The organism is Paenibacillus sanfengchensis (assembly GCF_036864765.1).
Taxonomy (GTDB): Bacteria; Bacillota; Bacilli; order Paenibacillales; family Paenibacillaceae; genus Fontibacillus; species Fontibacillus sanfengchensis.
Genome location: NZ_JBAGJC010000002.1, coordinates 230,686 through 461,371 on the forward strand (window position 1 = coordinate 230,686; position 230,686 = coordinate 461,371).

Genomic DNA, 230,686 nt, shown 5'->3' on the forward strand with positions numbered 1-230,686 from the left:
GGAGAAAATCATTGAGATCGAAGATGGCGAAGCTTTCACCTACCACTGCAATTACAGCAAGTACAAAGAAGAAAAGGAAGCACGGCTGCTTCAGCAGTTTGCGGATTTCCAGGAACAGCAGAAGAAAATTAAAAAGATGCAGGAAACCATAAAACAGCTGATCGAGTGGGGAAATCGCTCGAATCCGCCGAATCCGGGATTTCATCGGCGCGCCGCTTCCATGCAAAAAGCGCTGGACCGGATGGTCAAGCTGAAAAAGCCGATTCTGGAGCGCAAGCGAATCGATCTTCAGTTGGAACAGTCGGACCGCTCGGGCAAAGACGCGATCATTCTGTCCGAGGTCGGCCAATCCGCCGGCGGGCGCGTGCTGTATCGGGGGATTACCCGAACGCTGCGGTACGGGGAAGCTGCCGCTCTGATCGGTGCCAACGGCACCGGCAAGAGTACGCTGCTGAAAAGCATCCTTGGCGGGCAAAGCCCTGACGAAGGGGAAATCCGGCTCGGGTCGCGGGTGGAAACCGGCTACCTGGCGCAGGAATCCGCCCCTGCCGACGAGGACGGCACGGTGCTGCAATATTTCCGCGACGAGCTCGGCATGGAAACCGGAGAGGCCCGGAATCAGTTGGCGCGCTTCCTCTTTTACGGCAGCGACGTTTTCAAAAAGGTGAGCAGCCTGTCCGGCGGAGAATGGACGCGGCTAAGGCTGGCGATCCTGATGCACCGCAAGCCAAATCTGCTGCTGCTCGACGAGCCGACCAACCATTTGGATATCGACTCGCGCGAGGCGCTGGAAGAGGCGCTGGAGGAGTATGCCGGCACCCTGCTCGCCGTTTCGCACGACCGGTATTTCATCAATAAAATCGCCGGGCAGGTCTGGCATCTGGAGCATGGGCAGCTTCGCGTCACGATCGGCAACTTCGACGACTTCCGCGCGGAGCGGATGAAGCAGGAGGCGACAGCGGCAGCAGCCGGAGCCGTGGCGGAAACGGCGCTGCGCCCCGCGGAACCGGAGCGGCGGGCGGACAGCGAAACCGACGGGCCTAGCAACGGGCCGAGGGCTGGCGCCAGCGGCGGGAACGGCAGGCCGAAGGCCAATCCGGCGGCGGTGAGCAAGCTGGAGCGCGACATCGCCGCCGCCGAGGCGGAGCTGGCCGCGATCGACGCCGCCATGCTGGCGCCGGAGGCCGCCTGCGACGCGGGGCGGCTGACCGAGCTGCAGGCGGCCCGCGATGAGCTTCAGCATCGGATCGACGCGATGCTGGAGCAGTACTTGGCCATGGTCGATTGATTCCCATCCCATGACGTTCCCGAGCGTTGTACCATTGCGCCCCTTCTTTTATGGATATAAACTGATATAATGGGGCGCAGGCCCTGCGCCTTACTCTGGAATCGGCGATTCTTCAGGAACAGGAGGCTCTTCATGGACAAAACGATTAGTTACCTTCTTTTGCTCGGCAATATTGTGCTTCTGGTCACCGGCCAGATGCTGTTTAAAATTGGGCTCGGCCGTTCGGGCGGCCTGAACTGGGCCAAGCTGGCGACGTCGCCCGCCGTAATCGGAGGGGTCGCGCTGTACGGCATCGCCACTCTGCTCTGGTTCGCGGTGCTGACGCGGATGCCGTTAAGTGTGGCGTATCCGATGCAGGCCTTTGCGTACGTACTGGCCATGATACCGGCCTATTTCATGTTCAACGAGACGATTACGCCGACCAAGCTGGCCGGAGTGGCCGTCATCCTTGTGGGTGTGTACCTGCTGGCTCGCTCTTAGCGGTATGGCTGTTTCATCTACTTTGTGATTCCAGTCACAAGGGCATGGCATATCCGCTGATAGATTTAAGGAAAAGATGCCATCGGAGATGATGAAAAATGGTTGATACTCACACTCATGACCCTATTGCCGGCCTTGATAATACGGGGGCCCCTTCGTTTTCGACAGCCTGCGCGATCTCCCGCTGCTCCGAGCATTCCGTTCCCTCCTGCCTCTCCCGGGTTCCGGTCTTCAGTCAGCTTCGGCCGGAGGAGGTTCATATGCTTCACTCCCTGATGCGGTCCCGGCATGCGCCCAAGGGGCGGGTGATCTTCCGGGAAGGGGAGCGATCGGATACCCTTTATGTCTTAAGCCGGGGAGTCGTCAAGCTGACCAAAATGGCGGACAACGGCAAAGAGCATATTTTACGCCTGCTTTTTCCCGGGGATTTCTTCGGTCAATTCTCGCTGCTGCAGGAGAAGCCCCACTATGCCAGCGCAAGCACGATCGATGAGGCCGATATTTGCCGCATCCATCGGACGGATTTCCTGGAGGTACTGCGGCGGAGTCCCGACACGGCGGCCCGGTTTATGAGTGCCCTGAGCGCCCAGCTGGAGGAGGCTGACAGTTGGGCTTCCGTGCTGACGCTGCTGGAGGCCGATCGGCGGCTGGCCAAGATGCTGCTCTATTTCCGGCAAAAGTCCGCCCCGCGCGCGGAAGAATTCAAGCTGCCGGTCAGCAAAAAAGAGCTTGCGGGAGTGATCGGCACCACGCCGGAAACCCTCAGCCGCAAGCTGGGACAGCTGACAGACGCGGGAATCGTGTCCGTCAACCGTAGGCTGATCCGGATTCGGAAGGAGACCGAGCTGCGCCGCCTCGCGGGGGAGGACTAGCACCCGGAGCGCGGCCGGCTACGCCAACTCCTTTTTCAGACAAAAAAGAAAAGACCCCTAGATGGACACACGTATGCCGTGCCTAGTTCATCGTCCAGGGGTCTTCCGTTATTCATTGTCCTATAAAACCGGACGGGGGAGGCATGTTACCCGGCCTCCTGATCCATGCCGCCTTTCGTAAACTGGCTGTTGTACAGGTCGGCGTAAAATCCGTCTTGCTCCAGCAGTTGCTCATGCGTCCCCTGCTCGATCACCGTTCCGTGGTTCATCACGAGAATGAGATCGGCATCCCGGATCGTCGACAGCCGGTGGGCGATGACGAAGCTCGTTCTGCCTTTCATCAGCTCGTTCATCGCTTTCTGGATGTAGACTTCCGTCCGCGTATCGACGCTGCTGGTCGCCTCGTCGAGAATCAGAATCGCCGGGTCGGCCAGAATCGCCCGCGCTATTGTCAGCAACTGCTTTTGTCCCTGCGAAATGTTGGACGCCTCTTCATTCAGCACCGTGTCATACCCGCCGGGCAGCGTGCGGATGAAGTGGTCGGCATGGGCCGCCTTGGCGGCTTGGACCACCTCCTTCTCCGTAGCTCCCTCCCGGCCGTAGGCGATATTTTCACGGATCGTACCGTTGAACAGCCAGGTGTCCTGAAGCACCATACCGAACAGGCTGCGCAAATCGCCGCGCTTCATTTCGGTAATGTTCACGCCGTCGATGGTGATCGCACCGCCGTTCACTTCGTAGAAGCGCATCAGCAGGTTGATCAGCGTCGTTTTGCCCGCTCCCGTCGGTCCGACAATGGCGATGGTTTGTCCCGGGGATACGCGGATGTTCATATCCTCGATCAAGATCTGATTCGGCTCATAGCCGAATTTCACATGATCGAACACGACATTCCCCTTCGGCTCCTCAATCCGGGCCGGCTTCGCGGCTTCCGGCGTCTCCTCGGCCTCGTCCAATATTTCAAACACGCGTTCCGCCGAAGCCACGGTGGATTGAATAATATTGGCGATGTTCGCGGTCTGGGTGATCGGCATCGTAAACTGCCGGGCATATTGGATAAACGCCTGCACATCGCCAATCTTGATCGTCTGTTTGGTGACGAGAATGCCGCCGACTACCGAGATGAGCACATATCCGATGTTGCCGATAAAGCTCATGATCGGCATGATCACGCCGGAAATAAACTGCGCCTTCCAGCCGGCCTCGTACAGCCGGCCGTTGATTTCGTCGAATTGCTGCTGCGATTTGCGCTCGCGGCCGAACACTTTAATGATCTTGTGCCCGGTGTACATTTCCTCGACGTGGCCGTTCAGTTGGCCCAGCTCTTTTTGCTGCCGGACGAACTGTTTCTGCGACCGCTTGGCGATCGAGGTGATCGCGAGCACGCTGACCGGCAAAGTCAGGATTGCGATCAAGGTCAGAAGCGGGCTGATCGTCAGCATCATCACGATAACGCCGATGATCGTCAGGATCGAAGTGATCAACTGGGTCAAACTCTGCTGCAAGGTGTTGCTGATATTGTCCACATCATTCGTAACCCGGCTCAGAATTTCCCCGTGCGTCCGGGCATCGAAGTATTTCAGAGGCAGCTTGTTCAGTTTCCCGTTGACGTCCTGGCGCAAATCGTAGACGGTCTTCTGGGCCACGCCGGCCATTAAGTACTGCTGGACATAGCTGAACAAGGAACTAAGTAAATACAGACCGATCAGATACAGAATGATTTCCCAAATATATTGAAAATCGATGCTTGCCCCGGGAATTCCCTGTAGCTTGCCGTATATCCCTTCAAACAGCTTCGTTGTCGCCTCCCCCATCACTTTGGGGCTGACGATACTGAAGATCGTGCTTAGTACGGCCATCACCAAAACAGCGCCGAGCTGCACTTTATGGGGACGCAAATAGCGGATGAGTCTCTTCAATGTCCCCTTGAAGTCTTTGGCCTTCTCCACCGGCATCGCCATGCCGGGCCCGCCCGGGCCGTGTCCTCCGCGTCTTCCTCCGCTGCGCTGCGGCATCTTTTCCGATTGTTCCCCGCTCATGCGATCTCCTCCTCCGAAAGCTGCGAATACACGATTTCCCGGTAAACGTCGCAAGTTTCCATCAGTTCGCGGTGCGTTCCGATCCCGGCCACCCGGCTCTCGTTCATCACGATAATCCGGTCCGCATCCATGACGGTGCTGACGCGCTGCGCCACGATGATAACTGTCGATTCGCGGGTTTCCACCTTCAAGGCGGCGCGCAGCCTGGCATCGGTTTTGAAATCCAGCGCCGAGAAGCTGTCGTCAAAAATGTAAATTTCAGCGCCCCGCACCAGCGCGCGGGCGATGGACAGACGCTGCTTCTGGCCGCCCGAAACATTCGTGCCGCCCTGGGCGATAACGGAATCATATCCGTTCTCCATTTCACCGATAAAATCGGCCGCCTGGGCGATTTCCGCCGCATGCCGCACTTCCTCGTCCGTGGCGTCCTCCTTGCCGTAGCGGATATTTTCCCGAATCGTCCCCGTAAACAGAACGGCCTTCTGCGGCACAAATCCGATCTTGGCCCGGAGATCCGCCTGCGGCATCTCTCTGACGTCTACGCCATCGACCAGCACCTGGCCGCTCTTCACGTCGTAGAACCGCGGGATCAGGCTGATGAGCGTCGATTTGCCCGAGCCCGTACCGCCAATGATCGCCGTAACTTCACCAGGGCTCGCGCTAAAAGAAATATTCTGCACTGCCGGCTCTTCCGCCCCCGGATAACTGAACGTGACATCGCGGAATTCCACATACCCTTTTTGGGAGGCCGGCGTCTTCGTTACCCCTGTGTCCTTAATAGCCGACGCCATCTCCAGTACTTCGTTGATCCGCACCGCCGAGGCCGAAGCTCGAGGCACCATAACGAACATCATGGACACCATAATCAAAGAGAACATGATTTGCATCGCATACTGCAAAAAGGCCATGAGGTCGCCGACCTGCATATGGTCCCCATTGATTCTTAACCCGCCGAACCAGATGATCGCTACGGAAGACACGTTCAACACCAGCATCATCACCGGCATCATGAACGCCATGATCTTGTTGACCTTGATCGACGTTTCCGTCAAATCGGCGTTCGCCGCGGCAAACCGTTTCTGCTCGTGCGGGATCCGGTTGAAGGACCGGATGACCCGAATTCCGGTGAGCGCTTCGCGCATGACCAGGTTGAGGCGGTCGATCTTTTTCTGGATCGCCTTGAACAGCGGGATCCCTTTGCCGGCAATCAGGAAGATGGCGCCCGCAAGCACGGGCATAATAACGACGAAGATGAGCGACAGCTTCGCATCCTTGGATACGGCCATAATGATCCCGCCAATGCACATCATCGGCGCCATGACCATCATCCGCAGCATCATAATCAGCACCTGCTGAACCTGGGTGATGTCGTTCGTCGTCCTGGTAATCAGCGAGGCTGTTCCCAGCTTATCGAACTCCTCCAGCGAAAAATTGGTCACATGGCCGAACACCTTGGCCCGCAGGCTCATGCCGAACCCGGAAGCCGCTTTGGACGAATAGTAGCTGGCCGCGATCGAGCAGGCCATTCCCCCGAGCGCCACCAGCAGCATGAAAAGTCCAACCCGCCAAATGTACGGCGTGTCGCCCTTGACGACCCCGGTGTCCACAATATCGGACATCAGCGTCGGGAGGTACAGCTCGGAGAGCGTTTGAAAAAATACGAGGACCAAAACCGCCCCCACCAGCAGCCAGTATGGTTTCAAATGCCGGAAAAGTTTGATCATTCTCCATCATCTCCACTTTTTCTTTATATTTCGTTTTGTTCCGTACGGCGATCCCGCTCATGCTTCTGTTCCAAAAAGCGATATACGAGTTCAAGCAAATCGGCCAGTTGATCGCTCCGCGTTTCGCCTAAATAATCGTGCAGCTCCTTGAAATGACGGGTATAAACTTCCCGGCTTTCCTCGCGGATCCGCTCCCCCTTCTCCGTCAGCCTGACCCGGACAACCCGCCGGTCCTCCTCGTCATGCAAACGGACGACCAGGCCCATGGACTCCAAACTGCGGACGAGCGGAGTTACGGTGGGGGCACTGACCCGCATCATCTCGCTGATCGCCGAAATGGTGACGCCCCGCGCGTCTTCCAAGCCCCCTTTTTCAATCATGGACAGGACGCGGAGCTCGCTAGGCTTATAGCCTTCCAGCACCTTCTTGTGCCAGTCCGCCCTTCGGAATCGGGCTATCGCCTCCATTAACCGCTGGGCTCCCGGTTCATCGCCCATATTCACTCGATCCCTCCTATTATTTATACAATTTAATAATTAGGTATAATATTTATTAGCAAACCTAATTATAGGAGCCGTTCAAACCAATGTCAAGAAACCGGATTTTCCCACAAAAAAAGACCGCCTGGCGCGGATTCAACGGTCATCCGGCTCAAGCGGTCCATGATTCAGTTTGTCGGTTGTCCGGGGGCCGCGGAGGGTTGTTTCTCCGACCGGCTCCGCATCAGCTCATCCAGGCTGCGGAACTCATAGCCCTGGCGTCGGGCCTCGTCGATGATCGCGCCCAACGCGGCGGCGTTATCCTTGGATACCGAGTGCAGCAGGATCACCGCCCCAGGATGCAGTTGGTCGATGACCTTCCGGTAGGCATAGGGCGCCCCTTTCTGGTCGTTCACGTCCCAGTCTTTATAAGCGACCGACCAAAAGACGTTCGTATATCCGAGCTCCTTGGTGACCCTCAGCACCCGGTCGCTGAATATTCCCCGCGGCGGCCGGAGATAGGCCATACGCTCCGTCCCCGTGAGCTTGGCGGAAGCCTCCTTCACCCGGTCCAATTCTTCCTTGATTTGGCTGTCGGAAATCGTCGTCATGTCCGGATGGCTCCAGGAGTGATTCCCCACCAAATGACCTTCCGCGGCCATACGTCTGACCAGCTCCGGCTGATCCTTTACGTAATGGCCTGTAATAAAGAAGACCGCCGGCACCTTTTTCGTCTTCAAGGTATCCAGAATCGGCGCGGTGTAACCGTTCTCGTACCCGTTATCAAAGGTAAGGAACAGATCTTTGCGGGTCGTGTCTGCGAGAAAGACCGCCCCGTGCTTGTCCACGATCTCTTTAAACCCCTCTTGGTCGATGGAGGGAAGCTGTCCGCCGACGCTTTTTTTGAAGCCGAAGTGATAAGGATGATCGGCGGAGGCCGCGAGGGCGACAGCCTGATCCGGTTTGTCGGGCAAAGCCGGGGCTCCAGCACCGTATGCGACCCCTCCGGTCACCGGGCCCAGAAGAAAAGCGGCGAGCAGCCCCAAAATCAAGGATCCTTTCATTAGGAAAGTTCTCTCCTCATCTTCTTGGATTGTTCGTAACTCGCCTTAATTTCAACACTTTTCTTCCGGAATATGCATTATTCTGCCGGCTTGTCCGCCAAGTGGCTATGCTTGCGCCCGTAAGAGAAATAAACGATCAGTCCCAGCGCCATCCACACCAGGAAAGCGATCCAGGTGATTCCCGGCAGGCTGATAAGCAAGTAACCGCAGGCCGCCGCCGCTAAAAGCGGAATCCAGGGCACAAGCGGCACCTTGAAAGAACGGTTCAGGTCCGGACGGGTCTTGCGCAGAATAATGACCCCGATCGAAACGGAAACGAACGCGAACAATGTTCCGATGCTGACCAGATCCGCCAGCTTGTTCAGGGGAATCATTCCCGCAAACACGGCGACAACGATCCCGGTAGCCCAGGTGCTCACCGAAGGCACCCCGGTTTTCGGATTCAGCCGGGACAGTTTCTCCGGAAGCAGGCCATCGCGACCGATGGCGAAAAAGAGCCGCGTCTGTCCAAACAGGAGAACGAACAGCACCGTAGTGATGCCGACGATCGCCCCCAGCGAAATAAAGCCGGCCACCCAGTTTTGATGGATGAACTGGAGGGCAAAGGCGACCGGATTTTTTACATCGAGCAAAGTATAAGGAACGATTCCCGTCAAAACGGCCGTCACCGCAATGTACAACAGAGAACAAACGACCAGCGACCAAATGATCCCCTTGGGCAAATCTTTTTGCGGATTTCTCACCTCTTCGGCGGCCGTGGCCACAACGTCGAAGCCGATATATGCCAGAAATGCGGTAGCTGCCCCTGTCACGACGCCTCCGAAGCCGAACGGCATGAACGGTGTCCAGTTGGATGGCTTCACAAAGAAGGCTCCAATAACGATGAACAGGAGAATGACGGCCACCTTCAGGATCACCATGATCGAATTAAGCCGCGTCGATTCCTTGGCTCCGCGCGATACGATATATGTCAGCAGAAGTACGATAATGACGGCGGGCAAATCGACATACGTGCCTGCCCCCGGGTTAAAGGCACTGCTCAGCGCCCTGGGAATCTCCATACCGAATCCGGCCAGAAGGCCCTGGAAATAGCCGGACCAGCCGCTGGCGACCATGGAAGCGGCAAAGCCGTATTCCAGAATCAAGTCCCAGCCGAGCACCCAGGCGATGATCTCCCCAAAAGTCGCGTAGCTGTAGGTGTATGCACTGCCCGATACGGGAACCATCGAAGCGAATTCGGCATAGCACAGTGCGCAAAAAGCGCAGACAATCCCGGCCAGCAAAAAGGATAGAACCAACCCGGGACCCGCGTGTTTGGCCGCGGCCACCCCGGTCAGCACGAAGATCCCCGTTCCTACGACGCAACCGACACCGAGCATCGTAAGATCGAACGCGCCGAGTTCCTTTCTCAATCCTCCGGTACCCGCCGCCTCTTTTTCTTGTAGCATGGATGTAATTGATTTTCTTCTAAAAAAACTCATTCAGGCTCTGTCCCCTAGTTAACCGGATTTGAAATCACATTCCGCTATTATATAAAAACTAAGCCCGTGTGGAAAGTTCAAACTTCATGGGTAGTCTCTCCAATACGTGAACATTTTATGGTTTTTTACCCTTGTAAATTTCTCCCGAGCCGCTTGAAGGAGAGGAAAGAACCTCCTGCGCAAATCGGATCCATTCCCGGGTCGCGAACGACAAATACCGGTCTTCCCGCCAAACAATGCCCAACTTCCAGGGAATCACCGGGTTAATTAAAGATAGGATCCGCACGCGCTCTTCATCGATTTCACGGCAGATGGTTTCCGGCAAAAGCGTAATCCCCAGCCCAACCCCCACCATTTCACTGATCAAATCCCATTGCGAGCTTTCGTAAATCACGCGCGGCTGAAAGCCCGCCTTCCCGCATTCGCCGATGATCCGGTCATGCAGTGTAAAATCTTCGCGGAACAGGACGAATCCCTCCTCCGCGAGCTCGAACAGCTCGACGCGTTTCCTGTCCGCGAGGTGATGATCTCTCGGCACAACGAGCCTCAGCTTCTCCTCCACGAACGGGAAGCTGCTCAGCCCCTCCTGCACCGTGGGCAGCACGACCACGCCGACCTCCAGGAGCCCGTCCGCCACATCGGACTCGACTTTTTTCGCTCCGTCTTCAAACAGCTGAATCGTGATCTCCGGGTAACGTTGATGAAACTGGCCGATGACCCGCGGAAAAAAACTCGAACCCACCATGGGCGGCAGGCCGATCCGGATATGGCCCCTTTTCAGATTGCGCAAATCGTCCAGTTCGGCCGTCAAGTTTTGAAAGGAGGCGACGATTTGTTGGGCCTGGGCCACGATCAGCTGTCCCGCGTCGGTCAACTCGACTCTTTTTCCGACCCTGTCAAACAGTACGACCCCGAGTTCCTCTTCCATCCCTTTTATCGTTTTGCTGATGGAAGGCTGCGTAATATAAAGGGCATCGGCCGCCTTGGTAAAGCTTTTGAGGCGGGCCACCTCGATCAGGCATTGCATTTGCCGAATATCCATCGCCAAACAACTCCTTTATTAACTCTTTTCCCATAACCAAATCGAATCTTATCTATTCAGTATATTCATTTTACTCATGAAAGCAATTGATGTAATATTTCATTACCAAGTTTACAACATCAAAGGAGCCGTAAGTATCATGGGAAATCTAAAAATGATCTGCCGCATTGTGCTGCAAATCGCCATTCTCGTCTTGTTCTCCCTGGCCATGAACTTCCTTGCGCAGGCGCTTCATTTGCCGATTCCGGGCTCTATACTGGGCATCATTATTCTGTTTGCTTTATTGAAGACGGGCGTGATCAAGCTGGTCTGGATCGAGCAGGGGGCCAATTGGCTGCTTGCCGAATTGCTGCTGTTCTTCATTCCGGCCGCGGTCGGCGTGATGAAATACATTCCGCTTTTGGAGCATGACGGGTTCCGCATTCTGACCGTCGTCATTCTCAGTACGGTGACCGTTATGGTCAGTTCGGGGCTAATCGCCGCGCGCATCGCCAAAAGAAAGGAGCATAAGACATCATGATTCAGGGCTGGATTTGCCTTATCGTAACCCTTGCCGTCTATGCCGTATCCAAGCAGATTTACCGCATCCGGCCGCGGGTCTACCTGTCGCCCTTGCTGATTACGCCGCTTGTGCTGGTGATCGGCCTGCTCTTGGTCGGTGTTCCTTACGAGACCTACCACGCCGGGGGGAAATGGCTCAGCGCCATGTTACAGCCGGCAACGATCGCCTTTGCCGTTCCCCTGTACAAATACTATAACGTCTTGAAAAAACACGCCGTCGAAATTCTCGTCAGCGTGCTGACCGGCTCTGTCGTCGCCATGTGCACCTCGGTGATTTTGGCGGAGTGGATGCACCTGGACAGCCGGCTGATCAGCAGCCTAGTCCCCCGTTCGGTCACGACGCCGATCGCGATGAGCGTGTCCCAGGTCATCGGGGGCGTACCGAACATTACGGCTGTCTTCGTGATCATAACCGGTCTGCTCGGCGCGATGCTCGGACCGCTGGTCGTAAAAATGTTCCGCATCGAAGGCGAGGTGGCCCGCGGTGTACTGTTCGGCACCAGCGCTCACGGCACCGGCACCTCCAAGGCGTTTGAGCTCAGCTCGCTTACGGGCACGATCTCCAGCATCTCGATGATTGTCGCCGCCCTGTTCACGCTGGGCGTTGCCCCGGTGCTGATTTCCGTATTGCTTCGTTAAGTACGGTACAACTATTGTTTCCTCCTAATGTTTAGCATATAGATTTCTCTTATGGACCCCGCTATTGGCGGGGTCATTTTTTATTTTGCGCCTTCGGCCATGGTGCGAATTCCTGCAGGAAGTTTAACGGTCGTCAGAGCCGTTATTTTGCGATTGAATCGCGTTTTGGTATTCTAACGGTCGTGTGGGCCGTTATTTACCTTCATTTCGACCAAACCAGCCATGCTTATATGAAATAGGGGCTGTGGCGGCCGTTAGAATTTGGAGTCAGCGTAAACTGGGCAAATAACGGCTGTGACGACCGTTAGAATGGTTTAGAGGTGGAGACGGGGACCTGAGTTCGCCACGTTGCTTGCCGAAGCGGCGGATAGGCCCCAATGGGCAGCACCAGGGAAGGTTTGATGCAATGCAACGTCAGTGATTTTTGCGGCCTTATTTCGCCAAAATGCTGTCGAAATCATCGGTGAAGCAAAAACCACAGGGGCCGCGCTAGAAAGCGCGGCCCCTGTGGTGCGGTCCATCGTCAATCCGATGCTCGTCTTAAGCCGTAGCCAAAGCCGTAAAGACAATCGGGCCGATGACTCTGGCTTGCGTGCCTGCCACCAGGTTTTCTACGGAAAGTACATAGTCATGAACCCCTGGGGCTACATTCACGTCAGCGGCAATCAGAGAAGTGAGGTTTACATTTTCAAAGTCGGTTTCAACCGCTTGAACCGCATAATAAATCTCTTGGCCATCCCGGAAAATGCGGAAAAGCACTCTCGGAATTCCCGTAATTCCCTGCAAGCCGACTGTAGCGTCCAACTGTACCTTGTTCACCGGACGGCCCGCCGGAATCGTCACCCGTACAAGGGCAATCCCTTGCCCCGCCGGCGTCTGCGGCACGTTAATGGCGGCACCGTTTGTGATTGGGGTAGGGACGTTAACGACATGATCCAAAAGCTCTGCCATTTTTTCTTCAACTCCTTCCTGGAATTACTACATTCTATGAAGGGCCACTAGATTCGGAATGGACGAGTTGATTGATATATTTGCATATTTTTACGATTTTAATAGACTCCTGCATTTTTGGATCTCTCTTGTAATTTAACGATCGATTTACTTCGCGTTGACGCCCGGATAACCCCCCTTCTCTAAACTGAGAGAGATCTTACTCTAAGGGAGGAGAAATATCCGTGGACACTTCTTTCCAAAACACGACTTCCCCGGCTGCAACATCCGCATCCGCAACTGAAACCATAGCCCCAGCCTATCCGGTCGAGCGAAAACGCTGGATCTCCCGGATAAAGGAACCCGCCACAGCTTACTTGTTCCTGGCCCCGTCGATCGGGCTGTTCGGATTATTCCTGCTGTACCCCCTGGCCCGCTCCATCTATCTCAGCCTGTTCCTGACCGACCCCCGCGGCCAAATCGCCGCTTATGTGGGACTGGACAACTTCAGGCAGCTTCTGGCTTCGCCCTCCTTCTGGAGCAGCCTGGCGGTCACCGGCAAATTCGCCTTATTGACCGTTCCCGGCGGCATTCTGCTGGGACTCGTCATGTCTGCGCTGGCACACTCCCGGCTAAAGGGGATGCGGTTGTTCCAGTTTATATTTTCGCTGCCGCTGGCCTTATCGGTGAGTACGTCCGCCGTCATCTGGATGATGTTGTTTCATCCTACGCTCGGCATGTTCAACTACTTTCTCGATTTGGCCGGAATGCCGGCGATCCAGTGGCTGACCGATCCGAAATGGGCGCTTCTCTCCATTTCCATCATGACGGTCTGGATGAATTCAGGCTTTAACTTCATCGTCCTGCTCAGCGGACTTCAAGGAATTTCCGAAGACATGTACGACAGCGCCAAGGTGGACGGAGCCGGGCCGATCCGGACTTATGTACGCATTATCCTGCCGCTGCTCTCCCCCGTCATTTTCTTCCTGACGGTGGTCTCGCTCATCGGAGCCTTTCAAGCCTTCGGCCAAATGCACATTTTGACCAAAGGAGGCCCGGCGGGGTCCACCGAAGTGCTCGTCTACTCCATTTATAAAGAGGCGTTCGTCAACTACCAGTTTGGCACGGGAAGCGCGTATGCGATCGTTCTGTTCCTGATCATTTTGGTGTTCACGATTCTCCAATTTACCTTTGTGGAAAAGAAGGTGCATTACCAATGACACTTGCCCGCCCGCTGCGCAACAGCCTGATCTATCTTGTGCTCGGACTTCTGTCGCTGTTTATTGTGTATCCGCTGCTTTATACGTTTCTGTCCGTGTTTATGACGCCGGAGGAAGCCAGCCAATATCCGCCTAAGCTCTTTCCTTCCAGCCTGTACCTGGGGAGTCTCGAGACGGTCCTCAACTTGATTCCGGTGGGCCGCTTCATATGGAACAGCTTTATCATCTCGGCCATCGTGATGCTGGGCCAGCTTGTGACCGCCAGTCTGGCGGCTTACGCCTTCGCGTTCATCTCGTTCCGTGGCAAAGCGATCTGGTTCGCCGTTTTCCTGTCCACGATGATGATCCCCTGGGAGGTCACGATGATTCCCAATTTTTTGCTGATCAGATCCTGGAACTGGCTGGATACATACCCCGGACTCGTGTTTCCGTTCTTGGCCACGGCGTTCGGCGTGTTTTTGCTGCGCCAGTTTTATCTGCAGCTGCCCAAGGAGTTGTTTGAAGCCGCCCGAATCGACGGGTGCGGTCACTTTCGCTATTTCGCATCCGTCGTTCTGCCGCTGTCCCGCCCGGGAATGGCTACGCTTGCCGTCTATGTCTTTTTGAACACATGGAATATGTACCTGTGGCCGCTGCTCATCACCAACACACCGGAGATGCGAACGGTCCAAATCGGAGTCAGCATGCTTCAATTCGAAGAATTTACCGCCTGGAACCTTGTATTGGCGGGAGTCGCCTTGGTGCTGCTGCCTTCGCTCCTGCTCATAGTTATCGGATTAAAGCAGCTTGTTCGCGGTCTTACGGCGGGCGCGGTCAAAGGATAAAGGGTATGCCTTACAATCCCCGTCCGCTCAAGGACGGTTTATATACATTCCGACAATAATCCATAATCCAAGGGAGAGAATAAACCGAAATGAAACAATCCAAGCTGAAAAGTTCATTCTTACTGGTAACCGTACTTTTGCTGGCCCTGGTGGTTTCGGCCTGCGGAGGAGGTGCCGGCACGAATACGGCGGAAACCGCGGGTGCGGCCGGCAACCAGGGCGGCGCTCAAAGCGGTTCGGAAGGGACGACGCAGGGGACGCCCGCCGACAAGACGAAAGTAACCTGGTGGCATTCCATGGGCGGGGAACTCGGCAAAGCGGCCGATCAATTGGTCGCCGATTTCAACGCTTCCCAGGATGGGGTCGAAGTCGAAGCGATCTATCAGGGCACCTACGACGAAAGTTTGAACAAAATGAAAGCCTCTATGGATTCCAAAACCGGTCCCTCCCTGATTCAGGTATACGAGATCGGCTCACGCTTCATGATCGATTCCGGGGCCATTACGCCGGTTCAGAAATTTATCGATGAAGAAAACTACGATGTCAGCCAACTGGAGGAAAACATCGCCAGCTACTATACGTTCGACAGCCAGCAGTATTCGATGCCTTTCAATACGTCGAATCCGATTCTCTATTATAATAAGGATCATTTCAAAGCCGCCGGACTTGATCCGGACAAAGCTCCCGCCACTTACGAGGAAGTGAAGAAAGCGGCCGAGGCGTTGGCTCAAAAAGGAACGCCGGCCTCCTTTGCGATCTACGGCTGGTTTATGGAGCAGTTCTTCGCAGGCCAAGGGGCCGAGTACGTGGATAACGGCAACGGGCGGACGGCTCCGGCCGGGCAATCCCTGGTGAACGGCGATGCCGGGGTTAAGACCCTGGACTGGTGGAAAAGTTTGATCGACAGTAAAGCGGCCATCAACCTCGGCCGGAAAACGGACGACACGAAGAAGGCCTTCATCGCCGGGCAGGTCAGCATGACGCTGGACTCCACGGCCAGCCTCAGAGGCATCGTCGACGGCGTAGCCGACAAGTTCGAAGTCGGGACCGCGTTTCTTCCGAAGCCGGACAGTGCGGCGGACGGCGGGGTCGTGGTCGGCGGGGCCAGCCTGTGGATTCTGAACAACAAGCCGGAAGCCGAGCAAAAAGCGGCCTGGGAGTTTATCAAATATTTGGCCGAACCGCAAACGCAAGCAAAATGGCATATTTCTACAGGATACTTCCCGATTACGAAAAAAGCTTACGACGAGCAGATCGTCAAGGACAATCTCGCCAAGTATCCGCAGTTCCAAACGGCCATCGACCAACTCCATGCCAGCAAGCCAAGCCAGGCCACACAAGGCGCTGTCATAGGCGTATTCCCGGAGGCCCGCCAAATCGTGGAGGGTGCGATCGAAGAGGCGCTCGGCGGCTCCAAAACGACCCGGCAAGCCCTCGATGACGCGGCCAAGGCGATTACGGAGAAAATCGGCAACTACAACAAAACCGTAAAAAAATAGGCTAGAGACAAGCTGAACAAAAAATAAACGAACCCGCAAAGTTCACACTTTTTTCTTAAAAAAAAGGGAACTTTTTGCGGGTTCCTTTTGTCTAGATATATGTATCGCTCCCGTTGGCGCTCGCACATTGTCGAATCGGGCCAACTAGGGTATGATCATATTATTTGGGTATGATTTTGATTCCAGTAAAGAGGTGTACTAAAGTTTGCTTTTTAACTCTTATGAATTTCTATTCGCCTTTTGGCCCATTACCTTTGTCGTCTACTTTTTGATGAACCGTTTTTGTCCGCCTATTGCGGGCAAAATTTGGCTCGCCGCATCATCTCTGTTCTTTTATTCCTGGTGGAGCATCAAATCGCTGCCTCTGATTCTCGCTTCGATTGCTTTTAACTACATTATGGGACGAAGCATCAGCCACGCCCGCCAGATGCGAACTCGAAAGCTGCTTCTTACGCTGGCGATCGTCGGGGACGTTCTTTTCCTGGGCTATTATAAATATGCCGACTTCCTGATCGACAACGTAAACTCGCTGTTCTCCGCGCAGATCGAATTGCTTCGGCTGGCTTTGCCGCTCGGAATCAGTTTCTTTACCTTTACGCAAATCGCCTATCTGGTCGATGCTTACCGGGGAACGGCCAAAGAATACAGCATCGTTAACTATGTTCTATTCGTGACCTTCTACCCGCATCTGATCGCGGGACCTATTCTGCATCATAAAGAGATGATGCCCCAGTTTGACCGCGCCCGCAGCAAAGTCATTATTCCCGGCAACGTCGCCCGGGGGTTGTTCATCTTCTGTATCGGCCTGTTCAAAAAAGTGGTGATCGCCGACACGCTGGCGCCTATCGCCACCCAAGGTTTTGACGTGTCGCAGAACCTGAGTCTAGTGGAAGGCTGGACGACTTCGCTGGCCTATACGATGCAGCTTTATTTCGACTTCAGCGGTTATTCCGACATGGCGATCGGGATCGCCCTGCTCTTTAATATCAAGCTGCCGATCAACTTCAACTCGCCCTATAAAGCGGTCAGCATTCAGGACTTTTGGCGCCGCTGGCATATGACCCTAAGCCGTTTTCTAAAAGACTACATTTATATCCCGCTGGGCGGCAACCGCAAAGGGCATTACCGCACCTACTTCAACCTGGTCGCCACCTTTGTCATCGGCGGGATTTGGCATGGAGCCGGCTGGACCTTTATTATATGGGGGCTCTTGCACGGGATCGCGCAGGTGATTCAGCGGCTGTGGAAAAAAACCGGCATCGTCCTTCCACATTGGATTGCCTGGTTTATTACCTTTATGTTTATCAACTTCAGTTGGGTGTTCTTCCGCGCCAAGGATTGGGACGACGCGCTCAAGGTGCTCCGCGGCATGTTCAATTTCGGCCATATCGGCGTGTCCACGTCGCTGCTGGGACAGGTTGCCCTGGTCGGTGCCGCCCTGCTGGTTGCCGTGTTCGCCCGGAACTCGATGGAGATGAAAATGAAATTCCGGCCCAATGTCCGGTATGCCGCGTTCATCGCGTTTCTGTTCGTATTTTCAGTGCTTTATTTTAACCAGGTTAGCGAATTCCTGTACTTTACCTTTTAATGCGCGCTTGGACGTATAAATTCTCTGTGATTTAGAAAGGGAGATCACCTCTTGAAGAACTTGCGTTTTATTGTTACGTTTCTGGCCTTTGTGCTGCTGTTTGGGGCCATTGTCGGAACGTTTGTCTTTGCCGTGGATCCTCTGCAATTGTATCGTAAGGCGTCCTATCCGCCTCTTTTTTCGCGAGAGCAGCGATATCAGAACCCGGGCCTGGCCAAAAATTATGACTACAACATGGTCATTATCGGCAGTTCCATGACGGAGAATTTCCTGCCCACCGAGGTTGGCAAAAAGCTGGGCGGCGACGTGCTCAAGCTCTCCACAGAAGGATCGACCGCCAAAGAGCAGCGGATGATGGCCGACTTGGCCGTAGGGACGGGACAGGTCAAAAAAATTCTCTGGGGGCTGGACTATTTCTCCCTCCGCGAAAATTCGGTAAGGGACGAAGCGTCCTTTCCGTTCTATCTGTATGATGACAATCTGCTGAATGACTATAAATACATCTTTAACATTTCGAACGTAAAACATGCCTTTGGCGCCTTGTTCCTGCCCAAAGACAAGAAGCCGCAGTACCGCAATTTGGAGACGCTGAACAACTGGAGCTCCATGAATTACTATGGAGCGAAGCGGGTGATGGCCAAATGGAAGGAGGCCTGGCTCGCCGAGCAGACTTCCGGAGAAAGCGAACCTTCGCTTGACCTCGTCAAGCAGCGGTTCCAGGAGAACATTCTCAGTTTGGTCAAGGCGCATCCCGAAATCGAATTTATTTTCTATTATCCGCCGTACTCCGTCATCCGCCAGCAGGTTTGGTACAGCCTGAACCCGCAGCGTTTCGCCAATCAACAGGAAATGAAAATATATATGTACGAGCAGTTAAGCGCTTTTGACAATGTCAGCATCCATGATTTCCAAAGCGACAGCAAGATCACTTACGACCTTACGAAGTATAAAGACCTGTCTCACCACTCGGGGTCGATCAATCAGCGGATCGTCGATGAAATTGCCGCGGGGACGCACAAGGTTACCGCCTCCAATCTGGAGCAGATTAATCAGGACTTGGAGCAGCAGGTGAAAACTTTGGTCATCAATGAGAACGGGCCGATTTTCTCGCTGACGCTCACGGTGAACGGGCAGCCAGCCACCTTCAGTCAAGTCCCGACGACCTCCAAAGACCAGGTGCGGGTTCCGCTGAAAGAATTTGCGCAGGGGATCGGAGCGGAGTTCGATTACGATACCGGCACCAAAAAAGCGACCCTTGTTAAGGGAGGGAACGAGCTTGTGTTCAGCGTAGGCGATCCGATCGCCAGTCTGAATGGACAGGCTGTCGACCTGAAGGCACCGGCGGTCATCGTTAAGGAGCGGTTGGTCGGTCCGGTGAAGCAAATCACCGAACTGCTGGGCGGCCAAGTGACCGAAACGGAAACGGACGGTCCTTACTTCCTCAATTACGACTTGTCCTTCTAAAAAATAGGGGCGATTCCGTAAGCACGCGAGTGCGCGGAATCGCCCCTTTTGCGTATTAAGCTTCAATTCTAACCGGTTTGCCGGCCGAAGCCGATTCCAGAGCCGCGCAAGTCACGCGCTGGGTCTTCACGGCATCGGCGTAGTCGGATAGAATCCCGGAGGTATCGCCGGTCCGTAAGGCGTGAATAAAGGCTTCATTCTCCTTAAGATACGGACTATCTCCAATGGTATAAGAAGTTTTTTCACCCGTTCCGATGATGTTCAGCCGGTCGGGATTCCAATCCAACATTCCCGCCCCGGTGTACAGCTTCAAGCCGACTTCCCCAACGCCGCCGGGTAACGCGCAGGTGTTGGAAATGTTGGCGATGGCTCCGCTGCGCAGCTTCAAAGTGACGGTGCCTACATCCGGAACACCCACCTGCTCGAATTGGGTATGGACTACGCGGTTGGCATAGGTGGCGTACACTTCTTCCACTTCACCGGCCAGATAGCGCAACAAGTCGACGATATGAGTCGTTTGCTCAATAAACTGTCCGCCGGAGCCCTCCTGTCGTCTCCACCAGGAAACCTGCGGCATATCCCCCATCCAGGTGCCTAAAGCCATGGCGAGCGTTTGTCCGGCCATACGCTCTTTGAGCATTTGGATGGTCGCTTTGTAACGGAAGTGATATCCTACCGCATGAATTAACGGCTTGTCCTCCAACTTGCCGAGAATTTCCGACGGGGTATCCAGATTCGTGCCGACCGGCTTCTCCACCAGAAACGGAATGCCCCTGCCGATCAGCTCAGACTCGATCTCTCCGTGCGCCATGGGCGGGACGCAAATATAGACGGCATCGAGCTTTTCACGGTCCAGCATATCCGTCAAGCCGGCATACCCGCGAGCCCCGGGGTACCGGCTTGCCATCTCTTCCGCCTTCGCCCCGCTTGTCCCCAAAATGGCGGCTACCCGCACCCCGTCCATTCCGGCCAATATGTCGCCGTGAACTTTACTGAACCAGCCCGTCCCAATGATTCCGATATTTAATTCCAATCGATAACCTCCTTTGTCTCGATATATAGGTTTCTTTAAGCGTAGCGATTCTGTCGCAGAATCACAAGCGGAGAAATCCAAAAACTTATCAGCTTTCCTCAGAACTGTACTTGAAAAGTTAACAGTTAGACCTTATACTAAATTTACCTTAAAAATTGAATTATAAATATCAAGGAGGATGCGGAGAGATGAGAGTTACAGAGAACGTAAATTTGCATGATTTTTATACGGTATTGAAAGAGCGGCATTCGGTTCGAGCTTACGATCCCAGCGTCAAAATTTCCAAAGAAGAAATGACGGAGATGCTGGAGCTTGCTTCGTCCGCCCCTTCCTCTTCCAATCTGCAGCCTTGGCGCTTTCTGGTCATCGACGACCCAAGCTTGAAGGAAAAGCTGCTGCCTATCGCCAACAACCAGCAGCAGGTCGTCGACGCCGCGGCGGTCGTTGCCGTGCTTGGAGACTTGAAATCCTATGAACAGGCGGATGCGATTTACTCCAAAGCGGTCGAAGCCGGGTACATGGACGAACCAACGAAAAGTTCCTTTGTGGAACGGCTGCAAACCATGTATGGCGGACTGAAACCCGAGATTCTCCACCAGGTGAACGTGCTTGACGCGGGCCTTATTTCGATGCAATTTATGCTCGTTGCCAAAGCAAAGGGCTATGATACCATTCCTATGGGCGGCTACGACGCCGTTAAATTTGCCGAAGCCTTCAACCTCCCGGAAACGCTGAAACCCATTCTGCTGATCGCCGTGGGCAAGGCGGCCAAACCGGCACACAGCACGGTTCGCTTGCCGATCGGGCAGATCACGCATTGGAACGCAATATAAGTCGCGGATATCAATAAATATGAAATAAACTCCAAAAACCGGCCAATGGGGGCCGGTTTTCTTTTTCCATTTTTAACAGGATAAATGAGAACATTGGGAAGCATACGGATAAATAAAGGAGAAAAAATAACGGTAAAAACCTGCCGTTCTCTCCTTCATGAACGTTTAAATTCCCGGAAAAAGCTGACATAGACTGTGAAGTTCATCTCAAATGGTCATCAACTTCATCTAAATAAAGTTTTGTTTATATCTTACATGGATATTACAATAGGAGTTAGAAAAATCGTGAAAAATGGAACAAACCATATTGTGACAAAACGAAAGGTGGAGAAAAGATTGGCTATTACAACACAATCGAGCCCTGAACTTCAAGTGGCCCAGTCCTATGTGAATGAAGTGTATGAAACCGTCAAGAAGCGCAACCCGGGGGAAAGCGAATTTCACCAGGCCGTAAAGGAAATTCTTGACTCCCTTGTGCCGGTTTTTGCGAAGAATCCCAAGTATAAGGACCATGCGATTCTGGAAAGAATCGTCGAGCCCGAAAGACTGATCTCCTTCCGCGTTCCTTGGATTGACGATCAAGGGAACGTGCAGGTCAACCGCGGCTTCCGCGTGCAATTTAACAGCGCCATCGGCCCTTATAAAGGCGGACTTCGCTTCCACCCTTCCGTGAATGCCAGCATCATCAAATTTCTCGGCTTCGAGCAAATTTTCAAGAACTCCTTGACCGGGCAGCCGATCGGCGGCGGTAAAGGCGGTTCCGACTTCGATCCGAAGGGCAAATCGGATAATGAAGTCATGAAATTCACGCAGAGCTTCATGACGGAACTGTCCAAATATATCGGTCCGGACACCGACGTACCGGCGGGCGATATCGGGGTAGGCGCGCGTGAAATCGGCTTTATGTTCGGCCAATACAAACGCCTCCGCGGCGGCAACGAAGCCGGCGTCCTGACGGGCAAAGGCCTCACTTATGGCGGAAGCTTGACGCGGACCGAAGCAACCGGCTACGGCCTGGTTTACTTCACGGACGAAATGCTGAAGACCAAGGGCGAAAGCTTTGCCGGCAAGACGGTCGTCGTCTCCGGTTCGGGCAACGTTTCGATCTATGCGATCGAGAAGGCGCAGCAGCTCGGCGCCAAAGTCGTGGCCTGCAGCGATTCGAACGGATACGTATACGACAAGAACGGCATCAATCTGGATACCGTGAAGCGTCTGAAAGAAGTGGAAAGAAAACGGATCAAGGAATATGTGAGCGAGCATCCGTCGGCCGAATATCATGAAGGCTGCGAAAATATCTGGAGCATTCCTTGCGATATCGCTCTGCCTTGCGCCACGCAAAACGAAATTAACGAAGAAGCGGCCAAAACTTTGGTAGCCAACGGTGTAAAATTCGTGGCCGAAGGCGCCAACATGCCTTCCACCCTGGAAGCGATCGAAGTTTACCTCAGCAATGACGTGTACTTCGGACCGGCCAAAGCGGCCAATGCCGGCGGGGTTGCCGTTTCCGCTCTGGAAATGGCGCAAAACAGCGCAAGACTCGCCTGGTCCTTTGAGGAAGTGGACGCCAAACTGAAAGACATCATGAAGAACATCTACAGAAACAGCGTAAACGCGGCTGAAGAATACGGCCATCCGGGCAACCTGGTGGTTGGCTCGAACATCGCCGGCTTCCTGAAAGTAGCCGACACGATGGTAGCGCACGGCGTCATCTAATATCATAATAAGACAGGGTGTCCGTCGGCCAATCAGGCTGGCGGACACTTTTTATTTACGGGAAAACCTCCCGCTGGATTATTGGCAAGTCTGCACAAAGAGCCTCCCCTCTAACTGACGAGGGAAGGCTCTTTTGGGGTTTGGCTATTGAATTAGTATGCCAAAGCGTCCAGGGCTTTGATATGAGACAGGTAGCGGATGTTGCTCGCTTCCTTCATCAGCGTTGCCGGCAATCCGCGCAATTGGCTGTTGCTTGCGCCGATCGTAGCTACCGCATCCTTGCGGCCCAGGCTTGCCAGTGTACCCGAGTTTACCGGGCTGAACGTTTCCAGATGTCCGCCGGTCAGGTAAGCGTACAGGTTATAGCCGATCAGCTCGCCCATTTGCCAAGCGATTTGTGCGGTTGGCGGGTATGGACGGCCGTCCGCACCGAAGTATACGGCGCTGTCGCCAGCGACGAATACGTCTTTATGCGACGTGGATTGCAGGAATTCGTTGACCGTGGCCCGGCCGCGGTTGACCTCAAGGCCCGACTCGCCGACCAGCGGATTTCCTTGCACACCGCCTGTCCATACGAACGTGTTCGCCACTATTTTTTGCCCATCCTGCAGATCGATCGTATTGCCTTCCACATTCGTAACGGGCAACCCGGTCAGGAATTTGACGCCGCGCTTCTCCAAACTATTCGTTGCTCGCTCAATCAGGTTGTCCGGCAGTACCGGCAAAATTTTAGGACCGGCTTCGACCAGCATCAACTGAACTTCTTCTTGTTTAATGCCGTATTTCTTGCTCAGCTCAGGCAGCTTGTCGGCGATTTCGCCCACCAGCTCGACCCCGGTCAAACCGCCGCCGCCGATCAGAATCGTAGCGTCCGCCGGATTCTTCGATTTCGCGTATTCAGCCAGCTTCTCTTCGATATGGCGATGAATGCGGTTGGCGTCGTCGGCCGATTTCAGCACCATGCTGTACTGCTCCAGCCCCGGAATCCCGAAGTAAGCCGTGATGCTGCCAAGCCCTACAACCAATGCATCATAAGTCAAAACCGTACCGTCGTGCAATTTGACTTGCTTGTTGTCGACCGAGAAGCTGTCGACCTTGGTGATGCGAAGATCGATGTCTTTGCCCTTGAACAGTTTCTCGAGAGGCAGCGCCACCGCGCGTTCCGCGATGCTTCCCGCAGCCAGACGATGCAGCTCGGTAATAATTTGATGTGTCGGATATTGGTTGACAACCGTAACCCGTGCTTGTTCTTTGGTCATGTATTTCCGAATATTCAAAGCGCTCAGTACGCCGCCGTAACCGGCGCCCAGGATGACAATATGTTTAGACATAGTAATTCTCCGTCCTCCGTTCTGACAAATTAAGATGGTAAAACCTTAAAGATAGCGCGTCTATTTTTGTTGTCTGCTCTTCTCACCCGCGACTTGAAGATAAGCGTTCACGAAACGGAACAGCTTTTGCGCTTCCGGATCCTTGAGCATTTTGAGCAGCCCAAACAGACCGATGACTTCCTGACTTGCATCAGCGCGGTCTTTGGCCTCAATGACGGTGGCTGCAATATTTTTAACCGTGCCTACAACTGGACCGGCAATTTCAGAAATCGCACCCACCGTATCGCTCTTTAAAGTTTCATCCGTCGCAACGGTTTTGGCAAAATCGTAAGACTTCGTCAGAATATTCACCAGCTCGGTTAATTTCGGCAGCTGTTGAACCAGGACTGTCAAGGATTCCTGAACCTCAGGCTTGAGCAGTTGATCAACGATATCGCGTTGAGCCTGGTCGCTGGACGTGACCGTCGTTTCTTGTACAGATTTTGTTTCCGTGTTCGCTTCCGACATACCAATTCTCCTTTACATTAAGCCACAGTGCTTGAATTTTGGGTTAATAGGGTCCCAATTCCCCCACCAAACTCGCTAGAGTTAGTGAAAAATTGAACATTTAATCAGTAAACAACCCGATATAGATTGTAACATACTTTCAACAAAAATAGTCATTAAGTTTTAACTTAATGACTATAATCTGAGATTTTTATCATAGTTTGTCCGATTTTAAGAGGAGTATGCGGTGCTGCTCAATTTTGATACCCAAACCCGGTCGCGATCTCTTGTAAAAAATCATAAAAAAGCTTTTCCGTGGGCGGCAGCTCCCGCGTCGCTGGCACGATAACACCTACGTCCCGGGTGACCTGCGGCTCCGTAATAGGTAGAATCACGATACTGGAGGCAATATGCTCGCTGAGGGCGATTTCCGGAAGAACGGTCAGTCCAAGTCCTGCGGAAACGAGTCCTTTGATCGCGTCCAGATCGTCTCCCTCAAAGGCTACCTTCGGCTGAAATCCAAGATTGTCGCAGGCTTTCACAACGATGTCGCGCAGGACGAACCCTTCGGGAAACAACACGAACAAGTCCTCCTTCAGTTCGCTCAACTTGACGGAGTCTTCTTCCGCCAGCGGATGATTCTCCGGGAGCAGCGCGACAAATTTTTCCCTGAACAACACCGTCCCTTTAATTTGCGCTTCCTGCTGGGGTACGGGACCCATAATCGCCAGATTCAGATCGCCTTTGGCCACCCAATCCACCAATTCCCGGTAAGAACCGTGCTGCAGCTGAAAATGCACCGCCGGATACCGCTCCCGGAAGCTTGAAACCGCCTTCGGAATCATTTGCGCCGCCATACTGCTCGGAAAGCCGATCCGCACCGTTCCTCTTTCAGGGTCCAAATATTCGCTGATTTCCTGCTGCGCACTTTCAATCACCTTCATCAAGTGCTCCATGTGCCCCAGAAATAACCGGCCAATGGGGGTCAACTTCACCTTGCGTCCCTCATGAATGAACAGGTCCACCCCCAGCTCGGCCTCCAGCTTGAAAATCTGCCTGCTCACCGCCGACTGCGAAACATGAAGCGCATACGACGCCTCAGTGACGTGCTCCAGCTTCGCGACCTCTATAAAATATTGAATTTGCCTAAGTTCCACGTTTTCCGCACCTCCCCTAACAAAGAACGTCAGGTTCTTCAGGTTTTTAATCCTCATTATATAGGCTTAGCGCCCGGAACGGAAGCTTCCGGGATTCGCACATAAAAAAGCCCGGCGGGATCGTGCGCTCAAGGGGCAATCGCCAGGGCGGGCAGAGCCGCGCCGGCAGGCCGGATGAAGCGCCGGACGGGCGGATTTGCTGCACGGGCTTCGCGGGGGGCGGAGATGATGCACGGGGGGGCGGAGCTGCCAACGCAGGGAGCGGAACCGCTGCGCGGGGGGCGGAGATGATGCGCGGGGAGCGGAGATGATGCGCAGGGGGCGGAGATGATGCGCGGGGGGCGGAGATGATGCACGGGGGCGGCGGAGATGATGCGCGGACGGGCGGAGTGCCGCCTGCCGGAAATTAACGGGATTTCCTCCCGCTAATTTGCGGCCAACCCGCTGTATCCGTGATTTAACTGGAATTTCTCCAGTTAAATTGGGCGTATAGAGCTCTTTTCCCCTCCGGGGGAACAATTAGCTGGAGAAATTCCAGCTAATTGATTCACTGAAGCCGATTAAGGCATAATTAACGGGAGTTTTTCCCGATAATAATTATGGATCAGCGGCGTCAGGTTGGCACCATAGCGCCAATTCGCAGCATATCATCGTAAAAGCCCAAAGGAAACGATATCCTTTGGGCTTCTAAATTCACCATTGGGGACGATCGAGCTCATACAGGTTCCGGTACCTCGGCTCTCGCTCCATCAGTTCGGCGTGGGTCCCCCGCATGAGGACGCGGCCTTCCTCCATAAACAAAATCTCGTCCATCTCTTCCGCAAAAGCGAGATGGTGGGTGACCCATATGAGCGTTTTGCCTGCCGTCGACCGGAAAATGGTCGACATCAGCTCACGCTCGGTCCGCGGGTCGAGCCCGACCGTCGGCTCGTCCAGGATCAGCACCGGCGTGTCCTGCAGCAGCACGCGCGCCAAGGCGACGCGCTGCCGCTCCCCGCCGGAGAAGCGCTGCCCGGTCTCCCGCATCGGCGTATCCAGCCCCTGCGGGAGACCGGCAAGCAGCCCGCCGAGCTGCGCCCGCTCCGCGGCTCGGCGAACGCCCTCCATCTCCGCGTCCGGACGACCCAGCCGGATATTGTTCGCCACCGTCGTGTCGAACAAATGCGGGCTCTGGTTCAGCACGGAGATGATGCGGGGGATGCCGTCCCCATACGCAGCGGACGGCACCCCATTGATCGTGACGGCCCCGGCCCCCGGGACCAGGGCCCCCTGGATCAGCTTCAGCAGCGTCGACTTGCCCGCTCCGCTGCGGCCGATGACGGCGACCCGCTTGCCCTGCGGGAGATCCAGCATCACGCCGTCCACGGAGCGCGGCCCTTCCTCGCCGTAGGCGAAGGAGGTCCCCTCCAGCCTAACGTGCGCGCGCCGGGCCACCGCGTCAAGCTCGGCGGCAGAAGGAACCGCCGCAGCGGCCCCTTCCCCAGCGCCTCCGCCCGAAATCCGCTCCAGCCGGTTCAGCGATTCCCGGTATTCCGGCAGACGCTGGACGGCCTCGGATACCGGCAGGAACGCATCCGCCAGTGGGAACACGATCAGCACAAAAGCGGCGATCAGCGTCGGGTTCAACTGTCCGGCCGCCACTTGGCCGCCGGACCAGTATATCATCGACACGACCGTAAGCCCGACGACAATTTGGCCGATGAGGGCCCGCCAGCGCGCCCAGGCTCTCAGCTTCCGCTCCTTGCGCAGCACAGCCTCCTCATCGCGTTCATATTCGCTTAGAAAATCGGCCGATCTTCCGCTGATCACCCAGTCGCCGATCCCCATCACCGCGTCGGTCAGCTTTTGATACAGCCCGTTCCGCTCCCGCTTGAGTTCGGCATCCATTCTCCGCGTCAGCATCAGCGAAATATAAGGCAGCACCGCGACCAGAATAAAAATGTACAAGGCGACCAATAGCGCAAACCGCACATCAAACGCGCCCAACGCGATCACAGCGGCAGCATAGAGCACCAAGGCGATCAGGCTCGGGAAAACCGTGCGGATATAAACGTTCTGCAATTGTTCGATATCGTCGGCCAACGCGCCGAGTATATCGCCGGTCCGATACCGGGACCGGATGAACAGCGCTTGCGGTTCGAGGATCCGGTACAAGCGCACCCGCATTTTGGAAAGGATCCGCAGCACCGCGTCATGTCCGACAAGCCGCTCCACATAATGGAGCACCGCGCGGCCGATCCCGAAGGCGCGAACGCCGACGATCGGCACGTATACGAGCAGAATATTGTAAGGCATCGTAGCCGATTTGGAGATCAAAAATCCGGAGGTAAACATGAGCATGGACGCCGCCAAAAGCGTCAGCACACCCAGAAGGAGATACAGGGCAAACCGGCCGCTGTACATTTTAAAATAAGGGCTGATCCAGTTTTCCTGCCGCTTCATGCTTTGATCCCCTCCTGTTGCAAGCTGGCCATTTCGTAGTAGACTCCCCGACGCGCCATGAGTTCCTGGTGGGTGCCGCTTTCGGCCACCCGCCCCTGCTCCATGACGATGATCCGGTCCATCTCCCGCATCCAGTGCAGGCGATGGGTAGCCAAAATGACGAGCTTGTCGGCAAACAACGGAAGCATCGTCTCTTTCAATTCGTACTCCGTCTCGATATCGAGATGGGCAGTCGGCTCATCGAGCAAAATCACCGGCCGCTCGCTGAGCAGCGCCCGGGCCAGCGCCACGCGCTGCTCCTGCCCGCCGCTGAGCGGACGCCCGCCGCCGCCGATCGGCTCGTCCAGTCCGCGCGGCAGACTGGCCACCAGGGCGCCGAGCCCAGCGGCTTCCGCGGCCCGCAGCACATCGCCCGGCTCGGCAGCCGGCTTGTTAAAGCGGATATTTTCAGCCAGCGTACCGCTGAAAATATATGGCTTTTGCGGGATGTACGTAATCTGCTCCCGCCACCGCTCCGGGCTCAAGTCGCCCAGCTTGGAGCCGTTCAGCTCGAAGCTGCCCGAGGTCGGCCGCAGAAAGCCGCCGAGCACGTCGATCAGCGTCGACTTGCCCGCCCCGCTTTCGCCGATGATGCCGATCCGGCCCATCCCGCTGAACGTCAAATCTACCCCGTCGAGGGAGGGATGCCCCTCTTCCTCGTGGCGCACCCCGATCCCCCGCAGCACTAGCGTACTCTGCGGGGTCCACGCCAAATCAGCGCCGGCCGGCACCGGCGACGCCTTCGCCGCCTCTTCCCCGGCGGCTCCGACAATCGCCTCCATCGCTTCGCCCGCCTCTTTACCGTCCAGCGTCGCATGGTAGTCGGCGCCGACCATCCGCACCGGCAGGAAATACTCCGGCGCCAGGATCAGCACGGTCAGCGCCGGCAGCAGCCCGATGCGTCCCTCGATCAGCGGCAGGCCGAGGCTGACGGCCACCGAAGCCACAGACAGCATCGTGATGAAATCGAGCGCGAACGAGGACAGGAACGCGACGCGCAGCGTCCGCATCGTCGCGGAGCGGTAGGAATCGCTGACGCGCTCAATGGAATCGATATGCGTTTTGCTGCGCCCCAGAAACTTCAGCGTCTCCAGACCGCGCAGCGAATCGACGAAATGGTTGGACAGGGTCCGGTAAGTCTGCCACTGGCGCTCCGTCTGCTTCCGGGCGGCCAGCCCGATCAGAATCATGAACACGATCAGGATCGGCATCGTGATCATCAGAATGACCGCCGATGTCGTGTTGAGCGTGAACACATAGGCCAACACCAGCACCGGCGTAATCCCCGTAGCCAGCATCCGCGGCAAAAACAGCTCCAGGTAGTTTCGGAACTTCGTCACTCCCTCCAAAACGAGGGTGACCAAATTCCCCGTCCCTTCCCGGCCGGCAAACCGCGGCCCCATCTCGAACAACTTGGCCAGCACTTGCCTGCGCAGTGATTGGCCGGTTTGCTCGGCAAAACGGTAGGCCGTCTTTTGCATGAGCAAGCCGCACCCTTGCCGGACCAAAAACGCAAGCAGGAACAAACCGACCCCGCCGGCTTGTTCCTGCAGCTTGGCGCCGGCAAACAGGGCGGAGACGACCTCCGCCAGCCAGGTTGCCTGCAATATGATAGCGATGCTTTGAATCAGGGTCAGCCCGGCCATGATCGCCATGACCGGCTTGATCCCCCTGTATTTCATCAGTCCGCGACCCATTAGTACTCCAGATGCTCCTTTTCATGAACCCGTTTATGGAAAACAAAGTAGCTCCAAATCTGATATCCCAGTACGAACGGCAGCAGCGTCAGCGCCACGATGGTCATCACCTTCAAAGAGTATGGACCGGATGCCGCATTATCAATTGTAAGCGAAAACGTCTCATTAATCGAGCTTATCATCACGCGCGGGAACAATCCGACAAATACGCCGGAGACGGACAGCGCGATCAGCGCCCCCGTCATCCCGAACGCCCAGCCGTCCCGCTGCTTCGACATGAACATGCCCGCCAGCAGGAAGCAAACGACGCCAACGACGGCCATGGCGGCCAGAATAGCGCCGCGCACTTTAAACACATCCGTTTGGAGGTAGGTCATGACGGCGAAGATGACGAACAAGGCGGCCAGCGGAATCAGCAGTTTTTGCGCCAGCTTGCGCGCACGCTCTCTCAGGCTTCCGGTCGTACGCAGCGAAGCGAACATCAAACCATGAACAAGGCACAGAACGACGACGGTAATGCCGCCGACCAAAGTATACAGATTGACCATGTCGAACAATCCGGCTTTCATTTCCATGTCCGCGTCAATCGGCAGTCCTTTGAGCAGGCCGGAAAATACGACGCCGAGCAGGAATGGCGGCAGCAGGCTGCCCGCGAAAATCGCGACATCCCAGGTGCCTTTCCACTTTCCGTTGGCCACTTTGCCCCGGAATTCAAAGGCCACCCCGCGTGCAATCAGGGCCAGCAGCAGAACGACGAGCGGAGTATAGTATCCGCTGAATAGCGTGGCATACCAGTTCGGGAAGGCCGCGAACATGGCGCCGCCCGCGGTCAGCAGCCACACTTCGTTGGCGTCCCAGAACGGACCGATCGAGTTGATCAGCACGCGGCGTTCCATATCATTTTTGGCGAGGAAACGCGTGCTCATACCGATGCCGAAATCGAACCCCTCCAGGAAGAAGAAACCGATGAACAGGACGGCTACAAGCACAAACCAGAGTTCATTAAGAGACAGCATGGTAACCCTCCTTCGCATAAGGATCGGACGAATGATCGTCGCTCGTGTTTTCGGCATTCGGGCCCTTTTTGATCGTCTTCACGAACAGGTAAACCATCACGATCGCCAGGGCGGTATAGATCGCACAATATGCGATCAGGGAGAACAGCAGTTGCCCCGAGCTTACGCTCGGCGAGACACTGTCTTTCGTCTGCATCAGACCGAACACCGTCCAAGGCTGACGCCCGATTTCCGTCATGATCCAGCCCGAAGTATTCGCGATAAACGGAAGCGAGATACCCCACAGCATAAAGCGGTAAAACCATTTGTTCGGCTGTTCCAGCTTTTTCCGCCAAGCCAGAAATGCCCCGTACATACCGAGAAGAATCATCAAGCAACCGGCCGCGATCATAATCCGGAAGCTCCAGAACGTCGTTCTTACCGGAGGAATATAATCGCCGGGACCATAGGTCTGCTCGTATTCCGCCTGCAGCTCGTGCATCCCTTTCACTTCACCGGAGAACTTACTGTAGGACAGGAAGCTGAGCAGGTAAGGAATTTTAACTTCAAACGTATTGCTCCCGCTCCCCGGATCAATGTGGGCGTATACGGTCCAAGGCGCGGGATCCCCGCTCTTGCCCCAAAGTCCTTCGGACGCCGCCATCTTCATCGGCTGGGTCTTCACCAGGTATTGCGCCTGCTGATGGCCGAACATAGCCGTGCCAAAGGAAGCGATCAAGCCGACGATCACGGCGATGGTAAACGATTTTTTGAAAAATTGAACATCCTGCTTGCGCAGCAGTTTATAAGCGCTGATCCCCGTGATCATGAATGCGCCGGTGGCGAAGGCCCCCAATACCGTATGAGGGAACTCGACCCACAGTTGGCCGTTAGTGATCAAGGCGAAGAAGTCGTTCATCTCGGCCCGGCCATTGTTGATTTCAAAACCGACCGGTCTTTGCATAAAAGAGTTGGCGGCCAAAATCCAGAACGCGGATACCGTCGTCCCGAGGGCTACCAGCCAGATACTAAGCAAATGAACCTTCTTCGACAGGCGGTCCCAGCCGAAAATCCAAAGACCGATAAAGGTAGACTCCATGAAGAACGCGAACAGGGCTTCCACCGCCAGAGGAGCTCCGAACACATCGCCTACGAACCGCGAATAGTCCGACCAGTTCATACCGAACTGGAATTCCTGAATAATCCCCGTGACCACGCCGACGGCAAAGTTAATCAGGAACAGCTTCCCCCAAAACTTTGCCATCTTCTTGTATTCCTCTTTGCCTTTGACGACGTACATCGTCTCCATAATCGCCACGAGCAGAACGAGCCCGATAGACAGAGGCACGAAGAAAAAGTGAAAAATAGTGGTCGCCGCAAATTGAAGTCGTGCAAGCATTAACGGATCCAACATTTTTCTTCCCTACTTTCTAATAATTCTTAACTAATGTGAATTCTATCACGGAATTGTGAGGATACACGGGAAAAAAGTAATAATTTTGTGACAAGAATCACATGACAGATGTCACAATGGTGAACAAATTGCAAAAAACCTTGATAGGACGCTAATTTTTGCATGGCTGTCGATGTGTGAAAAATATGTGTCCGGGCAAAAGAGGGTAAAAAAAAGACCCGCTAAACGCGGGACCTTCCATCCAGTAAATGCCGGACGGTCAGCACGGGGTGGGTCCACAGCATCCGGGGGCCGGCAAAGCGCATTACCTTCTTGATGTCCTCCCGGGGCTCCGGCGCATAGCAGTGAACCGGGCAGGCGGCACAAGTCGTTTTGTTTTCGCCGAAGCGGCAGTACGTCAAACGTTTGAGAGCGTAAGTCAGCAAGTCCTCGCATTCCCGGCATAACCGGGTTGAAGGGACCGTTGGATCACTTGCCGATGTCGGGGACGCAGACGCGCTCGCGCCTTCCGCCGCCTGCACTCCATACGCCTCTTGGACCCGCAAGCGGTGCCGGCTTCTGCAGTAAATGGCGATCATATGCTGAACCGTCTTTTTTTCGCGGACGATTCGCGGTCCTTCCCGCTCCCGGCTCAACGCTTGCTGCGTATTTTTCATGTGGCTCATGGATCGTTCTCATCCTCCGATCGTAGGTAGTTTAAGTCATGATAAGGTTGGCCCGCAAAATAACGGTCATTTTGGGCCAGACTAGCCCGGCTTACGCCAAGGCATGCCCCGGCGTTACCCCAGGCGCTCGCGGGAATCCCGCAGCCCGGCGCTCCGGAATGCCCGCGCCTAACCGCGCTCCTTGATCGCGAACCCCCGCTGCCACAGCACCCAATTGGCCGCCAATAGAAGGGCGGCGTAGAGGTAGACGCCATAGCTCAGCAGCGTTGCCACATAATGGACGAGCGCCAGGCCGCCGAGCAGCAGCATGAGTGGAATCGTGCGAAGGCCGTCGCTCTGCTGCGCTGTTTCGAACCTTTCCGAGAACGGCAGCGCCTTGCTCAGATAGGCGAAGCATAGCACCGAGTACACGAGAATCGCCAGCCCGGCCACGATAAGATCGGGGATGATTCTCCATCCGAACAACACCGCGAACAGGGCAGCTTCCAATGCAAAGACAGGCAAAACCAGCCGTACCAAGGCCGCGAGCAGCGTGCCGCGGTAGATCGGCACCACGTCCTCTCCCAGTGGAAGAGCCCGGTAAATCCAGGCCGCCTTGTAACTTCCCGAGTAGCGAAGCATGATCAGAACCGAAGGGACCAACAAAGCGCAAAAGTAAATAAACAAGTATTTCGAGGTTCCCGGCAATCCGGCAAAGCCCTGGCCTTCGCCCATAGCGAACAGGAAAATCAACGGAAAAACGAGCGAAAAACCGAGAGAAGGATACACCTTCAGCTTAAACTCCCGCTCGTTCCCCATCATCGTCCAGGCAAAGCGGAAAAATACCTGCTCCTTCGCATTTGCGCAAAGCAGACGGGAGATGGCCTTCACCCTTTTTCCGGCGCCCTGTTTTTTCCGGTTCCCGGGATCGGCCAGCTTTTGCAAATATTTCTCCAGGGAAGGCATCACCCGAACGTAAATCAAAATCGCCGCCACGGGCACGAACAGGGCCAACAGCGAAAGAACCAGAAGCATACGGTTACCGTCACCGTGGAGCAGCACTTCATAAGGCGCTCCAAACCAGATCGGGGCAACCCAAAACTGCCACCACTTAGGCTGGAAGGTCGCCTGCAAATCGACAAAATCAAACACCCGGATCAATAGCTGGTATCCGAGAGCCAGACCGATGGTCAGGCCAATCTGCACATAGTTGATCAGATCCTTCAGCCGCTCCCCGTCGAAAAATTTCAACACGGCCAGGTAAATCAGCGCCGTAAACACCACGATCAGCAAATCCATTAATATCAGCTCCGCCACAAACAACAGCGCGAAACCGATCCCGTGTCGATACAGTCCCACTCCGAGAGGAACAACGCCAAGAGCTCCGGTCAGACAAAACATGTAGATGAAGATATGCAGCGTCTTCGCCATCCCGATCGTCCTGCGGGCCACCGGCTTGCTAAACAGAATCTGCCGATCCCGTATGTCCAGTAGCACGGAGGAAAAATCCGAAATCAGCGAAGTCATGACCATAAACATAAGAATGCCGAACACCAGACTCATCTGAAAAATAAAGTTATCTCCCAACGCCACAAACATCGAGCTTAGCGCCCCAAAAATAAGGTAGAGCCAAAGTGAGCTGAAGAACTGATTTTTCTCCGGTTCCTGGCCGTCATAGAGTCTATGCCCGTCCCTATTCGCCTTCTTGCGGGTTTTCCCGATAATCGTCGGCACCCTGCGGCCGTCCATCGTCAGCTTGATCTGAAGGATGCGGCGCATCAGCGGATAATCCACGCCAAACCTCTCGAACAGACCGCGGAATCCATCGAGAAATTTTAGTAGTCTCATCTCACCCATCGGCTACACCTCTTGCACGATCGCCACAAATTGATCCGCGATCTCCTGATGCTGATTAAACCCGGTCAACTGGTTAAAGACCTGCTCCAGCGACCCTTCCCGGCCTTGTCCCTTCAACTCCTCAAAGCTGCCGTCGGCCACGATGCGCCCGCCGTCCAGCAGGATGATCCGGTGGCTGATTTTTTCCACAACGTCCATAATGTGCGAGGAATAGAAAACAGTCTTCCCCTGAGCCGCCAAACGAGCAAGGATTTCCTTCACCACCATCACACTGTTCGCATCCAGCCCGCTGAGAGGCTCGTCCAAAAACAAAATATCCGGATTATGCAAAAGACTGGAGATTAGAAGCACCTTCTGCTTCATCCCCTTGGAAAACGTGGCAATGCGAACATTGAACACGTCTTTTAAACCGAACTGTTCCATCAGCCGGCGGGCTTTCCGCTCCGCCAACTCCCCCGGAAGGCCGTAAAGCTCGCCGATAAACGTCAAATATTCCCTGGCCGTCAATGTATCATAAATTTCCGCCGTCTCCGGCACGTAACCGATCCGCTTTTTGTATTCCACACCGCCGTCCTTGGGACTGGCCCCCAAAATCCGCACCTCCCCGGCGTACCCTTCGACCAGCCCCAGCATAATTTTGACCGTGGTGCTTTTGCCCGCCCCATTCGGCCCGATGTATCCGATAATTTGTCCGGGATGCACATCCAGATCAATCCCGTTCAGCACATATTTCTCGCCAAATCGCATTCTTAAATCCCGCATGGTGATGATAGGTTCGCTAGCGACAACCATTCTCTCAACCCTTTCTACGTGATTTTCGTACCTTATCTTTTCTCCTTCCGTTACTCCTCAGGGGAACTCCAATTAACACCAATTATCCCGAATCGATATAAGGAAATCAATTACATAGCGCATAAAAAAACGGAACCCACATGGCTCCGTCTTTTATTGTTATTGTGTTTCTGTCGATTACTCCTGCGCTCCCGCACCCGGCATAAACCCGCTGATGTCGACGCCCAGGCCTTGAGCTACGCGCATCCCGTACTGAATATCGGCCCGGAAAAAGTTGCAGATCGCCCGCAATTGCGTTTGTTCCGGCGTTTGACGCAGGTCGTTGACGAGGTTATGGATCAAATTGGCCTGCTCTTCCGGCGTAAAGCTGCGATACAGCTCTCCCGCCTGCGTAAAGTCGTCGGTTTTGGCGATCCGCTCCCGGCCGATCTGTCCGCTAACCGGAACAACGCTATCGCGGTATCGCGGATCTTCCTTCGGACTCTCTTCCGAGCTGTTCGGCTCGTAATTGACCGGGGACGGATCCTGCATCACATTCATCAAGCCGTCCCGCTGATGATTGCGTACCGGGGCGTAGGGGCAGTTCACCGGAATTTGCAGGTAATTGGCCCCCAGGCGGTATCGCTGCGTATCCGGATACGAGAACAGCCGTCCTTGCAGCAGTTTATCTTCCGACGGCTCAATGCCCGGCACCAAGGCGCTCGGCGAGAAAGCCGACTGCTCCACTTCAGCGAAGAAGTTGCCCGGATTGCGGTTCAGCGTCATCGTCCCCACCGGAATGAGCGGGTAATGGGATTCCGGCCACACCTTGGTCGGATCGAGCGGATCGAATCCCCATTGATCCAGATCTTCCACCGGCATCAATTGGACATTCAGCTCCCACTGCGGAAAATTCCCTTGATCGATCTGATCGTACAAATCGCGGGTCGCATGGTTGAAATCGCCGCCTTGGACTTTACGCACTTCGTCCGCGGACAGATTCACCACGCCCTGCTTTGATTTCCAGGTATATTTGACGTAAGTGATATTCCCTTCGGCGTTGATCCATTTGAAGGCGTGAACGCCAAACCCGTCCATTTGCCGATAGTTCGCCGGCGTTCCATTATCGGAGAAAACCCAGGTCATCATATGGGTCGATTCCGGCGACAGCGTCATGAAATCCCAGTACCGGGCCGGATCCTGGATATTGGTATCCGGCGCAGGCTTCAGGGAATGAACCATATCCGGAAACTTGATGGCATCACGGATAAAGAATACGGGGAGATGATTCCCGACCAGATCGTAGTTCCCTTCCTCCGTGTAAAATTTCGCCGCAAATCCCCGCGGATCCCGCGCCGTTTCCGGCGAACCTTGGCCGTGGATCACCGTGGAAAACCGGACGAATACCGGTGTCTCCCGCCCGGCTTCCTGCAAAAAATGCGCCTTCGTGAACCGCGACATGCTGTGGTCCGTCACAAATACACCATGGGCTCCCGCTCCGCGCGCGTGCACGACCCGCTCGGGAATCCGCTCCCGGTCGAAATGCGCCAGCTTCTCCAGCAGATTGTAATCCTCCAGCAGGGCCGGCCCGCGCTGTCCCGCCGTTCGCGAATTTTGGTTATCGCCGACCGGCGCCCCCTGATTTGTCGTCAATCTGTTGTTCATCTATATCATCCTTTCATGCTTATTATTGAATTTAGACTTGATCTAAGTTCTAAAATAGATTTTAACATGCTCTACGTTCCAGTTGCATGAAGGTTAGATGAGGAATAAAAGAAATTAAAATTTGAATCTTTCCTTAATCCGGCACCGTATATTAATAAATTTAACAAAATTAAGGAGGCTTTATATTGGTTGTTTTTGTTCTCATCGTTGTCTTCATTGTTCTTGCCCTGCTTCTTTTCATGGGGTTGGGCAGGTACATTAAGAAGAAAGACGACCAAAAAACGGAACAGGACGTTCTGAAGTTTATTGCGAACCATCCCGAGCGCGTCTCCATCCACGTGATCGAAAACGGGGAACATACCGTGTCCTACGGGTCGGATCACAAGCGTCCGCTGGCCAGTGTAGTCAAACTTGTCATTGCGGCCGAATTTGCCGAGCAAGCGGCGGAAGGGAAGATTATAGCGGAGGAAAGGGTTCCCTTAAGAAATCTGGAGCGGTTTTATATTCCCGGTACGGATGGAAACGCCCACCCCGGATGGTTGAAGAGCCTGGGGAGCTTATCACCCGACGAACCTACAGTCCCCCTGCTCGAAGTGGCCCGAGGCATGATACGTTTCAGTTCCAACGCCAATACCGAGTTTTTGCTGGAAAAGCTGGGGCTTGATCGGGTCAATCGGCGCATCGGGCTGCTGGGTCTTAAAGAACATGATCCGATCTACCCGATTTCTTCTTCCATGCTGGTCTACAGCTATCTGATGGAGACCCGGGAACTGTCGCACCGCCAGGTCCTGGAGGCGATGAAGAGGTTGCCTTATGAGGAAATGTCGGAGCTGGCGAAAGACATTTTTACGCGAATCTCGCAGGATTCCGCCTGGATACCGAGACTTAGCCGGACCAGGTCGCCCCTGGCCGCCCAGCGGATTTGGTCCGCCAAGCTCCCCGGATCCACAGCCCGGGAATATGCGAATCTGCTCTGCCGAATCCGGCGTGGTGAACTGCTGTCTCCCCAGGCGACCGGGATCCTGCTCGACCTGCTCGACCGCCCCCAATCCCCCGACTCTCCGTTTAAAACGTTGGGCGGAAAAGGCGGTTCGACCCTGACGATCCTTAACCAGGCGCTGTACTGCGAGGATGCATTGGGGAATCAAGCTCAGCTTGCCGTATTTATCCATGATCCCGATGGGATGGAACTGCTCTGGCTGAACCACAAGCTGGATCTGTTCCTGCGGGAATACCTGACCAATCGAAGCTTCAAAGATGAGGTGAACCGGACGTTAAAATAACAGCTCTTATTTCCACCGGGCTGCCCGCTACGACCACAAACGCCGCCAAACAAGAGAAAACCCGGACCGCCAACAGGTCCGGGTTACACTTATAGCCCAAATTAAGTTACTTGATTCCCTCTTGCACTTCCTTCAGCATTTCCGGAACGGACAACAGGCCGCCGCCGGACAGATACCAATAGTTCGCGTCCAGATAAACAATGTGGCCGTCTTTGTACGCGTTCGTCTTCTTCACCAGGTCGTTCTCCACCAGCTTGGCCGCGGGTTCGGCCTGCTTGCCTTCCTCCGTAACGACCGCATCGCGGTCCACGACAAACAAGTAGTCCGGGTTCTTTTCAGCGACATATTCAAAAGAGATCGAATCCCCGTGCGTGTCCGCCTTGATATTCTCGTCGACCGCCGGAACGCCGAAGACGTCATGGATGATGCCGAAGCGCGAGCCCGGGCCATAGGCGCTGACTTTGCCGCCCGTCGTCAGAATGACCAGGCCCTTCTTGCCGCTGCCCGATACCGAATCATGCAGCGCCTTGATCGAGTCATTCAGCGCCGTAAGCTCCTTCTCCGCCTCAGCCTCCTTGCCGAAAATCTCGCCCAGCGTTTTGACGTTCTCCGTAAAAGAAGCCATATAATTGGCGGTGTCCACGCCCATATAGATCGTTGGCGCGATCTTGTTCAGCTCTTCATAAGCCTCGGAGGAGCGGCCGGAAATAAAGATCACGTCCGGTTCCAGTGCGTTCAGCTTCTCGAAATCCGGCTCGAACAACGTTCCCGCGTTCGTGTATTTGCTGTCTTCGTATTTCTTCAGATGCGTCGGTAAGCTGGCCTGCGGCACGGCGGCAACTTCCACGCCCAACTTGTCGAGCGTTTCCAGCACGCCGTAGTCAAAAACTACAACCTTGCCGGGATTCTTCTTCACTTTAGCTTCACCCAACTGATGTTTGATCGTCAGTTCACCGGCCTCGCCCGTCGCAGCCGCTTCCGTCGACCCGGCCGTATTGGCCGTACCGGCTTTAGCCCCCGTAGAACTTGCGCCCGCATTGCCGCTGTTCTTGCCGGCCCCGCACGCCGCCAAAACAGCGATCATCAGAACCGTACTGAGCATCAAAGCTATTTTTTTCCCTTTTTTCACCTGTAATACCCCCATATTTTCCATAGTTATTTTAAGCAAAATACACGCAAATCTTATTGCCCCCGATGTCCTGCACCGGAATCTCCATATCGTAAACCTCGCGCAACACCGCGGTGTCCATAATTTCCTCCGTGGTGCCCTCTTTGACGACGACGCCGTCTTTCAACGCCACGATGTAGTCCGAATAGCAGGAGGCGAAATTGATGTCGTGAATGACCAGCACGACCGTTTTGCCAAGCTCATCGACCAATCTGCGCAGCACCTTCATGATCTGCACCGAATGCTTCATGTCGAGATTGTTGAGAGGCTCATCCAGCAGCACATATTCCGTGTCCTGGGCGATGACCATGGCGATGAAAGCTCTTTGCTTTTGCCCGCCGCTGAGCTCGTCGAGAAATTTATGCTGCATCGGCTCGAGATCCATATAGCGGATCGCCTCCTGGACATGGGCCTCATCCACCTTCGTCAGCCTGCCCTGGGAATAGGGAAAACGTCCGAAGTTGACCAGGTCCTTGACCGTAAGCCGGATGTTGATATGGTTGGACTGCTTGAGAATCGAAATTTTCTTCGCCAGGTCGTTGCTCTTCCAATTCCCGATTTCCCGGTCCTCGATCAGAATGTCGCCCGCATCCTTGGCGATCAGCCGGCTGATCATCGACATCAGCGTGCTTTTGCCGGCCCCGTTCGGCCCGATAAAAGAGGTGATTTTGCCTTTGGCGATGTCGAGCGAAACGTTGTCGATCACTTTTTTGCCGCCATATTGTTTGGAAACTCCTCTGACCTTTACCACGATTTATTCTCCTTTAGCAGCAGATAGATGAAGTACACCCCGCCGATAAAGTTGATGATTACGCTGAGCGAAGTGGAGAAGGTAAACACTCGTTCAACCAGCAGCTGACCGCCCGCAAGGGCGATATAGCTGATCAGGGACGCGCCGAGGATCAACGTTTTATGGCGGAAGGTGTTCAGAAACTGATAAGCGACATTCGCCACCAGAAGTCCGAGAAACGTAATCGGTCCGACCAATGCGGTGGAGATGGAAATGAGCACCGTAACCACAATCAGCATGCGTTTGACGACATATTCGTAACTGATGCCCAGGTTCACCGCATGATCCCTACCTAGAGCAAGCACATCGAGATACTTGGTAAAGCCCGCAAAGTATATCCCCGTAAGGATTACCCCCACCGCCGACAGCAGCAGGAGATCGGAGTTCACATTATTGAAGCTCGCGAACATTTTGTCCTGAACGACCATGAACTCGTTGGGATCCAGCAGTTTTTGCATAAACGACGTAACGCTGTTGAAAAAAGTGCCGAAGATCAGGCCGATCAAAAGCAGATGATAAATGTTGCGGCCCTCTTTCTTAAAAAGCATCCTGTACAGCAGCAGGGAGAACACCACCATCAGCGCGACGGTCCCCACAAACCGGAGGTTCTGGTTCATCAGAGTCAGGGTCGTTCCGCCGAGCAGAAAGACGATCAAGGTTTGCAGCAGCATGTACAGCCAATCCAAACCGATGATGCTGGGCGTCAGAATACGATTGTTCGTAATCGTCTGAAACACCACCGTGGAAAAGGCGATCGCCGTTCCGGTGAGAAGGATGGCAATCAGCTTCTTTCCCCTCCTCGGGAGAATGTAATCCCAGTGCCCTCCCGCATCGATCGTCATAAACACGACCGTCAGCAGAACGGCGATGCCGGCAAGGAGCCAAAGTTTGGTTCTATTGCTCATAGGTCCTTCTCCTCATCAGCAAATACAGGAAGATGCCGCTCCCAATCACACCGACCGTCAATCCGATCGGCACTTCATACGGATAAATGATCACACGGCCCAAAATATCGCAGGCGAGCACGAAGACCGCGCCCAGCAAAGCCGTATGCGGCAGGTTTTCTTTCAAATTGTCTCCCCGGTACATCGTGACCAGATTCGGGATGATCAGTCCGAGAAAAGGGATCGAGCCTACCGTCAGGACGATGACCGAAGTGACGAGCGCCGCCAAAACCAGCCCCACATTGACGACCTGCCTGTAATTCAAGCCCAGGTTGACGGAAAACTCCTCGCCCATCCCCGCGACCGTGAACTTGTTGGCATAGACATAAGCGACGGCGACAAGCGGCACGCTGATATAAAGCATTTCGTAGCGCCCCTGCATGATCATGGAGAAATCCCCGTTTAACCAGGCGGACATGCTTTGAATCAAGTTGTATTTATAAGCGAAAAAAGTAGTGGCGGACTCGACAATGCCGCCGAACATTAAACCGACAAGCGGGATAAAAATCGTGTCCTTGTACCTCACCCGGTCCAGGATCTTCATGAAGATGTAAGTTCCGGCCAAGGAAAAGACAAAGGCTACCGCGATCTTGGCGAGCGGTCCCGCGGAGGTAAACACCAGAAGCGACACCATGATGCCGAAGCTGGCGGAATCCAGCGTGCCCGCTGTCGTAGGCGACACAAATTTGTTCCGGGTCAGCTGCTGCATAATCAAACCGACGATGCTCATGCTCGCGCCGGCGATCACAATGCTCACCAGCCGCGGAATCCGGCTGATCATGAGCAATTCCCAAGCCTCTCCGCCGAATGGAAACAGTTCGGATAGAGATATGCGCTGCGCCCCGATCAACAGGGAGGCAACGGACAGTAGGATTAACAAGGATGCCAATATTCTTTTCATCGTGAATTCGTCCTTACTAGGCTTCCTCTGGCCTGGAGGAAGGTGAAGTGATGAGCTGCCGGCAGAACAGACGATCTTTTAATTAATAATGATATTCATTATCAATTAGCTAGATTGAATTATACCGTCCTGTTTTTCGGACTGTCAATTGTTTTCGCCCGAAAATTTTATCCCGGTTCCGGAAACCGGGTTATATAATCTATTGTGCGAACATATGTTTTTGATTACAATGAACAATGAATTGGAGAAATCAGGAAGGCCCTTCGTGTGCCTCGATATCGCCATACATAGGGGAACCCCATTAAGAGGAAGGAGTGTCCGCTTTTGTCGGAACAAAACGAGAATCTTGACGAAGCCCGGAAGCGAAGGACGCGCTCCCTTGCCCATTACCGGGAAATGCTTGGGAAGTATGTTTTTCCTCAGCGGAAGCTGCTTGGGTCCCTTGCCGTACTTCTAACGGCATCCATCGTCCTGCAGTTGGTGAATCCGCAAATCATCCGCTATTTTATCGACACGGCCCAAGGGGAAGGCAGCCTGAAAGCGCTGTATTACGCTGCCGTGGTCTTCATCGGTTTCTCACTGGTGCAGCAGCTCGTGTCCGTCTGGGCCGCCTACTACAGCGAGAACCTGGGCTGGACGACGACCAACCGGCTGCGGGCCGATCTGGTGCGGCATTGTCTCTCCCTTGACATGTCTTTTCACAAGAGACATACGTCAGGAACGTTGATCGAGCGGGTGGACGGCGACGTGAACTCGCTCGCGAACTTTTTTTCGAGCTTTATCATCCATTTACTCGGCAACTTGATCCTCATGCTCGGCATTCTTCTCCTGCTCTTCCGGGAAGATATCCGGATCGGCGTCGTCATGACCCTGTTCGTCATCGGAGCGGGCTTTGTTCTGCAATGGATCCGCAAGATCAACGTCCCCGTCTGGAAAAAATGGCGGGCGCAAAACGCCGAGCTGTACGGCTTCATCGGCGAGCATCTGGAGGGCACTGAGGATACGCGGGCCAACGGCGCCGCCGGCTATGTCATGAACCGCTTCTACGAACTGTCGCGGCGCATGCTTCCCGTCCGGATTCGGGCTTTTCTCGGCTTCGGCCTGATGTGGAGCACCACCATCGTAGTGTTCGCGCTCGGCAATGCCGCCGCCTTTGTCGTCTGCGCCTGGCTCTGGAAGCGCGGCGAGCTGACGATCGGCTCCATCTATCTGGTCTTCTACTATACGGAGCTGCTGGCCAAGCCGATCGAGAAAATCCGCAGCCAACTGGAGGATTTGCAAAAAGCCGACGCCAGCCTGATCCGCGTCCGCGAGCTGCTCGACACGAAGCCGCGGATTTCCGACGGGCCGGGAGCTCCGCTGCCGCCCGGCCCCTTGTCCGTGCGTTTCCGTGACCTGACCTTCGCTTATGAAGAAGGCGAGGCGCCCACCCTGCACGGACTAAATCTTGCGCTCAAGCCGGGTCAAACCCTCGGCTTGCTCGGGCGCACCGGCAGCGGCAAGTCGACGCTCGCCCGGCTGCTTCTGCGGTTTTACGACCCGCAGGAGGGCGGCATCGAGCTGGCGGGCGTCGATATCCGCCGCTGCAAGCTGCATGAGCTGCGCAGCGGGGTCGCGATGGTGACGCAGAACATCGAAATTATGGAGGGGACCGTCCGCAACAACCTCTCCCTGTTCGACGAGCGGATTCGGGACGAGGATATTCTCGCCGTGCTGAAGGAAATCGGCCTGGAGGAGTGGTACCGTTCGCTGCCGGACGGTTTGGACACGGTCCTCTCCTCCGGCGGAGGGAGCCTCTCGGCGGGCGAAGCCCAACTGCTCGCCTTCGCCAGGGTCTTCCTCAGCGATCCGGGGCTGGTTATTCTGGACGAGGCTTCGTCCCGGCTGGATCCGCTGACCGAACACCGGATCGAAACGGCGATCAGCCGTCTGCTCGAAGAGCGGACGTGCATTATGATCGCCCATCGGCTGGCGACGGTGCAGCGCGCCGACGAAATTGTGATCCTGGAGCACGGGCGGATTCTCGAACACGGCCCGCGCGAACAATTGGCCGCCGATCCGAATTCCCGGTTCAGCCGGATGCTGGCCGTCGGACTCGAGGAGGTGTTGGTATGAAGACGCGGCATTTTTTCTGGAGACTGCTGGCCTATCGACCGGTTTACTATCTGGCCAATCTGTTGGCCTGGACCGTCATTCATATGGCCCCCTTGCTTCCCGGTCTGATCACGAAGGCTTTCTTCGATGATCTCGAAGGTAGCTACGACTTCCCTTACGGCGTGTGGGGAATCGCCGCCCTGCTCGTCGGAGCGGCGCTTGCGCGGGTGGTGCTGATCGCCGCGGGCATGTGGACCGACGCCAGTTTCCGCTTCCGCATCAGCACTCTACTGCGCCGGAACATGCTGGCCCATGTGCTGAAGCAGCCCGGCGCCAAGGCCATTCCTTTCTCGCCCGGCGAAGGGATCAGCAACTTCCGGGATGATGTCGATCAGACCGAGGAAGCGGTGAGCTGGTCGGTCGATACGCTCGGCCTGGTCGGCTTCGTCATCGTTTCCAGCTATATTTTGATCTCCATTGACGCGCAGATGACGTTCTTTGTGTTCGTCCCCTTGATTCTGGTTGTGACGGCGGCGCAGGCGGCCACGGCACGCATCCAGAAATACCGGGCGGCCAGCCGCGCGGCCACGGCCAAGGTAACAAGCTCGATCAGCGAGATGTTCTCGAACGTCCAGGCGATCCAGGTCGCCGGGGCCGAAGCGCGAATCGTGCGCCGGTTTGAAGTGCTCAGCGACGAACGGCGGCAGACGATGGTTAAAGACAAGCTGATGACCGAGGCGCTGTCCTCCGTCTTCACGAATTCCGTAAACCTGGGCACCGGCCTGATTCTGGTTCTCGCCGGCTACAAAATGCGCAGCGGTACGTTCTCGGTGGGCGACTTGTCCCTGTTCGTGTATTATTTGACTTTCGTCACCCAATTGATCTCGAACGTCGGCAACTTTATGACCTTTTACAAACAGATGGCGATCAGCTTCAGCCGCATGAAAACCATGCTGCAGGGAGCCTCCGCCCGGATATTGACCGTCCCGGCCTATATCGGGATCGGGAAGCGGCGGCCTGTCGAGGATGAGGCCGACGTGGGCAGTGGCGGCCAGTTCGCCGGAGACGGCGGCGCGGCGGCACCGGTTCAGGCGGAGCCTCTGCGGGTGCTGGAGGTCCGCGGACTCACCTACCGCTATCCGGAGACGGGCCGGGGCATCGAGGGCATCGATCTGCGGCTTGAGCGCGGATCGTTCACCGTGATCACCGGTATGATCGGCTCCGGCAAAACGACGCTGCTGCGATCGCTGCTCGGCCTCCTGCCGGCGGAATCCGGCGAGATCCGCTGGAACGGCCGCCCGGTGGAGGCGCCGGCCGACTTCTTCGTGCCGCCGCAGAGCGCCTACACGGCGCAGATTCCGCGCCTGTACAGCGACAAGCTGCGCGCCAACATCCTGCTCGGGCTGCCCGAAGCCGCGGACAGCCTGCCGCGGGCGCTTCACGCCGCCGTCATGGAAGACGACGTGGCGCAGCTCGCGGACGGCCTCGACACGATGGTCGGGCCGCGCGGCGTCAAGCTCTCCGGCGGCCAGGTCCAGCGGACCGCGGCCGCGCGGATGCTCGTGCGCGACGCACAGCTGTACGTGTTCGACGACCTGTCGAGCGCGCTCGACGTCGAAACCGAACGGCAGCTGTGGGAGCGGCTCTTCCGCGACCGCGGCGAGGCGACCTGCCTCGTCGTGTCGCACCGCAAGGCCGCGCTCTCGCACGCGGACCGCATCATCGTGCTGAAGGACGGCACGATTGAGGCCGAAGGCACGGCCCCGCAGCTGCTCGCCGCAAGCGACAGCTTCCGCCGCCTCTGGCACGGCGAAGACTCGGACGCGGCCCCGGAGCCGAGCGTTGCGCCTGGCGGTTCCGACCGCTGATGCGCCGGTCACGCCAAACGCCAGGCCACGGCCTCGCTAACGGATGAAACCCGCTGGTTTGTGGCATAGTAACGCAGGGAAGCACTTATTTTGATCCTTGCGAAAGGGGAGAACCAGCGTGGAAAACTTGCATGAATTCGTGGAGAAGGTCCACGACAAACAGGAGAAAGACGACCGCAACCGCAAGCGCGCCAAAGGCAACCCGGCGGGCCAGCTGCCGACCAAACAGCACGGTACGCAAAAATAACGGAACGCCGAGGATAAGAGAAGCCGCCTCCCCGCATAAAGCGAAGGAGGCGGCTTTTTGCCGATAATTAAGTGTGATCATAGCTGTCCCGGCCGGATATAAATTCGTCCGGCGTGTCCCCGCTGGTCGAGGAATGATTCTTGATCTGGCTCAGCCTTCCGGACCGCCCTTCTCCCCCGTTGCCGGTAGTGGCGTTCTGAGCGTTGCTGCTGCCGTTGCCCACCCGCCGGTTGTACTTCTCGACTTTGTTCGTCATTTGCTTTTGCCCTCCCGAGATCAATTCATTGCGGAACCAAGCCTCCATGCACTCTGGCCTGGTTCTAGCATTTGAAAGGGAGGGGTATTTTATTCCGCCCTAAAGCGGTGTGCGTCCGCAGAAAATCATAATAGCGGCCTTTTAGGGTTATATAGTTTGTGGTATCAGGCCGGGATGAACTGGACTTAGGTCCAGGATTTTACTTCCCCAGAGACCGAAGATGACTTACTATTTTTGTAGTATGCTGTGACAAGATGAATCAAGACTAAAGGAGCGATCGAATTTGATGAGTAAAAAAACCACCTGGCTCGGTCCCGTGCTGATCCTGCTCGGTTTTTACCTGTTCTTCTTCCGCAAGGAAGCGATCAGTACGGGCACGCTGTTCGGGACATTTTGGGCCACCCTGTTCATTATTCCGCTGGGGCTGCTCTTCCACTGGCTGTATTTCTCGATGACGAACAGGAGAGCCACCGGGTTGTTGATCCCGGGAGGTATTCTGTTTACGGTCGGCTTAGTGTGCCAAGTCGCCACCCTCTTCGACAGCTGGCAGTATTTATGGCCCGGATTTATCCTCGCCCCCGCCGTCGGTCTGTTTGAATTTTATTGGTTCGGCAACCGGAATAAATACCTGCTGATCCCGATTAACATTCTGGCCGTGCTGTCCTTGCTTTTCTTTGCCGTATTTTCGTTCGGTACGCTGTACAACCGGATGATTTTCGGACAACCCGTATTGGCGATTGCCTTAATTATCATCGGCGCGGGCGTGATGATCGCCCCCAAGAAAAGGCACTATAACAGATAGCGAATCATCGGCGCGGAATGCCGGTTTCCTGCTTTTTATAAGGGAGGCCGGCTTTTTTTAAGCCTTTTACCGGCCACCACCGGCACAGCCTTATGTAGCCGCCCACGGCTGACGTACGGAAACGACGGTACGGCCCGTTTGGATCGCCTCGGCCATAAGCAAGCTCAGGTACTGATCCTGCGAGGCCTCCGCCAGGCTGTAGAAGGAAGGGCCGCCTTGGGCATAATCGGCCATTTTCCGCAGACAAACGGCCATAGCGATTTCTTCGTCGCTTAGGCGCGCCCCCGGGAACGGATTCCGGTACACCCATTCCGCACCGCAAAGGACACCCTCGTGGAAATAGCCCTCCAACGCTCCGTCCTGCCCGGCGTCGATCCGGCGCAGTTCCAGGGCCAGAGGCGTGCGGTAATCGCGGAGAGCACGGACCTCACGCCCCTCGATTTCACCGCGGTGCCCCCGGATGAGAACCCGCTGGCCCCGAATCCGGGAGAAATACTGATCATAGGTGAAATCGTACAGGGCGGTTCGGCCGCCAAAGCGCAGCAGCGCCAGGTCCTGACGGGAATCCGTCAGGAGTTCTTGCGGCGGCAGGCCATGACGGTTCGGCCCTTTGATCAGCGGGCTCACGATCTGCTCTCCGCGGATTTCGGCGTCTTCGAAGCCGATCCCGAGCAGATGCCGAATGAGGCTGATCCCATGGTATCCATGTCCGGCGGACACCTGGACATGGGACACGCCGCCGAGCAGCCCGGAGTGGGCGACCGCCAGCCGCGCGGCATGCATCGGCTGGTGGATGAACTGCTCGGCCACCTGCACCCGGCCCGCCGGCCCGACCCGGTCATAGAGCCGGAGCAGGCCCTCCAGGCTTTCGGCGGGCGGCGTCTCCGTCAGCACCGGAATGCCGAGCTCCGCCAGCCGCTCGATGTAAGAGGGTGCCGTATTCCGTGGAAGCGAAAGCACAGCGAAGGAGAAGCCGCGGCGGCCCAAAAAGCCTTCAAGATCGGCCGTGGCCTTCACGCCCCAGCGGGTCTCCAAGTCCCGGGCCTTCGCTTCATCCCTCACCCAGATTTCGCCGACTTCAAACTCGTCGGGAAGCGCTTTCGCGATGCGCAAATAAAATTCGGCCCGCCAGCCGCCGCCCAGGATTCCGAAAGCGGTCTTTTTACGTCTCGGCTGCCCGCTTCCGTTTCCGCCGTATTTTCCGATTGCATAGTCCTCATGTTGCCCCATCTTTGCCATCTCCTTTATTACAACCTCTTCGCAACTGACTGGTCTCTAATCTCCATTGTACTACAAATAAACCGGGACCCGTGAGACGGGCCCGGTTTACCGGATCGTAAACAAAACGGCCAGCCCCAAAATGGCGATGCGTGCCGTATTCGTCAGCATGAAATTCTGTACCGAGAGCGCAAACGTAAACTGCTTGGTCGGTTTCGCCGTGAACTTGGAGATGTTTTTACATACCGGAATTAAAGTCAGTACAGCCAGAAGCAGAAGCAGCGGAGGCACCCGCAGGAACCATAAAACGATCAGATCGGCGTAGGCCGCGTAGTAAAGAACCCGGAACAGCCGCAGCGCGTGGGGCCGTCCGATGTAGACGGGCAGCGTATACCGCTTGTTTTCCACGTCCTCCTCCAGGTCGCAGATATTGTTCGCCAGCATAATGTTCGCGATACCCAGCACCGCCGGGATGGAGACGAGAAAAATCAACTGCGCCTCCGCGAGATGAACCTGCAGCAGTACCGTGCCGCCTCGAAGCGACAAGGAAGCCAGCTTTTCACCCGCGTGGATATAAGCCGAAATAAAGATGATGACGAACCCCATAAACAAGCCGGAGAAAATTTCGCCGAGCGGCATCCGGGAAATCGGGATAGGCCCGAACGAATACAAAATCCCGACGGCAAAAGACAGTCCGCCAAGCAGCAAAACGAGCAGACCCGTTTGGAGAAACAAGGCGATCCCAGCCAAGGTCGCGATGAGCAGCAGAATGACAATGACGGCCACTACGGCCCCGGGGTTCATGTTATATCGGACGATGGCGTTGTGGACTTCATAGCCGTAGCCGTCTTTTTTCGCCGCCTTTTTGTAATCGAAATAATTATTCATGGCCGTTGTCGCCATATCAAAACTCAGCAGCGAGAGCAGCATCAGCACGAAATGCAGCGCCCGGAACTCTTGAAACCGGAACAGCGCATACACCGTTCCCAGCAAAAACGGGATCATGCTGGCCGCTTTGGTCTGTATCTCCACCAATTTGAAAAATTTCCGAATGGCCATTCCTATCATTCCTTCTATCGCCTTTTCTTAAAATGATGGTATCTAATTTTTAAAATATCTGCTGTCTGAAAAGTCCTTGACAAAACAAACTACACAAAGGGATGTTCCCCTCCATATGAACGGAGTCCAATTCGTCGAACAACGGGATTTTCTCCCGCTATTTGGGTGGCTACCCGCCAGTAGGGGTAAATTAGTTGGAAAACCTCCCGCTAAATTCAGATGAAATAGGATGTATTGGCGACCGGGCTACGTAATAGTTGGAGTTTTTCCAGTTAAATCCGATCAAAAGGACCAGAGGGACATTTTAACAGGATATTTTCCCGTTAATAGGTGAGCATTAACAACGTTGGCCTTTGTTTCTTTGCAGGTATTTTTTAAAAAATAATTTCATACCTATGATTACTCGCATTTTTAAGGAAGCAGGTCTCGGTCCGGCGATACTTTAACGCTGTCCAAGCTCCGGTTTGCGGGCCCTTACGCCATAAGATACAATGCATACATGCAGTAACTCACACCACTTAAAGCGAGGTTGACACGAATGGGCCCCTTTGCGAGAGAAGACCTCATCGGCTCGTTGATTTTTCTGGTGATATTGGTAGTTGTGGCCTGGATCAATTTGCGAAAAATGAAAACGGGCGACTACGATTTCAAAGCGCTCCGCAAGCGGGGACTCATGTGGACCGAAATTGCGGCAGCCCTGTTTCTTCTCCAACTCCTGTTAAGAAAGGGAGATCATCGGTTTCTGCTCGTTCTCGGGTTGGTTGTGCTGTTTGCGGCGAGCCAGTGGCTCGGCGCGATCTATTACGACCGCCGGAACAAAAGCGATCAATAGAGGAGGATTTCCGCCAGGATGAAATTCCGGAGAAAAGCGATGCTTTGGGGGGCCGCGCTCCTGCTCCTTTTGCTGGGGGCCGGCCTTTATGCGTACGGGAAGTTTGAGCCTTCCCGGCATTTCCGCCAGGCGGAGATCCCCGTGCTGGCGACGCCGGACACGGCTGCGGCCGATGCCGCCGGGAACAAACCGGCGGGCGCTATGGCAAAGGCCGGGGCCGATGCCGCTGCAAGGGCCGGGGGCAACGGATCTGCCGGTAGTGACGGATCTACCGGTTCCGACGGTTCCGACGGTCCCGGCCAGCCGGCAAAAGACCCGTCCATACGGTCACAACAGCCGGCGGGGTTCAATATTTTGATTCTCGGCACGGACGCCCGTGAACGGGAAGCCTCCCGCACCGATGTCATCATGCTGGCGCATGTCGATCCCGAACAGCCGCGCATTAACCTGGTCTCGATCCCGCGCGACACCCGCGTTCCCCTCTCCGGCATCGGCTACACCAAGATCAACCATGCCCACGCGCTGGGCGAACTGCACGGCAACACCCGCTCCGGTACAAAAGCAGCCATTCAGGCCGTCAGCAACCTCTGCTCCTGCACGATCAATTACTACATCAAAACCGATTTTGAAGGCTTCGAGCATTTTATCGATACCCTTGGCGGACTGGATGTCCAACTGGACGCCCCCGTCAAATTGACCTATGCCCATATGACCCTGCCCGCAGGGAGCAATCATTTAAGCGGCGCCGAAGCTTTGGACCTGGTCCGGGAGCGCAAGTCGCTTCCCGGAGGGGATTCCGGCAGACAAGCCAACCAGGCTATGGTACTCAAAGAGATCGTCCACAGCGTCATTCAACCGAAAAACCTGAAGAATCTTCCCGCGTTGATCGAACAAGTCCGCGAGGACGTCCTCGACACCAATTTGCGCGACAGCGACCTGATCAGCTTGGCCTGGCTCGCCAAAGATCTGAATGAGGAGCAATTCCGGTATGACCAGCTCCCCGGCCATAGCGGCAAAGCGTGGGACCCGCTGGTCAAGAACGAACTCTATTACTGGATGCCCGATGCGCCGGCTTGGGAAAAACTCGCGAAAGAGCTGCTCCACGGAAAGCCCGCGGCCGACGAAAAGCAACAGTAAAAAACTTTTTCTATCTGGCACGCCGCCACAACGGCCGGTATAATAGCCTTAAAGACGAAGCACGTCCCGATTCATTCTTAACGAATGGAGCGGGACGTTTTTTTGTTCTTCCAAAGGAGGATGAAGAGATTGGATCGTTTCGAGGAAGCGCATGATGCATTTATCAAAGAACACCTGCAAAAAAGAAAGGGAGAACGCAAAGGCCGCCTGGGACGCGGCCACCGGGAGGCCGAGAAGCTATTTTGCCGAAATGTCTGGTGGCCGGTTCAAGGGGATTTTTCGGGGCTGCACCCGGAGTTTGAGGTGCTGGATTGGCGGGGGCTCTCTTATTTTTGCGACTTTGCCTACATTACATCGGCGCTTAAACTGATCTTTGAAATCAAGGGGTTTGGACCGCACGTACGCGATATGGATCGGCAAAAATACTGCAACGAGCTGAACCGGGAAACTTTCCTTACGGCGATGGGGTATCAAGTCATTTCGTTCGCTTATGATGACGTCGCCCAGCGCCCGGAGCTCTGCATGACTCTACTCAGGCTGGTGCTGGGGCGGTTTCAAGCCGATTCGGCAGCGCCGGACCGGCTTGAACATGTGGCGGAGCGGGAAATTCTCCGGCTAGCCTGCCTCCTCGCCCGGCCCGTACGCCCCCGCGATGTGACGGCCCGGTTGAACCTGAACCACCGCACGGCCGTCCGGCATCTTGAGTCGCTCTGCCGCAAAGGGCTGCTCAGCCCCATAACGGGCCGGGGCGGCAAGCATGTCGTGAAATACGCCATGCTCCCGGGCGCCATGCTGCGTTTGTGAGTGAGGGTGGGGTGAGGGTGAGGCTCAAAAACCTGCAAATGTGCATCTTTTTTCGGCCAATGGATGGCCCCATCCGCAAATTCCTGCAAATCTGCATCCTTTTCCGGCGCAGCAGAGCGTTTCGGGACCAGGCGGTTGAAATTGATGTATTTTTGCAGGCATTTCATCTTTCGGGCCGAAGAAAGAAAAAATTCCTGCAGATTTGCAGGAATTTGCAAACCATCAGGCCTCCTCCACAGCGGACGCTGTGGGCGGTTCAACCCTGCCGCGGCCGCGGCCATGACCTCGCTGCTCGTAGATGTCCGTCCACTTGTCGAGGACGACCTCCAGCTCGAAATGCTCCTCCACGTAGCGGCGGCCTCGCTCCCCCATCTCCCTGCGGGCGATGGGCGTCAGGGCCATCAGCGCCAGCATGCGCTCGCACAGCTGGCGGGGATCGTTCGGGGCGGCGAGCCAGCCGCTCTCGCCGTCCCGGACCACCTCCCGATTGCCGCCGACATCCGTGGCGACGATCGGGAGGGCGCTCGCGGCGGCCTCCAGGAGCACGATCGGCATGCCCTCCCACAGAGAGGACATGACGTAGCCGTCCGCCGCCGCCATCAGCTCGGGAATGTCGCGCCGCATCCCGAGGAAATGCACCTGCCGCTCTATGCCGAGCGAGCGGCACAGCGCCTCCAGCTCCGCGCGCTCGGGACCGATGCCCGCGATGAGCAGCGCCGGGGAAGCGGACGCTTGCGGCTCCGCTCCGGCGGCAGCGGCGAGGGCGAAGGCGTTCAGCATCGTGCGGTAATCTTTCTCCGGGGCGAGGCGCCCGGCGGCCAGCCAAAGAAACGCTTCCTCGCCTTCACCTTCACCTTCGCCTTCGCCCACGCCAAGCTCGCGGAGAAGGCTGCCCCGGAGTTCGGCGCGATGCCGGCCCGCCGCTTGCCTGAACTGCGCCGTGTCGATTCCGTTCGGCACATAGCGGATTTTCCGCGCCGGAACGACGCGGCGCTCGATGTAGCGGTCGACCGCGTCCCGGCTGACGTTGGTGGTCAGGTCGCACAGCGGGTCGGTCAGCCGGTACAGGAGCTCCCGCAGCCGCCCACCTTCGTTCCGGTTATGCGCCGTGCAAATCAGCCGGGGCATCCGCACAAACAGGCGGGTGACTCTGGCCAGCAGGTTGGCATGCACCAGATGGCTGTGGACGATCTCCGGCCGGAAGGCCGCGACAAGCCGGCGCAGCCGAGCGATGGCGCGGAGATCCGGAACGCCTCTTTTCATGCCGAGCGAATGAACCGGAATCCCCATCGCATGCAGTTCCTCCAAATAAGCCGCGGGCTCAAGCATGCTGACGACCTCGATTTGGCAGCCCCGCGCCCGGAAGCCCCTGCACAGCTGAACGACCTGCGTTTCGGCGCCGGCATAATTGAGACCGGTTAATAGGAACATGATTTTTCGCATTTTTCGTGAGCATCTCCTTGGTTCAGGAATTAAAGGTGAGTCCCCACACTCCGCCCATAAGTCGGGCCGGGACGGGTTCGCGAAATCCGGGACCGATTCGGCAGCCTTTCCCACGGCCACCTCCGACGAACACGCCCAGTCCGCCGTCATCTTCAGGGCTGCCGGCCCCGAGTCCGGCACGGATGCCGTTCTTCCGGCCGGGGCCAGCGCCAAGGCGAGAAACGCAAACAGGACGTATTCGAAATTAAAGCCGAAGTCTCCGCTCATCATCGCGGTTCCGATCGTCTGCAGGAGAAGAACCAGCAGCACCGCCTGGCGGCGTGCCGCCCAAAGGGCATACAGAAACGCGAAGGACCAGACCAATAGTCCGGCCACCCCCTGCTCCCCGGCGATTTCCAGCGCCACATTGTGCGGATGATCGCGGACGGCCGGCGGCGAGAGGCTGCCCACTCCGCCCCCTATAAAGGGCTGCTCGGTCCAATGCTCCAGCGCCCGCCGCTGCAGATCCACTCTGCCGAGGAAGTTGGCGTCCCCCGTCAACTCGCCAAGATTCATAAAAATGGACAGGCGGCTCCCGCTGATCCACGCTTCCAGCTCGGCCGAATAATTGACGGCGGCGAAGCCCGTCCCTGCCAGCAGCGCCGTCAAGATCGCCGCATAGCGGTCCAAGTGGCGGAGTTCGCCCCGTCGGTACTTCCTGTAGAGCAGCATAGCGAATATCATCACATTGGCGATCGCGAACGCGGCGACCGGTCCGCGGGACTCCGTGGCGAGGGCGGAAGCCGCCGCCGCGGCGATGGCCGCGAACCGAAGGAGGCGCGGAATTCCCGGCGCCCACAGGCAAACGGTGATCGTGATAAGGGACATGCGGGCATTGAAGATCGGATTGCTGCCCGGGAGAGACAAGCGGCCGGGATATTCGGGCGAATACTCGCCGAGCGCCAGGTGCGTGGCCGCAAAAGCCAGGCCGAACAAGGCAAACACCGTCCAGGAGAATTTCGCGTACCTCCTGTAAAGGATGTAGGCGTAGATCCCCGGGATCGCCGCGTGGATGAACAGGATCGCGATTTTCGTCAATCCCCCCGCATCGGCCGGCGCCCAGGCCACGCTTGCCGTCGATAACAGAAAGACCGCCCCCCATAACCCGATTCCGGGATCGCGAAGCAGCGCGCGAGGGGCGTGACTCTTGCCGAACCAGGCGAGAAGCGCCGGAATGAGCGGAACGGCAATCAGCAGAAACAGCGCGTTCCCCGGCAATACCTTTTTGTACAAGAATCCGAACATATCAAAATAGGTACAAAACCCGATAACGTAAGCCGCGTCGATTTTCATCCCCGCTTGCGTAATGCATTGAATCAAGAACACCCCTGCGCTAAGCAGCAAGAGCGCGATCAGAATGAGCTGCAGATTCAAGGCTTGTCGCCGCCTTTCCTCACGATCCGCTCCATAAAGCGGACCCGGGCAGCCTCCTTCACAGCGGTATCCAGATGCAGCACTTCACCGGCAGGAACGCGGCGGCCTTTCCAGTTGCGCACAAAGCTTTCGATTTCCCCCAGCTCCTTCGCCGTACTTCCCGCTTCATTCGCCAATTCCAGAATAAAGGGAACGGGCTCCGGAAAATCCGTATCCTTATACCCGATAATGACCGGCAGCCCATAGGCCAGGTACTCCCGGACTTTCAAGGGAGAGGCCTCATTCATCCGGTTCCGGTACAAGGCCAGGGAGCCGATGGCTACATCCGCCTGCCGCAGCAGTGGTTCATAATCCATCCGGGCCAGCCTGCCGTGAAACTCCATATTGTGCGGTGCAGACCCGTCCGCCGCATCCCCCGGCTGAAGCCCCACCATATCGAAATGCCAATCCGGACGAAGCCGGGCCAAGGCCGCAATCTCGTCCACGCCATGCCAAGGTTGGCCCGGGGTGCCGATAAAGATCAGCCGGACCCGGTCCGAAGGAGGCGGAGGCGACGGAGAGGCGCTGCTCAACGCAAAACCGTTGCCGATCACCTCTTTGGGCCGGTCGTATTTTTTGAAATGGGGCACCTCTCCGATCTCCCCGCTGACATAAACGAAGCCCCCCGCACTGCGCAACACGAGCCCGCGGGTCAACCGGTGGTACAGGTAGCGGATTTTGCTTCCGAGGCGCATCTCCGCCAAATCGTTCGTGTTGATTTCCAAAATGGAAGGAAAGCGCCGAAGCAACCGGGGGAGTCCGGCGTAGTAAAGGTCAAACCGGTGGTACACGGCGTCCGGGACCCATTGCTCCAAGCGGGTGAGGAGCATCCGGAAAGCGGCAAACCTGTTATGCCCTTTCCCGTAGGTTTGGGTGACCAGCGGGATATCGGCCAGGATCGCCTCACCTCCCTCATGCCCCTCACCCTTCCAGCGCCGGGTAAATAAAAACAGCCGAACTTCATGGCCAAGCGCGGTCCATTCGGCCATTTGGGCGGCTACTTTTTTAAACACCCCGCTCTCCGGCCCTTCATTCCAGTGCATCAGATAGGCGATTTTCATTGGCTTCGCCCTCCCCTTCCCCCATTATTATCGCTGTCCGCTTATTAACGGGAAAACCTCCCGTTAATTTATCCCTATGGGCCCTTGGACCGGATTTAGCTGGAAAAACTCCATCTAATATGCGACCCTTACCGCCGATACTCCCTATTTCAGATGAATTAGCGGGAGGTTTTCCAGCTAATCTCCCACTACTGCCGGGCAGACATCCAATTAACGGGAAGAAATCCCGTTAATTGGCGCCCAGCCCTCCCCCTGTCCTGGGACCCGGATTCGTTCCTTAACTCAGTTCATCCAGGCACTTCCGGTACAGCCGGCGGTCGGCTTCATGCACCAGCTCGCTGTTGTGCCACAGGAGGGTGAAGTCCCCTCCATAGCGGGCACATTGCCGATAGTAACGGCGGATTTGCTCAAAAGCGCGCGCTTCGGACCTGTCCCCCCCATGCTCCGGATGCCGCACGGTCTGCTCCATCACGACCAGAGGACGTTCCCGCAGCTTCAACATCTGCCGGGTTAACAGGTTGAAAACCGGATATTCCCGGCAGATCCCGCAGCGGAATCCCGGCGAGTCGGGATAACCGAGCGAGCTGTCGTAGTCCAGGCCGGCTTCCTCCCAAGACTGCCAGGTATCGGGGGCCCGCCAGCGCAGGAAATGCTGGCGTCCGCCCCAGGCGTCCTGCCGCACGCCGGCCGCTTCCGCCCCCTGCCGCAGCAGCTCAAACTGCCGGCGGATGGCCGGCGGGGACAAATAGGTTCCGTACCCCGGGTGGAGGCCGATCTCATGTCCCCGCGCATGAATGGTTCGCAGCAGTCCGGCGATTTCCGGATCGTTCAGCGTATAAGCCTCATCATAGCGCGCGTCGGTCTGCTCCGGAATGAAGTAAAAGCTGCTGCGCACCCCGGCCCGCTCGCTCCGCTCCATCAGCCAGCGGAACGTGTTATACGGGTCCATATCCCGGACCCGGTCGCCGCCGCCCGCGGCCCAGGGCACCAGCCTGCTCTTCTTCCAGGCGGCCTCGAAGTCCCGGCGCTTCACCGCGTCGGCGGCCGCCTCCTTGAGCAGGCTGAACCGGCCGCGGCGCCGGTGGGCAAAGAAGGGGTGGTCCACATCGTGGCTGACCACCTTCCGGACCTGCCGCTGCCGGCGCAGCCCCTCCAAACCCGGCCATAAGCGAAGCAGCAGGCTCCACAGCAGTTCGGCGTATGCGTTGACGACCGGGATGTCGAGGAAGCCTTCGCGGAAAGCGAGGGAAGCCCGGACCGGGAAGCGGCCATGGTAGTCACGGTCCGGAATAGCCAGCTCTTCATAGCGCGTCAGCATAAAAAAACTGCTGCCGAACAAATCCACCCCGCAGCGGAGCACGCGGCCTCCCGCTTCCTCCCGGATCAGCTGTCCTTCCGCCTCCGGGCCGCCTCCGGCCCGTTGCCACCCCCGCTCTCCCCCGAGGGGTTCACCGTAGATTACGGGCAAGCTTCCGAGGCCCTCCACGTCCAGCCGAGCCAGCGGCTCCCGGGGGAGCGAGTCGGATCTCAACCATTTTCGCTCCGTCATCCCGAGCAGTACATCGGCAAGCAGCAGTCTTGCCTCATGAGCCGAAGCTCCGGCCACGCGCAGTTCCACATCGTCCCTGTCTTCCCATTCCAGAACGAAGGGCAGGCCCAGCAGTTCCTCCAGCAGCACCCGCGCGGCATAGGCGCGCTCCGGCTGCCGGGAGCGCGGGCAGCGCAGCATCAGCATCGTTATCCCCCCTGTCCCTATCCGGCCTCCGCCCCGGCTTCGCTTCCGGGCTCCGGGTCCGCCGGCAGATTCCGGTATTTTTTCACGGCGGTCCAAGACATCCAAAGATGCAGCATATACCCCAGCGTGGACGCCAGACTGAACCACAGCACCGCCGTCATAGCGCCCTGCCCGGTATACCGGGCCAGCAGCAGCGCGCCCAGCACGATGATCACCCGTCCGATCTCCCGGTATAAATGAAGGTCCTGCCGCTCCATCACGTCGATCGTCGTTCCGACGGCGTTCGCCACGAACTGGCTCAAATACATGACGCCCAGCAAACGGACGATTTGACCGGAATTGCCCCATTCCGGCCCGAACAAGAAAGCAAAGGCGGACGGGGCGATAAAAACCATGACCAGAACGATCAGCAGACCGAACAGGAAAATGTTGCGCACCGTCCGTTTGAACAGCGGATACAGCTTGTGGGGGGCATGCAGCCTGTACTGCGAGGATTCGGACAGGTACACGTTCATGACGGAAGACGTGATCAACGTCATCGGAGACCCGAGAATCCGCTGCCCCAAGGCAAACCATCCGGCGACGTGAGGCCCGTAGAAGGCGGCCAGCAGGATCGTCGGCAGATAGATGCCCAGGCTGTTCAGCATGTTGGAGGCCAGGGACAGCATCGGAAACCGCCGGTACCGGTAAGCCGACTCTTTGATATCGCTCCAGGTCGTGTGCAGGGCGTCTTGCTTCACGTCTTTCCGCCAAATCCGCCACTGCGGGACCAGACCGCCGAGCCGGCCGGCCACATCGCCGAGAATCAGGCCGAGCGGCCCCTTGAACAAGCCGCTGAACAGCAACTGCGAGGACACCAGGGAGAAGCTCTGCGTATACTTGGTCCGCGAGAGTTGGCGGAAGTATTTTTTTCGGATCGACCAGCCGTTCAGGATTTGATAAAAACCGCCGAAGAACAGGCTGAGGATAAAAAAGCCGAAATACTCCCGAATGTCGGGCTCGTGCGCCCACGCCGCCAGCGGACCGGCCAGAAAGTAAACCCCGACGCCGCCCAGCAGGCTCACCGCCACACAGATGCGCAGGGACAGGCTCAGCAGGCTGCTGGCGACCCGATCCTCCTCCGGGAGGGTTATGGCCTGTTCATAGGAAAACGAAACGAGCATGAGCATGATGGAGATGATCGAGGTATACATGGAATAAACGCCGTATTCCGCAGGATTGTAAAGACGCGTAATTATGGGCAAGGTGGCGAGAATCAGGATTTGGCTGATGATCGTCCCGCTGGCGAGGACAACGACGTTCCGGAAAAAATGGTCCCTCGTCAGGTTTTTTAGGTAATTCAGCATCGGCGACCGGTCCCGGGAATCAGCGCAGCGACTGCCTTATTTTTTCGCTGATCCAACGCTGGGTTTCTGCTTCAATCTGCGGCCAGATCGGGATGGACAGCACTTCGCCGGCCAACGCTTCCGCCACGGGCAAATCCCACAGGGAAGGAGCGTACACCGGAAGCTTGTGCACGGGCAAAGGGTAGTAGACGATCGAACTGATGCCCTCCGCCTCCAGCCGGGCCCGCAGTTCATCCCGCTTTCCGTCCGCGATCCTCAGCGTATACTGGTGATACACATGCTTGGCGTAGGCCTTCTCCTCCGGCAGGGTGACTCCCGTCAAACCGCTCAAGGTTGCGCTGTACCGTTCGGCCGCCTGCCGCCGCCCTTCGTTCCATTCCCCGATCCGCGGCAGCTTCACTCGCAATATCGCCGCTTGGATCTCGTCCAGACGCGAGTTGAATCCGATGAGCTCGTTATAATACTTTTTGCGGGATCCGTGCGCCCGCAGCATGGCCGCCCGCTCGGCCAGGTCGGGATCATTCGTCACCAGCAGGCCGCCGTCCCCGTAAGCGCCGAGGTTTTTGGACGGAAAAAAGGAATAGCATCCCGCGGCCCCCAGCGTCCCGAGCTTCCGGTTTTTGTATTCGCCGCCGAATCCCTGGGCAACGTCTTCGATCACCTTAAGATCGTAACGGCCGGCGATTTCCAGCAGCGGGTCCATATCGACGGCGTGGCCGAACAGATGCACCGGAATCACCGCTTTCGTCTTGGCCGTCAGCACCGTCTCCAGACGGCTCGGGTCCAGGTTGAAGGTGTCCGGCTCCACATCGACGAACACCGGAACGGCCCCGACCCGGCTGATCGCCTCCGCCGTGGCGAAAAAAGTGAACGGCGTGGTTACCACTTCATCGCCCTCGCCGATCCCCGCCGCCAGCAGGGCGATGACGAGCGCATCGGTTCCCGAGTTCAGCGCGACCGCATGCTCCGCGCCAAGATACTCCGCCGCCTCCCGCTCGAACGCCTTGACGTTCTCCCCCATAATAAAGGCGCCGCGGTCCAGCACCTTTTCGATCGCGTTCATGACCTGCGGCTTTAACTCCCTAATCTCACAGCCTATATCCAGGACGGGAATTTTCCCCTTGGCTTCTCCCGCTTTGTTTTCTCGTTCCATCATCATCCCTCTACCCTTCCTCCGTTTTACTGACCAGCTCTTGATTCCGTTCATACTGTCTTCCGCACTCCGCACATACCGCCTTGCGATCGCGGAAAGCCAGCGTTAGGCCGCACTCGCAAACCCAACCCAGGTGCCGGGCGGGTACACCGGCTACCATCGCATAAGCGGGAACGTCCCGGTTGACCACGGCCCCCGCCGCCACAAAGGCGGATTCGCCGATCGTCACGCCGCAGACGACCGTCGCGTTCGCTCCGATCGACGCCCCGCGCTTGACCACGGTCGGCCGGTAATCCGCGGCCGTGTTGCGCGGAAATGCCGAGCGGGGCGTGCGTACGTTGGTGAAGACCATGCTCGGTCCGCAGAATACGTAATCCTCCAATACGACCCCCTCGTACACGGACACGTTGTTCTGAATTTTGACGCCCTGACCGATGGACACATTCGGAGCGACATACACGTTCTGGCCCAGGCTGCAGCCTGCCCCGATTTTCGCTCCCGCCGAAACATGGCAGAAATGCCACACCCGTGTCCCTTCCCCGACCCGGGCGCCTTCATCCACGACGGCGGTGGGATGCGCATAATAGGTTTCCATGATCTTTGCCCCTCCGTTAATGAAACATATTTTGCGTTTGCTAGAGCAAATAATAGTTTTCCGGCTTGGCAAACCGGCTCATGGCGTTGCGCGTATCCAGCAGACAGCGGCTCCGCCGGCCGATCCGTTCATAATCAAACGCGGAATGGTCCGTCGCGATCACGGTGATATCCGCGTCCGCCAGCCCCTCTCCGGTGATCTCGATGCACTCGTACGTTCGATCCCGAAACCGGAACGACGGAATATGCGGATCACTGATCCACACCTCGGCTCCCCGTTCTTCCAAGAGCCGGATCATCTGCAGCACCGGCGATTCCCGGTAATCGACGATATCCTTTTTGTACGCCACGCCAAGCAGATAGACTGTGGAGCCATACAAAGGCTTGCGGGCTAAATTGAGAATTTCCGCGATCTTGTGGACGACGAACTCCGGCATCGCGTTGTTGATCTCCCCAGCCAGTTCGATCAGACGGGTGTGATAGTTGTACTGCCGGGCTTTCCACGTCAAATAGAACGGATCGATCGGGATGCAATGTCCGCCCAGGCCCGGCCCCGGATAAAACGCCATGAACCCGTAGGGCTTTGTCTTCGCGGCATCGATCACTTCCCAGACGTTCAGGCCCATGCGGTTGCACAGAATCGCCATCTCGTTGGCGAGGGCGATATTGATATGCCGGAACGTATTTTCGTAAATTTTCTCCATCTCGGCCACGGCCGGGCTGGAGACGAGGTGCACCTCTCCATCCAGCACCTGCCGATATAGTTCCGCCGCGACTTCCGTGCAGGCGGGAGTGACCCCGCCGACCACCTTGGGGGTGTTCCTGGTATTGAACGAAGTGTTGCCGGGGTCGATGCGCTCCGGGGAATACGCCAAAAAAAAGTCCTCCCCGCACACCAGTCCGGTCGATTCCAGAATCGGCTTGATCAACTCCTCGGTCGTCCCGGGGTACGTAGTGCTTTCCAGCACGACCAGCATCCCCGGATGCAAGTGGCGGGCGACCTCCCGCGCCGAGTTCTCGACATAGCTGGTATCCGGCTGCTGGTAGACGTCCAGCGGCGTCGGCACGCAGATGGCCACCGTGTCCGCCTCCCCGAGGAATGCGTAGTCGGCCGTCGCCCGGAGCCGACCGCTCCGCGCCATCTCCCGCAGGTCATCATCCACGACATCCCCGATATAGTTGTAGCCGCGGTTCACCATCTCCACCTTCTGCGCCTGGACATCAAAGCCGATGACCCGGTACCCGGCTTTGGCCTTCTCCACCGCCAACGGCAAGCCGACGTAGCCGAGCCCGATCACCCCGATCACGGCGGTCCGGGTATGCAGTTTCTCCATTAACGTTGTGCTGTGCTCCGATTTCGTTCCTTTTTGCCCGCTCATCTCCTACTGCGTCCTCCGTTTCCCTTATCCCTTAAGTTTCTGCGCAAGCTGAACTAACACTTAACCACCTATTAACGGGAAAACCTCCCGTTAATTTTCCACTCTTGTCCCTTGGATCCAATTTAGCTGGAATAACTCCATCTATTTCGCGACCCTAACCGCCGAAATACCCAATTCCAGAAGAATTAACGGGAGGTTTTCCAGTTAATTTTCCTTTGCAGCCGCATAGGCACCAAATTAACGGGAGGGATTCCCGTTAATTTGACTCCGGCCCTGCAGCGGCCATCATCTACCTTCCGTTCTGTACGATATCCCATGCCAGCCGAACCGCCCGGGCTCCCTCTTCCAGGGTAATGGCCGGCTCCCGCCCCGTTCGGACCGCTTCCGCCATATCGGCGATAATCCGCTCATGCCCCGGCACGCCAAAGGGGTCGGCCTCCACTTCGGCCATGATCCCGGCGATTTCTGCATCCGCCATCGTGACGCAGTTCCATGCCTTGATCCAATTGGCGGTCCGCCCGCCGATCAGGACGTATCCGTTCTCGCCGAACACCGCCAAGCTTTCTTCCAGGTTATGCTCGTAAACGGTCGTACATGCCTCCACGACGCCTAAAGTGCCGTTCGCGAATTTTAGCGCCGCGATCGCGGTATCCTCGGCCTCCATGTTGCGGATTCGGGTGTCCACCCAAGATCTCACCTCGGCCACGGGCCCGAACAGCCACAGGAGCAGATCCAGACTGTGAATGCCCTGATTCATCAGGACGCCGCCGTCCATCGCGACCGTCCCCCGCCACGCCGCCTGATCATAGTAAGCCTGACTGCGGTTCCAGCGGACGGTCGCGTTCACATGGCTCAGCTTGCCGAACGCCTTGCGGTCCAGCGCCTCCTTCAAATGGCGGATCGCCGGCCGGTAACGGTTCGGATGGACGACCGTAGCTTTGACGCCGGCCGCCGCAGCAGCTTCCCCGATGCGCCCGGCTTCCTCCGCGCAGAGCGCGAGCGGCTTCTCGATGACGAGATGCTTGCCGGCCCGGGCCGCGGCGATTGCCAGCTCGGCATGCAGCCCGCTCGGCGTACAAATGCATACAACATCGATGTCCGGCTCCCGCTCCAGCATCTCCGCCATCCCCGCGTACGCAGGCACGTTCCAGCGCTCCGCCAGCGCGGACACCCGCGCCGGATTCGGGTCGCACAGGGCGGCAAGCGCTGCGCCTTCCGCATGCTGAATCGCTTCGAGATGCCTGCCGGCGATGTGCCCGCAGCCCACAATGGCGAAGCGGACCTCCCCGGCTTGCTTCCGCTCCCGTTCCGATTCGAATTCGGGTAGTTTTCTCATACGGCTTCCTCGTTTCTGTTCGATATCTCCCCTGCCTGATCCGGTGCCGAAACCGGGGCCGGTTCTCCTGTATCCGGGTTTCCCCTACGCCGTCTTTTCCTTCGCGAAGAGTCCCGTTTCTCCAGCAGCATCGCCACGCTCAGCGAGGCGAAAATCCCGATGAAGCCGCCGATCGCCAGATTGAACAGCTTTTTGGGGCTGACCGGGATAGACGCATCCTCCAGATTGGCATAATCCAATACCGTCACATTGGCGCTCTGCACGATTTCCGTCGACTTGCTGATGAATGATTCGGCAAACGCGTTGGCGATAGTGACGGCATCCTCCGGGTTATCGTGCCTCGCATACAGCATCAGCACCAGCGTTCCCGGGTCGGTCCTCACCTTGATCCGCTTCAACAGCTCATACGCGGATTCCGACGTTTGCAGCTTGGCCTTCGCCTCATTGGCCACAAAACGGCTTTGAATCGCGTCCTCATACGTTTTGGTCAGCATCTGGCTGGCCAAAAACTCGTTATAGGTTCCCGACTCAGATGAGGAAATCGTGGCGACCAAGCTTGCCGCGGCCTCATATTGCGGGCGGACAAGCTCATTCGCCAAAAAAACGCCCCCCACGCATAGCGCCAGCGTAATCAGCACGGCGATCCCGTGTTTTCTGGCGGTTTTCAACAAAACATTCAGCTCCACTTCCCACTCACCTCAAACTATCTATATTTCCGGAATGCGGCAATTAGAAGAGGTTTCCTCTCAATCTTTTGCAATATAAAAGAGTCACTGATGAAATTGTTGAATCAACTCGGCAATTTGAAGAGAGGCGGTACCGTCGCCATACAAGTTCTCGATATAGGACCCGGGCCGGTAATCTCCTATCATTCGCCCCAAATCCATCGTGAGCGGGTCCACCAGCGTATTCCAGCCGCAGTCGACCGTCTCGACCCACTCCGTCTCCGGACGCAGCGTAAAACAGGGAACTTTGGCGAAATAGGCCTCCTTCTGCACCCCGCCGGAATCGGTTATAATCGCCTTGGCCTGGCGTTCCAGCGCCAGCATTTCGAGATAAGACAACGGTTCGGTGAACAAAAGGTTGCCCCCGGACGGTCGCTCGGCGGACTCCCCCATCGCTTCCAGCATTTTGCCGGTCCGGGGATGAAGCGGAAACAAAACCGGATAATCCAGGCTGCGCAGCGCTTGCAATATGGCCCTTAGCCGCACGGGATCGTCGGTGTTGGAGGGACGGTGGATCGTGGCCAGATAGTAACCGCCGGCCGAAACGCCGAAATCCTCGGGCCGGTGTTTCCCGGCGGCCAGGCGTTCGTTGTAAAGCACGGCGTCATACATAACATCGCCCACCTCGTATACGCCTTCCGTCACCCGCTCGGCCCGAAGGTTACTCACCGCCGCCGCCGTCGGTGCGAACAACAAGGCGGAGACGTGGTCCGTCATGACCCGGTTGATCTCCTCGGGCATATCGCGGTTATAGCTCCGCAGCCCCGCCTCCACATGAAACAGCGGAATCCGCAGCTTGCTTGCCGCAAGCGCCCCCGCCAGCGTGGAGTTCGTATCGCCGTACACCAACACGGCATCCGGGACGGTCTCCAGCATCAACGCCTCCAGTGAAATCAGCATTTCCCCGGTCTGCCGTCCATGCGAAGAGGAACCGATGCCGAGGTCGTAATCCGGCTTCGGAATTTCCAGCTCTTCGAAGAATACCCCCGCCATGCTGTAATCGTAATGCTGTCCCGTATGTACGAGCACCTCGCGGCATCTCTTCCTAAGCTCCCGCGACACCGGCGCCGCCTTCACGAATTGCGGCCTGGCGCCTACGATGGTCATTACGGTTTTCATCCTTTCAGCTCCTTTCGTCCCCCGTAAACGGATGGCTCCTCCGTCACCTCGTGGCCGCCGGTTACCCCGGCGGACCGGTAAACGGATGTCATCTCTTCCAGCACCTGCGCCACGGAATACTTGCCGAGCAGCCTTTCTCTGCCGTTCAGTTTCTTCCGCAGCTTCGCATCCGCATAAAGCTCCCAGATTCGCTGCTCGAACGCGTCCGTATCCCCCGGCTTCACCAAATACCCGTTGATTCCGTCATCCACCAAATCCCGGTTGCCCCGGACCCCGGTCGCTACCACGGGTAGTCCCGAGGCTAGGGCCTCCATCACATTCACGGGCAGCCCCTCCTGCTTGCTGGTGGTCACCGCCACGTCAGCCAGGGCGTAAAGCTTGGGCATGTCCTTGCGCTGCCCCAAAAACACCACATTCCCGGTCAATCCCAATTGCTGTGCCTGCTTCTTGTAAGGGACCTCCAGTTCCCCCTGGCCGGCCAACAGCACCAAAAGCTCCGGGATCCGTTTCTTCAGATTGGCCGCCGCTTGCAGCAGAAAAGCCTGATTCTTCCGCTTGCTCAGCTCGGCCGCATAAATCAGGACAAAACGGTCCTGGCCGATGCGGTGCTCCCATCGCAACTGCTGCTTGCCCCTTCGGTCCACCGGCTTAAATCGTCCGAAATCGACGCCGACCCCATGGACGTGAACGATAGACCTGGCTTTGAACCTCCGCCGGATGGCCCGGTGATAGTCCTCCTCGTTGATCGTGACCAGGCAATCCGTCCACCGGGAGAGCAGCTTTTCCACCGGGTAATAAAGCAGCCAGTTCACGGCTGGCGCCCCGTCAAAAAAATGAAAGCCGTGCGCGGTATAAATCACCTTCGTTCCGCTCCGCCTCGCTTCCCTTGCCGCCAATCTCGCCAGAACCCCTCCCATCGGCGTGTGGCAGTGGACAACACTGTAGCCGTGGCGCCCGATTAAATCGGACAGCTCCTTATAAGCCTTTAAATTGTTCCACCTGAACGGGGAACGTTCGATCGACAGCGGGAATTGACAATCCACATAAGGAACCGGCGCCTCCCCGCATGCCGCCGCATGGACTTCCCAGCCCCGCTGCTTGAACCAGCGCATATAAGGCGTATGGAACTGGGTCAAGTGGGACACCACCGTAGCGCAAAACAACACTTTCTTCAGCACAACCATCCTCCACTTCGGAAAAAATCAAGGGTTTCTCCAGAACTACTCATACAATGAAAAAGAGAAAATATACTATAACAGCCAGTTCGAAATGCTCTATAACACTAGTAGATGATGTTTGCGGCATCTTAGAACTTGATTTTTAGGAGGGGAATTATGGATCAGCTTCAGCCTGTATCGCATGGCCTGGAGCCTTGGGCGGAATTCAACCGGATCAAATGGGGCTGTGAAGCGAAAATCATGAGATTTCAACGCGAGGATTCCGAGGCGTATATCGAAAGTCTCTTTTTTCTGAACAAACGGGGAAAAATCTGCCTCCCTCCGCTCAATCCATTCCATCCGACCGTGTTTCAGCCTACGTCGACGGACAAACCCTACCGTTTGAACCGGCAGTGGCATCAAACCGCCGAGGTGATGATCGGGGAATTGCTCCGGCATGGGGGAAGCGCGGCATTCTGCTTCCCGCCGGACATCCGGGATATCCGCCCATTTTTGTGGAGGGGGTTTAAGGCCAACGTGAAGTATACCTATCAAATCCGGCTTCCCCATTCCCTGGACCAGGCCAGTCCCGGCATACGCAACCGAATTAAAAAGGCGGTCCAAGAAGGATACCGCTGCCGTTTGACCCAAAATATGGAGGAAGTGTACGCCTGCCTGCTCGAAACGGAAACGCGAAAAGGCTTCAGCCACCGGCTGAGCCTGGAAGACTTGCAATTGGCGCAGCGGCTTCTCGGCAACGCGGGTCTTCGTTGTTATGTCTGTTACAGTCCAAGCGGTGAACCGGTTACCGCCAGCGTTATCCTGATTTTGGACGGACGCCGGGCCTTGTTCTGGATCGCGGGCAGTAAAACCGAGTATTTGTCGCATGGCGTGGTCCAGCTGTCCCAGCATGTTGTGTTCGACGATCTGGCCGCAGCGGGTCTGAAGGACATCGATTTAGTGGGAGCCAATCTGCCGTCCGTCGCCCGCTCGAAATCCGGTTGGGGAGGAGAACTCGTGCCCTACTATCAGGTACGGATTCCGGTATTCAAAGAGCTGGCTCGTACAAGCCTGGATTGGTTGCGCTTCAACCGGAGAAAACGGCTTGCTATTTTTCAGGAAGAAGGGAGTTTCAGAGCAAGAGGATGATGGATCATACAGCTTTAAGTCAGTGGGGGGAATTCAATCGTCGCAAATGGGGCTGCAAGGTGGAGCATGTGCGGCTGCAGGCCGGGCGGTCCGAGGCGCGAGGAGAGTGTCTGTTCTTTTTCAATGCCGGAGGCCGGTTCATGCTCCCGCCGCAAAATCCGTACCACCCGTTGGTGTTTCTGGCTACTCCCAGTCAAAAGCCTTTCCGTATCAACAAGCAGTGGCATGAGATTGCCGGTTTGCTGATGGATCGGCTGCAGGAGGTTCGGGGGCCGGTCCTTTTTCACCTCCCGCCGGAGATGGACGATGTCCGTCCTTTTCTGTGGCGGGGGCTGAAGGCGGAAGTGAAATATACGTATTGCGTTAACGTCCCTTATTCCTTGGACCTCGCCAGCAAGGCGATCCGCAACAAGATCCGCAAGGCGGAAGCTGCCGGCTATCGAACCGAAAGATCGGACAATATGTCGCATGCCTACCAGTGTCTGATTCAAACCGAAAAAAGGCAGGGCTTCAGCCATCGGCTCAGCGCAGCGGACCTGGAGCTCGCTCGCGATTTGATGGGAGACCATGCCTTTCGTTGCTATATTTGTTACTCCAAAGACGGAGAACCGGTCAGTGTCAACATTTCCCTGCTGCTGCACCCTGCTTCGGCGATCGGCTGGATCGCCGGCACCAAGACCGCCCATCTTTCGAACGGCGTCGTCCAACAGGTTCAGCTCCATGAATTCGAGGACCTTGCCGCCGCCGGCGTAGAGCGGTTTGATTTTACGGGGGCCAACCTATCTTCCGTCTCCGAGGCCAAGGCGGAATGGGGCGGAGAATTGCTGCCCTATTACGTCATTCGCAAACCGGGCTTAAAGGACGTGCTGCGGGCCGGCCGGGATTGGCTGCAATTCTCAAGGGGGATCAGACCGTGACCTCGAGCGATGACGGATGAACGTAATACTGATTGCGTCCTTCCCGTTTTGCTTCATACATCGCTTCGTCCGCTTCGCGAATCAGCCGGTCCAGATCGCCCGGGCCTCCATCGTAAACACAAATGCCGATGCTCGGCGTGGTCACCAGCGGATATCCCTGATAGTAGTACGGCTCAGACAAGCTGCCGATAATCCGCTCGGCGACTTTGGAAGCGTGCCTTTGATCACTGGCCGAGAGCAGGACCAGGAACTCATCCCCTCCAAGCCGGCAGACCGTGTCACTATCCCGAATATGGCTGCACAGTCTCCCGGCGGTTTCCTTGAGCAATAAATCCCCCGCGGTATGGCCGAAAGCGTCATTAACCTCCTTAAAGTTATCCAGATCGATAAACATAATCGTCAGCGGAGTCATCCCGTCATGCACGTATTGATCGAACCGCATTTGAAAGAGTGCCCGGTTGGGGAGTCCCGTCAACTCATCATGATAGGCCAGGTATTCCACCTGCTCCTCCAGCCTTTTGCGCTCGGTGATGTCAATGATGACTCCCTCCAGCCTTTCCAGATGCCCCAGTTCATTAAAGAGCGGGGTTCCCCGGATTTGCGTCCAGCGGTACTCCCCGTCTTTATCGTAAATCCGGCATTCCAGATTCACGCTTCGTTTATCCAGCACCATTTCTTTCTGGGCCTGCATGATCCGCGGCTTGTCCGCGGGCAAGACCAAGCCGGTCAGCAAATGATAGTCCCCTTTAAACGCCTCCGGCGGCCAACCGGTAATGTGAACGATTCCATCCGACAGTGTCATCACACCTATGCTTAAGTCGAAAGACCAGGTGGCGATTTTGACGTTCTCCAAAATATTGTTCAGTTGAATCCCATTCTTCTCCGCCTTCAGCCATAGCGACTTCGTATACCGGGTGAACAAGAAAGAAAACGCGGTGGTAAACGCCCCGAAGATAATGACATAGATGACGTCACTGGCGGCGGCTTCCGGAAACATCTTATCCCGAAACCGGATGAACAAATAAGCCGCACTCACCAGATACAAGCCTCCCGACAGCAAGACCGCTCTCAGATCCAGGTACAGGAGGACAAATAGCGGCACAAGTCCGAGAAAAATATAGTTGAACGAGTACGGGGAATTTATGGCCTGACTCACAAAAAACACGTAGAGGGAAGCTATCATCAGCAGCATGACGATTTCCGGGACACGGCGGCTGTTCACAAGCAACAGCATAATCAAGCCGATCAGCAGACCTACCAGGGGATGGATGGCATCTATGCTTTTGTCCACAATCAGATTTACCGCGAGTGCAATGCCATAGAAGCTCCACAACAGCTTTACCACAAGTACGTTCCGCTGGTGAATTTCTTGCAACCTGTTCATTTAATCCACGCTCTCCAAAAAATAGTTATAAAGAACTAGATTCACTTTCTTTCATATTACACCTTTGGGAATTATAAGGGTACTGTTTCCTGAAAAAAATTAATATACGGTAACAAAAAAGACCGGATCAACATCCGGTCCTTGCTGTTAAGGCACATATTGCTGAACAATTTGGGTGACCACACCATTCTCGATACTCAAATGATAAGGGAACACTTGCGGATCAAGCACCTGGGCGCCCCGGAACAGACTCGTGAATTTGTTCAAGCTCACCGGCTCGTTCCACACGATATCGGCATCCGCGGGGTCTCCACTCCGATCATAAATCTGCATAAGGACTTTGGCGTCCTTGGCTACCGTGAAATGTTCCAGGGCCTCATCCTCATTGACGATATAGTACCCGTCCGGGGGTCCGTCAATACCGGCGTCCGGTTCGTGCTTGGCGAACACCGCCTCGGCTTCCTTCCCGGTGTACCACTCAATCGGGTCGACCGTCAATTCGGTCCCGTCAGCGCGGGTATTGAGAGCCTCGATATAAACCGTCAACTGCCTCGTTTCCGGAGCTGCCGCCGCAGGTTCGCTTTCCTGCCGGCTTGCGCCAGAGCTGGACGTAGTAGTAAACGAAGTTAATATTACGATAAGAAACAGGGGGATCAACAGCTTCATCCATTTTTTCATTTCAGCGTCCCGCCTTTCGAAATCCGATATAACCGTCTATGAAGTATAAATAACCATCCCGGAAGGATTTAAACACCACCGGTAAATTTATACTTTCATTATATGGTTTCCCTGAAGGAAAAGGGTCACAATCCGGTTAAAACGGGTGACAAAATCTTATCTTTTATGGACGCTCAATGAGCCGGAAAGAAGGTGAGCTGGATCAGGAAAATCAGCCCGAACACATAAAGCAGCGGATGTACCTCACGGCCCTTTCCGCTGACCAGCTTCATGACGGGATAGGTGATGAAGCCGACCGCGATCCCTGTGGCGATGCTTGCGGTTAACGGCATCATCAGCAGGATGGCGAAGGCCGGGAAGGCTTCGTCAAACGTCTTCCACTGAATTCGGGCAAGTCCCTCCATCATAAAGCAGCCGACGATAATCAGCGCCGGGGCGGTGATGGCGGGCAGCGAAGAGATCGCGCCGACGAGCGGTGAAAAGAAGACGGACAGCAGGAACAACACGGCAACCACCAGCGAAGTGAGACCGGTGCGTCCCCCGGCCGCGACCCCCGTGGTCGACTCGATAAACGCGGTCGTCGGACTGGTGCCGAACATCGAACCGACCGTTGTCGCCGTCGCGTCGGCGAGCAGCGCGGACTTCGCGCGCGGGAACTCCCCGTTCTTCATCGTGCCCGTCTGCTCCGCCACGCCGATCAGCGTACCGGTCGTATCGAACAGCGTGACAAGCAGAAACGCGAACACGGTCGTATACAATCCCTGGCTGAACACGCCGGGAATGTCCATGTCAAAGAAGACCGGAACCGGTGGAGCGGAGACTACGGCTGCGAACTTCAGCTCACCGGTCAAATAGCCGATCAGCGCGGTGACCGCCATCCCGATGAACAGCGCCCCCGGGACCCGGCGCGCCATCAGAATCAGCGTCACGAAGACGCCGAGAATCGTCAGCAGCGTCACCGAGCGGTGCAGATCGCCAAAGGTGACGAGATTCTCCGGATTGGCGACGACGATGCCGGACATTTTCAGTCCGAGAAAAGCGATAAAAAGGCCGATGCCGGCGGTAATGCCGAATTTCAGCGAATCGGGAATCGCCCGGATTAGCGCCTCCCGCAGCTTCGTCAGACTCAGCAGCAGGAACAACACCCCGGCGAGAAACACCGTGCCGAGCACGGTTTGATAATTGAGCCCGGTGGAGGCGACGACGCTGGTAAAATACGCGTTCAGCCCCATGCCCGGAGCGATGGCGATCGGATGGTTGGCGAACAGCGCCATAAACAGCGTCCCGATCACGGCGGCGATCACCGTGGCCATAAACACTTGGTCAAAAGGGATCCCGGCCGCACTCAGTACGGCCGGATTGACGACCAGAATGTAGGCCATGGCCAGAAAGGTGGTGATCCCCGCCACCAGCTCGGTTCTGACGCTGGTTCCATGCTGTTCGAGTTTAAAAAACTGATTCATGTAGGTATTCTCTCCTCTGTTTTTGCGGCTTTACATTGTAATCCTCTAGTATTGTCCGCTTATCCCCTAGCCTCGTCAAGGCCTGGGTGATTCATTCCACGAATCTTTCGGAATTTGCGACGGAGGCTGTGGGATTGAAGGAAACCGTCCCGCTAATTTCGCCACTTATCTCGCACAAAAGGAAATATCCAGATTTACTCACGTTATTTCACCAAAAAAGAGGTGGCGGGCTCCAAAATCAGGGTTTCGCCTGCTTTTTCCTACTAAAAGTCACTTGCGTTGCTTTAACCCTGACACATGATTACAACGGAGCTTGATGCCTTAATCGCTTTTAAAGAACTTCGCAAAAAAGTACAGGCCTTTAAACAAGGTTCTGCAGTTAGGAAGTCTAACGGCCGTGAGAGCCGTTATGTTGCGATTGAATCACGTATTGGGATTCTAACGGTCGTGTGGACCGTTATTTACTTCATTTCGACCAAAACAGCCATACTTATATGAAATAGGGGCCGTGGCGGCCGTTAGAATTTGGATTCAGTGCAAACAGGGCAAATAACGGCTGTGGCGACCGTTAGAATAGTTTAGAGGGGGAGACGACGATCTAAGTTCGACATGTTGCTTGCCGAAGCGGCGGATTGGCCCCAAATGGGCAGCATCAAGGAAGGTTTGATGCAACGTCATTGCCTAAAAGGCCATTAATCCCTACTGATGAGCCAGTTTCGACAAAATAGCGCCGCATAACGCCCTTATTTACCTATCCGGCTTTCAAAGGAAAGCTGGCTCCACCATATTTGTTCGTATTTAAATGGCTTAATGCAACGGCTAGTGGCCCGCAGCCCGCTTAGTGCAGATTTAAGGGGGATTTCCCCGGTAAATTGACCTCGTCCGCCTTGTGATGCCAAGCAGCCCGCCTTTTTCCGCGGGGAGACCTACGCAAAAAAAGACTGCCCCAAAAATGCGGACAGTCCCTTTTTTCTATCTTTACTGCTGCGGCTGCGGCTTAGGCTGCGGCTCGGCAGGATGATACTCAACCGGGGCGTGCGTGCGGCGCAGGAAAAGTCCCAGCAGCAGCGCGATGACGCCGACGAACATCGAGACGGTGAACGCGTTGTGAATCCCGGAAACGATCGCGTGCGGAATTTGAGCCGGATCGGTCGGGTCGGACACCGTGCTCAGGTAGCTCTTTTGCCCCGAGGAATAAATGCTGATAAACAGCGCCGTTCCGACTGCGCCGGAGACCTGCTGCAACGTGTTCATAATCGCGGTTCCGTGCGGGTACATCCGGCGCGGCAGTTGATTAAGTCCCGTCGTTTGACCGGGCATCATCACCAGGGAAATCCCGATCAGCAGCGAGATATGCATCGCTATTACGTTTCCTACAGGCGTCGTGGGGGTCAGGCCGCGCATAAACCAGATCGTGACGATCACGATGACCAGACCGGGAACGACCAGAGCCCGCGGGCCGAACTTATCGAACAGCCGCCCGGCAATCGGCGACATCAATCCGTTGATGACACCGCCCGGCAAAAGCGCCAGTCCTGCCGCAAACGGAGCCAATACAAGCGCTCCCTGCAAGTACATCGGCAGCAAAATCAACGTCGAGAACAAGGTCATCATCATGACCATCAGCAACGCGGCCGCCAGCGCAAACATCGGGTATTTGAAGACCCGGACGTCCAGGGTCGGTTCCTTGACAACCAACTGGCGCCATACAAACAGACCCAAGGAAACAAAACCCGCCACCAGACAAACATAAACGGTCGGATCGGACCATCCGCCGCCTTCACCGGCATGGCTAAAGCCATATACGATCCCGCCGAAGCCGATGGTGGACAGCAAAATCGAAATCATATCCACTTTAGGGCGGGTCAATTCGGAAACGTTCCGCAGATAAACGGCCGCGAACAGAATGGAGAATACGGCCAGCGGCAGAATCAGGAAGAACAGCCAACGCCAGTTCAAAGCGTCAAGAATCAAGCCTGACAGCGTCGGTCCGATCGCCGGACCAAACATGATGACGAGACCGATGGTGCCCATGGCGGCTCCTCTTTTTTCCGGGGGATAAATCGTCAGAATGGTATTCATCATCACCGGAAGCAGAAGTCCCGTGCCGACGGCTTGGATAATCCGGCCGACGAGCAGGAGGCCGAACGAAGGAGCGGCCCCGCAGACCATCGTTCCTATCAAGAACAGAATCATCGCGGACAAAAACATCTGTCTTGTGGTAAACCATTGAATCAACAACGCCGTAATCGGAACCAAAATACCGATCACCAGCATATAAACGGTGGATAACCACTGTATCGTCGAAGGACCGACGCTTAATTCCTTCATTAAATCCGTATAGGCTACATTCAGCAGGGTTTCGTTCAGAATCGACACGAACGCGCCGATAATCAGCGCAATCGTGATCGGAAGCCTTCGGATCCCTTCCGTAGGCGCGGATGAAACCGCGCCTGTCGCGTCCATATTCATTATACTTTTCCTCCAATACTATCCAAGGTTAATTTATGTTTATGTCTCTATATCAACAAGGCGAAAGGCTCGCGGCTCTTCCGCCTTGGCATGTTCGGCTCTTTTCGTAATTAGACCGTTCTATATATAAAATTTTAAGTATGAGGTTAAAAAAAGCCTGTACCCGCCCGCTAACGCACAAATAATCGCGGAATCAGCTTGGAGGCAATCCGTAGTGGTTCGCTGCTCTTTTGGGTCATACTCATGATCGCCGCGCCCTCCACCATGGAATTAATCATCACGGCCAATTCATGCGCTTCTTCCTCCACTAGCCCGGCCGATACGAACTTCTTCTTAAGTTCGACGCCCCAGCATTCATAAGCATTGCTGCAAGCCTGGCGGATCGTTTCGTTACTCTTGGCCGTCTCATGTGCGATAATGCCGATCGGTACTCCAATCACTTCATCCTTGTCGAATTGCTCGATCATCAAATCCAGCATGCGTTGAATGGCCTCCACGGGATCCGTGGTGGATTGCAAAACCTTCATCATTTCGGAACGCGCCGTGTCCTGCGTGTAGCGGATAGCCTCACAGGCGAGCTGCTCCTTCCCGTCGGGAAAGTGATAATATAACGAGCCCTTAGGAGCCCCGCTCAGCTGAGTTATTTGGTTTAGGCCAGTCGCATTGTAGCCTTGATTCATCAGTAGTCTGGCGGTTGTTTCAATCAGGGATTTGCGGGTGGGATTCTGGTTTGCCATTGAAATAACCTCGCGTCTCATAGGATTATACCAATCGGTCTATATAATTTAGTCCATAATAAATCCCCTGTCAAGAACCCAAATCCAACTTATATAGGTTGAGCTTAAGAATTAGCGTTGGGCAAGGTTGTGAAATGGTTTCGGAGATACGTTGCCAACATCCAAACTGTAGAAATAAAGCGCCAACGTCGGAGTCTACACATTAACGGGAAAATCTCCCGTTAATGCACCGCTCTTAGCTCTTGGATCGGATTTAGCTGGAAAAGCTCCATCTATTTCGCAGCCCAATGGCCGATATTCAGAATTTCAGGCGAATTAGCGGGAGGTTTTCCAGCTAAATCGCCTCTGCAGTCTCATACGCACCAAATTAACGGGAAGAATTCCCTTTAATTCCAACCAAACCATTAGTTGCAGGGCGGTGCTAGGCGGGTATCTTATTTTTTTGACCCGGTGAGGACTCTTTTATTTCCGTCTTCGATTAAAATAATATACGAGAACCCGTTGCCCAAATCCGTCGAAATTAGTCCCTTAACCATGGCTAGTTCCTATTATAGACAACATTCCTGACAGCGTACTGTCAGGAATCGAATACTCGGCTTTATTAAATTTGTTGATACCAGGGAAGAAGGCGATTCTCTATGAAAAAGATGAAAAAGGGGGCTTTAAAGGTCCTTGTTTTCTATGCTGCGGTCAATTTGCTCTTTCTTTTTTTGCGACATGTCGTTTTTGGCTTGATCGATGTGCCGGATCCATACGATTTGATCGTTCAGCTGGCGTCCGCCGGAATTGCCGTTTTACTGGCGCTGCTGATCACCGGCTATCTGACGAATGGAGACGCTTAACCTCCTGCCCGACGCCGTAAAAACCGCCCGCCATAAGGGCAACGCCCTCCTCCTGATACACCCGCGGGACCCGCTGGCCGATGAGGCAGACCATCTCATAATTCACGGTGTTCATCAGCGCCGCAACCTCATCAATGGGGATGGTCTCCCGCCCCTTTTTTCCGCCAAACAAGATGACGGTATCCCCCTCCGACGCATCCGGCACCGCCGTGACATCGAGCATCGTCTGGTCCATGCACACCCGCCCGACGATCGGAACCCGGCGGTTCCGCAAGATCGCCGTTCCCCGATTGGAAAGCGACCGCGATAAACCATCCGCATAGCCGATCGGCACGGTGGCGATAAGCCGGTCCCCATCCGCCCGGTAGGTCCGTCCGTAGCTCACCGTGTCTCCCTTCGCGATTTGCCGGAGGGCCACAATCTTCGTCTTCAGTTGCATCGCTTCACGAAGCGGGTAGTTCGGAAGCTTCGTATAATCCGAAGGGTGCAGGCCGTACATGGCGATACCTACCCGGATCATATCCAGATGCATATGGGAAAAACGCATGGCGGCGGCGCTGTTGCAGCAATGCTTGAGAGGAATGGACAGCCCCCTGGACTCAAGAGCCTGGATACAGGAGATGAACTGCCGGTATTGCCGATCCGTGAACCCGGGGTCTGGCCCATCCGCATCGGCAAAATGCGTAAACAGCCCTTCCAGAACAATATGAGGTGAACATGCGGATGCTTGTTGCGCCATCTCCACCACCGCCTCGGCGGAGGTCAGGCCGATCCGGGACATCCCCGTATCCAATTTGAGGTGGATCCGGGCCGGCTTCCGCCGCAGTTCCGCCCGGGCGGCAGCTTCCCGCAGAACGTCAGCAGAGAAGACCGTCAGAGTTATATCATGACGAACCGCCAAATCCACCGCGGAGGGCGGGGTATAGCCCAGCACCAGGATCGGCAGTTGGATTCCCGCTTCCCTGAGGTGCAGAGCCTCATCAAGCAAAGCTACACCAAGGTAATCCGCACCGCCCACTCTCGCCGCCCGCGCCGCTTGCACGGCACCGTGGCCGTATCCGTTGGCTTTGACCACCGCCATTACCCGGCACTCCGCAGCCGCTTGACGCCGGAACAGCGCAACATTATGGGCTATCGCATCCAGCGAAACTTCCGCCCAAGTGTCGCGGCTACTGACCTTCGAAGGAGTGGATATCATGATGCCCGCTTCTTTCATATCGCCTCCACACCCATGCGCATCCGGCTCAAAAAGCGCTCCATTCGCTCCAATGCCTTTTCCAGGTTCTCCGTGGACGCCGCGTAAGAAAAACGGATATGTCCTTCCCCGCCCGTTCCGAATACCCGGCCCGGTACGGCTGCCACCCCGGCCTCGCGAAGAAGCCTTTGAGCAAAGGTGTCGGAGTCCTCCCCGGCAGGAGAAATTGAAGGGAAGGCATAGAAAGCCCCTTCCGGTTCATGGCAGGGAAGCCCGAGCTCTCTCAACCCGCGTACAAACATGCGCCGTCTTTCGTCGAATACTTCTTTCATCGCTTCCTTGGCCTCCAGGCCATACCGAAGGGAAGCCAGCGCGGCGATCTGCCCCGGCGTTGGGGCGCACATCGCGGTGTACTGGTGAATTTTCAACATCGCCGACAGCAGATCATGATTGCCGCAGGCGGCATACCCGACCCGCCAGCCCGTCATGGCAAACGCCTTAGAAAAACCGCCGATGACCAGCGTCCGCTCCCACATCCCCGGCAGCGAAGCGATGCTGACGTGCCGCCTTCCGTACGTGAGCTCCGCATAAACTTCATCCGAAATGACGATCAAGTTATGCTTTACGGCGAGCGCGGCCACGGGAAGCCAGTCCTCCTCCGTCATGACGGCTCCTGTCGGATTTCCCGGGTAATTGACGATCAGCACTTTGGAGCGGTCCGTGATCTGCCGGGCCAACGCATCCGCGGTAAGCTTAAACTTCTGCGCTGCGTTCGTCTCAACCTCCACAACTTTTCCGCCGCACAAATGGGCGATGGGCGCGTAAGCGACATAACCGGGAGCCGGCATCAGAATTTCATCCCCGGGAACGATGCAGGCCCGAAGCGCCAAATCAACGGCCTCACTGGTGCCGACGGTAACCAGGATTTCCCGGACAGGGTCATACCGGAGACGAAAGCTGCCCTGCATATATTCGCAGATGGCCTCTCTGAGCTCCGGCAGCCCCGCATTCGCGGTGTACCCCGTCGGCCCGTCATAAAGCGCGCGAATACACGCCTCACGGACCGGTTCAGGCACGGAGAAATCCGGTTCCCCCACCCCCAGTCGAATCACATCGGTCTCCCCTAGGGTCTGGTCAAAAAATCTCCGGATTCCCGAGGGCGGAATTTCCCTCACTCTTGGAGCAATCCAATTTTTCGTTGATGTCATTGCGTTTCCCCTGCCTTTCCCCGCTCCCGCAGCGAGCCTTCAATAATCCGGTCCAGCAACTCAGCATAAGTCCACCCCGCCGCCTCGGCGCTTCTGGGCAGCAAACTGGTTTTCGTCATGCCCGGCAGCGTATTTACCTCCAGCACGTAGGGCGTATCGTTTCGCAAAATCATATCGATCCTCGCATAAACACCGCATTTAAAAAGCCTGTAGCAGGCCATCGCCGTCTCCCGGACGCGGGAATGCACGTCATCCGGGAGAGCGATAGGCGCCTCCTCGGCTCCGCCGGCGGTATATTTGGCATTATAGTCGAACCATTCCGCACAGGCCGCGCGGATGCCCAGCACCGGAAGCAGTTCCCCATCAACGAGCGAGCAGGTGATCTCCTGTCCCTCGATCCTCGATTCGACGATAACCGCCCGGTCCCAGCGAAAAGCTTCCGCGACCGCCTCATGCAGTTCCTCCTCGTCGTCCGCCCGCCGCACCCCAACGCTGGAGCCGCCGTTGTTCGGCTTTACGAATACCGGAAATTCCACGCCAGCCACCTGCTCTCGCCAACCGTCGAGCGTAAGGCACCGCCAATTCGGGGTCGGTATGCCCTCGGCGCGCATCATCTTCTTGGACAAGTCCTTATCCATGCAAAGGCTGCTGGCCAGCACGCCGCTTCCCGAATAAGGGATGCCCAGCGTTTCCAGCGCGCCCTGCACCGTGCCATCCTCGCCAAAAGCCCCGTGAAGCGCAAGCAGCGCGAAATCGATATCCTTCACCTGGTCGATGAGCTCTTCCCGCTTCGTTACGACAATGGGCAGCACGTCATATTTTTTCCGGTCCAAATGCGCCGCCATCTCCTGCCCCGTCATCAGCGAAACCTCATATTCCGAGGAGACGCCGCCCATAATGATGCCGATTCTCATCCCTGATCGCCCCTTCTCCCTAAGTCCTTCGGTCCGACAGTTTCCCGTCAGTCCCCCATCATTTTTGCCGCCGTCTCGCCGATCAGACGTATGCCGGTGCCGATATCCTCATCCGATACTCTGGAGAAACCGATCCGCATCGTATTCCGCCCCCGTCCATCCGTATAAAACATATCTCCGGGCGTAAAGATCACGCCTTGTTTCGAGCAGGCCTCCAGCAGTTTCCAGGTGTCGAAGTTTTCGGGGAATTCGATAAAAAGATGCAGCCCCCCGCTCCCCGAAAGCCGGCTGTACGGAATGTAGCGCTCGCAGCAGGCTTTGGTCCATTCGTATTTCCGCTTATACTCCATGCGGGCTTTCTTTAAATATTTCTCAAGATTTCCGTTCTGCAAATATTGAAAAAGCACGGATTGATCCAGCGTTGAGGTGTGAATGCTGCGCGCCCGCTTTACGCTTTCCAGGCTGTCGATCAACGAGCGGTCCGCCAGCACCCAGCCGACGCGGATCCCCGGGAACAGCACTTTCGAGAAGCTGCCCAGGTAGATGACACTGTTGCCCGTTCCCGCCATCGCGATCAGCGGAGCCACATGCGAGCCCGAATAACGCAGTTCCTCATTGAACCCGTCCTCGATGACCGGGATGCGGTAGCGGCCGAGCAGCCGAAGCAGGGCCAGTCTTTTTTCCGCTGAAGTGACAATCCCTGTAGGGTTATGGTAAGAAGGCACCAGATAGGCGCAATCGTAAGGCCGCTCCGCCAAAGCCTCCTCAAGCTTCTCCAGGTTTACCCCGTCCGCATCCATCGGGATGCCCGTGATCTCAAAGCCGTGCAGCTTGAGATTTTTGATCGCCGTATAGTGCGTCGGATTCTCGCAAATGACCGCACCCCCACGGTCTCGGTGAAGTGCGGACAATACGATGTCGAGACCTTCCGTGAATCCGTTGGTGATAAGGATGTCTTTGCCCTGCAAATCAACGCCCTTGCTCTCCATATAGTTCAGCAAATATTCCATTAACGGCTTGTAGCCCTTGGCATATCCGTAATTCAAAAGCACCCGGCCTTCCATGGCCATGCGGTCCAAAAAAGCCCGTTTGACGTTCTCGAGATCAAACAGCTGTTCATCGGGCGCGATGCTGGTAAATGAAATCGTCCCTTTCTCCGCACGGAGGCCGCGTTTCATATGATCAAGCTCTACCGCCTGCCGCGCCTGCCGGCTCATCCGGTCCTTCCAGTCCATCCGCCATGGTTCGGCGGCCGCCGCCGGCCCGGGAAGGGTCGCGTCGGAAGCGACATAGCTGCCTCGGCCCGCTTTGGCATAAATAAATCCCTCTTCTTCCAGCAGGGTATAGGCGGAAATCGCACTGTTGCGGCTCACGCCCAGCAGTTCTCCCAATTCCCGCGTGGACGGCAGCTTTTGCTCGCTCTGCAAAGCACCTTTCAGGATCAGCCCTTTCAGGTAGTCCCTGACCTGGATATAAACCGGACGGCCTGCGGCAAGCCGAAAATCATTGAACATGCTTCATCTCTCCTTACCCTCATGATGGCACAAACCGGCGCAAAAATAAAAGAACCGCCGATCCGTTTTTTTGACCCGGAGGCGGTTCTCATATGGCGGCGAGAAAGGGGAACGTGGGGCGGCGCGGCGATAACGGGAAAACCTCCCGTTAATTTGACCTTTTGCCCTCACCAAGCGAATTAACGGGATTACCTCCCGCTAATTCGCCTCAAAGGGAGCCAACACGCGGGAAGGCCGCGAATTACCTGGAGGTTTTCCAGCAAAATTGGTGATTTGGCCGATTACGCGTAAATTAACTGGAGGTTTTCCAGTTAATTTACTGGAATGACCGCTCCAGTTTCACCGTCAATCCTCAGGGGCCTGAACCGAGGACGCCTGCTGCGGCAAGGTCTGCTGCTGTGCCGGCCTTGCCAGCCGGAGGCGTTCTTCCGCAACAGCGGGCGTACCGGCGTCCGGGCTGGATTCGACATAATGCTTCAGCAGGGAGAGCTTGTTCTCCCAGAAGCGGTCGAAGTAAGCGAGCCAGCGCTTCAGCTCGAGCAGCGGATCGGCGTCGAGCCGGTAGCGAGTTTCCCGGCCTACCTTCCGGTCCCGGACCAGTCCCGCATCGGAGAGGATGCGAAGATGCTTGGAAACGGCGGTCCGGCTCATCGAAAAGTGGCCGGTCAGCTCCTTCAGCGGCAGTTCCCGGTCGCCGAGCAAACCCAGAAGCTCACGCCGGGTCGGATCAGCGACCGCTTGAAAGACATCTTGTTTCGGCGCGGCAGCCGCGTTTGTCATCGTTAACCTCCGACGTAGGCGGACAGCTTGTTAACAAGGCCGGCCCAGCCTTGGTCCATCCGGTCGCGCACAATGTCATGGGGCTCGCCGAACTCCGTCACTTGAGCCGCGGTCCAGCCGCCGTGGATGAGCGTAAACTCGATCTGCCCCTCTTTTTCCACCAGTTCAAAGGTCAGCGTCCAATCTTTACCCCAATTAAAAGACAACTTGTTCGGCGGATCCACAAGCGTTACTTTGCATGGAGATTGCCCGAAAGGCCCTGCCTGCAAATGAAATTCATGTCCAACCACCGGCTTCAGATCATTCGGCATAAACCAGGCCGACAATCCCTCGGCCGTAGCGACGGCCTCCCAAACCTTCTCTGCCGTTGCATGCAATAAAATAGTATGCCGGATATCCGGCAGCGTTTCATTCATCTTATCTTCCATAATCTATTCTCCCTCCATTAGGAAACTTTTTAGTTTCATTTTTAAGCATGGCGTCATTATATGAAACCAAACGGTTTCCTGTCAACTGAAATTAAGGACCGTACTCCACTATAGGTTGTGAATACGGCCCTTTCTTCATTCCATGGGATACGGCTTTGTTAAACTAGCATTTCTTACCGCTTCACTACTCCCCCACGGTAATCTCGTACAATCTTGCGGTTTTCTCGGCCGGCAAGACGACCTTTAGTTCCCCGTCTTTGGCGCTCCAGACGCAATCCCCCGCAAAATCCTGCGGGTAAGCGCAGCGTACTTGGAGCGGCTTACCCTTTAACCAGTCCAGCGGGATGGTTGTCTCCGCCGGCTCATGCGGATTGCCCGTCTCGACAGCCCGTACCCGCCACACGGCCAGGTAAATCCGGTCCTCCCGCCGGAGGCCAAGACTTACCCATTCGTCCTGCTGGGTCGGCAAGCCGAGCGGCCAGAACGGCAGCGCTTCGGGAATATCGGCGCGGATCGTTTTGTAGTAATCCAGCGCCTCCTTCACCAGCTCCCGCCGACGCGGGCTGAGTTCGGCCAGGTGGCCGCTCTGGTGCACGCGCAGCAGCAGCGCGTTGACCATGTTGAACACGACTTCCTCGTCGTTGCCTTCCCGCAGCGGGTAAGACCAGATGGCCGATTGCTCCGGCGTCAGCGCGGACGGGGAAGCCGCCGCGATCGCCGCGTAATTGACGTAGTCCTCCTGATCGCTGGTGGACTGGATACTGTGACGGCTGAGCATCGCATAGTCCATGCGCATCCCGCCGCTGGAGCAGTTCTCGATGACGAGGTCGGGATAACGGGCAAAAATGCCGTCCAGCCACTCCAGATAGGCGCGGTTATGCTGGAGCAGCCCGTCGCCCACGCTGTCCGCCCCGGTTTCGGTCCCGATGCCCGCGTTGATGTTGTAGTCCATCTTGATGTAGCCGACACCGTAGTCCTCGACCAACCGGCGGATCACCTCGGTCGCGTGCGCCCGTACCGCCGGATTCCGGTAGTCCAGCTGATACCGGCTCCGGTCTTTGACCCGTTTGCCGTGCCGCATAAAGAACCAGCTGTCATCCGTATCTTTCAGTTTGGGACTGTGGATGCCCATCACTTCCAGCTCCAGCCACAGGCCCGGAATCATGCCCTTGCTCCGAATATAGTCGAGGACGTATTTGATCCCTTCCGGGAAGCGTTCCTCCGACGGCAGCCACTCGCCTACGCCGTCCCACCATTCTCCCGCGGCATACCAACCGGCATCGATGCAGAAATACTCGCTTCCCACCTCCGCGGCGGCATCGATCAGCGGCAGCAACTTCGCGGTCGTCGGGCTGCCCCACAGGCAGTTCATGTAATCGTTAAAAATCACCCGCAGCAGCCGGCTATCCTCGTTCGGTCGGCGAATCTTGCGCCGATATTGGGTCAGCGCTCCGATGGCCTCATCGAATCCGCCGGATACCGTGCCCACGGCGACCGGGATGCTGACGAACCGCTCTCCCGGTGCCAGCTTGTCCCACCAATGGTTGTCATGTTCGGTCGGTCCGCTGATCAGCGCGGTCAAATAATCGTTCTGGTCGATGATTTCCCAATGCCAGGAACCGTTATGCTCGATCTGCCAGAAAAGGGCCGTACCCGCCTCCTCGTTCTCCAGCACCGCCATCGGAATATGTTCCGCGGCGGACCAAGACCCGGTATTGCTGCAAGAAATCCGTTTGGAGGACCGGTCGGTCAAATGCGACAATCCCAGCTCGGGCAGCCGGTACGCTCTCCATTGCAGTTCGCTCTGCCACCCCGTATGCGGAATGAACAGCTTCATTTTCTCGTCGCGGGACCGTACACCCTCCTTGTCGATTCCGGTCAATGCGAAGGACGAGACATATTCCACGCCCAGTTCTTCCGTTCCTTCATTGCATAAAACCACCCAGGCGCGGGCGGCGGGAACGCCATCATAAAACTGAATGTGCTGCACGGCCGAAAGCGAGGTTACCGGGTCCTTGAGCGTGATTTCCAGCTTGCGCCCCGTCTCGTTCCGGACATCCGTATGACCGGCATAGCGCATGCGCAGTCCGGGGTAGGTGGCGCGGTGCGTCCGGCCGTGGTATTCCTCCCGGTCTTCGCCGGTAAGCTGCAGTTCCATCAGGCGGAAGCCTTGTTTCTGATCCTCGCGCACCTTTTGCTCCTCGTACGGCACCGCGCCGAAATGCAGCAGCCGGACATCCTGTTCTTCCGTAATCTCCAGAACCAGGTACAATCCGTTCTCCTTCAACTCTATCTTCCGGGTCTTCGTCATCGTTCTCCTCCTCGCATCCTGCATGCGTTCTCGTAGTACTATCTTCATTCTATACCTTCCGATCCCCGAAAAAAACTTAACGCAGCACCAGGCGGTGCTGCGTTAAGGCGAGTGACTCGCGGCCCGGTATTATTGAGCGGAACCGAGTTGTACCCAAGCTTGTTCGATTTCGGCTACAGCAGCGTCTTTATCTTTGCTGCCGCCAATGTAAGCCTGCATAATTTCACCAAATTTTTGGTGGAACGTATCCAGCGAGTAGTTGATGGAGAGGTCGCCGGAAGGCTCTTTTTTCAAAATCTCGTCCATTTGCTTCGGCATATCCAGATCAGGAAGCGGAGCGTCCTTGATTGGAGGGATTACTTTCGCAACGCTGGAGAACCAGTTCTTACCGTATTCCGAAGTGTACAACCAGTTGAAGAATTCAATCGTTTCCTTCGCTACAGCGGAATCTTTGTTGATCCGCAGCGCCTGGTCGGCCCCCGTAATGATTTGGGATTGCTCCGGTTTGTCGCTGACAGGGTAACCCGCGATGCCGATTTGGATGTCCGGCGTAATTTTCTTGATCGCTTCTTCGTCCCATGCGCCCTTACCGTTCAGAATCGCCGCCTTGCCGGAGGCGAAGTCGCTGACTTGAGCGTTGCTGTCGCGCTCCAGAGGCTTGTCCGTACCATGTTTTACCGTAGTGTCAACATAAGCGAAGAAGTTATTGTACAGTAAAGGATAATCCTTGATTTTGGCTTCCCCGGCGATAAATTTGTCGACCAGTTCTTTCGGAGTTACGCCGGCATCCTGTGCTGCGGCATCCACGAAGTGTTGGAAGAGGTGCTTCCATACCCACCATTCTTTGTAGGCATTGGCGAATGGCGTGATGCCTTTGGCTTCCAGCTTGGCGATGGCGTCTTCCATCTCGGCTGTCGTTCTAGGGAATGTTGTGATACCAGCATCCTCAAACAATTTCTTGTTGTATACGATCGAGAAGAGGTTGCCTTTCACCGGCAGACCGAGCACTTTGCCGTCGCTGGAACTCATGTTGGCGCGAACGGCATCCGTCATGGCTGCCGCCAACGGTTCGTTCGTCAAGTCGGCGCTGTATTCCGCGTAAGTATCGATGTCCCCGCCCGCGGTCGTTTGGAATACGTCCGGCGTGCTGCCTGCCGCGATTCTGGATTTCAATACGGTGTTGTAGTCGGATTGCATAATTTCCAGATTGATCGTTACGTTCGGCTTCACTTTTTTATACTCTGCGATGTAAGCATTGAACGCATCCGTATACTCCGGGGAAGCTGTGAACATGTTGATTGTTACCTTCTTGTTGTCGTCCGCAGCGCCGCCATTTCCTGCGTTGGTTCCACCAGCCGCTCCGTTATTCGCCGCATTGTTGCCGCCGCAAGCGGACAAGAGGCCCATGATCAGCGTCAGACTAAATAGACCCGCCCAAATCTTCTTCTTCATTGCATACCCCCACTTTCTTATTGTGTTTGCGCTAGAGGTTTGACCTTCTATGCTCCCTATTCTAAAGAAAAGGGTGCCCAATAAAAATGTAGATATGTGGTCTGTTAAGGGTAAAAAAGTAATGTTATAGGCTAGTTCACTTTTTAGCCCTTTCCGCCCGCTGACTCCGGTACTCCGACGGAGAAATGGCGTAGTAATTCCGAAAAGCTTTGCTGAAATAGTTCTTGTCCTTGTATCCGAGCATTTCGGAAATTTCCTGTATTTTTAGCGTGGAATCGTTCAACAGTTCCTGCGCTTTGTCCATACGAATCTTTTGAATATACTCATGTATGCCATAGCCGTACTGCTGTTTGAACAGCTTCATCAAATATTCCCGGCTTAGAAAATACTTCTCCGTGAACATAGATATTTTAATATCCTCATAATAGTGGTTATCGATATATTCCTTGATGTCCTCTACATTGAACGGGCGCCTTCCGGCCATCGCCTGGCGGATTTGCTCGCTGTAGTATTCCAGGGTCCGCATCAGCAAGCCCTCGAATTCGTCGAAGGTCGCAAAATCGGTCTTCACCCGAACCGAGCGCAACCCGCGCTCCCCGCTGAAAGACGGAAGCCGGTCCGGCGACACTCCGAGTTCGAGGGCCATATCATTGAAAAGCACTACAATCTCGCGGACCATACGGTCGGCATCCCCCAGGCCGAAAAAAGCGGAGGCCCGGACCTTGCGGGCAAATTCGCCGAGGACTGTTCTGGCGTGGTTCAGGTTTCCCGCTTCCACGGCGCTGCGCAGGATCGGCATCCGTCCCGTCAGGGAATGGACGTCGCGGACCGTCTGCTTGTCCCCGGAACCGATCACCGCCTTGCCCGTCAGCTTCAACAGGTCGATCGCCTGCAGCGAGGAACCCGCCGCCTCATAAGAGTCAGCCAATTCCAGCGCGTCATCGCACGGCCGGCCGACACCGCCCGCCGCAATGATGCCGAACAGGGAACTTAAGGTGGAGACGACGCGTTTCAACAACTGTTCCGAGCGGAACAGCAGCTCCTGCGGATAACCGCCGTTGGCGGTATACACCGCGATGATTTCCCGCTCCTGCTTCGGATTGGCAAAGCTAAAGCATTGAAGGCCGTCATCGGACATCTCGTTAATTACATTCGCCACGGCAAAATAGAGCAGCTCCGTATCCGAATTGAACCGGCTGTCCCGAATCGACTCCATATTGAGAATCCGCAAGACGAGCGTCCCGTAGCGAAGGTTTTCCTCCTCGGCGCCGATCAGGGCCAGAAAAGCCTTATTGCTCTGTTTTTTGAAGCTTCGCTCGATAATGGAGAAATAAATCTTCTCTTTCAGCTTAGGCAGCGACATATTAAAAGCGATATTCCGCGTGATCGATTCACTGCGAATCTGGCGCTTCGCCTCCAGCAGGCCGACCGCCTTGCCGAGCGCCTGATTCAGATCCAGGCGGTTGATCGGTTTAAGCAGATAGTCCAGCACTTTGGAATGGATCGCCTGCCGGGTAAATTCGAAATCGTTGTACCCGCTGATCACAATCGTTAAAAGCTCGGGAAATTCCGTCTCCATCGCGCGCAGAAACTCCACCCCGTTCATTTCGGGCATTTTCATGTCGACCATAACGAGGTCCGGTTTATGTTCCCGAACCATTTCAAGCCCGGACTTGCCGTCCGTGGCCTCCAGTACCGTATCTACCTGAAGCCGTTCCCAATCGCCCAGGATGCGAATCGCTTCGCGAAGCGGTTCTTCATCGTCAATGATCAGCACTTTATACATGACTTTGGCCTCCCCGCGGTATCAGCATGATCATTTTCGTGCCTTTGTCCCCGCTCTCAATCCTTAAGCCCGCTTCCTCTCCGTAAAGGAGAACCAGCCGGGTATGCAAGTTCTTCAATCCGATGTTCTCCCCTTCCTGCTCTTCCCACTCCGTACGGAATGATGCCAGAATTGTCTCCATCCGGGCCGGCGGAATTCCCGGACCGTTATCCTCCACCGTAATGACCGCATGGGTATCACCAAGTTCCGCCCGGATTACGATGCGGATGGCCACGGACACCTTCTCCACCCCATGCTTGATGGAGTTTTCAACAAGCGACTGAATGGACAGCTTGGGGATTTGCAGCTCCATCAACGAATCGTCCCATTCGACAGACACGTCGAGTCGGCTCCCGAATCTGGCTTTTTGCAAGGCCAAATACCGCTCGATATGCTTCAGTTCTTCTCTAGCGTACACGATGTCTTTTCCGCTTATACAGTATCTCAGCGTGAGGGCCAGTGCATCCACCATGTCTGCGACGTCAAAATCGCCGCTCTTCAGCGCTTTGGTGGAAATCGCCTGCAGGGCGTTATATAAAAAATGAGGATTGATCTCCGCCTCCAGCGCCTTTAAAATCGCATTTTTCTCCACCAGCTTCATTTTATACCGCTCATTGATCAGGTCATTGGTCCGGGATACCATCCGGTTGAAATGCCGCGTCAGATAGGCGATCTCATCCCTGCCCTTCACCGGTGCCTCGGCATCGAAGGTTCCTTCGCTGAACCGCTTCATTTGATGGGACAGCTTTTTGAGCGGCTTCGTAATCGCGTTGGAGATCAGCGTAACCAAGACGACGGAAATCACCAGAAAAATAAATCCGATTAAGTAGTTCAAGTCTCGCGTTACCCGGGCCGGCTCATAGATATTGCTGTAAGGGATCGGCTTGACCAGCTTCCAGCCGTCCTGCTCCCCTACATTATATACGATCAGATATTTTTGACCTTCCGCGGTCCAGGTCATCGGTCCGGCCGCCACGCCTTCGCCCGACGGGGGAAGTCCGCCGGCCTCTTTCAATTGCTTGTAAAATTCAAGATTGTCCGCATGGAACGGGACATTATGGGGATCCAGATAAAGCAGGTGCTCTCCATCTTCAAACGGGATGTCCCGCATAATTTCATTTTTCATATCCGGTTTTAAATAAAATGATATCACCGCCTGCGGCTCCCTGGAAGCAATGGACCGCAGCACCCGGTGATAAGCCATAAACCCCGGATCCATAATCGCCGTATAGCCCGTCTTCGCATTGGGATCCAGAAAAGACTGGTAGGACCTGTTATACGGGCTTTCCATAGCCTCTTTGAACCAGGCCTGCTCCGGAATTTTCCCTTCGTAACTGATCCGCAGCTTAATATCGTAAGCTTCCTGGGTAATCGAATAGTATTTGCCCTTCCCGACGAGGTACAGGTAGATACTGCTCAAGTCGTCGCGCGAGTAGAACAGGCTGCGGAGGTAATCCTCCAGATACATTTTGGAAGCATAGTCCTGATCTTCGTTGATAATCGCGCGGATCAGATCGTCGTATCGGATTTGCGGTAAGGACAACTGCTCAATCCCCTCCAGATAATCCTCCAGATTCTGATTCACCAGCTTCAGATTGCTCGCCGTGCTTTCGATGCTATGATCCACGGATTCCCGCTGGAGCATGTTGTACGAAATGATGGTTAACGAACCGACAACGAGGATAATAATCGTGGAAAAAAACAAAATAAGCTTATTGACCAGCCTGCGGGAAATCGGCTCGATCAGGTTGCGGAAGGCTCTGTCTATGCGGTATATCATCGGCTCCATCCTATCTGCGCTTTTTTTCACAGTTCACCTTTTTACCCTTAACTGTTTATTTAAATCCATTTAGACCGAATACCCCCTGTCCTATAATTGCATTATAACTGAAATACAACAGCGAATTTAAACCATCGCCACGAAAAAGAGGTGCATTATGATGAAACTAGGGAGAAAACGTGCCGACAAGCTCGAATTCGGAGCCTTTACACTTCCCATTCTAATTTGCGTCATTGCCGTGTTTTATTATCCGTTTATCATGACGATCCGCTATTCCCTGACGAAATGGAACGGGATTTCGAAGCATCCGAAATTTATCGGATTGGATAACTTCAAGCAAATCTTCATGGGGGACGCCAACTTTACCAACGCGGCCTTGTTCACCATTAAATATGCGATTCTGTACATTATCCTGGTCAACGTGCTGGCCATCTTGCTGGCGCTGGTCCTCGATATGAAGCTGAAATCGACCAATTGGCTGAGAGCCGCGTTCTTCATTCCCTACATCCTCAGCCTTGTCATCGTCGGCTTTATCTGGAAGTTCATCTTCATGCAAGGATTCGAGTCTTTGGGCGAAAGCACCGGATGGGGACTCTTCCAGCTCAGTTGGCTGGGTGAACCCGGGCTTGCCTTCATCTCGATTCTGCTGGTTTCGCTCTGGCAGTCCATCGGTTTCTATCTCGTGATTTACATCGCCGGTCTCCAATCGGTGCCGGACGACCTGAAGGAAGCCGCAACCGTGGACGGCGCGGGGCCGATCCGCCGCTTCTTCAACATCACGCTGCCGCTGCTCGCTCCGTCGATTACGATCTCCGTGTTCATGGCGCTGACCAACTCGATCAAAGTGTTCGACGTCATCCTGTCCCTGACGGGCGGTGGTCCGGGCGGAACGACATACTCGGTCGCTTACGATATTTACCGCGACACGTTCCAAAACAACTTGTACGGCTACGGTACGGCGAAAGCGCTCATTCTGTTCGTCGCGGTACTCGTCATCACCGTAATCCAGCTAACGATCTTTAAACGCAGGGAGGTTGAGGCTTAATGAAATCCAACAAAACAGGACGTATTCTGCTCGAAGTCGTGATGGTCATTTTGTCCTTGATATTCCTGTATCCGCTGTTCCTGACCATCATCAACTCGCTCAAAAGCTTCTCCGAGGTCATGACCGACGTCATCGCGCTGCCCAAGGCGCTGGCGTTCGAAAACTATACGTATGTATGGAAATTCATCAACTATCCGCGGCTGTTCCTGAACAACACCGTCATCACGGTTCTCGGCCTGGCCGGCATTGTGCTGATTTCCTCTATTGCCGCCTATAAACTGGCGCGCACGAAATCCAAAGCCAGCGGCATCATCTACTTCCTTTGCATCATGCCGATGCTGATCCCGTTCCAGTCGATCATGCTGACCGTGCTGCAAATGGCCAAAAACCTGCATCTTGCCGAAAGCACCTGGGGACTCGGCATTATGTACTGGGGCTTCGGCGCCCCGCTCGCCCTGTTCATCTATCACGGCTTCGTCAAAGGCATTCCGAAGGAGATCGACGAAAGCGCCACAATCGACGGCGCCTCCGGATTCCGGCTCTTCTTCAGCGTCATCTTCCCGCTGCTGAAATCCGTGACGACAACCATCATCATCATCGACGTGATGTGGATCTGGAACGACTTCCTGCTCCCGCTCCTGATGGTCAACGGCTCGCCGGACACCAAGACGCTCACGCTGGCCGCCTACACCTTCGTCGGACAATACACCTCCGACTGGCAGTATGCGATGACCGCCATGGTGATGGCCGTGCTCCCTTCGATCGTCGTATTTATCTTCCTGCAAAAATACATCGTCAAAGGCGTTGTCGCCGGCGCGGTGAAAGGCTAAACCCGGGCGTCCCATCCAGCACCTCTTGTGCCGGATGGGACGTTTTATTTGCGCCAGGGCATCGCGGCTCTCACGGACTTACGGACTTACGGACACAATAGCCGCTATTTCGCGCTAAACCGCCCTTTAACAAATCTAACGGAAGCCATAGCGCCTATTTGTGTTGATTACCGACAAAATCACCTCGTTTTGCCGAAATAGCCGCTACTGGGTCCGTTAAAATTCCAATTCGCTCTTAAAACACGAAATAGCAGCTATGGCTTCCGTTAGCGCGTAGCGGTCTGGTCTAAGCGGTCTATTGGCTCCGGCGTTCTCCCCGATATTCCAGAAAATTCAAATATGCGGGAAATTCGGTCAACCCAAGCGGAGTAGGGCATAATAATGAAAAGGTATCAGAAACCGCCCCACTTTCATCTTTGCAGTTACTTTTGGTATGATAGTGATCTAAAGTATGTAAAATTGGGAGGTATCGATCTTATGTCTGAGCTTAGTTACGGCCTTCATTCCACTAAAGTTTCCGATAACAGACCGTTGTCCGCGATTCCTCTGTCCATATTGGATCTCGCCCCGATCACCGCCGGCAGCACGGCGGCCCAGTCGCTAAAGAACACGCTGGACTTGGCCCGCCATGCCGAAAAATGGGGCTACAACCGTTTCTGGCTCGCCGAGCATCACAGTATGCCGGGCATTGCCAGCTCGGCCACCTCGGTAGCCATCGGCTACGTGGCCGGCGGCACGAGCACGATCCGCGTCGGTTCCGGCGGCATCATGCTGCCGAACCATTCACCGCTCGTGATCGCCGAGCAGTTCGGGACGCTCGAGACGCTGTATCCCGGGCGGATCGATCTCGGCCTCGGCCGGGCGCCCGGCTCCGACCAGCTCACCGCGCAGGCCCTCCGCCGGGGGCCGGGCAGCGACGGCCAGGACTTCCCGGAGCGGCTGCGCGAGCTTCGGGAATATTTCCACCCCGTATCGAGTTCCTCGATGCGGGTAAGGGCCGTCCCCGGCGAAGGGCTCAACATCCCGATCTGGCTGCTTGGCTCGAGCGGTTTCAGCGCACAGCTCTCCGCCGCTCTCGGCCTGCCGTTCTCCTTCGCCAGCCATTTCGCGCCGGACTACCTGTTGCCGGCACTGGATTTGTACCGCGGCCATTTTCAGCCGTCGGTCCACCTGGAGAAGCCGTACGCCATGGTCGGCGTAAACGTGATTGTTGCCGACACGGACGCCGAGGCCCGCAGGCTTGCGACTTCGCAGGAGATGCAATTCCTGAATCTGATCCGCCGCCGCCCCGGGCAGTTGAGCGCCCCCGTCGACAGTCTCGAAGAGATCTGGACGCCGCAGGAAAAAGCGCTCGTCCAACGTCAACTCGGCTTCTCGGCCATCGGTTCCCAAACCACGGTCCGCACCCGGTTGGAGGAAATCCTTCGGGAGACCGGCGCGGACGAACTGATCGTCGCCGGACAGATCTATGACCATAAAACCCGTTTACGCTCTTACGAGCTGCTGGCCGAGCTCAAAAACAACTAAGTGCTGCACATGTTAAAAGGGCTGTCTCCACAGATTGAATGATCTGGAGGCAGCCCCTTAGTCTTTTGAATAAATGCGGCAAATATATTTCAAAGTTTTTAACTATCAGGTTTCAAAAAAACTTTATAAGTTACATTATGAGCCACCGAACTTTGAGTAGTAGGGCTGGCATCAAAATTATAGTCGTACGGGTTCGTATCAAAACCATACATAACATCCAGCACACGATAAAGTTTATGATTCCATAAAATCATTTCTCCTTTTCTTGGAACAAAAGGCAAGGCAACCAGGTCAAATTTTTCAGCGTAGTTTCCCTCTTTATCATCTAATACAATGGCCAATTCGATAACTTTCAATTTCTCACCCTCTCAAAAGTGGAATTATTCTTTAATTAATAACTACCACTCTAGGTGGATAAGAGCAAGATGCCGGCAATTGCGATGTAATTATTTCGGGAGCGACGCGTCCCCGGCAAATTAATGATAGCTTGCGTACACTCGAGGTCCAATCACGGAACGCGCGCCGGGGATCTTCTCCCCTCCAAACGACGAACAACGGATGTCCCCGGGACATCCGTTGTTCGTCTTATCCGATCATCGCCGCGGCCTGGCGCTCCAGCTGGTCCAGTTGCTCGCGGACCAGCACGGCCTTGCCGATCACGATCAGCGCCGGATTGCTGATCTGCACGGCCGCGGCCAGCTTGTGCACCTCGCCGAGCGTGCTGGTGAACGTACGCTGCCGCCGGGTCGTCCCGCTCTCGATGAGCGCCACCGGCGTCGAGGCGGCCTTGCCGTGCCGCAGCAGTTCGCTGCGAATCTCCTTCAGCTGGCTGACGCCCATGTAGATCACCAGCGTGTCGACGGCATGGGCCAGCAGCTCCCACCGGACGGACGGCCCGCCGCCGTCCTCGTCGGCCTCGGCGCCCGGGCAGCGGCTGCCCGTCACGCAGGCGAAGGAGGCCGCGACGCCGCGGTGCGTCAGCGGGATGCCGGACGCGGCCGCCGCGCCGATCGCCGAGGTGATGCCCGGGATCACCTCGTACGGGACGCCCCGGGCGGCCAGCGCCAGCGCCTCTTCGCCGCCGCGGCCGAACACGAACGGGTCCCCGCCCTTGAGGCGGACCACCCGTTTGCCCTCCAGCGCGCTGTCGATCATCCGGCGCTGGATCATCTCCTGCGTCATGGCGTGCCGCCCCGGCGCCTTGCCGCAGTAGATCCGCTCGGCGATCGGATCGCCGTAGGTGAGCAGCTCCACGTTCACCAGCCGGTCGTACAGGATGACGTCTGCCGCGCGGATCGCCTTGAGCGCCTTCACCGTGATCAGCTCCGGATCGCCGGGGCCCGCTCCGACAATGCTCACGAAGCCCTTCCCCGGGCGCATCATACGCCCTCCCCCGCCCGGGAGGCGGACGCCGGAATGAACCGGACCTCGCCCCGTCCCTCGCCCGTCTCAACCGGGGAACCTGCGGGGGTCGCGGGGGAAGCTTTCTTTTTCAGCGAAAAATAAAGCCCCAGGCCCGTTAAAGTCATGCCCCCGAGCAAGTTTCCGGCCAACACCGGAAGCTGGTTCCACACCCACCAGTCCGCCAGGCTGACCTTCGCCCCCAGCAGCATCCCGGCGGGAATGACGAACATGTTGACGACCGCATGCTCAAACCCCTGAGCAAAAAAGATCAGAATCGGCAGCCACATGGCGATGATTTTTCCCGCAGTCGAACGCGAAGTAAAAGCCATCACCGCGCCTAACGTCACCATCCAGTTGCACAGCACCGCTTTGATCAGCACAAGTCCCAGGCCCGAGAGGCCCATCTCCTTATACCCGAGGGTTTTGGCTTCGCTCGTCGTGATCAGCGTTTGGACCAGGGGATGGCTCAAATCGGTCCCCATTTTCGTAATCGTCAGGCCATAAAGTACGGCATACAGGGCGCAGCCGAGCAGGTGGCCGACAATGACCCAGCCGAAGTTCGTCAGCATCTGCCGGAAGGTGGCCTTCCGTTCCAGAACGGCGAGCGGAATCATCGCAAAACTGCCCGTAACGAGCTCCAAGCCCAGCAGAATAATGATGACGAAACCGACGGGAAAAATCAGCGCGCCCACAAGACTGAGCGAGGTCTGCTGCGTCGCGGTGAAGGCCAGCGTCGTCGCACAAGCCAGAATGGCACCGGCCAAAAAGCCTTTGATCAGCATTTGCCGGATTCCCAACGCAGCCTTATTGGCTCCCGCTTCTATTATTCCTTCAAGTACTTCCGCAGGTTTTACATAATCCATCGGCCCAGCCTCCCTGTTCCAGTTAGTCTATAGTGATGTAGACGGAGCCCGTCGCGGCGTCCACTTCCGTTTCATACACAATCACCGAACCGTTGTCCGGCTCCTGGACGCTGCCGCTTCGCAGATCGATCTTCCAATCGTGCAGCGGACAGTGTACGTTGGACCCGCACACCATCCCTTCCGACAACCGCCCGCCTTTGTGGGGGCAGCGGTTTTCCACGGCATGAATGCTGCCGTCACTTAGCCGGAACAGGGCGATCTCTTTATCTCCCACCGTAAAAGTCCGTGAGCCCAGCGCATCGATATCCTGCACTTGAGCGATTTTTATTTTCGTCAGCATGGCTGTTCCCTCCCCAAAAAATCCATTCAATTCATGGCATCCTTCCGCAAAATAGCCCGTGTTACCCCACGACCGGCTCCGCGCTCGGCAGCGGTTCGAAGTTTTTCCGCAGCTCTTCGTTGTTGATGATCTCCTTCCACGGATCGGTCGTCCGGCTCAGCGTTTCTTCGATCCGGGCGGCCAGAGCCTGGCGTTCCCCGGCGTTTTCCAGCACCGCTTTGATCGTCTCCAGTCCGACGCGCTCCACCCATTGCGCCGTGCGTTCGTTCCAGTTGGCCTGCTCCCGGTAAAATTGCAGGTACGCGGCCGTCCACTCCATGACTTCCTCCTCCGTCTTCACCGTGCACAGCAAGTCGGCCGCCCTAACCTTGACGCCTCCGTTGCCGCCGACATAGAGCTCCCAGCCGCCGTCGATCGCGACAACGCCAAGATCCTTGATCGTCGCCTCGGCGCAGTTCCGCGGGCACCCGGAAACGGCCAGCTTTACTTTTCCCGGCGTGTTGAGCCGTTCGAAGGCCTTCTCCAGCGCGATCCCCATGCCGATCGAATCCTGGGTGCCGAACCGGCAGAACGTGGAGCCGACGCAGGTTTTTACGGTGCGCAAAGCCTTGCCGTAAGCATGGCCCGACGGCATATCGAGCTCGGCCCAAATTTTCGGAAGGTCCTCTTTTTTTACGCCGAGCAGGTCGATCCGCTGTCCGCCGGTAAACTTGACCATCGGCACGTCGTATTTCTCCGCCACCGCCGCGATCCGCTTGAGATCGGCCGGGGAAGTTACCCCGCCGTAGATGCGCGGCACGACGGAATAGGTGCCATCCTTTTGGATGTTGGCGTGGTAACGCTCATTGGCGAAGCGGGATTCCTTCTCGTCCATATATTCCGCCGGCCAGAGCATGCCCAGGTAATAGTTGAGCGCGGGGCGGCATTTCGAGCAGCCTTCCGGTTCGCGCCATTCCAGCACGTTCATGACCTCTTTCACGGACTTTAACGACATCGCCCGAATACTCTCCACAATCTCGTCGCGTCCCAGCGAAGTACAACCGCAGATGCCCTCTTTGACAGACTCGCTCGCGGTTCCGTCCCCGTACAGTTCCAACAACCCTTCGACCAGCGGCTTACAGCCGCCGCAGGAACCGGACGCTTTCGTGCAGGCCTTGATTTCGCCGACCGTGCCGCAGCCGTCCTTGACCGCGTTCACGATCGTGCCTTTGGACACGCCGTTGCAGCCGCAGATGATCTCGTCATCGGCCATGGCGGCGAGCCTGGCTGCCGGTGAAACGGCCGTCCCCCCTCCGGGAGGGTAGCCCAGCAGCAGCTCCTTCTCCTTGCCGGCCACGCTCTCCCCGCTCTTGATCTTCGCGAACAAGGAGGTTCCATCCGACGTATCCCCGAACAGCACGGCACCGACCAGCTTGTCGTCTTGAAGGACGATTTTTTTATAGGTACCTTCCAAGTCGTCCTGAATCCGCATCGATCGCGTTCCGGGGGCGTCCATGAAATACCCGGCCGAGAAAACGTCCACCCCCGACACTTTCAGCTTCGTCGAGGTCACCGAACCCGTATAGCCGCCGGTTTCCACGCCCGCCAGCCGCTTCGCCAGCACGCTGCCCTGTTCGTACAGCGGAGCCACGAGGCCGTAGGCGATCCCGCGGTGTTCCGCACACTCGCCAACCGCATAGATGCCCGGAACGCTGGTTTCCAGGAAGTCGTCCACGACGATGCCCCGGTTGACCTGCAGTCCCGCGGATTTGGCCAGCTCCACATTCGGCTTGATCCCCACGGCCATGACGATGAGGTCCGCATCCAGAGAGCTGCCGTCCGCGAATTCAAGCCCGTCGGCCCGGCGCCCTCCCCGGATCGCCGCGGTCTGTTTGGCCATGAGGAATTTCATGCCTTGGGTTTCCAGCTCCAGTTGCAGCATTTTGGCCGCCGGCTCATCCAACTGGCGCTCCATTAAATAAGAATGGATATGGATCACCGAGACATCCATCCCCAAATGCAGCAGTCCTCTCGCCGCCTCCAGGCCCAGCAGCCCGCCTCCGATGACGGCGGCCTTTTTATATTTTTTCGCAGCCTCCATCATTAAATGGCAGTCGTTAATGTCGCGGAACCCGATAACGCCCTCTTTATTCACGCCGGGCAGCGGAAGCATAAACGGATTGGAACCCGTTGCCACGATCAAGGCATCGTACTCCACCTCCACCCCGGACTCCGAGACAACCCTTTTCTTCCCCGTATCGATATTGACCACCGCATCCCCGGTGTACAGGCGAATTCCGTTGTCCGCATACCAATCCAAATCGTTAATAACAATTTCTTTTAAATCGGACCCGCCCGCCAATACGGAGGACAGCATGATCCGGTTATAATTCGGATGAGGCTCCGCCCCAAAAACGGTAATTTCATAAGCGTCCGGGGCCAGCTTCAGCACATGCTCAACCGTCCTCATCCCCGCCATCCCATTGCCGACCAGCACCAGTTTCTTCTTTTCATCCATGTCCGGTTCTCCCCTTCCGTTTCTTTGTCCTTCGTACAAGCGTTGCATAACAGAAAAAGCCTGCTCCGCCACAGACCGGTCACAAGCATGCAGGTTTCATGCTCATTTCCAATCCCTTGATTCTGGCGAAGACAGGCTCCGTTGCCGCTTCAACATCGGCACGCCATTGTGTCCGATGGTTTTGACTATGCGTTTGGTAATTCATCGTTGAGGCTACTATATCCAACAATTCATTCCATGTCAATATACATGACATAAAATTTTAAAATATCTCGTTTTGTTTAAATTACATAACATAACATGTTACTTAACTGTAATTTCAGACTTTGAAAGCAATTATGTCACTTAATCCATGCTTTATTACGAAAATTATATTGATTTTTCTGAAATACCACGCGAAAATACAGATAAAACTTTCTTGCAGGATGAGTTTGTGTAAGGTTTTATGACGGGTTGGTTGTTGAAGTTGGAATGAATAGGAGGGTTATATTCCGATGCGTTTCCTGTTGGTCATTCGCGAAGCTGCCTCCCTTAAGGAACACGAGGGACCACCCGATGCGCCCGGAAGTGAAGCCGGGCCGGAGCATCTGCTGAAACGCCACGGCTACCAGGTGTTGGCCTCCTGCCGAAGCCAGGAAATCCGCAAAAAAGTCCAGGAGGCCGATGCCGTCGTCCTGCAATTACCGATCAGGGGAATTCATGACTGGGAGAAGCAGCTGTCCCGGTGGAAGCCGGTTCCGCTTCTTTGGTGGTGCAGCGCCGAAACGGCCGCCTCCTCTCTGGAGGCTTGCGAGGAGGACGTCCCGGTGGACGGCATCCTGACTCCCTCCATGTCCGCCCATGAACTCCATTGGGCGCTCCACCTGGGAGGCAAGCACTTTTTTGAGCGCCATCAATGGCTCGAGGAGCGGGCCCAACTGGTCTCCCGGCTGGAAGAACGCAAATGGATCGATTTGGCCAAAAGCATTTTGTGCGAAATAAACCGGATTCCGGAGGCGGAAGCCTATGACGTTTTGCGCAGGCGGGCGATGAATGAACGCAAACGAATCGTCGACATCGCCACCTCGATCGTCAAGGCCCACCAACAATTAAAAACCTAGCAAAGCCAGGCGGGTTCACAAGGAGGAATTCCGTATGAACATGACGGAAATATTGAAGGAAGTCGGGCGGGGCAAGCGCGGTGCCCGCGACCTGAATTACGAGGAAGCGCTCGCCGCCGCGGAGCTAATTCTGGACCGGAAGGCGACGCCGGCGCAAATCGGAGCCTTTTTCCTGGCGGAGCGGATCAAAATGGAGAGCGTGGAAGAACTGACCGCCTTCATTGAGGTAATCCGCAGCCGTGCCGTACGCATCCCGCGTGGTGCACACGGACTGGACTGCGCCGGGCCGTATGACGGAAGAAAAAGCTCCTTCATGGCCGGATTCGCTGCCGCCTTTGTGCTGGCTGCGGCGGGCGTTCCGGTAACGCTGCACGGCACCTCTTCGCTTCCGCCCAAATGGGGCGTTACCCTGATGGATGTGCTCCATGCCATGGGGCTGGACGAAGAGGCGGTCTCCCGTGACCGGACGGCGGCCGCGGCCGAGGGAAGCGGCGTGCTGGTCGTGCCGGCCGAAGCCTGGTGTCCCCCGCTGCGGAACCTGCGGGAGCTGCGGGAAGAGCTCGGCCTCCGCACGATCCTCAATACCGTGGAGAAGCTGGTCGACTACAGCCACTCCCCGTATATCGTGTACGGTGTATTTCACAACACGGTGTTCGACCGGACCGCCCAGCTCCTGCAGCGGCTGAATTACCAAAAATCCCTGATCGTCCAGGGCGCGGAAGGCTCCGAGGACGTCCATATCGATCGTCCTACGCGCGTTTATACGGTCGATCCGGACGGGGCCCGGCTCCGGGTAATCGACCCGGAGGCCTACGGGCTCGAGGCGGTGCCGCCGGAAATGCAATGGACCGCCGCCGAGCAACTGCGCGTGACCGAAGCCGTCCTGACCGGGGAAGCCCACCAGGCCTTCATCAACCAGACGATTTTGAACGGCGCTTTGCGTCTGCATGTAACGGGCCGCGCCGATTCCGTCGAAGAGGGGATTTATATCGGCAAATCCTTGTTGGACGGCGGCGGTCCATGGCAGGCGTTCAACCGGTGGCGGGAGACCCTTCTGAACGGAAACGGGCAGTTGGCCCGGCGTTAAGTCGGTACGGGTGGGTTAATTGGTTCTCGGTTGTCGCGAACAAGTGCGCTTCTAGTTAGTACCTCACCCTTAAACCTACGGGGATCAAGGAGCCTAAGCGACTTTTTCGTCCCTTCCAACTCCCTCCCAACTCCAAAAAGATGCAAATCTGCAGGTATTTTAGGCCGGTTCCCGAGGGGATTCGAAAAAAGATGCAAATCTGCAGGCATTTCTGACGATTTTAGAGGATCGAGCCGATTTCGCCGAAAATTCCTGCAGAATCGCAGGAATTTTCATTTTTCTGTTCCGAACAGGAAAAAAACAAGCAGATTTGCAGAAATTCTATGTTATCGAGGCTGCTGCTCCTGGGCACTCGCGCGTTATTTAACGGGAGGTTTTCCCGTTAATCCTCCACCCAGGTCCCAACCCGGGCACATATGCCCAACCATGGCCGTGCCCGACCCCAAGGCTAGGCCTGCCCTCGCCCAGCCTAACATGTCCAAGCTCTAACTTGCCTTCATCTCCTATCGCAACTAAGCACCGCAGGCAAATCATGTTACTCAACTAACTAATCCTTCACCTGAGTGCCTCGATCTTCTGAATGTGATGTCCATGAGTCCATGTGGTCCAATCCCGTCGTCCCCTCGCATTAACGGGATTTCCTCCCGTTAATTTCGCTCCATTGGTGGGGCCTCGCCCAATTAGCTGGATTTCCTCCCGCTAATTCAGCCCATTTGGGCCAATCCGGCCCAATCACGGCAGATTAGCGGGACTTTTTCCAGGTAATCCTCGCTTCTGTCCACTCGCGCGTTATTTAACGGGAGATTTTCCCGCTAATCTGCCGTCCAGGTCCCCAACCCGGGCACATATGCCCATCCATGGCTCAGCATTTGGCCGGCTTTTTGCCGAAATAGGGCCCTATAAGCCTATAAGACCGCTATTCCATGGCGATAAGCCGAATTCGACAAAATTACGCCGCAAAAAGCCCTTATTACCTGCCCGTCTAAGCTGAAATGGGCGGCCACGCGCCCCCTTCCCTCACGCTTCAGGCTTCCAAATGCGATATCTGCCGCTCAAGGCAAGCAAGGCGAAGAAATAGAGACAGTTATCGTAATAGCGGCGATCCCCGCTCCGCAGCGGTGTGTTCCAAAACAGTTCCACGCTGGCGCGCGCATTCGCTCCCTCCGTGGCGAGCGAGGCCATCGCATTGGTGGCGAGCAGGCCGACCGGGTGGAGCGCTTTTTCCTCGAAAGGTTCCCCCTCAATGGTATACCTGCGGTAATCGTCAGACGTTTTATCCGCAAAAAAAGCCTGAATCCGGTCGGCGGTTTCCCGCTCCCACTTTGCTCCGCCGAACCATTCCGCGTCCAGTCCCAAATTGGCGGCCACCCGGTAAGAGTCGCTGAAAAAGTGCCCGAACCCCCGGACATGGTTCGGCGTTCCGTCATAATGGGCGTACTCCGGGGCGAGCCCTGTCACGGGATGACAGGCGGCCTGCACATAGCGCCGGCTGGCCTCGGCCGCCTCCTTCCAGAACGCCCGGTCCTCCGGGTCCGCCCATAAAGCGAACAACTCGTAAAAATGCGGCAAATGATAGGACGGGTCCGTAAACTCGCAGTTCGGGATGAACTTGATCAGCTTGTTGTCCCTATTCCACATCGGATACCCTTTGCCGTCCTCTCCTTTATGCAGGCAGGTGCGCAGCAGTTCCCTCGCTTGTTCGCCATAATTGAAAGGCGCTTCCCGATCCCCCCAGCGGTGGGAGGCGAAAAACAGCGCCATCGCAAAATACTCCTCCCCGTCCGGGGCTGGCCCGTCCGACAGTCTGGTTCCGTCCGGCGCGCAGGACCAGGCGAAATAACCGGCATTCTCCCCCTCCGTCACGTACATGTATTCCACCGCCCATTTCCATAAGCGGTCGAACACGTCCCGGCGGTCCATCTGCACGGCCATCATCATCCCGTAGGACATTCCTTCGGTGCGCGCGTCATGGTTGCCCGTATCCTGCATATACCCCATATCGCTCCCCGATTCATGATAAATCCGGGTTTGCTCGTCACCCTCAAACATCTCACGCCAGGCGGCCTCTACCCGCCGGGTAATCTCCTCTTCCTCATAACCGTAGTCGGCCAGCAAATTCCGATATCGATCCGTATAATAAGCTCCTTTTAACGCGTTCATCGGCAAAAACATCCTCCTGCTTCTTTTTTAATGTTAGCGCTTACCCAAAAGGTACCAAAGGATGGAACGCGTTGCCATGCGCAGATCACGCCTTTTTTTACCCAAATCAAGCCTGACTTTGCCAATTCCTTTAATTTGTGCAGTTACACTGCCATACTTGTATGGTAGTATGAAACCGAACAGGAGGTGATCGTTTGAAATCATTGGCAGACTCCGCGGCCGGATCGGCCGGAAACCACGTTTACGCGCAACTGAAGCGGCAAATTGTTAATCTGGAACTCCCACCGGGGACGGCACTGTCGGAAAAAGAGATGTCCGTCGCCTTTCAGGTCAGCCGAACGCCCGTCCGGGAAAGTTTCGTCCGGCTCGCGCAGGAGGGGCTGCTCGTCGTGCTGCCGCAGCGGGGGACCCGCGTCTCGCTGATCGATCCCGCTCTGGTTGAGGAGGCGCGGTTCATGCGGGAGCAGTTGGAACGGGCCGTAATTCGTCTGGCTTGCCGGAATTTTCCTGAAGAATCGCTCCTCGCGTTGAATGACAACCTTGAGCTTCAGCGGGATGCCCTGGCCCGGCATGACGGCAGCGCCATGTTCGAGCTGGATGAGGCGTTTCACCGGATTTTGTTTGAAGGGTGCCGAAAGCTGGGTACCTGGTCCGTCATCCAGCAGATGAACGCCCACCTGAACCGGACTCGGGTGTTGTGGCTGAAAACGGACCCGCATTGGGACCATTTGTATGATCAGCATCGGGCCATGGGCGACGCGGTAATGCAGCGGAATGAAGAACTTGCCGAGCGGACGATGAAAGAACATTTAAGACTGAGTATCGCGAACTTAAGCGTGCTGCAGGAGAAATTCCCGGATTATTTCAGCAAAACGGAGCAATAACCATCTCAATTGAAGGCGGTGGATTTATGCGTATGGTATTCCGCTGGTTCGGCGAAGGAAACGATACGGTTTCGCTGGAACAGATCAGGCAAATTCCCGGCGTCGAGGGGATCGTATGGGCGCTTCACGATCTTCCCGCCGGAGAAGAATGGCCGATGGAGCGAATTGAAGAGATGCGCCGGCTCGCGGCTCGGTACGATCTGCATATCGAAGTGGTGGAGAGCGTCAATGTCCATGAGGACATCAAGCTGGGCCTCCCTACCCGCGACCGCTATATCGGCAATTACATCCGCACGATCGAAAAGCTGGCCGCGGCCGGCGTCAAAGTGATCTGCTACAATTTTATGCCGGTCTTCGATTGGGTGCGCACCGAACTGCACAAGCCGATGGAGGACGGGGCGACGGCGCTCTTTTTCGAACAGTCCAAAATCCGCGGGGTGGATCCCCTTGAGCTGGTGCGCCTCATTAACGAAAACAGCACCTTAACGATGCCGGGCTGGGAGCCGGAGCGTCTTGAGCACCTGACCGCGCTGTTTGAAGCTTACCGCAACGTCACGGCCGAAGATTTGTGGGCCAACCTGAAATATTTCCTCGATGCTGTCATTCCTGTCGCGGAAAAACACGGAATTCTGATGGCCGTTCATCCGGATGATCCGCCATGGCCGATCTTCGGGCTGCCGCGGATTTTGACCGATCGGGAGAATTTCCGCCGGTTTCTCGCTCTCCACGACAGTCCTTCGAACGGGATTACGCTGTGCAGCGGCTCGCTCGGGGCGAATCCGGACAATGACATCATCGGCATGATCCATGAATTCAGCGGGCGCATCCCTTTTGCCCATATCCGGAACGTCAAGGTGTACGAAAACGGGGACTTTATCGAGACCTCCCACCGGACCTCGGACGGATCGGTCGACATACGGGGTATCGTCAAAGCCTATTATGACACCGGATTCAAGGGCTTCTGCCGTCCGGACCACGGCCGCCACCTTTGGGGAGAAATTTGCCGGCCGGGGTATGGGCTGTACGACCGCGCCCTCGGCATCATGTACCTCTGGGGGCTGTGGGACGCCTTTGCGGGCCGGCGGACGGAGGAACAGGCGCGAAAGGAGGCGGACGGCCATGTCCCGATTGCCTAAGCATCCCGCGTTAGAGGGAAAAACCGCGGTCATCACGGGCGGCGCGGGCGTTCTGTGCCGCGCGATGGCTTTGGAGCTCGCCCGCCAAGGCATGCGGGTGGCGGTGCTGAACCGCACGGCGGAGCGCGGCGAACAGGTGGCGGAGGACATCCGCCGCCTCGGCGGCACGGCGATCGCCGTGGGCTGCGACGTCACGGCCGCGGACAGCGTGCGGGCGGCGGAGCAGGCGGTGCGCGCGGCGTTCGGGCCGTGCGATGTGCTGGTCAACGGCGCCGGAGGCAACCAGCCCAGCGCCAACACGACGGGCGAAACGTTCCGGGCCGAGGATTTGGCCAATCCGGACGTGACGACGTTTTTTGACCTGAGCCTTACGGGCGTGCGCACCGTGATGGACCTCAATTTCGTCGGGACGCTGATTCCGACGCAGGTGTTCACCAAGGAGATGGTCGGTCGCCCGGGGGCGACGGTGCTGAACATCTCCTCGATGAGCGCGCCTTGTCCGATGACCAAGGTGCCGGCCTACAGCGCGGCCAAAGCGGCGATCAACAACTTCACGCAGTGGTTGGCGGTGCACTTGGCCGAGGCGGGAATCCGGGTGAACGCGCTCTCCCCCGGATTTTTCCTGACCGAGCAGAACCGCAGTCTGCTCATGCGGGAGGACGGGACGCTGACCGAGCGCTCCCGGAAAATCATCGCGCACACGCCGATGCGCCGCTTCGGCGTGCCCGAGGACCTGCTCGGCACGCTGCTGTGGCTCGCCGACGCCGACACCTCCGGCTTCGTCACCGGCACCGTCGTGCCGGTCGACGGCGGCTTTATGGCCTACTCCGGCGTGTAGGCCATAGACGGCCGGCGAGCCGGAGCGGGTTAGCGGGCACGACGCCCGCGGGAGTGGACGCCTGGGCGTGCCACTCTCGCGAAGGCGCCGGGCCGTACTCGTCATCCCCATTAAATTCGCCCACCACTCCCGACAACTGTACCTAACCACCGCACACGAAGCTTATATACTCAACTAACTAATTAATCCTGCTCCCGAGTACCTCATACTGCGAATCTTCCGTCTGTTGCTCCATACTCGCTCCATCCACTCCTTTGCCGCCCCCATGTCGACTGGGCAAGCCGGGCGGCCTCGCAAAATTAACAGGATTTCCTCCCGTAAATCTCGCCCATTTGCCGCGCACGACCCATTTACCGGGAATTTCGCCCGCTATTCTTTCCGAAATCGGTTATTTAAGCCCGATTGCGGAAAATTAGCTGGGGCTTCTCCAGGTAATCCTTGCCCGCAGCCCGTCCGTCTTAGATTACCGGGAGGTTTTCCCGTTAATCTTTGTCATGCTCTTTGGCCCTGCCCTCGCAAAACAAAGCGCCCGGAGTGCGAAACCGCTCCGGGCGCTTCGTTTCTAGTAAATCCGTCTCCCCCGCTCATCCGGCACGCCGGATTTACGGTAGAAATAAGTGTTGATCACGTCGCGCCAATGCCGGGCGTGCTCGGCCTGCTCCGCCAGCCTTTCGGCGACCCGCGCGTAGCGTTCGGGGTCAACCTTGCCCTCCAGGGAAGTCCACTTGCCCCGCAAGTCTTCCGCCGCTTCCGCGCCTTCGAAATGCGTATCGTAAATGTGCTGGATGACGGTTTTGCCGGAATGCAGCCGGTGGCCGTAGGGGACGTGGTGGAAGAACAGCAGAAGCTCATCCGGACAGGTGTCCGGCGACTCGTACATTTCCCGGTTCGGACTGAAGTACTGCGCGGTATATCCCGTGCCCGTGGCGACGGTCCGATCCACGCCGATGCCGTCCCGGTCGGCAAAATGGTAGGTCCCCCACCGCGAGTACTCGTATCCGTCCACGTCCGGCCCGTAGTGATAGTGGGGGACGACCATCCAGCCGACGCCGAGCGGAGCCGTATAGCTCTCGTAAATCGGCCAGGAGGCCATAAGCATCCGCGTCACCGCATGGCCAACCTCTTTGTCGTCTCCGAAGGTTTGGACCACCCATTCCTGCGCGATATCCTCGGCGGAAAGGTCCGGGTCCCAGGTCAGCCGGCCGTAGCCGTACAGATTGGCCTGGGCGAGCGGATGCCCGGTCCAGCAGACGTCGTCCCCGATATTGGAGACGGCCGCCACGCCGCTGTATTTCATGCCAAACCCCGAGCCCCCGACAATGCGCTTAACCTCCCCGCCATCGGGAACCGCATGCGTACCGAAGTCCAGCACCTGCTTCCACTGCGGGATCAAGTAACACAAATGGCGCTGCTGGCCGGTGTATTCCTGGGTGATCTGGAATTCGATCATCTGATTCGTCTGCCGCATCGCCCCGAACAGCGGGGACACCGGCTCGCGGACCTGGAAGTCCATCGGGCCGTTTTTGATTTGCAGCAGCACGTTGTCCCGGAAGCGGCCGTCCAGCGGCTTAAAGTGGTCGTAAGCCGCCCGCGCCCGGTCCGTGGAGCGGTCGCGCCAATCCTGCATGCAGTTATATACGAAGCAACGCCAAATGACGAGCCCGCCGTACGGTTCAAGCGCCTCGGCCAGCATATTCGCTCCGTCGGCATGATCCCGCCCGTAAGCGAACGGTCCGGGACGATGTTCGGAATCCGCTTTTACGACAAATCCGCCAAAGTCGGGAATATGCCGGTAAATCCGGTGCGCGGTTTCCACCCACCAGCTCCGGACGCCGGCGTCCAGCGGATCGGCGGTACCCGTCCCTCCGATGGCCAGCGGAGCGGCAAAATTGACGCTCAAAAACAGCACGATCCCATACTCCCGAAACACTTCTGCCACGCGCGCGATATCCGGGAGCCCTTCCCCGGTAATGAAGCGGGTTTCTTTTTCATGGACGTTTACGTTGTTGATTGAAATCGCGTTGATGCCCACCGATGCCAGCAAACGGGCGTAATCCCGGATTCGCGGTACGTCCTCCACAATTTTACCGTCCCGGTAAAAAATCGACTTCCCCGCATACCCCCGCTCAATCGATCCGTCCGCATTATCCCACTGATTGATCATCCGCAGCCGGTTTGCCGGGGACGCCTCCGTCGCCAGCGCTTCGGGAGTCAGCCCCAAGGCCATTCCGCGAAGCAGATGAAAAACCCCGTACAATACGCCCGTCTCGGACCCGCCAACCAGTTCCAAACGGTGCCCCGGTCCGGACGGGCGAAGATTTACCGAGTAAGCCTCAGCTTCCCTTTCCCAGCGCCGACTCTCAACTCTTCCGGTCTCTGCTTTTCCGGTTTCCGTTCCCCTCGTCCGAATCACCAGGCAAGGACCGTCGTCCGCAGGCTCACCGCATGAGACTATAGGATCCACGCCCAGCATCTTTCCCGCGCCGTGCCTTAGTTCCCTTAGGGCCGCAGCAAGAACGCCCGGCCCTTGGCCGGGCCTCACCGCCTCGCCTTCGGCGTCAAGATAAATACGTCCAAGCCATTCGGCGTAAATCCGCCGCAGACTGCCTTTCCCCAGTTCGCTGTATTGCAGCCATGCTTTGTATAATGCGCTTTCGGATTCCATCCCTGTTCCTCCTGTGCATCATGATTTCGCATACGAAACGAGACCGCTGCCGACAAGTGGAAAATTCAGCTTCAGCCCAACCCGGCGATCCGGTCATAAGCCGGTTTCGGACGATGCCCGCCGTCGAACAGGAACGGCCAGTTTTTCCGGCCGCGCACCGGAAAATCATTCAGCCACGTATAGTCGTCCGCGGCTCCCCAAAACGTGACGGAGGTAATTTCGTTGCGGTACTCCTTAAGCAGCCGGAAGACCGCTTCATATCGCTCCGCCTGGGCCTCCAGCAATTCCGGCGTAGGCTCCGTCAAATCGGTGCGCTTGTCGTCGAAGCGGAAGACCGACATGTCCAGCTCCGTGAGTTGGAGCTGCAGCCCGAGGGAAGCGTATTTTTCGATTGCGGCGCGAATGTCCTCAAGGGCAGGATCGTAAAGATTCCAATGCGCCTGCAGGCCGATGCCGTGTACCGGGACATCACGGTCCAGCAGTTGCTTCACCAGCGTGTAAATTTTGTCGCGTTTTTGCGGATGCGATTCGTTGTAATCATTATAAAACAGTAGGGCATCCGGGTCGGCCTCATGGGCAAATTCAAAAGCCTTGACGATAAAATCCTGCCCCGCAATGTCCAGCCAGCGGGAGGAGCGCAAAAGTTCCGCGCCTTCGTCGGCAATCACCTCATTCACGACGTCCCAGGCGTAAATATCTCCTTTATAGCGGCCGACCACCGTGTGAATGTGAGCACGCATCCGCTCCAGCAAGACATCCTTGCTCACCGGATCTGCCTGCCGGTCGCGGAAGAGCCAGTCCGTCGTCTGGTTGTGCCACACCAGAGTGTGTCCGCGCATCGCCATGCCATGCTTGCGGGCAAACGCCGCCAAAAGATCGGCTTCCTCAAAGGTGTACACTTCCTCCTGCGGATGAACGCTGGCAAACTTCATCTCGTTCTCGGCGGTAATACTGTTAAAATGATGGGCCAGCAACGCCTCCTGCAAAACAATCGTCTGCGGATTTACCGCCGCCCCGATTTTAAAATCTTCCTGAAACAGCTGCTTTAATGGCGTTTCCGCCCGCTCCCGCTTTTCCATAAAGGCCCTCCTCAAAATATATGATCCAAACCTGCCTCCGAGTTTCATTACTTTTATTCCATCCGCTGCTCAAACCAGTCAAAGCTGGCGGGGCTTGCGCAGGCTTTCCCGTTACCTGTCGCGTACAGACCGATTACGACACCGGTAAAACACATCTTATTCACGAAATCCTCGGGGGAAAGACCGCGGGCGGGCCCCGCCGCCAGCCGGACCCAATCCCCGCCCTCCAGCGAATACAGCAGGTTGTATTCCTCCGCATCCGCGGTGATTTTCAGCCAGACGCGTCCCGCTTCCGTTTTGACCGCGGCCTCTTCCGCCGTCCGTCCCCGAGCCGTCAGCCGCGCGGTGATTACTCTTTTGCCGCCCTGCTTCCTCAGGCAAATTTCATAGTGCGCATCCTCGTCCCTGCGGGCGCAGATTCCCGCTTCCTCCCCCTCTTCAAGCGGCTCGAATTCCAGGCAGGTACTCCAGGCGGCCCGGACCTGCCGCTGTCTGCGGCCGACGAACGCCACCTGGCCGACATCGCTCAAGCCCGCGGCCTGCCCCCGCAGCGTCAGCCAACCCGGACGCTCGGCGAGCGACCAGCTTCCTTCCGCCGGGTTGCGGAGGAAGGTCCAGGCCGCATCCAGCCGCCCGTCGTCGAAGTCATCCTTCCCCGCGGCTTTCGTTACAAGCGGGGAAGGAGAGCCCGGGACCCGCGGCACGTTCATTTCCAGGTTGACGAGACCTTCGTTTTTGTCGATCATCGGCCATCCGTCCTCACTCCAGCGCACCGGCGCCAGAAACGTCTCACGGCCCAGGACACTGTAGCTGTAGCTGTAGCCGTCACCGACCTGACGCACGCCGAGAAACACGGCCCACCAGCCGCCGCTTTGGTCTTCGATCAGGTCCGCATGCCCCAGATACTGGATCGGGTGGTCGATCCCCCGATGCGTCAAAATCGGCTGCGGGCACATTTCAAACGGTCCGTAGGGATGGGAACTCCGCCCGATAATTTCCCGATGCTCTTTGGCCGTTCCGCCCGACGCGCTCATGATATAGTAGAGGTCGCCGATTTTATACAGATGCGGCCCCTCCGTCCACGGACCTCCGTCTCCCCGCCAGATCACGGCCGGTTCCGTCAAGGCCCGGCCCGTTTGAATGTCGATCTCGTACTGGATGACATGGGAGTCGTAATCGGCCCCCTGTTGGGCGGTGACGTAAACCCGGCCGTCATCGTCAAACATCAGGGACGGGTCGATCCCGCCATAGGGAACGGGAATCGGGTCGGACCACGGGCCTGCCGGATCGGTCGCCGTCACATAAAAGTTCCCGATCCCCCGCACATCGGTCGTAATCATGTAAAAAACACCGTCATGATAGCGCAGCGTCGGAGCATAGATGCCGTCGGAACTCCGGCGGCTCCGCAAATCCAGCTGCCCGATCCGGTCCAGCACATGCCCGACCTGTTCCCAATGGATCAGATCCCGGCTGCGAAAGATCGGGACGCCCGGGAAATACTCAAAAGAGCTGCAGATCAGATAAAAATCATCCCCGGCCCGCGTGATGCTCGGGTCGGGGTAAAAGCCGGGAAGGATGGGGTTCGTATACGAAATCGCCTGCGGATGCTTTTTCATTTATTCTTTTACACTCCCCACGTTAAGTCCGACGACAAAGTATTTTTGCATAAACGGATAAACCAGAAGAATCGGTACCGAAGCGACCACCGTAACGGCGGCGCGGATCGACAGCGGGGTTACCATCGAAGCCGCCGTCTCCTGCGTCATCCCCGCTCCGGCTGCCACGGCCGGATTGCTGTTGGCGTTCATGCTGGACGAGAGCAGCTTCATCAGCTCATACTGCAGCGTACTCAGCTCCTGCCGGGAGGAGGTGAACAGGAAGGCGTCAAACCAGGAGTTCCAGGCCCCCACGGCCACGAACAAGGCGATCGTAGCAAGCACGGGCTTGCACAGCGGGAAAATGATCCGCCAGAAAATTTTGAAGTCTCCCGCCCCATCGATCCTGGCCGATTCGACCAGGCTTTCGGGAATCGTCCCGATGTAAGTCCGGATCACGATCAAGTTGAAGGCGCTGATCATGGAAGGCAGAACATAAACCCAAAAGCTGTTGGTCAAATGCAGGTCCTTCATCAGAAAGTATCCCGGAATCAAACCGGCGTTAAAGTACATCGTCAGTACAAAGATGAACGTGATCGGCTTGCGGAACACATACTCCCGGCGGCTTAGCGTATAGGCCAGCATCGTCGTCAAAAAGATGTTGAGCAGCGTGGACAGCACCGTTCTTGCCACCGAGATCAGAAAGGCATTGTAGATGGTGCCCGACACGAACACGGCTTTATAGTTTTGCAGCGTAAATTCTCTGGGCCACAAATACAGTCCGCCCCGGATCGTATCGTTCCCGGCATTGAAGGAGACGACAATGGTGTTCAAAAAGGGATATAACGTAACGATGACAAGCAGCGTCATAAAAATCGCGTTAAAAGTGTTAAAAAGAATCGGCTCCAATCGGCCTCTCCGGATCCGGCGGTTTGCGGTGGCGGCAGACATCTGACGCGGGCTGATCGTTTGATTGTCCATGTTTATAACAGCCTCTCTTCCCCTAGCCGCTTGGCGGTCCAATTTGCGATAAGCAGCATGGTTACGCTGACGACCGTTTTGAATATACCGCCGGCGGTAGCCAGGGAGTAGTTGCCCTGGGCAATGCCGTATTTCAGCACGAAGATGTCGATGGTTTCCGACCAGTCCACCACGAGCCCGTTGCCGAGCAGGTATTGGACTTCAAAGCCGGCTTCCAGAATATGCCCCACGGACATGATCAGCAGAATCACGATTGTCGCCTTGATTCCGGGAATCGTCACATGCAGCATTTTCCGGTAGCGGCTGGCCCCGTCGATATCGGCGGCTTCATACAAGGCCGGGTCGATGGAAGCGATGGCGGCCAGATAGATAATCGTGTTCCAGCCGACTTCCTTCCAGACATGCGAGGCGCCGACAACGCCCCAGAAGTATTTCCCTTCGCTCAGCCACAGGATCGGTTCTTTGATGATGTGCAGTTTCATCAGAATATCGTTGACGATCCCGTCCGAGGCGAGCGAAGTCGCTACGATCCCGGTGACGATAATCCAGGACAAAAAGTGCGGCAGGTACGAGATGGTCTGAACGGTTCGCTTCAGAAACACCTTCTTGATTTCGTTCAACAGCAGGGCCAGAATAATCGCGGTCACAAAACCGAGCACCAGGTTAATGATGCTCATCCCCAGCGTATTGCGCAGCACCCGCCAGAAGCTGTCATCCGAGAACAGAAACTTGAAATGCTTGAAACCCACCCATTCCTGCTGGGCGAAATCCCGGGCCGGCTTGTAGTTTTGAAAGGCCATCGTCCATCCCCAAACAGGGACGTAAGCAAACAATATAATATAAGCGAGCAGCGGGACCGACATAAAAATCAGTTGTCTCTGGCTTTTGATGACGGACCACGTCAACGGCTGTTTTTTTCTCTTTTTCGTTTTCCGGACAGCACTTTTTCCCATCAAGGTCTCATTCATAAATTTGTTCTCCCCGTAAAAGGCTGTTATTTGGGAAAGTGGAAGGCTCCGTCACCTTCCACTTCCAGTGCATCAAAAAGCGTTATTTCACGGTCCAGGTATCGATTCTCCATTTCAGCACTTCATTGATTCGTTCCTCATAGGCCTTCACGTTCAACTTGCCGATTTCTCCCGTATACTCGCTCCAGACCTTATCGAACTCCCCCGGTTTGGCCAGAATCGCCTGCGGCAAAAACTTGGTCGAGAGGTCGTTCAGTTTCGTATTTACGATCTTCGCTTCAGAGCCTTCCACCAAATCGGCGGACCAGGCCGGATAATAAATCGGGTTCTCCGGCGGATCGCTGAAGAAGTCCACATAGCTTTCAAAGCCGTAAGCCGCAAGGAACTCTTTGTCATAAGGCTTCAATCCGGCCTGGTATTCTTCGGGCTGCGCCGCGGCGTCCGTGGCGTTGCCGTCGCTGAAGTACCCCTCCAGTTTCGGACTGGACGCATACAGCGTTTTGGCTTTGTTCCCCAGTTCCCATGTCGCATCCGTCGTTTTCTTGCGCTGTTCCTCGGTTCTCAGGAACCGGCCTTTCTCATTGACGATGTAGTCTTCGCCTTCGATGCCCCAGGTCAAGGTTTTCTGCCAGTCCTCCTGAATCAGGCGGTCCCACATTTTGATAATCCGCACCGGATCCTTGGCGTTGACGCTGATGCCGAATCCGTTATTCAGGTTTAGTGCCGCGCGATCCCGGTAATGATCCCGAGTACTGGGGTCGTAAACGAGCGGAAGTCCAACATACGTTCGCTCCAGCTTTTCCTGCGTAATCAGGGCATTCTCGGCACTTTGGAAGTTCCAGTGCTGGTCGAACATCCCCAGGACCGTACCGCTAGAGATTTTCGCCATGTACTGGTCATAGTTCTGGGTAAACGTCTCCTTATCGATCAGGCCGAGCTGGTTCACTTCGTTTAGCTTTTGGTAGTATTTCTTGGCATAGTCCTTGTTGGCATAGATCTCCGCTTTCCCGTCCTTGACCACCACGCCGCCATCGTTCGGATGACCGATCAAATGTTGAGGCGCGTTGAACAAGCCCCAGTTTTTCCAGTCGTAGTTCAGGATTTCGAAGCCGATGGTCGGGCTCCCATCGATGGTCGGGTACTTCTCCTTGTACTTGGCGATCAGATCGAAATACTCGTCCAGCGTCTTTACTTTCGGATACCCGAACTCCTTAAGCACCGCCTTTTGAATCCAGAAGGCCGGCCCGGAGTACCAGGTGGAGGCAACCTCCCCGTTATAAGCTCCATAATTCGGCAAGGTGTAAATATGACCATCGTTCGGGTCCTTCATCATGTTCCAGTATTTTTCATAGTGTTTTTTCAAATTCGGTGCATGTTCTTCGATGAGGTCTTCGAGAGGTATAAAAGCGCCGGCCGCCGTCAGCTTCGTGTTGGCGGTCATAATATCCGGGTAATCGGAGCCCGCGATCATGACGCCCAGCTTTTGATTGATATCACCGGCCAGGAATTCGAATTTGAACGTGACGCCGAGCTCGTCTTTAATCTTTTTGTAAATCTTGTTGTCCGGCGTGGGCTGCTGTCCGGCTTCCCCGATAAATGCGGTAATTTCAAACGGTCCGTCCGCTCCCTGTCCTCCAGTGTTGCTCTTTCCGGCCTTGGAAGCATTGTTGCCGCCGCCGCATCCCGAAAGAATGACGCCGAGCGATAACAGCATGATCATGCTGAGCCGGAGTACTGATTTAGACTTGCCCCCCATGTAAAGCACCTCCGAATGGATTTGGTACCCTCAGGTTTTGTAAGCCCTTACAAGTACCTGTTTTCATTGTAAGAGCGTTTCCAACGCCGAACTATATCACAATTAAAGCTTTTACCCCTAAAAACTTTAGGTTCTGCTTTTGTACTCCTTGGGAGACATGCCGTGTCTTTTTTCAAATTGCTTCAGGAACTGCCCGTAATTTGCGTAACCGATCTGCTCCGCTATGTCGCAGTTTTTCATCTCCCTCTCGTCAAGCAGCCTCAGCGCTTCTTCAATCCTTAAATCGTGAACCATATCGTGAAAAGAGACCCCGTTCTTCTTCATCAGCAGTTGCCCCAAATATACCGGGTGGAGATAAAATATTTCCGCCAGTCTTTTAATGGTCAGAGCTTCGCGGTAGTGCCCCAGAATGTAACGATTAATCTCCTCCACGATGCCCTTGGCCTTTCGCGCTTGCTCCCGGGAGAGCAAGTCGATGCAAGCTTCACCGAAGGAACTCAAACATTCCATCATCCCCCCCAGTGTAGGATAGGCGGACACCCCGGGAACGTGAAAAGGACCCAAGGCCTCTTCCGCTTGATCCCCCAGCATTTCGCGGAGATATTCCGAAATCTTGTACAGCAGGTGAATCACCGCCTTCTCCACGATATCGGGGGCCATGCGTTTCTCTCGAAAGCTGCGGGCCGCCATAGTTACCGCCTCCTCAAAATCGTCCGCTTTCATGAGCTGAATCGCTTCGATGATCCGGTCCGTCAGCGGTATCTGATCATAATGGTGATTGAAGGAAAGCGACCGGGTTGCCTCATGGGTGAAGATTTGCGGAAAATCGCCTTCCTCATAAAATCTGTGGGACATCGCCCGGATGGCCGTCACATAGCTATGCCCGATCTCGTACAGCGATTTGCAGCCTTCTCCCAGAGCCAGGCAGACCGGTCGTCCGGCATACCCGCGAATCAGTTCGCTCATGACGTCCCCGGATTTCGCCTCCCCCGTCGCCTTCCCCGCGTCTTCGCCGTAAACCAGAACGAATTGGTCGGAATCCAGATCGATCAAATAAAGAGCCTCGTTGTCCTCCAACAGAGAGGAGGCCCACTCTCTGGCCTCCCGAAACCCGTCCTCCTCGGCTTGAACGAGGCAGCAGTTCCATGCCGCCCGGCTTGCCGAAACCCTGTCGAGAAGCGGGCACGGCCGGACGGCCTTCGTCCCCCCCGGGTCCGCCAGAAGCTGCCTGACCAGGGCGGCCGTCTCCTCGTAAGCCGCGACCCGGCCAACCCGGCTTCGTTCGGCTTCCCGCAGAAGCTCGTCGCGGATTTGCTCCAGCTCCGCCGCGGCTTCCTCCGCTTCCACCGGTTTGAGCAAATAATGGGTAATGCCGAACCGCATCGCCTTTTGGGCATACTCAAACTCACTGTACCCGCTCATCAGGGCAAACCTCATCGGTCTGGCCGAGCGCGCCTTCCACGCCTCAATCATTTCCAGCCCGTTCATCAGCGGCATATTCACGTCCGTTACGACGAGATCGGGCTCCAGTTCCTCGATTAACCGCAGCCCTTCCCTGCCGTTCGAGCCGGTCCCGCAAATTTCATATCCGAGGGCCTCCCAGTCGATCCACAGCTGCATGCCTTCCAAAGCTCCCGGCTCATCGTCGACCAACAACACTTTAAACGCCATCGACGTTCCCCCTATCTTCGTCATTCTGATGCTCGAGCAGCCTGATCGGAATATCAAACGACACCGTCGTCCCTTCGTTCGGGCGGCTGGCGATATCAAAGCGGACTTGATCGTCATAATACAATTCCAGCCTGCGGTATACGTTCCGGATGCCGATGCTGCTTCCCGACGCATTCTCGTTGCGTACCGACAAAATCAATTCCCGAAGTCGGCCCGTTTCCATCCCGATGCCGTTATCGGAAATGACAATGCGCAGCCGTCCTTCGGCGACGAAGGCTTTGATCCAGACCAATCCCAGCCCTTCCGCCGCCTGGATTCCGTGCTTGCAGGCATTCTCCACCAGCGGCTGGATGCTCATTTTCGGGATTTTATAACGCAGCGCCTCGTCATCGATTTCGCACTGAAACTCAAATTTGTCCCGAAAGCGGAATTTTTCGATTTTGAGATACATTTCGATAAACCTCATCTCTTCTTCCACGGGGACCAGATCCTCTTGCCAGCTGAGCAATCGCCGAAGGAGCTTGGACAAACTTTTAATGATATCGGTAACGTCGGTATATTGGTTTTTGGTGCACACGACCAGAATGGCATTCAGCGTGTTGAACAGGAAGTGCGGGTTCATCTGACTCTGCAAAAAGTTCAATTCCGCCCGGACCCGTTCCATCTCCAGGCTCTTCTTTTGAATCTCCAATTTATACACATTGTTGATCAAAGAATTGATCCGCGAGGTCATGATATTGAAATTCCGGATCAATCCCCCAATTTCATCGCGCCCTTCATCGATCCGGATCAGATCAAACTTCTCGTTCGTCACCTTCTGCATGTGCCGCGACAGCCGCTTCACCCGGTAATTGTAAGATCGCAGCATGACATAAATAAAAACCGACGTAATCAACGTAATCGCCGCCGCCAAAAAACCGACATACAGCCGCATGTCCAGCATCGCCTTCGTGACCCGGTTCCCCTGCGGAACTCCGATCAGCCGCCAGCCCTTGACATACTTGGCCGTACCGATCGCAACCTCATAGGGACCCATGCTCCGCGAATCGCCCGAATCCGGCGTGAACTTCGGATAACCTTCACTCGTGGAGACGACCCGCTGATATCCGCCCTCCGTGGACATAATGACTTCGTTGTTCTCATTGACCAGGAAAAGATTCAGATAGTCCCTTTCGCGAGCGATCACGTCATAAATCCGGCTTAAATCGATATCGATCCGCAGCAGCTTGTCAAAGGTGCCGTAATAGTCAAAATAGTCCATTTTTTCGATCACGCTCAAGTAGGGAGCCGTCAGCGTTTGATTGCTCGCTTGTTTTGCGCGGTAGGCGGCCACCATAACGGACGCCTTCGACTCCTCCCACATTCGGTACCAATCGCTCTCCCGGACCTCTTGATCGATAATGTGGTAATTGCCGCCCGGAACGATGGTGGTGTTCTCCGTAAAAATACCGATCTGCAAGATCTGGTTATTGACCGGAATATAACTGCTCACCCGGTTTCGAAGCTGCTCGTCGAACGCCGCGTAGAAATCGAGTGGATCCTTATAGGTCCGGTCCAGCATCTCATACAGCGTCTTATCCGTATTTAAAGCGTGGCTGACCGCCACCCCGCCGTCGATGAAGTCGTGAATATCCTTCCTGGCCCGTTCCAGCGAAATTTCGAGGTTCTGATCCTCCCTTTCCCGGATCAAACCGGACATCCGGTCCATGAACAGCAGATTAAGCAGAAGGATTGGCAGCAGCACGCCGACAATATAAATCATAAAAAACTTGTAATTCAAAGGAATGTCGTTGACGAATTTGGTGAAGCCGGTTTTTCGTTTCCACATGATCAACACCGTCCCGTGATTCAATCCGCCCGCTTCCGTTCCGGCTCCTGCTTATAGGCCGACGGCAGCACGCCGGTCTTGCTCTTGAATTTGCTGATAAAATAATCCGCATTCGGATATCCGACCTGCAGCGCGATCTCCGAAATTTTCATCTGCGACCGCTTCAACAGCCTTTTCGCCTCAGCTATCCGTTTCTCGTGCAAATACTCGTTAAAGGTTTTGCCCGTCTGTTTTTTGAACAGTTGGCCAAGATAGGTGGCGTTCAGATGGTAGTGCCTGGCCAGGTCCTGAAGCTGCAGTTTGGTCCGGTATTCCCGGTCCACCTGCCGGATCACGTGAAAAATCGTATTGTTTTCGTTTTTGAGCCGCAGCTCGGAAAGAAGCGAGCCCGCCTCGAGGCAAAGGCAATGGACATACCTCTTTAAGGCCGGGTAATCCTGAACCTCGCTCAACCGCCCGCAGTTCCCCTGCACTTTGTGCATGTACGCATCGGGCGCCCCTTCCATTTCCTGAACCATCCGGCATAGGCGGAATTCGAGATCGGCCACAAGGGCCTTCGCCGCCGCAAGCCCGGTCCGGCGCCCGAACAGGGCACCGAAAACCTCATCCAGCGCCATGTCGAGCTTGGCCGTATCCCCAATGCCCGTACAGTCCAGAAGGCGCCCGAATTTTTCTTGGAGCTGTGTATCCTGCCGGGGGCAGAACGTTTCCTGGTCGCGGAAATAAAAGAGCCCCGCTTTCCCCTGGCAGCGTTTCGTCTTACAGAGTTCCTTCGCCTGCAAATAGAGCTCGCGGATCGCCCGGATTCCTCTCAGCCTCCCGCTGACGGCGATGATCGCGGACGACTTGGGACCCGCCTCCTCGGTCCCCCCGGCCGGCCTGCCCAACTGTAAGCCGATCTCCTGCAGCCGGGCTTCCGGATGGGCGGACGCCGGAAGAATAAATCCGAAGCGGGCCGCGCTGTCGTGAAAAGACCGCACCGGCTCCTCGGGAAAAACAGCGCGGAATCTCCGCTCCACCTCGGCCCGATCCGCCACGCCGTCCACCAGCACGCAGATCAATTCCGCATCGCCCGGAAGGTTCAAGCCCCGTATGGCTTGCTGTTCCAGGCCTTCGTTATACTCGCCCTGCGTCAAGCGCCCCAATATATTGCCCGCGAACAGCAGTTGCCGCTGCCTGTGGGTTTCTTCCGCCGCAAGCTCCCCCTGGATTTGAGCGCCAAGCCGCTCCAAAATCGCCTCGATCTCCTCTTCATCGATCGGCTTCAGCAAATATTCTGCGACCCTTTGGCGCATCGCCGTAAGGGCATAGTTGAAATCATCGTAGCCGCTCAGCACCACGAATTTCGGCGGCCGCTTCAGCGCCCGGTTCGAGCGTTTGATCAGCTCCAGACCGCCATAGACCGGCATTCGAATGTCGGTCAGCACCAATTCGGGCATAAGCCGCTGGATCAAACCGAACGCCTCCGGGCCGTTCGAGGCTTCGCCGCATACCCGAAAGCCGTATTGCTCCCACTTGATCATGGTCCGGAGCCCATCCAGAACCAACGGCTCGTCGTCAACCAAAAGAACATTCATCATCCGTTCATCCGCTCCTTCGGGCGATTTATTCCACTTTTTTTGTAACTTGACCGATGGACCCGCAATGTAAGCGCCATCACAAATTCATGCTACCATACTTGTATGGTAGTTGAAATATAAAAGTGACCCCTGATTTCGCGGTCCGCACCGGGGCAATAAGGCTCTTTCAATAAATCAGAAACAAATTCACGATTTTCACGTCTATGTATATAGATATAGTTTTAGGAAAACTTTGGATCATGTCTTGTAGACTAATAATTTTTTTTTGCAAAGGAACAATTAAAATGAAAAATCTAAAATTAAAATATGCTACTGCTTTCCTGTCGAGTATAGTGCTGGTGGGAAGTGTAAGTGGCTTTTCTGTTGCCGATGCTAAAAGTACATTACGCTCTAATACGTATGTTAAAAGTTCAATTAATACTGTAAATCCATCTGTATATCAGTCCATAACTAAATTTAAAAAGAGCGAAACTTCAAATCAGGTGATCTGGAAAGAGAAAAGTATTTCGTTAGTAGCAAAAAAAATTGAGCTAGAAAATGCTCCGGGTCCTGAGCAAAGTGTTATTACATCAATATCGATTAAAAAAGGAAAAAAGAGTTACACCATTAAAACAGATGGATATAATGATAAACTGTGTGATATTTCGAGCGCAGCATTATCTCCTTCTAATACATGGTTAGCTATACAGGCACAACATAGTGCGGGAGATACCTTAATACTGGTCAATCTTAAAACCGGAAAATCTGCTATTGTTAATGATCTGTTAAAGGCTAAAGGTAAAAAAGATATTGAATCAATTCCTGCTTATAACTGGTCACCTAAAGAAGATCAAATTGCTTTTTCGTACGGTGATACATCAAGCAGCTCCTTAGCCATTTATAATACAACAAAGGATGCCTTTATATATCTTCCCAGGGAAACGGATTATATTAGCACAAGCCTGATTTTATGGCATAAAAATGGAAAAAATTTGGACTATATAAGTGAGTATCCATCTAACCAAAAAAAATTATATAGATACTCTTTGGAAAGCAAAAAAGTAAAAACCATTAAAAAAATTAGTCAAAGTGAATTTCAAAAATGGTTCAACTTGATAAATACAAAGCAAATTAATGCAAAAAAGGGCTAGGTAAATCCCACCCTTTAAATTTTAGCTCTCACTTATTGTGATTTTACCGGAGCTTCCGTTTGCCTCAAGCATTTCAATTAACTCTCTTTGGTCACTGTTAGTAAGTCTGATGCAACCGGATGAAAAAAACTCCTCATAAAAAGGAGTTTTCTCGTCTAAATCCAGTTAATATAGCTAAAGCCGTATACGGAGCCCAGGGTCATCACGACGGTCCATCCGACCAGGCTGACGCCCATCCAGCCGATCACGCGGGTCCGTGAGGAACCGAACGTCAGCGCCATCAAAGCCGCGAGATCCGTCCCGACCAGCACCGGCGCCAGCAGCGCGAGCCCGGGCAGGCCGTAGCGCTCCCACAGATTTCTTGCGCGGGTCTCTCTTTTGTTTTCGGCCGTAATGCCTTTTGCCTCTCTCCTTTTATCACGCCAATTCCGGTATGTATTGAACAATAGCCCCAGCAGCACGATCATTAGAAAATTGCCGGCAAACCCGACGATAGCCACGGCGACCGGCGATAACCCCCAGACGATTCCGGCCGGAACGACGATAAACACGTCTAGCCAAGGCGCGGCCGCCAGCAAAAATAAAGCGACATATTGCCAGATCCCCTCGGCCTGTTCAGCCCATTCCAACATATAAGTCTCTTCCCTCCCAGTCCGATTCTTGGTGAAGCGATGCCTTGCCACTCGCCCCCGCTCCCTTTATGAGCGTACTCAAAAAAACGTTCCCCTGCAACCTTCGGCTGCGGGGGAACGCTCTGATCCGGCCGATCTTATTCCGGCCGTTGCAAGGAAAACACGCCGCCGATCCGGGCATAATTCTGCCCGGCTAGCCGGCTGACGGCTCCCAGTCCGGCGGCGTCGATGCGTCCGTCTTCATAAATCGCCTCCGCGATATGAAACCGGACCACCCGGCCGATCAGCAGATCGGCCGCCGGTGCGCCGGCCTTGCCCCCGATCGGAAGGGCCTGCTCCAGCAGGCACTCCATCCGTACCTTGGCTTCGGCTACGCCGGGCACCGAAATGCGCTCGCTCGCGATCGCCGTCAGCTCCGCCAAGGCGGCCTCGCTCTCCTCCGGCGGCAGGGGCGACGCCGTCGTGTTGACTTGCGCGATGTAAGATTCATCCGCAATATGGACGACGAAGGCCCCGCGCTCCAGCGCATTCCGGGCCGTATCCTTGGGCTGCCCCTGCTTGCGCTGGACAGAAACCGAGATCATCGGCGGATCGGCGGTCACGATATTGAAGTAACTGAACGGGGCCGCATTCAGGATCCCGCTGGCGGACAGGGTGGTCACCAGCGCGATCGGCCTCGGAATGATCGTGCCCGTCAGCAGCTTATAATTGTCCCGTTCGCTCTGGGCATCCGGGTCGATCGAGCGCATTTTCGGCGACATAAGGCTCCCCCTCTCATTAGTAGGAATTTAGGCGAAGGTCCGTTGATACCAAACCGAGGCGGCGTCAACCTCGGAGGGCGACAGCTGATGGCCGGACATTTCCCAGTGGACCGTCACCTTCGCTCCCGCTTCCGCCAGCAGCCGTTCCAGCTCCTCCGACTCTTCCGGCGAACAAAGCGGATCATTTCTTCCGGCTCCGATGAAGACCGGAACCCCGTCCAAGGCCGGCAGGGAAATCCCCCGCCGCGGCACCATCGGATGATGCAGGATAGCTCCGCGTAAAGCGTCCTTATGATGAAAGAGCAAACTGCCGGCAATATTCGCACCGTTGGAGTAGCCGACCGCGACCAGGTTCCGACGGTTGAAGCCGTAATTCTGCGCCGCTTCATCCAGGAAATCGTTCAGTTCCGCGGTGCGAAACACAAGATCTTCCTCATCGAAGACGCCTTCAGACAAGCGTCTGAAAAAACGCGGCATTCCATTCTCCAACACATTCCCCCGGACGCTCAGTACCGAAGACTGTGGAGAGATGATTCCGGCCAGCGGCAGCAGATCCCGCTCGGTTCCGCCGGTGCCGTGAAAAAGTACCAGCACGGGCGCGTCCGAATTGGTTCCCTGCTGAAAAATATGCTTCATACCTGATCCTCCTTCAATACCCGAACCTCAATCGGTTCCAGATTTGCTTCGATCAACGCCCGATGCTCCTCGTACCAGTCAGGCAGCATCAACTTCTCGCCCAGCTTGTCCACAGGCTCATCCCTGGCAAATCCCGGCGGATCGGTGGCGATTTCGAACAGAATGCCTCCCTCTTCCCGGAAATAGACCGCGTTGAAATACTGCCGGTCCACAATAGGGGTGACCTGATAACCAAGCCCCGCCAATTTGTTTCTCCAGGCCGCATGTTCCTCGTCATCTTTCGCCCGCCAGGCGATATGGTGTACAGTACCGGCGCCGCCGTTTCCAGGCTCCACCGGGTTCACGTTGATATCGATTATATTACCTAAGTCTCCCGCCGTTTTGTATCGGGCGTAGGACCCGTCCTCTCCTATTTTTTCCATTCCAAACACCTGTTCCAACAATTGGCTCGTTTTATCGGGAGACAGGCTGTATAGGACCGCACCTCCGAACCCTTTGATCGCATGGTCGGCCGGGATACCGCCGAATGACCATGCGCTGGCCTTCCCTTCCGCCCGCTCCACCAACTCCAGGACCAAGCCGGAAGGATCGCGGAAGCGAAGCACCGTTTCGGAGAATTTCTCCCTCTTTTCCACGGAAACCTTAAACCGGTGCAAGCGTTCCTCCCAAAAACCGAGGGTTCCGGGGGGAACCGCATACGTCGTCACGCCGACTTGACCACCGCCAATCCGGCCGCGACGGGAGCCCGGGGATGGGAAGAAGGTGATAATCGTTCCGGGATGCCCCACTTCATCCCCAAAGTACAGATGATACACTTCAGGCGCGTCAAAATTGATCGTTTTCTTAACCAACCGCAGTCCCAGGATTCCCGAATAAAAATCAACCGTTTCCTGCGGTCCCGGGACAAACGCGGTAATGTGATGGATTCCTGCGGTACGTTGCGGCATATTTTTCGCCTCCTTACAGATATTTGACGAATTCGGCCACCGGCTTGCGGTAACCGCGCGGGCGCTGGCTTGCGGTATCTTCCTTGCCGATCGCGATGAGCATGACCGGAACATAGGATTCCGGTGTGCCCAAGACCTCGGACAACGCGACCGGATCAAAACCGATCATGGGGCAGGTGTCCCATCCGTGATCCTTGGCGATCAGCATCATTTGCATGGCGGACAAGCTGGCGTTGCGGATCGCTTCTTCCCGTTGAAAGACCTCGCCCCGTTCCTCATAGAACGCGGTGGTCGATTTCACCGTCAGATCGTATTCCTGCTTGCTCATCACGCCCAGCGTCAGCAAGCCCTCATTAAGCGTAGCCGCATCCTTGTAGGCGTGGGTATTCCCCATAACCGCAATCACGGCGGAGGCGGTACGTATCTTGTATTGCTTGTTGGCAGCCTCGTATACTTTTTCCTTGAGTTCCGGATCCTTCACTACGACATAATGGGCATGCTGAAGATTAAACGCCGAGGGGGCGTATTTGGCCAGGCTGAAAATCTCATTCAAATCTTGCTCGGGAATGTCTACCCCCTGGATAAATTTGCTGGCCGAACGGCGGTTTTTCAACAATTCCGTAAATTCGCTCATGGTACAGTCTCCTCATTTTCAACAATTTTTATAAAGTCTTTCGGGTCCAGCGATTATATCACTTAAAAAACCAGAGCGTCCAAAGAATACGCTCCCGGACCGGCCAAACCTACAGCGGCGGCAACGCCGATAATAAGCAGTTGGTACTCGTACCCGTTCGCGGTGGACCAATATCCATTCTTACCGTGTACCGTGACGATCGCCATGATCATGGTCACCGCGATCAACGCCGCCCCAAGCGGAGTCAAAAATCCGGCAGCGAACAGGAGACCGCCGACAAACTCGCCCAAACCGGCCAACACCGCCATCAGCACCCCCGGCTTCAAGCCCAGGGACTCCATCCATCCGCCGGTCCCCTTCGGGCCGTATCCGCCGAACCAGCCAAACAATTTTTGCGCCCCATGCGCCATAAATGACAAACCGACCACCAACCGCAAAATGAACAACCCGATAGCTATACTCATTTATTCCATCTCCTTTGAATTTGCATTGTTATATATCAAGAATCTCATCATTAAGATATTAATTTAAAAAAAGGGCCCCAAGCCTTCGTCCGGCTTAGGTACCGGCTTTCGTTACATTCGTCACGTCTATCTCACTCTACTACTTAAAGCCCTCCTGGGCGTACTTCCCCAGCTTCTTCAGCAGAGCGCTGGCCACCCGCTTCTCATCCTCCGTCAATCCCGCGGTCGCCCGGGCGATGGCTTCCGCATGCTTGGGAAAGACTTCTTCGATAAATTTGGAGCCTTTCTCCGTAATTTCCGCGTAAGTCAAACGCCGGTCTTCCGTGGAGGCTTTGCGGCAGGCCAGGCCTTTCTGCTCCAGCTTATCGACCACGTACGTGATATTGCCGCTGCTCATCAATACTTTGCCGCCGATTTGTTGAATCGGTTGAGGCCCTTTATGATACAGCAGCTCCAGCACCCCGAACTCCGTACGCGTCAGTCCGTATTGCCGGATATCCCGGTCCGTGTGGGCCCCGACCCATTGACTGGCCCGCGATAGCGCAATGTGCAGATCGAGGGCGTCCTGTTGATTATAAGTCATGAGAAGTTCTCCTCCTTTTCGCCTTTATCTTAATTTATCTCGATGTTATTTATCTCGATATTAAGATAATATGATTTTTAAGCTTTGTCAACCCCTCCACAAAAAAAAGGGCTCGCCCTAGGTTTCCCCGGCAACCCCTTCAAGAACCTGTTCCAATTTTTTTCGGCTCATCATTTCATGACCGACGTACCGGCCATCGTAAAAGAAAGCGAATGTCGTCCAAGGCGCGGGCGCCTTTTGCGCCTCCTCCCGCGACAGGATGCGATGAGCCCGGAACGGGATCCCCCGCTCCTCCGCAACCGCCTGCCATTCCTGCAGCACCCCGGCGGCAAACGGGCATTGCGGCGTATAATAGACCACCAGGCCGTCCTCGTTCACGGTCAAAGACCGGGCGCTCTCCTTAAAGGACGGCAGCGGAGCAGCGTCGTTCCATCTCAACACCGCCAGCTCATAGTAAGGCTCCGCCTCGTCCACGACTTCAAAGCCGTGATTAAGGAAAAACTTCCGCTCGCTCAAATACGGCATCTTTTTGTCCGAAAACACGTGAACCACGCCGTCCATTCCCCGCGCCCGGGCATCCGCGATACAGCGTTCCAGCAGCTTTCGCCCGTAGCCCTGGCCTTTGTATTTCCCGCTGACCCACAGGCAATTGATCATCATATAATTGGGAGCATGCACGGGAACCCAGGCCGCCTCGGCAGGCAGGTATTCGATAAATACCTTGGCCCGCTCGTTGAGCCTGACAAACGTGAGCCCCTCCGCCATCCGGTCCTTCAACCAGCTTTTTTTGCTGTTTACCGCCTCCTCGTAGGCTTTCGCTCCCAGCGCGCAGCAGATATGCTCCCGTTCCAGCCGTTCCGGCGTCATCTCAATGAATTCCATGCTTGAATCCTCACCTTTTTATGATTTTAAGGCAATATAAATGGATACTACCGCGTTCTCCGGATCGAAGTTCCGCAAATCGTACAGCTCATAATCCGCGGTGTAGGCCCTTTGCTCGGACGAATTTTGGAAATAAGCCCAAATTTGTCCCCACGCCTCGGCCACCACCTGATATACCGGGCCCCGCCGCGTTTCAAACACTTTGTACCCGGAAGCCGAAATGGCCGCCTTCCGATACCCGTTTTCGTGCTGACGTTCCACGGAGTACAGGGCCCCGCCGCCTTCTGCGGACTCCTGCAGCTCATGCCCGAGAATCACCGTATATGCCCCGGAGGCATCACTTTCATAATCGGTGTACACCGCATACAGCAGGTGCGGATTTTGAAGTGTATCCGGCTGTTCAACACCTTCCCGGAAATAGCGGTCCCACAGTCCCGGGAGCCGTCCCTCCGGACCGCCTTCCTCCGCATTTGTCGTCCGTACGGAGATGCCGGCCACCTGAATTTCCTTTTCCAGCTTGAACTCTTGATCGTGATTCATCGTTGTATCGCCCCCTTCAAAGATATTCTTATTCTACAGGAGCGACCTGGACACCAGTCTGTCCAGTTTAAATCCGGTTCTGCACCAATTTTAAAAAATTTCTTACCTTTACCTGTCATACACTCGAACGATTCGTTCCGCGCGGGACTTGATCTCCTCCGCCAGAGAGGACGGATGCTCCACCTTGACAAGATCGCCATAACTCAGCAGCATCCCGCAAAACCACTCGTCCACCGCAAAGTTGCCTTCCACCGTAAAGCCGCCGTCCGGACGAGCCGTGATCTGCTCGGGAAAAAAGGTGTCCCCGAACCGGTATCGCGCTTCCGCCCGGAACACCAGCCGAACCGGCGTCTCCTCCCGGCCCGACCAGGACTTGTCCCATTCGTAGCTTTCCAGCCTGGGGGCTTCCCGCAACTCGAAGGTTTCCGGGAGCAGGTTTACCTCATGGATCCGGGACAGCCGGAAAATCCGGAAATCGTTCCTTTCCCGGCAATACGCCTGAAGGTACCAGACGCCGCCTTTCATCACAAGAACCGTCGGCTCCACGGTCCGGCGGCTGTCGCTCCCATCCTGGCGGATATAGATGAAGCTGGCTATCCGCCGCTCGCTTATCGCCTGCCGGAGCAGCACGAGTTTTTGCTTGGCGGTACTCCCCTGACCCCAAGGGTGAAAATCAAAGATGACCGTTTCCCCCTTCGTCACGGGGAGCCTGCCTTCCGGCTGCAGCAGCGATATGAACTTCTGCACCAGGTCATCATAGGTCCGGTCCTGGATCGCTTGGCTCGCGCCCCGCACGGCGGAAAGCAGAGAGCCGATTTCCTCCGGCGTTATCATGTACCTGTCCAATGTGTAGCGGTCCATGATTTCAAACCCGCCGGACGCCCCTTGCAGCGCCACCACCGGGATCCCCGCGCGGCTTAACGTTTCCATGTCCCGATATATCGTTTTGACGGAAACCTCAAACCGCTCGGCCAGCTCTTTGGCGCTCATCCGGCCGCGATTGAGCAGCAGTACGGTCATCGCCAACAGACGTTCCGTTTTCATCGGGTTCGCGCCCCCCCCTTTCCGTTCCCTATCTCTATGCAAAATAGTACTTCACCTTCGTATCCTTTATAATAAAGGGGAAGCATTGCGTCTCACCATCATTATAAACCGGAGGTAGAGAAGGATGGAATTAAAAAACAAAGCCGCCATTATTACCGGCGCAGGGAAAGGGATCGGCAAAGCGGTCGCCACCGCCCTCGCGAAAGAAGGCGTGAATCTGGGCCTGATCGCCCGCACAGCGAGTGACCTGGAAGCCTTGAAACAACAGCTTTCCGGCGAATTCGGCATCCAGGTACATATCGCTTCCGCCGACATATCCAAACGCGAAGAGGCCGAAGCTGCCGTATCCCAGCTGATCGGCGCGCTCGGCACCGTCGACATTTTGATCAACAATGCGGGTATCGCCAAGTTCGCGACCCTAAACGACATGGATCCGGCCGACTGGGAGCGGATCATCAACGTAAACCTCATGGGCACGTACTATGTGACGCGCGCCACGCTGCCGCATCTGCTGGAGAAGCAAAGCGGGGACATTATCAACGTCGCGTCCACGGCCGGCGAACGCGGCTTTGCGACCGGTTCCGCGTACTGCGCTTCGAAGTTCGCGCTGCTCGGACTGACCGAATCGCTGATGCAGGAGGTCCGCAAGTCCAACATCCGCGTCGTCGCGCTCACCCCAAGTACGGTGAACACCGAACTGGCCGTGAACACGGGGCTAAAGATCGGCGACGAGGACCGGATGATGCAGCCGGAGGACGTGGCCGAGCTCGCTTTGGCTACGCTGAAGCTGCCGAGCCGCGTTTTCGTCAAAACGGCGGGCATCTGGACGACCAACCCGCAGTAATAAGCGGGGATGACCCAAAAAAGAAGCCGCGGAAATCGCGGCTTCTTTTTTTGCTAATAATGGGCCTTTTGCGCTGCTGCTTTGTCAAAATTCTGCTCATCGGTATGGAATAGCAGACTTTTAGGCATTGACGTTGCATCAAACCTTCCTTAGTGCTGCCCATTTTGGGCCTATCCGCACTTCGGCAAGCAAAGTGGCGGACTCAAAGTCGTCGTCTCCCCTCTAAACCATTCTAACGGTCGCCACAGCCGTTATTTGCCCTGAAAACGCCGACTTCCCATTCTAACGGCCGCCACGGCGCTTATTTCGCATAAACAGGCTGTTTGGGCGAGAATCCAGGGAAATAACGGCGTTCACGACCGCTAGATTTTCGAAAGGGTTCCTTTACGTTAAATAGCGGCTGCTACAGCCGTTAGACTTCCCTCAGGCGGCCCTTTTGACCGCTATGATTCCCACGAGTCCGCATCGGGCGAAATAGCATCCCAAAAGTCCGTTAATGTGGCGGGCAGCCAGGGAATTCCCGGGTGCCGGCCCCCGCTCGCCACGACGCTCCGCCTACTTCCGCGTTCCATGCTCCGGTCGCACGTTGAGAAACACATTCACCGCAAACAGAAGCACGCTCACCGCCACCAGCGTCGCCCCGAGCGCGGTAATCCGCTCAAAGGCGGCATTTCCTTTCATCACCAAAGCCAGCGCGATCATCATGACCGGGAAACCGATCATATGCGTCCAGAATTGGAGAACCCCCAGCAAGCTCGCGGCGCCCTTGGGGAACAACCAGTAGATCACGCCCGCCAGCGCGAACGAGGCCCATCCCAGCAGGTTGACATGCGCATGGACGCTCCCCAGATCATAGTCATGGTTCATGGACATGTACATGCCGAGCAGAATGCCGACAACGAAATAGACGACCGATACTTTCAGGTAGGTGATCCCGGTGATCGTCATGCGGTTTGACCTCCTTTTTGTCACAAAAAGTTCAAACACTGGATTTCCTCACCATTGTATTCCTGCTTGGCCCGCTTCATGACCACTCCTCCGGGAGCAGCCTCGCATAGTGGGGCTGCCGATACCGGTCATCCACCAGCAGCAGTACGCCCTGGTCCCGTTCCGACCGAATCAGCCGGCCTCCGGCCTGCAGCACCTTGTTCATCCCCGGATATACGTAGGCGTAATCAAATCCGTCCTTGCCCTGCGCCTGAAAATACTCCTTGATGATATCGCGCTCCAGCCCGATTTGCGGCAGCCCGACCCCCACCACAGCCACGCCCGTCAACCGGTCGCCCACCAGATCGATGCCTTCCGAAAAAATGCCGCCCATCACGGCAAAACCGACCAGCGTATCCTCCCGCCCCGCCTCAAAGGCCGCCAAGAACGCCTCCCGCTCCGCTTCGGACATCTCTCCCCGCTGCACGAGGAGCCGGACGCCCTCCGGAACATCCACGGCAAACGCCTCATAAATCAGGTTCATATAGGCATACGAAGGGAAAAAGAACAGGTAATTCCCCGGCGGCCTTTCCGCCACCAACCGACGCAGCAGCTCCGCCAGCGCCTCCTTCGTCCGCTCCCGGTCTCGGTACCGCGTCGACAGCGGATGAATTTGGACGTCCAGCTGTTCCCGGGAGAACGGCGAAGGAATGGAGACCGTATAATCCCCCGGCCCGGCCCCGAGCATGTCCCGGTAATAGGATAACGGCGACAAGGTCGCCGAGAAAAAGATCGAGGAGCGGAATCCCTTCCCCGCTTCCCGCAGCAGATGGGAAGGATCGAGGCAGAACATTTTGATCCGTACGTCATTGGCGGCGTCTTCCGCATAGGTGACATACCGCTCGTCGTACAAATTGCCGATCCGCACAAAAGCTTGAGCGCCAAAATAAGCCTCTAGCAGCAGTTCACGGTCACCGGAGGCTGCGGTCATCGGTCCGGGTGAAGCGAGCTCCGGCTCCGCCTGGAGGATAAATTCCTCCAGCAAGGCGAGCAGGTCCTCGGGCTTGTCCCGGTCTACCCGAGGCTGCCCCTCGATCGTTTTGCGCAGCGCGATAAAGTATCCGTTGACCGCCTTGGCCGCCCGATGTACCCCGGCATTGACGCCTTTGTATGCCCGCTGCAGGGCGAGGAAATCGGCCTTTTCCAAAACGGCCGAGTACATCTCCCGCCCCCGGTCGACCAGATTGTGCGCCTCGTCCACCAGCAGCGCGGTCCGGCTCTTTTGCTCGGCGAACATTCTTTTTAGAGAAACCCGGGGGTCGAACACGTAGTTGTAATCGCATATGAGAGCATCGGCGGCGTAGGCCAGCTCCAGCGAAAATTCGAACGGGCATACCGTATGCTTGCGGGCATACTTCTCGATAACCTGGCGGGTGATCCGAGTTTCCCGCGACAGGATGTCCAGCACGGCCCCATTGATTCGGTCATAGAAGCCGTCGGCAAATGGACAGTCTTCCTTCCGGCAGCTGATCTCCTCCTGGAAGCAGACCTTTTCCTTCGCGGTAATGGTCACCGCATGCAGGCGCAGTCCCCCCGATTCCATGAGCGCAAAAGCCTCCTCCGCCGCGGTCCGCGTAATTGTGCGGGCGGTCAGGTAGAACAGATGCTGCAAATGCCCTTCGCCGATCGCCTTGATGGCGGGAAAGGTGGTGGAGATCGTTTTCCCGATGCCGGTCGGCGCTTTGGCGAACAGATTCACTTTTTCCGCAATCGTCTTGTAGACCGCACCCGCCAGCTTCCGCTGTCCCGCCCGGTAGGCCGGGAAAGGGAAGGCGAGCTCCGCAATACTGCGGTCCCGCGCCTGCCGGTGATCCCGCAGCATTTTTGCGAATGGCGCATAGCTCCGCACCACCTCCTGCACAAAATCCTCCAGTTCGGTGAATTCCGCCGACTGCCGGAACCGTTTTTGCTCGCCGGAAGGAAGCTGAACATAGGTCAACTGGACATTCATCCGCGCCAGACCGCGGTCCTTCGCCAAGATATAGGCATAGCATTTGGCCTGGGCCCAGTGTACGGGATACGTGTCCTCCGCAATCATCGCCAGATCGCCGGATGTCGACTTAATTTCGTCGACGGTCAGCGCCCCGTCCGCTTCCCGCAGCAGACCGTCGCACCGCCCGTCCACGGCAAAAAGGAGATCCCCGCAAGGAATCTCCGCCGACACATACACTTCCTTCTCATCACCCTCGCCGTAATGGCGCTGCACCTGCTGATGCGCCCGGGTTCCCTCGACCAGAGCATGGGCCGTCCGGAAGCCTCCGACGTCCAGATCGCCGCCGCGAAACACATACTCTACCAATGGCCTTACCGCTATATTAATAACCGGATTGCTCATCGTTTCCTCCGCCGTCACAGAACATTCGTTCCAATTATAGCATAGGTGCGGAGGTAAGGAGTACCTAGCCGAACATGGGGAATCCCTTGGCAGCTCAAAAAGATGCAAATCTGCAGGAATTTTAGCCGTCTCTCGAGCTCCGATCAAAATTTCTGCAAATCTGCAGGAATTTTCGGACACATTCGTAAAATTCCCTTGTTCCGCCTTAAAAGCTTGCAGATTCGCAGGAATTTTTAATTTTTCCCCCTATGAGGAAAAAAAGCTTGCAGATTTGCAGGAATTTGCACGTTATCCCCTATTTCTGCTAGCCCTTCGCCGCCCGGAATTCATGCTCCAACAGGCTCATCGTAATGGAATCGTGATACTTGTGATTGTAATAGAGCGCTTCGCGCTGAACCCCTTCCCGCTTAAAGCCAAGCTTCTCGTAAACATGGAGCGCGCGGGGGTTGTAATCGAAGACATTCAATTCAATGCGGTGCATATTCAGGATGCCGAACCCGTAATCCAGCATCAGCCGTAACGCCTCGCTGCCGTAGCCTTTTCCCGTCTGTGCCTGCGAACTGATCGCGACGCGGATGTTGCAGTTCCGGTTATAAGAATCGATATCCTGTAACGCGATATCCCCGATCAATTCGTCGTTCTCCCGCAGGGCGATCAGCAGCAGAACGCTGGAGTCGTCCTGATTTTTGCGTTCGATATAGGCTGCGATCCCCTCCTTCGTGAAATGCCGCTGGGTTCCCGTCAGCCGACGCGTTTCCGGATCGTATAAATCGTAAAAATACCACTCCGCATCCTCCATGCCGATCGGGCGCAAATAAACCTGCTTCCCTTCCAAAAATCTGGCGTATTTCATCGTACTTCCATCATCCCTTCGGTCTTTTATCATCCACTATAGCAAGTTATTGTATACTTAAAAATATACAAATTCGTCAAAATAAAAGGACAGATTAGAAATGGATTTTTTTGCGAACCTTCGTCCGCCGGTATCCGATTCCCGCCCAAACTACCGATACCAGGAAATCTACGAGATGATCAAACAGAACATCATAAACGGAGTTCTCACAGAGGAAAACCGCTTGCCCTCCATCCGCAAGCTCGCCGAATTTTTGTCGCTCAGCACGACGCCGGTTGAACTCGCGTACCAACAGTTGATCGCCGAAGGCTTTATCGAGAGCCGGCCAAGGCGGGGCTACTATGTGGCCAAGCTGCCGGAAGCTTACGGGAAACTCGGCAGACAGGCAGTACACCCGGGAGAGAACATAGCTCCTCAAGCCTCCGACGTCCAGACCGAACAAAGGCACGCTCCGAGGGAGATCCTCTATGATTTTCATCTCTCCAAGAATGACTTCAACCTGTTCCCTTTTTCCGTTTGGAAAAGGCTCCACCATCAGCTGTTCGGACCCGAAAACCGGGAGCTGATGTTTTATGGAGATGCCCAAGGGGAGCTCGGACTGCGCCGGGAAATTGCCGGATATCTGCGCCAATTCCGCGGCGTGATCTGCGATCCCGGCCGGATTGTCGTCGCGGAGCAGCAGCAGATGCTGGTTCAATATCATTCACTACATGGTGCTTCCCGAACACCTGGCTTCCCGGTATCACGACCTGCGGCGGGATCTCATGTTCGAAGCTTCCGCCTCGCGAATTCACCTGCGGGTTCTGGAACAGTTCATCAAAAGGGGGTACTTCGAAAGACATGTTCGCAGAATGCGTAATTTATACCGGAAAAAGAACCAGCGGTTGACCGCCTCCATTCAAGAGCACTTCGGCGACCGGGCCGCCATTTTGGGGGATGCGGCGGGGCTGCACCTTGTGCTGGAAATCCGCTCCTTGCTGACCGAAGCAGAGCTGCTGCGATTAGCCGGGGAAGCCGGCGTCAGAATCGCGTCGGCGGCCTTTTTCTGGCACAAAAAAACCGAAACCGACCAAAAGCGCTTTATGGTCGGTTTCGGGGGCATCCGTACGGAACAAATTGACGAAGGCATAAAGCGCCTGTATGAAGCTTGGTCCGCGTACCTGAGCGAACCCGGGCGAACATAATTTCAGCGGGTCAGCCGGATATGATACTCCTTCTCCAGATAGCGGTGAATCCGCTGGAAATCGGCCGGGGTCAGCTCATCCAGACGCTTGCCCTGTTTAAGCTCACGGCCAAGGATTATGCCGATGGTCTCCCCGGCCAGCGCCGTTGTGGGGATAATGCGCGCGCTGCCGTAAGCTTTGATCGCGGCGCCGACATTTTTGCCCGCCACCAGTACGTTGTCATAGTTCTTCAACTTGAAAGAGCGCAGCGGGATACCGTACCGGTCGGGCTTTCCGTAGCCGATCCCTTTTTTGACGATCCGGGTGGCCTGCAAATCGACGGGATAGCCGCCGATCGTCACATTGTCCCAAAACATCCGGCCCGACATAAGGTCGGGATAATCCAGCATGTATTCCGTCTCATACCGGTTGTAGTCGCGAATGTACAAATAATCCGGGTAGCCGTTTAATTCCGCTTCAGCAAAACCGGGAATGTGCTTGCGCAAATATTCCAAAATATAAGGCGCCTCCGCCTTCGCCTTCCCCACAGCAGAAGCGACGGACTTCGGATCGGCCGGATTCACATCGTATATCAGCAGACTGTTGATAATGACCTCGCCGTCCTGCTGGTAGGTCGCATTCAGACCGCGCAGCATCAATTGACTGTCCCGCGGCTTGTAGTTATAAGTCAAATTGCTGAAGCCGGTGGCAAAATCCCAATCGACATAAGTATTGGAGCCATATTTTTCGCGGACATGGGTAAGCGGGTAGTCCTCCAGAACGGCTTGATGCAGCGCCTTCCAATCGACATTTTTAAACTTCAGCATATACGTGGCCGCCATATAATCGGGCTTCTTGCTTTTATACAGGCTCTCCATCCCCGGAATCCGCTTGACGTTTAGCCTGCCGGTCAATGCGTTGAAATCCGTATTCTCCACAAAATACTCCGCCCGCACCGTATGCTCCGAGCCGTCCTTCGCGCGGTAAGTCAGCGACTTCAGTGACCTTCCCGGCTTGCCTTCCTCCCGCGGCGCGGTTGCCAGCCCTTCGATCACGACGCCTTTCTCCAGTGGAATGCCGCGGATCAGCCTGTTGAAATAGCGTTCAAACGCGGCCAGCTTCCGGATCGTTCCCGCTTTATACCCGTCGTACAACGACTTCAATTCGCCTTGGACCAGGCTCCGCTTCTTATTATCATTCGGCTCGTCCAGGACGAGCATCTGGCCCTGGATCAATTCGCCGCCCGGCTTGCCGCGCGGGTCCAGAATCAGCACCTTCAGCCCGAGATCACGGGCGGATTTCGCCAGCAGCACCCCTTCGATTTCACTGCCGATCAGCACGACGTCATAGCGGGTGCAGCCGGCCCCGCAAGAGTCGGACGCCGCCCGAACGGTCGAGGTCGGCCCCGCTACCGCAAACCCCGAGACAAATAGAGTCCAGCCGAGAAATACGATGACAAACCGTAAAAATTTGTTCCAGTGTTTTTTATTCAAAGGTCATTCTCCTCGCCTACAGATTGTAATTTTATTGTAACTCCAGAAAATACCGGTATCCAGTCAAATTGCTTGCTCTATCTTATCTTAGCGGTCACCTGTTATTCTGTTAGCTATTATTTTATAATTATAGATAACAAAATATTAAAAAGGAGATAACCATGAGCTTTCAACACGACTTTGTCTGGGGAGCGGCCACGGCGGCCTACCAAATCGAAGGGGCGGCCCATGCGGACGGAAAAGGATTATCCGTATGGGATATGTGCTCCCGGATTCCGGGTTTTATCAAAAGCGGACATACCGGGGAAGTGGCCTGCAATCATTACCATCGTTATAAAGAAGACGTACAGATCATGAAGGAGCTCGGGTTAAAAGCTTACCGCATGTCCATCTCCTGGCCGCGGGTGCTGCCGGAAGGAATTGGCCGCGTCAACGACAAGGGCCTGGATTTCTATGATCGTTTGGTTGATGAACTTCTGGAGAACGGTATCGTTCCCTATGTGACTCTTTTTCATTGGGACTACCCTCATGAACTGTTTAAAAAGGGCGGCTGGCTCCACCCGGAAAGCTCGGACTGGTTTGCCGAGTATACGCGGGTGATCGCCGAGCGCCTGTCCGACCGGGTCAAGCATTGGTTCACGCAAAACGAACCGCAGTGCTACCTCGGGCTCGGCCATTTTACCGGCACCCATGCTCCGGGGCTGAAGCTCGGGCTCGCCGAATGGCTGCAGGCGGTACACAACTCGCTGCTGGCGCACGGCAAAGCGGTTCAAGCGCTGCGGCAGACCTCCAAGCAACCTTGTGAGATCGGCTATGCCCCGGTCGGCATCACCTCGTACCCCGTCACGCCGACGCCGGAGAATATCGAGGCCGCCCGGGAGCGGACCTTCGGCATTACGGAGCCTTCGTTTTGGATGAATACGTGGTATATGGATCCCGTCTTTTTCGGAAGGTATCCCGAGGACGGACTTCGCGTATTCGAGCCTTGGCTGCCGAAGATCCAATCCGGCGATATGGAAACCATCCGCCAGCCGCTTGATTTTCTGGGTCTCAACATTTACCACGGCACCCCGGTGCAAAAAGGAGCGGACGGACAGCCCGAGACGATCGGCAACGCGGTCGGCCATCCCGAGACGATGATCCGCTGGACGGTGACGCCGGAATCCCTGTATTGGGGACCCAAGCTGTTCCACGAACGATACGGCCTTCCGATCATGATCACGGAAAACGGCCTGTCCAGCATGGACTGGGTCAGCCTGGAGGGCAAGGTCCATGATATGCAGCGCATCGACTTCCTCCACCGCTACCTGCGGGAATACCGCAGGGCGGCCGCCGACGGCGTGCCGGTCAAAGGCTATTTCTGCTGGGCTTTCATGGATAACTTCGAGTGGGCCGAGGGCTACCACGAACGTTTCGGCCTTGTGCATGTCGATTATAGCGACGGCAAACGAACCATTAAGGATTCGGGGTACTGGTACCGATCCGTCATTGAGAGCAACGGCGACATGCTGTGAGTTTGAAAGAGCCTCTGACTCACCTTAGGGTGGGTTGAGGCTCTTTTTTGCGGGGCAAGCGGTTACATTTCGATTTTGAGGACAACGGACGAAATTAACCCTTGATCTTATCCGGTTTAAACTTAATAATTAGTAGCTGTATAAGTTGAATCCTTGATTGAAAAATGAGGGACGGGCACCCATTTAACGGGAATTTCTCCTGTTAATTTGGTACCCTATGCGGCTGCCGAGCAAATTAGCTGGACACCTCCCGCTAATTCGCCTGAAATTGCCTATAACGGCGGTTTGGACCGCGAAATAGATGGAGTTTTTCCAGCTAAATCCTCTCCGAGGCCCAGTAGACGAAAATTAACGGGTGGTTTTCCCGTTAAATTAAAGGCTAAAGTGCTGTAACGCCGCATTAGCGGCCTTTTGTTTTAGAGCGCTATTTCGGCCCGATTCGGCTGCGGGGGAATCATAGCGGTCACAAAGGAGCTTATTGTCCTGCACCGCATTCAATATGGGAAGACCCGATCTTCAGAAAGGTTGTACTTTATGAATTCCACACCGTCTCTTAGTGAAACGAAGGCTTCGGCCTCCGTCAAAAAAGAACCGTTCCCCGTCGCGCTCCTATCGCTGACGGTCGGTTCATTCGCCATCGGCATGACCGAATTCGTCATCATGGGCTTGCTCCCGAATGTGGCGACTGACCTGCATGTCAGCATCTCTACCGCCGGGCAGCTGATTACGGCCTACGCCATGGGCGTAGCGATCGGCGCCCCGATCCTGACGCTGCTGACCCAGCGTATCCCGCAAAAAGGATTGCTCTGCCTGCTGATGATCCTGTTCATCTTGGGCAACGGCATCTCCGTCTTTGCACCGAATTATACGGTTTTAATGGCGGCGCGCATACTGACCGCGCTGACCCACGGCACGTTTTTCGGCGTCGGCGCCGTCATCGCCGCCGGCCTCGTCCGGCCGGAGAAGCGCGCCGGCGCCGTCTCGATCATGATGGCCGGCCTGACCATCGCCAATATCGTCGGCGTGCCGCTCGGCACCTTCATCGGCCAGCAGCTGGGCTGGCGTGCCTCCTTCGGCGCCATCGCCATCATGGGCGTCATCGCCTTGGCCGGCATTTTGCTGCTCGTGCCGCGGCTGCGCCAGGAAGCGCCCGGCGGAATAGCCCAGCAAATCCGCTCGCTGCTGCGCCCGAAGCTGCTGCTGTTCCTGCTGATCGCGGCGCTCGGCAATACGAGTCTGTTTGCCGTCTTTACCTACATCGCCCCGCTCCTTCAGGACATCACCGGCTTTGCCGAGCACAGCGTGACCTGGATTCTGGTCATCTTCGGCTGCGGCGTGACCATCGGCAATATTCTGGGCGGCCGGCTGGCCGACTGGAAGCTGATGCCATCGCTGCTCGGGCTTTATCTGCTGGTGGCCGTTCTTCTCAGCGTCTTCACCTTCACGATTCAGAGCCCGGTCCTGGCGGTCATCACGATATTCTTCTGGGGCGTCGCTTCGTTCGGGGTGATGCCCGGCCTTCAGGTGCGCATCATGAGCCTGGCCCAGGCCGCGCCGGCCCTCGCCTCCACCTCCAGCCACTCGGCCGGCAACCTGGGGAACGCCGCCGGCGCCTTCATCGGCGGGCTGGCTATCCCCCACCTGGGCCTGACGTCGCTGCCGTGGATCGGCTCGCTGCTCGTCAGCCTCGCGCTGATCCTTGGCGCAATCAGCTATATCGGCGAGCGCAGGCGGGAGGCGGCGTAGGCCGGCCGGACCGTTGGGGAAGCGGCGTGGCCGGGCAGGATCCGACGGCCGCTGCGGAGTTTGGCGGAAATAACGGGAGTTTTCCCGGGTATTTTACATCGCAAAAAGGTGACCTAAGCCAACAGCTTAGCTCACCTTTTTTATGTGTCATATTATGACGCCCCCAGCACGACCAGCAGGGCTGTTCCCGTTCCGAGAAAGCAGCCGGCCAGGCAATCGGAGGGATAATGCACGCCCAGGTAAATCCGCGACAGGCCGACGATCGATGCGATCAACAGCAGGACTTGCGCCAGCCCCGGGGCCACGAACAGAAAAGGAATCGCGACGGAGAACGCCGCCGTCGTGTGCCCCGACGGGAAAGAATAATCCTTCAGCGGAAGGATGGCGATGTTGGCCTGCTGCAAGGCATTATAAGGCCGGACACGCTGAAACGCGTTCTTGACCAACACGGCCAGCAGATGGCTCACCGTCAACGCAATCAAGCTTAGCCAGCCGGTCCGCCGCCACGGTCCCTCCGCAAACAGAATCACGGACAGGACGCAGCCAATAGTGAAAGCCGCGCTGCCCAAATGGGTGATTTTTTTCAGAAGCCCATCCAGCCAGCGTTTTCGCATCTTGTGGTTGCACCACAAAAACAGCCGGTTGTCATATTCGCGCATTCTAAGATAATAGCGGTTTTTCATGTCCCCACACTCCAAGCGGAAGCAAACTTATAAACAGGGCGTGCGGCTAGTGCGGCTGTCCTGCCTTTTGTCCGGCGGTCTTGTACGAACTGACGGGCCGGACCCAGTAAAATATCGTAATCGCGAACAGCAGCACGGCGCTGATGCCCACCGTTACCGTCGCGTCGAAGCTCTCGGCCATCCATCCGCCCAACATCGGCCCGATGATGACGCCGATTCCTTCAATGCCGGAGAGAACGCCCCAACCCGTCGCTTTTTGCTCGGCCGGGACAAAGTAGGACAGAATCGCGTTCCAGGCAGGCAGCACGGCGGCATAAGCGGCACCGAGGCAGACCGCGAGGAGCATGGTGCTGAACATCTGCCGGGAGTAAATAAGCAGCCCCAGGCAAGCGGCCAAAGCGCCAAAGCCGACGATCAACAGCCATTTGTGTCCCCACTTGTCGGCCAGGCGGCCCATTGGAATCAGCAGGAGCACGGTCATCGCTCCGCCGGCCATCAAGACGATGGAATATCCCGAGTAATCCAGGGCAAGGTATTCCGAAGCAAAGCTCGGCAGCACCGGCACCAGCAGCCCCGCCGCCATCGTCTGAACGATCATGCCCGGAACGAGCGGCTTCATTTGCTTAAGCTTGTTCTTCATCTCCCGCACTTGCTGCCCGAACGGAATCGCGGCAATTTGACTGGCGGACGGGAATTCGACTTTAACCACGGCCGCCAGCAGCCAGCCGGCACACCATAATCCGGCGAGCAGCCAGAACGACAGCGCATAACTCTGGTCGATCAAAAAGTTGACCGCGACCGGGCCAAGCCCGAGAGACACCAGCCAGATCGTATAGACCGAACCCATTTGCGAGCCCCGGCTGTCCTCCTGAATTTGCGAAAGGCACAGCAGCCATACGGGGGATACCCCGATGCCGATCAATCCGGCCCCGAGTATGATGGCCCAAGGGGCGCTCACGCCATAGGAAACGAGCAAACCAAGCAGGCCGAGCAGCAAGAACAAGTTCAAGATCAGCCGGGCCGGAAACCGGTCGAGCACGTATCCCGCTACGACCTTGATCAAGGTGTCGGCCAAATAGTGCACCGAGATCGCCACTCCAACAGCCGCCAAAGTAATATGCTGTTCTTTCGCAAAGGCGGGAAGAAAGGAAATCAGAAAAGCGCTTCGAGCCATTTCGGTCAAAAACAAAATTGCTGAACGATGCAGAAAAGAAGGAGAAAATTGACTCCGCCATGCGGATTGTGCTGATCGCTTCATAAATTTACTAAACTCTCCTATACTCCATATTTATCTGGTTTATCATCCTCGGTCAGCGGTCCGCCGACGCAAACAACCTGACGGCGGTACTCCTCTCCGGCTCTGACCGGCATCTCCGCCACCGTACTCAGCACATCCTCTACAATCGTATCGGATGCGTGACCTACGGCGAGGGCCTCGTATTGCCTGATCATCTCGTTTCTTTTTTCTTCGGAATCCAAAATTTCGCGGGCCTGCTCCACCAACTCGCCCACGCTCGAGGCAACCGACGCCGCCCCTTTGCGCTTCAAGTATCGGGCATTCTCCAGCTCCTGTCCGGAAAAAGGCCGGTAAATAACGATCGGCGTGCGGATTTGGATCGCCTCGGACAGCGTAATGCCGCCGGCTTTCGTGATCACACAGGAAGAGCGGCGCATCCAGTCATGGATCTCCTCGACATATCCGAACAGACGAAGCCGGTCATTCCCAGCAAAGCGACGCTCCAGCCTCCGCTTCAGCTTGTCGTTCCCGCCGCAGACGATATCGACCCGCACATTTTCCAAAGCCAGCAGCTTTGCAGTGACCAGTTGAATATTCGGCAGGGGGATGAACGCCCCCATAATAATCAGAATGGAGCGCGGTTCGGCTTGTTCCCGCCGTGACGCAGCAGGCTTGCAAAACGGATCGCGAACCGGAATACCGCTAACCGTAATGGCATCGGGGTCGGTTCCGCGCCGTACCATCTCCGCTTTCAAATCCTCGGTCGCCACGTAAAAGCGGTCGGAGCGTGTAAGCAGCCAACGGTTATGCAGGCTGAAGTCGGTGACGACGGTGAACCAGGGAACGTAGATTCCGTTCTTTTTCAATGGCTCGGAAATTCCGCCGAAAGGAAAAGTACAAATGATGGCATCCGGCTGCAGTTCCTTCAGAATGGCGACGAATTTCTTTACGCCGAGCCACCCGCTCCATTTCGCAAAAGCGCTGTTCGTTTTCGCATTCCGGGTGGCGTAATAACTCCAGCCGTAATAATCCAGTCCATACGTCGAAAAGTACGGACTGAACAGGTACAAATAGCGGGAGATCGAGTTCATGCCGGGGTGCGCTTCCCGGTACAGGTCCACAATGCTGACATTGCCGATCCCCCGCCGGTAAAATGTTTGCTGCAGTGTCCGGGACACCTGAATATGGCCGTTACCGTATCCGGCGGTCAGGATGACGATTTTCAAATCTCTCAAGACGAGCTACCTGCCTTTCCACCGATATTAACGTTTCTCCCGCTCCTTTTGTTCACTTTCCGATAAATAGTATATAAAAGATCAAAGTGAACGAAACCGGGCAGGCGTCGGGGGAACTCCCCGACTATAGTCCAGAAAATGTCTTTTTTACTTGTCATTAGGCTTCCGTCGCAATCCCGCCATAAAATAATCCATCGCGCTCCGAAACTCGTCCGGCAGACTTTCCGTTTTCAAGTAATCGCACATCTCGCGGGCGACAGCCTCGGAGTCTTCCCCAAACCGCTCCACGATCCGCGCAAACTGTTCCCATCTTCCGATATCCTCGTGAAAAGCCTGCCTTTCCGCCGGCTCGCCGTGAGACTCCACGTAAATTTCCGCGCCGTAGCCGTACACTTGGGACATCAGCTTCAAAAAATGGGCCGGCGTATAAGATGGGGGTCCGCCGTATACCGAAGGTCCCAGCGCATCGCCGAGGAACAGCGTCTTGTCTTCTTTTACGTAGAGGAAACAGCTGTCTTCCGCGTGGTCACCGCCTACATGATGTACCGAGCAGGTCACCCCGCCCAGGTCGATATCCAGTCCGTCCGAAAAAAGAAGGTCGGGCACGATTGCCCGCATGTCGGCGATATCCTCATATTCGCCCTTCATATCGGAGATGGTGCGATCGCTGATGATGCCCTCATCCGACAGCTGCCGCAGCACCGCATCGGACCATTGAAGATCCGCCAGCGGACGCAGTGTCTCCGCCGTGAGCCGTTGGGCAATCACCGGCACGTCCCAGGCCGGCAGCCCAAAGGTATGATCCCAGTGCCAATGGGTCAGCACCACATAGTCCGGCTTCGGCAGCCCTTGCTCCCGCAAATATTCCTGAAACTGAGCCGCATGTTTAGGGGAATTGCCCGCGTCCATAAGGAGGCTCTTACGGCTGCCCCGGATATGGGCCAGAATCGGCCGATCCGTCTCATGCTCGGCATGCATGATATGAATATGCTCGCTGATTCGTTCAAAACGGCTCATTGTACACTCATCTCCTTCTGAAAGTAGTATACAGAAGCCATGGACAACATGACTACCAATTTTTTACGTTCACTCCGCCTCCCGCAGCCTCTTACGATCGAGGCCTTTGGGCAGGCGGCAGACCGTCAGGGTGACGGCCGCAGAAAGGAGCGGCAGGAACGGTATCACGGAAAAGATCGGCCACACGGACACGCATGTCCGTGATGACCGTATTATTGTAGTTCAGCACGCCGATCAGCACAATGATGAAGCTGAGTCCCCTGCGTAAAGCGCATCGGCCTTCAACAGCGCCATATTCGGCTTCAACAATGAGCAATGTGGACATCCGGCAACGCTACCTTTCTTCCGTTCTATCCTTCTTCACTAGTTAAACGTTGTAGGGGGCCGGGAAGTTACATAGCGGGGGACTGTGTTGTGAAATTAACGGAGCGCCTCAAGTTAATGACGCCTCAAAAAAATCCCCCGGAACGAGCAGGCCAGCTCCCTAGCTGTGCCATACCCGTTTCGGGGGATTTCCATTATTCCGCGCCTTCGCCGCGGCCGATCAAACCGGCTTGCACCAGAAAACGCTCGATCAAGGCCGCGGTTTCGGCCCGGGTGATGCTGTCTTGCGGCAGCAGTTTGCCGCCGCTGCCACCCGCGAGCCCCTGCCGGACGGCGGCGGTTACCGCGGGCTTCGCCCACGCGCTGACGTCCGCCCAATCCGCAAAGGCGGGGAGCGGCCCATCGGCCGGGCTTTCGGCGTTGGCCGTTCCGGCGGATGCCGGCCCCGGCAGTCCCGCGAGTTCCGCGGCCCGTCCGATCATGACCATCGCCTCTTCGCGCGAAATCGTCCGCGCCGGCGCGAATACGCTCCCTTCATAGCCTTGGATCAGGCCATACTCGGTTGCACGAGCCACGGCCCCGGCGAACCAGTCGTTCGCCGTGACATCCGTGAACCCGGCGGCCGCATCGCTCCGTTCGTTCAAGCCCAGCGCGCGAACCAGCATCGCGGCGAACTCCGCGCGGGAAACGGCCCGGTCCGGCTGGAAATGCGCCGGGTCGGCTCCGCGGACGATCATTCTGGAAGCGAGGCCGTTGACTGCGGCCCCGGCCCAATGATGCGCCATATCCGCGAAAGCGACCGGTTTGCCGACGAGCGCGTAAGTGCTGTTCGTCAGACTATGGATGACGGCAAACCGGATGCCGCCGCGCTCTTCGATATAGAAGGGCACCGGATGAACCGTACCGCCCGGTTCGACCACCACGGCCCCGGTTACGCTGTCCGCCCGCACGCCTTCCGGAAGCGGGATCTCCCTCCGCACGAAGGCGTCGAACCGCTCGACAGGGACGGTTTTGCCTGCAAAGGAAGCCGTGACCGTAAAGTTCACCGGTGTTCCGACCGGGTTAAACCCTTCCCGGGATGCGGCGTTTTGCAGGGCGGCCAGCTCGGTCGGGTCGCCTTTCATTATGGAAATCTTGGCGCTGAACCCCGGCTGCCCCGCCGCTGCCGAGTCTGCCGGGAATCGGTAATAGCCCAAAGGCGTGCGAACCGCCAAAACCGCCTTTTTATCCGCCAATGCAAGCAGGGTCCGGCCGTCCAGCAGTACTTCCGTGGCCTCCGCTCCTTCGGGGGCGCTGATTTCGATGACCGACTCCGGAACTGAACGGGCCAGAAGCTTCGCCAGGCCCTCCGAATTCAACTCGGCCGACCATACGGCTCCGGCTCCCCCTTCCTTCCCCAGCATAACGGCTTTGCCGATCGGTTCCTGCCAAGCCTGCCCGTTAACCAGCACTTCCAGCTGTCCTTGCCGGGACGGTACAGGAGCCGAGGTTCCCGGGTTTGCTCCGCCGGAGCCGCTCCCCCTGGATGGTCTGGAGCCGCCGTTTGATCCGGAACCCGGATTCGGGCCGGGCTGCTGCGGCTCCTCTTTTTCCCGGGTTACAGTGATGCCATAAGTTTTCAAGCCGCCATTTTGCGCTTCAATGCGAATTTCGATAAAATTCAAGCCCACCTTTAAATCGACGGGAGGCGAGCTTTTGCCGGAAGGCACCGATACTCCCGCTACCGTAATCCGTGCAAACGGATCGGCCGCAACAGGCGTGACCGCGAGCTGCGTCAGGCTGTACGGAACACTGACCGCATAATTGGCAACTGCCGGATCAAAGCCGGGTCGCAGCACTCCGCTCGAAATCGAAAGGCCGCTTAAATCCGCTTCGCCCGGCGGGGCCGGAGCCGCAGGCGTCGCTGCCGCCTCATTTGAATAGGCACTGGTCCCTCCCGCGTTCCCTGCTTTTACCGCAAAATAATAGGTCGTTCCGTTGGTCAACCCCTCCGCGTTGTATACGGCGTCCGTAACGGTATGGACCGGAAGATCCCCATATTCTCCCGGCGCCGTCCCTTGATAAACTTCGTAATACGTTGCCCCCGTCACCGTACTCCAGTTCAGGGTTACCGCTCCGTTACCGGGAATCGCCGCAAGGTCGGTTGGGGCGGGTGGAGCCGACACGGGTGCGCGTTCCGTCCTAAACCTCCACCCTTGCGGTCCGGCCCCTCCTTCAAACCCGTTATTTTCTCCGTCAACAAATGCACCGGGGTCGACTTCCACGTAATATTCCGTGTCATATTCGAGCGAGACGCCCCGGTCGACCCGGTATCGGTTCCCGCCAAGGTTTACCGCATCCTCCGCTGGTATCTGATCCGCCAACGTGCCGTCGCTTTGCTTGGTCAGTCGGATGAATTTCCCCGCCACCGGGGTTACCGGTTCGTTAAAGCTCATTTCCAGAGCGGTCGTCACCGGAACATTCCGCGCACCGTTTGCCGGTAACGACGAAACAAGCAGCGGCGCGGCCGTGTCGATCCATTTGGCGTAGAGTGTGATGCTCTGCGTCAGCAGTGTCGAGAAGTCGAACGGCGTCACGAGCAGGCGATCCTCAAACCAGCCCGCAAAACGGAAGCCATCCCGGACCGGATCGGCCGGAACGGTGGCGGCTTCCTGATAATTAACCGTTTGGCCGGCTACAGGCGATCCGCCGTTGCTGTCGAAGGTGACGACCCGAGAATGGTAGAGCGAGAAATTCACCGTCGTTTTGTTCCCCGCGCTATCGGTCACTTCCAGTTTGTACACACCTTCCGCGGTTACAGTGCCGCCGCTCGCAAACGGCTCTCCATTCAGCAGGGCCGTACCTTCGTCAAAAGAAACGGTAACGGCCGTATTGTATACTCCGCCTTCTGTAACCCCCGTTACCATCGGTTCCGTTTTGTCAATCGTAAAGGCAACCGTTTTGGATTTCACGCCGGAGGGAGATGCCACAACCAGCTGATATGCGCCTTCCTGGCTAACCGTGTATCCGCTGGCAATAGCAGCGTTGTTCAGCCTGCCTGTCCCGTTCGCAAATTCAATCGTCACATCGCTTCGGTAAGCAGCGCCGTCCGTCACCCCGCTGATGGTCGGCTCCAATTCCTCGACCGTCAGCGTTACCTTCGTCTTTTCGCTGCTTCCGTTATCGTTGCTGGCGATATAGGTAAACTCGTCCATACCTGTATAGCTTGCGGTCGGACGGTAAGTAAAGGAGCCGTCCTTATTGAATTGGATCGTTCCATGCGCCGGAGAATCCATGATTTTAGCCGTAACCCCATCCGCATCATTGCTTAGCACCCCGTTTTGGCGATTAACGGCGAGCGTATTGTCCGGAGCGACGGCATACCCGTCAGGCTGCGGCTCGGGAAGATCGAGCCCTCGAAGCGGAATAATGCCTTTACCAACAACATAATAGCTCAAAGATTGCGCGTTATTCCGCAGGTCCGGAAGCTTGAAAGAATCCGCCCCCTCTCCGTACAACCCGTTCATTAACCCCAGCAGCTCCTCATTTCCCGCATTGGGCACCGCCCGGCCATCGGCTTCCGCCCACGGAGACCCCGCCCACTTCATCGGAAAAGCCACAAGCTCACCGGTGTAATAGTCGGTGTCCCCAAGCGATGACGAAGTTTTTGACGTGGCTATATAGTACGACAACGCCTGACGGCCCTGGTCATCAACCAAGGGTGGAACCTCTATGGCCGGGAGCTGAAAAAACTGCGGATCCTCCCGCGGCCCGAATTTGTCTCCCAGCATGGCCGCCAGCTCGGGATATTCCGCTACGATGTGCGTCCCGCCATCAGTTGGCAACCATCCGTGCAAATAACGCCCCGGAAAAAAGGGAAACATCCGGACCTCGCCTAATTCTCTCTGCTCCCCGTGGTCCGAATCTTCAAAGTTTGGATAAGTCCCTTCCAGAGCCATATAGTACCCTGTCCCTTTAAGAGGTTCATATCCCCTTAAATCCGGTACGGCAAATGTGCGTTTGCCGTCACCGCCAAACTTGTTCCCGATAATGGCAAACAAAGCCGTGTTTCCCGCAATCGGCAGCTCCTGGCCCGCGCAATAAATCCAGCCGTTAACCCCCGTGTTATACGGAAACAGGCGAATTTCTCCTATAAACGGATAAGAGGCCGCAGCCTGCGCCTTCTGCTCCGTCGGGAAGAAGCCTCCCAGCACAAGCTGCACCATTAAGAAAAGTGCCAGAAGGGCTTTCCCGACGATGCCGGCTCGCCCCCGATTCTTGATTCGATTCAATGAAACAGCCCCCGATCGATTTCATTTTAATATTTTTAAAATTAATAGATTAAAAATAATTATATTACTAAATCGATCTATTGTAATTGAATATTTTTCCTCAATTTCCGTATAACACGTAAAAGCCTGACCCAGAGGCTTCGCTTCCTCTGAATCAGGCTTTTGCTCCTTCAGCTCGACTTCGCGATCTGGCAAACAAACTGCTACCGACCGTGGTTCCTAGCTAGGTTGTACTTCCTCTTGTTCCTCGTGCGGCTTCGCGCGCTCCGCCGCCTCCGCCGATATTTTATTCGACACCCTTTGGTAAATATAAGAGATGCCCAGCAAAGCTACGCCAAAGCTGAAATAAGCGGCGATTTTGCTGGCCGTCGTCATGAGCTCCAGGTCGAAGAGCAGCATTTTGCCGGTCGCCAGCAAAGTTAGTCCCAGACCGATGCGCCGGATCTGCAAATACTTGTAGCGAAATCCGTAGATGATATAGCCGATCGCCAGCAGCAGGTACACCAGGCTAAACAGCCAGCCGATCTCGCCCAAATGGAATTGGACGGCCAGGAAGGCCGAAATGATTCCGAGCAGGTATACCCCAAGAATAATCGGATACCATTCCCGACGCTTCGGATGGGGCTCCAGCAAACCGGCGATCAGGTCGCGTCCGCTGAAGAACACCATCAGATTGAACACGACCAAAATCACAATGGAGATATAATTTCCGGCCGAGTTGTAATGGGACACCTCTTGGAGGGCCGACACCGACATCGTCAACACTACGCATACCAGATACCCGCAGGCATACAAGACCCGGACATAGTATTTTACGAACAAGTCGTGCAAGAATGCGGCTTTAGATAAGCCGTAAGCCAAAGCAAGCGTGACCGCGGAGACCAGAAGCCTGTCGTAAAACTCGTACAGGTCCGACCATACCGGCATGAAATGGTTGTAAATCCGGCCCGTCTCGTAAAGCAGGTAGAGCCAGATATTCACCATCGCCGTGTATTTGATTGTACGGAGCATCGTCCGATCCGCCGGGTTGTACCGCCGGGCATCCCCTTCATCCTGCAGCCGGATGCCGTAGAATACGGTGAGGGCAAAAATCCCCAGGGAGATGAATGTATATTTCCAGGCAAAATCCAGCGAATCAAAGCCGAGCAAACTGATCATCGAGTCGATGATGATAAACGCCCCGGCGCAAAGTCCGATAATTCCCCAGCCGATCCGCTCCAGGCCTTTGTAACGGTAAAGATGGCCGAGCACCGACAACAGAAGCCCCTCCACCAGCCAGGCCAACGACATGTAGTGAATGCCGAACTGAAACGGGACAATGAGCAGGGAAAACGTAAGCGAAGTCCCATAGAACAACAGGCGCGTTTCTTTTTCCTGCGCCAGGTATTTGCGGGACAACCGGGCAAGTCCCAGATAGGCGAGGCAAAAGAGCAGCGCCAGCCCGCCGCGCCAGGCGTCCCAGCCGGCGATCTCCAGCAGCCCGAGCAAGGTGCTGCAGCTGATGACCGTATTCAAGGCCAGCAGGCTGAAGTCCCACCAGGACAGCTTGGAGCCATACTTGAACGGCACATATAGCGTGATGCCGAGATACATGAGAAAGGCGATGACCGAGTAAACCATGCTTGCCGCCGCGTTGTCGGCTATGGCTGTAAGGATCAACATGGTCGCCATATGCAGGGCGAAGCTTATGTACTGAATGACGAGCCACCGCTTGCGGAAGGAAACCGCCAGAATCGAAGCGTTAAGCAGGAGCAGATAGCCCATCGCCGCATAAACGGTGTTTTCGTGCAGACCAAACGCAATCATATACGAATATAAAGGCAGATACCCGCCGGCGAGACCGAAGGCACAAATCGTCCGGGAATCGTACCTCAGCGACAAGAACACAGCCGCCGCCGTAACCAGCACGGAGAGGACAAGTCCCGTCGTCAAGCCGATGATATCCAGCAAAAAATAACTGTAGAATACCGAGCCGTGCAGCACGGAAATCCCGCCGCCCAGCAAGCCGAGAGCAAACGTTTTTTGCTTTCGCCGGAACATCCATTCCCCGCCGCCCAGCATCAGGATACCGAGCAGGAAGAAGGATGCTCCCTTCGCATACCCGCTGAACCAGTTTGAAAAAGAGTACTGGAACGCCGCTACCACGCCAAGCAGAATCAGCAGAATCCCCAGCTTGTTGATCCAGTTGAGGCCGATCCTCATCTCCAGCCGTTCCCGCTTCTTCTCGGCCTGCCCCTGTTGATACATCGGCGCAGAAGTCATGGCGGCCTGATTCTCCGCGGCTGGTCCCGCAGTCAGGGCCGGTTGCGAGGCATAAGCCTGCGCGGCTTGGCTGCGGATCTGGCGCTCGCCCTCCAGCGCATGCTGCCGATGAGCCCCCATACGGTGGCCGAGCTCCTCCTCGAACTGCGCCAGCTTGGCGGCGATCACCTGTTGGTCCGCCTCCAGGTATTTGTCCGCCTGTTCATAGAACCGGCGGAGCCGCTCCTTCGCCCCCTGCTCGATCGCATCCAGCCGGCTCTGGTGCTCATGCCGGGCCGCGGAAAAATGCGCCTCGAGCCTTTGCTGCGACATCTGATCCGGCGCCGTAATCTCCCGAGGCTGCTGTTCGGACAGTACCGCCCGGAGGCCGCCGTTTTCCCGCTCGAGTTCGCGCAGCCGGGTCTCCAATTCCTCTACCCGGCGCTGATATTCGGAATACCGCTGCCGCAGCGTTTCATTTTCCTTGGCAACATCGCCCGTACTCTCGTACTCCGCCAACAGCACTTCGTACTCTTGGGCGAGCCGGTTCTGTGCCTTCTTGATGTCATTTAACCGTTCCCTAAAATCCTTCATTCCCTTCCTCCATGTACAATGACTTGCGGAAAATACCGCTTTATGAAGCAGCAATCTATCCTATTTTACAATAAGTTGATTCCTGCCGGTTCTTCGTTCCCAAAAAATGCTTCCAAAGTCCCCCGGTCCAGCCGAAAAATGCCGAGGTCCAGCCCGAAAACTGGACTTCGGTCTGGACGCGTTTGCGACGTCCGCCGGGTTTCATCAGTCCGGCGAATCGTTATACTGAAAGCGATCATGGACTAAATTATGGATATATGGAAAGCGAGGTTGCTCCCGATGCAAGCGGCGGCTACTCCTATTTTCAAAAGGTGGATTCAATACGTATGGATGGCCTGGGAACAGGGATTTGAACGGTGGAGCCGGGCGAGATCCCTGTATTCCGGCAATTACGGGATATGTAAAATGTTCGTGACCAAATACCGCGGACCGGTCATCGATTGTCAGGACGGCACGCAAATTGTTCCGGGCGATTGGGTCGGCGAGCTTCACCTCGATAACCGGATCATTCTCGAGATGCTGCGCAGCCAGAATGCTAACCAGGTCGCCCTGCGGGTAGCGCGGCTGCTTCGCAGCTCCATGCGGGAAATCTGCGCGGACATAGAAACCCACCACAAGCTGGGGCAGGTTAAAGCGCTCCAAGGCATTACACTGCTCCACAGAGGGATTACCCACGGATTGGGCTTTGAAACCCATCCGCTGAAACACGGAACGTTCCGCGCGTTTACCACGTCCTACCTCCGCCTGCTGCTCTCGGTCTTCCATCCGCGAAACGGGCAGCGAATCGCCCCGCATGCCGAGAAATTGGTGCCCTTGCGGCTGGTCATGTCCCGCAACGCCCTGCTGCGGCGTTTTTCCCCCGCGAAACAAACAGGGTAGGGCCGTCGTTACCTCCACAGCACGTTCGCCCTATAATTAACTGGAATTCCTCCCGTTAATCAACCCGAATCCACTCACGGACGAGCGATTAACGGGAAAACCTCCCAGTAATTCGATATTACGAGGCGAATAAGCGCTTTATCACTGAAAATTAGATGGAGGTTTTCCAGCTATTTTGTGCATATAAGGCGGTATAAGCCAGATTAACTGGAGAAATTCCAGCTAATCTAAAAGGAGGCCCATCCCACCGCAGCAACATAGCGCTACGAATGGGGCGACCCCCTTTTTCGTCTTGCCCAGCTAACGGGCTTCTATTAATTAACTTTGAACCGCCCGAGCGTCCCCTGCAGTTCGTCCGACACCCGCGACAGCAGCACCACCGACTCCTGGAGCCGCTCGACTGCGGCAAGCTGGGCTCTTGCGGAGTCCGACACCTCGCTGGAATTTTCGCTCGTGACCTTCGCAATATCGGAGATCACCGCCACCGAAGCGGAGACCTCTTCGATGCCGGCCGACATCTCCTCCGCCGTCGCCGCGAGCTGCTCGACCTGCTCCGCGATCCGGGCATTGGATTCCACGATGCCGTCGATGCTCCGGCCGGTTTGCCGCGAAAGCTCCAGCCCCGCTTGAACCTCCTTCATCACTTCCGCCATCGCCCCTTTGGACCGGCCCACATCCTGTGTGATTTCCTGAAGGACCCCGGCCACCCGCAGCGAAGACGCCTCCGACTGCTCCGCCAGCTTCCGGACCTCGGAAGCGACGACCGCAAAACCGCGCCCCTCCTCGCCGGCTCTCGCGGCCTCGATGGACGCGTTCAGCGCAAGCAGGTTCGTCTGCGTCGATATGCCCCGAATCAGTTCAAGCATGCCGGCGATCTCCCGGGATTTCTCATCCAACAGTTGAATAACTTCGTCCGTATTGCGTACGGAATTGGCGATGGAGTCCATCTGCCGCATCGTCCGGCTCACATAACCCGCCCCCGTATTCGCCTGTTCCCGGGAGCGATTCGCCGATTCGGCGACTTCGACCGTATGCATCGCGATATTCTGCACGCCCTGGGCGATTTCTTCCATCGCCCGGGCATTTTCGGCGGTGCTGTGTCGCTGACTCTCCGCTCCCTCGGCGACCTGCCCCATCGAAGCGGCAATCCGCAACGATTCGCTGTTTGTTCTTTCCGCGACATGCTTAAGCTGATCCGCGGAAGCCGCCACCTTTTCCGAGGCCTCAAGCCCTTGACGGATCAGCGCTTTGAGACTGGCCCCCATCCGGTTAAAGCCGCCCCCCAGATGGCCGATTTCATCGCCGGACATGTCTTGAATCGAAGCGGAGAAATCCCCTTCTCCCGCCCGCTCCATAGCGGACGCCATGGCGGCAAGACGCTTTTGCATCCGGCGTATATACCAAATGATCACGGCACAGGCCACCGCGATCGCGATGCCCACCACAATTATGAAAGCAAAGATAAAATCCTGCTGTATTTCTTCAATCAAATGCTGTGAAGCTCCGACATAAAAAATGCCGATCGTCTTGCCGTCGGCGCTTTTGATCGGTTCATAGGCCGCCTGATAGGTTTTTCCGACCACTACCGCTTTACCGTAGTAGTTTTGGCCGCTTTTTAAAACAACGTCCCCCACCTGCTGTGAAACCTCGGTTCCTACCGCCCGCTTCCCCTCATGGATCACATTCGTCGTCACCCGGACTTTGTCTTGGAAAATCGTAACCGTGTCCTCGGTGGCCTCCCCGATTTGGTCCACAAGCGTCTCATTACCGTTAATCAGGGTCTTCCCCTTGTATAACCGGCCATCCCGAATCTCCCAAGCGCCGGGATACCGAGCCTCCAGCCATCGGGAAGCCAATTTCAGGTCGCTCTTTGATTTCGCCGTCGCGAAGGACTCGATTCCTTTTTTCATCCGTTCCACAGCGACAAAAGCCGTAGCCGTCGAAAACAGCAACAAAATGCCAACGACGATGAGATTGATTTTGGTGCCGATGCTCATACGCTTTCCGCTCATCATATGTACAAATCCACCCTTTCATGGTCAACCGATTTCTTCCAAACCGGGCCTGCTCATCGTCAATCCGCAGCGGAAGTAAGTCCATTATAAGGGGGAAATCTAAGATTTGTATGAATAAATCGATTATTGTCGAATAAAATGGATTTCGCGCTTCTTTTGTAAATGTTATTGTCGATTAATGTCATAATTCAGGATTTGTAAACGTAGATTTTCGTCCGGTACATATCTCCGCAGGTGATCACCCGTTCCGGTTTCCATCCGGGAAGCGCAAAACAAATGCTGATGATCCGCACTCCCGGCTTCAGTTTTTCGCGAAAAATCCCATCCAGCCGGGTCATGGCGCCGGGATACAGATAGCACACCACGGCATCCGCCTCGCCGTAAGGATACGCATACAGGTCCCTTCTATGTAACACTACATTTCGAAAAGCCCCCCAACGCGTCAAGCACCGGGATACCGCCCACGGCAGGGGAGAATTTTCGATCCCGATGACCTGCAGGTCAGGCCGGCTCCTGGCCGCTTCCAAGGCCAGCGTTCCCCAGCCGGACCCGGCTTCGATCATCACCTTTGCGTCCGGCACCCGCCTCAGTTCGGCCATGACCTGGCGCCGGACGGCCGAGCCCGTTGGCATCGGCGAAATTCCGTTTCGCCAGCTGGAATACACAATGGAACCGGCGGCCAGCAGAAAGAGAACGATTAAAGCAGCGGATAAAATGAAGTTCATGGTTGTCATCATCCTTCAGCCTCCTCGCTCCATTGTACAAGGAATGCTGAGGAGCCGGAAGGAAAGAAAACGTGCCTGCTCTTGCCTCCATCCTCTACCGCTCCCTAACACCGCATGCCAAGCATATCACTCAACTAACTCATCCTTCACCTGAGTGCCTCGAACTTCTGGGTGTATTGTCCGCTCTAGCCGTTCTCTCGAATTAACGGGATTTCCTCCCGTTAATTTCGCCCACCCGGCGGGCTCCTGGCCATTTACCTGGAATTCCTCCCGCTAATTCAGCCCATTTCGGCCAATCCGGCCCGATTTTGGCAAATTAGCGGTACTTTTTCCGGGTAATTCTTGCCCCTGTCCATTCGCGAGTCGATTACCGGGAGGTTTTCCCGTTAATCCACCGCCCAGGAGACGCCCTTGGCTCAACTATGGCCGTGTCCGCCCATTTGGGCTTAATAGCGACTCTATTTGCCGCTATCCATCCGCCCGACCGCTGCGCGTGCTTTATCTCACCCCTCCACAACCACCTTCCAATTATGATTGCACACCGTCGGAATCGTTCCCCGCTCCGCAATATAAGCTTCGATTAAATCCGCCGTGTCGATCTGAATTTCGCGGACGATTTCTTTTCCTTTAAACATGTCGTAGTCTCCGCCGCCCCCGGCCCGGTAATTGTTCATCACCACATCCACCGCAAGGTCGTCCGCCAGGTCTTTCCCTTCGTACCGCAAAACGCTAACCTGGCTGCCCGCCGGATTGGCGATATTCAGGATATATTCGATGCCTTCCCACATGTCGTAATTGTAATGTTGGGCTTTCGGCATCAGGTAAGCCGGGTTGACGGCGGGCTGTCCGTCCGGACCGACCGTAAAATAATGCGCCGTCTGCTCCAATGCGGCCCGAATGTCCCGCCCCGTCAGCCGGAGCACGGCCAGCGTGTTCGGGTACATAAAGTTGGTGAGCACGTCCCGCCGCGTGATCACCTCGCCGAATCCGGCGGAGGCTTCGTTCAGCAGCGCCGTGCAGGATACCGGGGCGCCGGCGGCTTCCATCTGGACGCGATTGACGAACTCGATGAACGGATGCTCCGCCAGCCGCACGGCCAGCGGGCTGCTCAGCCGCAGGCCGCCGTCCGTGCGGCCGATCGGCTCATCGAGCCACCGCTGCGTCCGCTCCTCCAGCGCCCGGCATAGCGCCAGCACCGCGGCATCCGGCGCCGTCTCCGCCCCGGGCTTCAGCAGCTCGGCCCGCTTGCCGCGGATCGCCCAGCGGCGGCCGTCCCCATCACGCTCCAGCTCCAGCGTGATCTTCCCCAAGGCCTGCCCGTTGCAGCCCGGCTGGATGATCACCACGCCGTTCACCTCGCCGGCCTCCAGCCGGTGCTGATGCCCCGTGATCAGCACATCGATGCCCTTCACCTCCGCGCACATGGCGTAGGCCTGATTCTCTCCGGTCAGCCGCTCGGCCGGTTCGCCCTCCGCCAAATCCCGTTCGAATCCCCCGTGATAGGAGACGATCATGACATCCGGCCGAACTTCCTCCCGAACCCGCGGCACCCACCTCTTAACGGTTTCCAGCGCATCGTGAAATTCAAATTCCCGAATGTGCGCAGGGTTTTCCCAATTGGGGATATAATGCGTAGTTACGCCGAGTACGGCGACTTTGATGGCCCCCACCATTTTTACGATATAAGGAGCCCCGAACGCCGGCTCTCCTGCTTTGTCCGTAATTCCGGCCGACAACCAGGGAAAGGCGGATTCTTCCATCACCCGGCGCAGCAGGTCCGGTCCATAGTTAAACTCATGGTTGCCCGGTACGGCCGCATCATAGCCCAGCTCATTCAGCGCCGCCACGGCGGGGTGGGTCCCCTCCCCTTGCTTGAACGTGTACGCGGCCAGCGGTGAACCCTGGATCAGATCCCCATTGTCCAGCAGCAGCAGGTCGGGATCGCCGAGGCGTTCCTGCCGGATCAGCGTCGCCAGCTTGGCCAGACCGAGCGGACGCTCGTCCGGGTTCCGGTAATCGGTGGGGTAAATATACCCGTGAATATCGCTCGTCGCCAAAATAGTGAGGGTCGTGAGCTGCTTTTTCTTTTCGTCCAGTTTCGTATTCATCCCGTCGTATTCCCCTTTAATCGCATTCTTATTCTCTTATTCCTCCTCCGATTCTAGCAGCCAATCTTCAGATCCATATTAAATTTCCATCACTTTACAAAAAATTATCATTTGTCTAACCCCCCGTTAATAGTCCGTCCTTATAGTGGAACGAGTAAGACTAAACTATTAAATTTTGGAGGTCATCCCGTTTGAAAAAGCTTACGAAATTGTTTATGCCTTTGTTCCTGTCCATCGCCGTGATCAGCGGCTGCGGAGCCAATCAGGCCGCCACGAATACCGGAAGCAAGGCAGCGGCCAATTCCGGCCAGCAAAACGCGTCGCAGGGCGATGCCGCCAAGACCGATCCGGCGCCGGAGAATACCGGCTATGTTCCCGAGAAACTGACCGTCCAATTCGTTCCTTCACAAAACGCGGATACGCTGGAAGCTAAAGCTAAACCTTTGGAAAAGCTGTTGTCCGACAAGATCGGCATCCCGGTCGAAGTCAGCGTATCCACCGACTATAACGTCATCGTCGAAGCGATGGCATCCAAGCAAGTGGATGTAGGCTTCCTGCCTCCAACCGCTTATGTCCTGGCCAAAGAAAAAGGAGCCGCCGAGGTTATTCTTCAGGCTCAACGCTATGGCGTAAAAGACGAAACCGGCGAACCGACCGATGAGCTGGTCGACTTCTACAAAGCGATGATTATCGTAAAGAAAGACTCCCCGATTCAATCGGTGGCTGACTTGAAAGGGAAGAAAATCGCTTATCAAAACGTGACTTCCTCGGCAGGATATGTATGGCCGGCGGCCTCCCTTATGGATGCCGGGCTGGATCCGCTGAAAGATGTCGAGCCGATCACCGTAAAAGGCCATGACCAAGCTGTGCTGGCCGTACTGAACGGCGACGTGGATGCGGCGGCGATTTTCCAGGATGCCCGCAACATCGTGAAGGGCGACTATCCGAAGGTATTCGAAGATACGCGCGTGCTGACTTACACAGAGAAAATCCCGAATGATACGATCAGCGTCCGCTCCGATATGAGCAAGGAATGGATCGAAAAGCTGCAGAACGCGTTTATTGAAATCGGCAAGAGCGAAGGAGGGCACAAGATTATTTCCGAGATTTACACGCACGAAGGCTACGTCAAATCCCAGGACAGCAACTTCGACGTTGTCCGTCAATACGGCGAAAAGGTAAAAACCGAGTAGTCCGGCATTTCGAGGCTCGGTCCCTCTTTCCAGCAGATCGGCAAGACACGATGCAAGCCAGTCGGAGTGCCCCGCACCCGGCTGGCTATGCGTTTTTTTACGATAAACTTTCAAAAAGGATGATCTCTACGTGATAGAACTGTGCAATGTATCCAAAACCTATCCCAACGGCACCAAAGGCCTGGACGGGATTAACCTGAAGATTGGGAAGGGCGAATTCGTGGCCGTCGTCGGCCTGTCGGGCGCCGGCAAGTCGACCCTGCTCCGCTCGATGAACCGCCTCCACGATATTACCGAGGGCGACATCCTCATCGACGGCAAATCGATTACCAAAGCTACGGGCAAAGGCCTCCGCACGATTCGCCGCGACATCGGCATGATCTTCCAAAGCTTCAACCTCGTGAAGCGGTCCTCCGTGCTGCGCAACGTCCTGGCCGGCCGGGTGGGATACCATTCCACGCTGCGTACGCTGTTCGGGGCGTTTCCGAAAGAGGATGTCGAGCTGGCGTTCCAGGCGCTGGATCGGGTCAACATCGTCGAAAAAGCCTACGCCCGCGCCGACGAGCTGTCCGGCGGCCAGCAGCAGCGGGTCGCCATTGCCCGGGTGCTGGCGCAGGAAGCCAAAATCGTATTGGCCGACGAGCCGGTCGCCTCGCTCGATCCCTTGACGACCAAGCAGGTCATGGACGATCTCAAGCGGATTAACCAGGAGCTCGACATTACGACCATCGTCAACCTGCACTTCATCGATCTGGCCCAGGAATACGCCACCCGGATTATCGGGCTGCGGGCCGGCCAGGTGGTGTTTGACGGCCCCGTGTCTGAAGCGACGGACGAGCGGTTCGCCGAAATTTACGGACGGCCGATCGATCAGGACGAGCTGCTGGAGGCCCGGCTGGCCGACATCGCAGCCGCAAAGGAGCCGGTCCGATGAACCTGAACGCCAAACCCGAACTACAGCCCCAGCCGTTGAACCGTCCCAAACCTCCGGGCAAGCTGAAACACTACCTTACGGCGGCGATTATTCTGATTCTGGTTTGGGGCAGCGCCGTCCAATCGAAGGCCGATTGGGGAAAACTGATCAAGGGAGCCCCCAATATGCTCGAACTCCTGAAGGAGATGTTTCCGCCGAACTGGGGCTACTTCGACAACATCGTCGAAGCGATGCTGGAGACGATCCGCATGGCCTTGATCGGCACGACCTTCGGCGCCATCCTGGCCGTTCCCGTGGCGCTGCTCTGCGCCAGCAACCTCAGCCGGACCGCCTGGATCTACCAGCCGTTCCGCTTCGTGCTGAACCTGGTGCGCACGATTCCGGACCTGCTGCTGGCGGCCATCTTCGTCGCTATCTTCGGCCTGGGTCCGCTGCCCGGCATCCTGGCGCTGTCCCTTTTCTCCTTCGGTCTGATCGGCAAGCTGACGTATGAGGCCCTGGAAACGATCGATCACGGCCCGCTGGAGGCGATGACTTCGGTCGGGGCGACTTCCGGCCAGCGCGTTATTTTCGGCGTGATTCCACAAATCCAGGCGCATTTTATGTCCTTTGTGCTGTATACCTTTGAGATTAATGTGCGGGCGGCCGCGGTGCTCGGCCTGGTCGGCGCCGGCGGGATCGGGCACTATTACGAAGTGACGCTTGGATTTCTCGAATACGACAAGACGTGCATGATTATTCTGTTTACCCTGGCGGTGGTCCTGATCATCGACTATTTGAGCACGAAGCTGCGGGAGAGACTACTATGAGTATGACCCATTCATGGCAAGACAAGGTGAAAAAACCGAAGAAAAACCGCTATCGCCTACTGATTTATGTGCTGCTTGCGTTGGTTTACGTTTGGGCCTTTGCCGGCATTCCGTTCGAGGGCATCAAAGAAACGGCCGGGCAAGTGACAAAGGCGATTTTCAGCGGCATTTTCTCCCCCGATTGGGACTACGTCTACCTGCCGGACGGCGAGGATTTGCTGCGCGGGCTGCTGGATACGCTGGCCATCTCGATCCTGGGCACCGTCATTTCCACCGTGCTCTGCGTCCCGTTCGCCTTCTGGGCGGCGGTGAACATGAGCCGGTCGCGGTGGATTTCCGGGTCGGGCAAAATACTGCTGAGCTTCGTCCGCACCTTTCCGGAAATCGTCATGGCCCTCCTGTTCATTAAAGCCGTCGGCCCGGGGTCTTTTGCGGGCGTGCTGGCGCTCGGCCTGCACTCCATCGGCATGCTCGGCAAGCTGTTTGCCGACGAAGTGGAAAACATGGACACCGGCCCGACGGAAGCGCTCATCGCGGCGGGAGCCACCCGGCTGCAGATTCTGTGGTTCGCCGTGCTCCCGCAAGTGCTGCCGGGCTTCCTTTCCTACACCCTGTACCGGTTTGAGATCAACCTGCGCTCCGCCACCATCCTGGGGATCATCGGCGCCGGCGGGATCGGGACGCCGCTCATTTTTGCGCTCAGCTCGCGAAACTGGGACCGGGTCGGCATCATTCTGCTTGGGATTATCGTCATGATCACCATCATCGACCTGATCTCCGGCGCAATTCGCAAGAAATTGGTGTAATTATGAGAGGTTACGCTCTCACCCACGCAAAATAGCGGCCTTTTGGGGCAAAAGGACCTCTATTTGACGCCGAAGGGACGAATTCGACAAAATAGCGGCGCAAAAGGCCGTTATCCACCCGCCCGGCTTCAAGGGGAGGCTGTTACAGCCATTAGCCCCCTCGGGTTAATACAACGCCAGTGAAGTCTAACGGCTGTAGCAGCCGCTATTTAACGAAAAGTAACCTTTTCAAAATTCTAGCGGTCGTGAGCGCCGTTATTTCCCTGGATTCTCGCCCTAACAGCCTGTTTATCCGAAAATAAGCGACGTGGCGACCGTTAGAATGGGAAGTCGGCGTTTTCAGGGCAAATAACGGCTGTGGCAACCGTTAGCGTAATTTTCGTTTTCGCGCCGGATCCAACTCGCCACACCGAGGCGACAAGTTTTAAAATAAGCAGCATCCTGTCAGGTTTGATGCAACTTCAGTGTCTTTTGGGCCGCTATTTCGACCCGAATCGGGTCTAAGCGAATAATAGCGGTCAAAAACGGCCTTATTTCCCGAGGTTGGACCGTAAAACCGCAATTAGCCCGCCCTTTCCCAAAATAAGGCCTTAAAAACCCGCTATTTCATATCAATAAGCCAAATTCGACAAAATTGCGCCTCAAAAGGCCCTTATGGCCCCTATTTTTCTCCCTATTCAAAGGATGCCAACGACAGCCCTTGAGAGCGCTGCTGCAGCTCGATTATTCGGTGTGCCGCTATTCCGACCCTTCTTTAAAGCAGCTTCCGAATATGCTCTTCGATGTTCTCCGGTTCCTCGGTCGGCGCAAAGCGCTTGACCACGCGTCCTTCCCGGTCGACAAGGAACTTCGTGAAGTTCCATTTGATCTGCTTCGAGCCCATGATGCCGGGCGCTTCTTTTGCGAGAAGCTGGAACAGCGGGTGAGCGTTTTTACCGTTCACGTCGATTTTGGCGTAAAGTGGGAAGTTGACCCCGAAGTTCAACTCGCATGCCTGCGCGACCTCTGCATCCGTCCCCGGTTCCTGATTGGCGAATTGCCCGCAAGGAAAGCCGAGCACCGCCAATCCCTGCTCCTTGTAAGCATCGTACAGCTTTTGCAAACCTTTGAACTGCGGGGCAAAGCCGCATTTGGTCGCCGTATTCACAATCAGCATAACCTGCCCGCGATAAGACTCCAACGTTTGCATTTCACCCTTGATCGTTTTGACTTCAATATCATAGATGGACATGTTCTTACGCCTCCACAACTTATTTAAATAGTGTATAATCAAATTGTATACAATTTAATCAGGCGTGTCAAATGCTTCCGACCCGCTTTTTGACGTGCAAGTCTAGCCAATGCTATAATTACCAAACCAGGTTTAAACAAATTGCATACAATTCCATGGCAGGTGATACGATATGCAGCCTCAAGAATATCAAGAATATATGAAACTGGATAACCAGCTTTGCTTTGCTTTTTATACCTGCTCGCGGGAAATGATGAAGCTCTACCGCCCGCTGCTGTCTCCGCTCGGGTTGACTTATACGCAGTACATCACGCTGCTCTCCCTCTGGGAACAGGATGGCGTAACTGTCAAAGAGCTCGGCTCCAAGCTCTTTCTGGACTCGGGCACGCTAACCCCGCTGCTGAAAAAGCTGGAGAATATGAACCTTATCACCAGAACGCGGAATAAGGCGGATGAGCGCAACGTCTTGATCACACTGACCGATCAGGGCCGCGAGCTGCAGGAACGAGCCGCCGAGGTCCCGCTCAAGCTGTTCGGCAATACCGGGGTTGCCAAGGAAGATATCACGGACCTGCACAAGCATATCCATGCGTTTTTAAGTAAAATCGCGGAATAAATCCAGCCAAAATCTCCATAATAGGGGAAGTACATCCCAGACCAATGGAGGCGATTCGCGATATGCTGGACAATCTGGAAAGCAATTACGACTGTGCACGGGCCGGCGACGATCTGCATCAGCTCAAGCAGGAGCTTGCGTCTTTGCGGGGGCAAGGAAAGGAAGACCCGGAAACCCAAGAGCACATTAACCGTTTGGAAAATCAGATCTCTTTTATTATGAACAAATGCGATATTAACCACTAGTTTACGTGGAAATCAAAACACCCGATCTGTTCCTTTCAGGGACGGATCGGGTGTTTTGCATTGTCCGGCGTGCCGCCTCCGGTTAAAATGATACTGTTTCAACCTCATCAAAGAGAGCGGGTGAATTCCATCATAGACCTTAACGAGTTAGCCGGACAAATGGCCGGCGGGGCCGTCACCGTGCATGGCGTCTACCTCACCAGCCTGCGTCCGGGCCGATATTTTGGCCACACGTCTGACCGGCCGACGCCGCATGCCGGTTTTGTGTTCGCCCTGCGGGGACAAGCCGTATTTACCTTTAACGGCACGCCTTACGAGCTAACCTCCGGTATCGTTGTCCACGGGGCCAGGGGGATGACACTGCGGGTTGATGTTGGAACGTCCGGCTTCGATTACGCGCTCATTCACTACACGCTAAGTGCTGCGCCAGGGGAACCCCAGGGCTACACAGGGACTCATTTCGTTCTGGAGACCGGGGAAAATCCGCGCATCACCGAATTGCTTCACCTGTTGCAAGCCTCGGTAACGACACCCGGACACCTGCAGGCCGTTCGTACCAAGGAGCTGTTTTACAGCACGATCTATGAAGCGCTAAGCTGTGCCCGGAACCGGATGAACCGCGAAAGCCGGAATGCGGTGGAACACGTACTGGAGTATATTCATACTCACTATACGGAGCCGCTGAACCTGGAAAAACTGGCCGGGCTGGTGGACATGGACATCAAAAAGTTCGCCTATGTCTTCCATAAATATGTTGGAGTGTATCCGATCGACTACCTGATCCAACACCGGATGAGCCGTGCCCGCGTAATGCTGGCCACCAGCAACTCCAGCATACGGAATATCGCGGAGAGCATCGGCTATGGCGACAGCCATTATTTCAGCAGACTATTTAAAAAATACACAGGCTGCACCCCAAGCGAGTTTCGGAGCCGCAACGGAAATAATCCACCCTTCTTTGAATAATTGTCTATTCTCAATTCCGCCCCTCCATGATTATAATTTAATATGAAAATGAAAATCATTATCAACTAATCGAAGCGAGGGATAGACAAGTGCACACAACGTTCAAAACATGGGGGATCCTTCCCTTGATCGCTATTTTGTTATTAATCATGGCGGCCTGCGGAAATTCGCCGGCGGGCAGCTCCTCAGGGAACGGAAACAACAGTCCGGCGGCCGAATCCAAGACCGCGAATCCATCCGGAAATTCCGCCGGAGGTGCCGATAACGCGGCCAAATTCCCGATCACCATTCAGCACGCCAAAGGGGAAACGGTCATTCAAGAGAAACCGAAGAAGGTCGCGGTCACCTATTTCCCGTATGCCGACCATCTTTTTGCCATCGGGGAGCAGGATGTCGTCGCGGGCGTGGTAGGCCTGAAGTCTTTGCAAAACTTCCCGGTCTACGATTCGTTCACGAAACAGGGCAAGATCGCCGATCTGGGCGATACCACGAATTTGGAGAGCATTCTGGCGCTGGAGCCCGATGTGATTATCGCTTGGGAGGATGATGTGAAGAATTACGACCAGCTGGCCAAAATCGCCGATACGATCGTCATTCCGCAGTCGGAAAACTGGCAGGACACGATTACCAAAGTAGCCGCGGTTCTCGGCGAGGAAGCCAAGGCGGAGCAATATATCGCCGATTACAACGCGAAGCTGGACAAGCTGGCCGGGAAAATGGACCACACCGGGGCCAAGGGCAAAACCGCCATTTTTATGATGACCTGGGGCAAAGGCTTCAACTATTACGGAGGCGTCCGGATGGAGCCTTACTATGACCGTCTGGGCTTCGCCAAATTCTCCGACATGAAGGATTGGAGCGAAATCAGTCTGGAAGGCGTGGCCGACATCGACCCGGACTATATTTTTCTGGGAGAGGATTTCACCAATTCGGCGGAGTTGACCTTGAAGGAGCTTGGCAAAAGGCCCGTCTGGAACAATCTGAAGGCCGTCAAGGGCGGAAACCTGCACGTGATCGATACCGAAATCGTCGGGCCCCTGGCCATGGGCCAGTCGAAAGGGCTGGATGTCATCGAGGAAATTTTGCAAAAGTAAACTTGGCAGAAGGCTTATAAAACCGGTTTAAACAAGGGATAGCTGCACCTGGAAAAGTATGTTACGATCTCTTTGTTCGAGTTGTTCGGACTCAAGATCAATCCACCAGGAGGGTTATCCCTTGAAAGCTCAGTCGCAAACCGCAGCGGAACAGACGGGATCTGCCGTCGGCCGTCCGGCTTCCGCCAAACGATACTTATTACCTATGGCTACTGTTTTTATCGGTTTTTTGATTTTCGGCTTTTCCGAAAATGTAAAGGGACCGGCCATCCCGCGCATCCAGACCGATTTCCATCTGAACGAGATGCAGATCGGAACCCTGCTGTCCCTGAACTCGCTGGGCTACCTGCTGGCCTGCTCCTTTACGGCGTTTCTCGTCCGCAAATGGGGGGTCAAATGGGTCAGCCTTCTTTCTTTTGGGCTGATGGCGCTTACGGGCGTCCTGATTTTCTATTCCCGGTCTTACCCTGCGCTGTCAGGGTCCTACTTCCTGATGAACATCGGCAACGGGATGCTGGAAATCGCCCTGGCGGTGCTGGGCGCGCAGATTTTCACGCGGAATACCGGCACGATGATGAATCTGGCCCATTTTTTCTACGGGCTCAGTTCCACCGTCGCGCCCATGCTGGCCGCGGGCCTGATGACGGTATCCGTCGGAGGCCATGCGCTGGACTGGAGAGGCATGTACATGGTCGTGCTGCTCCTGTCGGTAATTCCGATGATCCCCGCCTTCCTCGGCAAATTCCCGGAGAGGGATCTCGCGGATGAGGAGCGAATCCCGGTCAAAACGCTGATGCGCGACCCGGTGATCTGGCTGGTCGTGACCGTCCTGGCGTTCGGCGTCATTTCGGAGATGGCGGTCGGGGGCTGGCTCGTGAATTTCCTGGAAAAAGCCTACGGCTGGACCAACAGCTCCGCGTCGGGCATGCTGTCCGCCTTCTTCCTGTGCTTCACGTTCGCCCGGCTCATCGCCGGCCCGATTACGGATAAGATCGGCTACACGCTTTCCCTGATCCTGTTTGCCGGCTTTACCGGCGTTTGCACATTTGCGGCGATCCTGGCCGGTGAGCCGGGAGCGGCCCTCTTCGCCATCGCGGGGATCGGCGTCGCGCCCATCTACCCGACCGTCATGGCGCTGATCGCCGACCGGTACCGCCAGAACAGCGATACCGCCATCAGCTTCATCGTCACGCTGATCGGCGTCGGCACCGTGCTCGGCAACTATTTGATCGGCGTCATCACCGACGGGATCAAACAGATCTTCCTCACCAGCCAGGGCCCGGAAACCGGCCTGCTGCGCGGCCTGCAAGCCGGCTACGGCTTCATCGGCTTCTGCGCGGTCGTCTGCTCCCTCGCCAGCCTGGCGTTGTACATCTATTTGAAGAAGCGCAGGGAACTGCTTTGAGCGGAACAGGAGCCGGAAAGCGTCAAAAAAACGATCTTGAGCGCTTTGCTCTTGCTCAAGGAGAACCACCCAAAACTGCGAGTTGCAAGGCGTAACGGCCTTGGCAACCCGCAGTTTTTGTTTGGCATCTACCGGTATGCGGCGTGAACCTCCCGATTCCTGCCGACTGGGGCTTCGCCTCTCACACCTGCCAATCTACTTCAAAGAGCAACTGACCGCTGACGAGCAAATTTCTTCGTAATTCATTTGTTTAATGCAACGCTAGTGCACATTAACTGGATTTTCTCCCGTTAATTCGGCTCTTTCGGCCCTCCTCAGCTCCATTAGCTGGAATTTCTCCAGCTAAATTGCGCGCATATCGGGCTGCTCGGCCTTATATGTGAGAATTAACGAGAGGTTTTCCCGCTAATCCCCCGCCAAGGCCGGCGATAGCCGGATTAACGGGAGGTTTTCCCGTTAATTCCGCACCACCCATTCCCTCCCGGACACTGCGCCTTCCGGACAGCTTTATTTTTCGGGCAAAAAGCCTAAAAAAACGATTGTAAGTAATAACCAGTGCACCTATATTTAAGGTATCTATTCTATCTCGGGATACAAGAATCCCGGAGTAAGCGAGGATGGTCATGATTCAAACGATCGAGTTAACCGGTTATGTGCCGGAGTTGCTGCTGGAGAAGTGGAACGCCCCCGAGTGGGACCGCCGTATCCCCGTCGAAGACGTTCATTCCGGCGCGGTGCTGTTCGTCGATATTTCCGGCTTTACGCTGCTGAGCCAAAAGCTCGCCCACCAAGGGACGATCGGCCTCGAACAGATCACGGGCATCCTGAATGCCTGCTTTGACACCATGATCGACTTGATTTCACGCGCCGGAGGCAAGGTCGTCAGCTTCGCCGGCGACGCCCTGCTGGCGACATGGAGCGAAGGAAGCGGGCAAGCCACCGAGGAAGGCCGCCAGCGCCTGATCCGCCAGGCTGCCGCCTGCGGGCTGGACCTGCAGCGGGAACTCCATCAGCGGGAGATCATGGACGGCGTAAACCTGGCGCTGCGGGTCTTTGTAGGCGGAGGCGGCTATACCGTCAGCTATGTCGGAGGCACGAGCGGACGCTGGGAGCTTGTGCTGCGCGGAGACGCGATCGTGCAGTTAAAGGAACTCGCGGGCTCCGCAGAAGTCGGCAAAGTCCTGCTGTCTCCGCAGGCCTTTGCGCAAATCGAGGCGTATGCGGCAAGCCACGGGGCTCCGTTGGAGAACGGAGCGGTCTTTATCGCCTTCATGTTGCCGGGTGCCTCCCCGGTGTCGAACGGGACTGCTCCGGGCAAAAACGCTCCGCCATCCGGACTGGACCCCTCGATGCTCCCATATCTTCCCCCCGCCCTGTTGGCTTCCGCAGCGGCCGGGGATCATGACTGGTCCGCCGAGCTCCGGCGGATTACCGTGATGTTCATTCATCTTCCGGGAGTGCTGGAGCAGAGCAGCCTTCAGCAAATCCACCGGACGATGCAGAGAATTCAAGCGGGTGCGCATACCTGCCAAATCGCCATCAACAAGGTGAACCTTGACGAAAAAGGCATCTCCGTCATCGCGGCCGCCGGCCTGCCTTCCCTGACCTACGAGAACGACGCGGAGCGCGCCTTAAGGACGGCGCTGCGCATTCAGGCAGAGCTGCGGGAGGCGGGAATCCCGCATGCGATCGGCGTTGCCACGGGCACAGTGTACTGCGGGTCCGTCGGCAGTCCTTTGCGCCGGGAATACACGATGATCGGCGACACGATGAATCTGGCGGCCCGGCTGATGCAAGCGGCCGGGGACGGCGCGATCTTGTGCGATGAAGCCACCTATACGGCGGCTTCGGGAGCCATCCGGTTCCAGGCCGGGGAACCGAGGCAGTTCCGCGGCTTCGCCGGCGCCCGCGCGGTCTACGAGCCCGCCGGCATCATCGGCGCCGCGGGCCGCTCCGCGCCGGGCCGCCGCCGGGGGCGGGAGCAGCAGCCGCAAGCGCTGTTCGGCCGGGAAGCCGAACACGGCGCGCTGCGCCGCCATGTCGTGCGCCTGCTCGAGGGCGGCAGCGGCTGCGTCTTCCTCCGGGGCGAAGCCGGGATGGGAAAGACCAGCTTGCTGGGCGAGCTGCAGCACGAAATTCTCGGCTACGGCCTCCCCTTATTCAATGGAGCCGGGGAAGCTATCGAAAAGCAAACGCCGTATTATCCTTGGCGAAGCATTTTTTGGGCGCTGCTGGAGTTGGATAAAGTGCCCGCTGACGAAGGGGACCGGCGTGAGCATGTTCAGCGGATCGTTCAGGAACGGCTGCCGTCCTGGGAGCATTTATTCCCGCTGCTGCAGCCGGTGGTCCCTTTCGAAATCGCGGACAACGAGTGGACCGCCTCCATGTCGGGCCGGATCCGGGCGGAGAACACCCAGACGATCTGCCTGGAGCTGCTGCAAAGCCTGATCGGAACGCAGCGGACCGCCCTCTTCATAGACGACGCCCACTGGATCGACCCCTCCTCCTGGACGCTGCTGCTCGGTCTTACCGAGCGGCTTCCCTCCGTTCTTGTTGTAGCGGCCCTGCGGCCGGAGGAGGCTTCGCAGCCGATGGAGTCCCGCCAGTTGCAGGAACGCCCCGGGACGGAAACGGTCGACTTGTCGATGCTGGACGGCGCAGAAACACTCCAGCTGATTCAGGACCGCCTCGGGGTGACCTCGCTCCCCGAACCGGTGATCAACCTGATTCTGGACAAATCGGAAGGCCACCCCTTTTATTGTGAAGAGCTGGCGTATACCCTGCGCGATTACGGCTATATCGGCATCGAGAACGGGGAATGCCGTCTTTTGAAGTCGGAGAACGAATTCATGAACTTTGACTTTCCGCACTCGATCCATGGCATTATCGCCAGCCGCATCGACCGGCTGCCTACGGAGGAACAGCTCATTTTAAAGGTGGCCAGCGTCATCGGCAGACATTTTACCTATTCCGCGCTCCAAGGGATTCTGCCGGTGCCGACGGCGGACAACGCGCTATACAACCGGCTCGATACGCTGGAGCAAGTCAACTTGACCCTGTTGGAGAGCAGGGAACCCGAATTATCGTATATTTTTAAGCATATTATCACGCAAGAGGTAACGTACAACCTGCTCCTGCATGCCCAGCGCCGCCAGCTTCACCGTGAACTGGCCCTGTGGTACGAACAGCAGTATCCGGACGCCCCGGCTTATTACAGTGTGCTGGCTTATCACTGGTCGAGAGTGGAAGATACGGCGAAAAGCATGTACTATCTGGAGAAGGTCGGACGCCAGGCCCTCCAGAGCGGCGCTTATCAAGAAGCGGTCAATGTCCTGTCCGAGCTTGTGGCCAAGGCCGAAGCCGCCGATACGCCGAAATCCGACCGGGCCAAATATCGGCGCCTGCTCGGCGACGCTTATATGGGGGTCGGGGACATGGAGCAGGCGGTCCCTTGTCTGGAGGAGACGCTCGACCTGCTGGATATGCACTCCGCCAAGTACACCGAGCGCATCAAAAGGCAGATGTCCCGCCAACTGGCAGTCCAGCTGTGGCACCGCCTGAAGCGGTCGATGGGATTCACCTCGACCTCCAAGCCGACGCCCGCCGTGGCCGAAGCGGTTCATTGTTATCACTGTCTGGCGGAGATCGCTTTTTTTAACAATCAGAACGTACGGAACCTGTACTATTCGATCCATGGACTCAATCTGGCCGAGACGTCCGGCGTTTCCAAAGAGCTGGCCATCATTACGGGGAATATGTGCGTTACTGCGGGAATCATGGGTTGGCGAAGACTGGCCCGCTCTTACGCAAAACAAGCGCTGGATGCGGCCGAGGCGCTCGACGATCTCTCCACCAAAGCCTGGGTTTACATGGACATTTCGTTGAACAATATCGGCACCGGGGAATGGCAAGCGGCGGGCGATCTGGCGCAGCAGGCCATGGCGATTTACGAAAAACTCGGGGACCGCCGTTACTGGGAGGCCTCTTCCTACCTTTATGTAAAAACACTCGCTTATCATTTCTCCGATTTCGACGCCAGTATGGCCTTGGCCGCCGAAATCTATGAATCCGGAGTGCAAAGCGGAAATGCCCAAGCCAGATCGTGGGGACTCATGGCCCTCTCCGAAGGGCTTCTGTATTCCGGCCGTATCCCGGAAGCCGTCGGTAAGCTGGAAGAAGCGGTGTCCCTCATCCCGGTCAATATCGGTATGACGGAGGAACTGCGCGTTAACGGTCTGATGGCGTTGGCCCGGCTCAAGGAGGGGAAGCCGGAGGAGGCGTTAAGTTATGCGGAAGAAAGCCTCGCCTTGATGCGGCAATCCTCGCCCGCAGCGTACTACTCCTTCGACAGTTATGCGGCTGTGGCGGAAACTTTGCTCATGCTTTGGGAAAAGAAACTCGGCGGAGGCATTGCCCTCCCCCGGCAGGCCGGGGAACTGCAAAGTTTGGCGGAAGAAGCCTTGACGGGACTTCAGACCTTCGCCCGTGTCTTCCCGATCGCCAAACCGCGTTCCGAATGGCTCACCGGGATTTACCGGCGGCTTAAGGGCTCCCCGCAAGCGGCCTTCCGCTGCTGGGAACGCGGCATCAAGGAAGCCCAGAAGCTCAAGATGCCTTACGAGGAGGCGCTGGTCCAGTTGGCGATGGCCCGGGCTCTCGCGCCCGATTCGCAGCAAGGTGCCGAATGCGCCGCCGCGGTCCGGCGATTATACAGTAAGATGAAAATTCCTTATCCCGGGGAGGAATAACCAAACCGTCTGTCGAACAACAGAGGGGATTAATCTACTTCTAAGGGGGATGCAACAACATGTTTTTCGCTTTTCTATTCATCGTGGCCATGTATGTTCTGTTTGCGGGGGCTTTCTTCTCGCTGGCCAAAAAGGCCGGGCTGGACGATATCGCCTGGTTTGCCTTTGTCCCGATTCTGAACAACATTCTGCAGTTGAAATTGATCAAAGAAAGCGGCTGGTGGGTCTTGATGTACTTCGTGCCGATCGCCAATCTGGTTTTCTACATTATTTGGCAGGTTCGGCTGCTTAACGCTTTCGGAAAACACGGCGCTTATGTCCTTTTCGGCATTTTCCTGTCGCCGGTTTACGCCATTTTATGGCTCGTCTGGGGATATTCCAGCAATACGATGTATGTGCTCGACGATCGGATCCCGCCTCCAGGCTATATGGCTTAAGAAGTGCATTACAGCAGACGCAAAGACCGGGGCTATTCTGGCAGCCCCGGTCTTTGCGTTGATTTAAGATGCCGTCCGAACTTGAACAAACTTTGAGAAACATCTCCGTACCAACGGTCCCATCACCAATAGCTGCAAAGGGTAAGCGACAATGAAATTTTGCACAAAGGTGCTCAGGTAATTCATCAACAACGAACCTTCTCCGGAGCCGCTAGCCAAATGGGACATCACCAGTCCGAAAAGGGACATAAAAAATACCATGCCGATGACCATACAGGACGAAATGGCGAGAACGACCTGCAGCTTCTTGGCCTTGTTGATCGGCAGCTTGAACGCCACCTTTTTGGCAAGCGGCCCCACAATAAACATTTCCAAAGTCATGGCCACCACAAACCCGGCCAAATACTGAATGATCATGTCGGCAAACCCTATTTTTCCGATCATATCATGCATCAGCAAATTGTAAGTTGTCATGCACACAACCATCCCCAAACACATCATCAAGCCAAAATACAGCGCTTCTCTTTTTGTAGTCGGCACTTCTCTCCACCTCTCTTTTTTTCGGCTTGATCAGTATATCGATTTTCGATTTTGTCTCGTAAGTGAACATATTGTGAATTTTGTTTGACTTTAAAAAAGAGGGTCTCCGATAGTAGCAGCAGTTGTTCTCAATAACAGGAATTCCCCCCGTTATTTAGGCGGAGGAAGCGCCGTGAAATGAATTAACGGGATTTCCTCCCGTTAATTCGGGCCGAACTGGCCCATGGCCTCAAAAGGCCGAAAATTAGCTGGAGAGTTTCCAGCTATTTGCGCTGCTTGAGGCCTTTCGCGGTCCATTAACGGGAGGTTTTCCCGTTAATGGGCCCGCGCGAGGCAGGCCGCGGCCGGGAGCCGCCCGCCGGCCCGCCGCAAAAAAACCGCCCCGAAACGCGCGCTATTGTTCGCGCTTCGGGGCGGTTCACGATCAAGCGTGCTCCAGCCGCTTGATCTGTTTGCTGCGCAGCTGGCCGCAAGCGGCATCGATGTCGGTGCCGTGCTCGAGCCGGATGCTGCAGCTGACGCTTTGCTTTTTCAGCGCATCGTAGAAGGCCAGTACGGCTTCCTGATCGCTGCGCTGATATTGGCTGTGCTCATCGACGGGGTTATACGGAATGAGGTTCACATTCACGTACGGTCTCCGATCCCCGATGAGCTCCGCGAGCTCCAACGCTTGCTCCCGCTGGTCGTTCACTTCGCGCAGCAAAATATACTCCAGCGTAATCCGCTGATTCGTTTTCTCCAGGTAGTAGTCGATGGCCTGCATCAGCGTTTCGATCGGAATCGCGCGGTTGATCTTCATGATCCGGGTACGCAGCTCATTGTTCGGCGCATGCAGCGAAACCGCCAGGTTGACGCGCAGGTTAAGGTCCGCAAACTCCCGGATCTTGTCGGCCAGGCCGCTCGTCGAAACAGTGATATGTCTCGGCCCGATCGCCAGTCCCTTCGGATCCATCACCGTCCGCAGGAAATTCACCAGATGCGTGAAATTATCGAACGGCTCGCCGATGCCCATCACCACGATGTGGCTGACGAGTTCCCCTTCCCCCGCCTCGTCCAGGAACAGCTGCACCTTCATGATCTGCTCCGCGATCTCGCCGGAGGTCAAATCCCGGCTCTTCTTGAGCAATCCGCTGGCGCAGAAGCTGCAGCCGATATTGCAGCCGACCTGCGTGGTCACGCAGACGGACAATCCGAACTTGTGCCGCATCAGCACCGTCTCGATCAGGTTGCCGTCCGCCAGCCGCAGCAGGAACTTCACGGTCCCGTCAGCGGACTGCTGCTTCGTGTGCACCTTCAGTGTTTGCAGCGAAAAATGCGCCTCCAGCAGCTCGAGCGTTTCCGGTGTAACCCCGCTCATTTCCCGAAATTCTCTGGCCCGCTGCCGGTAAAGCCCTTCCCAAACCTGCAGGGCGCGGGATTTCTTCTGCCCGTGCTCCTCCAGCCAGGTACCGAGCTGCTCTAAAGTCAATCCATAAATGGATGGTTTATTCATAAGTCTGCCTCTTTCTATGCGAAAACTCTTCAATGGTTCAATCTGTTCTATTGTCCCAAATTTTTAATATGAACACAAGCCAGTTTCGCGTGGCAGATTCTATATAAGTTGAACTAATTTACCCGTAAGGCAGCCGTGTGAAATGTTCTTCGAATCACTGCCCGCCTGCGCCTGCGGCCGGTTCGTCTTTCCGGCCCTCTCCCATCGGCAGCGTCACCGTGACGACCGCCCCGCCGTCCTCGCCCCGGCTGGCCGCGATCTCCCCGCCATGTTTGTCGACGAGGGTTTTGGCAATATAGAGGCCGAGACCCGCATGTCCCTTGCGCCGGCTCACGCCCGTTCCGCCCTGGTAAAAGGCCTGAAACACCTCGGTCTCCTTGCCCGGCTCAAATCCCGGACCATTGTCGGCCAGTAGCAGATCCAACCGCTCCCCGCCGATCCGCGCGGTCAGCCTGATCTCTCCCCGCTCCGCAAACCGCAGGCTGTTGGAGACCAGATTGTCCAGCACCTGCGAGAGCCGGTCCGGATCGGCAAGCAGTTTGGGGCTTCCCGGAGTTTCCCTGGTATCGGTCATTTGGAATACGAACCAGACGCCTTCTTTTTCGCACCAGGATTCATATTCACCGGCCTTCTCCTCCAAATACTCCGCGGGATCGAACGCCACCTTGGCGAGTTGAAAAGAGTCCTGCTCCAGCACCGCCGTCTGGTTCAAATCCCGCACCAGCTTCACCGCCCGATCGACATTCGCCTTGATGACATGCAGGTATCGGTCGAACCGGTCTATATTTCGCCGCCTCGCTTCCTCCAGCCCTTCCACGTGCCCCTGGATCACGGTCAGCGGCGTACGGATATCGTGGGCCAGGGCCGCGATAATCTCCTTGCGATCCTTCTGCAGCTTCCACTCCCGGTGAAGTGAATCCGCCAGCTCCTTCCGCATCCGCTCGAACGCCCCGGTCAAGTCCCGGATCTCCGTAATCGTCCCGCGCTGCGTCAACGTAAATTGCAAATCCTGCTGCCGAATGTGGGCCGTGGCGGTGATCAACTGGTCGAGCGGCCCCTTGATCTCCCGGTCAAAGCGGCGCACGAACAGAATCGTAAACAGAACGATATAAACGAAAGGAATGCAAAGAAAGAGGGGAACTCCCGCCTTTACCAGCAGGGAATCCGAATCGCGGATCGGCGTTACCTTCAGCTTATAGGACAACAAGAGCGCTCCGCCCATTTGTTTATTCCCGTCCAGCAGCGGGACATATTGGATGTAATCATGCTCCGGTCCCCGTGTAACCTTGTTTAAACGTTCCAGAAGCTCTGCCGGCGGCACATCCGAACGATCCGGGGAAGTACCGTAGACAAATTCCCCCGACTTGTCGACCACTTTGTATTTGAAGCCTTCCGGCGGAATGACGGCATCCAGACCGGAGGCCGCCGCCGGATCGAGCACGCGCTCCCCTTCCCGCCACAGGCGTTCCTGTATGCCGGGAATCATCCGCTCGTAGTAGTTCTCGCCATTAACCCGCGATTGCCCGATCAGGAGCATGAGGAACCAGGTCAGCAACGTGCAGACGAGACTCAGCGTCAAAATCCAGACGATCATCCGGTGCAGCCGGGTGCGAATCGATACAGTCTTTATTTCCATTTGTAACCGACTCCCCACACGGTTTGGATGTAATTGTCTTCCGGCGAGACGGCCTGAAGCCGCGCCCGGATTTTTTTGATATGCTCCGTTACCGTCGAGTCGTCCCCATCGGCTTCCAGGCCCCATACCCGTTCATAAATATGCTCCCTGGAAAAGACGTGGCCTTGATTCAGCGCCAGCAGCCAGACGATATCGAACTGCTTCGCGGTCAACTCGACCTCCTCGCCCCGAATGCGCACAGTACGCCGGTTATAGTCGATCGTAAGCTGGCCGAACCGGAGAATTTCCTCCTCGCGGGATTCCGATTTGCGGCTCTCCCGGCGCAGGTGGGCATGGACCCGCGCTTTCAGCTCGGACAAGCTGAAGGGCTTAACAAGGTAATCGTCCCCGCCGACCACCAGCCCTTTGATGCGGTCCGCCTCTTCCTGGCAGGCGCTCAAAAAAATAATCGGCCCCTGCACCATCGGCCGGATCCGCTCGCACACCTCAAAGCCGTTCATGCCGTCCATCATGACGTCGAGCAGCACGAGCTGCGGTCCTTTTTCGGCCTGGCGTACCGCCTCTTCTCCGTCCCGTGCCGTCAACACCTCATAACCTTCATCCTCCAGCGCATCCCGTAAAAAGGACACGATGTCCGCTTCGTCATCTACAATCAACACCGTTGTGTCCGGCATGTCCATCACCTTTTTCTTCTAATCGTATCGCTTAATTCTAACAAAATCATAACCCGTCGGTTACGAACTTTTCTTCACGCCGCAAAAATTCTATACTGGTCCTAAAGCATCGCTTTCCCACAAAGTAGATTCCCAAGCAAAGGAGCTGTTCGAACATGGTCGTAGTAACCAACCGCATTCGCGTCAAAAAAGGCATGGCCGCCGCCATGGCTCCCCGGTTTACCGCCCCCGGTCCCCTGGATACGTCCAAAGGGATCGTCAAGGTGGAGGTGCTGCTGACGCAGAACCTGAGCGATTACGATGAGTTGAACGTCAACACGTACTGGGAAACGCTCGGAGATTTTGAAGCCTGGAAGAATAGCGACGCCTTTAAGGCCGCGCACCAGCGGCCCGCATCCGGCGCATCCGGCACATCCGGGTCCGGAGAGGACGCGAAAAAAGAATCGCCTATTCTGGGCAGCGAACTGATCATCTATGAGGTGGCTTCGGTCAAGGAAATCGGCTAGTTGCACGTGAAAAAGGCTGGCGGGAAAAGTTCCCGTCAGCCTTCTGTTGTTGTTCGAGCAGGCGTTCCGTATTAGTCCCGGCTGGCCGCCAGCTTGGCGAGCAAGCGGAGGATCTCCAGATACAGCCATACCAGTGTGACCATAAGGCCGAACGCGCCGTACCACTCCATATATTTTGGAGCGCCTTGCGCTGCGCCGTTCTCGATAAAGTCGAAGTCCAGCACGAGGTTCAGCGCGGCGATGATCACAATCACGACCGAGATACCGATGCCGATCCAGCTGCTTTCATGCAGGAACGGAACCTGCATCCCGAAGAATCCAAGGATGAAGTTGATCAGATACACCAGCGCGATGCCGCCGGTAGCCGCAACGACACCCAGCTTGAAGTTTTCCGTCGCCTTGATCAATCTCGTCTTGTAGGCGATCAGCAGGGCGAAGAACACCCCCATCGTCAGAAGGATGGCGTTCAGCGTAATTCCCGGTTCGATCCTTTGTTCGAACTGAGCCGAAATGGCCCCCAGGAACATCCCTTCCGCAACCGCGTAAACCGGTACCAGGAACGGCGCGGCCTTAGGCGCGAAGCTAACGATCAAGGCCAGAATCAGCCCGACCAGGGCACCGCCGATCGCCATAGGGACCACATTGTAGCCGTCAAAATACAGCATCCATGTGCTAAATGCGCTGCCGAGAAGGATGATCAGCGTAATAAACGCCTTGTTGACGGTTCCTTCAATCGTCATCGCGTTCATTCCGGAGAACGCTCCCGCTCTCTCGAATGTACTGTCTTTCAAAGTAGGATTACCACTGCGTCCGATCAAGCAAAAATCACCTCATTTATGTATTTGTAATCATAATACCACAATTTAGGAAGATAATTAGAACTGATTTTTGGACAACGCGATATTGACCGGGAGGTGAGAACGCCTTAGGTGGCTGAGTTCCGGCATGGCCGTTCAGTAACAGGCGGAACCCTTGTAGACGCTACAAGGCCAGCCAAGTTCTGCCTAGGTCGCTCATTAGCGGGAAAAACTCCTGTAGGCGCTACAAGGCCAGCCAAGTTCTGCCTAGGTCGCTCATTAGCGGGCGGAACCCCTGTAGACGCTACAAGGCCAGCCGAGTTCTGCCTAGGTCGCTCATTAGCGGGCGGAACCCCTGTAGACGCTACAAGGCCAGCCAAGTTCTGCCTAGGTCGCTCATTAGCGGGCGGAACCCCTGTAGACGCTACAAGGCCAGCCAAGCTCTGCCTAGGTCGCTCATTAGCGGGCGGAACCCCTGTAGACGCTACAAGGCCAGCCGAGTTCTGCCTAGGTCGCTCATTAGCGGGAAAAACTCCTGTTAATTTGGCGATTTTGTCTGGATTCCAGCATTTAACTGGAAAAAGCGGAGCTAATTTGGCGTACAAGGCCAGTATGACGGGGACGCGTCTAAAATAACGGGAGGTTTTCCAGCTAATTTTCTGTTCTAGCCATTCTATTCAAAATTAGCGGGAGGTTTTCCTGTTATTTTTGGGGGGAGGAAGACTGAATCGAAAATGGATGTAGTCAGCACCGCCAAATTCGCATATACTTGTTTCATAAGAGACGAAGAACGTCCCGTTTTACTCCACTGGAGTGAGGCGGGGCGTTTTTATTTTTCTGCGAAAGGGTGTATGAAAATATGAATTTCGAGGAGAGTCACGCCTTATGGCTGGGGCACCACTTATCGGCTAGAAGCGGCGAACGCAGGGGGCGACTGGAAAGGGGGCATCTTCATGCGGAAAAACGCTTCCTGCAGCAGGTATGGTGGCCGCTTCGGGGCAATCTGGATCAGCTGCATCCCGAGTATGAGGTCCCCGATTGGCGAGGGAGGTCGTATTTTGCCGATTTCGCCTGGCTGCCGGGCTATGTGAAGTTGATCATCGAGATTAAAGGGTTTGCTTCACACGTCAGGGACATGGACCGGCAAAAATACAGCCAGGAGTTGAATCGGGAAACCTTCCTGTACGCGATGGGCTATTATGTGCTTTCATTTGCTTATGATGATGTGGAACGGCGCCCCGAAGTATGCCTGGCTTTACTGCGTATGGTCCTGGCCCGGCTGCAACCCGTTCAAGAACCTGCCAAGCGTGCCCTGTTCGCCGAAAAAGAGTTGATCCGCCTAGCGGTGCATTTGAACGGCGAAATCCGTCCGAAGGACGTGGAGCGCCACTTCTCTGTGGATCACAAAACCGCGGTGCGCCTGCTCCGCGGTTTATGCAACAAAGGCTGGCTGCATCCCTGCGCCCGCGGAACCGGTCAACGGCTGGTGCGGTACGGTTTGGTACGCGGGATGCTGGAATACCTGGATTAGTTGGTCGGGTGGTTATCGGTGTAGATGGAGCACATCATTATGTGTTAGGGGTTGTGAATGTGATGGGGGAGTTGTTGATGTGTTGGAAAGTCTTCATTTGGTGAGGTGGAGGGTAATATGTGGGTTGTCCTTCATTTGGTGGGTGTGGAGGGTGATATGTGGGTTGTCCTTCATTTGGTGGGGGAGAGGGGATATGTCGGGTGGCAGTAATTTGGTTGATTTGGTTGGAAGGCTGTGAAGAAATCGGGTGGATAGTGGCTTAAACGGGAAGGCGCCAGCTGAGAGAACGAGAACTAATACGTTTCGATCTCTTACTGACTAAGCTGGCAAAGCTTTGAAAGCAATTAGCGGGAAAACCTCCCGCTAATTATGCGCGTTTGGCGCTCCAATCCGCAATTAGCTGGAATTTCTCCAGCTAAATTTGCCTCGAAGGAGCGCCTGGGCCGATGGCGGGCTTAAATAACGGGAGATTTTCCCGTTAGTTGAGCCCGCAGCGGTTTATGCGCGAAATTAACGGGAGGAAATCCCGTTAATTTCGCTGCTGGCAAGAGCTGCGCGGGGCGGGGCGGGCGTGCTTCTCCCTGCGCAGCGTCCCCTGCCGCACGACGGCCGGTCAGACCGGACACGGTCAGAGCAGGCAAATGGCGACCAGCGTCGTCGCCGCAAGCCCGGTCAGCACCGGCACCAGATTGCGCCGGGCGAGCTCGAACGGGCTGACGCCGCAGATCGCGGCGGCCGGGATCAGCGCCCACGGGATCAGCGTGCCGCCGCCGACCCAGATGGCGGCGATCTGGCCGAGCGCCGTCAGCGTGGCGGCGTCGGTTTGCGTCGCGGCCGCGAACAGCTGCGCGACCGACCCGGCGAGGGAGATGCCGGAGAAGCCGGAGCCATCGAGGCCGGTGATCGCCCCGACCGCGGCCAGGGTGACGGCGCCGACGGCGCCGTTCAAGGGGACGCTGCCCGCCAGCGCGGCCCCCAGGTCGTTGACGATCCCGTGCGAGCCCGCCGGGAGCGTCTCCCCGAACAGGTCCGTAAACGCGGAATCGCCGAGATAAAAAAACGCGGCGATCGGGATGACCGGACCGAACACCTTAAAACCGAAGACGAAGCCGTCGATGAGGTAGGACGTCGTCTTTTCCAGCCCCTTGCCGCGGTGCGCCAACAGGGCGACCGCGACCAGGATCAGCACGGCGGTGCCGCCGACGAGCGCCGTCGCCTCTCCGCCCTGCAGATCCAGCCGCAACATCGCCGCCACATCGGCGAGGAAAAGGAGCGGAATCAGCAGGGCGAGCGCCTTTTTCACGGCTCCCGGAAGCGAGACCGGCTCCTGCTCCGCCTTCTGCCTTTGCCCGCGCCCTCCCTCCTCGCTCCCGGCTTCTCCGCCGCTCAGGACGCCTGCCGCCCCGGGCTCCGCGACCAGCCCGTCGCGCCAAGTCCCCCGCTTCTGGTCGCGGCGAATCAGCCAATAGGCCGTGACCGTGGTCACCACACCCATGACCGCGACCAGCGGCACGCTCGCCGCCATGACCTCGCCGGTTGACAGCCCCGCCGCGTCCGCCGTCAACTTCGGCGCTCCCTGAATGATATAGTCGCCCGACAGCGCAATGCCGTGGCCGAACAAGTTCATCGCCACCGCGGCTCCCAGCGCCGGGAGGCCGACGCGTAGCGCGACCGGAAGCAGCACGGCTCCGATCAACGCGACCCCCGGGGAGGGCCAGAAGAAGAACGAAGTGACCATCATGATCAGGCCGATTCCCCAAAAAGCGACGGACGGCGTACGGATGAAGCGCATCAAGGGGCCCAGCATCGTCTCGTTAATCCCGGTCAGGATCAACACCCGGCTCATAGCCACCACGATCGAGATAATCATGATCGTTCCCATCAGTTCTTTTGTCGCAAAAATGAAAGCCTCGAATATCCCGGAAACCGAACCTCCCAGCGTCCCCGTCGCCAACAGTCCCAACAGGAAGATCCCCGCCACGCAGATAATGGTCGTATCCCTTCTCCGGATCAACAAGGCCAATATGCCTGCAATGCAAGCCAGATAGACATAATGAATTGCCGTAAGCTGAATCCCCATCTCGGACCCCATCCCTTCCGCTCTCCAAGTGGTCCTATATGCTATGCATTGGCCCGGTGGCGGGTTCGGACGACTGAATAATGTCTTAAATTTATTTATTTTATTTTTTTAAAAAAACTAATTACAAACTACAAGCCATCCATTATGATATAAGTAAATTTTTCGGAGAAATAGCCGGAGAGATCACTTGATACATAAGGGGAATGGGACAAGGGATGAAAAAAAATTCACTGTACAAAATCATGACAACCGCCGCTTTGGTGAGCACGCTATCGCTCCCCGCCTACGCGGCCTCGACCGCATTGAACGACATCGACGGTTCCTTCGCCAAAGATGCGATTATGGAGTTGGTGGGAAAAGGCATCATCAATGGTAAGGGGGACGGAAACTTTAACCCGACCGGAAAAATATCGCGCCAGGATTTCGCGATCATTCTCGCCAAAGCTCTAAAGCTTGACGTAAGCGATGCTCCGGCCACGGCTACGTTCAGCGATATCCCAACCTCCCATTATGCTTACGCTTCCGTGGAAGCCGCCGTCAAGGCCGGATTAATCAAAGGCACTGGCGAGGGGAAATTCGGACTCGGACAAGACCTTTCGCGCCAGGACATGGCGGTTCTTTTCGTTCGGGCCTTGGGCTCGAATGTCGATGCAACGGGAAAAGGGGCGGGACTCAAATTCAGCGATGCCGGCCAAATCGCCGATTACGCCAAGGATGCCGTAGCCGCCGCCGTTGAATTGGGCTTGATCAACGGAACTCCGAGCGGGACGTTTAACCCCACCGGAACGGCGGAACGGCAGCAGGTTGCTTTGGTAGCTTCCAAGTTCCTGAAGAAATCCGATGAACTGAAAAATCAAACCCAAACCCCTCCGTCATCCGCGGGGACAACCCCCGCCCCGGCCCAGCCGCAAACCCCGGAAACGCCGAAGCCGCAAACTCCGGTATCCGCCTCGAGAGGGTCGAGCGGCGGAGGCGGTAGCAGCGGCGGAGGCGGAACGACGAACCCGGATCCGGTGACATCGGAGCTGGCGCAGCCTGCCGTTTCTTTTGCCGATGGCAAAACACTCGTTTTGACCTACGGCGAAACCCTGGATGGCCGATATGTTCCGGCAGCCGAAGATTTTCAAATCACACGCAGTCTGGAAGGGCAAGAGCTTCCGCTCGGCCTTAAAAACATCCTTGTCAAGGATAAGTCCGTGATCCTAACCACCGACACCCTACTGCCGCTTGACCAATCCGTAGAGCTGTCGTACCGTTCCTTGTCGACCGAGCGGACGATTCGCGGTGCTTCCGGCAAGGTATCGCCGGCGATTTCCGGCAAAACCGTTACTTACACGGTGGCGGACCCCTCCGCTGTGCTGCAAGTGCTCGTTGACAAGGCGAATGCCTTGTTGGATGGCGCTGACGGGAAATATCCCCAATATGAAATCCAACATCTTTGGACGACCGCTCAGGAGGCCGATGCCGAACTAAGAGGCCCCGTTACGAGACCGGAAATGGTCAAAAGCTACGTCTACACGTTACAAGTTGCCATCGACCGGTTTGAGAGCTCCAAGTTCCAGCCTTTAGCGGCTTCTCTTAACCCTGAAGTCCCATTTGTGCTGAACCCCGGCATCATGGGAATGGAGTATTCGATCTATCTGGCGGACGACAACGTTATAGGAAACGATCCGGCAACTTATAAATTGCGTAATATCAACGATTTTCTCAAAGTGTCGCGGGGAACCGATTCGACAACCGCCAATCTGGTTTTCGACGAAGCGGCCGATAGCGGTCATTTCAAGATCATAATCGATGACTTTACAGTCGGAAGTGTGAAGATCGAGTCCACCGATCCGAATATTCAAATCAGCAATGAATCGGACCGGGTCAAACTGAGATTATTGACGGCCAACATCGTGACCCAGCCGTCACTCCGGTTTAACATTTACGAAACCGGCAACCCGGAGCCCGTGCAGGTACTCGAGCTTCCGATGACGCTGGATAACACGCCGCCGGCTTTCTCCGTCACCGAGAGCACGTATGGCGACGGCGTGATTACGCTCGTAGCGGACGAGCCGATATGGGGCCCGGATCCGTACGTGACCCTGCAGTATATTCCGGACAGCTTCAACGAAGGCGAATTCGCCGGACATCCTGTTCCGTTTGATCGGGCGAATGACTTCACCCATAATTATCCGGCCGGCGGCAACCAGCTCATTCTTACCTTGACGGAGAACGGCAACGCCAAAGTCTCCAACCTGCCATCCGGCAAATTTAAAATCAGCGTCAGCGGAATTACGGACTTTGCCAAAAACGGGGAGTATCCTTATATCATCGAAATCCCTGTACTGTCCTTACCGCCTCGCGTCTAATAATTTTTGGTTTATTGAAGAACGGCCCAAGAAATTTGGACCGTTCTTTTTTTATGCCCGGGCCTCTGGAGCATTGACAATCATTCCCTTCAGCATATATAGTTATATACATGACTATATAACCATAGAATGTTAAAAGGAGGTGACTCCGAATGAACGGCTCTTTTGACAGCGGAAAGCCCCTATTTTTGCAAATTCGCGACAGGATCGAGGACCAGATCGTCAACGGGCAGCTCCAAGAGCATGAGCAGATCCCTTCCACCAATCAACTGGTGCAGTTTTATAAGATCAATCACATCACGGTAGCCAAAGGAATCAACATGCTTGTGGACTCGGGCATCGCTTACAAAAAGCGGGGGATCGGCCTGTTCGTCGCCGAAGGCGCCCGGGAAAAACTGCTGACGCAGCGCAAATCGGCCTTCGCCGAGCAATATGTACACCCGATGCTGCAGGAAGCTGGCAAATTGGGAGTAACCGAGGAGGACCTCCTCCAAATGATCAGAGAATACAAAGGATGTGATCGGCATGACCATGGACGTGAAATTTGAACAGGTTTACGTAAAATACGGGGGTTTTTCCGCCCTGGACAACCTTTCTTTTACTTTGGAAGGCGGTAAAATTTACGGTTTGATCGGGCGAAACGGCGCCGGAAAATCCACGCTTCTCTCCCTGCTCGCCTCCTATATGGAACCGACTTCGGGAACCGTACGGGTTGGCGGAGCCGTTCCTTTTGAGAACGAGACGGTGATGGAGCAGGTGACGTTTGTCCACGAGACGGATTACCGCAATGAGACGGATACGGTAAAAGACATGCTGGAAGGGTCCAAGCGCTACCGCCCGCACTTCGACGCGGACTACGCCGCCAAGCTGGTGGAGCGCTTCGGCCTTCCGCTGAACAAAAAGGTCGGCCAGTTGTCCAAAGGCATGCAGAGTGCCCTGAGCGTGACGGTCGGTCTCGCGAACCGCTCCCCCTTGACCCTTTACGATGAAGCGTACCAGGGGATGGATGCGCCGACGCGCGATATTTTTTACCGGGAACTGCTGGAGGACCAGGCGGCCCATCCCCGCACGATCCTGTTCTCTACCCACTTCGTTTCGGAGATGGATTACCTGTTCGACGAGGTGCTCATTTTGGACCGGGGCAAGCTGCTGCTGCAAGAAAGCTATGATTTACTGATTCACCGGGGCGTTTCGGTTACCGGTTCGGCGGCATCCGTGCACGAATTTACCCGCGGGCTGCTGGTGCTTAATTCCCAACAGCTCGGCGGTACGAAATCGGTCATGATATACGGTGAACTTGATGACGGGCAGCGGCGGACCGCCAAACAGCTTGGCCTGGAGCTCGGGCCCGTACCGCTTCAGGATTTGTTTATCCATCTTACCCGCGGGGAGGAGGTTCCTCATGAAGACGAAAACCACCATCTCTAAAATCGGTCTGGACTTGTACCTGAATCAAATGAAATGGACGCTTTGGTTTTTTGCCTTCGCTTTGGTGCTCAATGCGGTTTCCCTGTTCGGCACCTCGGGCGAAGCACATGATCCGATTCTTTTTGCATATCGGCCGACCAAAACCTATCTGCTCATCATCGGCATCGTCGCCGCGACTTCATTTTTGACCTTTTATGTAAAATCCGGCGTCACCCGCAAAAAGTATTTCTGGGGCACCTTGTCCGCCGCTCTGGGCCTTACTCTGACTATCACCCTGGTGCTCACGGCCGCAACCTTGCTGCTGCAAGCTTTTCCCGGCCTGAACGGCGCGGGATTTCAGTCATCACAGTACCTCCTGTTCCAGGAAAGCAGCATCCACGCGATCATGACCGCGTGGATCAATCTCCTGACCTTCTATCTCGCCGGTTGGCTGATCAGCGCGGGTTTCTACCGATATAAGGGCGTCGTCCGCATGGGCTTTATCATCCTGGCGATTGTCACGATCGGCATCACCGACTACTTGTGGCAATATGAGTTGCGGGGTCTGATTGACCGGGTCATCCATTGGGACCCCTCCGTGCTGCCTGGATACGCATCGTTCCTTGCATCCGCCGTGCTGCTGGGCCTGGTTCTGTGGATTATCCGCGGGGTAACGGCGAGAACTCCGGTGAAGCTTAAATAAAATGGCCCCAACCGGTTGGGAAACCGTATATTTTTTGTTACAATGATTGAAAATCGTTGTATGCAAAGGGGATCATTATGGAATTCATCAGCACTAGGGGGAAAGTGGCAGGCCTCGGTTTCATCGATGCGGTTCTCATGGGACTGGCCGACGATGGCGGCCTGCTCGTTCCGAAGCATATCCCGCACATTTCGGAAGATACGCTGGCAGAGTGGAGACAGCTCTCCTATCCGGAACTGGCGCTTGAAATTTTCAAGCTGTATATCGACGGGGAAATCCCGACCGACGACCTGAAAAAGCTCGTGAACGACAGCTACGCGACGTTCCGCAGCCCGGACGTAACCCCGCTCCGCCGCGTGAAGGAGGGCCTCCAGGTGCTGGAGCTGTTCCACGGGCCGACGTTCGCTTTTAAGGATATCGCCTTGCAGTTTCTCGGCAACCTGTACTCCTACATCGCCCGCGAACGGAATTCGATCATCCACATTCTGGGCGCTACCTCCGGCGATACCGGAGCTTCGGCGATCGAGGGCGTACGCGGCAAGGAAGGAATCAAGATCTGCATCCTGTACCCGCACGGCAAAGTCAGCAAGGTGCAAGAGCTGCAGATGACGACCGTGAACGACGCCAACGTGCTGAACATGTCCGTCGATGGCAATTTCGACGACTGTCAGCGCATCATCAAGGAGCTGTTCGCGGACGTGGCGTTCAAGCAGGAATACCACCTGCGGGCGATTAACTCCATCAACATCGCGCGGCTTCTGCCGCAGACGGTCTATTATTTCTACGCTTACTTCCAGTTGGCGAAGCAGGGCCTAACGGCCGGCGGCCAGGTGAACTTCAGCGTGCCGACAGGGAATTTCGGGGATATTTTTGCGGGCTATCTGGCCAAAAAAATGGGCCTTCCAATCGGCAAGCTCATCCTCGCCACCAACGAGAACAACATCCTGGAGCGCTTCGTGAACGAAGGCGTCTACCAGCCGGGCGAATTCCATATGACGTACAGCCCGTCGATGGATATTCAGGTGGCGAGCAACTTCGAGCGCTACCTGTACTACTTGCTGGGCGAGGACGCGGCCGAGGTAGCGGCCCGGATGGACGGCTTCCGGCAGGATGGCCGAATCGCCGTAACGGGCGGGCTGCTGGAGCAAGTGCAGCGCGATTTCGCCGCCGCGAGCGTCGAGAACGACGACTGCCTGGCGACGATCGGGCAGGTGCATGACGACTTCGGCTACCTGCTGGACCCGCACACCGCGTGCGGCGTGGCCGCTGCGGACCGCCTCGCCGGAAAGGGCGAGGTGACCGTCGCCTTGGCCACGGCGCACCCGGCGAAGTTCAACGAGGCGCTCGAGCTGATCCAGATCGAGCAAACCTTCCCGCCGCAAATCCGGGCGCTGTTCGACAAGCCGCAGCACCAAAAGCGGGTCGGAGGCTCAAATGAAGCGGTAAAGGCGGAGCTGCTGGAATTTTTCTAGCAGCGACGTGATGGGATAAAGCCGGTTGACTCCTCCGTCATCTTAGGATGACTGGGGGGCCGCCGGCTTTTTGGCATGACCCGGAGCGCGGAGGCCAGGTTCGCTGCGGGGGGCCAGCGGCGCGTCCGCCGGAGGTGCGCGGAGAAATTAACGGGAAAACCTCCCGTTAATTTAGCTTAGCGGGCCCGTTGGCTTCAATTAACTGGAAAACCTCCCGCTAATTTGTGGACGCCAGGGCGGTTTCCCCCGTATTGGGCAAGATTAGCGGGAGAAATTCCAGTTAAATCGGACCTCGAAGGGGAAATGGGCAGATTTAACGGGAGGTTTTCCCGTTATTCTCCCGTGCGGGCCGTAAACAGGCTATGGCAGACACCGTTTGGCTGACGACTTGTCCGGGCTCGAAGCTGTTAAGCGCCGGTCGCGTGGCTAGAGTCGGGTGGCCCATAGACGTGCAATCGCACCCGGGTGGCTTGCAGCCGGGCAACTGACACCAACTTAGCTCACAACCGCCGCGCAGCTCGCACCACGCAGCTCGCAAACGCACAGCTCGCGACCTCGCAGCTCGCAAACGCGCAGCTCGCAACGCGCAGCTCGCAACGCGCAGCTCGCGCCGCGCGACCGCCAACCGGTTGGCCACAATTGCGCAACTCCCACTCTCCCCTGCCCCGGAACTGTCGCGGTCGGCCCTAGCGGCCAAGCCAAGCTAGGATTTTTGCGCAAAATGGGATATGATGGTATCAGTTTGTTATACAAACAAATGTTCGAGAGGAGTTTGCCGCACGTGACCATAAATCCAACCGAAACCGAAACGCTTACGCGCTGCGCCTGGGTCAACGCCGATCCCCTGTATATCGCCTACCATGATGAAGAGTGGGGACGGCCGCTCCATGATGATCAGAAGCTGTTCGAGCTGCTGATGCTGGAAGGGATGCAGGCCGGGTTAAGCTGGTATACGATTTTGAAAAAACGTGAAACCTTCCGGGAGGCCTTCGACGGGTTTGACCCTTTGAAGATTGTGGAGTACGGCCCGGAGAAAGTCGAAGAACTGCTGCAAAACCCCGGAATCATCCGGAACCGGCTAAAAGTGCAGGGCGTCATCACCAATGCCCGGATTTACCTCGACATCGTCAAGGAGCACGGCAGTTTTGCCGGTTATTTATGGAGCTTCGTGGATGGCTCGCCGATCGTCAACCACTGGGAGCGGATCGGCCAGGTTCCCGCCTCCACCCCCATTTCCGACGCCATGAGCAAGGCTCTGAAGAAGAAGGGCATGAAATTCGTCGGAACGACGATTATTTATGCCTTTATGCAAGCTTCCGGCATGGTGAACGACCACACGCTGGATTGCTTTTGCCGTAGCGGGAGCTAAACCGTCGCCGGAACGGCAAAAAAGAGGCTGCCCCAGGAGCGGATCGTTTCCGCCACCCGTGGGGGCAACCTCTTTTTTTATTGGAATTCCCATGCGCTGAGGCTCAGGGTCCCCCATTGATAGCTTTGATGCAATCGCCGCGCCTGGCGTCCGGCATCTCCCGCGCCCATCGCCAGCAGCAGCGGGATGAAGTGCTCGCTGGTCGGCACGGCTTGGACGGCATGCGGAGCCAGTTCACGGTAACGAAAAAGCTCCTCCGTATTCCAGCTCCCCAGGCGGTCAGCGATCCATCCGTCGAACTCCCGGGGCCAGTCCTCCGCATGATCCGGGCCGGCATTCCAGTGGATTTGACGCAAATTGTGCACGATTCCCCCGCTGCCGATGATCAGCACATCCTGATCGCGCAGTTCTCTCAATGCCTTGCCGATTTCGTACTGCCGCTCCATGCTCCATTCGCGGTTCACCGACATCGCAACGACCGGGATATCCGCATCCGGATACAGCAGCTTTAACACCGCCCAGGCTCCATGGTCCAATCCCCGCTCCTTGTCATGGCCGTTCGGAATCCCCGAGCCGCTCAGCAAGGAAGCCACTTTACCGCTTAACGCCGCATCCCCGGGAGCGGGATAAGTCATCTTGTACATTTCCTCCGGAAATCCGTAGAAATCATAGATTGTATCGTAGGTCTCCTCCACCATGCTGACCTGCTGCACCGGGCTTTCCCAATGGGCGGAGAAAAGCGCGATTCCCTCGGGCTTACGGGGCAGCGTTTGAGCAAAGTTCTTCAGAAAGCGTGTATACGCGTGATCCTCCAACACCAGCGAAGGAGCGCCATGGGCGAAAAAATAGGCCGGGAGCGTCATGCCCGATCACTTTTGCTGCCGCTGATCCAACGGTCCGCCGACCAGCCTGGCGTTTCGGCCAGCACGAAGAAGATCGCTATGGACAGCAGCGCCAGATCCAGCTCATAGCCGTTCAAAAGACCGGCGGACAGCTTCGCGGTAAAAATCGCTCCCAACATAACAACGGCAAGCAACGCCGAAACGTACCGCGTAAACAAACCGGCAATCAGGAGCACCCCGCCGATTAACTCAATCGGTCCGACCAAATAGGCCACAAGTCCAGGAAGGTGGATACTCTCGAACCAGACCGCCACATTGCCCAGTCCCATTTTCATCTTATCGATCCCGTGCGCCAGGAACAAAACCCCCAGCACCACTCGCATGATCGTGATTCCCCAAACTTGTTTCATTTATGTCTCCTCCTTGATATTAGTAATATAAATATTTTATTCACGGGAATTAAATTACCTTAGTTTAGCTGGATTGTCAACCATAACATTGTTATTATTAAATTATATTTTGTATTACTAATATCATGATGCAAGCTAGGCAGGAGGGAATTTGCCTATGGACATCGGGTCCACTATCCGGTCGATCCGGAAACGAAAGAATATCACTATCGCTCAAATTTGCGAAAAAACAGGCCTGTCCCAAGGCTTTATGAGCCAGGTGGAAACCAACAAAACCTCGCCTTCCATCGCTACATTGGAACATATCGCCGGAGCCCTGGACGTGCCGCTGGCCTATTTGCTGCTTAAAAAAGAGGAACGGATGCAAATCGTCCGCAAGGAGGAACGCACCCTTACCTCTACCGGACCGGAACAATTGAGGGTCTTCCATCTTGGATCTACGCAGCATATGCGGATGATGATTGTGGAGTTTCCTCCCGGCGCTTCCACCGGTGAAAAGCCGCACGTGCATGAGGGAGAGGAGATTCATCTCGTTCTTCAGGGTAAAATCTATGCGGAGCAAGGCGAGGATAGCGCGATATTTGAGGAGGGGGATTCTTTCAGTTGGAACGCCTGTACCCCGCACCGGGCGAAGAATGTCGGCGAGCAGCCGGCCCTGGTGCTGATCTCCGTTTATAATGACACCCAGAAAGACAGAGGCTGGTTCGGACCCCAATAAAATTTGAGTCCACCCATTTTCCGGTTTCCCCGACAGCCGCCGGCGATAGCGTACAACAAATACCGCCAGGGGATTTGCTCCCCGGCGGTATTTGTTGTTGGCGGGACATCGCCCCGATTACTGCGGCCCCCGCTCCGAAAGCTGCTGCTGGGCCAGGCGGATCATCTCGCGGACCATGGATCCGCCGATTTTGCCGCCGACCTGACCGACCTCTTCCGTGGTCAGGTTTCCGTTACTTCCCGGCTGCAGCGGAACGCCAAGCTCCCGGGCCACCTCGAACTTCACGTCATCCGGCCGGTTCGGGTCAACGGCGTAACCCTCGCGCCGCATGACTTCGGCCTTGAACCGCTGCATCCCCTGATCCGCCCCAGGGACCGCGTATCTCCGGTTTCTTCTGGACAACAAGCTTCACTCCTTCGCCTTGTTTTACCCTAAGATACCCGGGGGCAGCGGAGACTATCCGGGGGTTATTTTTTTACCAGCTCAAAATCATCGAAAACCGCCCAGGTATTCGGCAGCGCGTCCGACCAAACGCCTATTTCGATATACCCGGCCGTAACCTGGATATTGTCAATGACATACCGCGTCCAGTTCGGTACCCCTCCAGGCCCGACGTTCGCCTGCATCTCCGGACCGCCATGATTCCGCGCTACCAGCCGAAGCTCGTTCTGCCCTCCGCCCGATTTAAGCCAGACGGACGCTTTATAGGTTCCGTTGGGTACCTGCAACGGCTGATAAGTGAACTGCCTGTAGGCATTGGCATGCCAGTGCGCAAGCTGCTTCGTCCCCGTATGTCCCCCAGCCTCGACATTTTGGGCCAGGCCTGCCCCATGCCACTCGCTCCAGGAGGAAATGCCGGATTCAAAGCCGGGATTGCTCAGCAAATTTTGACCCGAAGGGTTCTCGGACTTCGTGTAAACCCTCACATAATCTACCAGCATGCTCTGTGGAAGCACGGTTCCGGCATCCGGATTCCCCGGCCAATTTCCGCCGACCGCCAAGTTCATCAGAAGGTGAAACCGCTGGTCGAACGGAGCCGGATGAGGACCTCCCGAGCTGTACCATTCGCTCGCATATCGGGTCTGAATCAACTGGTTGTCCACGTACCAGCGGATCTGATCCGGCTCCCATTCCACCGCATATTCATGAAAATCGTTTTGCGTGACCGTAGTCCCCGCATTGATGTACTTCCATGGGTTTCCGAAATGGAGCGATCCCCATACCTGATGACGGTCCCCCGACGCTTCTTTGCCGACCATTTCCATAATGTCGATTTCGCCGCTTTGCGGCCAATTACCGTAGGCATAATCAGTCGGAAGCATCCAGATCGCCGGCCAGATGCCTTGAAGCTGACCGGGGCTGCCGGTCGGGAGCTTCGCTTTAATCACAAACCTGCCGTATTTCCAGTCCCCTTTGTTTTTCGTAACCAGCCTGGCCGACGTATACTCCCTTCCTCCCACGGATTCCTTGAGCGCCTTAATGACCAGATGCCCGTTCTCGTGATATGAATTTTTTCTGGAATCAGTATAATACTGTTTCTCATTGTTTCCCCATCCTCCGTCAAAACCCGTACCTATATCGTAAGACCACTTGCTGCTGTCGGGAGCCGATCCGTTAGGCAAATTAAACTCATCGTACCAAACCAGTTTCCAGGGATCCGTCGGTGCCGCCTGTGATCCGGCCGCCGGAAATAGAGATAATGCCAAGCTGAGGAGCATCATTTTGACCCAAGCTTTTCTCATTGTTCATCCCGCCTTTATTTTGGATTGGACTTGCGCCTTCACCGAAACGAAACAAGCCATGCTGTGGTCGCTAGGCTGCTATTTAAATCCCATATTTTCCATAAATCACCTCCTTGTATATCAACTATACTCAATCTTGTAATCGTTTACAATAATAGATTAGGTTCCCGCTGCCAGGATTTTCCGCACAACTCTCTCCTTCCAAACTCGTCCAACTAAGTAAGCTCTTTTACTATGATTTCAAACTCAAGGAGGATGACCTCATGAAAAAACCGAAAAGCAAGTACTCCCTCCTGCTTCTGCTTAGTGCAGGGCTGATCACCTCCGCCGTCCCGGCCTATGCCGCCGGGTCTGCCGCACAGGTTTCCGCGGCGCCGTCGGCGGCTCCGGTGAACATTCTGTTGGATGGGGTACGAATTCAACCGGCTGCGGCGCCGAAAATCGTGGACGGGGCGGTGCTCGTACCGATGCGCGGCCTGTTTGAGGCGCAAGGCGCAAAGCTCGCTTGGGACGGCGGCACCAAAACAGTGACGGCCACCAAAGGCGGGGCGAAGCTGACCTACCGGTTGGGCGAGAGCCAGGCCGATTTGAACGGCCGGACGATGCCGGTGGACGTCCCGGGCGAGGTCGTAGACGGCCACACGCTGGTTCCGCTGCGCCTGGTGAGCGAAGCGCTGGGCAGCACCGTCGTTTGGGAGGAGGACGCCCGAACCGTCCGCATTACGTCAGCCGCCGTCATCGGCAAAGAAGCGTCGGTCCGCTGGGGCGTTCATCTACGGAACGCTCCGGACGCGGAGAGTGAAGCCGCGGAGGAACTGCTTCCGGTCGGCGCCAAGGTTATGGTCCTTCGGGAAGCCTCGCCGTTCTGGCTGGAGGTCCGCACGGAAGACGGCCGGACCGGCTACATTTCGGCGAAGCCGAAGTATACCGACTATGCCAGCCCCGAGCTGCGGGAACAGCAGGCGGACGAACTGCTCGCTTATGGCCAGACCTTTGCCGGCACCCCGTATGAATTCGGCGCATCGCCCGATCAAACCGCGACCTTTGATTGTTCATCTTTTGTGAAGCGGGTATTTGAAGATATGCTGGCGGTAGAACTCCCCCGGGTATCCTATGACCAAGCCAAGGCAGGACAAGAGGTCAAGTTGGAGGATCTGCGCAAAGGCGATCTGCTCTTCTTCAGCGCGCGCGGATTGGATATCGGCCATGTCGGCATTTACGCGGGGGATAACCAAATTTTGCACACGTACTCGAAAAAATACGGCGTTCGCCTGGAAGCCTTCTCCGATAGCTGGAAAGAGCGGTTCGTTACCGCGCGCCGGGTGTTTTAGCGCCTGCGTCTGGTGGACGACGCGGGGAGCAGCCTACGGCGGCGCGGCGGACGGTGCGGTAGGCGGCGCGGCGGACGGCGCGGTAGGCGACGCGGTAGGCGACGCGGCAATTAGCGGGAAAACCTCCCGCTAATTGGGACGTCCCGGCCCAGGGAACCCAAATAGCTGGAAAATTTCCAGCTAATCCGTTCCCCTGAGGCTCCATCGGCCGCTTTGCGCCGAAATAGCGGGAGGAAATCCCGTTATTCCGCTCCGCAAAGCCGAATGCCCGAAATTAACGGGAGGTTATCCCGTTAACTCCTCTGAAAATGACGATTCCTTGAATCGGGCATATCCCTTCCTCCGCCGTGCATACTAATTCCATCCAACAACAACCGGAGGCGGATCGGAATGGAAGTGAAAACGGAAAAGGATGTTCAAACGGGCAGGGAAGCTGATTTGAAGAAGGAAGCCGGGAAGAAGATGAGCCTGCTGATGTTCAGCGGGGAGTACGACAAGGCGATGGCCGGGCTGATTCTGGCCAATGCGGCGCGGGATATCGAGGTCGAGGTGACGATGTTCTTCGCCTTTTGGGGATTGTTTTTGCTGCGGGATCCCGACCGGATGACGCAGGAGGACAAGACGGTCTATGAGAAGCTGCTCGGCTGGATGTCGCCGAAAGGACCCGAAGACCTTCCCTTGTCCCGCATGAATTTCAGCGGCTTGGGAAAATGGATGTTGACGGAAATGATCGAAGATCAGGAAGCTCCCAAGCTGATTCACTTTCTGAAGGGGGCGCGGAAAAAGAACGTCAAGTTCTACGGCTGCCGGCTGTCCCTGGAAATTATGGGCATCCGGCCCGAAGAGCTGATTCCGGAGCTTGAAATCGTGGATGCGCAAACCTACCTCCGCGACGCGCTAGCTTCGGATGTTCAATTGTTTATATAATGTTCAAGGCTCCCTTTGAACGCCGCCAGGCATCCCCGCATACCCTAAACCGACCAAACGAACGGAGGGCGTGCGCCTATGCTCAAGGCCAACATCGGGAGCCTTGTTTATGATTTACCGGGCTCAAGTGAAGCATATTTTAAGCGGTATCGGGAAAATACGATCGGCGAAGGTCACACCTTCCAGTCCCCTTACGGCCCCAAACCGCTCCTCTATGCCGACTGGGCGGCCAGCGGGCGGTTGTACCGGCCGATCGAAACCAGGCTCGCGGAGGAATTCGGCCCCTGGATGGCCAACACGCATACCCGCTCCACCGTGACCGGCCGGACCATGACCCGGGCCTACGAGGAGGCTCGGGCAATCATCAAGCGCCATGTGAACGCGGGTCCGCAAGACATGCTGGTGTTTGCGGGAACCGGCATGACCGGGGCGGTAAACAAGCTGCAGCGGCTGCTGGGACTGAAAGTTCCGGAGCGCTTCAAGTCGCGAATCCGCTTATCCGAAGCGGAACGCCCCGTTATTTTTGTCACCCACATGGAGCATCACTCCAACCAGCTCTCCTGGGCCGAAACGATCGGCGAGGTCGTCGTTGTGCCTCCCGGGCCGGAGGGGACGGTCGATCCGAACCAATTGGAGCGACTTTTACAGATTTACCGGCACCGGACCACCAAAATCGGCGCCTTCACCGCCTGCTCCAATGTGACCGGGTTTGAAACTCCCTATGACGAGCTGGCCCGGACGATGCACCGGCACGGCGGCAGGTGTTTCATCGATTTCTCCGCTTCCGCCCCTTATACGCGCATCGATATGCATCCCGACCCGCCGCGGGAAAGGTTGGACGGCGTCCTGTTCTCCCCGCACAAGTTTCTGGGCGGGCCGGGAACGAGCGGCATTCTCGTAGTCGACCAATCCTGCTGCGACAGCGGCGTTCCCGATCATCCCGGCGGCGGCACGGTGCAATGGACGAATCCATGGGGCGATTATCACTATGTCGAAGACGCGGAGGCGCGGGAGGACGGCGGAACCCCGGGGATTTTGCAAGCTATCCGGGCCGCCCTGTGCATTCGCCTGAAAGAAGAGATGGGCATTTCCCGGATGGGCGCGCGGGAGAAGGAGTTAACCTCTCTTCTGCTGCGTAAGCTGGAGCCAATTCCGGGCCTGCGCATTCTCGGGGGGAGCCGCCGCAGCCGGCTGGGGATCGTTTCTTTTACGATCGAAGCCATCCATTACAACTTGGTGGTCCAACTGCTTAATGACCGCTTCGGCATTCAAGCCCGCGGCGGCTGTTCCTGCGCCGGAACGTACGGCCATTACTTGCTCGGCATCGACCCGGCGGATTCCCGCCACATCGCCGGACAGATTGCGGAAGGAGACCTTTCGGGCAAGCCGGGCTGGGCCCGCCTTTCCCTGCATCCGATGATGACGGATCGGCAAATACACTACATCGCCGCCTCCATCCGGGACGTGGCCGAACATATCACGGAATGGAAGAAAGACTATGTCTTCGACCCGGACACCGGCGAGTGGCTTCACCGCAAAGGGATTAACGCTCGAGGTTTTTGAAATACGTGTAGACCTTGTGCAGCTTTTTCTCATGACGGCCTTTGGGACTCTCCATGCTCCCGAATTCAAAAAACTTGACCGGCCGGATGCCGACATAGCTGAACAGCGCCCTTCCCATCAATATTTTATGGGCGTTATTCAGATAGAACCAAGGATAAACCCGCTCCGGGCCTTTCATCGTGGAAATGCAGACCGCGGATTTGCCCTTCAGGAGACCTTCCGGCAGCAGCTTTCCGTTGTCGCGATATCCGAAGCCGGAAGAGAACATCCGGTCGATGTAACCGAGGAGCATGGCCGGGGGACGCCCCCAAAAGATCGGGTAGACAAACACAAGCTTATCCGCCCATTGAATCTGGTCACGGTATTTGGCCAGGGTGGGGTCCAGGTGCATATCGCGCCTCCGCTTCTCCTTGTTGAATACGAGGACGGGATCGAACGACTCCTCATACAAATCCAGCACTTGAATTCCGGAGATCCTCGGATTTTCGCGGCTTCCCTCCAATACCTTCTGCAAAAAAGCATAACTCAGACTTTGATGATTCGGATGGGTATATATGACCAGCAGGTTCACTTCTCGCACCTCATTTATTTATCATTTGATAATCAAATCATATACAGCGATTCAATTGTTGTCAAATGATAATTGTTTTTTAATAATTACTTTGCTATTGTCAGAATGAGGTGGTTCTGTGGACAAGACTGAGCTTTTTCAACAATTCGTGGCTTTTACGACTGCCGTACACGAAGTGAAACACGAAATGACCCAGGGTTTGAAACCGGAGGGGATCACCCCGGTCCAATACAACATTCTGGAGTACATCGCGGTTAGCCAACCGGTTACCCTTAGCCAGATCTGCGATTGTCACCATATCTCGATGCCCAACGCCAGCCGCGAAATCCGCAAGCTCCAGGAAAAACAACTGTGCGAGAAGGTTTCCGCCAAGGGGGATCGCCGCGTACAGCTGATTCGCCTGACCGAGGCGGGACAGCGCTTGATAGACGGGGTATTCCGGCAGATCGAAGCCCGGTTTCTCGAGCGGATCGGCGGCTTGCCGGAATCCGATCTGCGGGACATCGGCCGCGCCTTGCGGCTGCTGCATGCGAAAGTGTTCTCCTAAAATTAAAAAAAGCCCGGTCTCCCTGCTTTCACAGGTGATGACCAGGCTTTTTCGCCATTCGTTTTTCATTTACCGGTTCAAGATGCTGTCTTCCAACACGGCGCTCTTATCCCCGTACTCCTTGATGATATGTTTCTCTCCCCAGGCGCACAGGGAATCCAGAATGCCCTTCAAGCTCCACCCGTATTCGGTCAACTCGTATTCGACCCTCGGCGGCACTTCATTATAGCTGATCCGGTTGACGATCCCGTCATTTTCCAGCTCTCTCAGCTGCTGGGTCAGCATCTTTTGCGTAATGCCAGGCATGAGGCGTTTCAAGTCGCTCGTTCTGCGTTTTCCATGCGTGAGATGACAGAGAATGACACATTTCCATTTTCCCCCGATGACCTCCAGCGTTGCTTCTACCGAGATGTTATATTTTTTCGCCAAGGCGACTTCCTCCCTTTGTTTATGCATTAGGCACTTTTTAGTACCTATATCACTTAAAAGTACGTACTGTTCATCACAGCCTCGATAAATGATAATAGCATATGCCGGCCGGCGGCGACAAATCATAGAGGAGTGGAAGAACCTGTGTCTATAGAAAAAAAGCGAAGTATATTGGCGCTTCTGGCCCTCGCGGTCAGCGCCTTTGCGATCGGGACAACCGAGTTTATCAGCGTGGGGCTGCTTCCCCTGATTGCTGATGACTTTGATATATCCGTCACCACGGCGGGACTCACCGTCACTTTATATGCCTTGGGCGTCACGTTCGGCGCCCCGGTGCTAACGTCACTGACCTCCGGCGTTTCCAAAAAAACGCTGCTGCTCGGCGTGATGCTCGTCTTTATTGCCGGCAACAGCCTGGCCGCCATGGCCGGCGGCATCGGCGTCCTGCTTGCGGCCCGCGTCATTTCGGCCCTCGCGCACGGCGTGTTCATGTCGATCGGATCGACCATCGCCGCGGACCTCGTTCCCGAGAACCGGCGGGCCAGCGCGATATCCATTATGTTCTCGGGCCTTACCGTGGCCACGGTCACGGGCGTACCGCTGGGCACGATGGTGGGGCAGCAATGGGGCTGGCGGACGGCCTTTATCGCCATCGCTCTTATCGGCGTGGCGGCTTTTCTCGCCAACCTGATGCTGGTATCCGGCGGAAATTTACGCAAAGGCGCGAAAACCCGGCTTAACGACCAGCTCAAGCTGGTCACCAACGGGCGCCTGCTGCTGGCTTTCGCCATCACCGCCCTGGGTTACGGCGGCACCTTCGTCGTCTTTACCTATTTATCCCCGCTGCTTCATGAAATAACCGGGTTTCCCGAGGAAACGGCCGCGGTGATTCTGCTGATGTACGGCATCGCCATCGCGATCGGCAACATCCTTGGGGGCAAAGCGGCCAACCGCAAACCGGTGGGCGCCCTGTTCTACATGTTCGTTGTCCAGTCCCTGGTGCTGTTCGCCCTGGCCTTCACGGCGCCGATGAAAATTGCCGGACTAATCACCATTTTTCTGATGGGCCTATTCGCCTTCATGAACGTGTCCGGTTTGCAAATCTATGTCGTCATGCTGGCGGAGCGTTTCGCGCCCCAGGCCAAAGACATCGCCTCCGCCGTCAATATCGCCGCCTTTAACGCCGGCATTGCCATCGGAGCCTACCTTGGCGGCATCGTCACTGATCATCTCGGCCTTCTCCACACCACCTGGGTAGGAGGACTGATGGTTCTGGCCGCGGTGATTCTTACAGGGCGGGCGCGGGTGCTGGAGAGAAAAGACGCCGCGCAGGGAAGCTCCCCGGCGGCTGAGGGCGGCTTGCATCCCGCCGCGCAAAACGGGTAAGCTATTTTATGGAAGGCGATACCATCAGAAGATACCCCATACTAGGAACAGGAGATGACCAGAACCCATGATTAAAAATTTGCAGGATACCGTCACTTTGCATAACGGCGTAAAAATGCCGGGCTTCGGCTTGGGCGTTTTTAAAGTCGAAGAAGGACAAGAACTCATCGCGGCGGTGAAAGCCGCCATCCGTCACGGCTACCGCAGCATCGACACCGCGGCCGTGTACCAGAATGAAGCCGGCGTCGGGACCGCGATCCGCGAAGCGCTTGAGGAGTCGCTTGTGAAGCGCGAGGAACTGTTCGTGACCTCCAAGCTGTGGAACGCCGACCAGGGCTACGATTCGGCCTTGGCCGCTTTTGACGCCACCATGGACAAACTCGGCCTCGACTACCTGGACCTGTACCTCATCCACTGGCCGGTCAAAGGCAAATACAAGGAGTCCTGGCGCGCCTTGGAAACCCTGTACCGGGAAGGGCGCGTGAAGGCGATCGGGGTGAGCAACTTCCAAATCCATCATTTGCAGGATGTCCTGGAAGGGGCGGAAATTAAGCCGATGGTCAACCAGGTGGAATTCCATCCGCGGCTGACGCAAAAAGAGCTGCTTCAATTTTGCCGGGAACAGGGCATCCAGTTGGAAGCCTGGTCTCCGCTGATGCAAGGGGAGCTGCTGAATGATCCCGTGCTTCAGGAAATCGGCGCCAAGTACGGCAAATCGGTGGCCCAGGTGATCTTGCGCTGGGACCTGCAGCACGGCGTGATTACCATTCCGAAATCGACCAAAGAAGCACGGATCATCGAAAACGCCTCGATCTACGATTTCTCGCTGAGCGAAGAAGATATGAATCGGATCGACGGGATGAATGAAGACCGCCGGGTTGGCCCGGACCCGGACAATTTTAATTTTTAGTCTTTGATAAGTTGAATTATTGATTTGCATATAAGACAGATTCCACACGCTTACTAAAGCTAATTCCTTTAGTTCAGTTTATAGACGAGTTAGTCGGGGCAACTTGGTTCACGCCGGGTGGGCGGGACGGCCTAATTAACATTAACGGGAATTTCTCCCGTTAATTAGGTGCCCAGGGTGCTGCAGAGGCGAATTAGCTGGAAAACCTCCCGCTAATTCGTCTGAAACTAGGGTATATTGGCGATTGGGCCGCGAAATAAATGGAGCTTTTCCATTTAAATCGGAGCCAAGGCCCAAGAGCGGGAAATTAACGGGAGGTTTTCCCGTTAATAAGTGTTTAGGTGCGTACCGTAAGTTGACAAAATGCAACGGCCGCAAGATAGAATGCGCCATCATGTTATGCAATAATTTCGCCATATTACCCGGTTTTTGCGGCCATGATCGCTGTGGGTATTTATATCTTCGTTCGCACCTTGGCGGTATTGGAAGCCTATAAACTACTGGTGAACAATGAGGAGCATGTGAATCGCTTCGGTTTTAGGCCCTTTGCAGGGTGGGGCCGGTTCCTTCGGGGTAACCGGCTCCCGCCGCCTGCCAAGGGTTCTTTTTCTTATGGGCTTGCGGCGCAGGATCAGGCGGAGGCCAGGTTATTCCCGCGGCTCTCCCGCCGCTTCCCAACGGGCGATTTCCTCACGCACCCGCGGCGCCACCTCGGTCCCGAGCAGCTCGATGGACCGCATTACCTGCTCGTGCGGCATCGTCCCGAGCGGGCAGTGCAGCATAAACCGGGTGATCCCCACGTTTTTGCGCAGGTAAATGATCTTCTGCGCGACCGTGTCCGGATCGCCCACGTAGAGCGCGCCTTCCAGGCTGCGCGCGGCATCGAAGGAAGCCCGGCCGTAATGGCCCCAGCCGCGCTCCCGCCCGATGACGTTCATGCTGGCCTGGGTCGACGGGAAGAACATATCGGCCGCCTGCTCCGTCTCCTCGCCGACGAACCCGTGCGAGTGCGAGGCGACCGGCAGCTTCGCCGGATCGTGCCCGGCCTGAGCCGCCGCTTTCTTGTACAGCTGCACGAGCGGGGCGAACTGGGTCGGCCGGCCGCCGATGATCGCCAGCACCAACGGCAGCCCAAGCAGTCCGGCGCGGATGACGGACTCGGTGTTGCCTCCGCTGCCGATCCATACCGGCAGCGGCTCCTGCACCGGGCGCGGGTACACGCCGAGGTTACGGATCGCGGGGCGATGTTTACCCTCCCAGTTGACCTTCTCCGATTCGCGGATCTTCAGGAGCAGGTCCAGCTTCTCGTCGAATAGCTCGTCGTAATCCTGCAGATCATAGCCAAACAACGGGAAGGATTCGATAAAAGAGCCCCGCCCCGCCATAATTTCCGCCCGCCCGTTCGAAATGCCGTCCAGGGTCGAGAACTCCTGGAACACCCGCACCGGATCGGCGGATGACAGCACGGTCACCGCGCTGGTGAGACGGATCCGCTCGGTCTGCGCCGCGGCCGCCGCCAGGACGACGGCCGGCGAAGAGGCCGCATAGTCCTGGCGGTGATGCTCGCCGACGCCGAAGACGTCGAGCCCCACCCGGTCCGCCAGGACGATCTCTTCCACCACCTCGCGCAGACGCTGAGCGTGGCTGATCAACTCGCCGGTATGCACATCCGGCGTGGTCTCCACAAAAGTGCTGAGCCCGATTTCCATACATCATCCCCCTATTAACTTTCATAAATTCATTAACTAAATTTACTGTAGTTTCTATTGTGGCGGTTTCCGGTTGATTTTGCAAGCCAGGAATACTCTCCCGTGCAGGAAATAAGTTCCTGATGCGGCGCTATTTTGCCGGATTCGGCTGGGCGGTGTGAAATAACGGCTTTTTAGGTACTAGCGATGAACTAACCCTAACATGAAAGAAGAGGGTGGTTAAAATGGGAGTCCTATCTTACGCAAGGCGTAGTCTTCCTTTTTTTTCGGGAAATTTTCTTTTGCCTTCGAAGACTTACCTCCATTGATGTAATCGAGTATGAATTACTGTAAAAGGTCAGACTTTCCGGCTGGTACTAACGCCTGAGAGGAGTCTAACGGCTGTGGCAGTCGCTATTTAACGAAAAGTAGCCCTTTCGAAATTCTAACGGTCGTGAGCGCCGTTATTCCCCTGGATTCTCGTCTTAACAGCCTGTTTATGCGAAAATAAGCGCCGTGGCGACCGTTAGAATGGGAAATCGGTGTTTTCAGGACAAATAACGGCTGTGGCAACCGTTATGCGTTAATTTTCGTCTTTCTTGCAAGGCTGCTCATGCGACGGCGGTTAGGGAAATGGGGCACGCCGGATCAAAATGAGTAGCACCATGTCAGGTTTGATGCAACTTCAGTGCCTTTTAGGGTCCCATTTTTTTGGAAAAGTGGGCTAGTCCCTGAATTATGGGCCCGCCCTAGTGCAATAAGGCCCTTTTTGACCGCTATCATTCCCCCGCAGCCGAATCGGGCGGAAATAACGCCCCAAAAGGCCGTTAACGCGACAGGCGGCTAAGGAAATTGGGAGCGCCGGAACCAACTCGTCAGGTTTGATACAACGTGAGTGCTTTCGGACCGATATTATGTCAGTTCTGCGTTCACTTAACACGAGCAGGAGTCCCGACACCCCCTCCCAAAAAAAACGGCCCCGAGCCCAATAGCTCGGAACCGTTCCGTCACAACATAACCAGCCCCGTCCTTACCGTTGCCGCCTGTCTTTTCACGAAGGTAATCCTTTTACGTCAGTTTTAGAACCTGAAGCTCCCGGTCCTCGACTGTCGCTTGGTAAGCAGGTGTCCAAGTTCGCTTCAGGGAGGATACGTTCGTACCGGCCAACAGGCGCTCCAGCTCCGCCGTCGCTACCGTGCAGGATCGACCCGCCACGCCCTGTACTTGCTCCTCGATATAGCCATCGTTGTTTTGCGTAACGGTAACCGATTTGCCTCCCGTTCCGAAGCTCAGCACAAAGGAAACTCCTTCCGGGCTCTTGTTCTCACGGACTTCCGCATGCAGGCCGGCCTCCATGTAACGTCTGCAGACCTGGTTTACCGCACCGCGGAGATAGGCGGTTTGAACTTCGGACAAAAGCTGTTCCCCCGCGAGATCCAGCTCCTCCCCGGACAGATTGCCGGACTCAAAAACCCCCTGCAGGCCTTCCTCCGTTTCCACAATAATCAGATGAAGCTCGCCTCTCCTACCCGTTAGCAGCTTACCGAGAGATTCCCCGCCGATTCCCAGTTTCTTTTGCAATTCCGTACTGAAGGAATACCATACCTTGTTCTCGGGTTCTAATCCCGTATCGCGCATGGCCCGAAACAGCAGTCTTTTGTCGCGAAAAACCAGGGGAAATGTGGTACTGTGGCTCATCCCGAAATACGCCTCCTTAGAAATCTATATTTCTTCCGACCGTCAACTCATTCACATCCGCGCTATTCGGGGAATGCGTCTGTTCCGGTGCAAGGCTGGCTCTGACCGCATTGTCGGCCGCCCAAGTCCGCATATATCCGATATCCTTTTTGCGGACACGGCTTAACGGGACGGATTGGACGATCGCCCGCTCGATATCCGAGGAAGTCACATCTCCTTCCGGGTGCTTCTCGCTGTTTCTTACAAAAAAGGCTTCCAACAAAGCCTGATTCACGCAGGCCTCGATCTCCGAACCGGTCAAGCGCACTCCATCGCCCAGGTTTGCTTCACCCGACAATTTCACCAGGTTGGCGATATCAAAATGCTCCGGATTTCGGCCAATACGCTTTATGTGAATCCGGAAAATTTCGGCACGCTCCTGCTCGTTCGGCAGATCGACGAAGAAAATCTCGTCGAACCGCCCCTTGCGCAGCATTTCAGGAGGAAGGCTGGCGATATTGTTCGCGGTCGCAAACACAAAGACCGGACTCTTCTTCTCCTGCATCCAAGTCAAAATCGTCCCGAAGACGCGAGAAGTCGTGCCTCCATCGCTGTAATTGCTGCTGGCCAGGCCCGATAATGCCTTCTCGATCTCGTCGATCCACAGAATGGAGGGCGATACGGCTTCACACATCGATAGGGCCAGCCGAATGTTGGCTTCCGAAGATCCGACGTACATCCCGAACACGCGACCGAGATCCAAACGGAGGAGCGGCATTTTCCAGGAAGCGGCCACGCATTTGGCGCTCAAGCTCTTTCCGCATCCCGGAACCCCGACAAGCAGCACGCCTTTGGGCCAGCCTATCCCAAATTTCTCCGCTTCCGGGGTATAGGCCTGCTTACGGATCTCCAGCCACTTTTTCAAATTATCCAAGCCGCCGATGTCGGTCGTCTCCAGTTTTTCCGTGTCCACGTACTCCAAAACGCCGGATTTACGAATGTTCTGCTTCTTTTCTTCCAAAATAAAATCGATGTCGTCCATGGTAATTCTTTTGTGCTGCACGAGCGATTTAGCCAGACAGTTCTCGATTTCGGTCTTCGACAGACCGATCGATGCCCGCCCCAGAGCATCCAATGTGGGTTCCGAGCAATCGATCTGAAGATCATTGCGGTCTCTGTATTGCTGGGCGAACTGGGAAATAATCGTTTTGAGTTCGCTCAGATCAGGATAAGGCATGTCGATGATCGTGACTTCTTTTTGCAGCTCGATGGGAATTTCCATTAAGGGACCTACGATAATCGAATTGGAGGGCATTCTTTCGCGGATATCCTGGGCCAGTTCCTTAAATCGCCGAATATAGACGGGAGAACTGTTCAAATGAGACTGAAGATCCAGCCATACGAACAGGGAGGGCTCCTTGGCCAATTGTTCGGCTTTGGCGATGGCGGTCATGAGATCCACCGTATCGGGATGCACCGGCGTGTTTCCGTCCATAACCAACCCTCTCGTGCACGACCAGGTCAATAACCGTTTGTTCAGTTTACGCGCCAAATCGGCAAGCAGATCGATCGCCCGTTCTTCCTCCAGCGTATTAATGAGAATAACCCCGTACCGGGCACGGATAAGAACCTCAATCTCCTGGATAAATTCATCTTTCGTCATAATCAGGCTCCTGTTTCAAGAATTGGTTTAAATTTAGGAGCTGCGCCGGATCGGGATAGCCGGACAGCCGCAAACGGCTGCCGGACTGCAGCGATACTTCCACCCGCCGTTCCGGCGTCAGCATATGCGGCTCTATGCGGTCCGTAACCAGGATAAGCTGCTTGGAATTCCAAATTTCGCGACAGGGATCGCTTCCCCCTTGATAAGGACCGGCAAGCACCGCGTCTGCCAGCAGAATCGTGGAACGGGCCGCCTCCGAGGCAAAGACCCGTTTTGGAGTAAAACCGCTGAAGATTAATACAGTTCCGGCGTTCACACGCCGGAAAGATCTGATCAGTTCGGAAACCGCCTGCGGCTGTTCCAAGGGCTCCCCTCCGGACAACGTCAGTCCGTCTACAGGCAACCGTCCGAGTTCCTCGCCCAAAGCAACGGGGTCGGCGATACTTGCTGACGGGTCCCCCGCCAGGTGCGTCCCGGGATTGAAGCAGCCCGGACAGCCCAGGCTGCACCCTTGCACCCAAACTACCGCACGGGTTCCCGGGCCGTTGACGAAGCTGCAGCGGTTGATATCATGGACAAATAATTTGCTGTTCACAACCTGCACACATCCTAACCTGTTTACTGCATGAGTTAAAAATCAATAATGCGCTTGCTTGCATGTTCCTCTGTTGGATTCGGCTGTCCCGAGCCCGAAGATGCCCCCTGATCCAGGGAATCAGGACCCTCCACAACAGGAGCGGCTTCGTGCAGGTCCAGATGACGGATAACCGGCCGCGGCTCTCCCTCCGGAAATCTGGGGTGTTCCGGACGAGTCCGCGCTGTCTGCTCCAAGCCCGCCGAGCCCGCGGTTTCCGTGTACACCCGGTCCAAGCCCCGCAGCAGCGACTGAATGAACTGCTCCGGAGAGTCCTGCTGACTCTCCCCTTCCAGCAATAGATTGATCACCGTCTCGTCAGCCAATCTCAAGGTAACGATGACACCCTGCCCGTATTTCCCCTCGCCAATTATACTGAGGCCGACAATTTCCCGTAGCCGGAGCTCATACCGGGTCCCGACCTCCGGCGAAGCCATAACGATGACGATTAATCGGTCCGGCGTCAGGGCCAACACTTTGGCGCCCTCCGAAACCTTGGACCAATCCTCAAAATCCTTATACAACGACGTGATCAACTCTCCCTCTTGGATAATTCCAAGCTCCTCGAGCTCAAACAGGCTGGCATCGTCAATCTCGGTATGCAGTTGGATTCGGCGCTTCACCAGCACTTGAAGCGCAATGATGCCGCCGATGGCCGTTACAACCGTATAACCGTTGAAATAGTCCATCATCCAAGAACCGATGAGCAGCAGAAATAAAACCCACTGACCGACTGTGATATAGGTTCTTTTACTTTGCGCGGACATCCGGTAATACCAGAAGCCTTTTCCCGGTCTGTAAGGGGCAAGAGTGCCTTGAATTTGCTGATTCATTTTAATTAGGGCAAATACGCTGGCAACAAGTATAAGCACACATAAAATCCCCATGAACCATTCTCCATCGGAGACAGCAAAAAATAATCCCAGAAACCACAATGGCGACCCAAAAACAATGATTCTCCGCTTTGTTTTCATTTGTTTTACTACATCGTTGTCATCCATTTTCCATACTCCTTCAGCTATTTATATATGTTGAACTTAAGCTTTACCAATAGGCAAGAGTGTGAAATGATTCTGGAGAAGTGGAAACGTTCGCCTTTGTGACCGGATTTCTACCTTTTCTGGTTTGAATTAATAGGGAAATTTGGGAACAACAGCGATCGGAAGAACATTTCACACGGCTGCCTTACATGTAAATCAAGAGTTCAACTTATATAGACAAATTACGATCCATTTCGCCACCTAACCCCCATTTTCCTGCCTGATACGCGTTTGCCTGCCGCCTCATGTCCGGCCTGGACGTGTAAAGGCGATCCCGGGACAAACCGCTCGGGACCGCCTTCTGTTTCTCAAAACTTATACCGGGAAAAACCCTTTCCCGTCACAACATATCCAGCCCCGTTCCCCGCATACGTAAAATGGTCATCTTCCGGAACCCGGATCGTATACTTGGCTTGCAGGGTGACCGGGTCAAGCACATAGCGGCCGGAACCCGTTAAGTTCAACTCCACGGTGCCGTCCTGAAGCAAATCCAAAGTGATGAAATAAACGGTTTGGGCCGGAATGGCGGCCGATTTGACCAAACCCTTGGCGTTAAAAAGAGATAATTTCCCGTTCGCATACACGCCATACACATTCCCGAGCGAGGCAACTTCCGCGTTGCCGGCGATATCCCGCCCCCACAGCAGCTTTCCGGTTGGGCTGAAGCCAAACAGACGGTTGCCCGTTTTCGGCAAATTCGCGCGGACCAGAACGGTTCCGTCGGCAAGCACCTGGTCAAAGCCAACCTCGGCATAAGATTGCGCCGGAAGTTGGTGTACAAACACTCGCTTCAAAGCAGCATCCAGGGCCTCGATCCGCGAGCCTTTGCCTCCGCCGTAGTTCGTTTGAAGCAAAACCCGGCTGCCTTTGACTATAACGTTCCCTTTGTAGGCCAAGCTTTTAAGCCGTGTTCCGTTCTTGTCGATCAGCGTCAACGAACCCCCCGTGTAATTGCCGAGCGTGTCCATCTTTCCCCTGGAGGCAAAAACCAAATTTCCGTCGGCGAGCCTAAACAAATATCCGTCCTTGCTGGAAAAGTTCAGGGTCCACTTTCTTTTCCCGTCCGGTCCCACGGCATAAACCTGGGTCCCCGCCGGAGAAAGGTTGTCCGTAAACGTCACGTACACCGTCCCATCCGGGGATACCAGAAACGGCTGCGCTTCGCGAACCATCGAGGTTCCCGGGTCCGCAAAGTTGGCCGACCATTTCAATTTCCCGGTTCCGGTGTCAAAAGCTTTCAACGTATCCACAACCCAAACTTTCGTTTGCGTGAGATGCTCCTCTTTGGTATGCAGATATACCGTGTTCAGCTTCGGAACCTCGAATGGCTCCTCTTCCACGCCTCCCGACTCTCCCACGACGTCCGGTTGGCTCCATTGCGGCTCGGGCAGTTTGTTGATCACCCCGGCCGCGTCGGCTTTGGCCTCCGCCGGATGGACCGTTATCGTCGCCCCGATGCCTCCCGTCAGCAGTAATACGGCAAGACAGCCTTTAAGCAGTTTTGTTTTCACGATGATCCTCTTCCTTCCGTTGCTAGCCTCTAATCCATGTCTACTCTACTACCATACTCCCTGACTCGGGTCGCAACAAGAGGGTAACCCCCCATACTCAAGGCCGATTGGTATATTGACAAAATATCCCTACCCCTGCTATGTTGGCGTAATACCCTTCTGCAAAGAGGGGTCATAATTAAAGGAGTGTTTTGACTTATGTTCAAACCCTTTTTTGAAGAATTTCTCTCCCAAGCCCGGGAAAAAATCAGCACAGACTCCCGGTTTGTAGGCCTCCTTGCAGGCGGCTCCCTCATGACCGGAACGTTGGATGAATTCAGCGACTTGGATTTAATTGTGGTCTTTGATGCCGCATACCGGGAAGAAATCTTCGAGGAGCGGTTGCATTACGCGAAAAGTTTGGGACCCTTGCTATCCGCCTTCACGGGAGAACATGTCGGTGAGCCCCGGCTTTTGATTTGCCTGTATGATTTCAGAGGCCGGCTTCTCCATGTGGACCTGAAGTTCGTCTCCGTCCCCGAGCTGGCGGACCGGATTGAAGACCCGGTCATTCTTTGGGAAAGAAGTGACGAGGTCAAAAAAGTGTTGCTAGACACACCCTGTCGTTCAGAAACTATAAATATACAGTGGATGGAGGACCGGTTCTGGGTGTGGATTCACTATTGCGCCACCAAGTTGGGACGAGGCGAGCTATTCGAGGTGATCGACAACCTTGCTTTCATCCGAAGCTCCGTCCTTGGTCCGCTCATCCAGGTGAAGAACGGAAAACTCCCTCGCGGACTCCGGAGATTGGAGCAGTTGTACAGCGAGCAGGCGAACCGGTTAAGAGACACCCTCCCTGCTCATACTCCGAAAAGCTGCTATCAGGCTATAAAGGCATCCATTAGGATTTATTGCGAATTGCGTCAGGATTATCCCGAACTGGAGCTTCGTCTTGATGCGGAGGATAAGGCCGTCGCTTACCTGGACCGCGTCTTTGAATCTCTCGCCTTGTAGACACTTTATCGGTACACGCCAAAAAGCGTCCCTGACTGCCGTCGAACAGTCAGGGATTTGGACCTTGAATCCTTTGCCGGGAAGCATCCCAGCGCCACTCGGGCATCCGCCCTTGCAGATGTACGCCTCCATACCATTCGTCTATCCCCCGCCGGGCGGCGGCATCCTCTTTTCCATTCAGTACTTGATGGCCGAACTCGGTGATCTCCAAAATACCCTCGCGGAGCGCCTCCGCATCTTGTCCGGAACCGTAACCGGGAAAAGCCGGTACTCCGCGAATCTTCAGCAGCGGACAGGGCTCTAAGGACATGCTTCTGAGAATATGCCAATACTGCAAATCGCCCATCCCGAAAAAAGAGAGCCGATCCCCGACCAGCCTGAACAATTCGAGCGGCCGGTTCACCCCGTCACGAATGGACTGCAGCGTTGTTTCCTCCACGATCCCGAGACCGTTTTTGACGGAGGGGTACCTTTCCAAATGAAGCCGAAAAGCTTCTTTCGCGAACGGCAGGACGGAAGTATCCCGGTCCAGCAGTTCCTGCAAGCGCACAGGACCGGGAGAGGTATAGGCCTCCCAAAATTCCGCGCCCAGCTCCAATTGTTCGGTCCCGACCGGCGTCCAAGTTCCCGACATGGCCCCCAACTGCTCGGGAGTAAGCTGTCCCAAACCCCGAAATCCCTCGATCCCCGGATATTCTCCGATACAGAGCAAGCTAAGCTTGGTACGCCCCAAGTCTTGCCCGGAGAAACGAGACAACAGATAGCACAGCATCGTTTGATCGAAAAGATCGTGCTCAAACCACAGGACTACCTCTTCATAGTTTCGAACCTTCTCCAGGACTTTTTCCTGCGCTTCGCTGATCCGTATATACTCGGCGCCGGGAATGCCCAAAGTTTCTTCCAAATAACGCGCCCGCCGATCCCGGCTCCCCGCTTCTTCCGGCCTCGCAAAGACAGGGCCGTGCGTATAAATCTCCCGCCATACCAGAATGTCGCCTTGAACGCCTCCCTGCCGCAGCTTTTGTTCCACTACATGGCCATTTACGAGATGAAGCACGCTTCTTCCTCCTTCGTACAGCTGATGATATACGGAGACCGGATCGGCCACGGGGAGAGTGCCCCTTAGCTTTTTTCGGGCATCGTAGAGTCTTTTCTTGAGAGCGGACACCGAGGTCCCCGTAAAGGCGGAAATCTCCTGCAAAGAATATCCCTGAAAATAAAACAGCTGAACCGCCAGGCGCATCGGTGCCGTCAAGGCGGCGAGGGAATCGCGGACCGACTGCTGAAGCTCCCTTTGTATAACCGCTTCCGATACCCGATCGGTTCGGAGAACCGCCTCGTCCGCTTCCTCATAAGGCACCGCCCGGACCCGCTTGCGGCGGAGAATCCGGTAGCACTGCCGGAGAACAATCGTTTTGAACCAGCCCGGAAACGCTTCGGCGGCCGTCAACCTGTCCAGGTGGAGAAAAGCCTCCGTAAACGCCTCCTGCACCGCATCCTCCGCCAATTGGCGGTCCTTTAACTTCCCATAGGCCACCGCCTTTGCCATGGCGGTATAATGCCGGACAATCGGCTCAAAGGCCTCTTTGTTCCCCTGTTTGGCCTTTTCTATATCTTCTGGCATCAAGGCTGTCCGCTCCTTTTTCTCCGTACTCAATATAGAAGTGCCCATGGAGCCCTCCGAGGTTACCTAAGTTTGTTTGTCCGGACGTCCTCAAGGGGGCAGCCCCTTGTCCGCACGGGCGGCTTGCTCCAGGTAGGCTTGTCAAGGACCGGGCCGAATGAACCGAGCGCTTCAGTATGGCATGGCACGAAAGTAGTCTCCCTCAAGTTTACATCATCAGGAGCACCGCGGCCATTAGGCCATTTAGGGCCTGCGCCCGCCACATTAGCGCCCTTTTGGGGCGCTATTTCGGCCCGATTCGGCTCCGCGGGAAAAATAGCGGTGAAAGAAGGTCTTATTGGACGGGTGCAGGCCCCGAAATCAGGGTTTGGCCCGCTTTTCCTCACTAAAAGTCACTTGCGTTGCATTAACCCTGACAGATGATTACAACGGAGCTTGATGCCTTAATCGCTTTTAAAGAACTTCGCAAAAAAGTAGAGGCCTTTACAAACAAGTACAGGCCTTTACAAACAAGGTTCTGCAGTTGGGAAGTCTAACGGCCGTGAGAGCCGTTATGTTGCGATTGAATCACGTATTGGGATTCTAACGGTCGTGTGGACCGTTATTTACCTTCATTTTGACCAAAACAGCCATGCTTATATGAAATAGGGGCCGTGGCGGCCGTTAGAATTTGGATTCAGCGCAAACCGGGCAAATAACGGCTATGGCGACCGTTAGCATGGTTTAGAGGGGGAGACGACGATCTAAGTTCGACATGTTGCTTGCCGAAGCGGCGGATTGGCCCCAAGTGGGCAGCATCAAGGAAGGTTTGATGCAACCTCATTGCCTCAAAGTCGGCTATTCCCCCCCCGTCCAGCCGAATTCGCCAAAACAGCGCCGCATAAGGCACTTATTCACCTGCCCGGCTTTCAAAGGGAAGGTTACTAGGACGCTTTGCTTGCGGTGATAGAATCGTTCTTCAAAAAAGAGGCCGGTCCGCGGCAACGCCGCGAATCCAGCCTCTTTAATTCAACCTTCTGTCCCCGCTCCATCCGGTGCGGACATGCTTGCCCCATCGCCGGGGTTAACCCCGCCTTCAGGCGGAACCCCGCCCTCCGGAGGCGTTCCCCCGTTCGGGGCCGTGCCGCCGTCCGGTCTCATGCCGCGGCCTCCGCCGCCGGGCCCCCGGCCCGCGGTATTGCCGGTCGTCACGCCCGATTCGTTCAGCCAGGTGGTCACGCTGTCGGTGATCTCAAACGCCACGACCTTCGACCCGCCCGTCGTTGTACCGCCGGTGAAAAGACCGTCCGTTCCGGTACCGGCCGGCGTTCCGCCGGTATACAGCGTGTAGGCGCCCTTTTTCATCTCCGGCGTGCTGATGACGACGGTTTGATAATTTTTTGCGGGCGCAAGGGTCAGGATCGTCTTTCCTTCGCCATCCTCCAGGCGAACCGGCGTACCCGCCTGCTGTACCTGCGAAAAGCTCATGGCCACCGAATATTGGCTCGACCCGTCGGACGGCGCCTGGGCCATGCCGGAGCTTCCTGCGGCGGCCAGCGTTCCGCCGCTGATCTCAAAGGTGCCGTCGTAATCCAGCGTGCCGTTGCCGCCGGAAGTCGGCCCGTTCACTACGACCGTACCGCCGCTCATTGCGATCGAGCCGTTCGCATCGAGGCCGTCTCCATCGGCGTCGACAACCAAGCGGCCCCCGCGGATCGTCAGCAGGTTCGAGCCCGACCCGGTCTCGCTGAACTGGTCTTGCTCCGGACGCCCGTTCGCCGACGTACTGTCGTTTCCGCCCGCCACGTTGACGCCGTCATCGGAGGCCTTTACCCGAACTTCGCCCCCGGCCATCGTGATGTTTGCCCCTTCGACGCCTTCATAGCTCTTCTCGATCTCCACTGTCCCGCCGGAGATGAAAACCAGAGCGTCCGCGTGAACGCCGTCGTCTCCGGACGCAATCTTCAACTCGCCGCCGCCCAGGCCCACATTGCCGTTGCCGTGCACGGCATCATCGGCGGAATCGATCGCGAAGCTGCCGCCGTTCACGCTGATGTCCGCGCCGGCCTTCAGCCCCTTCGCGCTGGTTGACTCCGTCTCGGCCGTCGTCTCGGCAGCAGTATTCGCCGCGGCGGTGTCGGTACCGGCTTTCGCCGCAGTGTCCGCCCCGCTGCCGCTCCCGGCCGCGGTTCCACCCGCCGCATCGGCCGCCGTCTTGCTCCAAGGGCCGCCCGGCCCCTGCTCCGGCGTCTTGACTTCCCCGTTCGCGTTTCCTCCCCCGGTCACGACATCAAACGCGCCGCCGTCAACGACCAGGGATGTCTCGGCCTGGATACCATCGTTGCCGGCTTCCACCTTAAACGTGCCGCCGGCGATAGCGACGAAACCTTTGGCGGCATCCTCGTCATTCGTCGATTTGATCCCGTCGCCGCCCGCCTTGACGGTGATGCTGCCGTCCTGGACAGCGACCATATCGCGTCCCATGATGCCGTCGTCCGCAGCCTGCACTTCCAGGGTGCCTCCGGCAATTTTCAAATCATCCTTACTGGCGATGCCGTTATTGTAATTCCCCGTGACCGCAAGCTTGCCGGTTCCGTTAATCGTCAAATCGGCCTTGCTGAACAACGCGGCATTCGGCTCATCCGTAGAGGCGTCGGGAAAGACATATTTCTCTCCGTCGGTGATGACATTTTCCGAGCCGTCCGCCAAAGTAATGATCGCCTTGCCCGCTTGCTTCACATAGATCGGAGCGCTGTCGCTGTCGTGAATGTCCACCCCGTTCAGCACCAGCCGGACATCCCCTTTATCCTGCACATCCACCACAATCTGCCCCTCACTCAGCTTTCCGCTGAGCACATAGGTCCCCGCGGCCGTGATCGTCACGGCCCCGTCCTGGAACACCGCCCCCGAACCACCGCTGATCTCAGCGGCGGTCCCGTTCAGCCGGATCGCCGTCGAGCCTTCCGCGCTCCAGTCCGCCGCCGTGTCCTCCGCCTCAAAAGTGACTTTGTCGGCCACATGAACATTGGCGAATTCCGTTCCAACGGCCGCGCTTCCAGCCGTGGCCGTCCCGCTCGACGTCCCGTCCCCACTCTGACCTGCGGATGCCGATCCGCAAGCGGACATAAGCGCCAAGCTCAACAACAAGATCCCCAGTTTACTGCCCAACTCAAACCTCTTCATGTTTATCCATCCTTCCGTTTTCGTTTTTTAATCAGTAATCGGCCGCCGTCGGGCTCATCGTCAGTGAAATGTCCAAATTCCCGTTGCGGCAGCGAATTTCATCCAGAAACTGCTTCTGGTTCGTCAAGTGATCGATCGAGATGGCGTACACCAGTTCATACAAACTGCCAAGCTCGGTCGTTCTGATTTTCTTTAGCTCATACTCGACGGCATAGTTGTTGAAAACTTCTTCGAACGCTTCCTCGTACCCCAAATTCTCGGGAATTGTCACTTTCAGCACCTTCTGCAGTGTCTTCCTCGCTCCGAAATTGAACCGGTTCAGCACGAACATCAGCAGGCACAAAATCAGGGTGAACAGCACGGCGTACCCGAACGATCCCACGCCGCAGGCCAGCCCCGCCGCCATGGTAAACAGCACGTAGGAGATATCCTTCGGGTCGCCGGGGGCGCTTCTGAACCGGATGATGGAGAAGGCTCCCGCCAGGCTGAAGGCTCTGGCGACATTACTGCCGATGAGGAGAATAATGATGGCCACGATCGAGGGCAGCAGCACCATGGTAAGCGTAAAGTTCTGCGAGTACCCTTTCGGATTGGTCCTCATGTAGGTAACGCTGATAATGCCGCCCAGGACGATCGCAAACAGGATCGTTAATACCGCATTCGTGAAACTAAGTTCCGTGTTAATGAGAGATGTACTAAAAATTGAATCAAGCATAGATTCTTCGCTCCTTTTCCGATTTACCGTTTTTCAGCATTTTTTTGTACTCGTTGCCGTATTTGGAGAAGCTGGTCCGGTACATCCGATGCTCCGAGAGCATTTGGGCCAGCCAAAGCGGAACCGTCTTCTCCGCCTTCACTTCCATCAGCCATAATCCTTCGTCCACAAGCGGCTCCCCGTAGGAGCCCTGCTCCAGCTTAAGGTCATAACGCCGGCTCCGCATATTCGTGTCGAAGGTAATGCGCAAATCCCGGCTCTTTTTGCAGAATAGCGCCTTCCGGTCATAGGCCAGGTATACTTTCGGCTCCAGCTCATACCGCTGCAAGAAGTATGTAATTTCATGCAGAACCTGCCTGTTCATATAATCCCTGTACTCCGGCTCAATCCCGGTGCGGACGAACTCGTAGGCTTCATTCAGCCGGAGCGCCGTCCTCCTTTTGTTGACCAGCCCGAACACCTTTTTCTTGATCTCCAGATAGACTTTCGCGTCTTGTTCGGGAACCCCGTAGGCTCGCAGCCGCAGCTTTTCCTTATATTTGGGCTTCGCCAGGCTGGTGCGGATCAGCGAATCCTGCTTCGTATCAAAATACAGGTTGCTGATCGAGTAGAACCCGTGTTGCCGGTTGTACTCGTCCGGTTCCATATAATCCAGCAGCGCGGAATAAATCGTATGATAGGCTTCCGTATCCAGCAGATATTTGTTTTCATACCGGTTGAAGACTTCAATCGCCATTGCACCCAGTCCTCTCTATTTGTTCTTAGCCAAACGGCCGTCCGCCGTTCTGATGTCTGTATCTTAGCCCTCGAACCTTTAATGAATCTTAAACGATTTTACACAGCGCTAATAAAAGTTAGATTAAGGTTGATTAAAGGTAATCCTGTTATAATGGCTTCATTAAAAAGAACGCTGCGTGCAGGGGATGACAGACGATGAGAATATTGATAGCGGAAGATGAAGTTCATTTGGCGGAAGCCTTGACCCAAATTTTGAAGAAACACAATTATTCGGTCGATGCCGTCCATGACGGCCAGTCAGGGCTGGACTATGCGCTCAGCGGAATTTACGATTTGCTGCTGCTCGACATCATGATGCCCGAGATGGACGGAATCAGTGTTCTGAGAGCCCTGCGGGAAGAGGGTAACTCAACCCCGGTGATTTTGCTTACAGCCAAAGGGGAAATCTCCGATAAGGTAATGGGCCTCGATTACGGGGCTGACGATTATATCGCCAAGCCTTTTTCTACTGAGGAACTTATGGCAAGAATCAGAGCCGCGCTGAGACGAAAAGGGGAGGTGCTCCCGGAGGATGCCATGAAGTTCGGGGATATCGAGCTGAGCACAGCCACTTTGAAGCTGACATGCCAGGGGAAGGAGATCAAGCTGAACTTAAAGGAATTCGAACTGCTGGAACTCCTGATGGCGCGCAAGCAAGCCGTGACGTCCAAGGAGCAGATCATCGAAAAGCTGTGGGGCTTCGATTCCGAGGTGGAGCATAACAATGTCGAAGTGTATATTTCTTTTTTGCGAAAAAAACTGACTTTTCTGAATTCGGCGGTACGCATCGGCACCATTCGGGGCGTAGGCTATGTGCTCGAGGTGACGGCCTGATGTTTAAGAAGCTGCGGAACCGGTTTTTGCTCCTGAATTTGATCACGATTTCAGTGATGATGCTCGTCGCCTTCGCTTCGATTTATACGATTACGTACCGGGATGTCCGTAACGACATCCAGATGGAGCTGCACCGGGTCATGGATTTGTCTCAAAAAGAAAACGGAAAAAACGGCCGCTTCCGTCGGGACGATGCCTCCGGCATGATGCCGCCCGGAAACCGGGGGACGATGGATTCAGGACCTGCGGATACGCTTCTGCCGGATGGCGGGAACGCGCAGGCGGAGCGCTCGGTCTCCTTTGCGCTGCAGACCGACGCCTCCGGAACACTGATCTCCTGGGAGTCCAAATTCGATTTTGATCAGACGTTCTATGAATCCGCCCTTCGGAAAGCCGTATCCATGAACAAGGGGACCGGACAATTCAAGCTGGACGAGAGCACCTGGATTTTTACGGCAAGGCCCCTGATGGGAGGCGGACAGGAGTTGGTCTTCCTCGACATTACCGCCCGTCAAGGCATCCTGACCAATTTGATATACACGTTCGCTGTTGTCGGTTTGGTAATGCTGGTGGCCCTGTTCTTCGTCAGCCGCTATTTCGCCAACCGGTCGATTCGGCCGGTTCGGGAAGCCTTCGACAAGCAGAAGCAGTTTATCGCCGACGCCTCCCATGAGCTGAAAACGCCGCTGTCCATCATCAACACGAATGCCGATGTGCTGCTTGCGGCCGGGGAGGACACGATTCGCAGCCAGGCCAAATGGCTCCATTACATCAAGTCGGAAACGGAGCGGATGACCCGGCTGACCAATGACTTGCTGTATTTGACCGAGATGGAAGGTTCCCGGGATAATCCGTTGTTCACTAAATTCGAGTTGAGTGAAGCGGTGGAGACGATTATTTTGACGATGGAAGCTGTCATCTTCGAAAAGGAACTGACCCTCGATTATGACATCGAGCCGGCAATCACGGTATACGGGAACCGGGAGCAGTTCAAGCAGGTGGTCATGATCCTTTTGGACAACGCCATTAAATATACGAACCCGCAAGGCAAAATCGCCCTGACCTTAAAAAAGCAGCATAATGAAGCGGTTCTCGCGGTGCACAATACCGGAATCGGGATTGCCCCCGAGCATCTGGACCGGATTTTTGACCGGTTCTACCGGACCGATCCTTCCCGGGCGCGCAAACAAGGCGGCTACGGGCTGGGTCTGGCGATCGCCAAATCGATCGTAGAGCAGCACAGGGGGAAAATATACGCGAAAAGCGTTCCGGGCGAATCGGCCTCGTTCTTTGTTCGCCTTCATCTTTTATGACGCTCCAATTCCGTCAGCCTTTAATAAGGGCTGGCGGAATTTTTTCGTGCCCAGGAATGAAAAGCTGCCCCAAGAGTAAGGTTTTTGAAGCAGCGTATTCTCATTTTCTCCTATTACGACGTCTGATGAGGCACTAAACAGCGTTGTAAAGGGTTCTTTGCACACTCTTGACCTGTAACTCATGGTTTGGTTCGAATTAAAAGGAATTCTTCCCGTTAATTTGGTGCGTATGCGGCTGCAGAGGCGAATTAGCTGGAAAACTTCCCGCTAATTCGACTGAAATTGTGTATTTCGGCCATTGGGCTGCGAAATAGATGGAGCTTTTCCAGCTAAATCCGATCCAAGAGCCCAGAGCGGTACATTAATGGGAGATTTTCCTGTTAATGGATAGACTCTGACGGGGGCGCTTTATATCTACAATTGTGGGTGTTGGCAATCTATCTCCGAAACCATTTCATAACTTTGCCCAACGCCAATTCTTTAGTTCAACCTACATAGTACCCCATCAGCCCATCGTACCGCAGCTACTGCCCGGCTTTCGAAGGGAAGCGGGCCCGCCGAAAAGGGACAAGGTGTTGGCCTAAATATAGAAGAAGTCTGGATATTTTGTTCCAAACAGAAAGAAATACGGTTGTGCAGGAGTTCTATGCAAAACAAGGTTGTCTAATGGGGCACTAGGTCTTCAGGGGGGGAGTGCAGCAGGAAACTGTAAGCGGTTTACAAAAAAACTTGTCCTTTTTTTCAGAAAATCGCTTGAAATTTGAACTTCTCCTGCCGATAACAGCTAAGTGGAGTCTTACCGAATACCCAAGACATTTTGCAGGAAAATCCACAAGCATAGGATTCCAGTCCCATTTGCAAATAGAGGACATTGCGCAGAATTCCGAGAGTAACCGCGTAGGGCCCCGGAACTATCATAGGGGAGGAAGTTTTTGCATGAGCCTGAAACTTAAGCAAAAAATGATCATTCTGATTTGTCTATTGCTGCTGTTGAGCTTGGGCGCCGTGTCTCTGATCAGCTATAACAGCGCGACTACACTGCTTCAGAACAGTATCAAGCAGGAAGCCCAGTTGACCGCAGCGAACCTTGCTTCGGAAATCAATCATTTCATCGATTCCGAGATCGCCAAAGTCGAATCCATCGGCAAACTGATCACAGGGGACAAAGAGCAGGATCTGAAGCTGATTCAGAAGGCCCAGGAACAGAACAAGGAATTTGAAACCTTCTTTTTTTCCTACGATTTGACCGGTAAGAACGTTGTCAATTTCCTTGGTGAAACCACAGATGTCTCCGATCGCGTCCACTATCAGGAAGCGGGCAAAGGCCTAGGAAAGATCGTCGTTTCCGAACCCGTCGTCTCCAAGCGCACGAAGAACAACATCGTAACCATGATTATTCCTTTGATGAAGGACGGCAAGCAGTACGGGTATATGGGATCGACTCTTCCGATCAACGCCGTGCAAGAATCCGTATCGTCACAGAAATACGGCAAAAATGGCTATGCTTTTCTCGTGAGTAAAGCCGGCAAGTTTCTCTGGCACCCCGAAAAGGAATTGGTTTTGACCAAAACAGTGCAGGAGCAAAATGTTCCCGAAATCGTTAAAGCATACGAAAGCGCTCTGCAGGGAGCCGCCGGGATTTTTAAATATCAAAAAAACAACGCTGATTATTCCGCCGCCTATGCGGCGACGACCTACAAATGGGGCGTCTTCGTCACCGCTCCGACCGATGAACAATTCTCGCCGATTTCGGAATTGACCCAGAAGTTGCTGATCACTTCCCTTATCGTTCTCACGGTAGCGTTTGTGCTCGCCTTCCTGTTCACGGTCCAACTGACCCGGCCGATTCAGAAGCTGAACGAGGTTGTCAAAGATGTCGCTCAGGGCGACCTGACGAAGAATATCCTAGTCCACGGTAAAGATGAAATCGCCGTTCTTTCCGCGGATTTCAACCAGACGGTCTCCCATCTCAAGCATCTGATCGAAGGGGTGACCGAAACATCGAATCAGGTCATGAATGTGACGGAATCGGTATCTCACGGGGTCGACAGAACCAAACAAAGCGTCAACGTCATCGGCAGCTCGATTCGCCAAATTTCCGACGGTGCCACGACGCATGCGGCAAGCGCCGAAGAGATTTCCCAATCCATGCGTGAAATGGCCGGAGGCGTCGTGAAAATCGCCGAATCTTCCTCACAGGTCTCGGAAGTGGCCCAGCAAGCGGCCAGCCATGCCGAAGAAGGCTCCGCGGTCGTCGAGCAGGCGGTCCATCAAATCCGCAGCATCGGCGTCGGAACCGACAAGGTGGGCGAAGCCATCGAGCGTCTTCATGGCCGTTCCCAGGACATCGTGGAAATTCTCAACATCATTACCGATATTACAAAGCATATCAATCTCCTGTCCCTCAACGCTTCCATTGAAGCGGCCAGAGCGGGCGAGCATGGGCGCGGCTTCGCGGTCGTTGCCGAAGAAGTCAAAAAATTGGCGGAGCAGTCCAGCAAGTCCACGGAAGAGATTGCCGAGATTATCAACGAAATTCGGGATGAGGCGCAAAATGCCGTTCAGGTGATGAACGATAACCGGAACGACGTAAAGACCGGAATCGCGTATATCGAAAATGTTCGCGAGAAATTTGCAAACATCCTGGACGTTTCCCGTAACGTCGCCGAGCACATTCTGGAGGTCACCGCGGCTTCCCAGCAAATGTCGGCCGGCTCGGAAGAGGTTAGCGCTTCGGTAGAAGAAATGAAATCGATCGCCCAAATGACGTCCACGGATGCCCAGAGTGCGGCACAGGCCGCGGAGGATCAAATCCGCTCCATGGAGGAGATCACCTCGTCTGTTCAACACCTGCAGGACGTCGCTCAGGAACTGCGCACCGAATTGTCCAAATTCAAAATTTAATTATCCCTTCCCGGATACCCGATAGCAAGTACAGCATGAACGACTTGAAAGGGGGGATGCCATACAAGAAACGTGTATGGCTATGGCTGCTGCAAGAACGCAACAAAGTGATTAGACACCATGTCACCGAAAGCCCGCGATTTGGCAGGCTTCGCAAAAACACAGAAAAGAATCGGAGGAGAATTTCATGATGAAAAATTGGAAAAAAGTATTAGTTGCCGGCGCATTGACGCTATCTCTGGTAGGTACCGGTTATGCAGGACACGACCTGATCGCCGCACAGCACGTATCGGCCGCATCCGCCGCAACCAATGCGCCGGGACAAGAGAAGAAAGCCGCTGTCTCCCAATTGGATAAAATTATCGAGAGAGGCTACATCCGCGTGGGGATGACCGGGGACTACAAACCGTTTACATACTTGAACCCAAAAACGAATGAATACGAAGGTTATGACGTTGACGCCGCCAAAGAACTGGGTAAAGACCTTGGCGTAGAAGTTCGTTTCGTTAAAACGACGTGGTCTGACATGATGAAAGACCTGCAAGCGGACAAATTCGATATTGCCGCGGGCGGCGTAACCCGCAACACAGCCAGACAAAAAACCGCCTATGTTTCCCAAGGCTATGTAACTTTCGGTAAAGCGCCTTTGATCCGCGCCGAAGATAAGGACAAATACAAAACGCTGGAAGACATCAACAAGCCTTCGGTACGCATCGGCGTAAATCCGGGTGGAACCAACGAAGTATTCGTACGTCAGCACCTGACGAACGCGAAAGTAACCGTTGTGGAGAACAACCTGGACATCCCGCACCTGGTCGCTGACGGCACTTATGACGTGATGATTACCGACACGGTTGAAGCCATGACTTATGCCAAAGCGGATTCCAGACTGTATGCCGCATTGACGGACAAACCGTTCACCAAAAGCGAAAAAGGCTACATGATCCCGCGCGGCGATTTCGTATACGCCAGCTACCTGGAAATGTGGATGGACGAAATGAAGCTGCAAGGCAAATTCGACGCCCTCTACAAAAAATGGATGGAATAATCCTTTATTCGGATTATTGAATCAGCCTCCTCCGTGGACCCGCTTTAGCGGTCCCGGAGGTTTTTTTGTATAAGAAAACGCGGCTATTTCTTTCGCGGAAATGGCTTAACGACCGTTAGATCCCCGGCACCCGCATAGCCTGGCCGCCGCATAAGGCCTTTAAGAAGTTAATACCCCGCTTGTCCGTCGGATCTTTCTCGGCGAGGAAAAATGTGCTAAACTAGAGATCAACGAGTTAGTTATCTGTATAACTCAAAAAACAAAAGGAGGAGTTTCCGACGATGGCCAGGCCCAACATGGTAACGAAACAAGACCTCATTCATTCCGCCGAGCGGGTCATTCAGGAAAAGGGGCTCGATAAGCTCACCTTCAAAGCGGTTGCCGAAGGGGCCCATGTAACTCAAGGTACCGTTTATTATCACTTTAAAACGAAGGAACAATTACTGTTCGAGGTCGTGCAATCCCTTTGCGACCGATCCTGGGAGAACACGGAGCGAACGCAGTTAAACCAGGGTCATGCCAAGGAATCGATAGATCGACTTTTGGAAGGGGCGCTTCAACGCTGCACGCCCGACTCGATGTATCATACTTTATTTTACTCGCTGGTCGTCCTTAGCCTGCAAAACCCGCCGATGCGGGAGCGATTGAGCGAGCTGCTTCAAACAGAAAATGCCCATGTTACCGCACTGCTCGAGCGGCTTCTGCCCGGATCCGGTCTCACGGGCAAATCATTGGAGTACCGGGCCGTCATTATCAATGCGTTGATTGACGGACTGGCTCTCCAATCCTTGGTCAACCCGCAATTTCCGGCTCGGGAGATCTATAGCGAGCTGTCCCAAGTTCTTCTCGCCACGATCCCCGAGTCTACCAACAAAATTAACGAGTAGGAGGTACGTTTATGCGGTTCTATGCGTATTCCGGAATTCTGCTGTGGCTGGCCGCCACCCTTCTCTTCCGCTTCTGGGGAGGCGAGCTCATTCAGCCCGGCACGATCCTGATTTGGTTGTCTTTTGGCCTCATTATTCCAGGGATTCCTTTGCTCATGCTTGCTCTTTTCAGGTTTTGGGGCACGGCTCCCCAAGACCGTCCCAAAGCCGCTTTGCTAGTCGCCGTGCCCGGCATGCTGCTCGATTTGTTGACCCTAATGTTCCACGGTTACGTTTTCCCCGGCATTTCCGATGCGCATTTGCATCTCTTTTTTGTCTGGCTGATGTGGGCCTACGCACTGATCCTGCTGGCCGGACTGTATCTCTCGCGCCGGACGGCCAAAGCGGTTTAACGGCCCCGGGTCAGGCGAGGCCTTCTAACGCGGCGGAAACTACACCGATCTAGATCCAGAAGCGGGGCTTCTCTTCCGTCTCCAGCCTAGGCATGGGAGGCCAACTCCTGCTTCAAGCGATCCAACTGGCGGAGATGATGCCGGTAATGCATGGGGACGAGAGCAAACCACTCTCCGGCGGTTAAGACGCCAAAACGCGGATGCGCAACTCCCTGCCGCAGGGATGCGCCCGCGAGCGCCGGCTCGAGTTCCCCCATACGCACGACCACCCGGTTCAGCCCCTCCACCAAGGACTCCTTGCTCTCCGGCGCCTTGGGGGTATACTGCGGGGATGGCGGTACTTGGATCCGAATCGGCGGGAACTCGCCTTGAGCGAACACCGCGTTCCCTTCCTTCGTTAATCCGGCGGGCGCCAAGGCGGGATCCGCGGTTCCCCGCAGGCAAGTTTCGGCATTGGCCAAGTGCATATAGAGCGCCGATTGGATCAAATGCTGGTACATCTGTCCAAGCGACCAACCGCCATCCTCCGGTTTTTGAAGCAACTGCTCCATCGTGAATCCGTCCAGTTCACGGATGTAACCGTCGACCAGGGATTCGAAACGAAGCAGAATTTCTTTAGTAGAGTTCATATTCAAGTTCAAGAGAGATGCAGCTCCTTTAATTGAGATGATCCCACTATACAAAAGCGCTACTGACAGCAGTATGTCAGTAGCGCTTTAACAAGTTTTCGGCTTCCTCACGGACCCGCTTGCGCAGGGATTCCGGCTCCAGCACGACCACACCGGCTCCAAAACCCAGCAGCCAGGGCAGCAATTCCTCGGGTTGGCGGACCCGGAAGGTCACGTGGAGGCCGTCCGGCAGTTCTTCCTCCGCCTCCCAATAATAATTGCGGGATTCCCTTACCCTGTCGGCCGCTCCGGGGTTCACCCGGATTCGAATCCGCAGATTACGGTCGTCGGGCGGAGTATAGGCCTGCAGATTAAAATCGGACGGTTTCTGAAAAGAGTCCGGCTGCACGGTTAGCCCACTCATCCGGGAAACCCGAAAATGGCGGATTTCCCGCCGCAACTCGCAATAAGCAACCAGGGTCCAGGCCCCTTGGTTAAAAACGAGGCCATAAGGCGCGACCGTGCGCACACTTTGCCGTTTTCCGTCGGGGCCGGGGATTTTTTTCGAGTAGCCGAACCGAATCTTTCGCTCCTCCAACACCGCTCCGCGCAGCATTTCCACGTAGGCCTTCTCGGAATGAAGCCTTGCATACGCCCCCAATTGAGGCAGCTTCATCGTATCCCTGACCCGGGCCGCTTCGCTTCGCACCCGCTCCGGCAATATCGCCTCGATCTTCCGGCGCGACATCTCCGCCTTCGCCCCATATTCCGCGTCAAAGATGCGCTGGACCAGGTCCGTTCCCATGAGCAGCGCCACGGCTTCCTCCGCCGTAAAGCTAATCGGAGGGAGAAAGTAACCCTCCATCAAAGAGTATCCCCGACCCGGCGCCCCGACCAAAGGAACCCCCGCTTCGCTCAGCGCCTGAATGTCCCGGTAAATCGTCCGCACACTGGTTTCAAAGGTAGCCGCCAGGTCCTCGGCCCGGGTAACCTCCCTGCGCTGCAGCTCCATCAGGATCGCGAGCATCCGGTCCGTTTTATTCATGGCCTTGCCCCCCTTATAAATAAACAAACAAGTAAGTTCATTATACCGGAAGTCGAAACATCGGACCGTTCCTATTTTTCAAAATCTACAACCTCGAGCGAGTACAGCTTGGCGTCCGTCTTTTGGAGAAGCGCGCTCTCGCGTCCGTTCAAATGCCGCTCAAAAAAGGCGAGCGCCAGTTCATTCACCGTATCGTGCAGTTCCCGGGTATGTCCGCTGCCGAGGAGCGGAGAGTATAGCGGCGTATCGGAAAAGTCAAAATGATCGGCTTTGGGGAAAAGCACATTATAACCGCCGTTTTGCAGCAGCAAACGGTGCCTTTCCGCCTGCTCGCGGGCCATGGCGGCGTATTCCTCCACCGAGGGGAACGCGAAGGTTTGCTGACCGCCCCACTCGGCTTCCGTCAGACCCATTTTCTCAAACCGGTCCGTCAATCCGGTAAACATATACATAAAGGGCCGGTCCAGGCCGTTATCCAGTCTTTTTCCGTAAAGAAAGCCGTCCATATTGATCCCCGCCCGGATTCTGGGGTCTTCATCCATCGTTTGGGCCGCCACCGTGCCGCCAAAGGAATGCCCCATGATGCCGAGTCGGGAGAAGTCCATCCGACTGGCAAAATAGGGGGCCCCGCCCGATCCATCCTCTTTGCCGGCGCCCTGATTCAACAGCTCCAACCGATCTATGGCGAATCGCACATCCTTCACCAAAATTTGCCGGATTAGCTTCTCCGACAGCGCCCAATCCCCCGCAGCGCCGGCATCAAACATGCCGGCGGCAACCCGGCCGCCGGAAAGACGAGTCGGAAACAGGGTAAAGTAAGGATGCTGGATGCCCGCTACGATGTATCCCTGACTGGCCAACTCCTCCGCAAAAGTGGCATACATAAAATTCGAAGCCCCGTACCCCGGTGCAAATACGACGACCGGATAGGCCTCCTCCCTCGGGGATAGAGGCGCGTCCGGAAAGGCATGAGCCTTCGCGTTCCGGTTGGACTGGGCGATAATGTGAAACAGAAAAGGCGCCTCCCCCCGCTTTCCCCCGGGTACCGATGAGAAGCCGTAGTCGGCTTTGGCCGCGTCCCACGAAACTTGAGCCGGATACCAAAGGCGGACCTGAATCTCCCGGTGGTCGTCCCTTTCCGCGGTATACGTCTCCTCCCGGGAAGCGTCCTTCCAATGGAACGCGGTGGTACCGACCGCGTAAGGACCGCCTGGCGTATCCAATGAGATCGCGGGCAGCAAGGAACGCCCGACGTAAAAGCTTAGTCCGGCATACATCAGGCCTGCGATGCCCAACACCACCCGGAGACGGGCGCCTCTCCGCTTCTTTGGCGGCTCGGACTCCTCCTTGCGGTAGACCATAAAACCCAGGCGGCAAACGAGCACCAACAGCAAAGCATAAAACGGCCCCCACTTCCATTTCAGTCCGTCAATTCCCGCATGAGCGATCATAAGCCCTAACATAACCGTTAGACCGATCCAGGCCGATACCCGTTTCTCCCGCCATCGCATCCGTGCGGACGCCAGAAGAAAACCAATCCCTCCGACACCCGTCACAAATAACCCCCACTCCGCCCAAGACATGAACCGGTTCCTCCTCTCTATATTTTCCGAATACAGGGATCTTAGCAGCCAAATTTGAACAGACCATGAACGCCCCTGTCTCTCAAAAAGGCTCTTTTCCTCTCCCTTTAAGGTGTACCCGCCCCATTTCCCCTGCGTCTGTGGGGATGCCGTTCCTCCCGCACGTCCTTCACATATGGTAACAAGACGAGAGATTCTACTATCGATAGATAAGGGGTGCGATGCTATGGGAACCGGTAAAACCAACTCCGCGAAATCCGCGAAAACCCAAGGGGTTTCTGTAATTACCTGCACCAATCGGCGGAGCTACATGAACAGCCTGATCAAAAACTACCTGCGGCAGTCTTATCCGGCCAAAGAGCTGATCATCATCATTAATAAAAATAATATTCCGCTTGCGCCTTACGAAAAATTGGCCCGCAAACACCGGAATATATCCGTGTTCCGCTTGCCGGAGCAATCCACTCTCGGCGCTTGCCTGAACTTCGCCGTCCAAAAGGCCAGGTACCGCTACATCGCCAAGTTCGACGATGATGACTACTACGCCCCCTTCTATTTGACGGAAAGCCTTCAGGCTTTGCACAGAACCAAGGCGGATGTCATCGGCAAACGGGCCCACTATATGTATTTGCGCGGTTCCCGAACGCTCCTCCTGCGCTTTCCGCAGGACGAGAACCGCCCCGTGACCAAGCTTCCCGGAGCCACCCTGCTCATCAAAAAGGATGTTCTGAACAAGGTACCGTTTCCCAACCGGAGTGTGGGCGAGGATGACCTCTTTTGCCTGCGCAGCAAAAAACGCGGCTTCAAAGTCTATTCCGCAGGGAGATACAATTTCGTCGCCATCCGCCGGAAGAACTCGGCAAACCATACTTGGATCATCAGCGATAAAGAACTGCTTGCCCACCATCGAAAAATTCCGCATGTCCGCGATTACAAAAAGTATGTACAAAAGCCTCCGAGGGGGAGACGATCTTGAAGCGAGCGAGAGCGCCCCTGGCTGTCAGCCAAAACGCCGTTTCGATCATCACCTGCACCAAACGGCCGGAATGCCTGAAGACACTTTTTGAAAACTACGCCCGGCAAAAATACGCCAAAAAAGAGCTTATCATTATCTTAAACAATGACAAGCTCCGTATCGACAGTTATGTGGAGGCCGCGAAAGCCCACAAAAATGTGAGGGTCTATCGCAAACCGGGGCGGCTTCCGCTCGGGGCCTGCTTGAATTATGGCGTAAAGCTCGCCAGATACGGCCTCATCGCCAAATTTGACGACGACGATTATTACGCACCCGCGTATTTGGCGGACAGCGTCCGCACCATGTTAACCACTAAGGCCGATATCGTGGGCAAAAGAGCGCACTACATGTATCTCAGCGGAAAAAAGCGGCTGCTTTTGCGATACCCGAACAAGGCGAATCAGAAGGTTCCCCTTGTTCAGGGCGCGACCCTTCTCGTAAAGCGGAGCGTATTCGGACGGGGCGGCTTTCCCCGCTTGAATCGGGGGGAATGCGTCAAGTTTTGTGCGAACAGCCGCGCCAAGGGATATCGTATCTTCGCGGGAAGTCCCGCGAATTTTCTGGCTATTCGCCAGGAGCGTTCCAAAGGACACACGTGGAAGGTGAGCGATACGGCGCTGATGAGCCGAAACGCCAAGGTGCTTAAAGAGCGCCAGCCCCTTTCAGCCGCATTACGCACTGTCTCGCCACGCCACCGGTATCCGTAACTTGTATTTGGGCCAGGGGAGCGGGTCGAGGCCCAACGTGCGGCTGAGACTGGGACATTATCGGGAATTTCCCCCGTTAATGTTGACCCCTTCCACTCCCTCGGCCCTTTTAGCGGGAGTTCCTCCCGCTATTTCTGCCCAAATAGCGCGATTGGACCTCTGCGCCTCAAATTAACGGGAGGTTTTCCCGATAATTGCTGCCCGCGAGCCGACTGCCCCGGATTAACGGGAGATTTTCCCGTTAAATGCCCAAGCCCCTTCCTCTCACAGCCGCTTCGACTCAAAATGATTTTACCCATCGCCGGCAATTTGACGGTCACCCGGACTTCCGTTCCCGGCTGCAGCCCCCGGAGGATACCGTCTTCCACCTTCACGCCGCCGGTATATACTTTCGGCTCCTGTATGCCGGTTTCCCGCTTCACTCCAGGACATATAACCGACCGTAAAGTAAGGATAAACGCTCAGCTTCCGCTGCCGATCCGACAGGTTTTTAACCTTGAGGCGCCGAAGCTCGATCGGCTCTTCCTTCGGCAGGCTCAAGCTCATTTCGATCTCCACGCCCTTGCAGACCACCGTCCACTTGATCCGGCTCTTGCCCACGGCAAAAACATAGCGGTCCGCCGGGAACCGCACGGGCTCATAAGGCGCGGAAAACACTTCCCCGGTCTCCTCATCCTTTACATAGACAAAACGGCCCGGTGATGCGCATAATAAGGCTGTTCCGGCTGCATGAACTGGGCCACCGCATAACCGCGGCAGTTCAGATGGATCATCATGTTCTCATTCCATAGAAACCCCGAAGCCTTCGGGAGCAGCGTAGGGCTTAAAAATTCATAGTACTCCTGATCCTCTGTCGCTCTGAACATCGTCACACCTCTTTTCCGTGTAATGTGGAGGATGCAGGGGCGGCTTGCCCTCTTAGTTCATTACGCTTCTTCAAAAAGGCGTTCAATCGTTCCGAAAACAAAAGCATCGCCAGCGCGGAAAGCACGACATAAAACGGAAACATTCCCATCGTCGTCCGGGAAGCCACGAAACCGAGCAGCGGCGGCATAAATGTGCTGCCCGTGTAAGCCACGGCCATCTGATAACCCATGATGGTTTGGGCGTGTTTTTTTCCGAAGCGCACCGGGGTTTCGTGCAGCATGCAAGGATAAATCGGCGCGAGCCCCAGGCCGATAATCAGGAAGCCCGCCAGGGAAGCCCCTGCCGGTAGAGGCAGCACGAGCAGCGCGGCTCCGGCCAAGGCGATCGCCTGGCCTCCCCGGATCAAGGTCCGGTTGCTCAGCTTGAACGTAATGAATCCGGTAATAAACCTGCCGATCGTAATCCCCGCATAGTATATGGAAACCCATTGGGCGGCCAGGGAGGCGGACAACCCTTTTTCGTTAACCAAATAGCTGCTTCCCCACAGGCCTACCGTCGCTTCGACGCCGCAATAGAACAAAAAGGACACGAGGGCCAGCTTGACTCCCCCAATGCGGAGCGGGTTGTCGGGCGGCCGCCCATCGTCGTCTCCTTCCGGTGAACCCGCCGATTCTTCCTGCTTCCCGGCCGAATTGGCCCCGCCGCTCCGGGCCACGCGGTCCCAAAGGGGCAGCGTAAAGAGCAGGATGACGACCAACGCAAACTGAATGAGGGACACCGTCAAATAACCGTCTCTCCAAGTCGAAGTTCCTCCCGAGATGAACCCGGCCATAATGATCGGCCCCAGCGTGGCGCCAACGCCCCAAAAGCAGTGGAGCCAGCTCATATGGTGCGCCTTGTAATGGGCCGCCACGTAATTGTTCAGCCCGGCGTCGACGGAGCCCGCCCCAAGACCCAACGGAATCGTGCAGAGAATCACCCAGAACAGTGAAGGGGAGAGCGAGAATCCGAGCAAGGCCCCGGCCGTCATGAGGCAGCTGACCAGCGTCACTTTTCCCGTGCCAAACCGCTTCAGCACCGCCCCGCTCGCCAAACTGGACACGATCGTCCCCGCCGCGACAATCATAAACAGCATTCCCGCCGTATCCAAAGGGGCACGGAAATCCGGCCGCATGACGGGCCAGGCGGCCCCCAGCAAAGAGTCCGGCAGCCCCAGGCTGATAAAAGCCAGATAAATAATAATCAAGAAAAACGTAGCCATATCTATTCTCCTATACTCCTATTCCATGAATTAATCGACGCCCACCGTCGAGATCATCAGGCTCAGCCCCAAATGCTGCAGCCCGTTCAAGTAGTCCCGCTTCCAATCGCTCATCACCAGGCCGGGCAGATGCTCTTCGGGAATATAGGCGGCACTGCGGGCCGCGATTTTCGTAAGCAGGGCCTCGTCGACCTCGTTATCGCAAAACACCACCGTATGCGGGTTCACGATCGCCGCGCAGGTGGCGATCAGCCGTCCAACCGCATCCACGCCGACTTCCCCCAGTCTCGAGCGGTCCGGCCCTTTGGCCTGCCGCAAAGCCTGTTCGAAGTTACGATCCTCATATTGAGGAATGAAAGAAACCTCCCCGGAAAAAAACGTGCTCCCGCGCACCACTTCTCCATTGATGAGAATGCCCGCGCCGGGGCCGTTTTGGCCGAAATAAATGTAAACGAGCGATACGGGACCCTCCCGTCCATCGCCGCCGAGTTTGCTGTGGTATCCCAGTGCGGCGGCGTTCATGTCGTTCTCCACAACCGCAGGCAGCGCGAAGCGGGACTCCAGATACGCCTTCAGTTCGAACTGCTGAAGCCGGTCAAAGTCCGGTATGTAAATAATCCGGCCGTTGTTGACCGAGCCCGGCACGCCGACCGACAGCGAGCGGATTCGGGGATGCGCGTTCAGAATAACGTCCACCCGGTCCGCAAAGGCCGACATATCTTCCGTCAGCGCGCTCGGGAGCCGCCCCTGATCCTTCACTTCTCCTTGGCAGTTATAGACGGTGTAGAACGTATCCTCTTTTTCCAGAATCACCGCCAGCCCCAGCATATACTCGGGATTATAGGCAAAGCGTTTTGCCCTTCGTCCGCCGCTGGATTCGTCGATGCCGACAAAAAGAAGCTCCCCCTCCTTTTCCATGGAATCCAGAAATTTGCCGATCGTCGGAAAACTGATCCCCAGCTTGCCGCTCAGCTCCTTCTTTGTTGCGCTCCCCCTCGTCAAAAGAGCCCCGCGGATCGCTCCGAGAATCACCTTTTTCATCTCCTTGGGGGTGGCGGGCTTGTCATTCAAGAGATCAACCTCCCGTTCCACGACTGTATAAGTTAGGACTTATTAAACATGTTTAATAAGTTTGGTTCGATCGTATCATAATCCCGTGATTCGGAAAAGTCCCATTCCAAAAAAAAGAAACCCGGCGTCCTGGTGACGGGGGTTCCTTTTGTGGTCATCAAAAAAATTGGTTAGCATGGTGCTGCCTATTTAAGACTTTTCGCCTCGGCGTAGCTGGCTGAATCCGGCACCCCGCAATTTCCCTAACCGCCCGCCGAAGTAGCAGTCTTTTGGGCCGCTATTTCGCGTTTTAAAGCTTGCAGGCATCCCCCGGTAACTTGAAAGCTATCCGGCGAAAGGTCCTCCTATTCTCTTTGGCCGGATCACTCCGCCGCAGATCGCTCCTCCACCTGCTCCTTCGCCTGTTCCTTGGTCAGGAACCAGCCGGCTACGCCGATCACGATCAGCACGATGTAGAAAATCAGCTTCCAAAGGGTCGAGTGAGCAAATTCATGCGAAATAATTCCCACTTCCTCATGCCCCAGCGTCAAAACCGCCAGCTTCACGCCGACCCAGCCCACGATGGCGAACGCGGCAATTTCCAGGCCCGGCCGGGAGTGCAGCAGCTTCACGAATAAATTGGCGGCAAACCGCATGATAACCAGCCCGATGAAGCCTCCTAAGAAC

At 55.9% G+C, this 230,686-nt stretch carries 193 protein-coding genes and 1 pseudogene (2 of these 194 running past the window's edge); 73 read left to right on the top strand and 121 right to left on the bottom strand.

The annotated features are described in order from the left end of the window. The 3 genes from abc-f to V4U84_RS04500 form a co-directional block, all read left to right on the top strand. Positions 1-1,288, top strand: the 3' portion of a protein-coding gene (gene abc-f / locus V4U84_RS04490) for a ribosomal protection-like ABC-F family protein (protein ID WP_334076818.1). It extends 389 nt beyond the left edge of the window; the window shows 1,288 of its 1,677 coding nt (coding positions 390-1,677); the start codon falls outside the window, past its left edge; it ends in the stop codon at positions 1,286-1,288. Positions 1,289-1,420: 132 nt separating this feature from the next. Continuing rightward, the gene (locus tag V4U84_RS04495; RefSeq protein ID WP_334072260.1) at positions 1,421-1,768 is read left to right on the top strand and encodes an EamA family transporter; all 348 of its coding nucleotides are present in this window, start codon (positions 1,421-1,423) and stop codon (positions 1,766-1,768) included. 98 nt (positions 1,769-1,866) lie between these two features. Further along, a complete protein-coding gene (locus tag V4U84_RS04500; protein ID WP_334072261.1) occupies positions 1,867-2,640 on the top strand; it encodes a Crp/Fnr family transcriptional regulator in 774 nt (257 codons plus the stop codon). Positions 2,641-2,786: 146 nt separating this feature from the next. On the opposite strand, the gene V4U84_RS04505 is transcribed toward V4U84_RS04500, so the two are convergent. The 6 genes from V4U84_RS04505 to cidR form a co-directional block, all read right to left on the bottom strand. Then, positions 2,787-4,679, bottom strand: a complete 1,893-nt coding sequence (locus tag V4U84_RS04505) for an ABC transporter ATP-binding protein (RefSeq protein WP_334076819.1) — start codon at positions 4,677-4,679, stop codon at positions 2,787-2,789. Continuing rightward, entirely contained in the window at positions 4,676-6,403 is a 1,728-nt protein-coding gene (locus tag V4U84_RS04510) for an ABC transporter ATP-binding protein (protein WP_334076820.1), read from the bottom strand. The genes V4U84_RS04505 and V4U84_RS04510 overlap by 4 nt, the downstream gene beginning before the upstream one ends. A gap of 23 nt (positions 6,404-6,426) precedes the next feature. Further along, entirely contained in the window at positions 6,427-6,900 is a 474-nt protein-coding gene (locus V4U84_RS04515) for a MarR family winged helix-turn-helix transcriptional regulator (RefSeq protein ID WP_334072726.1), read from the bottom strand. A gap of 170 nt (positions 6,901-7,070) precedes the next feature. Continuing rightward, positions 7,071-7,946, bottom strand: coding sequence for a delta-lactam-biosynthetic de-N-acetylase (gene pdaA / locus V4U84_RS04520; RefSeq protein WP_334076821.1), 876 nt, complete (start codon positions 7,944-7,946; stop codon positions 7,071-7,073). A gap of 77 nt (positions 7,947-8,023) precedes the next feature. Then, positions 8,024-9,427 carry an amino acid permease gene (locus tag V4U84_RS04525; RefSeq protein ID WP_334072265.1) on the bottom strand — a complete coding sequence of 468 codons (1,404 nt, stop codon included), beginning with the start codon at positions 9,425-9,427 and terminating at the stop codon, positions 8,024-8,026. Between the two features lie 115 nt (positions 9,428-9,542). After that, the gene (cidR, locus tag V4U84_RS04530) at positions 9,543-10,469 is read right to left on the bottom strand and encodes a cidABC operon transcriptional activator CidR (RefSeq protein WP_334072266.1); all 927 of its coding nucleotides are present in this window, start codon (positions 10,467-10,469) and stop codon (positions 9,543-9,545) included. Between the two features lie 139 nt (positions 10,470-10,608). Between cidR and V4U84_RS04535 the strand changes: the two genes are divergently transcribed. Together V4U84_RS04535 and V4U84_RS04540 are read left to right on the top strand one after the other, a co-directional pair. Next, complete coding sequence (locus tag V4U84_RS04535) at positions 10,609-10,989, top strand: CidA/LrgA family protein (protein ID WP_334072267.1); 381 nt, start codon at positions 10,609-10,611, stop codon at positions 10,987-10,989. Beyond that, complete coding sequence (locus tag V4U84_RS04540; RefSeq protein ID WP_416367206.1) at positions 10,986-11,669, top strand: CidB/LrgB family autolysis modulator; 684 nt, start codon at positions 10,986-10,988, stop codon at positions 11,667-11,669. The genes V4U84_RS04535 and V4U84_RS04540 overlap by 4 nt, the downstream gene beginning before the upstream one ends. Positions 11,670-12,209: 540 nt before the next feature. Here the strand turns inward: V4U84_RS04540 and V4U84_RS04545 are convergent. Continuing rightward, complete coding sequence (locus V4U84_RS04545) at positions 12,210-12,620, bottom strand: exosporium protein C (protein WP_334072269.1); 411 nt, start codon at positions 12,618-12,620, stop codon at positions 12,210-12,212. A 287-nt stretch (positions 12,621-12,907) separates the two neighbouring features. Between V4U84_RS04545 and V4U84_RS04550 the strand changes: the two genes are divergently transcribed. The 5 genes from V4U84_RS04550 to V4U84_RS04570 all read left to right on the top strand — a co-directional run bounded on the left by V4U84_RS04550 (position 12,908) and on the right by V4U84_RS04570 (position 19,194). Then, the gene (locus V4U84_RS04550) at positions 12,908-13,819 is read left to right on the top strand and encodes a carbohydrate ABC transporter permease (RefSeq protein ID WP_334072727.1); all 912 of its coding nucleotides are present in this window, start codon (positions 12,908-12,910) and stop codon (positions 13,817-13,819) included. Further along, a complete protein-coding gene (locus tag V4U84_RS04555) occupies positions 13,816-14,643 on the top strand; it encodes a carbohydrate ABC transporter permease (protein WP_334072270.1) in 828 nt (275 codons plus the stop codon). Before V4U84_RS04550 ends, V4U84_RS04555 begins: the two co-directional genes overlap by 4 nt. An 89-nt stretch (positions 14,644-14,732) precedes the next feature. Further along, entirely contained in the window at positions 14,733-16,142 is a 1,410-nt protein-coding gene (locus V4U84_RS04560) for an ABC transporter substrate-binding protein (RefSeq protein WP_334072271.1), read from the top strand. Positions 16,143-16,347: 205 nt separating this feature from the next. Further along, positions 16,348-17,730 (top strand): MBOAT family O-acyltransferase, encoded by a 1,383-nt coding sequence (locus tag V4U84_RS04565; protein WP_334072272.1) that lies wholly within the window; start codon positions 16,348-16,350, stop codon positions 17,728-17,730. Between the two features lie 51 nt (positions 17,731-17,781). Continuing rightward, positions 17,782-19,194, top strand: coding sequence for a stalk domain-containing protein (locus tag V4U84_RS04570; protein ID WP_334072273.1), 1,413 nt, complete (start codon positions 17,782-17,784; stop codon positions 19,192-19,194). Positions 19,195-19,249: 55 nt separating this feature from the next. Here V4U84_RS04570 and V4U84_RS04575 read toward each other — a convergent pair whose 3' ends face one another. Continuing rightward, positions 19,250-20,227: a Gfo/Idh/MocA family protein gene (locus V4U84_RS04575; RefSeq protein ID WP_334072274.1), complete on the bottom strand. Its 978-nt coding sequence runs from the start codon at positions 20,225-20,227 to the stop codon at positions 19,250-19,252. A 188-nt stretch (positions 20,228-20,415) separates the two neighbouring features. Between V4U84_RS04575 and V4U84_RS04580 the strand changes: the two genes are divergently transcribed. Together V4U84_RS04580 and gdhA are read left to right on the top strand one after the other, a co-directional pair. Further along, entirely contained in the window at positions 20,416-21,060 is a 645-nt protein-coding gene (locus tag V4U84_RS04580) for a nitroreductase family protein (RefSeq protein ID WP_334072275.1), read from the top strand. Between the two features lie 336 nt (positions 21,061-21,396). Then, positions 21,397-22,776: an NADP-specific glutamate dehydrogenase gene (gene gdhA / locus V4U84_RS04585; protein ID WP_334072276.1), complete on the top strand. Its 1,380-nt coding sequence runs from the start codon at positions 21,397-21,399 to the stop codon at positions 22,774-22,776. Between the two features lie 152 nt (positions 22,777-22,928). Here the strand turns inward: gdhA and V4U84_RS04590 are convergent, their stop codons facing one another. From V4U84_RS04590 to V4U84_RS04640, 11 genes are all read right to left on the bottom strand, one after another. Then, positions 22,929-24,107, bottom strand: coding sequence for an NAD(P)/FAD-dependent oxidoreductase (locus tag V4U84_RS04590; protein ID WP_334072277.1), 1,179 nt, complete (start codon positions 24,105-24,107; stop codon positions 22,929-22,931). Positions 24,108-24,167: 60 nt separating this feature from the next. Next, positions 24,168-24,614, bottom strand: a complete 447-nt coding sequence (locus V4U84_RS04595) for a DUF1641 domain-containing protein (RefSeq protein ID WP_334072278.1) — start codon at positions 24,612-24,614, stop codon at positions 24,168-24,170. Positions 24,615-24,847: 233 nt separating this feature from the next. Beyond that, entirely contained in the window at positions 24,848-25,750 is a 903-nt protein-coding gene (locus V4U84_RS04600) for a LysR family transcriptional regulator (protein WP_334072279.1), read from the bottom strand. Between the two features lie 693 nt (positions 25,751-26,443). Next, positions 26,444-28,192, bottom strand: a complete 1,749-nt coding sequence (gene cydC, locus V4U84_RS04605; protein WP_334072281.1) for a thiol reductant ABC exporter subunit CydC — start codon at positions 28,190-28,192, stop codon at positions 26,444-26,446. Beyond that, positions 28,189-29,928 carry a thiol reductant ABC exporter subunit CydD gene (cydD, locus tag V4U84_RS04610; RefSeq protein ID WP_334072282.1) on the bottom strand — a complete coding sequence of 580 codons (1,740 nt, stop codon included), beginning with the start codon at positions 29,926-29,928 and terminating at the stop codon, positions 28,189-28,191. The genes cydC and cydD overlap by 4 nt, the downstream gene beginning before the upstream one ends. After that, complete coding sequence (cydB, locus tag V4U84_RS04615) at positions 29,928-30,944, bottom strand: cytochrome d ubiquinol oxidase subunit II (protein WP_334072283.1); 1,017 nt, start codon at positions 30,942-30,944, stop codon at positions 29,928-29,930. The genes cydD and cydB overlap by 1 nt, the downstream gene beginning before the upstream one ends. Further along, complete coding sequence (locus tag V4U84_RS04620) at positions 30,931-32,334, bottom strand: cytochrome ubiquinol oxidase subunit I (RefSeq protein WP_334072728.1); 1,404 nt, start codon at positions 32,332-32,334, stop codon at positions 30,931-30,933. Before V4U84_RS04620 ends, cydB begins: the two co-directional genes overlap by 14 nt. A gap of 224 nt (positions 32,335-32,558) precedes the next feature. Next, a complete protein-coding gene (locus V4U84_RS04625; RefSeq protein WP_334076822.1) occupies positions 32,559-33,002 on the bottom strand; it encodes a nitrous oxide-stimulated promoter family protein in 444 nt (147 codons plus the stop codon). Positions 33,003-33,170: 168 nt separating this feature from the next. Further along, positions 33,171-34,838, bottom strand: coding sequence for a hypothetical protein (locus tag V4U84_RS04630; protein ID WP_334076823.1), 1,668 nt, complete (start codon positions 34,836-34,838; stop codon positions 33,171-33,173). 3 nt (positions 34,839-34,841) lie between these two features. Next, complete coding sequence (locus V4U84_RS04635; protein WP_334076824.1) at positions 34,842-35,630, bottom strand: ABC transporter ATP-binding protein; 789 nt, start codon at positions 35,628-35,630, stop codon at positions 34,842-34,844. A gap of 177 nt (positions 35,631-35,807) precedes the next feature. Continuing rightward, positions 35,808-37,274 (bottom strand): catalase, encoded by a 1,467-nt coding sequence (locus tag V4U84_RS04640; protein WP_334076825.1) that lies wholly within the window; start codon positions 37,272-37,274, stop codon positions 35,808-35,810. Positions 37,275-37,459: 185 nt separating this feature from the next. On the opposite strand from V4U84_RS04640, the gene V4U84_RS04645 reads away from it, so the two are divergent. After that, positions 37,460-38,557 (top strand): serine hydrolase, encoded by a 1,098-nt coding sequence (locus V4U84_RS04645; protein ID WP_334072288.1) that lies wholly within the window; start codon positions 37,460-37,462, stop codon positions 38,555-38,557. 106 nt (positions 38,558-38,663) lie between these two features. Here the strand turns inward: V4U84_RS04645 and V4U84_RS04650 are convergent, their stop codons facing one another. The 4 genes from V4U84_RS04650 to V4U84_RS04665 are packed head-to-tail and all read right to left on the bottom strand — an operon-like array spanning position 38,664 to position 42,360. Further along, positions 38,664-39,659, bottom strand: a complete 996-nt coding sequence (locus V4U84_RS04650; protein ID WP_334072729.1) for a siderophore ABC transporter substrate-binding protein — start codon at positions 39,657-39,659, stop codon at positions 38,664-38,666. Between the two features lie 58 nt (positions 39,660-39,717). Next, complete coding sequence (locus tag V4U84_RS04655) at positions 39,718-40,476, bottom strand: iron ABC transporter ATP-binding protein (RefSeq protein WP_334072289.1); 759 nt, start codon at positions 40,474-40,476, stop codon at positions 39,718-39,720. After that, positions 40,470-41,420 carry an iron chelate uptake ABC transporter family permease subunit gene (locus tag V4U84_RS04660; protein ID WP_334072290.1) on the bottom strand — a complete coding sequence of 317 codons (951 nt, stop codon included), beginning with the start codon at positions 41,418-41,420 and terminating at the stop codon, positions 40,470-40,472. Before V4U84_RS04660 ends, V4U84_RS04655 begins: the two co-directional genes overlap by 7 nt. Continuing rightward, positions 41,410-42,360: an ABC transporter permease gene (locus tag V4U84_RS04665; protein WP_334072291.1), complete on the bottom strand. Its 951-nt coding sequence runs from the start codon at positions 42,358-42,360 to the stop codon at positions 41,410-41,412. The genes V4U84_RS04660 and V4U84_RS04665 overlap by 11 nt, the downstream gene beginning before the upstream one ends. A 396-nt stretch (positions 42,361-42,756) precedes the next feature. Here V4U84_RS04665 and V4U84_RS04670 point away from each other — a divergent pair, with 396 nt between their 5' ends. The 3 genes from V4U84_RS04670 (at position 42,757) to V4U84_RS04680 (ending at position 46,569) form a co-directional block, all read left to right on the top strand. Then, positions 42,757-44,475: an ABC transporter ATP-binding protein gene (locus V4U84_RS04670; protein ID WP_334072730.1), complete on the top strand. Its 1,719-nt coding sequence runs from the start codon at positions 42,757-42,759 to the stop codon at positions 44,473-44,475. Next, positions 44,472-46,322 carry an ABC transporter ATP-binding protein gene (locus V4U84_RS04675; RefSeq protein WP_334072292.1) on the top strand — a complete coding sequence of 617 codons (1,851 nt, stop codon included), beginning with the start codon at positions 44,472-44,474 and terminating at the stop codon, positions 46,320-46,322. Before V4U84_RS04670 ends, V4U84_RS04675 begins: the two co-directional genes overlap by 4 nt. A gap of 118 nt (positions 46,323-46,440) precedes the next feature. Further along, positions 46,441-46,569 (top strand): DUF4023 family protein, encoded by a 129-nt coding sequence (locus V4U84_RS04680; RefSeq protein ID WP_334072293.1) that lies wholly within the window; start codon positions 46,441-46,443, stop codon positions 46,567-46,569. A gap of 67 nt (positions 46,570-46,636) precedes the next feature. Here V4U84_RS04680 and V4U84_RS04685 read toward each other — a convergent pair whose 3' ends face one another. Further along, positions 46,637-46,825, bottom strand: coding sequence for a hypothetical protein (locus V4U84_RS04685; protein WP_334072294.1), 189 nt, complete (start codon positions 46,823-46,825; stop codon positions 46,637-46,639). Between the two features lie 286 nt (positions 46,826-47,111). On the opposite strand from V4U84_RS04685, the gene V4U84_RS04690 reads away from it, so the two are divergent. After that, positions 47,112-47,627: a hypothetical protein gene (locus V4U84_RS04690; RefSeq protein ID WP_334072295.1), complete on the top strand. Its 516-nt coding sequence runs from the start codon at positions 47,112-47,114 to the stop codon at positions 47,625-47,627. A gap of 90 nt (positions 47,628-47,717) precedes the next feature. Here V4U84_RS04690 and V4U84_RS04695 read toward each other — a convergent pair whose 3' ends face one another. Together V4U84_RS04695 and V4U84_RS04700 are read right to left on the bottom strand one after the other, a co-directional pair. Then, the gene (locus tag V4U84_RS04695; protein WP_334076826.1) at positions 47,718-48,857 is read right to left on the bottom strand and encodes a Gfo/Idh/MocA family protein; all 1,140 of its coding nucleotides are present in this window, start codon (positions 48,855-48,857) and stop codon (positions 47,718-47,720) included. Positions 48,858-48,953: 96 nt separating this feature from the next. Then, on the bottom strand, positions 48,954-49,904 hold the full coding sequence (locus tag V4U84_RS04700; RefSeq protein ID WP_334072298.1) for a 1,4-dihydroxy-2-naphthoate polyprenyltransferase: 951 nt from the start codon (positions 49,902-49,904) through the stop codon (positions 48,954-48,956). Positions 49,905-50,442: 538 nt separating this feature from the next. On the opposite strand from V4U84_RS04700, the gene V4U84_RS04705 reads away from it, so the two are divergent. The 3 genes from V4U84_RS04705 (at position 50,443) to V4U84_RS04715 (ending at position 52,677) form a co-directional block, all read left to right on the top strand. Continuing rightward, a complete protein-coding gene (locus V4U84_RS04705; RefSeq protein ID WP_334072299.1) occupies positions 50,443-50,736 on the top strand; it encodes a hypothetical protein in 294 nt (97 codons plus the stop codon). 18 nt (positions 50,737-50,754) lie between these two features. Further along, a complete protein-coding gene (locus V4U84_RS04710; protein WP_334072300.1) occupies positions 50,755-51,873 on the top strand; it encodes an LCP family protein in 1,119 nt (372 codons plus the stop codon). 129 nt (positions 51,874-52,002) lie between these two features. After that, the gene (locus V4U84_RS04715; protein ID WP_334076827.1) at positions 52,003-52,677 is read left to right on the top strand and encodes a DUF559 domain-containing protein; all 675 of its coding nucleotides are present in this window, start codon (positions 52,003-52,005) and stop codon (positions 52,675-52,677) included. 222 nt (positions 52,678-52,899) lie between these two features. Here the strand turns inward: V4U84_RS04715 and V4U84_RS04720 are convergent, their stop codons facing one another. From V4U84_RS04720 to V4U84_RS04770, 11 genes are all read right to left on the bottom strand, one after another. After that, on the bottom strand, positions 52,900-55,533 hold the full coding sequence (locus V4U84_RS04720) for a glycosyltransferase (RefSeq protein ID WP_334072302.1): 2,634 nt from the start codon (positions 55,531-55,533) through the stop codon (positions 52,900-52,902). Beyond that, the gene (locus tag V4U84_RS04725; RefSeq protein WP_334072303.1) at positions 55,530-56,633 is read right to left on the bottom strand and encodes a glycosyltransferase; all 1,104 of its coding nucleotides are present in this window, start codon (positions 56,631-56,633) and stop codon (positions 55,530-55,532) included. The genes V4U84_RS04720 and V4U84_RS04725 overlap by 4 nt, the downstream gene beginning before the upstream one ends. A gap of 277 nt (positions 56,634-56,910) precedes the next feature. Beyond that, positions 56,911-58,368 carry a polysaccharide deacetylase family protein gene (locus tag V4U84_RS04730; protein WP_334072304.1) on the bottom strand — a complete coding sequence of 486 codons (1,458 nt, stop codon included), beginning with the start codon at positions 58,366-58,368 and terminating at the stop codon, positions 56,911-56,913. 17 nt (positions 58,369-58,385) lie between these two features. Beyond that, positions 58,386-59,714 (bottom strand): lipopolysaccharide biosynthesis protein, encoded by a 1,329-nt coding sequence (locus tag V4U84_RS04735; protein ID WP_334072305.1) that lies wholly within the window; start codon positions 59,712-59,714, stop codon positions 58,386-58,388. Positions 59,715-59,733: 19 nt separating this feature from the next. Next, positions 59,734-60,873, bottom strand: coding sequence for a DegT/DnrJ/EryC1/StrS family aminotransferase (locus V4U84_RS04740; protein WP_334072306.1), 1,140 nt, complete (start codon positions 60,871-60,873; stop codon positions 59,734-59,736). Positions 60,874-60,877: 4 nt separating this feature from the next. Continuing rightward, entirely contained in the window at positions 60,878-61,462 is a 585-nt protein-coding gene (locus V4U84_RS04745) for an acyltransferase (RefSeq protein WP_334072307.1), read from the bottom strand. 40 nt (positions 61,463-61,502) lie between these two features. Beyond that, positions 61,503-62,840, bottom strand: a complete 1,338-nt coding sequence (locus tag V4U84_RS04750; RefSeq protein ID WP_334072308.1) for a nucleotide sugar dehydrogenase — start codon at positions 62,838-62,840, stop codon at positions 61,503-61,505. A 289-nt stretch (positions 62,841-63,129) separates the two neighbouring features. Beyond that, positions 63,130-64,176, bottom strand: coding sequence for a Gfo/Idh/MocA family protein (locus V4U84_RS04755; RefSeq protein WP_334072309.1), 1,047 nt, complete (start codon positions 64,174-64,176; stop codon positions 63,130-63,132). Further along, positions 64,173-64,862, bottom strand: coding sequence for a YveK family protein (locus V4U84_RS04760; protein WP_334072310.1), 690 nt, complete (start codon positions 64,860-64,862; stop codon positions 64,173-64,175). Before V4U84_RS04760 ends, V4U84_RS04755 begins: the two co-directional genes overlap by 4 nt. Before the next feature lie 84 nt (positions 64,863-64,946). Then, positions 64,947-66,020 carry a non-hydrolyzing UDP-N-acetylglucosamine 2-epimerase gene (wecB, locus tag V4U84_RS04765; RefSeq protein ID WP_334072311.1) on the bottom strand — a complete coding sequence of 358 codons (1,074 nt, stop codon included), beginning with the start codon at positions 66,018-66,020 and terminating at the stop codon, positions 64,947-64,949. Further along, positions 66,017-67,198, bottom strand: a complete 1,182-nt coding sequence (locus V4U84_RS04770) for a glycosyltransferase family 4 protein (RefSeq protein ID WP_334072312.1) — start codon at positions 67,196-67,198, stop codon at positions 66,017-66,019. Before V4U84_RS04770 ends, wecB begins: the two co-directional genes overlap by 4 nt. A 156-nt stretch (positions 67,199-67,354) precedes the next feature. Here V4U84_RS04770 and V4U84_RS04775 point away from each other — a divergent pair, with 156 nt between their 5' ends. Continuing rightward, a complete protein-coding gene (locus tag V4U84_RS04775; protein ID WP_334072313.1) occupies positions 67,355-68,326 on the top strand; it encodes a GNAT family N-acetyltransferase in 972 nt (323 codons plus the stop codon). Then, positions 68,323-69,243, top strand: a complete 921-nt coding sequence (locus tag V4U84_RS04780; protein ID WP_334072314.1) for a GNAT family N-acetyltransferase — start codon at positions 68,323-68,325, stop codon at positions 69,241-69,243. Before V4U84_RS04775 ends, V4U84_RS04780 begins: the two co-directional genes overlap by 4 nt. Here V4U84_RS04780 and V4U84_RS04785 read toward each other — a convergent pair. From V4U84_RS04785 to V4U84_RS04805, 5 genes are all read right to left on the bottom strand, one after another. Then, the gene (locus tag V4U84_RS04785; protein ID WP_334072315.1) at positions 69,233-70,627 is read right to left on the bottom strand and encodes a diguanylate cyclase domain-containing protein; all 1,395 of its coding nucleotides are present in this window, start codon (positions 70,625-70,627) and stop codon (positions 69,233-69,235) included. The two genes, V4U84_RS04780 and V4U84_RS04785, sit on opposite strands and share 11 nt — an antisense overlap. A gap of 147 nt (positions 70,628-70,774) precedes the next feature. Continuing rightward, entirely contained in the window at positions 70,775-71,305 is a 531-nt protein-coding gene (locus V4U84_RS04790; protein ID WP_334072316.1) for a hypothetical protein, read from the bottom strand. A gap of 173 nt (positions 71,306-71,478) precedes the next feature. Then, positions 71,479-72,768, bottom strand: coding sequence for an NCS2 family permease (locus V4U84_RS04795; RefSeq protein WP_334072317.1), 1,290 nt, complete (start codon positions 72,766-72,768; stop codon positions 71,479-71,481). A 978-nt stretch (positions 72,769-73,746) separates the two neighbouring features. Further along, on the bottom strand, positions 73,747-75,240 hold the full coding sequence (locus tag V4U84_RS04800; protein WP_416367207.1) for an MDR family MFS transporter: 1,494 nt from the start codon (positions 75,238-75,240) through the stop codon (positions 73,747-73,749). A gap of 170 nt (positions 75,241-75,410) precedes the next feature. Beyond that, positions 75,411-75,977: a TetR/AcrR family transcriptional regulator gene (locus tag V4U84_RS04805; protein WP_334072318.1), complete on the bottom strand. Its 567-nt coding sequence runs from the start codon at positions 75,975-75,977 to the stop codon at positions 75,411-75,413. A 638-nt stretch (positions 75,978-76,615) separates the two neighbouring features. Between V4U84_RS04805 and V4U84_RS04810 the strand changes: the two genes are divergently transcribed. Beyond that, a complete protein-coding gene (locus V4U84_RS04810) occupies positions 76,616-76,819 on the top strand; it encodes a hypothetical protein (RefSeq protein WP_334072319.1) in 204 nt (67 codons plus the stop codon). Here the strand turns inward: V4U84_RS04810 and alr are convergent. From alr to V4U84_RS04860, 10 genes are all read right to left on the bottom strand, one after another. After that, on the bottom strand, positions 76,788-78,035 hold the full coding sequence (alr, locus tag V4U84_RS04815; RefSeq protein ID WP_334072320.1) for an alanine racemase: 1,248 nt from the start codon (positions 78,033-78,035) through the stop codon (positions 76,788-76,790). The genes V4U84_RS04810 and alr overlap by 32 nt on opposite strands. Continuing rightward, complete coding sequence (locus tag V4U84_RS04820; protein ID WP_334072321.1) at positions 78,032-79,222, bottom strand: pyridoxal phosphate-dependent aminotransferase; 1,191 nt, start codon at positions 79,220-79,222, stop codon at positions 78,032-78,034. Before V4U84_RS04820 ends, alr begins: the two co-directional genes overlap by 4 nt. Continuing rightward, the gene (locus V4U84_RS04825) at positions 79,219-80,136 is read right to left on the bottom strand and encodes a D-alanine--D-alanine ligase (protein ID WP_334072322.1); all 918 of its coding nucleotides are present in this window, start codon (positions 80,134-80,136) and stop codon (positions 79,219-79,221) included. The genes V4U84_RS04820 and V4U84_RS04825 overlap by 4 nt, the downstream gene beginning before the upstream one ends. Positions 80,137-80,183: 47 nt before the next feature. Continuing rightward, entirely contained in the window at positions 80,184-81,650 is a 1,467-nt protein-coding gene (gene pdxR, locus V4U84_RS04830; RefSeq protein ID WP_334072323.1) for a MocR-like pyridoxine biosynthesis transcription factor PdxR, read from the bottom strand. A gap of 345 nt (positions 81,651-81,995) precedes the next feature. Next, complete coding sequence (locus V4U84_RS04835) at positions 81,996-82,430, bottom strand: ArsR/SmtB family transcription factor (protein ID WP_334072324.1); 435 nt, start codon at positions 82,428-82,430, stop codon at positions 81,996-81,998. A gap of 2 nt (positions 82,431-82,432) precedes the next feature. Next, positions 82,433-82,858, bottom strand: a complete 426-nt coding sequence (locus V4U84_RS04840) for an SRPBCC family protein (protein WP_334072325.1) — start codon at positions 82,856-82,858, stop codon at positions 82,433-82,435. Positions 82,859-83,042: 184 nt separating this feature from the next. Beyond that, on the bottom strand, positions 83,043-85,169 hold the full coding sequence (locus tag V4U84_RS04845; protein ID WP_334076828.1) for an alpha-galactosidase: 2,127 nt from the start codon (positions 85,167-85,169) through the stop codon (positions 83,043-83,045). Positions 85,170-85,298: 129 nt separating this feature from the next. Then, entirely contained in the window at positions 85,299-86,621 is a 1,323-nt protein-coding gene (locus V4U84_RS04850; protein ID WP_334076829.1) for an extracellular solute-binding protein, read from the bottom strand. 136 nt (positions 86,622-86,757) lie between these two features. Beyond that, entirely contained in the window at positions 86,758-88,407 is a 1,650-nt protein-coding gene (locus V4U84_RS04855; protein ID WP_334072328.1) for a response regulator, read from the bottom strand. Further along, complete coding sequence (locus tag V4U84_RS04860) at positions 88,400-90,226, bottom strand: cache domain-containing sensor histidine kinase (protein ID WP_334076830.1); 1,827 nt, start codon at positions 90,224-90,226, stop codon at positions 88,400-88,402. The genes V4U84_RS04855 and V4U84_RS04860 overlap by 8 nt, the downstream gene beginning before the upstream one ends. A 157-nt stretch (positions 90,227-90,383) precedes the next feature. Between V4U84_RS04860 and V4U84_RS04865 the strand changes: the two genes are divergently transcribed. From V4U84_RS04865 to V4U84_RS04875, 3 genes are all read left to right on the top strand, one after another. Next, positions 90,384-91,271 carry a carbohydrate ABC transporter permease gene (locus tag V4U84_RS04865; RefSeq protein WP_334072330.1) on the top strand — a complete coding sequence of 296 codons (888 nt, stop codon included), beginning with the start codon at positions 90,384-90,386 and terminating at the stop codon, positions 91,269-91,271. Then, the gene (locus V4U84_RS04870) at positions 91,271-92,101 is read left to right on the top strand and encodes a carbohydrate ABC transporter permease (protein ID WP_334072331.1); all 831 of its coding nucleotides are present in this window, start codon (positions 91,271-91,273) and stop codon (positions 92,099-92,101) included. Before V4U84_RS04865 ends, V4U84_RS04870 begins: the two co-directional genes overlap by 1 nt. Before the next feature lie 477 nt (positions 92,102-92,578). Beyond that, a complete protein-coding gene (locus V4U84_RS04875) occupies positions 92,579-93,628 on the top strand; it encodes an LLM class flavin-dependent oxidoreductase (RefSeq protein ID WP_334076936.1) in 1,050 nt (349 codons plus the stop codon). Between the two features lie 98 nt (positions 93,629-93,726). On the opposite strand, the gene V4U84_RS04880 is transcribed toward V4U84_RS04875, so the two are convergent. The 5 genes from V4U84_RS04880 to nirB form a co-directional block, all read right to left on the bottom strand. Then, on the bottom strand, positions 93,727-93,984 hold the full coding sequence (locus V4U84_RS04880) for a hypothetical protein (protein ID WP_334076831.1): 258 nt from the start codon (positions 93,982-93,984) through the stop codon (positions 93,727-93,729). Positions 93,985-94,213: 229 nt separating this feature from the next. Then, the gene (cobA, locus tag V4U84_RS04885; protein ID WP_334072334.1) at positions 94,214-95,011 is read right to left on the bottom strand and encodes a uroporphyrinogen-III C-methyltransferase; all 798 of its coding nucleotides are present in this window, start codon (positions 95,009-95,011) and stop codon (positions 94,214-94,216) included. Further along, on the bottom strand, positions 95,008-95,895 hold the full coding sequence (locus tag V4U84_RS04890; protein ID WP_334076832.1) for a formate/nitrite transporter family protein: 888 nt from the start codon (positions 95,893-95,895) through the stop codon (positions 95,008-95,010). The genes cobA and V4U84_RS04890 overlap by 4 nt, the downstream gene beginning before the upstream one ends. Positions 95,896-95,917: 22 nt before the next feature. Beyond that, on the bottom strand, positions 95,918-96,235 hold the full coding sequence (nirD, locus tag V4U84_RS04895; RefSeq protein ID WP_334076833.1) for a nitrite reductase small subunit NirD: 318 nt from the start codon (positions 96,233-96,235) through the stop codon (positions 95,918-95,920). 61 nt (positions 96,236-96,296) lie between these two features. Beyond that, entirely contained in the window at positions 96,297-98,732 is a 2,436-nt protein-coding gene (nirB, locus tag V4U84_RS04900; RefSeq protein ID WP_334076834.1) for a nitrite reductase large subunit NirB, read from the bottom strand. A 494-nt stretch (positions 98,733-99,226) separates the two neighbouring features. Here nirB and V4U84_RS04905 point away from each other — a divergent pair, with 494 nt between their 5' ends. Beyond that, a complete protein-coding gene (locus V4U84_RS04905; RefSeq protein ID WP_334076835.1) occupies positions 99,227-99,832 on the top strand; it encodes an ANTAR domain-containing response regulator in 606 nt (201 codons plus the stop codon). A gap of 34 nt (positions 99,833-99,866) precedes the next feature. After that, complete coding sequence (locus tag V4U84_RS04910; protein WP_334076836.1) at positions 99,867-100,919, top strand: anthranilate phosphoribosyltransferase; 1,053 nt, start codon at positions 99,867-99,869, stop codon at positions 100,917-100,919. A 1,017-nt stretch (positions 100,920-101,936) separates the two neighbouring features. On the opposite strand, the gene V4U84_RS04915 is transcribed toward V4U84_RS04910, so the two are convergent. Beyond that, positions 101,937-103,079 (bottom strand): glycosyl hydrolase family 8, encoded by a 1,143-nt coding sequence (locus V4U84_RS04915; RefSeq protein ID WP_334076837.1) that lies wholly within the window; start codon positions 103,077-103,079, stop codon positions 101,937-101,939. Between the two features lie 194 nt (positions 103,080-103,273). On the opposite strand from V4U84_RS04915, the gene V4U84_RS04920 reads away from it, so the two are divergent. The 3 genes from V4U84_RS04920 to V4U84_RS04930 are packed head-to-tail and all read left to right on the top strand — an operon-like array spanning position 103,274 to position 105,937. Then, on the top strand, positions 103,274-103,963 hold the full coding sequence (locus V4U84_RS04920; RefSeq protein WP_334072341.1) for a GntR family transcriptional regulator: 690 nt from the start codon (positions 103,274-103,276) through the stop codon (positions 103,961-103,963). Positions 103,964-103,989: 26 nt separating this feature from the next. After that, on the top strand, positions 103,990-105,099 hold the full coding sequence (gene uxuA / locus V4U84_RS04925; RefSeq protein ID WP_334076838.1) for a mannonate dehydratase: 1,110 nt from the start codon (positions 103,990-103,992) through the stop codon (positions 105,097-105,099). Next, positions 105,083-105,937, top strand: coding sequence for an SDR family oxidoreductase (locus tag V4U84_RS04930; RefSeq protein WP_334076839.1), 855 nt, complete (start codon positions 105,083-105,085; stop codon positions 105,935-105,937). Before uxuA ends, V4U84_RS04930 begins: the two co-directional genes overlap by 17 nt. Before the next feature lie 562 nt (positions 105,938-106,499). On the opposite strand, the gene V4U84_RS04935 is transcribed toward V4U84_RS04930, so the two are convergent. From V4U84_RS04935 to V4U84_RS04975, 9 genes are all read right to left on the bottom strand, one after another. Then, the gene (locus tag V4U84_RS04935) at positions 106,500-108,602 is read right to left on the bottom strand and encodes an alpha-glucuronidase family glycosyl hydrolase (RefSeq protein WP_334076840.1); all 2,103 of its coding nucleotides are present in this window, start codon (positions 108,600-108,602) and stop codon (positions 106,500-106,502) included. Between the two features lie 71 nt (positions 108,603-108,673). After that, positions 108,674-109,681, bottom strand: a complete 1,008-nt coding sequence (locus V4U84_RS04940) for an endo-1,4-beta-xylanase (RefSeq protein ID WP_334076841.1) — start codon at positions 109,679-109,681, stop codon at positions 108,674-108,676. Between the two features lie 53 nt (positions 109,682-109,734). Beyond that, positions 109,735-111,297, bottom strand: a complete 1,563-nt coding sequence (locus V4U84_RS04945; RefSeq protein ID WP_334076842.1) for a glycoside hydrolase family 43 protein — start codon at positions 111,295-111,297, stop codon at positions 109,735-109,737. Next, on the bottom strand, positions 111,298-112,257 hold the full coding sequence (locus V4U84_RS04950; RefSeq protein ID WP_334072347.1) for a carbohydrate ABC transporter permease: 960 nt from the start codon (positions 112,255-112,257) through the stop codon (positions 111,298-111,300). A gap of 2 nt (positions 112,258-112,259) precedes the next feature. Next, positions 112,260-113,225 (bottom strand): ABC transporter permease, encoded by a 966-nt coding sequence (locus V4U84_RS04955; protein ID WP_334076843.1) that lies wholly within the window; start codon positions 113,223-113,225, stop codon positions 112,260-112,262. An 82-nt stretch (positions 113,226-113,307) separates the two neighbouring features. Then, positions 113,308-114,981 (bottom strand): extracellular solute-binding protein, encoded by a 1,674-nt coding sequence (locus V4U84_RS04960; protein WP_334072349.1) that lies wholly within the window; start codon positions 114,979-114,981, stop codon positions 113,308-113,310. A 126-nt stretch (positions 114,982-115,107) separates the two neighbouring features. Beyond that, on the bottom strand, positions 115,108-116,652 hold the full coding sequence (locus tag V4U84_RS04965) for a response regulator transcription factor (protein ID WP_334076844.1): 1,545 nt from the start codon (positions 116,650-116,652) through the stop codon (positions 115,108-115,110). Further along, on the bottom strand, positions 116,642-118,480 hold the full coding sequence (locus tag V4U84_RS04970; RefSeq protein ID WP_334076845.1) for a sensor histidine kinase: 1,839 nt from the start codon (positions 118,478-118,480) through the stop codon (positions 116,642-116,644). The genes V4U84_RS04965 and V4U84_RS04970 overlap by 11 nt, the downstream gene beginning before the upstream one ends. A 20-nt stretch (positions 118,481-118,500) precedes the next feature. Next, positions 118,501-120,060 (bottom strand): helix-turn-helix domain-containing protein, encoded by a 1,560-nt coding sequence (locus V4U84_RS04975; RefSeq protein WP_334076846.1) that lies wholly within the window; start codon positions 120,058-120,060, stop codon positions 118,501-118,503. 284 nt (positions 120,061-120,344) lie between these two features. Here V4U84_RS04975 and V4U84_RS04980 point away from each other — a divergent pair, with 284 nt between their 5' ends. Continuing rightward, the gene (locus V4U84_RS04980; RefSeq protein WP_334072353.1) at positions 120,345-121,190 is read left to right on the top strand and encodes a hypothetical protein; all 846 of its coding nucleotides are present in this window, start codon (positions 120,345-120,347) and stop codon (positions 121,188-121,190) included. Between the two features lie 155 nt (positions 121,191-121,345). Here the strand turns inward: V4U84_RS04980 and V4U84_RS04985 are convergent, their stop codons facing one another. The 10 genes from V4U84_RS04985 to V4U84_RS05030 form a co-directional block, all read right to left on the bottom strand. Next, complete coding sequence (locus V4U84_RS04985) at positions 121,346-121,822, bottom strand: small multi-drug export protein (protein WP_334072354.1); 477 nt, start codon at positions 121,820-121,822, stop codon at positions 121,346-121,348. Positions 121,823-121,959: 137 nt separating this feature from the next. After that, entirely contained in the window at positions 121,960-122,571 is a 612-nt protein-coding gene (locus V4U84_RS04990) for a flavin reductase family protein (RefSeq protein ID WP_334072732.1), read from the bottom strand. Between the two features lie 39 nt (positions 122,572-122,610). Next, positions 122,611-123,219, bottom strand: coding sequence for an alpha/beta hydrolase (locus V4U84_RS04995; RefSeq protein WP_334072355.1), 609 nt, complete (start codon positions 123,217-123,219; stop codon positions 122,611-122,613). Then, positions 123,216-124,166: a ring-cleaving dioxygenase gene (locus V4U84_RS05000; protein ID WP_334072356.1), complete on the bottom strand. Its 951-nt coding sequence runs from the start codon at positions 124,164-124,166 to the stop codon at positions 123,216-123,218. Before V4U84_RS05000 ends, V4U84_RS04995 begins: the two co-directional genes overlap by 4 nt. A gap of 13 nt (positions 124,167-124,179) precedes the next feature. Continuing rightward, a complete protein-coding gene (locus tag V4U84_RS05005) occupies positions 124,180-124,800 on the bottom strand; it encodes a nitroreductase family protein (protein WP_334072357.1) in 621 nt (206 codons plus the stop codon). Between the two features lie 62 nt (positions 124,801-124,862). Then, positions 124,863-125,264, bottom strand: a complete 402-nt coding sequence (locus V4U84_RS05010) for a DoxX family protein (RefSeq protein ID WP_334072358.1) — start codon at positions 125,262-125,264, stop codon at positions 124,863-124,865. A 139-nt stretch (positions 125,265-125,403) separates the two neighbouring features. After that, positions 125,404-125,847, bottom strand: a complete 444-nt coding sequence (locus tag V4U84_RS05015; protein ID WP_334072359.1) for a MarR family winged helix-turn-helix transcriptional regulator — start codon at positions 125,845-125,847, stop codon at positions 125,404-125,406. A gap of 117 nt (positions 125,848-125,964) precedes the next feature. Beyond that, positions 125,965-126,729, bottom strand: coding sequence for a GNAT family N-acetyltransferase (locus tag V4U84_RS05020; protein WP_334076847.1), 765 nt, complete (start codon positions 126,727-126,729; stop codon positions 125,965-125,967). 18 nt (positions 126,730-126,747) lie between these two features. Then, the gene (locus V4U84_RS05025; RefSeq protein ID WP_334072361.1) at positions 126,748-127,269 is read right to left on the bottom strand and encodes a GyrI-like domain-containing protein; all 522 of its coding nucleotides are present in this window, start codon (positions 127,267-127,269) and stop codon (positions 126,748-126,750) included. Between the two features lie 108 nt (positions 127,270-127,377). Then, positions 127,378-128,313: a helix-turn-helix transcriptional regulator gene (locus V4U84_RS05030; RefSeq protein WP_334072362.1), complete on the bottom strand. Its 936-nt coding sequence runs from the start codon at positions 128,311-128,313 to the stop codon at positions 127,378-127,380. A 124-nt stretch (positions 128,314-128,437) separates the two neighbouring features. Here V4U84_RS05030 and V4U84_RS05035 point away from each other — a divergent pair, with 124 nt between their 5' ends. Continuing rightward, the gene (locus V4U84_RS05035; RefSeq protein ID WP_334072363.1) at positions 128,438-129,157 is read left to right on the top strand and encodes a 3-ketoacyl-ACP reductase; all 720 of its coding nucleotides are present in this window, start codon (positions 128,438-128,440) and stop codon (positions 129,155-129,157) included. 555 nt (positions 129,158-129,712) lie between these two features. Here V4U84_RS05035 and V4U84_RS05040 read toward each other — a convergent pair. The 3 genes from V4U84_RS05040 to V4U84_RS05050 all read right to left on the bottom strand — a co-directional run bounded on the left by V4U84_RS05040 (position 129,713) and on the right by V4U84_RS05050 (position 133,332). Continuing rightward, positions 129,713-130,105 (bottom strand): cytochrome-c oxidase, encoded by a 393-nt coding sequence (locus V4U84_RS05040; protein ID WP_334076848.1) that lies wholly within the window; start codon positions 130,103-130,105, stop codon positions 129,713-129,715. Between the two features lie 76 nt (positions 130,106-130,181). After that, the gene (locus V4U84_RS05045) at positions 130,182-132,479 is read right to left on the bottom strand and encodes an ATP-dependent DNA helicase (RefSeq protein ID WP_334076849.1); all 2,298 of its coding nucleotides are present in this window, start codon (positions 132,477-132,479) and stop codon (positions 130,182-130,184) included. 304 nt (positions 132,480-132,783) lie between these two features. Next, positions 132,784-133,332 carry a GNAT family N-acetyltransferase gene (locus tag V4U84_RS05050; RefSeq protein WP_334076850.1) on the bottom strand — a complete coding sequence of 183 codons (549 nt, stop codon included), beginning with the start codon at positions 133,330-133,332 and terminating at the stop codon, positions 132,784-132,786. 175 nt (positions 133,333-133,507) lie between these two features. Between V4U84_RS05050 and V4U84_RS05055 the strand changes: the two genes are divergently transcribed. Both V4U84_RS05055 and V4U84_RS05060 read left to right on the top strand, forming a co-directional pair. Further along, on the top strand, positions 133,508-134,191 hold the full coding sequence (locus V4U84_RS05055; RefSeq protein ID WP_334076937.1) for a GntR family transcriptional regulator: 684 nt from the start codon (positions 133,508-133,510) through the stop codon (positions 134,189-134,191). Beyond that, on the top strand, positions 134,097-134,516 hold the full coding sequence (locus V4U84_RS05060; protein ID WP_334076941.1) for an aminotransferase-like domain-containing protein: 420 nt from the start codon (positions 134,097-134,099) through the stop codon (positions 134,514-134,516). Before V4U84_RS05055 ends, V4U84_RS05060 begins: the two co-directional genes overlap by 95 nt. A gap of 2 nt (positions 134,517-134,518) precedes the next feature. Here the strand turns inward: V4U84_RS05060 and V4U84_RS05065 are convergent, their stop codons facing one another. Then, the gene (locus V4U84_RS05065; RefSeq protein WP_334076851.1) at positions 134,519-135,988 is read right to left on the bottom strand and encodes an FAD-dependent oxidoreductase; all 1,470 of its coding nucleotides are present in this window, start codon (positions 135,986-135,988) and stop codon (positions 134,519-134,521) included. A 161-nt stretch (positions 135,989-136,149) separates the two neighbouring features. Here V4U84_RS05065 and V4U84_RS05070 point away from each other — a divergent pair, with 161 nt between their 5' ends. After that, entirely contained in the window at positions 136,150-137,502 is a 1,353-nt protein-coding gene (locus V4U84_RS05070) for a GH1 family beta-glucosidase (protein ID WP_334076852.1), read from the top strand. 534 nt (positions 137,503-138,036) lie between these two features. Continuing rightward, positions 138,037-139,248, top strand: coding sequence for an MFS transporter (locus V4U84_RS05075; RefSeq protein WP_334076853.1), 1,212 nt, complete (start codon positions 138,037-138,039; stop codon positions 139,246-139,248). 152 nt (positions 139,249-139,400) lie between these two features. Here V4U84_RS05075 and V4U84_RS05080 read toward each other — a convergent pair whose 3' ends face one another. The 7 genes from V4U84_RS05080 to V4U84_RS05110 all read right to left on the bottom strand — a co-directional run bounded on the left by V4U84_RS05080 (position 139,401) and on the right by V4U84_RS05110 (position 150,850). Then, positions 139,401-139,931: a phosphatase PAP2 family protein gene (locus V4U84_RS05080; RefSeq protein ID WP_334072370.1), complete on the bottom strand. Its 531-nt coding sequence runs from the start codon at positions 139,929-139,931 to the stop codon at positions 139,401-139,403. 46 nt (positions 139,932-139,977) lie between these two features. Beyond that, on the bottom strand, positions 139,978-141,189 hold the full coding sequence (locus tag V4U84_RS05085; protein ID WP_334072371.1) for an MFS transporter: 1,212 nt from the start codon (positions 141,187-141,189) through the stop codon (positions 139,978-139,980). Positions 141,190-141,206: 17 nt separating this feature from the next. After that, on the bottom strand, positions 141,207-142,403 hold the full coding sequence (locus V4U84_RS05090; protein WP_334072372.1) for an MGDG synthase family glycosyltransferase: 1,197 nt from the start codon (positions 142,401-142,403) through the stop codon (positions 141,207-141,209). A gap of 147 nt (positions 142,404-142,550) precedes the next feature. Further along, entirely contained in the window at positions 142,551-143,420 is an 870-nt protein-coding gene (locus tag V4U84_RS05095; RefSeq protein WP_334072373.1) for an MBL fold metallo-hydrolase, read from the bottom strand. 91 nt (positions 143,421-143,511) lie between these two features. Then, entirely contained in the window at positions 143,512-143,745 is a 234-nt protein-coding gene (locus V4U84_RS05100; RefSeq protein WP_334072374.1) for a hypothetical protein, read from the bottom strand. A gap of 193 nt (positions 143,746-143,938) precedes the next feature. Beyond that, positions 143,939-148,015, bottom strand: coding sequence for a tail fiber protein (locus V4U84_RS05105; RefSeq protein ID WP_334072375.1), 4,077 nt, complete (start codon positions 148,013-148,015; stop codon positions 143,939-143,941). A gap of 219 nt (positions 148,016-148,234) precedes the next feature. Next, entirely contained in the window at positions 148,235-150,850 is a 2,616-nt protein-coding gene (locus V4U84_RS05110) for a DUF2339 domain-containing protein (RefSeq protein ID WP_334072376.1), read from the bottom strand. 279 nt (positions 150,851-151,129) lie between these two features. Here V4U84_RS05110 and V4U84_RS05115 point away from each other — a divergent pair, with 279 nt between their 5' ends. Next, the gene (locus V4U84_RS05115; protein ID WP_334076854.1) at positions 151,130-151,729 is read left to right on the top strand and encodes a YkoP family protein; all 600 of its coding nucleotides are present in this window, start codon (positions 151,130-151,132) and stop codon (positions 151,727-151,729) included. A 314-nt stretch (positions 151,730-152,043) separates the two neighbouring features. Here the strand turns inward: V4U84_RS05115 and V4U84_RS05120 are convergent, their stop codons facing one another. From V4U84_RS05120 to V4U84_RS05130, 3 genes are all read right to left on the bottom strand, one after another. Further along, positions 152,044-153,744 carry a methyl-accepting chemotaxis protein gene (locus V4U84_RS05120; protein ID WP_334072378.1) on the bottom strand — a complete coding sequence of 567 codons (1,701 nt, stop codon included), beginning with the start codon at positions 153,742-153,744 and terminating at the stop codon, positions 152,044-152,046. 188 nt (positions 153,745-153,932) lie between these two features. Then, positions 153,933-154,481 carry a class I SAM-dependent methyltransferase gene (locus V4U84_RS05125; RefSeq protein ID WP_334072379.1) on the bottom strand — a complete coding sequence of 183 codons (549 nt, stop codon included), beginning with the start codon at positions 154,479-154,481 and terminating at the stop codon, positions 153,933-153,935. A gap of 491 nt (positions 154,482-154,972) precedes the next feature. Next, positions 154,973-156,577 (bottom strand): bifunctional metallophosphatase/5'-nucleotidase, encoded by a 1,605-nt coding sequence (locus tag V4U84_RS05130; RefSeq protein ID WP_334072380.1) that lies wholly within the window; start codon positions 156,575-156,577, stop codon positions 154,973-154,975. 191 nt (positions 156,578-156,768) lie between these two features. Here V4U84_RS05130 and V4U84_RS05135 point away from each other — a divergent pair, with 191 nt between their 5' ends. The 4 genes from V4U84_RS05135 (at position 156,769) to phnE (V4U84_RS05150) (ending at position 160,319) form a co-directional block, all read left to right on the top strand. Further along, a complete protein-coding gene (locus V4U84_RS05135) occupies positions 156,769-157,770 on the top strand; it encodes a phosphate/phosphite/phosphonate ABC transporter substrate-binding protein (RefSeq protein WP_334072381.1) in 1,002 nt (333 codons plus the stop codon). A gap of 130 nt (positions 157,771-157,900) precedes the next feature. Further along, entirely contained in the window at positions 157,901-158,704 is an 804-nt protein-coding gene (gene phnC / locus V4U84_RS05140; protein WP_334072382.1) for a phosphonate ABC transporter ATP-binding protein, read from the top strand. Then, positions 158,701-159,513: a phosphonate ABC transporter, permease protein PhnE gene (phnE, locus tag V4U84_RS05145; protein WP_334072383.1), complete on the top strand. Its 813-nt coding sequence runs from the start codon at positions 158,701-158,703 to the stop codon at positions 159,511-159,513. The genes phnC and phnE (V4U84_RS05145) overlap by 4 nt, the downstream gene beginning before the upstream one ends. 2 nt (positions 159,514-159,515) lie before the next feature. Further along, complete coding sequence (phnE, locus tag V4U84_RS05150; protein WP_334072384.1) at positions 159,516-160,319, top strand: phosphonate ABC transporter, permease protein PhnE; 804 nt, start codon at positions 159,516-159,518, stop codon at positions 160,317-160,319. A 754-nt stretch (positions 160,320-161,073) separates the two neighbouring features. Here phnE (V4U84_RS05150) and V4U84_RS05155 read toward each other — a convergent pair. Continuing rightward, positions 161,074-161,550 (bottom strand): glutathione peroxidase, encoded by a 477-nt coding sequence (locus V4U84_RS05155; RefSeq protein WP_334072385.1) that lies wholly within the window; start codon positions 161,548-161,550, stop codon positions 161,074-161,076. A gap of 172 nt (positions 161,551-161,722) precedes the next feature. Here V4U84_RS05155 and V4U84_RS05160 point away from each other — a divergent pair, with 172 nt between their 5' ends. The 7 genes from V4U84_RS05160 (at position 161,723) to V4U84_RS05190 (ending at position 171,061) form a co-directional block, all read left to right on the top strand. Then, positions 161,723-162,166, top strand: a complete 444-nt coding sequence (locus tag V4U84_RS05160) for a MarR family winged helix-turn-helix transcriptional regulator (RefSeq protein ID WP_334072386.1) — start codon at positions 161,723-161,725, stop codon at positions 162,164-162,166. A gap of 62 nt (positions 162,167-162,228) precedes the next feature. Further along, on the top strand, positions 162,229-162,411 hold the full coding sequence (locus V4U84_RS05165) for a DUF2524 domain-containing protein (RefSeq protein WP_334072733.1): 183 nt from the start codon (positions 162,229-162,231) through the stop codon (positions 162,409-162,411). Between the two features lie 120 nt (positions 162,412-162,531). Continuing rightward, a complete protein-coding gene (locus tag V4U84_RS05170; RefSeq protein WP_334072387.1) occupies positions 162,532-163,377 on the top strand; it encodes an AraC family transcriptional regulator in 846 nt (281 codons plus the stop codon). 125 nt (positions 163,378-163,502) lie between these two features. Beyond that, positions 163,503-164,471 (top strand): ABC transporter substrate-binding protein, encoded by a 969-nt coding sequence (locus tag V4U84_RS05175; protein ID WP_334076855.1) that lies wholly within the window; start codon positions 163,503-163,505, stop codon positions 164,469-164,471. A 205-nt stretch (positions 164,472-164,676) separates the two neighbouring features. Further along, on the top strand, positions 164,677-165,876 hold the full coding sequence (locus V4U84_RS05180) for an MFS transporter (RefSeq protein ID WP_334076938.1): 1,200 nt from the start codon (positions 164,677-164,679) through the stop codon (positions 165,874-165,876). 617 nt (positions 165,877-166,493) lie between these two features. Beyond that, positions 166,494-170,624 carry an AAA family ATPase gene (locus V4U84_RS05185; protein ID WP_334076856.1) on the top strand — a complete coding sequence of 1,377 codons (4,131 nt, stop codon included), beginning with the start codon at positions 166,494-166,496 and terminating at the stop codon, positions 170,622-170,624. 59 nt (positions 170,625-170,683) lie between these two features. Then, positions 170,684-171,061: a DUF5684 domain-containing protein gene (locus V4U84_RS05190; protein ID WP_334072394.1), complete on the top strand. Its 378-nt coding sequence runs from the start codon at positions 170,684-170,686 to the stop codon at positions 171,059-171,061. A 63-nt stretch (positions 171,062-171,124) separates the two neighbouring features. Here the strand turns inward: V4U84_RS05190 and V4U84_RS05195 are convergent, their stop codons facing one another. From V4U84_RS05195 to V4U84_RS05210, 4 genes are all read right to left on the bottom strand, one after another. Then, positions 171,125-171,601, bottom strand: a complete 477-nt coding sequence (locus V4U84_RS05195) for a DUF2798 domain-containing protein (RefSeq protein ID WP_334072395.1) — start codon at positions 171,599-171,601, stop codon at positions 171,125-171,127. Between the two features lie 424 nt (positions 171,602-172,025). Next, positions 172,026-173,093, bottom strand: coding sequence for a dual-specificity RNA methyltransferase RlmN (gene rlmN, locus V4U84_RS05200; RefSeq protein ID WP_334076857.1), 1,068 nt, complete (start codon positions 173,091-173,093; stop codon positions 172,026-172,028). Between the two features lie 154 nt (positions 173,094-173,247). Further along, positions 173,248-174,729 carry a sensor histidine kinase gene (locus tag V4U84_RS05205; protein WP_334072397.1) on the bottom strand — a complete coding sequence of 494 codons (1,482 nt, stop codon included), beginning with the start codon at positions 174,727-174,729 and terminating at the stop codon, positions 173,248-173,250. Next, positions 174,720-175,409, bottom strand: coding sequence for a response regulator transcription factor (locus tag V4U84_RS05210; protein WP_334076858.1), 690 nt, complete (start codon positions 175,407-175,409; stop codon positions 174,720-174,722). Before V4U84_RS05210 ends, V4U84_RS05205 begins: the two co-directional genes overlap by 10 nt. A gap of 149 nt (positions 175,410-175,558) precedes the next feature. On the opposite strand from V4U84_RS05210, the gene V4U84_RS05215 reads away from it, so the two are divergent. Then, positions 175,559-175,909, top strand: coding sequence for a heme oxygenase (locus V4U84_RS05215; RefSeq protein ID WP_334076859.1), 351 nt, complete (start codon positions 175,559-175,561; stop codon positions 175,907-175,909). Positions 175,910-175,980: 71 nt separating this feature from the next. Here V4U84_RS05215 and V4U84_RS05220 read toward each other — a convergent pair whose 3' ends face one another. Continuing rightward, a complete protein-coding gene (locus V4U84_RS05220; protein ID WP_334076860.1) occupies positions 175,981-176,727 on the bottom strand; it encodes a Bax inhibitor-1/YccA family protein in 747 nt (248 codons plus the stop codon). A gap of 838 nt (positions 176,728-177,565) precedes the next feature. Between V4U84_RS05220 and V4U84_RS05225 the strand changes: the two genes are divergently transcribed. Then, the gene (locus V4U84_RS05225; protein ID WP_334076861.1) at positions 177,566-178,237 is read left to right on the top strand and encodes a DUF559 domain-containing protein; all 672 of its coding nucleotides are present in this window, start codon (positions 177,566-177,568) and stop codon (positions 178,235-178,237) included. A gap of 628 nt (positions 178,238-178,865) precedes the next feature. On the opposite strand, the gene V4U84_RS05230 is transcribed toward V4U84_RS05225, so the two are convergent. Next, complete coding sequence (locus V4U84_RS05230) at positions 178,866-180,317, bottom strand: hypothetical protein (RefSeq protein WP_334076862.1); 1,452 nt, start codon at positions 180,315-180,317, stop codon at positions 178,866-178,868. A gap of 215 nt (positions 180,318-180,532) precedes the next feature. Here V4U84_RS05230 and V4U84_RS05235 point away from each other — a divergent pair, with 215 nt between their 5' ends. From V4U84_RS05235 to V4U84_RS05260, 6 genes are all read left to right on the top strand, one after another. Further along, entirely contained in the window at positions 180,533-182,671 is a 2,139-nt protein-coding gene (locus tag V4U84_RS05235) for an S-layer homology domain-containing protein (RefSeq protein ID WP_334072404.1), read from the top strand. Positions 182,672-182,823: 152 nt separating this feature from the next. Next, on the top strand, positions 182,824-183,219 hold the full coding sequence (locus V4U84_RS05240) for a GntR family transcriptional regulator (RefSeq protein WP_334072405.1): 396 nt from the start codon (positions 182,824-182,826) through the stop codon (positions 183,217-183,219). Next, a complete protein-coding gene (locus V4U84_RS05245; RefSeq protein ID WP_334072406.1) occupies positions 183,197-184,099 on the top strand; it encodes an ABC transporter ATP-binding protein in 903 nt (300 codons plus the stop codon). The genes V4U84_RS05240 and V4U84_RS05245 overlap by 23 nt, the downstream gene beginning before the upstream one ends. Continuing rightward, positions 184,074-184,781 carry a hypothetical protein gene (locus tag V4U84_RS05250; RefSeq protein WP_334072407.1) on the top strand — a complete coding sequence of 236 codons (708 nt, stop codon included), beginning with the start codon at positions 184,074-184,076 and terminating at the stop codon, positions 184,779-184,781. Before V4U84_RS05245 ends, V4U84_RS05250 begins: the two co-directional genes overlap by 26 nt. A 77-nt stretch (positions 184,782-184,858) precedes the next feature. Beyond that, positions 184,859-186,253, top strand: coding sequence for a threonine synthase (thrC, locus tag V4U84_RS05255; protein ID WP_334072408.1), 1,395 nt, complete (start codon positions 184,859-184,861; stop codon positions 186,251-186,253). 787 nt (positions 186,254-187,040) lie between these two features. After that, on the top strand, positions 187,041-187,622 hold the full coding sequence (locus V4U84_RS05260; protein WP_334072735.1) for a DNA-3-methyladenine glycosylase I: 582 nt from the start codon (positions 187,041-187,043) through the stop codon (positions 187,620-187,622). Between the two features lie 77 nt (positions 187,623-187,699). Here V4U84_RS05260 and V4U84_RS05265 read toward each other — a convergent pair whose 3' ends face one another. Beyond that, complete coding sequence (locus V4U84_RS05265; protein WP_334072409.1) at positions 187,700-188,485, bottom strand: DODA-type extradiol aromatic ring-opening family dioxygenase; 786 nt, start codon at positions 188,483-188,485, stop codon at positions 187,700-187,702. After that, positions 188,482-188,874 (bottom strand): DoxX family protein, encoded by a 393-nt coding sequence (locus V4U84_RS05270; protein WP_334072410.1) that lies wholly within the window; start codon positions 188,872-188,874, stop codon positions 188,482-188,484. The genes V4U84_RS05265 and V4U84_RS05270 overlap by 4 nt, the downstream gene beginning before the upstream one ends. A 157-nt stretch (positions 188,875-189,031) precedes the next feature. Between V4U84_RS05270 and V4U84_RS05275 the strand changes: the two genes are divergently transcribed. Further along, a complete protein-coding gene (locus V4U84_RS05275) occupies positions 189,032-189,592 on the top strand; it encodes a helix-turn-helix domain-containing protein (protein ID WP_334072411.1) in 561 nt (186 codons plus the stop codon). A gap of 117 nt (positions 189,593-189,709) precedes the next feature. Here V4U84_RS05275 and V4U84_RS05280 read toward each other — a convergent pair whose 3' ends face one another. Together V4U84_RS05280 and V4U84_RS05285 are read right to left on the bottom strand one after the other, a co-directional pair. After that, on the bottom strand, positions 189,710-189,994 hold the full coding sequence (locus V4U84_RS05280; protein WP_334072412.1) for an alpha/beta-type small acid-soluble spore protein: 285 nt from the start codon (positions 189,992-189,994) through the stop codon (positions 189,710-189,712). A gap of 65 nt (positions 189,995-190,059) precedes the next feature. After that, positions 190,060-191,334: a glycoside hydrolase family 16 protein gene (locus V4U84_RS05285; protein WP_334072413.1), complete on the bottom strand. Its 1,275-nt coding sequence runs from the start codon at positions 191,332-191,334 to the stop codon at positions 190,060-190,062. Positions 191,335-191,597: 263 nt separating this feature from the next. Between V4U84_RS05285 and V4U84_RS05290 the strand changes: the two genes are divergently transcribed. From V4U84_RS05290 to V4U84_RS05300, 3 genes are all read left to right on the top strand, one after another. Further along, positions 191,598-192,665, top strand: a complete 1,068-nt coding sequence (locus V4U84_RS05290) for a C40 family peptidase (protein ID WP_334072414.1) — start codon at positions 191,598-191,600, stop codon at positions 192,663-192,665. A gap of 462 nt (positions 192,666-193,127) precedes the next feature. Next, the gene (locus V4U84_RS05295; RefSeq protein WP_334072736.1) at positions 193,128-193,592 is read left to right on the top strand and encodes a DsrE/DsrF/DrsH-like family protein; all 465 of its coding nucleotides are present in this window, start codon (positions 193,128-193,130) and stop codon (positions 193,590-193,592) included. 78 nt (positions 193,593-193,670) lie between these two features. Next, complete coding sequence (locus tag V4U84_RS05300) at positions 193,671-195,155, top strand: aminotransferase class V-fold PLP-dependent enzyme (RefSeq protein WP_334072415.1); 1,485 nt, start codon at positions 193,671-193,673, stop codon at positions 195,153-195,155. Here V4U84_RS05300 and V4U84_RS05305 read toward each other — a convergent pair. Further along, on the bottom strand, positions 195,136-195,726 hold the full coding sequence (locus V4U84_RS05305) for an NAD(P)H-dependent oxidoreductase (protein WP_334072416.1): 591 nt from the start codon (positions 195,724-195,726) through the stop codon (positions 195,136-195,138). The two genes, V4U84_RS05300 and V4U84_RS05305, sit on opposite strands and share 20 nt — an antisense overlap. Positions 195,727-195,844: 118 nt before the next feature. Between V4U84_RS05305 and V4U84_RS05310 the strand changes: the two genes are divergently transcribed. Then, positions 195,845-196,273, top strand: a complete 429-nt coding sequence (locus V4U84_RS05310; protein ID WP_334072417.1) for a MarR family winged helix-turn-helix transcriptional regulator — start codon at positions 195,845-195,847, stop codon at positions 196,271-196,273. Positions 196,274-196,342: 69 nt separating this feature from the next. Here the strand turns inward: V4U84_RS05310 and V4U84_RS05315 are convergent, their stop codons facing one another. Next, entirely contained in the window at positions 196,343-196,729 is a 387-nt protein-coding gene (locus tag V4U84_RS05315; RefSeq protein ID WP_416367208.1) for a winged helix-turn-helix transcriptional regulator, read from the bottom strand. 117 nt (positions 196,730-196,846) lie between these two features. Here V4U84_RS05315 and V4U84_RS05320 point away from each other — a divergent pair, with 117 nt between their 5' ends. Together V4U84_RS05320 and V4U84_RS05325 are read left to right on the top strand one after the other, a co-directional pair. Next, a complete protein-coding gene (locus V4U84_RS05320; RefSeq protein ID WP_334072419.1) occupies positions 196,847-198,088 on the top strand; it encodes an MFS transporter in 1,242 nt (413 codons plus the stop codon). A 67-nt stretch (positions 198,089-198,155) separates the two neighbouring features. After that, entirely contained in the window at positions 198,156-198,998 is an 843-nt protein-coding gene (locus tag V4U84_RS05325) for an aldo/keto reductase (RefSeq protein WP_334072420.1), read from the top strand. Between the two features lie 647 nt (positions 198,999-199,645). Here V4U84_RS05325 and V4U84_RS05330 read toward each other — a convergent pair. From V4U84_RS05330 to V4U84_RS05355, 6 genes are all read right to left on the bottom strand, one after another. Beyond that, positions 199,646-200,707, bottom strand: coding sequence for an LLM class flavin-dependent oxidoreductase (locus tag V4U84_RS05330; RefSeq protein ID WP_334072421.1), 1,062 nt, complete (start codon positions 200,705-200,707; stop codon positions 199,646-199,648). A 1,047-nt stretch (positions 200,708-201,754) separates the two neighbouring features. After that, entirely contained in the window at positions 201,755-202,384 is a 630-nt protein-coding gene (locus V4U84_RS05335) for a DUF2997 domain-containing protein (protein WP_334072422.1), read from the bottom strand. Between the two features lie 16 nt (positions 202,385-202,400). After that, positions 202,401-204,026: an AAA family ATPase gene (locus tag V4U84_RS05340; protein WP_334072423.1), complete on the bottom strand. Its 1,626-nt coding sequence runs from the start codon at positions 204,024-204,026 to the stop codon at positions 202,401-202,403. Continuing rightward, positions 204,013-204,621: a 4Fe-4S single cluster domain-containing protein gene (locus tag V4U84_RS05345; protein ID WP_334072424.1), complete on the bottom strand. Its 609-nt coding sequence runs from the start codon at positions 204,619-204,621 to the stop codon at positions 204,013-204,015. Before V4U84_RS05345 ends, V4U84_RS05340 begins: the two co-directional genes overlap by 14 nt. A gap of 35 nt (positions 204,622-204,656) precedes the next feature. Further along, positions 204,657-205,547, bottom strand: coding sequence for a hypothetical protein (locus V4U84_RS05350; protein ID WP_334076863.1), 891 nt, complete (start codon positions 205,545-205,547; stop codon positions 204,657-204,659). A 461-nt stretch (positions 205,548-206,008) separates the two neighbouring features. Next, complete coding sequence (locus V4U84_RS05355) at positions 206,009-207,211, bottom strand: outer membrane protein assembly factor BamB family protein (protein ID WP_334072426.1); 1,203 nt, start codon at positions 207,209-207,211, stop codon at positions 206,009-206,011. A 198-nt stretch (positions 207,212-207,409) separates the two neighbouring features. On the opposite strand from V4U84_RS05355, the gene V4U84_RS05360 reads away from it, so the two are divergent. Further along, positions 207,410-208,207, top strand: coding sequence for a nucleotidyltransferase domain-containing protein (locus V4U84_RS05360; protein WP_334072427.1), 798 nt, complete (start codon positions 207,410-207,412; stop codon positions 208,205-208,207). A gap of 49 nt (positions 208,208-208,256) precedes the next feature. Here V4U84_RS05360 and V4U84_RS05365 read toward each other — a convergent pair whose 3' ends face one another. The 4 genes from V4U84_RS05365 to V4U84_RS05380 form a co-directional block, all read right to left on the bottom strand. Then, on the bottom strand, positions 208,257-209,831 hold the full coding sequence (locus tag V4U84_RS05365; RefSeq protein WP_334072428.1) for a sigma-70 family RNA polymerase sigma factor: 1,575 nt from the start codon (positions 209,829-209,831) through the stop codon (positions 208,257-208,259). Between the two features lie 1,008 nt (positions 209,832-210,839). Continuing rightward, positions 210,840-212,993: a carbohydrate-binding domain-containing protein gene (locus tag V4U84_RS05370; protein ID WP_334072429.1), complete on the bottom strand. Its 2,154-nt coding sequence runs from the start codon at positions 212,991-212,993 to the stop codon at positions 210,840-210,842. 31 nt (positions 212,994-213,024) lie between these two features. Continuing rightward, the gene (locus V4U84_RS05375; RefSeq protein WP_334072430.1) at positions 213,025-213,708 is read right to left on the bottom strand and encodes a DUF4956 domain-containing protein; all 684 of its coding nucleotides are present in this window, start codon (positions 213,706-213,708) and stop codon (positions 213,025-213,027) included. Further along, positions 213,701-214,444: a polyphosphate polymerase domain-containing protein gene (locus tag V4U84_RS05380; RefSeq protein WP_334072431.1), complete on the bottom strand. Its 744-nt coding sequence runs from the start codon at positions 214,442-214,444 to the stop codon at positions 213,701-213,703. Before V4U84_RS05380 ends, V4U84_RS05375 begins: the two co-directional genes overlap by 8 nt. Before the next feature lie 197 nt (positions 214,445-214,641). Here V4U84_RS05380 and V4U84_RS05385 point away from each other — a divergent pair, with 197 nt between their 5' ends. From V4U84_RS05385 to V4U84_RS05410, 6 genes are all read left to right on the top strand, one after another. Further along, a complete protein-coding gene (locus V4U84_RS05385) occupies positions 214,642-215,319 on the top strand; it encodes a response regulator transcription factor (protein WP_334072432.1) in 678 nt (225 codons plus the stop codon). Beyond that, positions 215,319-216,632, top strand: a complete 1,314-nt coding sequence (locus V4U84_RS05390) for a sensor histidine kinase (RefSeq protein ID WP_334072433.1) — start codon at positions 215,319-215,321, stop codon at positions 216,630-216,632. The genes V4U84_RS05385 and V4U84_RS05390 overlap by 1 nt, the downstream gene beginning before the upstream one ends. Before the next feature lie 936 nt (positions 216,633-217,568). Further along, positions 217,569-219,536 (top strand): methyl-accepting chemotaxis protein, encoded by a 1,968-nt coding sequence (locus V4U84_RS05395; protein WP_334072434.1) that lies wholly within the window; start codon positions 217,569-217,571, stop codon positions 219,534-219,536. Positions 219,537-219,723: 187 nt separating this feature from the next. Continuing rightward, entirely contained in the window at positions 219,724-220,584 is an 861-nt protein-coding gene (locus V4U84_RS05400; RefSeq protein WP_334072435.1) for a transporter substrate-binding domain-containing protein, read from the top strand. A 281-nt stretch (positions 220,585-220,865) separates the two neighbouring features. Beyond that, entirely contained in the window at positions 220,866-221,471 is a 606-nt protein-coding gene (locus V4U84_RS05405; protein ID WP_334076864.1) for a TetR/AcrR family transcriptional regulator, read from the top strand. Positions 221,472-221,482: 11 nt separating this feature from the next. Then, positions 221,483-221,863: a DUF5367 family protein gene (locus tag V4U84_RS05410; RefSeq protein WP_334072437.1), complete on the top strand. Its 381-nt coding sequence runs from the start codon at positions 221,483-221,485 to the stop codon at positions 221,861-221,863. A gap of 86 nt (positions 221,864-221,949) precedes the next feature. On the opposite strand, the gene V4U84_RS05415 is transcribed toward V4U84_RS05410, so the two are convergent. The 3 genes from V4U84_RS05415 to V4U84_RS05425 all read right to left on the bottom strand — a co-directional run bounded on the left by V4U84_RS05415 (position 221,950) and on the right by V4U84_RS05425 (position 225,099). After that, positions 221,950-222,492 (bottom strand): DinB family protein, encoded by a 543-nt coding sequence (locus V4U84_RS05415; protein WP_334072438.1) that lies wholly within the window; start codon positions 222,490-222,492, stop codon positions 221,950-221,952. 76 nt (positions 222,493-222,568) lie between these two features. Then, positions 222,569-223,516: a helix-turn-helix transcriptional regulator gene (locus V4U84_RS05420; protein WP_334072439.1), complete on the bottom strand. Its 948-nt coding sequence runs from the start codon at positions 223,514-223,516 to the stop codon at positions 222,569-222,571. Positions 223,517-223,587: 71 nt separating this feature from the next. Then, positions 223,588-225,099, bottom strand: a complete 1,512-nt coding sequence (locus V4U84_RS05425; RefSeq protein ID WP_334072440.1) for an alpha/beta hydrolase family protein — start codon at positions 225,097-225,099, stop codon at positions 223,588-223,590. A gap of 226 nt (positions 225,100-225,325) precedes the next feature. Between V4U84_RS05425 and V4U84_RS05430 the strand changes: the two genes are divergently transcribed. Continuing rightward, positions 225,326-226,075, top strand: coding sequence for a glycosyltransferase family 2 protein (locus V4U84_RS05430; protein ID WP_334072441.1), 750 nt, complete (start codon positions 225,326-225,328; stop codon positions 226,073-226,075). Next, a complete protein-coding gene (locus V4U84_RS05435; RefSeq protein ID WP_334072442.1) occupies positions 226,072-226,821 on the top strand; it encodes a glycosyltransferase family 2 protein in 750 nt (249 codons plus the stop codon). The genes V4U84_RS05430 and V4U84_RS05435 overlap by 4 nt, the downstream gene beginning before the upstream one ends. 423 nt (positions 226,822-227,244) lie before the next feature. Here the strand turns inward: V4U84_RS05435 and V4U84_RS05440 are convergent. From V4U84_RS05440 to V4U84_RS05455, 4 genes and pseudogenes are all read right to left on the bottom strand, one after another. Further along, positions 227,245-227,687 (bottom strand): annotated as a pseudogene (locus tag V4U84_RS05440) (GH36-type glycosyl hydrolase domain-containing protein); the annotation flags it as partial. Between the two features lie 2 nt (positions 227,688-227,689). Next, the gene (locus V4U84_RS05445) at positions 227,690-228,949 is read right to left on the bottom strand and encodes an MFS transporter (protein WP_334072443.1); all 1,260 of its coding nucleotides are present in this window, start codon (positions 228,947-228,949) and stop codon (positions 227,690-227,692) included. A 30-nt stretch (positions 228,950-228,979) separates the two neighbouring features. After that, positions 228,980-230,020, bottom strand: coding sequence for an ROK family transcriptional regulator (locus V4U84_RS05450; RefSeq protein ID WP_334076865.1), 1,041 nt, complete (start codon positions 230,018-230,020; stop codon positions 228,980-228,982). A 362-nt stretch (positions 230,021-230,382) separates the two neighbouring features. Beyond that, positions 230,383-230,686, bottom strand: partial view of a TerC family protein gene (locus V4U84_RS05455; RefSeq protein ID WP_334072445.1) — the 3' portion only. 482 nt of this gene lie beyond the right edge of the window; only the last 304 of its 786 coding nucleotides appear in the window; its start codon lies off the right edge, out of view; it ends in the stop codon at positions 230,383-230,385.

What these genes read in the sequence shown, in the direction of transcription:
- V4U84_RS05005 (WP_334072357.1), bottom strand. Translation starts at nt 124,800, where the DNA reads ATGAGCGAATTTACGGAATTGTTGAAAAACCGCCGTTCGGCCAGCAAA.
- cydB (WP_334072283.1), bottom strand. Translation starts at nt 30,944, where the DNA reads ATGCTGTCTCTTAATGAACTCTGGTTTGTGCTTGTAGCCGTCCTGTTC.
- V4U84_RS04855 (WP_334072328.1), bottom strand. Translation starts at nt 88,407, where the DNA reads ATGTATAAAGTGCTGATCATTGACGATGAAGAACCGCTTCGCGAAGCG.
- V4U84_RS05275 (WP_334072411.1), top strand. Translation starts at nt 189,032, where the DNA reads ATGGACATCGGGTCCACTATCCGGTCGATCCGGAAACGAAAGAATATC.
- V4U84_RS05115 (WP_334076854.1), top strand. Translation starts at nt 151,130, where the DNA reads ATGCAAGCGGCGGCTACTCCTATTTTCAAAAGGTGGATTCAATACGTA.
- V4U84_RS05380 (WP_334072431.1), bottom strand. Translation starts at nt 214,444, where the DNA reads ATGGCGATTGAAGTCTTCAACCGGTATGAAAACAAATATCTGCTGGAT.
- V4U84_RS04555 (WP_334072270.1), top strand. Translation starts at nt 13,816, where the DNA reads ATGACACTTGCCCGCCCGCTGCGCAACAGCCTGATCTATCTTGTGCTC.
- V4U84_RS04870 (WP_334072331.1), top strand. Translation starts at nt 91,271, where the DNA reads ATGAAATCCAACAAAACAGGACGTATTCTGCTCGAAGTCGTGATGGTC.
- V4U84_RS05060 (WP_334076941.1), top strand. Translation starts at nt 134,097, where the DNA reads ATGTTCGAAGCTTCCGCCTCGCGAATTCACCTGCGGGTTCTGGAACAG.
- V4U84_RS05025 (WP_334072361.1), bottom strand. Translation starts at nt 127,269, where the DNA reads ATGAATCACGATCAAGAGTTCAAGCTGGAAAAGGAAATTCAGGTGGCC.
- thrC (WP_334072408.1), top strand. Translation starts at nt 184,859, where the DNA reads ATGGAATTCATCAGCACTAGGGGGAAAGTGGCAGGCCTCGGTTTCATC.
- V4U84_RS04595 (WP_334072278.1), bottom strand. Translation starts at nt 24,614, where the DNA reads ATGTCGGAAGCGAACACGGAAACAAAATCTGTACAAGAAACGACGGTC.
- V4U84_RS05300 (WP_334072415.1), top strand. Translation starts at nt 193,671, where the DNA reads ATGCTCAAGGCCAACATCGGGAGCCTTGTTTATGATTTACCGGGCTCA.
- V4U84_RS04590 (WP_334072277.1), bottom strand. Translation starts at nt 24,107, where the DNA reads ATGTCTAAACATATTGTCATCCTGGGCGCCGGTTACGGCGGCGTACTG.
- V4U84_RS04915 (WP_334076837.1), bottom strand. Translation starts at nt 103,079, where the DNA reads ATGAACGCGTTAAAAGGAGCTTATTATACGGATCGATATCGGAATTTG.
- V4U84_RS04820 (WP_334072321.1), bottom strand. Translation starts at nt 79,222, where the DNA reads ATGACATCAACGAAAAATTGGATTGCTCCAAGAGTGAGGGAAATTCCG.
- V4U84_RS05100 (WP_334072374.1), bottom strand. Translation starts at nt 143,745, where the DNA reads ATGTCCACATTGCTCATTGTTGAAGCCGAATATGGCGCTGTTGAAGGC.
- V4U84_RS04505 (WP_334076819.1), bottom strand. Translation starts at nt 4,679, where the DNA reads ATGAGCGGGGAACAATCGGAAAAGATGCCGCAGCGCAGCGGAGGAAGA.
- V4U84_RS04990 (WP_334072732.1), bottom strand. Translation starts at nt 122,571, where the DNA reads ATGCGCTCGATCGACCCGGATGCCCAGAGCGAACGGGACAATTATAAG.
- V4U84_RS04985 (WP_334072354.1), bottom strand. Translation starts at nt 121,822, where the DNA reads ATGTTGGAATGGGCTGAACAGGCCGAGGGGATCTGGCAATATGTCGCT.
- V4U84_RS04495 (WP_334072260.1), top strand. Translation starts at nt 1,421, where the DNA reads ATGGACAAAACGATTAGTTACCTTCTTTTGCTCGGCAATATTGTGCTT.
- pdaA (WP_334076821.1), bottom strand. Translation starts at nt 7,946, where the DNA reads ATGAAAGGATCCTTGATTTTGGGGCTGCTCGCCGCTTTTCTTCTGGGC.
- nirD (WP_334076833.1), bottom strand. Translation starts at nt 96,235, where the DNA reads ATGCTGACGAAAATAAAAATCGCTCAAGTGCAGGATATCGATGCGCTG.
- rlmN (WP_334076857.1), bottom strand. Translation starts at nt 173,093, where the DNA reads ATGAATAAACCATCCATTTATGGATTGACTTTAGAGCAGCTCGGTACC.
- V4U84_RS04905 (WP_334076835.1), top strand. Translation starts at nt 99,227, where the DNA reads ATGCGTTTCCTGTTGGTCATTCGCGAAGCTGCCTCCCTTAAGGAACAC.
- V4U84_RS04875 (WP_334076936.1), top strand. Translation starts at nt 92,579, where the DNA reads ATGTCTGAGCTTAGTTACGGCCTTCATTCCACTAAAGTTTCCGATAAC.
- V4U84_RS05205 (WP_334072397.1), bottom strand. Translation starts at nt 174,729, where the DNA reads ATGGAAATAAAGACTGTATCGATTCGCACCCGGCTGCACCGGATGATC.
- V4U84_RS04805 (WP_334072318.1), bottom strand. Translation starts at nt 75,977, where the DNA reads ATGGCAAACCAGAATCCCACCCGCAAATCCCTGATTGAAACAACCGCC.
- V4U84_RS05160 (WP_334072386.1), top strand. Translation starts at nt 161,723, where the DNA reads ATGCAGCCTCAAGAATATCAAGAATATATGAAACTGGATAACCAGCTT.
- V4U84_RS05050 (WP_334076850.1), bottom strand. Translation starts at nt 133,332, where the DNA reads ATGAAATACGCCAGATTTTTGGAAGGGAAGCAGGTTTATTTGCGCCCG.
- V4U84_RS05290 (WP_334072414.1), top strand. Translation starts at nt 191,598, where the DNA reads ATGAAAAAACCGAAAAGCAAGTACTCCCTCCTGCTTCTGCTTAGTGCA.
- V4U84_RS04945 (WP_334076842.1), bottom strand. Translation starts at nt 111,297, where the DNA reads ATGAAAAAGCATCCGCAGGCGATTTCGTATACGAACCCCATCCTTCCC.
- V4U84_RS04935 (WP_334076840.1), bottom strand. Translation starts at nt 108,602, where the DNA reads ATGGAATCCGAAAGCGCATTATACAAAGCATGGCTGCAATACAGCGAA.
- V4U84_RS05095 (WP_334072373.1), bottom strand. Translation starts at nt 143,420, where the DNA reads ATGAGCCGTTTTGAACGAATCAGCGAGCATATTCATATCATGCATGCC.
- V4U84_RS04775 (WP_334072313.1), top strand. Translation starts at nt 67,355, where the DNA reads ATGGATCAGCTTCAGCCTGTATCGCATGGCCTGGAGCCTTGGGCGGAA.
- V4U84_RS04755 (WP_334072309.1), bottom strand. Translation starts at nt 64,176, where the DNA reads ATGAGAAAACTACCCGAATTCGAATCGGAACGGGAGCGGAAGCAAGCC.
- V4U84_RS05405 (WP_334076864.1), top strand. Translation starts at nt 220,866, where the DNA reads ATGGCCAGGCCCAACATGGTAACGAAACAAGACCTCATTCATTCCGCC.
- V4U84_RS05000 (WP_334072356.1), bottom strand. Translation starts at nt 124,166, where the DNA reads ATGCCGCAACGTACCGCAGGAATCCATCACATTACCGCGTTTGTCCCG.
- V4U84_RS04850 (WP_334076829.1), bottom strand. Translation starts at nt 86,621, where the DNA reads ATGAAGAAGAAGATTTGGGCGGGTCTATTTAGTCTGACGCTGATCATG.
- V4U84_RS04965 (WP_334076844.1), bottom strand. Translation starts at nt 116,652, where the DNA reads ATGGCGTTTAAAGTGTTGTTGGTCGACGATGAGCCGGGAGCTTTGGAA.
- V4U84_RS05130 (WP_334072380.1), bottom strand. Translation starts at nt 156,577, where the DNA reads ATGAATACGAAACTGGACGAAAAGAAAAAGCAGCTCACGACCCTCACT.
- V4U84_RS05225 (WP_334076861.1), top strand. Translation starts at nt 177,566, where the DNA reads ATGAATTTCGAGGAGAGTCACGCCTTATGGCTGGGGCACCACTTATCG.
- V4U84_RS05425 (WP_334072440.1), bottom strand. Translation starts at nt 225,099, where the DNA reads ATGTCTTGGGCGGAGTGGGGGTTATTTGTGACGGGTGTCGGAGGGATT.
- V4U84_RS04845 (WP_334076828.1), bottom strand. Translation starts at nt 85,169, where the DNA reads ATGACGAAGACCCGGAAGATAGAGTTGAAGGAGAACGGATTGTACCTG.
- V4U84_RS04860 (WP_334076830.1), bottom strand. Translation starts at nt 90,226, where the DNA reads ATGATATACCGCATAGACAGAGCCTTCCGCAACCTGATCGAGCCGATT.
- V4U84_RS04515 (WP_334072726.1), bottom strand. Translation starts at nt 6,900, where the DNA reads ATGGGCGATGAACCGGGAGCCCAGCGGTTAATGGAGGCGATAGCCCGA.
- V4U84_RS05165 (WP_334072733.1), top strand. Translation starts at nt 162,229, where the DNA reads ATGCTGGACAATCTGGAAAGCAATTACGACTGTGCACGGGCCGGCGAC.
- phnE (WP_334072383.1), top strand. Translation starts at nt 158,701, where the DNA reads ATGAACCTGAACGCCAAACCCGAACTACAGCCCCAGCCGTTGAACCGT.
- V4U84_RS04975 (WP_334076846.1), bottom strand. Translation starts at nt 120,060, where the DNA reads ATGATGAATGTTCTTTTGGTTGACGACGAGCCGTTGGTTCTGGATGGG.
- V4U84_RS04625 (WP_334076822.1), bottom strand. Translation starts at nt 33,002, where the DNA reads ATGAGCCACATGAAAAATACGCAGCAAGCGTTGAGCCGGGAGCGGGAA.
- V4U84_RS04670 (WP_334072730.1), top strand. Translation starts at nt 42,757, where the DNA reads ATGCTTGGGAAGTATGTTTTTCCTCAGCGGAAGCTGCTTGGGTCCCTT.
- V4U84_RS04675 (WP_334072292.1), top strand. Translation starts at nt 44,472, where the DNA reads ATGAAGACGCGGCATTTTTTCTGGAGACTGCTGGCCTATCGACCGGTT.
- V4U84_RS05210 (WP_334076858.1), bottom strand. Translation starts at nt 175,409, where the DNA reads ATGGACATGCCGGACACAACGGTGTTGATTGTAGATGACGAAGCGGAC.
- V4U84_RS05270 (WP_334072410.1), bottom strand. Translation starts at nt 188,874, where the DNA reads ATGAAACAAGTTTGGGGAATCACGATCATGCGAGTGGTGCTGGGGGTT.
- V4U84_RS05070 (WP_334076852.1), top strand. Translation starts at nt 136,150, where the DNA reads ATGAGCTTTCAACACGACTTTGTCTGGGGAGCGGCCACGGCGGCCTAC.
- V4U84_RS04980 (WP_334072353.1), top strand. Translation starts at nt 120,345, where the DNA reads ATGAAAAATCTAAAATTAAAATATGCTACTGCTTTCCTGTCGAGTATA.
- V4U84_RS05350 (WP_334076863.1), bottom strand. Translation starts at nt 205,547, where the DNA reads ATGGGGATTTTATGTGTGCTTATACTTGTTGCCAGCGTATTTGCCCTA.
- V4U84_RS05045 (WP_334076849.1), bottom strand. Translation starts at nt 132,479, where the DNA reads ATGAGCAATCCGGTTATTAATATAGCGGTAAGGCCATTGGTAGAGTAT.
- V4U84_RS04640 (WP_334076825.1), bottom strand. Translation starts at nt 37,274, where the DNA reads ATGAACAACAGATTGACGACAAATCAGGGGGCGCCGGTCGGCGATAAC.
- V4U84_RS04685 (WP_334072294.1), bottom strand. Translation starts at nt 46,825, where the DNA reads ATGACGAACAAAGTCGAGAAGTACAACCGGCGGGTGGGCAACGGCAGC.
- V4U84_RS05370 (WP_334072429.1), bottom strand. Translation starts at nt 212,993, where the DNA reads ATGAAGAGGTTTGAGTTGGGCAGTAAACTGGGGATCTTGTTGTTGAGC.
- V4U84_RS05120 (WP_334072378.1), bottom strand. Translation starts at nt 153,744, where the DNA reads ATGATGAGCGGAAAGCGTATGAGCATCGGCACCAAAATCAATCTCATC.
- V4U84_RS04535 (WP_334072267.1), top strand. Translation starts at nt 10,609, where the DNA reads ATGGGAAATCTAAAAATGATCTGCCGCATTGTGCTGCAAATCGCCATT.
- pdxR (WP_334072323.1), bottom strand. Translation starts at nt 81,650, where the DNA reads ATGTTCAATGATTTTCGGCTTGCCGCAGGCCGTCCGGTTTATATCCAG.
- V4U84_RS04810 (WP_334072319.1), top strand. Translation starts at nt 76,616, where the DNA reads ATGAAAAAGATGAAAAAGGGGGCTTTAAAGGTCCTTGTTTTCTATGCT.
- V4U84_RS04910 (WP_334076836.1), top strand. Translation starts at nt 99,867, where the DNA reads ATGAACATGACGGAAATATTGAAGGAAGTCGGGCGGGGCAAGCGCGGT.
- V4U84_RS04560 (WP_334072271.1), top strand. Translation starts at nt 14,733, where the DNA reads ATGAAACAATCCAAGCTGAAAAGTTCATTCTTACTGGTAACCGTACTT.
- V4U84_RS05315 (WP_416367208.1), bottom strand. Translation starts at nt 196,729, where the DNA reads ATGCATAAACAAAGGGAGGAAGTCGCCTTGGCGAAAAAATATAACATC.
- alr (WP_334072320.1), bottom strand. Translation starts at nt 78,035, where the DNA reads ATGAAAGAAGCGGGCATCATGATATCCACTCCTTCGAAGGTCAGTAGC.
- V4U84_RS05395 (WP_334072434.1), top strand. Translation starts at nt 217,569, where the DNA reads ATGAGCCTGAAACTTAAGCAAAAAATGATCATTCTGATTTGTCTATTG.
- V4U84_RS04790 (WP_334072316.1), bottom strand. Translation starts at nt 71,305, where the DNA reads ATGAAAAAATGGATGAAGCTGTTGATCCCCCTGTTTCTTATCGTAATA.
- V4U84_RS05185 (WP_334076856.1), top strand. Translation starts at nt 166,494, where the DNA reads ATGGTCATGATTCAAACGATCGAGTTAACCGGTTATGTGCCGGAGTTG.
- V4U84_RS04500 (WP_334072261.1), top strand. Translation starts at nt 1,867, where the DNA reads ATGGTTGATACTCACACTCATGACCCTATTGCCGGCCTTGATAATACG.
- V4U84_RS05110 (WP_334072376.1), bottom strand. Translation starts at nt 150,850, where the DNA reads ATGAAGGATTTTAGGGAACGGTTAAATGACATCAAGAAGGCACAGAAC.
- V4U84_RS05385 (WP_334072432.1), top strand. Translation starts at nt 214,642, where the DNA reads ATGAGAATATTGATAGCGGAAGATGAAGTTCATTTGGCGGAAGCCTTG.
- V4U84_RS04930 (WP_334076839.1), top strand. Translation starts at nt 105,083, where the DNA reads ATGTCCCGATTGCCTAAGCATCCCGCGTTAGAGGGAAAAACCGCGGTC.
- V4U84_RS04660 (WP_334072290.1), bottom strand. Translation starts at nt 41,420, where the DNA reads ATGAGCAATAGAACCAAACTTTGGCTCCTTGCCGGCATCGCCGTTCTG.
- V4U84_RS05030 (WP_334072362.1), bottom strand. Translation starts at nt 128,313, where the DNA reads ATGAAAACGGAACGTCTGTTGGCGATGACCGTACTGCTGCTCAATCGC.
- V4U84_RS05265 (WP_334072409.1), bottom strand. Translation starts at nt 188,485, where the DNA reads ATGACGCTCCCGGCCTATTTTTTCGCCCATGGCGCTCCTTCGCTGGTG.
- V4U84_RS04955 (WP_334076843.1), bottom strand. Translation starts at nt 113,225, where the DNA reads ATGAATGAGACCTTGATGGGAAAAAGTGCTGTCCGGAAAACGAAAAAG.
- V4U84_RS04840 (WP_334072325.1), bottom strand. Translation starts at nt 82,858, where the DNA reads ATGGAAGATAAGATGAATGAAACGCTGCCGGATATCCGGCATACTATT.
- V4U84_RS05415 (WP_334072438.1), bottom strand. Translation starts at nt 222,492, where the DNA reads ATGAACTCTACTAAAGAAATTCTGCTTCGTTTCGAATCCCTGGTCGAC.
- V4U84_RS05080 (WP_334072370.1), bottom strand. Translation starts at nt 139,931, where the DNA reads ATGAAAAACCGCTATTATCTTAGAATGCGCGAATATGACAACCGGCTG.
- V4U84_RS04940 (WP_334076841.1), bottom strand. Translation starts at nt 109,681, where the DNA reads ATGGAAAAGCGGGAGCGGGCGGAAACGCCATTAAAGCAGCTGTTTCAG.
- uxuA (WP_334076838.1), top strand. Translation starts at nt 103,990, where the DNA reads ATGCGTATGGTATTCCGCTGGTTCGGCGAAGGAAACGATACGGTTTCG.
- V4U84_RS05390 (WP_334072433.1), top strand. Translation starts at nt 215,319, where the DNA reads ATGTTTAAGAAGCTGCGGAACCGGTTTTTGCTCCTGAATTTGATCACG.
- cydD (WP_334072282.1), bottom strand. Translation starts at nt 29,928, where the DNA reads ATGGGTCGCGGACTGATGAAATACAGGGGGATCAAGCCGGTCATGGCG.
- V4U84_RS04630 (WP_334076823.1), bottom strand. Translation starts at nt 34,838, where the DNA reads ATGGGTGAGATGAGACTACTAAAATTTCTCGATGGATTCCGCGGTCTG.
- V4U84_RS04525 (WP_334072265.1), bottom strand. Translation starts at nt 9,427, where the DNA reads ATGAGTTTTTTTAGAAGAAAATCAATTACATCCATGCTACAAGAAAAA.
- V4U84_RS05230 (WP_334076862.1), bottom strand. Translation starts at nt 180,317, where the DNA reads ATGGGGATTCAGCTTACGGCAATTCATTATGTCTATCTGGCTTGCATT.
- V4U84_RS04690 (WP_334072295.1), top strand. Translation starts at nt 47,112, where the DNA reads ATGAGTAAAAAAACCACCTGGCTCGGTCCCGTGCTGATCCTGCTCGGT.
- V4U84_RS05375 (WP_334072430.1), bottom strand. Translation starts at nt 213,708, where the DNA reads ATGCTTGATTCAATTTTTAGTACATCTCTCATTAACACGGAACTTAGT.
- V4U84_RS05125 (WP_334072379.1), bottom strand. Translation starts at nt 154,481, where the DNA reads ATGATGACAACCATGAACTTCATTTTATCCGCTGCTTTAATCGTTCTC.
- cobA (WP_334072334.1), bottom strand. Translation starts at nt 95,011, where the DNA reads ATGATGCGCCCGGGGAAGGGCTTCGTGAGCATTGTCGGAGCGGGCCCC.
- V4U84_RS04745 (WP_334072307.1), bottom strand. Translation starts at nt 61,462, where the DNA reads ATGGAAACCTATTATGCGCATCCCACCGCCGTCGTGGATGAAGGCGCC.
- V4U84_RS04635 (WP_334076824.1), bottom strand. Translation starts at nt 35,630, where the DNA reads ATGGTTGTCGCTAGCGAACCTATCATCACCATGCGGGATTTAAGAATG.
- V4U84_RS04795 (WP_334072317.1), bottom strand. Translation starts at nt 72,768, where the DNA reads ATGAATCAGTTTTTTAAACTCGAACAGCATGGAACCAGCGTCAGAACC.
- V4U84_RS04650 (WP_334072729.1), bottom strand. Translation starts at nt 39,659, where the DNA reads ATGCTCAGTACGGTTCTGATGATCGCTGTTTTGGCGGCGTGCGGGGCC.
- V4U84_RS05430 (WP_334072441.1), top strand. Translation starts at nt 225,326, where the DNA reads ATGGGAACCGGTAAAACCAACTCCGCGAAATCCGCGAAAACCCAAGGG.
- V4U84_RS04950 (WP_334072347.1), bottom strand. Translation starts at nt 112,257, where the DNA reads ATGGACAATCAAACGATCAGCCCGCGTCAGATGTCTGCCGCCACCGCA.
- V4U84_RS05010 (WP_334072358.1), bottom strand. Translation starts at nt 125,264, where the DNA reads ATGAGTATAGCTATCGGGTTGTTCATTTTGCGGTTGGTGGTCGGTTTG.
- V4U84_RS04710 (WP_334072300.1), top strand. Translation starts at nt 50,755, where the DNA reads ATGAAATTCCGGAGAAAAGCGATGCTTTGGGGGGCCGCGCTCCTGCTC.
- V4U84_RS04785 (WP_334072315.1), bottom strand. Translation starts at nt 70,627, where the DNA reads ATGAACAGGTTGCAAGAAATTCACCAGCGGAACGTACTTGTGGTAAAG.
- V4U84_RS05295 (WP_334072736.1), top strand. Translation starts at nt 193,128, where the DNA reads ATGAGCCTGCTGATGTTCAGCGGGGAGTACGACAAGGCGATGGCCGGG.
- V4U84_RS04970 (WP_334076845.1), bottom strand. Translation starts at nt 118,480, where the DNA reads ATGTGGAAACGAAAAACCGGCTTCACCAAATTCGTCAACGACATTCCT.
- V4U84_RS05240 (WP_334072405.1), top strand. Translation starts at nt 182,824, where the DNA reads ATGAACGGCTCTTTTGACAGCGGAAAGCCCCTATTTTTGCAAATTCGC.
- V4U84_RS04960 (WP_334072349.1), bottom strand. Translation starts at nt 114,981, where the DNA reads ATGGGGGGCAAGTCTAAATCAGTACTCCGGCTCAGCATGATCATGCTG.
- V4U84_RS05055 (WP_334076937.1), top strand. Translation starts at nt 133,508, where the DNA reads ATGATCAAACAGAACATCATAAACGGAGTTCTCACAGAGGAAAACCGC.
- V4U84_RS05400 (WP_334072435.1), top strand. Translation starts at nt 219,724, where the DNA reads ATGATGAAAAATTGGAAAAAAGTATTAGTTGCCGGCGCATTGACGCTA.
- V4U84_RS04580 (WP_334072275.1), top strand. Translation starts at nt 20,416, where the DNA reads ATGAGAGTTACAGAGAACGTAAATTTGCATGATTTTTATACGGTATTG.
- V4U84_RS04890 (WP_334076832.1), bottom strand. Translation starts at nt 95,895, where the DNA reads ATGGATTATGTAAAACCTGCGGAAGTACTTGAAGGAATAATAGAAGCG.
- V4U84_RS05420 (WP_334072439.1), bottom strand. Translation starts at nt 223,516, where the DNA reads ATGAATAAAACGGACCGGATGCTCGCGATCCTGATGGAGCTGCAGCGC.
- V4U84_RS04740 (WP_334072306.1), bottom strand. Translation starts at nt 60,873, where the DNA reads ATGATGATGGAACGAGAAAACAAAGCGGGAGAAGCCAAGGGGAAAATT.
- cidR (WP_334072266.1), bottom strand. Translation starts at nt 10,469, where the DNA reads ATGGATATTCGGCAAATGCAATGCCTGATCGAGGTGGCCCGCCTCAAA.
- nirB (WP_334076834.1), bottom strand. Translation starts at nt 98,732, where the DNA reads ATGGATGAAAAGAAGAAACTGGTGCTGGTCGGCAATGGGATGGCGGGG.
- V4U84_RS04835 (WP_334072324.1), bottom strand. Translation starts at nt 82,430, where the DNA reads ATGACAAACGCGGCTGCCGCGCCGAAACAAGATGTCTTTCAAGCGGTC.
- V4U84_RS05235 (WP_334072404.1), top strand. Translation starts at nt 180,533, where the DNA reads ATGAAAAAAAATTCACTGTACAAAATCATGACAACCGCCGCTTTGGTG.
- V4U84_RS04865 (WP_334072330.1), top strand. Translation starts at nt 90,384, where the DNA reads ATGATGAAACTAGGGAGAAAACGTGCCGACAAGCTCGAATTCGGAGCC.
- V4U84_RS05035 (WP_334072363.1), top strand. Translation starts at nt 128,438, where the DNA reads ATGGAATTAAAAAACAAAGCCGCCATTATTACCGGCGCAGGGAAAGGG.
- V4U84_RS04545 (WP_334072269.1), bottom strand. Translation starts at nt 12,620, where the DNA reads ATGGCAGAGCTTTTGGATCATGTCGTTAACGTCCCTACCCCAATCACA.
- V4U84_RS05155 (WP_334072385.1), bottom strand. Translation starts at nt 161,550, where the DNA reads ATGTCCATCTATGATATTGAAGTCAAAACGATCAAGGGTGAAATGCAA.
- V4U84_RS04705 (WP_334072299.1), top strand. Translation starts at nt 50,443, where the DNA reads ATGGGCCCCTTTGCGAGAGAAGACCTCATCGGCTCGTTGATTTTTCTG.
- V4U84_RS05040 (WP_334076848.1), bottom strand. Translation starts at nt 130,105, where the DNA reads ATGACGATCACCGGGATCACCTACCTGAAAGTATCGGTCGTCTATTTC.
- V4U84_RS04695 (WP_334076826.1), bottom strand. Translation starts at nt 48,857, where the DNA reads ATGGGGCAACATGAGGACTATGCAATCGGAAAATACGGCGGAAACGGA.
- V4U84_RS05250 (WP_334072407.1), top strand. Translation starts at nt 184,074, where the DNA reads ATGAAGACGAAAACCACCATCTCTAAAATCGGTCTGGACTTGTACCTG.
- V4U84_RS04995 (WP_334072355.1), bottom strand. Translation starts at nt 123,219, where the DNA reads ATGAAGCATATTTTTCAGCAGGGAACCAATTCGGACGCGCCCGTGCTG.
- V4U84_RS05180 (WP_334076938.1), top strand. Translation starts at nt 164,677, where the DNA reads ATGGCTACTGTTTTTATCGGTTTTTTGATTTTCGGCTTTTCCGAAAAT.
- V4U84_RS05075 (WP_334076853.1), top strand. Translation starts at nt 138,037, where the DNA reads ATGAATTCCACACCGTCTCTTAGTGAAACGAAGGCTTCGGCCTCCGTC.
- V4U84_RS05365 (WP_334072428.1), bottom strand. Translation starts at nt 209,831, where the DNA reads ATGCCAGAAGATATAGAAAAGGCCAAACAGGGGAACAAAGAGGCCTTT.
- V4U84_RS04725 (WP_334072303.1), bottom strand. Translation starts at nt 56,633, where the DNA reads ATGAAAATCGCCTATCTGATGCACTGGAATGAAGGGCCGGAGAGCGGG.
- V4U84_RS04825 (WP_334072322.1), bottom strand. Translation starts at nt 80,136, where the DNA reads ATGAGAATCGGCATCATTATGGGCGGCGTCTCCTCGGAATATGAGGTT.
- V4U84_RS05445 (WP_334072443.1), bottom strand. Translation starts at nt 228,949, where the DNA reads ATGGCTACGTTTTTCTTGATTATTATTTATCTGGCTTTTATCAGCCTG.
- V4U84_RS05245 (WP_334072406.1), top strand. Translation starts at nt 183,197, where the DNA reads ATGACCATGGACGTGAAATTTGAACAGGTTTACGTAAAATACGGGGGT.
- V4U84_RS04665 (WP_334072291.1), bottom strand. Translation starts at nt 42,360, where the DNA reads ATGAAAAGAATATTGGCATCCTTGTTAATCCTACTGTCCGTTGCCTCC.
- V4U84_RS05340 (WP_334072423.1), bottom strand. Translation starts at nt 204,026, where the DNA reads ATGACGAAAGATGAATTTATCCAGGAGATTGAGGTTCTTATCCGTGCC.
- V4U84_RS04540 (WP_416367206.1), top strand. Translation starts at nt 10,986, where the DNA reads ATGATTCAGGGCTGGATTTGCCTTATCGTAACCCTTGCCGTCTATGCC.
- V4U84_RS04735 (WP_334072305.1), bottom strand. Translation starts at nt 59,714, where the DNA reads ATGCTGAATTACCTAAAAAACCTGACGAGGGACCATTTTTTCCGGAAC.
- V4U84_RS05325 (WP_334072420.1), top strand. Translation starts at nt 198,156, where the DNA reads ATGATTAAAAATTTGCAGGATACCGTCACTTTGCATAACGGCGTAAAA.
- V4U84_RS05190 (WP_334072394.1), top strand. Translation starts at nt 170,684, where the DNA reads ATGTTTTTCGCTTTTCTATTCATCGTGGCCATGTATGTTCTGTTTGCG.
- V4U84_RS05410 (WP_334072437.1), top strand. Translation starts at nt 221,483, where the DNA reads ATGCGGTTCTATGCGTATTCCGGAATTCTGCTGTGGCTGGCCGCCACC.
- V4U84_RS05020 (WP_334076847.1), bottom strand. Translation starts at nt 126,729, where the DNA reads ATGGAATTCATTGAGATGACGCCGGAACGGCTGGAACGGGAGCATATC.
- V4U84_RS04800 (WP_416367207.1), bottom strand. Translation starts at nt 75,240, where the DNA reads ATGAATATGGACGCGACAGGCGCGGTTTCATCCGCGCCTACGGAAGGG.
- V4U84_RS05335 (WP_334072422.1), bottom strand. Translation starts at nt 202,384, where the DNA reads ATGAGCCACAGTACCACATTTCCCCTGGTTTTTCGCGACAAAAGACTG.
- cydC (WP_334072281.1), bottom strand. Translation starts at nt 28,192, where the DNA reads ATGAAGCGGCAGGAAAACTGGATCAGCCCTTATTTTAAAATGTACAGC.
- V4U84_RS05015 (WP_334072359.1), bottom strand. Translation starts at nt 125,847, where the DNA reads ATGACTTATAATCAACAGGACGCCCTCGATCTGCACATTGCGCTATCG.
- wecB (WP_334072311.1), bottom strand. Translation starts at nt 66,020, where the DNA reads ATGAAAACCGTAATGACCATCGTAGGCGCCAGGCCGCAATTCGTGAAG.
- V4U84_RS05330 (WP_334072421.1), bottom strand. Translation starts at nt 200,707, where the DNA reads ATGGAAATCGGGCTCAGCACTTTTGTGGAGACCACGCCGGATGTGCAT.
- V4U84_RS05360 (WP_334072427.1), top strand. Translation starts at nt 207,410, where the DNA reads ATGTTCAAACCCTTTTTTGAAGAATTTCTCTCCCAAGCCCGGGAAAAA.
- phnE (WP_334072384.1), top strand. Translation starts at nt 159,516, where the DNA reads ATGACCCATTCATGGCAAGACAAGGTGAAAAAACCGAAGAAAAACCGC.
- V4U84_RS05085 (WP_334072371.1), bottom strand. Translation starts at nt 141,189, where the DNA reads ATGAAGCGATCAGCACAATCCGCATGGCGGAGTCAATTTTCTCCTTCT.
- V4U84_RS04750 (WP_334072308.1), bottom strand. Translation starts at nt 62,840, where the DNA reads ATGAGCGGGCAAAAAGGAACGAAATCGGAGCACAGCACAACGTTAATG.
- V4U84_RS05215 (WP_334076859.1), top strand. Translation starts at nt 175,559, where the DNA reads ATGGTCGTAGTAACCAACCGCATTCGCGTCAAAAAAGGCATGGCCGCC.
- V4U84_RS04780 (WP_334072314.1), top strand. Translation starts at nt 68,323, where the DNA reads ATGATGGATCATACAGCTTTAAGTCAGTGGGGGGAATTCAATCGTCGC.
- V4U84_RS05285 (WP_334072413.1), bottom strand. Translation starts at nt 191,334, where the DNA reads ATGAGAAAAGCTTGGGTCAAAATGATGCTCCTCAGCTTGGCATTATCT.
- V4U84_RS04700 (WP_334072298.1), bottom strand. Translation starts at nt 49,904, where the DNA reads ATGGCCATTCGGAAATTTTTCAAATTGGTGGAGATACAGACCAAAGCG.
- V4U84_RS04730 (WP_334072304.1), bottom strand. Translation starts at nt 58,368, where the DNA reads ATGCTGATGCTGCGCTGCCCGCGCTCCCGGCAGCCGGAGCGCGCCTAT.
- V4U84_RS04510 (WP_334076820.1), bottom strand. Translation starts at nt 6,403, where the DNA reads ATGATCAAACTTTTCCGGCATTTGAAACCATACTGGCTGCTGGTGGGG.